Below are 230,686 nucleotides of genomic sequence, written 5' to 3'. Positions count from 1 at the left end.
GATTGGCGATGTATCCCTGCCAGTCTACCAGTTCGACGCCGTAATCGTTGAGCGTTCTTCCGAAAATGTCAATGATCTTCGCCTCGCCGTTGGTTGAATTCGGTTTCACGGGCTCGGCCGCGGCCGGGAATGCACATAAGGAAAACAACAGCGCAAAGCTAAGCGCCATGGATAACCATTTTTTCATGTTCATTCCTCCTCATTTCATTTCTTATAAAATTGCTCTCTGGCATCCGAAATGCCTGAATGAAACTGGATCAAAGCAGCGGCGCGAATCCGGCGGACATGCTCCATCGCTTCAAGCAGGTGAGGTTCCCGATCCTTCCCCAGCACTCCAGCATCCCGGCAAATGGCGGCCGCCGCAACACTGCCTTGAGCCATAGCGACCAGCACGCTTTCGATTCCCGTAATATTGCCGGCGACGTACAGGCCCTCTACTGGCGTTCGCATGTCCTCATTGTGCAGCGGAATATGGCCGCCCAGTTCCTTTGCATACACCAGGGGACACCCGGCCACCGCGGCCAATTCCGCGAGTGGAGATAAACCGCCGGCAAGGGCCACAAAATCGACGTTCTCCTCCCGCTCGCTGCCCGGAATAATTTCGCCTCTCCCGGTTACATCCGCCAGCGTCACGGATTCCACGTGATGCTCGCCGTTAATGGATATCGCAGAAGTGCGGAGCCGTAAAGGAATATCCCATATTTTAAGCCCGCCCCGCGGATAAAAGCGGCATACCGCGCCAGCCAACCCAAGGCTCGCGCCCAGCTTTCCTCCGATTCTCATTAGCGGAGACGGAGCCAAATGAGCAAGGTCCAGCAGACGTTTCATCGCTTCTTTTGGCAGGGCTTCTTTACCGGATATGGAATTTCGTTCTGGCAGCACGATCCCGGCGAGCGAAATCCCGCTAACGGACAGTTCGCGGGCAATTGCCATCGCGAGCACGTTCACGCCGATGATTAGCCCGCGGCGTCCCGGCTTCACATAGTGCACATTGGCCATCACTTGGGCTGCACCGATCGACATAACCCCTGGCAGCGTCCAGCCCGGAATCGGCTGAGGAATTTCGGAAGCGCCAGTGGCGAGCAGCACCCTTGCTGCCGTGAACGATCCGCCCGCGACTCTGACGACCCAGCGCTGTTCAATTCGGAGTATGCTGTGAACGGAAACGCCGCAGCGGATATCCACTCCCTTGACGCTGCATTCTTCTATCAGCTGTTCTGCAACCTGCCTGCCAACCCACCATCTCCCTTTTTCCTCATGGAATTGTCCAAGCATGCGCCCGCCCGGCTGCGGGAATTCATCCAGCACAGCTACACTCAAGCCATGCTCGGCCGCCGCTGCGGCGGCTGATAATCCCGCCGGACCGGCTCCAACAATCAACAGATCGAATGACGTCATGGCAGCTTCCTCCCCGTAATTTCATTGGAAAGCTGCCGCCCTTCCGAAATGCGCATCCCCTCTTCGAGCGGGGTAAGACAGGAGCGCACCTGCCCCCTCCCTTCCACGTTCAGTCGGCATTCCATACAGTGGCCGATGGCGCAGTACAGCCCGCGAGCGGTGCCGGACTCCTCATGCCTGCGCAGTCTGCGAATCCCCGAGGCCAGCAGGGCCGCAGCAATCGGTTCGCCCTGAAGTCCGGTCAGCGTTCTGCCGTCAAACGTAAAGCTGACCGGTTCCTTCCCCCTCTTCAGCGGACCCAAAATCGGATGATTCGTAATCCGTTCCATTACGCTTCACCATTAGCCAGCTGGCCAAAGGTCACCGGACGCACCGGAGGACGGTGGGGCAGCAGTTCCGGATCGCGGGCAGACTCCGGATTTTTGGCATGCACCCAGGTTTCGAGGAGATGCCTGCATATCCTGCCCTGGCAGGCTCCCATACCGGCCCGTGTTTTCATTTTTAGCTGCCTTGAAGTATGGCATCCTGACTCGTATGCGGCCTCCAATTGAATGAGGGTTACTTCTTCGCATCGGCAAATGATCATGGAAGAGCGTTTCATGGGAACCCTCCTATCGATAAGAAATGGCACACGTCTTAAGCTCGGTAAAGAAGTCCAGTGCAGCCTGGCCCTGTTCGCGCGTATGGGAACTTGACAGCTTCATGCCGCCAAAAGGCGCCTGATACTCAACACCCGCGGTTTCCTGATTGACACGGACCATTCCGGCCCGGGCCTCGTCCAGGAACCGATGGGCATGCGATAAATTTTGAGTAAACAGCGAAGCGCTCAGCCCGTAAATCGATTGATTGCACAAAGCCACCGCTTCGTCAAAGTTGGCTGCTTCCAGCACCGTGGCGACGGGTCCGAATATTTCCTCCTGGATCAGGGGGTGTCCTGCGCCTACGCCAGCGGCCACGATCGGCCGGATATAATAACCATCCTGATCTCCGGAGAGCGGCGGACCTTGCGCCAGAATATCCGCTTGTTCGCTCGCCATATGCACATAAGACATCACGGTTTCGTACTGGCTTGCAGAAGCCACGGGACCAAGGTAAGCCTCGCTGTCAAGTGCCGGAGCCAGCTTGATTTTGGACAAGGCATACGACAATTTCTTGATGAACGAATCATAGATTCCCGACTCAACGATAATCCGGCTTGTTGCCGTACATTTTTGGCCCGCCGACCGAAACGCACCGCTGACAATGAGCGGCACAGCCGTTTCAAGATCAGCGTCGTTTAATACGACAGCAGCATTTTTGCCGCCCATTTCGGTCTGATATTTGATATTGCGATTGGCGCAAATTTGGGCAATGCCAAGGCCTGTGGAGGTGGAGCCGGTAAAACTTACGGCGTCCAAAGGAGTTTGCTCAAGCATCGCTTTACCGATCTGGCTGCCCTTGCCGATAACCAGATTGATGACACCTGGCGGAAGCCCAGCCTCTTCAAACAGTTCAGCCAGCCTGGTCGCGGTCAGCGATGCAAGTTCCGCCGGTTTCCATACCACTGTGTTTCCGCAAATCAGCGCGGGTGCTATTTTCCAGATCGGAATGGCAACGGGGAAATTCCATGGCGTAATGATGCCCGCCACGCCGAGAGAAACCTTCCTGGTGAATTGCAGCACATTCTGCTCGCTGGAAGGGATGACCGCCCCGTTCGCCCGGAGTCCCTCGGCGGCGTAATAACGCAGCAGGTTCAATCCCCGGCTTACTTCCCCGCGCATTTCCGCAATCGGCTTCCCCATCTCCATGCTTGCGAGGTTAGCGACGTCATCCGATTTTGACTGAAGCACATCCGCCATCCGTTCCAAATGACCGGCTCTGACAGGGCCGCTCAAGCCAGACCAGGAGCCGTAAGCTTCACGCGCCGCCTGCTCTGCCTGAATGACTTGTGATGAATCCGATAAATGCAGCACCCCCACCTGCTCCTTGGTGTTGGATGGGTTGATTACGGCGCACTCTCCCGCTGTCGGCTCTATCCATTCTCCCCCGATCCAGTTGCGGCTGTTTTTCATTTGCGTTCCTCCTTTTGCAGGATTCATAATTCAGCTTTATTGGTTAAGGCTTCATGGCTGGCTTATTTCGCGCTTCACGGCAAACTCAAATGCTTCTTTGATGGCGATATAGTCGGCTGCCGGGAGTGGAAGGCGAGGCGGACGCGTCGGCCCTACCGGGAATCCGGCCAGTTCCATCATATATTTGATCGATTGGACAAGCTGCGGACTGGCATCAAAGTGGAACAAAGGGAGAAGATGGCGATATAGAACAGTCGCCTCCCGAACTTTACCTTGTCTCGCCAGATTGAATAACTCCACTCCTTCCTTAGGCAGAGCATTTGGCACGCCCGAAATCCAGCCCGTTGCCCCGCACAGCGCACCTTCCATAGCCAAATCGTCAACGCCGATCATCACTTCCAGATCCGTATGGGCCAAAATATCGTGCACGCGGCGGATGTCCCCGGAGAATTCCTTCACGGCCACGACATGTTCAAGCTCGGAAAGCCTGGAAAGCAGCTGGGGAGTCAAATCAACTTTGTAATCATGCGGGTTGTTGTAAACGATGATTGGCAAACCCACCTCATTCACCGCTTCATAATGAGCGATGACCTCAGACTCAAGCGGTTTGTAATTGATCGGTGGCAGTGCCATTACGCCGGCAGCTCCCGCGTCCTTGGCATGCCGTACCCAATCTGCCACTTGCTTGGTGGATGGCGCCGCGGAACCGACGACTACAGGCACTCGGCCTGCCGCGGTTTCGATGACCGTCTCCACAACCTTGGCCCGCTCCTCCCGCGTTAATGTCGCATATTCGCCTAATGATCCAGCCGGGATCAAGCCGTTTACGCCTTGTGAGATAAGGTCATCGCAAAGCTCCGCCAGACGTTTGTAATCGACCTCGTAATCCGCTGTAAACGGTGTGACAAGCGCGACATAAACTCCTTCAAATGTTGCCATATTGACATTTCCCCCTTCAGTGTTATCCATTTCAATATCAACCTCGATTCAGTACAGAACAAAACCTTCCGGCAGCGAGTCTGACGGATCGAGCAAGAAATTCATGAATCCCAGGATGTGAGCGGTTCCGGTGAGCCGAGGAATGACGGCTCTATACCCGTAAATGTCCTTTTCCCCTTCGATGCTTCCCACGATTTCCGCGCCAGTGATCCCTTCATAAACGATCTGCTGCCCTGGCTTCAGCGAACCGCAGGAATGCAGGACCGCCATGTGAGCGCAGGTGCCAGCCCCTCCTGGCGACCGGTCAAGCTGCTCTCCAGCAAATACAGCCGTGCAGCGATATGCGAGCAGGTTCGGGTTTCGGTCATCGCACGATGCATCTCCCCTTTGATAAAAAAAGACGCCGTGAATTCCGGATATCCAGTCCAGGTGCGGATGCTTCACCTCAAGCCGCCGTTCGACCTCCTCGCGGATCAGCCTGCCCCATTCACGCAGCTTCGGAAGGTTGAACACATCCCCGTCTCCCAAAGTTGACATATCGACCACAGCATAAAACTCACCGCCAAAAGCGACATCGACCCTTACCTCCATGCCTTGAACCTTCACCGCAAGCTGCTCGGCATAAACGAAGCTTGGGACATTCAAAAAAGAAACTGACCGGACTTCATGTCCGTCGAAATCGGCAAATGCCTTGACCGTTCCGGCCGGGCAGTCGATCAGAACGCCGTTGGCAGCGTCCGAAGCAGATAGCTGCCCCGTCGACGCCCATGCCGCAACGGCGGCGATGATTCCGTGGCCGCTGATGGCCGAAAGGCCTTCCTGGTTCAGGAATAACAATCCAAAGCTCGCTTCTGCCGTTGTCGGTGCCGTTACAATCGCTCCCGTCATCTCACGATGCCCTCGCGGTTCAGCCAGCAGCAGCTTTCTGGCGGAATCGAAATGCCGTTTGAAAAATAAAGACTTCGCATGCTGAGAGGAGCCATTGATCTGAGGCAACCCCCCGGTGATGATCCGCAGCGGCTGACCGCAGGAATGCGTATCGAGCGCCGCATACCACTTCGTTGTTTCCATAATGCCGCCCTCCGGTAAAATTCATTAGAGCAGGAAAAACCCCTGACTCAACGGATCCTGCTCCTGATAAACAAACTGATGAAAGCCCGTAATCCACGCTGAACCGGATATTTCGGGGATGACTGCTGCCAAACCACCCACGGTCGTTTCTTCCAATACTTTTGCCTGGAACAAGGAGCCTACGATGCTTTCATGCACGAACTCCTCCCCTTTTTGCAGCTCCCCCTTGGCGTGAAGCACGGCAACTTTCGCCGAAGTTCCCGTGCCGCATGGAGAGCGGTCAATGCCGCCAGGGGGTACGACAACCGTATTCCGACAGTTGGCGGACGGCGAGACCGGGTCACTGTAAAACTCAATATGAGTGAGTCCGCGAATGACGGGAATTTCGGGATGTACCACCTCGATTTCGCGATTGATCGCCTCCCGGATCTTGATCGCCAGCTCCACGATCTCTGAACCCCGTCCGGGAACGAGTGGCAGATGAAGCGGGCGCGCGTCCACAAGCCCGTAAAAATTGCCGCCATACGCAATATCAACGGAAATGATGCCAATACCGTCAACGCGAACCCGTACATCCGATTGGTATAAAAAAGAAGCGATGTTTGTGAACGAAACCTGCTTTACCTTCCCGTCCTCCACTGTAAGCTTTGCTTTAACCATTCCTGCTGGCGTATCCAAATGGATAACATCTTTGTTCCCGGGGTAAATTCCTCCCTCGATCAGTGCCGTGCATAGGCCAATCGTGTCGTGTCCGCACATCGGCAAATATCCACCGCTTTCGATAAAGACAACCCCAATGTCTGCACTTTTGTTGCACGGCGGGGTCAAAATGCAGCCTGACATCACTTCATGCCCCCGCGGTTCCAACATTAGAGCCCGGCGGAAATGGTCGTAATGTTCGGACATGTACACCATCTTCTCGGTCATTGTACGGCCGATCAGCTCGGGTGCTCCGCTTGTCACGGTCCGGGTGGGGTTCCCCCCCGTGTGTGTGTCGATTGTGCTCACCAGCTTGGATATTCTCAAAAGATTACCTCCTGTCGGCCCGCTTCGTGGCGGAAACGGTCATAACGCAGCGGATCAACCGGAATACAGGTCTCCGCTCCGTTCAACATTTCGCTAATGACTTTTCCCGTAACGGCGGCCAGGCTGATGCCATCACCTTCGTGTCCGGCCGCGATGTAGAACCCGGGAATTTCATCAACGGCAGATACAATCGGCAGATGATCCGGTGTCCAGGGACGCAATCCCGCGTAGGTTCGAAGCAGCGGAATCTGTTCCAGGGCAGGGAAAAAGCGAATTGCCCTTTCGGCGATAAGCCGGATGACCTCCTGGTCCACGCGAGCGTCCATCCCTACAAATTGGCGGCTCGATCCAATCAGAAAATTTTGCGATGCGGTCGGTTCGAATACAAGCGCGATCCCGTATTGTTCAAATTTCGGGTCAACGCTCCGCTTTCCGCCAAACTTGCTGATCAGGTAACCAAATTCCATCACCTTTCTCTTCCCGATGCTTTCCCAGCGGGAAGCGACCAGAATGTGCCCTTTGCGGGGTTCGATCGGAATATCCAGCCCGACCATTTGTCCAATATGCTTCGACCATACTCCGGCAGCATTGATGACGGTCTGTGCATGAATCGTGCCGCCGGTGGTCTCTACCCCGCGGATTCTCCGCTGAGCATCAAGCATAATCGCCGTAACGGATGTATGAACCCGCAGCCTGGCTCCATACCGGCGAGCGGCGGATGCCAGCGAATAGGTGAGCAGCACCGGATTTACCGTGGAATCCGTTGCGCACTCTAAGCCGCCGAGCAGATCTTCGGCCAGCGCTGGCCATTCGCTGCGCAGATCTTTTTGGTCGAGCATACGGAACGGAAGGCCGGCCTCCCTCTGGCGTAAAACCCAGTTTTCGGCGGCAAGCATCTCCTCTTCCGTCTCGCAGACAAGGATGCTTCCGGGGGCGCGATACTCAAATTCCTCATCGAGCTCCCGGGCCCATTCCGCCACCAGTTCCTGCGATTTTAAGGACATCTGGCTGTCAAAGCCGGGATCCTTGTCAATCGCAAGAATATTGCCGTCGCATTTGGAAGAGGTCCCTCCGGCGAGTTCTCCCCGCTCCACCACAACCACATCCATACCTTGCCTCGCCGCATAATAAGCGATGGACATGCCGATAATCCCGCCGCCGATAACAACAACCTCCGCAGATTCAGCATTCATGAATCGATCCCTTGCCTCCCCTCTTACAGCACAATCAGTTCTTTATTCGATGTTGTCAGCACCTCGATGCCCGTATCGGTAACCAGAATGTTGTCTTCGATGCGGATGCCCCCAAAATCAGGCAGGTAAATGCCGGGTTCAACCGTCATAATCATGCCGGGCTCCAGTTTATCCTCCGTTTGTTGGGAAAACCGCATGGGCTCGTGAATCTCCAAACCGAAGGCGTGGCCGAGACCATGACCGAAATAATCCCCATACCCGCGGCCGGAAATATATTCCCTGGCCAACGAGTCACCCTCCTTCCCGGTCATTCCCGGTTTCAGCCCCTCCAGGACGGATTGGTTCGCTTCCAGCACGATCTTGTAAATCTCCCGATGGCGTTCGGTCGGTTTGCCGATAAAAACCGTGCGCGTCAAATCGGAACAGTATCCTTCGTAATTCGCTCCAAAATCCATGGTCACGAATTCATCCATTCCAAGTGGCTTGTCGCTGGCTAATCCGTGCGGAAGTGCCGAGCGCGCGCCGGAAGCGACGATGATCGGATACGCCGACGATACCGCGCCGTTTTTGCGCATGAAATATTCCAGCTCCGCCGCCACCTCCCTTTCGGTAACGCCAGGCTTCATTACACCCAGAATAAACGCAAAGGCCTTTTCCGTAATTTCGATTGCTTTCCGAATACAGTGCTGCTCCCCCTCATCCTTAATGCCTCGCAGCTTTTCGATGACGTCCCCAATTGGCGTTAGTTCGATGCCGGCAAACGTGCGCTCGTACGTTTCATAGTCGGCAAAGGGAACATGATGTTTTTCAAATCCCATTTTCTTGACGCCGGCGGCGCTCAGTTTTTCGCGGATCAACTCAAGCGGCTGGCCCCCATGCTGCACCACTTCAAACGCCTTGGCTTGCTGCCCCGCTTGGCTGACATAACGAAAATCGGTCACTAGCCACGCTTGATCCTGAGTAATTACAGCCCAACCGGCAGTTCCCGTAAAGCCGGTAACATATCTCCGGTTAAACGGACTGGAAATCAACAGTGCATCTATTTCCTGCTGCTCGATCACTTCCCTTACCTTGCTGAGTCGCTGAGCTTCCATATTTTTTACGCTCCCTCCGTATTGTGACAAAGCCGAAATTGCTGCCTTTACAGCATGTTACGAAACTGAATTGAATTGTATTCAATAATGTTGAATTATGGCTATGCCTACGCCCGAGTTACCCTTTCATTCCGGTCAACGTAATTCCTTCGATAAAATAACGCTGGCCTATGAAAAAAACCACGATGACCGGTAAAATGACCACGGTCGAGGCCGCCATCAGAAGGTGCCACTGCGCACTGTGAAGCGACTGGAACATCTGCAGGCCTAATGCCAGCGTGAACTTTCTCTCCTCATTCAAGTACACTAGCGGTCCCATGAAGTCGTTCCAGGAATTCATAAAGGAAAACAATCCAATCACGATGAGTGGCGGTTTGGACAAAGGAATGATGATCCGGGTGAAAATGGTCCACGGGCCTGCCCCATCCACATATGCGGCTTCATCCATGTCTTTTGGTATCGTGGAATAAAACTGCCGGAGCAAAAAGATATCGAAGGCAGAGCCCAACCATACCGGCAGAATCAGCGGAAAATACGTATTGATCAGATCGGCAAACCTCCAGCCGATAAAAGTGGGAATCAAGGTGACGGCGCTGGGAAGCATCATGCTGGCAAGCAGCAAGCCGAAGAAGAGCCGCCTTCCCGGCCATTCCAGTCTGGCGTAGCTGTAGGCTCCAATCGAGCTGCTAAAGAGTGCGCCAAACAGACAGCTGACGGTAATAAACAAGGTGTTCCGGAAAAACTGAAAAAAGTCGATGGTGGTCAGTGCCTCCACATAGTTTTGCAGCCGAAACGGCGAAGGAACCCACTTCGGAGGCATCTCAAAAATTTGCAGCGAATTCATCATCGAACTGCGTACCAGCCAAAACAGCGGGAGTAAACAGAAGGCAGCTCCCCCAATGAGGAACAAATACACGATAATTTGCTGAATACGGCGGCTTTTCTTCACAGGGAGCTACACCTCGCTTTCATAGAATACCCAGGACTTCGATGTGCGGAAGAATATAACCGTAACCAAAAGGATGATGATAAAAAGAATCCACGCAATGGCGGAGGCTTGCCCCATTTCGCCAAACTGAAAGGCCTGCCGGTAAATATAGTAGTTATAAAACAGGCTGGCGTTATTGGGACCTCCCTGCGTCATAATCAGCGCCTCAGTAAACACCTGAAAGGCTCCGATTGACCCCATGATCAAATTAAAGAAGATAATTGGCGTCATCATCGGAATCGTAATATGCTGGAATTTCCGGAGGGCGCCGGCACCATCCACAGTGGCCGCCTCATACAAGGATCGTGGCACCCCTTGCAAGCCTGCCAGGAAGATGATGATCGTGCTACCCATCCCCCAAAGACTCATCAGCACAATCGAAGGCACCACCGTTTGTTCGGAATACAGCCAGTTGAGCGTGGGCAGATTCAACGCTTCAAGAAAGCTGTTGAACAATCCCAGATCGGGACTGAACAACCAGAGCCAGATCATGGAAGAGGCGACAGCAGGCACAATAGACGGCAAGTAAAAGATCGTGCGAAAGACGGATTTGCCGCGAATGAATTGCATGTTCAGCAAAAACGCAGCCATAAAAGAGAACACAAGGCCCAGCGGAACACGGAGAATCACGTATTTCAAGGTGACCCATAACGAGTTGTAGAAATAGGGGTCCGTTCCGTCAAAGAGCCGAATATAATTGGCGAGTCCGATAAATTTAGGCGTGTTGACAATCCGGTAATCCGTAAAGCTGAGCAGCAAACTGGCAAGCATCGGCAGCATGACAAACAACATCAGTCCCAAAATGCTGGGTAGGGCAAACAGAATGCCCGCCATGGCGATTCGGCGTTTATGTTGAATATGAATCCCCCCTATCTTCAATGAATATCCTTCAAGTCATGAACAGAACGCGGTTTGCTGCCGCCGCCGGAAAAGGATCACCTTCCGTAATATCCCTCAATAAGCGGCAGTACTTTGGGCTCCACGCCTTTTAGTGCCTCTTCCGCTTTTTGTTTGCCCGTCCACACCAAATCGAGTGCGGGCGTGACGAGCGCGTTGATCTTGTCCAGATTCTTCACTTCAAAGCCGGGAGTGCGGAATCCGTTTTCAATGGTTTGTTTCATAAAGGCTTCCGTGTAGCCTTCCGGATGCGCTTTGTTCCCTGCTGCCCATTTGTTGATCAGCTCGGGATTCGTGTACCACTCTTTCTTCAGCGGCATCCATAATCCGCCCTCGATCAGCGGCAGCACCGATTCAGGGTCCGTCATATATTTGTACAGCAGCCAAGCTTCTTCAGGATGTTTGGTTGATTTGAAAATGACGGTTGGCGCGCCGTCCAGCAGCGTGTTGCTTTCCTTCAGCTTTGGCAGGACCCCGACGCCAAGATTAAAATCCTGTTCCGCAAAGGCTTGAAGCGCCCAGTTGCCGGATACCGTCATGGCGACTTTTTTGGTCTGAAGCGCCGTGTCCGGCATGTTTTTGGTCTGCAGCGGAGTAGGGGAAACATGATGCACATACATCAGATCTGCAAGCTTTTGAATCGCTTCGATCGCTTCCGGCTGGGCAAGCCCGAAGCCTGTGCCGTCTTCGGTCAGGAAGTTGCCACCATTGGAGACTACCGCCGCCATCATGTTATATGGATCGTACTGAAGGCCAAACTGTCTGATTTTATCCGGGTTAAAATTCGGATCCAACGCATTTCTTCCTTGATCGTCCAGCGTTAATTTTTTGGCGTACTCCACAAACGTGTCCCAATCCCATGCTTTGTTCGCATCCGTTGGAGGCAGCTCGACCCCAGCTTCCAGCAGCAAATCCTTGTTGTACATAAGACCATAACCTTCGACGGCGGTACTCATCCCGATGATGTTGCCAGGTTCGATTTCATACCATATCTGGTCCAGATAATCCTCCTTTTTAAAATCAGGGTCGTTCTCCATAAACGGTGTGAGGTTTAGCAGTTTCCCGTCACGTCCCCAGCTCAGAGCGGCCCCCGATGACAAATAACCGAGATCCGGCGCAACGTTCCCTGCGACCATTGTTGTCATTTTGGTCAAATAATCCGCTGGAACATGCATCGGCTCTACCTGGATGCCGGTTTCCTGCTCAAAGCGTTCAAGCGCTTCTGTAACCGTTTTCTTTTCAATGGTGTCTCCCCAGAAGGAAAATTTAAGCGTGACCGGCTCCTTTTGGCCGTTCTTGCCACCTTGGGCTTCGGGACCTCCTCCGCTGTCCGAGCATCCCGTCAGCAACAAGCTGATCGTCAGAACAGACGATAAAACCACTCCTGCGACACGTTTGGCTTTGTTCATCTACGAAACCTCCATTCATTGGCTGATGGTTTGTATATTTATTGTAAAAAAAAGCCGTTCTGAATAAAATTCCAACATATTTGTATTGGTGGAGTATTTTCACACGTTTGATACAGGAAGGTTGATTGTTACCGTTGTGCCCTGACCTTCAACTGAAGTCAGAGTGACGCCATAGCTGTCTCCATAGATGAGTTTGATTCTTTTGTCCACATTCCGGATACCGATCGACTCGCCTTCAAGTTTTGCAAGCTCTTCTAATTTGTCTGGAGCGATACCCGTGCCGTTATCCTCCACCGTAAAAAAACGCTCACCGTTGGCCATCCATCCCCGGATGGTGATCCTTCCCCCGCTGTGCAAACGGGAAAATGCGTGAACGATCGCGTTTTCGATAAACGGTTGCAGGAACAGCTTCGGAACTTGGTGTGCATACAGTTCAGGGGCAATGCAGTAGCTGACGGTAAACCGATCTTCGAAACGCTGATTGGTAATGTAAATATAATGTTTCAGCCAGTCCAGGTCCTGGGCCAAATCGCCAATGTCCTGGCTGTTCTCGGAGGTGTACTGCAGCATGGAGGACAAGCTGACAATCATGCGGCTCAACTCTTTTTGGTCGTTTTCAAGCGCCGTCCAATTCATGATATTCAGCGTGTTGTACATAAAGTGGGGATTCAATTGAATGTTCAGCGACATGATCTTTGTTTCTTTTTCCCGCAGCTTGACTTTGTAATTCTCTTCAATCAAATTGTTGATTTTGACATTCATTTGATTAAATTTGTGGATTAACAGCCCCATTTCGTTGTAGGATTCCACAGGTATTCGCGTGTCGAATTCACCTTCGCTCGTTTTTTTGATTGCCTGGAGTAGCTGATGAATGGGCCTGGTAATGGAATTGGCAAAAACATACGCGAGCAGAAGCGAAATAAACAGGAGAATAATGGCCAAATAGAAGGTATAAGATTTGATCTCTGGCAAAAAAGCCGCCACCATCGCTTCTGGCGAGATGGTGACACCCGAGATCCATCCCGTCACCTTAGACGTATCAAAACAAACGATGAGCGGCTTTCCATCCTGCATCACCGTCAAGGTGCCACTTTTCATCTCCGTCATTTCATCCAGCCAAGCGAGATCGATGCCTGCCATTTCATGCTCCATGGACGTGCCCGCCACAGGCTGTCCGTCCGGGCTGACCACAAAAAAAGAAGCTCCGGCAGAAGGGAGCGTGTCGGCGAAGCGGGAATGATAGATTTCCGGCCGATAAACAACGGCCAGCACGGGAAGCTCGGCCTTGCCCTGCAGTTCGACGACTTCGCCGTTATTGATATTGAACAGCTTCAGCAAGCGGGCACCCGCCAGCAGGCGAACATATTCGGGAGGCTTGGAGCGGCGGATATCCTGCTTAAACATCTGATCAAACGAGAAGGTCGGCACCCACTCCATAGCCCCTTCCCCCTGTAAAGCAGCCCGGTACAATGCTGTTTGGTTGAAATTACTATACGGAATAAATGCGGAGGCGCCCGTTGGGCCAATATTGGAATAACTGGTAATGAGATGTATGGAATAGATCTGCCCCAAGTCCGTAAAATACGTGTTTAACGTCCGGCTAACCTTTTTCTCCATCGAGATCATACTGTATTCATCTGCAGGGTTTGCATGCAGATACTGCTCATACAACGTTTGATCCGCGATGATGGCCAGGCTGCTTTCTTCCACCTGCGCGAGCTCGGCGTCCATGATTTCATTATTTTGCTTTACGATGGAATACAGATTTTTCCTTGCAAATTCGGAGACAAATTCTCGGCTTGAATGAAAATACATCCAGCTCAGGATGCTGAGGGGGAGCGAAACGATGAGTGCATAGGTCAGGAAAAGCTTGAACCTGTAGCTGAGATCCTTAAAACGCGGTAATAGACAACGTCCTCTCAAATGACATCCCTTCCTTTTAGAGAGTAGCAGATAAATGGCGATATTCTTCGGGGCTTGTGCCAAACTCCTTGCGAAACAGACGAATGAAGTACTTTGCGTCCTTATATCCTACGCTCTCGGCAATTTGGTAAACCTTCTGGGAGGTCTGCAGCAGCAGGCCAGCAGCCGCCTTCATTCTGGTATGGGCGATGTACTGATGGACGGTCATGTGGGAATGTGTTTTGAACAACATGCAAAAATACGAGGGATTAAAATGAAATTTCGTTGCCAGCGTGCTCAATGACAAATCGCCATCGCCATAGTGCGTATCAATATAGGCTTTGCAGCTGTCGATAATGGACTCGGCTTTGCACTGCCGCCGTTGATCGACACGATCGGTCAGCTCGAAGATCCAATCCCGGGCCGCCTCTTTTAGTTCATCAACGGTATGACAGTGAAGCAAAGCTTCCTCATAAACAGTGCTATGTAAGGGCGCAAGCCCTTTTTCCATTAAAAGGGAGATGACTTGATCGATCGAGGCAGCGAGAAAGTATTTCAATTTTTCCGGCTCGGGAAAACCGTTCCCGGAATCCTGGCAAACAGCCGAATCCAGACAGGCTTCAATTTCCGGCTTGTTTCCGGACAAGACCGCTCGGGTCAGCCCGTTTACTTCAAGCTTCACGACGGCAGGCCGGTCTCCATTATTCATCTGCTCGGCTCCATACAGCGCCCCTCCGCCTTTATAAAACCTGGCTTTGAGCGCATGGCACGCCTGCTGGTAAGCTTGCCTGGCTTCTTGCCATTCGGCAAAATAACGTCCAAGGCCAAGCGTTAATTCCGCCCCGTATACCCGTAGGAAGTGTTGAATGACCTCTTGCATCTTTTCTTCAAAACCGGCAGTCACCATGGAGGAAGACCCGGGGTTCATAATCAAGGCGGTGAGCATTTGTTCCTTCATGCAAAAAGCACAGGAGAATCCGAATTTCTCCATCATCTTGAGCAGCCGGTCTTGGAGGCTGCTGAGCAGAAATTGATGGTCCTTCGCCATGCCAAAAACAGCGGTCAGAACGATCCCTTGCTTAAATTCCGGGAATTCGCTCTCCAATAATCGATAATCTTGATTGGATGGACATCCTTCCAACAGTTCGGAAAGTGCGGATTCTATGCATGCAAGACGCGCAGTGCTGGCTTTACGCTCTGCTTTTGCAAGCAGCGGCAGGATGTTCTGTTCTTCCACCGGCTTTAGCAAATAATCACTGGCGCCTAACTGGAGCGCACGCTGGGCATAAACAAAATCCGAATAAGCACTTAGTATGACGACGCTTTCATTCCCTCCGCGGCAGGTCAATTGCTCCATTAATTCCAGGCCGTCCATAACCGGCATCTGAATGTCCGTGAACACCAGATCCATCGGATGAACATTCAAATTTTGCAAAGCCTCCTCCCCATCTCTGGCATGAAAAATGTTATACTCCGGTTTCAGAGCCTTCAGCATTCGGGATAGTCCTCTTCTGTGCTTCGGTTCGTCATCCACAACCAAAATGTTTAACATATTTCATCCCCTCTCCTAACCATTCGTGTCGGAGCAGAATACCGACAAATACTTGACTTCATCGGTCACCAGCATGTATTTATGGTTTTCCACCGAATCAAAATACAAGCTGTCACCGGCGTTTAGAGTGTACTCTTCCTTCCCTACGTAATAAATCATTGTGCCTTCGAGGACATAGATAAATTCCTGCCCGACATGGGAAATCGTTCTTTTGCCCGTTTTGCCTTTCTGTGCAACAAAGTAAAACGGCTGCATCAGTTTTTCCGGCCGTTCGGCCGCTATGGCGGAAAACAGATACCCTCGATCCGTCTGGACCATTTTTTCCATGCTCCTGGCTTTTGGCGTGTACACCGTTCCATTAAAATCGTTATCGTCCAGCAAAATGGAAATTTTGGTTCCAAGCGTTTCGGCAATCTTGATCAGCGTACCGATGGGAGGAACCGTCTTCCCGTTTTCGATTTTGGACAACAAGCTTTTGGTAAATCCGCAAACCTTTGCGATGTCATCTTGACTCCGATTTTGTTCCTTTCGAAGCTTTCGGATTTTGCTTCCCAGTTCCATTCCATTGATCTCCTAACTAAGCGTCATTCAACATAGTTTAATCATATGAAACAACATCAAATTCAAATTGTCAATAAATTTTAACAAAGAGACCTAGACAAATTAACATAGCTGTGATAGCAATTATGTCGAAATCTTGGGTGGCTTGGCCTTGCCCACAATCTACTCAAGAAAGCCACGATCACGGAAAAACGCAAACGAGACGAAACAGAATAGACCTCTGCTTCGTCCCGTTTGAACATATCAGTGTTATTGCTCCCAATCGATATGTTTTTTAGAGCTTTTGAGACCACCCCTTTAATTTTCTATCTATGACAATGATTTTCACATCGTGTTGGAACGTCACTTAAGTCACTCTACTTCTTAAAGTCAGCCTGCTGCTGTTCATAGATTTCATAGAAGTCGTCCCATACAAGGACATTGTCCTTTTCCTTGCTCCACCAGTCTTTGTACCACGCTTCGATCTCCGGGCCACCACCCTGCTCCCACTTTTGCTCCGCTTCTGCAGCAGCCTGCTCAACCGTGTACTTACTGCCGCTAATAATGGAACGTGTGAAAATATCATTAATGGCTGTCGTCACATTGGTAAGCTTCACCTGAAGTTCTTTAGGCAGCTGGGGCATATGTTCCGAATGGGTAACGCCTTCGCCCACCGGAAGATCGTTCATGTATACTTCCCGCGCTTCCTTGAAGAGACGAAGTCCTTCCTTCTGAGACGGGATTTCCTCACTGAACAGCATTTCAGTGTATCCGCATTTCCCCTCTTCCAGGCGACTGTACAACATCGCGTAATCTCCGGCCCAGCTAATTTCCTGTTTGTACTTTTCCTGGTCAGATATACGCGGGCAGCCCTGTTCGTTCAATGTATAGTGTGTGCCTTCGAATCCGTTTTTGAACGTTCGACCTGATTCTGTTTTGGTGAGGAAATCGATATATTGAATGACGGCTTCCGGATTTTTGGCACGGGCATTCACAACAGCCGTCATCTGTACCGGGTTATTCCATACCATGGTATATTGACCCACCGATGTGGAAGGCAGGGCAATGACCTTCAGTTTGGCATCAGGTACATTTTGCATAAGGGTGTCCAGTTCCTTGGCCGCAAATCCGGTATAATCCGACGTCATGGCGGCATACATGCCTATTTTCCCGTTCAGGAAATCCTGCTTGGACTTCGCTCCATCCTTGTCGGTCAGAAAATCCTTGTCTACTACCCCAGCCTCAAACAATGCCCGCTTAAACGCCGTCGCTTCCTTCATATGATTAGGGCCAACCACGACCTCCCCGTCCTCCACGTTAACCCAATTGGCATTGTACATGTAGCGGAACAATCCAGCAGTGTCCCCAAATTGCAAACCTCCGATCCCATATGTATCGTTTGCGCCGTTCCCATCCGGGTCATTCTCCGTGAATGCCTTGGCGACCGCCAGCATCTCTGCTTCGTTCGTTGGCACCTCCAGATTCAGCTTCTCCAGCCAATCTGCACGAATGAAAAAACTGGTCAGCGGAAATACCTCATTCATCCGGCCAACTTCGTATAACTTTCCGTCACTCTTGATCCCGGCCTTCTTTAACTGCGGGTACTTCTCCATCAGCGCTTTATATTCCACACTAGAGTTCTCGATCAGGTCATCCAGCGGCATCAACTGTTTTTGATTAAATAACGTATTACGAATAGGCGTCCCAAATTCAAAAATAACATCCGGTGCACTGCCTGAAGCAAACAACACGTTTAATTTGGATTGGGATTCCCAGCGGGGAACCGCGGTATATTTGACGTTGGCCGGGCCGTTCTCATTGATCCACTTGGACCACATGTTATCCTCAATCGTGCCCATGCCGCTTGGTACGGCGCCCCGATCATAGATCGTCGACGTTATGTTGCCCCGCCCGCTTTCACCTTCGGCCTGCTCACTTCCGCCTTCTTCCGAACATCCCGCCAGTATTCCGCCGATCAGGCCCAGAACGAGACCGGACTTCACCCATGCCTTGATGGACATCACCATAAGATCAGACCCACTTTCTTATATAATATGAAACGAAACAAGCGAATGGATTGCAGCCTGCGCTACCCTTTGATGGAACCCAGCATAACTCCTTTAACAAAGTATTTCTGCAAGAACGGATATACTGCCAAAATGGGAATGACCATTACGATCACGGCCGCTGCCCGGATGCCCTCTGGCGTCAGGTTTGAAATCATTGTTGGATCGGTAAAATCCTGCACATTCAGATTGGACATGATCATATTCTGAACCAGCACGGTCATGTTGTATTTGGAGGTATCGTTGATATAAATCATCACACTCATGAATGAATTCCAGTACCCTACACCGTAGAACAGAGCAATGGTCGCCAGCAGTGGTTTGGAGAGCGGCAGCACAATTCGGAACAAAAGACCGAGTTCTCCGCAGCCATCGATGCGTGCAGCTTCGTCCACTTCCCCTGGCAGATTTTCGAAATAGGATCTCATGATCAGCATGTTATACGTACTTACCAGACCCGGCAGCCAGAGTGCACCATAGCTGTTCACCAGTCCAAGGTTCTGCACCACCAGATAGGTCGGGATCAATCCCCCATTGAAAATCATCGTGAATACCATCGCCATCGTAAAAAACCTGCGGTGATAAAAATGCCTGCGCGACAGCGGATACGCCGCCATAATCGTAACAGCCATACTTAGCCCCGTACCGATTAACGTAATCTCGACACTATTCCAAAATGCATTCAGAATCGGCGTCCCGGTCAATAAACTGTGATAGGAAAACCAGGTGAAGTCGACCGGCCATAGCCCTACTTTGCCGGATACCACGGCTCTTGCATCGCTCAATGACAGAGCCACAATATTCAGTAGGGGCAGGATACAGCTGATGGCGACCAATGTTAACAATACATAATTGATCATATAAAAGACTTGTTCTCCGCGAGTTCTTCTCACGCTGCTCCCCCTTCCTACCACAAACCTTCGTTAAATCGACGCGCGATATAGTTGGCACAGTAAATGAGAATGAATGCGACCAGCGATTCGAATAATCCCATGGCCGTCGTCAGGCTGAACTGTGCTCCCTGAAGGCCTGCGCGATAGATATACGTACTGATTACATCGGCTATCTCGTTCACATTGGAGTTCTGAAGCATATACACCTGGTCGAATCCCACTTCCATTACACGCCCCATCGACAGAATAAGCAGCAAAATAATGGTGGAGCGGATGCCCGGAAGGGTGACATGCCAGATCTGCCGCAGCTTGCTCGCCCCATCCATCTGTGCAGCTTCGTACTGGCTTGGATCGATGGTCGTTAGTGCTGCCAGAAAAATAATGGCGTTAAAGCCCATGTCCTTCCAGATGCCTGATCCGACAAATACGGCGATCCAGGAGCCTTTGTTATACATAAACGGATACGGCTCTCCCGTCCATGCTTCCACCCATCGGTTCACAATTCCGTTCTCCAGTGAAAATACGGTCATGATCATCATCGCAATGATGACCCAGGAGAAGAAGTGCGGCATGTACACCACGGTCTGTACCGTCCGCTTAAACGCCATGTTTCTCACTTCATTCAGCATGATCGCGAGAATAATCGGGATAGGAAAACCCACGATAATGCTGAGCAGACTGAGGAACAAGGTGTTTCGAATAATCTCCACTGTCCGTGGATCACTGAACAGAGTATGGAAATGATCCAAGCCCACCCATGGACTATGCCAAAGCCCGTCGTAGAAGTTATAATCCTTGAAGGCCATAACCAGTCCACCAATCGGTGCATAACGGAAGGTCAGATAAAACAGGATCACCGGAAGAAACATTAAAATTAACGGAATATTGGTCTTAAATCGGCGAAGCCGCTGCTGCCGGATTCTCTGCCTCACTTCGCTGTCAGGCGGTTCCAGCCTTGGCTTCCCTGCGGCCAGTTCTCCCTTCATGTTCATCACTCCTCTCTGCTGTGGATGTCTATAGTTGTATTTTAGATAAAATTGTAAGCGCAAACATTCAATATTCAACGATCCTTTTTTAAATTTCTACGCAAAATAACCCCACATCGTGGGGCTGTGAGGTAGTAAGCATGGTATTAGGAGTATCTTGATGATGGTTGGCTTAGACAAAAGGACTGATTCCATCCACTTCTATCCGTTGCTCTCAAGACTCGGCTGCTTGCGAAATTCGCGGGGTGACAAACCAGTCATCTGTTTAAACACGGTTGTAAAATAACTGGAGTTATCAAACCCGGTCTGTTCGGCAATGTCCGCCATGCTCTGCCGGGTGCTGTGCAGCAGCAGCTTCGCTTTCTCCACTCTACGCTTGCTGACGTACTGGCTGAAACCATGGCCTATTTCTTTTTTAAACAGGTGACTAAGATAGTTGGGGGTCACATGAACATGTGCGGCTGCGGCCTGGAGGGTGCAGTTAGTGGAATAGTTCATCTCGATATACTGAAGGACTCGTGGGACCACATGATCCTGCTGTTCCTGCGTAAGCCGCAGCAGCATACCAAGCCATTCTTCAGTTTTGCAGCGTGCCCAAGCCATCACTTCTGCTACCGTATGAATCCAGAGCAATGGATCTGGACCGAACTTGTCGATACTCGCAGACTGTTGAAGACGGAATTGCTGCACTAACAGATCGGTCATTACCTTTAGGAGTAACTGAATCTCGGCTTTGCATTCAGGCAGCGGCATTCGGGAAGCTTTGCTGAACAGTTCCTCAATCCTTGCGGCCATTTGCTGCATCTGCTGGTTCAACAAAAGCGCGGCCAATTCATCACGCAATTGATCTGATCGCTCCGTCTGGCTGTACTGCTCCCTGATCCGGTTATCGGATTGGCGCTGGCGGTATCGCTCATGCGCTTTCCGCAGAACACGACATGCTTCATCAAGCGAAAAGGGCTTTAGCAGAAACTCCATGGCGCCATAACGGATGGCGCGCTGTGCATATTCAAATTCCCGATAGCCAGTCAAAATAATGATCATAATGTCCTGACCGCGATCATGAATCTGTTCGGCCAAGTCCAAGCCATCCATCACAGGCATGTTGATATCCGTAATAATTAAATCTGGTGCACAGCTGCCTACCGCTTGCAGCGCTTCTTCTCCATCGGAAGCCTCACCAACCACTTCCCAACCGAGCGGATTGTTGCGAATCAGATGTATTAATCCCTGCCGAAACATCGCTTCATCATCAACCACGAGCATTCGTCCATTCAATGAATGTATTCTCCTCTCCACATTTTATCTGTTCGTTCAGCATTTGACCGTCCACATACACCTCCCACAGCCTCTACACCTGATATGGCAAACGAAGCCGTACCATCGTCCCCACTTCAGCAGTAGATTCGATCTGCACACCATAGGGTTCTCCATGAATTAGTTCGATTCGTCTGAGTACACTTCGCATGCCAATGTGTTGACGTTCCTCCTCAGCGTGCGCCATGGGGGCAAAAATGCGATCCATTATGGATGGGTCCATCCCGCACCCGTTATCTGCAATCTCCAGGATAAGCATATCCGACTCTGCGTCATTTCCATCGTACCGGAAGCCGCGAATCTTCAGACGACGATTGTCCCTTTTGTCCGCAAAGGCATGTACAAACACATTCTCCACGATGGGTTGCAGCAGCAGTCGAATAACCTGGCAACGAAGCAATTCAGGAGGAACAGAGATTTCGATCGACAACGCCTCCTGATACCGGGCCTGCTGAATCTGCAAGTAATGGTCAATCTGGGTCATTTCATCCTGCAGGGTAGTCAACCGCTGGACCGGTTCCAGTGTGTACTGCAGCATCTCGGATAAGGCCGTAACCAACCGCGCCGACTTCTCATCTCCAAGCATATAGAACTTCCAGAAAAACATGCTTAGTGTGTTATACAGAAAGTGTGGATTCAACTGGGCCTGAATGGCTTTCAGCTCGGCTTGCTTTTCACTTAATTCGCGCTCATACACTTCATGAATCAATGTGTCGATCCGCGATGCCATCGCATTGAATCGTTCTCCGATAAAGCCCAGCTCATCCTGGGTCTGAATCGGAACGCGTGTATCGAATTGTCCGTCGCGCACTCTTTTCATTGCGTTGACCAGACTGGCTAGCGGACGCAGCAGCCTGCGACTGATGATCGTAATAATGATCCACGAACACAGCACCGTGGCTGCCGCGGAAAATACCGCCACTTTAACAATAATCTTGCCCTTGTGCTGAATCTGTGCCAAGGATACTTTGCTGATCAACGTGAACTTGGCTTTGTCCGACGTTTGTTTTGTATACAAGTGAGCGGTCCCCTGCTCGTCCCTAATCTCTGTTGCCCCCATGCTTAGCTGTGTAAGCGGTGGTGGGTCTGCATCCTGATTATGAAACGCATATACCAGTTTCCCATCTGCATCCAACAAATACGCGGCAATATCTTCATTAAGACGCAGGTCCTTGAGATAGGATTCAAACAGAGAGGTATTAAAGAGGATCAACATGACTCCATACGTCTCCAGATCAACAGAACGCATCAAACGCCCTGCGAGAATCCAGTTCGATTTTTCCTCCTGAAGAAAAGCATCTGCATCCAGACGGTTCCACACATATTCCCCGCCCGTCCCTTCCAGCTTATGGACCATATCATCCAAATATGAAGGGTCCATCTGTTGAAACGAGCCTGCAAACGTGCCGAGATTAAATATGTTCCCCTTAAGATCATAGATTCGAATACCCATGATCTCTGGTGCATCGAGACGCACCTGGTACAACTGGTCATCCAGTTCATCCTCCAGCTTCATCTGATCATAGGAGGAAATGCCTGCAGCCTGTGCCTTGATTGCATTTTTCACGGAAGGGTTCAATGTAATGTAGTCCGTCACTTTATACATGTCGTGTACTCTGGAGTCGAGTCTTGCAAGTACCTGTTCTGCGGTAAGACTATACTGGCGGCTCACCTCTTCATTAAACAACGAAATATGTATGCGATAAGTAATTAACCCCGTGATGCCTGATATCAATACAGTCGCCGCGGACAGAAACAAAATCAGTTTTGTTCTGAATTTAAAGCGTTTACATAATTGAATCCATCTCATCGCTCTCCACACCCATCTCCCCCTTGTCCCGCACCACTTTCTTAAAAAAGATAGCATACCCTTTATAAAAACAACAGAAAACCCTGACACCGTATCGACGGTAGTCAGAGTTTCTACCTAATCTATGAAGGATAGTCCCTACGAACATTTCCCGGAACAGCGTATCTTCTAAACCATTATTTACCGTAGGTCTGCTCCAAACGTTCCTCTTCATTGGTGGACAGCAAAATGTTCAGCAGCCCCATCGTGTTATTCGCTTCCGTTCGGGCTGCTTTATACATCTCGGCAAATGCGGCCTCATCCTGAACCGGATCGATGGCAGCCAGCTTGCCCCACACATCGCGGGCTTTATCGTACAGTTTCGTTAAGGTGATGTCATACTGATGCTGTGCGACAGGTGCCATGGAATCGAACTCCGCTGCGTTCTTGAAGAATTCCATCGAGTCCGTAAAGGTCTGACTCGTGTAATCCTTGTTCTTCATAGCGTCCTCCGTGAGTAACAGCGCCTGACGAGAGATAAACAACGTCTTCACCATGGCACGCTCCAGGTTGGTAGCTTCTTCCCATGATACATAGGACACTTCCGGTGCCTGAACGGTTGTGAAAAAAGGAAAGGCATCATCAATCAATCGCTGTGAATCGGAATGGATGGGAATACCTGTGTTCATATTTACGACCGCATCGCTGTAGTTGGCGATATTAATATTTTTGGAGCCTTCTTCACTTACCCTGCGCACCGGATGGTCATTAAGCGGCACACGAATATAGCCAAGTTTGTCGGCATACTTCTGCTTCAATTCCTCCAGTGTAGAGTCCAGTCCGATCTTGCCTTCTTCAGATGCAGACCCCGCTGTATCAGAAATTGAGGATGTCTCCGCAGTGTCTTCTGCCTTCTTCCCTGCTGCTGATGTGTCAGTCATTGAGGTGTCAGAACTATTGGTCGCTGTGACTACTGTTCCGGCATCCTGAGAGGACTCCTTCGTTGTTACTTCCTTCGCTCCACCGCCACATGCAGTCAGTATGGCAGCCAAGCTGAAAATGGCCGTGAACATCTTGATTCTATAATTCCATCCCATCGTATAATCTTCCCCTTATCTTATGTATGTATCTGAGTTACATTAACCTCTACTTCAATCCATAAATAGTTCATTCCATGAATGTATTTCGGATAACATGGATATATCATTATGAAATCTGGTCTTTATTTTATCATAAGTTAAATACTGGGTGTATACGACAAAGTGCCTGTATCCTGCTGTATTCCTGACTACTTCTTTATCTGACAGACCAAACACAAAAAGCACCGTCATCCATAAAAGGACAACCGTGCTGATATGAATCCTGTGCTCTTCATTTCATCCACAACTCACATCAAGTGATGGAATCATATGAAGAGCACTTATTCTTCATTTTGTTCAATTCTAAATTTGCCACGCTCGATTGATACAACAGGTTCTGATCCTTTACTTGATGCCCTTGGCCTTTTCCATATGCTCAGCCCGAATCTGGGGGTCTGTGGAATTGACTGCGGACAACAAGTTGTAGATCATCTGAATATCCTGCTCTTTATACAACGTTTCGGGTACTTCGTTCTCAAGCCTTTCCGTTTTGCGCAGGATGGTCTCCACCAATTCATGATCATAGATAATCAGTTCATCGGAATTGACATACCGCACAGCGGGATCAACGCTGATCCGGCAGCGATTGGTGAACGTCACCATGGAAACGAGACGAACTCTTTTATATTCGCCAAGGTGTGCCTGAATGGCCTCTACATGCCCCCGGTGCTGCATCAGTGGGTTGTACATCTTGATTCGGCTGCTGCTGACGGTCCAGTTGGCCTCTCTTCGGCCGCCGCGAATCTCACCTGTGGTCAGGTTTCGTGTCTCGATCACGAAGATTCCACGCGGACCGATGACGACATGATCAATCGACGAATACCCCGAGCGGGACTTCGTATTGGAAACGAGCAAGTCGTTCAGGACTTTGTATTCCCCCGGAAGACCTTGCAGCTGCTGGGCAGTGCTCGGTTCCTCTGGCTGACGGGTCCAATCCCCGTCCGATTTCGTTTTGCGCCGACTGCGAACCATTCGTGTGGGCATGGGTGCCGTTGACGGTAAAGATGAAGCGGAAGCTGTATTCTGGTTCGCGAGCTCTGGCTGTGACTTGAACAGAGACAGGATTTTTTTGAACATGGGCAAGCTCCGTTCTATGTAGTGTGGGTTTCGCACATCCATTATGTATACTTCTATTACTTATGTCGGATAAAAAGGGGCAAAAATAAAGGGAAGAGGATCAAAAATCCATTGTTCAACTAAAGTATATACGAATCTTTAACCAATACTGTGACTTTAGACGCATACGAGAACGGGATTTTTTAAAAAAACAGCGTATTCCTTTCTATTGAAGAAAAAGAACACGCTGCTTGCTTGATTATGACGATTAAGCCTGTAAATAGTATGTGTAAAGCACCTGTGTACCCTTCTCATCCAGACCATTCCTTGAGATTTCCTGATACAAGGATTCGGCCAGCGCCAATCCTGGCGTCTTCATGCCCATGGCTTTGGCGGATTCGAGAGCGATACCCATGTCTTTGATAAAATGTTTTACATAGAATCCAGGCTCGTAATCGCCTGCAATCATGCGCGGACCAAGATTGCTGAGCGACCAGCTTCCGGCTGCACCGGTAGCGATACTCTTCAGCACATTCTCCGCGTCCAGACCGGATGTCTTGGCATAAGCGAGTGCCTCGCATACACCCATCATGCCTGAAGCAATGGCAATCTGGTTGCACATTTTGGTATGCTGTCCTGCTCCCGCCTTGCCTTGCAGCACAATATTGGTGCCCATTTGCTCGAACAACGGACGAACCGCCTCGAAGGCCTCTGAGCTACCACCGACCATGATGGACAGTTTGCCATCCCGTGCTCCGATATCTCCACCGGAAACAGGTGCATCCAATGCATGCAGTCCTTTGGCTTCCGCGGCTTCATAGATCCGTGCGGCCAGCAGCGGACTGGATGTGGTCATATCAATCAGATAGGAGCCCGGTTTGGCGTTCGCTACGAGACCATTTTCGCCAAGATAAATTTCCTCGACATCCTTTGGATACCCCACCATCGTGATGATGATATCACACTCGGCTGCCAGTTTGGCTGGTGTGTCATGCCATACGGCACCTTCCTTCACCAGCGCTTCCGCTTTGGCGGCCGTGCGTGTATAGACATGCAGTGGGTAGCCTGCCTGCTGGATGTGACCTGCCATGCTTTTGCCCATCACGCCTGTACCGATAAAGCCAACTTTCGTCTCTGCAGGTGCCTTCGTCGTATTTGTCATCGTAGGTTTCCTCCTTATTTCTCTATGTTTTGTAAGGTGCTTGTTCTTGGGTAGCTATATTTGTATGTTAAAGCTTTCGTATGCCGCCGTCTATCCTTTGTCTTCAAATCTAGCGGACGGACATGCGGTACTGGTTCGGAGACATTTGAACGAAACGCTGAAATGCCCTGTTCAAGTTGCGTTCCGAATAGCCTACCCTTTCTGCAATCTCCGTTATGGTACAATCGGTATCCTTCAACAATTCTTTTGCTTTTTGCACTTTCAGATTCATAAGATATTCGATAAAGGATACCCCCATTTCCTTCTTGAAAAGCCTGCTTAAGTACGATGGACTGACATTCACAAGCTCCGCACAATCCGAGAGGGATTGTACTCCTTCGGGTTGGAGATTCAGGTGCTCGCATACACGTTGTATAATATGTCTGGATGAATGGGTTCGGAGATCCTGACTGATCTCTATACATAATGGAAATAACACACCGATAAACCAATCGTGCATCTCCCTTGATGTCTGATTTTCCTGCAGCTGATCGAACAGATTGCCTCCAAGTCGTTCCAGCATGCCAGGGCCCTTGGTTTCCATGAATTGAATAATGGCCGATAACAGCATGTGATATCCCTGAATCATGATTGTATAGGATCCGGAACCTCGAACTCTTTTGGAAAACCTGTGAAGTACATCTTCCGCATCAGAGAGGGTGCCATTCCATAATGACTCCATCATCTCTGTCTCCATCTCTCTAGGATACATAAACACCGGATTCCGCTCGATTGCAACAATATCTTCGTAAAACAGGACATTCTCCGCATCATCAAATAATCGGTATTGCAGCGCCAGCTGCGCTTCCCTGAACGACTCTGCTACGGTAACGAGTTGACCTGAACTCCCTACGCCGACTGTCGCCGAGAAGGAGAGGTACTGGTCCAGTGCATCATGAATATCTTCGGCATAACGACACACCCTCTGCCTCACTTCGGCAGAAGACATCGCTGAGTCAAAGTGCAATATCGCTACCGAATCACTATCATTTTTGTCTACCACGTATCCTCTCAGATCATCGTTCTGGCTAAGCAGCTCATCCATTACATTTTTTAAAGCAAATACAATGATAGGGCCTTCACTGGGTAGAAACCGCTTCTTTTTCACCAGATTCTCCACTTTTACAACCAGCACAAGATACTGTCCCTCGATTGAGACACCGTGTCTTGTACATTCCTCTGCAAGCGAACTGCCTCTCCATGAACCGCTGAATTGCAGCAGCTTCTGGAAAAAACGGTCACGCAGATCGGGCTGTATGCCCTCAATATAACGGTTCAGCTTCTCCGTCTGTTCATTAAGATAACTAAGGGAAGACCTAATATATTCAATTTCGTTCCCTTGAGGTGCTGAATCCTGTCCACTCCTGCGCAGATGCTCTCCGTAACGCAGCAGCTGTTGAATCGGATTGTAAGCCAGCCGTGAACTGAACCAGGTGAGCACCAGCCCAACCAGCACAAAGGTCGATACACAAATCAGTATTAATACCCGAATCCAGTTCAACTGGGCAATCATTTCCCGTTCAGGCAGCTGTGACACATAGGTTCTTCCCATGGATGCTTCTACATAAGCCACAAGTTCATTCCCCTGTGTACCCTTGAGAACGTCATGACCTGACCTTTCCCTGCCTTCCAAATACGCAATTTGCTGTAATATGGCATCGTCAGACGCTGCTGTACCAATCGCCTCGGGTCCGTCTGTATGCAAAATAATGCGCTGGTCTGAATTCAGAATAGCCAGAGATTGGCCCTCCAGACTAACTGAATAACTGCGCAGCAGACTTCGCAATGCCCGTTCTTTCATTTGCAGAATAATCACACCGCGAGGCGAGCCCTGACCCATAATCGGCAGTTGTCTGACATAGGAGATATAACCAGCCTTACCGGATTGGGGCAGATACATCCAGCCTGCCCCCTGATTTCCTTCCATCGCGGCCTTCATATCCTGCTTCTCCTTGTAATCTACCAATGGAACCAAACCATAGTAATGGGATAAAACCATATCACTCCCGGCGTCAAAATAAATCATTTCTTCAATCAGATTATTGGTGTTTTTGTGCAGCTGGAACAAATCCAGCAGATCCAGGTGCAGAAAGTAATCGCTCTCATAATGAGCGCTCCCAAGTGCGCTGCGGATCAATGGACCACTGGCAAGCTGCAACGATTCATGTTCAATATTGGTCAGAATGTTCTCCACGCGGTCTTTGAGCAAGTTAAGGGAGGTCATATTGTTATCCTGAAATTGTCCGGTCAACTTGATCATGGAAAAATGATAATACGCACTTCCGGCAAGCACCACCGGAATGACCACCGACATGCAGCCCAGCCAGATCAGCCTTTTCAAATAACCGTTCGTTGCAAACCAGCGATCAAATATGGATTGGACAGTATGCATGATACGTCTCATGGAATCACCCCCGTGTGCTGCCTTATGCTCATTACCATTCAACTATTAGGGTTCATTATATCAAGAGCGGTATGCGGATACACTCCCAAACATTCAGCCGGGGAACGTTTATTTTCAATTTACCATCCATCATTTGCGTCTTCAAAATATCTCCGGAGATTAATGCCTCGGCTTCTCCAGCAGGACACCCCTCCCCAGAGCCCACTATAATCTCAATATTATGGAGTGGAAGGACAGAGGACAGTGGTCTGCGCCCGGCTCCATTAACCAGATGAATGAGCAGGAAGTCATCATTGCGGAAAACCGTCAGCTGTAATCCAGGAATGGAAGTCACGGACACCAGCGCTTGGTTGTTCAGTAAAAGGTCTACGGCATTAGCGAACAGTCTGAAATGTTCCTCCAGTTTAAATTCCTGGATTAGACTACTTAGGGAGAAGGGAAGATAACATGCTTTTCCCGATCCAAGCGTACGAAGCAGCGCCATTGGAAGATCGGTCTGTTTCACAGCTAATGAAGCCCGCTCAGGGGGGGCCCCCACACTCTCCAAGGGAGAAAACGGCGGTACGAGTGTTGCCAATACCAGTACGTCTGTATGATCAACCGGTTGGCAGTACGTCACCTTGCCCCGATGGGGAATGAGTTCGGTTTCTTCCAGCTCACGCTGCAATGGATTTGTGCATTCACTTGCAAGAACTGTAGTTTCAAAGCGCAAGTAGGAAGCAAATAGGTACTCACTCTCCTGCATTTCCCCGGCAATACCGAACAGATCCGCCAGCACGGACTTGGTTTGCTCTTCTCCCATCGGCAGCGGCCCCTCCGCAAGAACACTCCCTCCCTGCTTCACATACTCATGGAGCGAACCTGCAAAACCAGGTGGATACGTGCAACCTTCAGGCAAAAGAATAACCTTATACCGATGCAAATTCACGTTTGCCACCTGTTCCGGCAAAATGACATCAAACGGAATTTGTTTATGAATCAATGCTTCCGCCAGCCCTTCCGCGGAACGGTCCGCATTCCACAATAATGCCACTTGGCATACCGGCTGTGCACCGTCCATATAGGAGGAAAGTTTCTCGGCATCCGTGTTGACTTCCCTGACTGTCCGCAAGATTCGCTGATCCGTTATCGTATCCGGAATTCCGGTCAGGGAGTGCCAAAGTTGGCCTCCATTAGCCGGAATCTGCGAGAGCCAGAATCGGTACTCGGCAGGTGGAAGCCCGGTATGGCGCCAGTCCATGCCAGGACAGGAGTGAATGATCCCGAAGGGGTCGGGGCGCCCTGCAACAGAACGCCCCACTTTGATACTGAGCGCAGGCTGCCAGAATTCCGGTATCTTTTGATACCCCAATGAGAGGACATCCTGCGGCTCCGTACAGAGCATATCCGTGATGGATACCCTTTTCTCCAGATGATCGCGGTGCAGATTGTAGTACAAAATCATCGGTACTTCTGGCCGAACAGCCTTGATTTCCTCATACATCCGTCCCAGATTGTCATCGAAGCAGCGGGCGGAAAATTCAGGATCAAGTTCGGCTGAACTTGCAGGTAATTCAACACCATACAGGTCTTTATACTTCTCCTGGCATGTGGAGCATCGGCAAAATATATATCCGGGAGCGTTAAAGAAAACACCATCAATCTCGTAACGCTGCAATGCTTCCCGGATTACCGGAACAGCCAATCCCTCGTTACGATAGCCTCCATTAATGCAAGTTGACATGAGGAGCGGCCATGCCCCTGGGCGTGTGGCTCCAATAATCTCCGGCTGTCCTCCTTCCCTGCGTGCGAACCACTGAGGTCTCTGCAAATACACAGAGTCCTCTGCCTTACTGAAATCAAATCGGGCGATAAACCGGATTCCCCGCTGATGACAGCAATTAATCATGTCCCGCAGCAAATCACTGTCTTGAGGCAAATATTCATTATGCACATGATACTTCACTCGGGATGGATACCAGGCATAGATCCCGCCGGTATTAAATACCATCGCATTGGCACCCATCTCCACCATCTGATCTGCCAGCTTTGCCGGATTAATCCTTCTTGTATCCTTGACCTGCATGTTGGGTTGAATGATGCGCAGCGGCTGCTGCCACCAGGGCCGTAATTCCTTCTTCGGTACTTGAATTTTCATCGTTTCTCCTCTATTCGGTTATTGTGGGCTGATTGAATTGCTCATACGCTTTGGCCATTTCCTGATAAGCCTGCTTGATATCAGGCTGGTTATTCAATTTGTCCACATAGGCTTTAAGCTGTTCCACACTGGATTGACCGACAATCGTCCGGGTCAGCATGGAGCTGTATTCATCTGCGTATTTGGGCCATGTCTCTCTCCATGCTTCGGATGTAATGACTCGATAGAAATCAATCTTGCCAATCTCGTCAAAGTTTTCGACTTCCTTGATTTTGGCATCATTATAAGCCTTGTCGCCCGAAGCACTGATGACCTTGCCCCATTTGGCGTAAGCAAGCACACCTGCACCTTTGCTGGTTGTATTGACTTCTTTGACTCCCTGTTCCGTAAGAACCTTCTGTCCGTCCTGTTCCGTATAGTGAACGCCTTCAATGCCATAGTAGGAGAAATCCGTCATCTCCTGTGACGCCGTCATGTCAAAATACTTCAGAAGCTGCTTCACCTTTTCTTCAGGCACCTTTTTGGAAATGTAGAATCCACCCGCTACTCCGGTCTCCAGTCCAACCGCCACATCCCCATGTGGCCCCGTCAGAGACAGATTAAGAATCTTCGCATCCGGTTGGCCTGATTTCTTCATGGCCTGCTCCCATTCGTGATCCCACCAGATTGGACGTCCGTAGGAGGCAGCCCGGTTGGTTTTGAACAGTTCCTCAGCCTGGCTCTCCTTCATGACGGCATATTCTTTGGATAACAATCCATCCGCATACAGCTCACGGAACCACTCAATCATCTCGATATACTGAGGCGTTAAACCGGGACTCATCAGTCCACCATCATTGTCAAAGGTAGGGTTGTAAGCCCCGAATCCTGCCTGGAACGCAGCAGGCGGATTGTTGATGAACAATAAGCCGACGGTATCCTTTTTGCCGTTGCCATCCATGTCACTATCCACGATCTTCTTCAGAACTTCTCTATATTCTTCAAATGTCTTGGGGATCGGCAGGTTCAACTTCTTTAGCCAGTCCTCCCGAATCTTCAGTCCACCATCGATACGGGATCGGGAGCGCGGAACCGCATAGATTCCACCGTCCACAGTCAGATACTTCAAGGCATCAGGCGCCAGGTTTTCCTTCAGATTCGGATATTCGCTGAGGTCGCCAAGGAAAGGCGTCAGATCCCAAAACGCACCATTCTTGATGGCTGTAATCAAGGTTGGACGAATCTGATTCTGATAAGCTACCACTTCTGGCAGATCCCCTGAAGCGAGCAGCAGATCCAGCTTCGTATCAAGATCTCCCGACGGAACCCACTCAATATCGAGCTTGGCGTTGGTTCGTTTTTCCCACTCCGTCCAGTATTCATTGTTCATATCAGGAATTTCATTGTATAAGCCTGCAAACATCTTGATATTGAGAGTCTGATCTCCCCCGGCTTCCCCTGTACCTGGATGTTTGGCCTCATCCGAACCACCGCTGCCGCTGCACCCGGCAAGCATGGACACGGCCAAGAGTATGCAAATCCATGTCGTCCATCGTTTATTGAGCTTGTTCATTGTTGTTTTCCTCCCTTAAAATCAATATGGTAAGCGCTTGCATATCAACGCCTAATCAACTTTTTTAGGTTAACTTAAGTAAGAGTCAGCCTTTAACCGAACCAATCATAACCCCTTTGGCAAAATGCTTTTGCAAAAATGGATATACGATCAGGATCGGTACCATCGCCAGTACAATGGATGCCATTCGGATCGTCTCCTGCGGCACAACACTTTCGTCACTTGCCCCTGCCTGGGCCACGGCGACCGAATTGGAGTCAATGACGAGGGTTTTGATGAGCAGCTGAAGCGTCCACTTGCTGGAATCGGATAAATAAATCAGGGCATTAAAATAGGCATTCCAGTGCCCCACTGCAAAGAATAGCGTAAATGTTGCAATGGCTGGCATCGACAACGGGATAACAATGCGGATAAAGGCCGTCAGGTCGCTGCATCCATCAATCTGTGCCGCATCCTCCAGTTCGGAGGGCAGCGACTCCAGAAAGCTTTTAATCACTATCAGGCTCCATGCATTGGTCAGTCCGGGCAGAATCATCGACCAATAGGAGTTCAGCAATCCGAGTTCCTTAACCAACAAGTAATTCGGAATGATACCGGCACTGAATACCAAGGTGAAAATGACAAGTCCCATCATCCACTTATGCCCGGGTAACGACTTCTTCGTTAAACCATAAGCCATCGTAAAAGAAACGATAATATTCAGTATGGTGCCTACCACCGTAATAAACAACGTGCTCTTGAAAGCGTTCAGAAAGCTGTTCGTCGATAAAATGTATCGATAGGACTCCAATGACCATTTTTCCGGGAATAGATAAAACTTCAGCGGCACATACACTTTCGGATCGGTAAACGATACGCTGAACACATACAAAAACGGGAAAATGCAGGCTAGCGATATCAAGGCAACCAGACTGTAATTGATCCAGTCAAAGAGCGTCAGTCCTTTTTTCTGCACAACAAAGCTCATTTCTTATCCTCCTGTCCAAAAAGAACAACGACCCTACGGGTTAATAGATCCCCTCATGTCCAAGTCTCTTCACAATTTTGTTGGCAGCCACAATCAGGAACAATCCGACCAGCCCTTTGAACAGCCCTACGGTAACCCCAATACTGATCTTGCCTTGCAGAATGCCATATGTGTAGGAGTACGTATCAAATACCTCCCCTACCGAGCGTACCAACGGATTCATCATCAGCAAAATTTGCTCAAATCCGGTGTCTGCCATGCTGCCAAGGCGCAGAATGAGCAGAATAATAATCGTTGGACGAATGGCTGGCAGGGTAATATGCCAGATCTGGCGGAAACGTCCGGCGCCATCAACAACTGCAGCTTCGTATCGCTGAGGATCAACCCCTGCCATCGCTGCGAGAAAAATAATCGTCCCCCAACCGGCTTCCTTCCACATGCTCTGGGCAGTGAGCAGACCCCAGAAATAATTCGGTTCGGATAAAAATGAAATCGTGTCCTTTCCACTCTGTGCAATCAGTTTGTTCACAATGCCAACGTCGGTGGAGAGCAGAAAAAACGTCATGCTGGCAACAACGACCCAGGACAGAAAATGCGGTAAATACACGATGGATTGATTGATACGTTTGAACGTTTCATGCCGGATTTCGTTCAGCATCAGTGCCAACAGAATTGGCAGCGGGAAATGAAACACCAGCGCAATCAGATTAATGGCGAGTGTATTGCGCAGCATGATGTAGAAATTGGAGCTGGCAAACAGCTCATTGAAGTGTTTGAATCCCACCCATTCACTGCCCGCAAAGCCCAGGAACGGATTGTAATCCTGAAAGGCGAGAAGCAGTCCCCAGAGGGGAACGACCTTGAATAACAGGAAATACAGCAGCCCTGGCATGACGAGCAAATAAATCATCCGATGTTTGTATATCCGTGAGAACAGACTGCCGGATTGCAACTTGCCTCTTGGGCGATACATTGTCTTTAACTGGGTTTTCATCCGTCTACGTCACCTCTCTCTTCAAGGCATGATCCATCTCGATTATAATCGCGTCATAGCGTGCCAACTTGGGAAGGTTGATCGTTGTTATGTGCCCGTCCTGCTTGATAGAGGAAGCCTCCGCGGAACACAGGGAATATGCATGTATGATTGGATCGATGTTATGCAGTTCGATCTCAAGATTGTACAGCGGTAGCGCTTCCATATATGTCGTTCCATTGAAACCGGACAGATTCAACAGTTGAAGCAGCAGATTCCCGTCTTTCGTCCGGTTCAGAAACAGCTCTACACTGGCAGGGAGACAGGTTTTCAATACTCTCTCTTTGATGAAACGATCCAAAATATCCAGGACCGCATGTTTGTGATCTTCAAAACCGTGATTGTAATACAATTTCCCGGGATTCCATCCGTAATAGACGCCTGCCCCATAATCTCCATGTTGGGTGATACCCAAACCATAACTTTCGCCGATTCGATGACCATATGCCCGTTCTGGTGGACCGAAGGATGCAGGCTCAATATACGCCATATGTCGCTCCGTATTCGATGAATCGAATTGAATGCGAGCAAAGCCGCCGTTAACCGTAATCCATTCCCGATCCTTCAGACTGGGAAACATGTCATGGTCACCTACATGCAAGTAGGCGGCAGGAAGCATGTCTGGTTCCCCTGACCGGACAGCGCCAAACCATTCTTGCAAACATTCATTATTCTCCTTAAAGGCATGGCCTGTAGCAAGCAGCACTATCCCCTGCTTTTGGGTCTCTTTAAGTACCTCTATAGTATGAGGTTCGGGACGCTGTAACCCGGGGAGGATGATTACTTGCACCCGAGCGAGCTTATGCGCCATAGCTGCCATCTGTTCTTCCACGATGACATCAAACAGCACATGGGACTCTTTTAACATTTTGTACAGCCCCAAATATTCTTCTCCCGCTTCAACCGCTGCCGGTTTAATTAAAATAACCTCTGCCATGGAAGCCAGACGTCCATAAATCTGTTCGTTCTCCGCATGATATCGAAAGATCCGTTGGGCCGCGGCAAAGTTTCTTCGATCCGGATACCCCTCAAATGCTCCAATAATGCAAAAATCCAGCCCGGATCCGTTCGCAATATTCTGATATAACCGCACCTCGGTCTCATATGGAGAAACACCTGTGAACCGATAGGTCAAGTCAATGGCATTGATGCTGCAATTACTGATCAACTTGTTATCCCAACTCTGTACGACAGAAGCTACATTTTCAGATGCGGAGTATGGCCATAAAGGCAAGGCACGGGTAAGTGATGTGTTGGATTCCTTTCGGATGATATCGACCTGGTGAGGATGATAGGTGCTGATTGCCACATCAGGCCAGCGGGATTTTACCAAATCATGAATTTTGCCAAGAATTTCTCTGGAAGTAAAGTCCTGAAATTGGAGATACAGATCATGCAGCTCATGTTCAGGCCCAGTATAATCCAACAGTTCGGCTCCACATATTTCCTGAAAACGATGCCTGCAATGATCACAGTAACAAGGACCATAATGATTGCCACTGTAATCCCAGTGTTGATAACCAAACATATTGAAGAAAATGCCATCTACCGGATACTTCTCCAACACTTCCGTAATGGTTTCAAGCGATTTTTCCTGCTGATACGCTCCGTTCAGACACGTATGCACAATGCCAAAATAGTTCACTTCCTGTCCGTTACGGTCCCGATAGAACCACTCCGGATTTGTTTCGAACAAGGATTCATGAGCCTTACTGAAATCAAAACGGGCAATAAACTTCATATCCAGTTCATGAGCCTTGGCAATGGATTCCTGGAGCAAATCCGTGTGGAGATAAGGTGTGACGTATTGATGCGCCAATGTGGAAGGATAAAAGGCAAAGATGCCTCCCGCATTCATCATCAACACATTGGCGTGGAACTCCTGAAGTTCTTTCATCAAGAGATCCACATTCATCTCTGCATCAATCTCACGGAGATTGTTTTGAATAAGGCGAAGCTGGTTCGAAGACCACCAGTTCATTCGCATCGTCCTCCTTTTGTCTGCGATGTACCCTAACCGTATACCTCGGATGACAGGCAGAGTAGGGACATTTTTTGCAGATGCCGAAAAGGAAATATATGTCCGGTCTATGGAAACGAATGTAGAGAACAGAGGCATTCCTTCCAAAAGAGAGACAAAAATTGTCTGGTCGATGGTTTAGTGGACATTTTGACTAAAAAGCAAATTAGGAAGAATCGAAAATCCATTTCCTGTACAACCTAACGGAAACTTCCTTGAACGGAAAGGAGGATTCCCATGAACCGTGAAAAGGGAGAAATCACGATATGGCTGTCCTTTTCCATCATTTTATTAAGTGCCGGACTCGTCTGTCATGTCCTGTCCATTCCGGCTATTCTGGATGCTGCTGGCAGAGACGGCTGGTTATCCGTAATAGCTGCTGCCCCATTCTTTATGTTGTTTCTATGTATGATGTTCATTATCATTCGGCGGGTACGGGGGCAGCGTTTGACAGACTGGATCACGCGGGAGTTTGGTGCAATTCCCTCATGGATTTTTCGCATCACCGCATCACTTATGTTACTTGCTCTTGGTTCACATACCTTATATGAAACAACAAACTGGACGGTATCCACCTATCTGCAATTTACCCCGCCCTATGTGCTCGCAGGCGTAGGTGCACTGGTTGCTGCCTGGGCCGCTGCCAAAGGTATACGTTCGATTGCCATGACCTCAAGTCTTCTGCTTCCCTTCGTGATCCTGCTTGGATACTTCGTCATGTCAGCCAATATGAAATATAAGAACTATGGCCAGTTGTTTCCCATCATGGAATATGGTGCCGGTCCTGTCTTGAGAGGCCTGATCTATTCGCTTGCCGGACTGATGGAAATCTGGATATTGATGCTGTTTCAACACGATATCAAAAGCAAAATTCGCTGGTGGCATCTGCTGCTTTTGGGGCTATTCATGCTCAGCATGGCCATTGGTCCCACGCTTGGAGCCATCGTTGAGTTTGGTCCTGAGGAAGCCGCAAAACAACGAAATAGTCCCTATGAGCAATGGAAACTGGTGAACATAGGGAAATTGCTCCAACACGTAGATTTTCTGTCCATCTATCAATGGCTAAGCGGTTCTTTTGCCAGAGTAGCTATCTCCATATATCTGATCGTGGATCTGCTCGATATTCGCAGACCGAAGAAACGGTACATTTCCGTTCTCATCGTCACCTTCATCATGTGCGTCATAGCTGTACAGTGGTGGAGAATTGATTACGTTGATTATTATGTGAACCATATTCAATTTCCCGTGATGCTGGCCTATGTATCCACGGTGACAGTCCTGTTGACCCTCGCCGCTTTCATACACAAAAAAGACAAGGAGGCTCCCGCTCATGCCGCTCACAACCACACCCCAGAAGAACCATCTTCCAGCTGAACCCTTCCGAATCAATGAGCATAGTTTGACGACGTTTTTTGCTGGATCAGACGATGTGATTATCAGCAGCCATATGATTGGGGAGTCTACCCAGCAGATTGTCATCGTGTATTGCAGCGGCATGGTCGACAGCAAATCCATATATGATATTATTCTTCCCGAACTGACGCGAACATACGAAAGCACTCATTTTGTTCGTGCATCTGATATCGAGAAATCCATTTCCCTGCAATGGACAAGCATGGACCTGCAGAAGAACCCACTTGGAACGGAGCTCATGTCCCTGCGGGTATTTGAAGGACATATGCTTATCTGCATTCCTTCCCTTCAAAAAATGTGGAGTATGGATATATCCAACATTCCTACCCGAACACCGGAAGAATCCACCACGGAAGTATCCATTCGCGGGTCTCGGGATGGCTTTATTGAACGACTATCAGTCAATATTGCCTTAATTCGTACACGTCTGCGTACAGCAGAACTCGCCTGTAATATTGAACTAATCGGTTCTCGCTCCGTGACCAAAGTCGCCTTGATGTATATCAAGAACATTGCCAATCCTGAATTAATTGATGATGTCCAGAATCGGCTGCGCAAAATTGATGTAGAACGAATTATGACCGCCAATGAACTGGAAGAATTATTGTCTCCTTCGAAAATCACACTGTTTCCAGTGACCCACTACACGGGCAGGCCCGACTTTGCCGCCGAATGCCTTCTGAACGGACGTTTCATCCTCATCGTAGATGGCAATCCGAGCGTCATCATCGGGCCGGTTAATTTGTTTCTGCTTCTCAAATCACCCGAGGATGCCAATTTTCCGTTTCTTCCGGTGAATGTGGGACGCATGCTGCGGTTTATTGGGCTAATGGTCACTGTATTCCTGCCTGGATTCTATATCGCGCTGACTTCGTTTCACATGGACCAACTGCCTTTCCCGCTTGTAGCAACGATATCGGTTGGACGCATGGGTCTGCCTATGGAGTCTGGTGTAGAAATGTTTCTCATTATGCTTCTGATGGAGCTATTCCGGGAAGCAGGTGTGAGACTTCCAAGTGCCATTGGTCAGACGCTCACCGTTGTTGGCGGATTGATCATCGGGGATTCAGCCATCCGTGCAGGCATGGTATCCCCGCTCATGATTGTCGTCATTGCCGTTACCGTAGTGGCCGGGGCCACCATTGTGAATCAGGTTATGACCAGTTCTGTTCTGATCCTGCGCTTTTTCTGTTTTGTACTGGGCGCATCCCTTGGCATATATGGGTTCATTCTCTCCATTATCCTGTTCCTGATCTATCTGACCGATCTGAAATCGTTCGGCATTCCTTATCTGACGCCGCTCAGCCCGCTTCATTTCAAACAGGCTCTGGCCTCCATGTTCAAGATGCCAAAGGGCTGGATGAAACGTAGACCGGTGTATCTTGAAACTCAGGAGCCTCGCAAGGAAGGGAATGATTGATGAAGCGGTATATACAACGATGGTTGTTGGGCCTGCTAAGTCTTTCTCTTTGTTTGGTGACCAGCGGGTGCTGGAGCGCCTATGAAATCCAACAGGTCGACTATGCCAAAGCGATCGGAATCGATTACAGAGACGGGATGTTCCATATGTATGTCCAGACCATGGACTTTGCCAGTGTAGCCAAAAGCGAAAGTTCAACCAAAACGGCGGAAACCCCGCCCGTATGGGTTGGACATGCATCGGGGAGAACATTCAATCTTGCGGTAAACGAACTGTTCCGAAGTTCCCAACTTCATATCGCCTGGGGCCATGTGACGGCCATTGTCATGACCGAAAGTATACTGACAAGCAAGCATATCAAGGAAGTGTTCGACATGCTTGGACGTTTCCCGGAATCACGTTATACTACTTGGGTGTACGGCACCCGCGATCCTTTGGAAAATATTCTAAGTGCCACGTCCATATACAATATGTCGCCGCTGGACAGCATTCTGCATAACCCTCTACCCTCATTCCTGGAAGAATCGCTGTACCCTCCGGTGCTCAGTTTCAAGCTCATTGCCACCCATAACGATGCATCCACGACAACCTATTTGCCTTGCATCGCCATGAACAAGGAGCATTGGTCACAGAACAAAAAGAATCATGAACTGTTCATCATTGACGGCGCTTTTTTTGAAAGAACCGGGGATGATTTTGTTTATTTTCCTCACAGCAAGCTTTCTGGGTACCCTTGGCTACTCAAAGACATGCGGCGGGCGCCATTAATTATTGAAAATGAGGGGACAATCTATGGTGTGCTCAGCGTTGGCTTGCCCAACATCAAGATTGTGCCGGTCATTCGTGGGAATGAGGTTCATTTCAACATTGATGCCAAATACCTGACCGCCTTGTATGAATATCTCACCCCTGCTTCCTATGATGAGATGGTTCAATTTAGTGAGAAAACGTTACGGGAGCAAATCTTGCATACGTATCGCGAAGGTCTGAAACGTGGGGTCGATATCTATGGACTTCAAGAGAAGGTTTATCGCAAAAACCCAGGCCTATGGCGTAAGCTGTCCAATGATGGCTCCAAGATGATTCTGACGGAAGATTCCATCCAGAAACTGGACATTCATATTAAGATTCCATATACGGGTAAATTCCGTAGGAAGGTGTAGCCATAACAAATCCCCTGCCGAATGGTAGGGGATTTGTTGGTTAGTGCTGCAAATATTTTGTACAGCAGGTTGAAATGTTTGATAACATTCATGCGATTTCCTAATCCTCGTTGTCCAGGGAAGAGTAGATTGTATTACCAGCATTATCAACCCCCCGGATATCCATCCGCATTTCCGTTATTGGCTGCTTAATTACGGCATACCACAATCTCCCTTGATCAGAAGGTTCGAGAATACCTGCCTCCACTTCCGCTGACGAAGAATCCGGCCCATAACGGATAAGTACTCTGATTATATCCGGATTGTGAATAAATCCGTATACAATATAGCTCGTGTTGTCATTAGAATACGGGTATCTTGTCAGATGATAAGATATCGGCTCATCCTTATTGTCCTCAAGGACACCTCCAGATTTAGTTACTTTAGAGGACCACCTCCTATGCTGGATCATCGCAGAGGCTATTCCATCAGTCTGAGTGTCTTTATATAAAACCAAGTGACTTGTTGAATCAATAGGTGATACTACCATTACCTGTTCAGGTTGGATGTTAATTCTGGTTAACAGTGTGTCGAACTCTTCTGTCTTGCATGATCGGATCAAGAGGAGAAGCCCAACAAGTACTATAATAAACACCACATATGTTCCCCGTTTTTGATTACGTGTCATATACATCCCTCTTTTCGTTAAAAGCCAAATTTCAGTCCTAAGTATTCCACTATGATCCACGAAGCAGGCCACAGCAATGGAACATGAACAACCCAGTAAGGGGCTTTATATCGCCCGTTCTCGTAACTGATCCCACAGTAAAAAATTGCGAATAACACACCTAAAGGATAGGTAAAAAGAATTTTAACCATTAGATCACGAGAAGCATCATATGTGTGTGGATACGGTGCCGATAAGGACATACCCAGTCCAAAAAGAGCCATAGGCCAAATGAACAAAGTAACTCCATACAAAATCAAAAATAATAATAAATAATTATATAACTTCTCATTCTTCCTCTTGCTCATGGGCCCTCCTGATTTCCAAACGTAATCGCTCAATGTAAATTATCTTTTATCAGAACATTTTAAAGGATGGATATGGAAATATAAATAGTTTGTTCCTTATTGATTATTAAAATGACCTCCAACACATAGGTTAGGAGGTCATGTATGATATTAAATTATCCGTATGCATCAATAGGCAGCGGCCGCCTATACGACTATTTTCCATTCTGCCTATAGTACTCCATAATACGCATCCGTGTGGTCAGTATCAGGGTCTGCGGCAGCAGCACCACAAATATAAATAGCGGCACGATAAGCACCAGATGAGCAGCAAAATTCTCTGCGCCAAACGTTGGTTTAGGAAGCTCAATGAAGTACCACCAGCACGGGATGGCAACCAGCCAGGTCAGTCCGGTAGAGATAAACATATCCTTGACATCACTCCACAGAAAACAGAACAATGCGACAAATACAATTGGAACAGCCCAGGAATCTAATATTGGCCCCCAGCTCTGGAAGACAAAAATAGCGGCAGGATACAAAAGATTAATGGTCCAGCGCCAGATCGGATTGTGGTAGATAGACATAATACCTCCTTGCTCGGCAAATAAATAGGCCACATTCTTTTCAGATAGTCTCCGTTGCGAACCTTCTCCTGCAGATCATCAGGAAGCAAATGTACGACACTTGGCGGATTATAACTCGCTAAAGATATTCCGTTACGAATCGCGACATATTCTGCCTGCGCCCTCCTAGCGAGTGTCCAGTCATTGATATATCAACTTCCGGGAACTCTTCCTTTACTTTATCAGCATTGATTGCCCCTTGGGTTCTATTATTGTCCAACCTGATAGATTTTCATTTTTGTATCCGGATGATGGTAAATCTCGTTTGTATACCTCATCTGCATGGTCCAATAGGTCTTATCATTTATGTATGTCGTGATACGCCACGTTGTCTATTACAATAATCTGTATTAAAGTTTCTTTAGAGTTTATTTCCATAAAAGGAGAATTAATGCCCTATGAAAATAAAACCTGTAGCTCTGATCTTACTTATTTTTTTATTTTTACTAGGAGGATGTTCAAGTATGTCTACCTCAGATAAGCAAAATATTGTAGACACAGCTACACCAATAAGTGTTCAGTACATAAAGGAATACTACAATGCGGACTTTATTATAACGAGTCATGATATTGACGACCCTTCCATCCACTCACGCTTATACCTATACGGTCATATAACAGGACATGAGGATGAACGTATCACCGTTTCCTATAACTATGACACACAGGAGGTTCTCAGCGTAGAAGGACCAGGCTGGTTTATCGATAGCCGAAATCCAAAAAAGGAAGTCCCTTCTTCCTGAGAAAAATCTAAAAAGAGATATACCAATGTATTTTGCACTTCGTTAGATAGGACTGGGAGATGACATCCTGGTCTTTTTTTGGTTGTTAGATGAGTTATTTTGCAAAAAATTCCCTTTATTTATATCTATTCATTATAAATCAATATCAATGTACCCGAAAACAATTGCTTACAAAAATAAGCAGAAAGTCTGTACTTTCAAGCTCTATGAGCCAAATTTAATGGAGTGTTTATAGGACGTTCTTACCAGTCTGATCAGAGATATGTTATTCCTGGGAAAGAAATGAAGAAATTAAGCATGATTATGGATAATATAGCTCATACTACCTTCAGGAAAATATTGAAGGAGTGACAACATGAGGTTAAAAAGCATCATCGCCGTTGGAGCTGTGTTAGCTTGCTCGACGCTGTTATGGGGCTGTGGCAATACCAATATGGACCATGCTTCGGAGCAGAAGGATACCGTTCAAACCGAGAGCTGGAGCGATCCCAAGCGACTGGAGGCATCCCACCTGGAAGCGTTGGAACGAATGGAGAAAGACCATATTCATCGTATGGTTTCGCTGAATGCAAGCGTGGATGAAGACAAAGTGATGACCACACTTGAACGGTCCAGCCAGAAGCTGGAGGAAATGAGACCGCTCGCCGAAATGCTCCAGCATGAAGGACATCCAGCATTATTACAGCGAATCCAGGAGATGTCTGGAGATATCCAGGGCTCCAAAACAGTGGTTGCTGAGATGAAAAAATTGCCTCGGGAGGGCAAAATCAAGATTCAGTCTGAAAACTCCGATTCTCTGCATCACATCAGCAGTTTTCGCGATTATCACCAGTACATGCAAGAGAAGATTCAGACTTTAAAGTAAGATGTCCAAACGCATTAATCTGTAATAATGCATTGAATGACGTTTATTTATACAAATGCAAAGAAACAAAAGTTAGATGGGAATGCTAATTCCCATCTAACTTTTGTTTTGTGAAAACAGGTATGATGATCATGTTAGTCCCTAGCAGTACTTTTATTTTCCAAATCCAAGATTTAATGTATATTAAAGAGAGTTAGATTAATATGAAATATATAATAGGAGGTAAAAATAATATTTTTAAAAAAATCCTAATTATATCAATTGCACTTTTACTGCTATCTGTCTTATTGGTAGGATGCAGCAACACCATACCAAACCAAGGCAAGATTATTGAAGAAGCAACTCAAGTTGGGCAAAAGTATTTTATAGATGAATACAGTACAGAAGTGGAGTTTACTGACCATAAGTTCATGCCGAAGGATCTTAGCCACAATATAGGTTTAAGCGGACATGTCAAATCGAATGAAGATACTGAAATTACAATTCTTATTGATTATGATACTTTCAGAGTCCAGAATGCCATTGTTCCCAAAGAGTTACTCAATAAAAAGAAAAATTAGGGAGTAAAAAGTGAACATTTCCAACAAAAAATATTTTACATTAGCATTCTTATTTGTATGGTTCAGTTTTACTTTCATCATTTTAAGCGGATGCATGTCGGGTGAACAGAAAAACATCCTTCAAAAAGCCGAAGAAGCAAGTCTCATGTATTTTAAAGAGAAATATGGAATTGATGTTGAATTCACAGACCATAAGTTTATTCCCGCTGACTTATCCCATACCGTTTCTTTGATTGGATATGTGAAAGGAAACAAAGATCAGGAAATATTCACTATAGTCGATTATGATACCTATGAAGTCAAGACGGGTTCAGTGCCAGATGAAATCCAACCTCTTCAATAAATGAATTCTACTTAACTCAAAGAAACATCTACGATTTTTTTTATCATTCCACCCACAAGGATACCCATATAAAAATACTGAATAACACAACTGGCATAAGCGCCCCAGTGACTAACATGATCCAAAGTGTTATTGGCCTTACATTCTGGAAATATTGATCAAACCAGTGAAATCGTTCTTTTCGCCATTTGGCAAACTTGAGCTGCTTGATCATATGCTTCAACATTTTATGCCGCTGCTTTCCTTCCTCCACTTCTTCCAGCTCACGTCGAAACTCATCATACAAACGCGTCTCTTCCTGCTCATCCAGTGTGGTTGTCGTCATTTTGCATCCCCTCCCTTACCTAATTAACACGGAAACCCGTCCAAAGTTTGGAATTTTATAGAGAACTAAACATAAGATTGCTCACGTTCCACAATCATCTTCGCCAACTCCTGATCTGAAGTTTTTAATAACGGACCGTTCCCCCAGAACAAGTCAGGATGGAGCTATCTCTCCTCATTGTAGACAGCCAAAAGCGATCCTCTTTCATGACCAGCGTCAAGTTGGAGAACCGCTATAATGTACTGTTTAATAATACAGGTTAAACATCGCAGTGTGTTACACCGACAGGTTTAACCCACGTTTTCAATCAATTCATTCAAACATACCGCACCCTGTGCGCGCACATTGACCACAATAATCGGCGTATCCAGCATGCCGTGCATCCACGACATATACTCCTCTACTTTTTCGTTTGGAAGAATCGTCAGAATGACGCCTGCGAAGCCTCCACCATGGATGCGACAAGCGCCATCACCCAAGTTATGCAAATAATTCTCTGTCAGTGCCAGTGCAATCCCAATCTCCTGTTCCTTCACCGAACCGCTCTGATATACATTCTGGAGCCACTTCCAGGAAGAATTCCCGGATGCCGTAATCAGATTCAGGAAGTCAGCAAAACGCCCTTCACGAAGTGATGACACCTGACCATCCACCCGATCATTCTCTGCCAGGAAATGCAATGCACGCAGCACCGCACGATCCCCTGCGACCACACGGACCTGCTTGAGATTGGCATAGATTGCCTCAGCCGTAATTTCACGGACGTACTCACTGCCAAGTGCCTCAGCAACCGCTCTCATCTCATGAGGAACAGCAGCGTAATCCTCGGTCAGATCCGCGTGGTTCCCACCTGTATTCACAATCACGAGTGAGTAGCCGTTCTCCTGGAAATCCCACTTAACAGGCTCAATCACCGGCTGTGCCGAATTTTCAAAATCGATTGCAATCAACCCGCCATAGGCACAAGCCATTTGGTCCAGCAGACCGGACGGTTTGTTCCAATAGTGATTCTCCGCGTATTGACCGATCTTCGCCAGGGTTACAACATCCAGCGTACTCTCGTTGTAGAAGTGATTCAAGATCGTACAGATCAGCATCTCGAACGACGCCGAAGAACTCAGACCCGACGCCGAGAACACGTTACTGGAGATGTATGCCTGAAAGCCACCCACCTTGTATCCAAACTCCCCAAACCCCGCAGCCATACCACGAATCAGCGCCGTTGTGCCATCGTCTTCTGCCTTCGGTGCCAAATCCGTGAGATCGATACCATATTTCTGGTCATAGCCTTCGGAATAAAAGGTAATTACCGAATCCGTCGTTGGCGCAGCCACTGCAATTGTATCCAGCGTAATACTACCCGCCAGTACCTTACCGTGGTTATGATCCGTATGGTTTCCCCCAATTTCGCTGCGTCCAGCCGCGCTGAACAGCTTGCTGCCTTCTTGTACGCCGAAGTACTGCTCAAATGATTCATTGAGCTTCGTGTAACGTGCTGTCTGTTCTTCCAGTTGTTGCTGACCATACATTTGGGCAAGCAGCGCTTGGCCTGAAGTGGATTGGATCAGTGCCAATGGTTGTGTAGTCATTAATAATCCTCCTATGGATATGCAGCATTTATTTTTCTACGTGAATGATGAACGATAGCGGGATTACTTCATGCCCGTTTACTTTTCCATTATCTCAGCTTCTTTTCCGAAAAGGTAGGGTAGAATTGAAAGTTTGTAAGCGTTTTTTGAAGTTAATGCATTCATAATTCATACGGGCTTAACGTCATTCCAATGTAATTCGATTAATTCAGAAAATGTGCAATGCTCTCCTTCAACGAAGTTATCGGTTGACCCATCAATTGCTCAAGGTCCTTGGATGTAGATCTGGTATCAATACTGCTTAAAAAAGGATAGATCCAATGCTGTACCGACACATTCTCACTGTGAATGACGGCCTTGCCTGCAAACTCTGTAAGCACCTCAGCCAAATCAGCAAAGTTCCAAGTTTTTGGTGCCGCCAACTCATATATCCTCTGCTCATGACCTTTCTCTGCAAGCACGTTCGCAATGGCCCGTGCAAGATCACTGCGTGTAACCGCATTAAACCGCCAATCTCCGGCTGGAGTTGTTAGCACACCACTTTGTATCGCCTCCTGTAGTCCAAGGACATTCACAAAATCAATATACAGCCCATTGCGCAAAATCGTATACTTGATCCCCGAATCAAATATGACCTGCTCGGTAAGTCTATGCACGCTACTCGAGCCTTTAAGACTCGTCTGTGGGAAAGCAAAACTGGTATAAAGGATATGTTCAACTCCTGCGTTCTTCGCTGCATGGATTACACTTGTATGTTGAGTTAGCCGGACTGTATCATCGGTATGTGAGCTGGAGATCAGCAGCAATTTATTTACACCGGCAAAGGCTTTCTGTAGCGTTTCCGGCCTATCATAGTCAATACATCGAACCTCCCCACCCTGATCCTTTAAAGCTTTTAAGGTGGCAGACATCCCCCCATTACGGACACCTGCGATAATTTCTGTAGCGGGGACCCTGACTAACAGATTTGCAATAATCAGATTGCCTAATTGTCCTGTGGCTCCGGTAATCATGATCGTCATCCTGCTTTTCCCTCCTGTAAATGAATTGCATCAAGTAGTTAAGTTATTAACTAAGTGGACAGAGTGATTACTGAACTACAACACATTCCTCGCTGAACCAATCCTATCCCTTTCCCCGCATATCCCGCCTCAGAATCGACTGATCTAACGTCATATTAGACAGCATTAAGGATTAAGACCTGTTCAGCTTCTGCAACAAAACAATCAACTGATGCTGCTCCTGTTCATCCAACTTGCCCATCTGCCTAGCCACAGCTTCACGGTTACCCGGCAGATGCTCACTCAATAATGTCCGTCCTGCATCGGTAATGGAAATCACCGTCTTGCGACCATCTCGGGCATGTTCAGCCCTCGCAATGTATCCATCACGCTCCAGCGGAGTCAGCAGCAAGCTAATGTTGGCCTTGGTGACACCGATTTTTTCGGCAAGCACTGAAGGAAGCATTGTTCCTCCATCTTTCGCAATCTCTACGAGTATTCGAATTCTTGCGCCATTCAGTCCTTGGGATTGCCAGTATTTCTCCGACACGGCCACCAGATTGGCAGTCGCCTCAACCATCGTAAAAAAAGCCTCATTGGGCAGCGGCAGACGAAGCAAATATTCCTGCAGCGCATCTTGTTCAGGATCCATTGGCAGTAAGTTCTCTCCTTGCATATTATCCATGTGTTCTGTCCTTTCCATTTAGTTAATACCTTAACTATATAAGCGAAGATAACTTACCTCTTAGAAAATGTCAAATCATTATTTCTTTTCTAGAAAATCAAAACGCTCGCATGCTCGAACTTCGTCTTCTGCCTTTCGCTTTCTAAGGCGTGTAATCTCTGACATGGAAATAGGGATACCCACATGTAATCGTTTTCTCAAAACAACAGAATTTTCAAATGAATGAAGTTTTTATCCACCCATATTATACCTTTTAATAACAAAATTAGGATTGCACTTCATTTAAAAATATCTTAAATTTGTATTAAAAGGAATAAATACGGTTTTACTCATTACAAATTAGCAAAGCTCTGAGCCTGATGGTGGAGGATACTATGAAGATCAAGTCGAACTATACTAAACTCTTTGGTGCGTTCTCTCTTACTTTCTTGGGTGATGGACTTACGCTTGCTGCGGTTCCATGGCTCATTTCCAATCTTACGAGCGATACTTTATATGCCTCCATAACCATGACCGCCCTCCGTTTGCCCTGGCTTCTCTTCAGTCTGCCCGTGGGCGTTCTAATCGACCGATATTCTCGTAAACATATGCTGATCGGAGCAGGCTTTACTCGCATGATTCTTCTTCTTGGCCTGACGTTATGTATATGGGGTGGATGGATCAGCATTCCGATGCTCGCTCTGTTCATGTTCGGGATTGGTCTTAGCCGCGTTGTGTTTGACAGCACGGTACAGACCATTATTCCTCAGCTTGTAGACGAGAACAAATTGGAAAAAGCCAACGGGCAGTTTACAGCGGGACAGCTGATTACGAGTGATATTCTGGGTGTTGCCCTAGGGGGATTCATCATCACCCTGCATATTGTTTTTCCTTTTGCCATTGATACCGTCACAGCTGTCATTGCTCTTCTCCTCTTAATCGCCCTAAAGGGAAGCTTTTATCCGGGGAATCGGGAAGCAGCAGAGAAGGGCACACAGCCCATGAAGAATTGGAAACAGGAGATGTGGTCCGGGATTCAATATGTGTATCATGATCGTTTTCTCCGTGGTTTGGCGATTCTGTCCGTCACGATTACGCTGATGTATTCGATCATTCTGGCCACTCAAATTTTCTTTGTACGAGATGTCCTTCAGTTGGATGCTTTTGCATTCGGTATATTAATCTCCATTGCAACGATCGGCAGCATCGTGGGAAGCCAGGCAGTGGCTTATATGCGCAAAAAGTGGACCACAAAACAATTAATTATTTTATCCATTCTGTATATGGGCATCATCTACGGTGTGGTAGGTCTGACTACGAATGCGTATGCTGTAGGGGCCCTATATTTCTGTGCTGCATTTTTCATTATCGTCTACAATGTTACACGTTCTTCCATTCTGCAACGATCTGTGCCTAATGAATTGCTCGGCAGGGTTGGAAGCGTGTTTCGCTTTTTGTCTTTTGGGATTAGTGCCATTGGTACCTTGCTTGGCGGATTACTGGTGCGAATCAGCGAAACCACATTCGATAGAGTATTTTCGTTACAAATGCCTTACCTTTTGTTAAGCCTAGTCTATATCCTGTCTGGTCTGTTATTCACCTTTAAAAAGCAGAATCATTCAGAGAATCAGCGTAACACCCATCATGTGTAGGAATGTAAGGCGATAATCCGGAAGCCCGTTACAGGTCCTCCGGGTTTATTTTTGATAGGCTGGTATAAATGCATCAGGTGTTGCACATTCGGTGCTTGACAAAAATACCCTGTCTATATTTCACAGTGACTTAGTGACACCATGGAATATAACAGGGCTTTTGAATTCGGGCAGTTAAGTATATGCTTTCGTCTTTCATTCGGCATCAAACAGTTGTTTGCAGAACTCCGAGTAAGTAGGTACATGCTCCAATTCATAATTCATGATTTTAATGATCAATCCTTCAACGATGGTCTGTGACAGATCGTCACGCTCTTGGGGTCTGACCTGATATCTCATCCGCTGAATGATAGGTTGAAATGCACTGATAATTTGAAGCATGCTCTCCCGATCTCCATTCTGTGCCCTCCGCACTGCATCATAGAATTCAACGTTGTTTTGATTCATCTTTAATCACCGCTTTGATTACCTCTATAAGAGTACTGATATTGACTGAGAGCTGATCCAGCTTCTTCTCGAATCGGGTAAATAAATATAATGTAATCATGATGGGAAAACCGACCTGACTGATTCCCCCTATAAAAGTTGCAAATGCGCTATTATCCATTGCTTACTCCTTTCTCTATAACGCTTTTCATTTTTTTCAGAGCTGTATTTCTTGTCTTCGCTATGGCCTGCTGGCTGACCTGAAGTCTGCTCGCAATTTCATGATCGTGATACCCCTGTCCATAATATAGTGTGGTGACATGTTTCTGCTTATCCGTTAAACTCTCAAATGCCGACTCCACATGTTCATCCGCAAAGCCCTCCTGAAAAGACATAGACCGTTCATCCGACTCTAAACTATCCACTGAAGTTTGATAGCCACTCATCGTCTCACCGATACACGTACTGGACTCATCCGAGGATGGCCTGTCATAGATCAGTACATTTCGGGTAGCATAACGCTGATTACGCCGCATCTGATCGATACTCATGAACTTGAGCGATGATGTGACATAATTGATAAATCGAAATTGAAAGAAATATTTGCGGAAAGCCTCATTTAACTCCTCTTCTTTACCATCCTCCCCATTCATGGACTCCAGCAATAACTTCTGATGCTTCTCCTGTTCGAAAAAGTTAAGAACAACCCGATTATGGAATAACGCGGGATTCTGATGCTTGTACTCCTCAAACTGTGCAGTGACCGAATGTGTTGGGTAATGACAAATCTTCTCTAAGGAACTCATTATGACTCCCCCTCCTTCAACTATTTATATTTAAGAAGGCGTTTTTACCCAGAGAAAAAACAACCATAAATAGGAACGTTTGTTCTCTTTATTATACTATATTTTTTTCCATATCGTACAAAATAATTAAAAAATCATCCTTTAGGATGACTATCCCATGACCCATAGATATAAAAAAATAAGACAACAGCACAATTAGGCTGATGTCTTATTATCACTTTTAGGGTGAAAAGTCCTTATCTTTGTACGATGGATTCATCAAAAGTAACCGAAACCGATTGAAGAACCTTCCCTGTATCCGTTTCCTCATCGAATGTTCCATTATGATCTTCATCCAGATAAAAGTTTACCATTCCATTGCCATTTGAAGGAGCACTAAATTCAACCGTCTCATCAAATTTTCCTTCATCTATAACAATCTTACCGCTGCCAACAAAAGAATGCCCATCCTCAATCTGATAGAAAAAATAGGAAATATCCTGATCAGAAATACTTCCAGCCATATGCAATTGAGTGGTTTCGAGTTTGGCCCCTTCTACTGGTGCAGATAAGGTCAATTCAACCTTTTTGGTTGAAGAACAGGCAGAGAGAGAAATTAACGACAGAGAGAACAAAAAGATAAGTATTTTTTTCATTCTGTACTCCTTAGTAGGTTGTTTTTAGATAAGTTCATCACGCTTTATGAAGTAGATTGGCGCCAATCAAATAATTCGTAGAGGTGATTACACATGGCATTGAAAGGGAAAAAAATTCTGATTGATCCAGGTCACGGTGGTTCAGACAACGGAGCGAGCGGCAAATTAAACGGAAGCACGGTATACGAGAAAAATCTGGCACTTACTTTTGCTAACTCCGTCAAGTCGTATCTAACCAACGCAGGTGTAGATGTAGTGATGACACGAACTTCTGACACTAGTGTAGGCATTAATGATCGCTGGCAAAAAGGACAAAACGAGAAAGTTGATGCGGTTATCAGTATTCACTGGAATGGGGGCAGCACAACAGCGAGCGGTACAGAGACATACTATGCCCAAACGCGTTCCGGAGACAAAAGCTTTGCACAAACCCTTCAAACAGCAGTCGTTGCCGCTTTGGGTACAAAAGATCGCGGAGTGCTGGACGACACAAAAGCAGCTGTTGGATCTCTTGGTGTATTGCGATACCCGTCAGGAACCACGTATCCAAGAGCACTTATTGAAGTGGAGTACATTACCAACTCGACGGCATTAGCCAACCTGGATTATCCGATGTATGAAGCATCGCTCGATTTTGCCGCAGGCGTTCTTAACGGTTTGAAAAATTATTTCGGAAATTAAATGGAAAGCTGGGAGAGTGATCTCCCAGCTTTTTTTAATTATTTTTACATATGTTTGTAAAAATTTCAAGAAAGAGTTGCGTGAACTATGCCAGTCATATGCCTCTGTTATAGTTACCTGAGAATCTACGCAGCTCTCAATATTCATCGAGGTGTTTGTTCACGTCCAGCTGGATCGTGACGTTCCTCGTTTTGCGATTTTCGGAAGAAAACCAGTCTTCCAATGCTGAGAATTCACTTGTTTCTAACGCTGCCGTTTCAATAGTGAATTGGTTATGATCTATCCAATCATATGAGATGATGGGCCAAGTCGGCTTCAACATAAATGGCTTTTCCAGAGCAGCTGATGTATACGGAATGACTTTTAATTTTTCGAGATCCACGGCAACAAGAATTTGTCTCTTAACCAGACTACCTTCATCATAAGCGTAACGAATTAGCACCTTTTCATGATCTGAGGAAACTTTATAATCTTGAAGTATGCCGACAGGCATGGTTAGACTTTCACTCTTATTCCCATTGGTTTGGACTAAAATGGTGGAGCAATCCTTGGTCCCACAGCCATATTCCAGCATCGCATACACATTAGAAGAAGGAACATCCAATGATGTAAATTGAGTGCGCGCAATCTCCGCTTGGATATCTCCTTCATTCAATAAATAATTCTTATACTGAGGAATGTCGTTAAGGGATATTTTTATGGATTTCCCCTCGCTTTTGATCTCAACGATATCAGGTAAAGCGGGTAATTCCATATGCGGGAGTTCCGTCTCCGTGGAGACTGTTTCAGCTGCCTCACTCGTAGATGAGCTATATAAGTACAACCAAACCAGACTCCCTGAATCGACAAGCAACACGAGCAAGAGAGGGATCATATATTTTTTCATAACCACTTCCTCATTTCAGTGGAGTGTTTTTCCAATTTAAAAGCATTATATAATAACGAACTTGGATGAGGGTTTCAGTTCTGTCTCAAAGCTCCAAGGATTAGGACCAAAATTGTAATAATTAGCAAAAATATGGTATGGCAGTAATCCCTCCTTGACTGTTACGTAAGGTCATCCTTCATAATGAACCCCAGTTCACCTAAAGGAGAGATTAATGATGAAAATTACTGCGTTACGCTCGGATAAAATCTATGAAGAAATCATCCAGGCTGCACCCGATGAGAAATTGGAGTTATACCGCGAGAGAATGATGAGACCCTTCCTGAACAAATGGAACATTCAACAGATTCCATTTCGTTCAAGCGAGCCTAACGGCTTCGATGTGATCATGATGAATAACTTTATGAATATTGCTCCCTCCGACATCACGTCTGAGATTAGCGAGCCGCTGGCAGCCATTTCATCAGAAGCATTTTGGCAGCAGTGTCATGAAGCGGTTACGGCAAGTCTATCCACCTTTGTGCAAGATGGGATTGAGCTCTCGGTTTCAGAATATCTGTACACCATTTTGTTAGGGGATAAGAACAGTCCAACGTTACAGATGAATGAAGGCATATGTGGAGATGGTGGCATTCCCGGTTATATTATTGCGAACCTGAGCCCGGATGCTTATACTTTACCTCGTATGCAATCCGTGTTAGCCCATGAATGCAATCATAATGTGAGGTATCAGCATATCCAGTGGGATCCACATGTTACACTTGGAGAAATGATTGTAAGCGAGGGGTTGGCCGAGAGCTTTGCGACAGCCCTGTATGGAGAAGATTTGCTGGGCCCCTGGGTAGCCAAAACGAATATGGAGACATTGAATAATGTAATTAAACCAAAAATGAAAGACCAGCTGCATGTCACCGGTTTTGACCAGATTAATCCGTATCTATTTGGCGATGAACTTGCGAAGATGCAAAACTTCACGCCCGTAGGTATGCCTTATGCGGCTGGTTATGCCTGTGGTTATCACTTGATTCAATATTATCTGAACAAAACAGGTATACCAATTACCAAAGCAACCATTACTCCGGCAAGTGTTATTCTTGCGGAAACAAAGGAATTTTGGAATGAAGACACCCTATTTCACCGTTAAAGATATCATTCAGATTACTGGCGTCACCAAACGTGCATTACACTATTATGATAGAACGGATTTATTGAAACCGAGCAAAGTCGAGGACAATGGCTATCGGTATTACGATCAAAAAGCACTGGGAAATCTGCAGATAATTCTATTGTTCAAAGAAATGAATTTCTCCTTGAAAGACATTGCAGCCATGATGCAGCTCTCCAAAGATGAACAGAAAGATATCCTGAGAGAGCATCGCAGTACACTCGTTCAACGAAAACAAAAGCTCGAAACGATCATCGAACAGTTGGACGAGTATGTGGATGGAACGGCTATCGCTCATCTTAATCTGTTTGGCGACTCCTCCATCCTGTCCATCCAAGAACAATATGAATCCGAAGCGAAGTTCATCTACGGGGATACAGAGAAATATCAGGAATTCGAAGCTAATGTGGGCCGATTGTCTGTGGAAGAGCAAGAACAAGCCTACCAGCAGTTCTCGGCTAATATGGAGCAGGTATTTCGGGAGTTGGCGCAACATCAGGATCGGTCTCCTGCATCGAATGAGGTACAAGCGTTAGTGAGTGATTGGAAGGCTTGTCTAGAACAGTTCATGGTCTGTGATGCTGAGATTCTGAGATGTATTGCCGAGGCCTATACGACGGATCGTCGCTATGCGGGTTATTTCGATCAGTTCGGTAATGAGGATTTTTTGAGGTTTTTGTATCAAGCGATTATGGTTTATGTGGAGGGTGAGGAAGTATAAGATTTTTTCTATGCCTAACGAAATATGTGGGAGGTTTCAGTCCAAACAAAACAAAGAACCTTTGATTGTATTCTTCATGGATTCGGAATGCATCCAAAGGTTTTTTTCCAATACTTTAACGTTCCAACGTTTTGCTTTTCCTTATTTAAAATTTTTAATTTAATGTAAATCAAAAGTTTAAAACCATTTCTTTGCTCCTGAATCCCTCTAACTCTCCAATTTGTTGACCAATATTGTCAACCTCTGATCGTTAGTTTGATCCTTTATTTTGCAACCATACCTTCAAAGTTCTTATTCATATAAATTTTATTATCGATAAAATAAAAACTAGGATCATGGGAAATAATTATGGTAATATTTGCGATGGATCTATTTTTTATAATGTCGATAACACATTCCTTGACTGCTGTATCTAAAGCCGAAGTCGGCTCATCCAGAATAAGAATTTCTTTTTGTAAAACAAGAGCTCTTAAGAAGCCAATTAATTGTTTTTGCCCCCCAGATAAATTACTTCCTCCGTTCCCTATTTCGGTATCCAACTTATTTTCGAAATTCAAGAATACATCTAAGTTATAATCATTAATGAGCTTATTTAAATAACTCAACTTAGAATCATCACTCCCTAGAAGTATATTATCTAGTATGGTTCCCTTAAATAAATGAATATTTTGAGAAACTACGCCTATCTTTTCCCTTAGATCATTCAGCTTAATTTTAGTAAGATCAACATCATTAAGCATGATTTGACCATCATTGGGATTATACAGACCTAATAATAATTTAATTAAAGTTGATTTCCCTGATCCGTTAGACCCCAGAATCAAAATGGTCTCCCCTTTGATAATTGTCTGATTAAAATTCCTAATGACTTCCCGCTTGTCTACATAATTAAAGGTAACATTAATAAATTCAATTTTTTCGATACTGCCAATAAGCCCCTTATCTCTTCCATCTCCTTCATCACCATAGCCAAGAAATTCTTGAATTCTTCGAATGCTTACAAGTATGGGTTGAATAGTTATCCCAGCTGTTGAGTACACTTGAAGGTTCCCTAATATTCTAGATAAATAACCCGTGAATGCTATGTAACTCCCGATCGTCAAAGCATTATCTATAATTAAAATCCCTGAGAAGTATAAAATTCCTGTACCAATAAATGCACTCATAAAAGAGAAATTTTCAAAGTAAAAGTTCAGATTGCGGTTCATTTTCAAAATGGATTCTTTTACGATTTTAGATAAATGATCAACTTTGCTCATTTGAATTGTTTTTAAATCCAACATCTTAATCTCTTCTATTGCATTGATCGTCTCAAATACTCCTCCAGACATGATAGCCGAACTCTCATTCATTTCAGTGACTGATTTTTTTATTCTACGTGAAAAATATACTGATAGGATGACATAGATCGGTAATATAATAACAACGATTAATGATAAACGAAGATTAATTTTAAATATCATTATTATTGAGATAATAAAATCGAAAATCCCTACTACCATATTAACCATGGATGGAGAAAATAAATTAGAAACGTTCGAGCTTTCGGAAATCCTTGACATCAAATAGCCCTTTTCTTTTTTATTTAAAAAATCCATGGGAAAATTGATTGTTTTTTGTATCATTATTAATCTCAACTTATTGGATAATTCAATGCTAAATTTACTTAAAAATAGCTTCCCAAACAATGATAATATTGCCTTGAACAGTTGAAGCAATGCAATTATCATTACTAATTTGTATAACATTGAGTAGGAAGGCTTGCTTGCAAGATGATCAACTAAATCACCAGTTATATTGGGAATTGGCATAGCTAAAAGTGAAACAGCTACAAGACAACACATTCCTATAAACAGGATAAAGTAATAACCTTTCAAAAGACTAGAGAAAAAAATAATTTGTTTTCTAATCTTATGCCCCATAAAGCAGTCCCCTCATAATATAAACATATTTTAAATGGAGTATTGCGACTTGACACTTTTCTTGATTCAATCCTATAAAAAGTGTCAAGTCGTTGTTATCATCTTAATTAAGATATAGGCTGATACAGATTCGCATGGCTTGAACAAGTTTTTTTGTGATCAATTTCACAACCATGTGCAAGTTCTACTGCTCTGCAATCATAGCATAATCTGTTAAACTCACACTTATTACATGGATTTACCTTGTTTAATGACAAACTCCAGTATGGGCTCAATTTGTAATACTCTTGAAATAATTCCATAAATGAATGATAAGCATACTTGTCCAATAATACTTCATTTATTCGAGGGCATGGTAATACCCTTTGTTCTGCATCTATTGCAATCGTCCCTTTCAAACATGGATGGAAAAACTCTGAATTCATATAAGAATGGTAACTTACAGCTTGGTTATAATAATATTTATTATGGTCTAGCGAATCAGTCTTATCATCTATAATATAAGAAAATGTATAATCTAAATGATTTGTTATTGCATTTTCTAATGGATTATCACCTGCTAATTTCGATTCAAGTACAACGTTAAGTATGATGCCGTTTTTTTCACTGTTTGTAGGATTTCCTAAATAATTCAAGACTTTAATACTCTGGTTAAATTCTGTTTTAAACTGAGATGAATATTCAATTGAAATGATCGGTCTAATCTGATTATTAATAAGGTATTCCAATTTCTTAATATATGATTTATTCTCTTCAATATGGGGAGCTATCACATAAATGATTTGCTCATTATTTTTTATCAAATTTGTAAAGTCTATTATTTTTTTTAGATTCCCCCATTCCGATAATGGATTCCCCCCTTGAAAATAAATATTCTTAAAGCCCATTGACACTGTATCCCTCAATACGGTGTAGTAGGATTCCCAGTTAATATCGAAATCCTTATTGATCTCAACTTTTTTACAAGTAGTACACCCCCCTGTTTTTGGAAGAAAGCAATGAGAACAGTTATTTTCACATTTGCATGGTAATTCGTAAAAGATATTATCTAAAGTTATCTTTTCAATACTATTTGAGTTGAGGGAGCCTACTCTAAAGGGCTCATGTGGAATAAAATTTTTATAATATTCACCTAACTCTTTTTCCTCGAAAATTCCCAGAAGATTTTCTACAATAACACTCTCAAATTCACTCTTAATTTTGTCAATCTCTGTTCCTTCAAATATTGCCTTGACGATTTGCGTTTCTATGGATTGAAGATGATAAATTTTATTCAACTTAAAATCGTATAATACCGAATTCATCTCACCGTATAGGACTACGCTGGAATTATAAAAATTAAAGTATTTCTTCAAGAAGTTCACCTTCTTTTTGTCGCTCAAATTTTTTAGTTAAGGATTTCGAGAGATCATTAAAGCTTATACCATCTTCCATAATCCCATATAGAAACGAGAATGCTTCCTGTTTTCTTTTTATCAAGTTATCACATATATTATTGTTTAGATGCAACGAGAATTCCCCGTTCTCGTCCAACACATGCTGATAACAAACTTCACACAATCGTTGTACTGGGCAATTAACACACTTAGGACCCATGGTATCGTTATATTTTGTGATTATTTTCTCAATCAATCTCGCGTCAACCCAACTTCTTACGTTCCCTATAGGCATTTTTTCATTGATTTTCTCGCATGAGTGTAATAGCCCTTTTGTATCGACTACTATCTTCATTCCTGGAAAGCAAGTGCCTGTATAGGGTAAAAAAGAATACTTGATATGCTCGATGGGAACATTAATTGGGCGATTTATTATATTAAATATAGTATTCATAAAGACTAATCTTGAAACGTCATCCATTTCTTTATTTAATTTTATGGACTCTACACATTCTTCTATGATAGATCGATTGCAATCTTTGAATTTATTTTTTTCTTCCTCACTATACTGCTCATACCAATTGGTACCAGTATCTAGAACTGGAGATAATTTCGCTAACTTATTTTGCAATATCCCTTCCTTATAAAATCCCCTTAAATTCTGCATATCTGTACCCGTATCATAAACGTTAATTATGGATAAATTTTTTATATAGTAATCAATGTTTTTTTCTCTTATTAAATATAATTTTTTGATAATATCGTCATAGGTCCCTCTACCATTCGAATAAACTCGCATCCGATCATGCTCTTGTTTGTCTCCGTTTAAACTGATAGTAAGGTAGAAGTCATTCTCCATGAGAAAATCTATTTTATCATTTGTTAGCAATGAAGCGTTGGTGGTCATTAAAAAAAGGATTTTACCTGAATATAATTGTTTTGCTCTCTGTACCACTTCCTTAATCAGTTTAAAATTAATTAAGGGTTCTCCTCCAAAAAAACAAATTTTAGGTAAAATCATCGGATTTGTGTTGTTATACGAATTAAAATGATTTAAATATTTGTCAACAGCTTCAAAAGCGATATCAGATTGCATAAATTTTTTTTCATGAGCACGAGTATTTGTATAATTATCAGAATACACACAATACTTACATCTAAAATTGCAATCTTCTGTAACCACAAGTGTTAAAATTTTTGAAGCTTGTTGATGTATATGATACTCTATATCCGTTTTAGAGACACTCGGTGAAACATAATTCGAATCCCCGTACACAATAGTGTTTTCAGGAAGCTCTCCTTTAACTATACCAACATTACCTGTAATATCATCATAAAAGTAGTTATTCTTCTTCGTTGAAAAATACAATCCCCTTTTCATGAGCAGTAACCAAAGTCTGGCAACTAACATTTACTTTGGTTTTACCTCCCTTAATTAAGGTGAGGGGTTAGCCCTGCAAAATTGCTGATTACGACAGAGCCAACCCGCATAATCTACATAATTTCGTATTAGTGATTATTGAACCAGTCAAGTGATTCAGAAGCAATAATAGCACCTGCTACATCAACCAATGGAACCGGTCCATCGGCAATACAAGTCCCTACACAAACCAAACACCCTGATGTACACTTACTCCATGTTGGGGTAACACCGGAATTCGTAATCTCTGACATATGATCACCTCCTTTCCGTTCTATATATTATTTTAAAATTCCGCTTAGCGGAGCTTTAAAATCAGTTGTAACTCTCTCTTAAACCTTCTGTTTGGATTTTTGGGTGAAACTCAAACGAATCCATATCAGGAGATATATTAATCCCAAAAAAATAATGTAATTATTATCAAAAAAACCTTTGTCTAAGATTATGACAGAAAATATAAATTGAGAGATAACAGTAACGGCTAGAAATATCAATAAAATAGTAGAACTCGTTTTGTAGGACAGCTTATTTGTCATAAAGAAATCTTTGAGAGTATACAATACTGCTACAATGAGTCCTAAATATATCAGGAATTTATAGTTTAGATCGGGCCAAAGATTTTCTATAGTCACAAAGCATAAAATCACAATTACCCCTAAAAGAACATTCAAACCAACATATTTTTTCATTTTGGCTCCTTCCTCATCTCTAACTGGGATTATAATACAATTATACATTTTGTTTTCTTTTATTCAATCACCAGTCTTTATTTTTTTGTGTGATTTCTGTGTCAAGATAAATTTTTAATTTTACTGAATTTACTTAAAATATCCGTTTCTTGATTACATTTATCCTCTCCTTAAATTAATATATTCCGTCCCTCGCTCAAAATGTATACACAACGGATACAGACAGATTTCCTTCATCCAACTGTACAGCACCGCCCGTTCCTCCGGATCCTCACCTGAAAATTCTACACCCCATTTTGGAATAGTATGAATGCTCCTCTAAAAGAAAACAAAGCAAAAAACGTATCTCCATAACAAAATGTAAGGTACGTTTTTTCAAGTAAGTTCACGTGAGTATTTTATTTTCCTCAGTTCAAACCACGAGCATTTACACTTTCCTTACAGCCTTATCCTTCTGCCTCTCCGTTCGTTGATGCTGCACCTCATCCAGATACTGCGTGAATCGGGATTCGCCAGAGTAGCTAAGGAACAGCCATTCCAGCGCTCTAGTCATTCCAATGTAGAAGCGGGACACTTCCCGTTCATCCACTTCATCCGCTTTTCCTTGTTTGCGAGGCATCGTTTCAATAGAAATGATAAACACAGCCCTGAAATCCAGCCCCTTGGCGCTATCGATGGTCAAAATTTTAATGCTATCCTCGTTGCGATCGAAGTTCTTCTTGGTCTGATCATTCTGGGTAACCCAATTATACGGGATCGTATGTTGATCCAGCACCTGCTGAACTTCATCAATAATATGGGTCTCATTATATTCCTGTACCCTGTACAAGATGGCGATGTCCTTCAGGGCGAACGATTTTTCCCGGCGCAGATAGTCAATCGACTTGGCTACAAACGCCATCTCCGCCTGCGTGCTTTGGCTTTGATAGATCAGAGGCTCTGGACCTTTGCGTTTTGTAAACTGAGGCGGTATAATCTCGATTCCGTCTGCCGCAGTGCTAATGACTTTGTGCTGTAACCTGGAGTGTTCCTTGTAAAAATCCCACGCAAATTGCACGATCTGAGCCGTGTTCCTGTAGTTGATCGTCAGTATTTTGGAGCGGCCACGAAAATTTAACCCTGTGTCCTGGGCCAAGCTGTTTTTTCGTTTGAAAATGGTTTGTGCCCGATCCTCCACCAGCAGCAAGGACTGCGTATCGGCATTCAGGCAAGCACTCACCAGCTTCAACCATTCCGGTTCGAAATCCTGTCCCTCATCGATCAATATGGCATCATATTTCGGCAAGTCTTCCAGCCCTTGCTCCACCTTCTCCAGCAACGCTGGCAATTTCCTGTCGATGATGCGAAAATGTTTACCCAGCCACGAGTGGAACGTGGTCACCTGGATATTCGATGCATGCGATGAAGCCGCATCACCATCGGCAAAATCAAATAAATCCTCAGGCTCGGCCATCTTCTGTACAATCGCCTGCTTCAAATATTGGGACAGAGTAGAACCATAGCACAGTACAAGGATATTCCAGTCCGGATTGGCCTTGGCCAACATCCGGGCCCGACTGACAAGCACCAGCGTTTTGCCACTGCCCGCTACTCCACGGATTAAGCGGTGCTTGTCTCCAACCTGCTTCGCCAGTTTTTCCTGATGCAGATCCATCGTCTTGATATTATGTAGGGATAATAGTAGCTGGTCTTGATGAGGTACGATTTCTTTACGCTCCGCGCTAATCCGCACTTCTGGAAACAGATGGTACCGGATGGCCTGAACATCCTCATCGGTCAAGGTATATCGGTTTCGAGTCGGCACCGTAAACATGTTCAACAGCTTCTCGATCAGGATCGCCTCCGAGAAATCTTCATCCTCCGGGTCGATCTCTTCTCTGGTCAGCACAAACACAGGATCAATCACCCTGTATAAATCCATGTGCAGAAAATCCTTTTGCTTCAGGCGGGTAAAGACGACCCCATACCCATAATTGAATTTCAAATATCCCGGCGTTCCCTCTTTGATCAGGTTCTTGTCCTTCTTCAATTGATCCGCAATGAGAAATGCGTAGTCTCTCGCTTGCTTCAACGGACTCCGGGCGGTAACCGTCTCTCCTGCCGTATTGCGCAATATCCATTCATCCCGGTTCACCTGATGCAGCGTTCCTTTGGTATAATCCTTCACTTCAAGCACAAGCAGGCCGAGGTCTGGCCCGATAATCACGATATCCGGTCGTCTTCCGCGAATCTCAGGTTCATAGTATACGATGTAGTCTTCAGGGAGATGTTTCTTCAGTGTCTCAAATAACAGCCTTTCTCCAGCTGTCGCTTTCTTCGGAATAGCTTCTGGTACTGTATATGCCATGCTAATCGCTCCTAGTCAAATCTATAATTGCTATACAGACATTATCCACCAGAAAACCACAATTTTCCACAATTAATTTGTATATGGATCTATACTTGAAGCCGTATCCATTGCAAACGAAATCTATGAGATGCTAGCTCAAAAAAAAAAAAAGAAACCCCGAAATTTTCAGAGTCACTCTTTTGCAAAAATGGGAAACTAAACTCTTTTTTAGTTGTTATATACTAATAAATACCAATTCCAACTTCTGCTTACTTTTTCAGCCGCCCAACTAACAGTTACTTTACCGAGAGCCAGAAAGGTTGTTTTGTATGAAAAAATTAATTACCAAGTTATCCTCTATACTAGGTTACGGACTTCTAATCACCCTTTTTATTTTTTTCCTTATAGCACTAATTGCTATTATAATTCTGGCTATCTATGAATTTAAAAACTAGATTGATAAGCCAATTAATCGTCATGAATCGATCACAAAAAATATAAGTGGCAACAAAGCAAAGGTCTTACCAGCTTCGTTGCCACTTATATTTTATACAACAACTTCAATGAATCTCACCAAAAGAGGATTACCCCCGCTCAAAATACGCATGCAACCGATACAGACAAATCTCCTTCGTCCAGCGATATAGTAGCGCCTGTCCCTCCGTATCCTTCACCTGCACATTCAGCGAGAACACGCCATCCTCGAATCGGGTCATACTGCCCTTCGCCCCGCTCCAAATCGACATGGGCATTTCAGAAATCAGCTTCTCAATCTCAGTTGCCGTCTTCTCGTTCCACTCCCAGAGCGCCAGCTTGTCCTTGTCCGAAAAGTCTTTCCGTTTCCGGTATTCCTTCTCCGTCAGATACGTATGGAAAAATCTCGCCATCTCGCCCGGCGTTACCGGGTCCATCCAGTGCTCTTCGCCTCGCTCCAGCATGTACAGCAGCACGATCATCTTGTAGCTTTTGTTCATGATCGTCTTCTCCACATCGCGCAGCCAAGCCTCATGCCGTACGTACATCTCTCCCTCATATGGGGACAGCAGTTCTGCCCAATATAGAAACCCAACATACGAACCAAATTCGCCCCGATACCCGATACTCTTCGAACGTCCCAGCAGATGCAGTTCCAGATACGTCGGAATACGCCCCAGCTCTCGCTTCACATCCAGAAAATCCTGATGTAGCTTCTCTCGGCGCGGCAGCCGTTTGCGGCTTAGCTCCTGAAGCAGGTTCACCACTCGGGTTTCCAGATGAATCCCGCAGTTGTCTGGAACTTCCGGCACAGCCGAATCTCGGACTTTCGCGGTTCCCTCCAGCTCACCGCGCACATCCAGCAAACTCAGCTTCACATCCGCATTTCGGTAGTTTCCGATCAGGTCGATGATGACACAATGCGATTTGCCCTCCGCCAGCCGCAGACCGCGCCCCACCTGCTGTGTAAACACCGTGAGCGACTCGGTTGGACGCACGAACAATAGCGTATCCACACGTGGAATATCCGTTCCTTCGTTGAACAGATCCACCGTCAGCACAACCTCCAGCTCACCCGTATCAAGCTGTCGAATCGCTTCCTCCCGCGACATCTCCGTTGTACGCGAATGCAGACAGAGCACCTTCACCCCCTGACTGCGAAAATACGCAGCCAAATAATCCGCCTGACGGATCGACGAGCAAAAACCAATCGTTCTCGTCTGTTTGTGCCGGACCCAGGCTGCATAGATCGTCTCTACGTGCTCCTCTCGCAATTGAACGGCCATGAGCTGTTCCTCATCATACTTGGTCCCGATCCAGCGAATCTGCGAATAATCCGTATCGTCGAATACTCCGTAATATTGAAATGGCACCAACCAACCTCGCCGGATCGCTTCAATAAAATGCATCTGGTACGCCACATTTCCATCACAGAGCGCATACACATCTTTGCCATCCAGTCGATCCGGAGTTGCCGTAATGCCCAACAGAAACTTGGGTTGAAAATGCTCAATCACCGACATGTACGTCTTCGCCGCCGCATGATGGAACTCATCCACCACGATCAGATCAAAAGCATCCACCGCAAATGCATCCCGGTGCTTCTGCATACTCAGCGTAAAGATCGAAGCATACACACAATCCGCGGTTCCATCCTTATACTGTCCGTTATATATCCCATGACTGCGCTCGGGCATGATCCGTTGAAAGGACTTCTTTGCTTGGAACAGAATCTCTTCCCGATGCGCCACAAACAACACCCGCTGGAACCGCTGGGCGAAGAAACCCGCCAGATACGTTTTGCCAAGCCCGGTCGCCATGACGACCATTGCCTTGTCGTACTGTTCCTCCATCGTGCCATGAAGTGCTTCGAGGGCATCCAACTGCGCAAAACGCGGTTGAATCGGCACCAGCGACAGCTCGGCGGTTTCTTCCTCTTTGTCCTCAGGTAGCCCCGTCCCGAACTCTGCTTCTTCCATCTCCATGATCCGCTGGATCATCTCCGGGTTCTTCTGGTGATACTTTCGGTACTCTTCCTCATACAGTTCAATCGAATCCGGGTTCACCGGCAATGTTGTCTCGTGGTAGAAGCTCTGCATGAACTTGTCCAATGCTGACTGAAACGTATACGGCTCCGCCTCCGCATTCATCGCCAGATTCCATTCATACCCCGTCTTCAGCGCAGTGAACGAAAAGTTGGACGAGCCAACGATCAGCAATCCTTCGCCGTTGTCATGATCGAATTGATACGCTTTTGGGTGAAAAGAAGTTCCCATACTTCGCCACAGCCGTGTCTCAATTCGTGGATCAACCTCACAGAGCGCCCGCAAACCTTCCGGCTGCGTGATATACAGATAGTCTCCCGCAAGCATTCGTACTTCTGCCCCACGTTCTGCCGCCCGTTTCAAGTGCGGAGCCAGCAGTTTCACCCCGGACTGCATAATAAAGGACGTCATAATATAAATCCCGGATGCATGCTGCATCCGGGTAATTAGTTCATCGGCCAGGTTGTCTGTAATGAGTTTAACGTTAAGCTTCGTCGACATCGATCAGATACACCCGCTCCTGGAATCCGCCACGCGCCTCGGCTTTGTCCGCCCGCAGCTTGTCGAGCTGAGCCGCATTCGCTCCGTGCACCTCCGCCAGAGCCCGGATAACTTCCAGCATGTCGGCCAGTTCTTCCAAAGCCTCCTGATCGTTCGCTGCACTTATGTACTCATCCGACTCTTCTTGCAGCTTTGTTCTTAATTCTTGTTTATATTCCTCCGGGTCCAGAATGCGCGTCCGGCATTCCTTACCACTGGATGTGATAATATGTGGAATCTTGTCCCGAACCAATTTGTTGTATGTAGGCATGTGGTATAACATCCTTTCTGCTGTGGAAGTTCTCCAGCCTCACGCGCCAGAATCTCCCTTTTTGTCATTATACCATTTGCTATGGGGAGGGATGGGTAGATTTTGTATAGTAGTGGGTTGGAATGAGGGGATAAAAAGAACCCATGACTACTCGTATAAGAGTTGAAATGGGCTTACTTAGAAATATCGTGTTACTTACATTGAATCCGGGTTCACATAACACCAATCAGTTTGATTTGAAGTTTTCAGAGCTTTTTCCAGATCAGATAATGTATAGACCCAGTCTTCCTCCATCCATACCACCATCTGAGGGTGTCTCGCAAGAAAATGATATAAAAAGGTTAGCGTAACCTCTTCATTTTGATAAACTTCATCTATAATCAGCGTGTTAAAATATACTCTCCCATCATCTCTCCATTCCAATTCTCTATATTGATATTGAACAGGTTCATCATATACATCGACTCTGATATTATTCTTTTGCTCACTATGGCCCAACTCTTCTTGGTCGGAAAGGATAATTCCCAAGGAGCAATGTTTCATGTTCTGTTCTGAATCCGTATCTTCAATTCCAAAAACTAAAGTTAACTTTGCTTCCAGACAAGCTTCTTGTATATCCTGGATCAAACGCTCAATGGGAATATTGCTATTTTCTTCTATTAAAACAAAAGCAGATGCCATTACTTCAGTACCTCCCTTAATTCTTCTAACGAGTTAACCACTTTGACACCCTTGCTCTTAATATGATCGATTTTCTCAGATGCAATTCGACCCGTATTTTCTAGTGGTGCGTCTATATATAAAATAACTTCCTTCTTCTTGTAATTGAAAAATTCTTTATTATTCATATCCACTAATCTATCTATTTGGTCTGTTTTCACTGCTCCCGCTGACTTTTTCACTTCAATAATTTGTGAGTTCGTTACAACATCCAAATCTGTAACTCTTAATTTGTTATCTGCATTTTTAATTTCTACCCCAAAGCCAGTTACCCCGACATGCCGATCTACAAATTCACCAACTTTTCCTTCAACAACTTTCCCTGTGTCTCGGCTATGTTTTGCAGCTTCTATAGCATTGGTAATATTTTTGGGATTGTGCTCTACCCAAACGATTTTGTTTCCAGCCTGGTTAGTATACTCCACTTCTAATCCTTTGTTCGTTTTGCTGACCAGTGGGTTATCGTGCAATATTTTGCTTTGAATGTGACTAGGCGTTACTGTTCTGTCTTTCGGTATTCCTAATCCCTCTTTCGGAACCTTATAGCCCCTATTATACATCCCCGTAAAAGCCAGCGCGATTTTACCAAATTGTAAACTTGCGATAGAAATCGCCGATTGCCATGCGGGTATAGCTTCTCCAGTTACGGGATGATACCCTTCCTTAAATACGCCAATTTGCTCATCGTATATATCCCCACCACTAGGCTCAAGTTGCTCTGGTCCACCTCTCATTTCCTCATACGTACCACCACTTTTCCAATATTCAGCAAACTCATTCTGCCCTGTCATTCCATTCCCTGCTTCATTGGCAGGCACGTAAACTCGAAATGTAGGGTTGTATACCATCTCACGTTGATCAATTGGACTCTCACTAGATTTATTCAACGTTGTGCTTGTAGCAATCTGCCCAACAATTGCTCCTAGACTCACCTGTTCCTGATCCGCTTGTTCGAATCTCTCGGCTATCTCCATGAGATCTTGGGATGACTTCACCATACTTTCCAGAGCTCGATCCAGTACAGAATGTGACTGCTGAAAATCGTAAAAAAACCGTTCTTGCGTTGCTCCTGCCCATTGAGACTGGATGAATCCGATCCGTGCGGTCAGGTCATTTCGTATCGCTTCCAACTGTTGCCTGCCCTGCTCGATCTGCTTGGATACATGCAGCAGTTGTTCTGGTGCTACTTTAATTGTACTCATATCATTCTCCGCTGTTAGAAATAGGATTTTACCATGTTAGCAGAAGTTCTTTAGACATACATCGGCCCAATATCCTGATTTTCCCTTTCTCCAAATGAATACCTTTCAGTACTTATAATCCTCCAGTCCCATTCCTCGTGAAAAGAACCTCCAGATCATCATGACACGCCTCATTTCAGAAATACTCTGATAAATTATCATTCAATCGAGTGGCTAACTCCTCCAAAATGTCTTCCGTTCGTTGAAGAAGCTTTTCGATGTTATCAAGGTCTAAATATTGATCCTCTTGGCGTTCCTCTAAAGATGACATATGTTGTATCGTGCCGATGAACAAAGCCATATCCAATCCGGGTTCAGTGTCCGTATGCACTAAAGGCAAGATTTCGTTCATGGTGAGCTCCTTGGGTGGATGAACTGAATGATACTTATGGATATAAAGCGCCTTAATCATGGAGGCTAGAGCCCAATCACATAGAATAAGGCAGGCTTTGAACTGATTGTGATTACGCATGATGGCGGCAAGTCTGAGATGATACTTAGCATGTTGGTGATAGGCCATTATTGTGGTACGTAGCATATGGTAAGCAGCAATGTGTTTGGAACTAGGTTGTGTGGAGATATCATGGTCTTGCAAACGTGGGGTAAAATCTACTTGGTGATTACAATGCGCTTCGGTTATGGACCAATTTCTTGCCATTGTCATCCCTCCAAAGAGTTAATACCAGTATTATACAATAAAATGATACTTATAGTAATCAAATAAATTATTTGTATTCTTCGTTTGGTGTTTACCTTGAGAAAACTTGTCTACACTTTTGAACATAGAGAGGTGAATACCATGAACGAAGACAGAGAAGTTTTGAAGCTGGTCGGAGCCAGAATTCGCGCATTACGCAAAGAAAGAGGGTATTCACAGGAAGCCCTCGGAGAAAAAGGTGGATTTCATTTTTCATACATAGGACAGATCGAACGTGGAGAAAAGAATGTTTCTTTGGTGAACTTGGCGAAAATCGCTGAGTCGTTGGATGTTAATTTGATTCAATTATTTGCTTATATAGAAGAAGAGTTTGAGGTAACTGAAGATGAGAAACAAATCAAAGAAATTGTACAGCTGCTAAGAGATTCTTCTCCTGATAATATTCGTGTAGCCAAAAATGTTATTAAAGGAATATTGATGTGAAAACGGCAAACCCTATCCGTCCATTTATGGAATGATAGGGTTTCTCTCTACTTTGCCCATTCCGTGGTGCACATCATTTTGAATTTGCTCTGCTACATAAATAATTCATCAATTCTTGATCTCGACAGTAAACATAACAACCTTTCATACCCCTAGACATAAAATCTAATAAATGTTTTTTAACAAGCTTGGCTAGTTCTTCATTCTTAAATTTAAGCCCTCGTCTTCCCATTCTATCTTTGTACTCATAATAATCTGAATAAAGTTCCATTTTATCCGAATCATATTTTAGATCATTCCCTATAATTACGCCTACATCATCAAATTCAAGACCTTGAGACGTATGAACACATCCAATCTGGACTATACCACTCTCATGAATAGCCCAAGTACTTGATATTGAACGAGCATTCCAAGGCATAGCAAAACGATGTTCTTCAATAATTGCATCCGGAATTTCTCCATTGCGATTACCTTCTTTATCAGCTGTCCAATTTCAAGCAAAATTTGCCAACATCCTCGCCGTATACCCCTGATCGTTTTTACTTTTGACTAGATCGTACACTTCGTTTGATGTGTTCGTTAACTTAAATTCAAAAGAATCTTGATCCATCCATCGAAATTAGCGGTAGGACGAATCTCCAATGCATCATCAACCCCAGGTCAGCGGCAGTCTGATGTCTTGCTGGGACGTTTGTAGATTCAGAACTAACGCTCTGCGATTAAGCTCATCTGCTTGAGGTTGCGCATGATATATTCCTTCGTCTGATTTTCAACTGAATGAACGTGCCGCGAGGCAGATTTGAGAACCCGTTCTCGATGTAATGTGAGATGGAGTGCTTGGTAGTGCCGGTCAAGGCCCGGAACTTATACTGAAAGTTGTACTCCTGATGCGCTTGTCCAAGCGCGTTGAGGCATTCTTTGCCCTTTGTCCTTGGAATCTAAGTTCGTATAACAATGTTCAAGCAAACGCAGAAAGTCATGCAACAAATACACAGATGGGACCGTTTAGATTCACAAGTGTATCTTATAAAAATTCAAGTGGCGTTTGGACTGTAAATGACACAGCTCCAACCGCTGAAAGCCCTTATTCAGTCAGAAGACCAGTAATGCAAATTTCCGAGTCTATGGGCCTTAAATTCAACCTTTTATAAGGAGGATAATTATAATGAGAAATAAAAAGTGGTTTCTTGTCGTAGCAGCAGTTATCGTCCTGAGCGGAGCGTTTTACATGAACTCTATTTCTGCTGAAAGTCCTACCCAACTAATCCAAGATCAGCTTGTTAAGGGAGGAGTGGAGGTTGCAAAGATTTCTACCCACGAGCATGATTTAAAATTGGAAACAAACTCAGCTTCCACTTCTGGAAAAGCAACGATAGATGATATTAAAACCATCCGAAAAATTCGGAATGAAGTAAGAAGTGGTTCTAATGGAACCTCGCAAATTAAAAATGTTGATCTTACGATTACAGACAAAAACGGCCGGAATATATACAACGGTGTCTCTAACGACATTACCCAAATACCAGACTTCTCAGCTAAAATTGTAGGCAAGCTTGATTCTGAATCAGTCCAGAACGCTATTATTAGTGAACTGAAAGCAAATGATGTGATGGTGGAATCGACGAATGTAACGGATAACGAACTGGGTGGAAAACTCGCCTCGATCGTGCTAACAACGGAAATCTCAGAGGTGAACAGTCTTGTTCCCAAAATTGAGCAATGGATCACAGCGCTTAATAATTCTGATGGCATTGGAGTTTCTCAATATGAACTCACCATTAATGATAAAAGTAATAATTCAACGTTGTTATATTTGACAACAGATCTAGTGTACCGCGATTTTTATTGGTGGCAGTCCCCTGCTCTAGGCGATGAAGTTTGGACAAAAACCAAACCAGAAAGTCAAGAATCAGCTACTAGTAAAGACAAGGTTCCGGCAACAATTGAAGAAGGGATAGATGCTGGGCCCTCTGGAGCAGATAACAATGGATACGAAGGGCCTCAATTTAAAAATTAAAACACTGCGTTTATTTAAACTCTTGTTTGAAAGACACAACGGAATCTCCTCAAATCCAGAGAGATTCTGTTGTGTTTTTGAGTATTTTAGAATCTAAATTTCATTCAGACCTCGTTTTTAATTTTTTTGATCAATGCTCAATAGCACAATAATAAAAAATATTTACACAATACACTTATTTGCCACCGCCACCATCTTCGCAGGCATATCTTCCCGCAGTCGCCATACAAAGCTCATCGGTTTGTTCCCCTCATGACTCACATAATCCGCTTCGCCCAGGAATACAAATGGAGACGTGTAGCCATGCTCCTCCTTATACTCACGTACGAACAGCGCAATCCGGTTGCCCGTCTCCCGGTGATGAATATACCGCTCCGCGGTAGCCGTATGCTCTGACATCCGGCTCTGAGTCTGCCAGTGGAATAGACGCTCGTTGATCGCATAATCCTCGTACAGTGTGGATGGAGAGAAATCTTTGTCCGATTTGTTCAGTGTAATGAAGAAGATATCGGTCTGTTCATCGGCAAAATACTTCACGCCTTCACGGAAGGCGGGTGATCGCTGAGCATTCCAGTAACCGAACGCGGCGAGAACTTGGTCGATGGAGTACATACAGTGGATATCCAGTGGACAAGTGTAAGGGAACGAATTGCTTTTATCCACAAATCGCAGATGAGCCAAATTATATTTAAAAATATCCACAAGCTCTGCTCGGAATGCCTCACAAGACAGCACACGCTGTACTCCCTCCTCAATGCTGCTCAACCCTAATTTCTCGGGCGCAGCCCGCTGGAAGGTGTAATAGAACATAATCAACATGCGCTGTTCATCGGCGGTCGCGGTTTCTTTACCTTTTTCTATATAGTCGATCAGGAATGTCAGCCAGCTTCGGGAGTTGATCGTCAGCACAGATGGTAGTCTGCGGATATATTCCTCTTGCTCACTCTCAATTGGCTCTGTCAGTCCAGCTTCGGCCAACATACCCCGGAAATACCTTTTCCCCATACGTCCACCATAAAATTCATACAATGTCATCCCGTGATGCTCTACAAAATGAGCCAAGGTCAGTGGCAGTCCGGTGTCTTGTTGGAAGGTTTGAAGCTTCTGGATCAACGCTCTGCGATTACGACTCATCTGCTTGAGGTTGCGCATGACGTATTCCTTCGCTTGTTTTTCCAATTGAATGAACGTGCCGCGTGGTAAGTTCGAAAATCCATTCTCAACGTAGTACGAGATGGAATGTTTGGTGGCGCCGATCAGGGCGCGGAATTTATCCTGGAACCTGTATTCCTGATGCGCTTGTCCGATGAAATCGAGCACGGTCAAGCACTCTTTGCCATCCGTCATCCGTAGTCCACGTCCCAACTGTTGCAGGAATACGGTCAGACTCTCGGTAGGACGCAGGAACAGGATGGTGTTCACCTCAGGGATATCCACGCCCTCATTGTACAGATCCACGACAAAGATCATGCGCAGTTCCCCGTTCACCAGTTGTCCTTTCGCAGAATGACGTTCCTGTTCGCTCGACCCGCCATGCAGGGCTATGGATGGAATGCCGACTTCGTTAAATATTTTTGCCATATACATCGCATGATCCACCCCAACACAGAACCCAAGCCCCTTCACATCGTCCAGATCGGTTACGTATTTGTTCAGACTTTGGATGATCTGGTTGGCACGGATTTTGTTATGAGTGTAGAGCTTTTCCAGTTCGTTCAGATCGTAGCCTTTTCGCGACCACTTCACCTGGGATAGATCGACAGTATCGGTGACGCCAAAATACTGGAAAGGACTCAGTAGTTTCCGGTCAATGGCATCGGTTAGACGGATCTCGGCGGCAATCGTATGATCGAAGTAGGCGGTAATGTCTTTGCCATCCATCCGTTCCGGTGTTGCTGTTAGTCCTAGCAAAATCTTCGGTTCGTAGTGGGACAATAGCTTCTGGTATGAAGGTGCAGCGGCATGGTGGAATTCATCCACAATGATGTAATCGTAATAATCTGGGCTGGTGATCTCCGTCAGCTTCATGGAGTTAAGACTCTGAATGCTAACAAACAGGTGATCCAGCGCCTCTGCTCTATGACTTCCCACATGCAGCTCACCAAAGTTCATATTCTTCAAGATATACCGGAACGTGTCCCGGCTTTGCTTCAAGATTTCTTCCCTATGCGCGACAAAAAGAAGCTTGGCTCCCGCATGGCTTGCCCGAAACCGCTTGTAGTCGAAGGCTGAAATGACCGTTTTGCCGACGCCTGTGGCTGCGACGATCAGGTTGCGAGTTCGTCCATACAGCGTACGCTCAGCGTCCAGCTGTTCCAGCACTTCTTTCTGATAATCGTAAGGCTGGATGTCGAGGTGAAAGTGGTTGGATTGATCTTTTTTACGGATTCAGAGCCTCCTTCAACTGTGCCTCATGTCCTTTATCCTCAGCCACATATCGCGTGAATTCGCGGTCATTCCAGTAACTCTCAAATGTCGCTTCAATCTTGCGCAGCACGTCGAGTGAATCTTTCTCCGTCACCTTGAGGTTCCATTCCATACCACTGGTCAGGGCCGGGTTGGACAGGTTGGAAGAGCCGACATAGGCGGTGGTGAATCCAGTATCACGGTGGAAAATGTACGTTTTGGCGTGCAGGCGGGTCACTTTGGTATCATACGAAATCTGGATCTCTGTGTTAGGCAGTTTGCTAAGTTCAGTAATAGCCTTGAGGTCGGTTGCCTCCATATAGGTGGTCGTGATGATCCGCAGTTTCCCACCGCCTGCTGTGAATTGTTGAAGCTGTTCCAGAAGCAGGCGAAGCCCGCTGAATTTGATAAATGACACCAGCCAATCGATCCGATCGGCGGTCACGATCTCCTTTTGCAACTCCAATAACATACTCGGCTCCGACTTCGCACCTGTGAATAAAGAGCTTTGGCTGATAGGCGTATCTGGACGAACGATTTTGGTATCCCGAACCGCACGAATGCTGTTCAACTTGGAATACACATGGGTCAACACTTCACCCTGCTCATCCAGTTGTAATTCATTGTACTCTTCTTCCCCCAGCGTGCCTTTCAGGGTAGCAATAATCTCATTACACGTTCGGATCTGTGCCAACACTGCCGTCTTATCTTCCGTCTGTTCCCGTACAATCTTGAGCGCTCGCCGCGTCACCGCCGCCAAATACGTGGACAGCAGCTTGCGCGCTTCCTCTGCATCCAGCTTCTCAGTCCCAATGTTATACACATCAGGGTCCAGCGCCGAAATCTCCTGCCTGGTGATGGTGTTAATAAGCTGTTCATATATACCTTGTTTCATGAATGTACCTCGTGAGAGTTAGGATGGTTGTGGATCGTTCTCTATGTATATGATGAGCTAAAAATTGTTTCTTCTATATTATCGACCAATCTGTGGAAGATTTCATTAGTTGTTTGATTTCATAGGAAAAAGCACCTCTACTTTTGGTTTGGTAGAAGTGCTTGAATCTTAATTATTGTGTTTCACTTAAATGTTGTTTGGATCTATATAACACCAATTATTATTGTAGGATGCCTTTATCTGTTTCATGTCTTCCAGATTGTAAAACCAATCTTCTTCAATCCATGCTCTTGCATCGGGAAATTTGCTCAGAAAAGCAAAAAGGAATTTAAATAATAAATCCTCATTATCATCAAAGTCATCAGAAACTACTGCTTTAAAATACTCATTTTGCGTATCATCCCAGTCATAAGTAACGGTTTGAAATTTCGAAATGAGCTTAAACTAGCTATTGTATAGACTCGTTTTCTATATTTTCTACTTCTAACATCTTCTGTTCAACCCATTTCATAACCATTTCTGCCTCCTCTAGAGCAATCACTCCCCTTTTGCTTTTAAATTTGTACGTTTCATAAGCCCACAGTAATATGATTTTCACAAATTCAACCGTCTCTAACTTACAGATCGGTTCAACTTCATCTTCTTCCTCATCGTAAAATGGATCTTCAATTATTGTATAGTCTTTATGTGATATAACGCTGGATGCATTTCCTCCATGTCTATATTCGGGTATCCCCCCCTTTAACAAATCAAGATAATTCTCAATATCTTTCTTCAAATCTTCATATCTCCAAGGTATATCAGATCCTAAGGGATCACTTATCATACTGGCGAACTCTAGTGTTTTTTCCTCGTCAAAATCTAATACAACCATATTAAATTCATCCATATATTTCAGTTTATAATTATATTTTATCATCACTAATTTAGCTCCATTCAATATATTGGGTATGCTGAGATTATCTTATCATTTCTTAAAATAAGCTCTATTTCCATTCCTGTGCTTGTTTTCCCTATATATTTATTGTTTTTATAATATCATTAGTTGTTTTGAATCCATAGATAAAAGCACCTCTACTTGTGGTCTGGTAGAAGTGCTTTACTTATTTGTTTTTTTCATAGATGTGAATACCTTTAGACTCATTTACCATTAGAGAATAAATACCCTCACATAATTTTTTTACTGCACCACTCAGGGTCATATGGCATTTGACTTAATTTTAAAATATCGTCAGCGGTGTAATACCAATCAGCATCATCAAACCATAAATAATCTTCAACATTTTCTTTAAAATACTCTACAACGAACCTATAAATAAATTCGTATTCATGGTTAATATTTTCAATGTCTATAGCCCAGAAGTAATTTTCGTCTTGGGTAAGCCAGGTAAAACTATCATATGAATTTTCTACAACCCTATTCACATTAAAAGAAAAATACCTAATACCCTCTTCATTCTCGGTATTCATTAACGTTACTTCATCTACCTCGGACAATGTACCTTCTGCAGAAAGAAAGTTGTTATCCGTATCAAGATCAACTTTCAAATGAAAACTATGCATATCGGCTTTTTCGGCTGCATTATTAAAGTTCTTAAGTGTCTGTTCTGGAGAGTAATTTATAATTTTTTTTAGAATTATTATTGAACTCACTTACTCATGACCTCCTTCAATTCATCTAACGAGCTTATTAATTTTATATCTAGATCGCTTAATTTTTTAACTAAATCCGCTTGAGTTTTGTTTTTCACAGTTACATCTTCAATATAGAAAATAACTTCTTTGTTATCAAAATTAAAATATTTATCATTGATTGGATTTGTTAACTTATCAAGTTGTTTTTCATCTAAAGCACTCAAGGACTTTTTAACCTCGATAATGTGAGAGTCTGTTAAAACATCTATATCTCCTGCCCTTTTTTTATTTTGCATTTTCAGTTCTATACCCGTACCTTCTAGTCTTCCTGTTTCGTTTATTAGCTGCGCTACCTTTCCTTCTAGCACATCACCAGCTTTTGAGCTTTTTAAATTCTTCTCGATAATAGCATCTATATCTTTAGAACCTTGTTTGGTCCAAGATATCTCATTACCGAATTGATTAGGGTATATCGTTTTATTTCCTTCCATTCTTAACCTTGAGTCAATAGTTAAACCACTATCTTTTCCTGACTCCGCCTTACCACCCGATCCACCCAGATCGGTATGCTTATTCTCCATCGAACGAAAGGCTTTGCCAAATAAAACATAAGCCAGGGCCTGCCCCGTCATCGTTCCACCGTAATATCCTGCTCCACTCTCATTGATCTGTTTCTTCTGCTCATCCACGAATTGCTCAATATCAGACCTCGCCGTTCCGTTTCCCCAGGCTGCATCCCATGCGAATCCAATACCTCGTCCAACGTCAACCACTTTCCCCACTGTCATGGCATATGCCACACTGGCGAGCGTACCGAATGGATTATAAAATAGCGCCTCTGCTGTCTGTCCAATCCCAGTTATGGTCTCTCCAACCGACTTGTCTAGCAGTCCAACAGCGAAATTCCGTTTTAATTCTTCCGGCATATACAATGCTACCTCACCCGAACCATCCGCTGTTCTGAAATTCTTCGCTATAAAAATAAATTCATTCTGGATTTTATCCAAAATACCCAGTGTAGTAGGGAAGACTTCTTTCACCTGCATAAAGTCCCAAAAGAAACGTTCACCTGTCACACCCGACCATTCCGATTGCAACAGATAGATGGATTTTTCCAGTTCCCTGACCATCCGCTCCAGTTCCAGTTTCTTTTGCTGGACGAGCCAGGCTTTCTCCTCTAATACATCGGGATGTACCTCGATTCGTTGCATTCCGTCTTCACCGCCAACCTGACCATAGTATATTTACCTAAATTTTAACAATTAAGAAAGGAATTTGGAATCAAACAGAGGATTCATTTTCTCATCGGTTATCCGGTAGTTGGGGAACATTCCTGAGCCAGCTATTTTGCGTATTAGTGCATGTTCAGCATCGCTTAAATACTAAGTCAAGAAGCAGACTTCCGAAGGTAGCTTTAATCTTGCCCAGCACGTCGAGTGAATCCTTCTTCGTCACCTTAAGCATGCCGCTGGTCAGCGCCGGATTGGACAGGTTGGAGGAGCCCGCATAGGCGGTGGTCGTGATAATCCGCAGTTTCCCACCGCCAGCCGTAAATTGCTGAAGCTGTTCAAGAAGCAGACGAAGCCCGCTGAATTTGATAAATGACACCAACCAGTCGATCCGATCGGCGGTCACGATCTCCTTTTGCAGCTCCAGTAACATACTCGGTTCGGACTTCGCGCCTGTGAATAATGAACTTTGGGAGATCGGTGTATCTGGGCGAATGATTTTCGTATCCCGGACCGCACGAATGCTGTTCAGCTTGGAACACACATGGGTCAACACTTCCCCCTGCTCATCCAGTTGCAATTCGTTGTACTCTTCTTCCCCCAGTGTGCCTTTGAGAGTAGCAATAATCTCATTACACGTTCGGATCTGCGCCAACACTGCCGTCTTATCTTCCGTCTGTTCCCTCACTATCTTGATCGCTCGCCGGGTCACCGCCGCCAAATACGTGGACAGTAGTTTACGTGCTTCCTCTGCATCCAGCTTCTCAGTCCCAATGTGATACACATCCGGGTCCAGCGCCGAAATCTCCTGTCTGGTGATTGTGTTGATAAGCTGTTCATATATGCCTTGTTTCATGAATATACCTCGTGTGGGTGTAGGATGGTTGTGGATATTCTCTATGTATATGGTTAGCTGAAAGTTGCTTCTTTTATATTATCGTCCAATCTGTGGAAGATTTCATTAATTGTTTGATTTCATAGAAAAAAGCACCTCTACGTTTGTGTGGTAGAAGTGCTTTCAAGTAGTATCATTATTTCATTTACCTGCTGCTTTTTTAGCTTAATAGCTCCTTTTCGATATAAGGACGGTCAAGTAAAAGAAGAAGGCTTGAAGTTAGATATTTAGTTTGATATTCATCCAACTGATTATTGACCGTCAGCAGACCATTCTCCATTCTAAGTAATTGAGTAGAACCATCTTCTAGGAATAAAAGATTACCCTCAGTATGTTTCATAAGCTTACTAATAATTCTGAAAATATACTCTATACCTTCAGAAAAAGTACTGCCAAATAATTGAGTTCTAATGCATACATTCACATCTAAGTTATAATGCTGTTGAACAAAAGTGATATCAGAAATATCCTCAATTTCAAGATGCAACGTAAAAAATCTACTGCCAATTACTATTTCCTCTTCATTACTTTGGAAAGAATCTTTCTCAACAACCGATTCAGTAACAGATTGCTCTATCAGTTTCCCCAAAGAATTACGATCGAGCTTACTTTTTAAAAATAATTCATAGTCCATCTATTAATCCTCCCCAAACCCCCGTGTTATGTTGCCGTCCTTAACGAATAAAATCTCTTTCAGATTTTTCAAATCTCCGGTTGGATTTGCTTTTCTGATAATTCCCTGACTAAGTTCACGAACTTTTTCAGTGGGAAATTCATCTAGGTTAACAACGATTCTTTCCGCTTGCGTTTTAGTTTTTGTTGCTATGTTTCGAAGAATATTATCTACGTTTGCATCTTCCTTGGGCGAGTAACAGTCAAAAACCTTACCTTGAATTAAAAAGTCAGGATTAGAAGTTGCCTTGATTTCATAACCTTGTTCAGCTAAGAAGTCAGCAGTTTCATTTTGTTTTTTTATCCCGTGGGAATCACCTACTCCATAATTTCCAGTTGGTTTACTTCCCTTTGGTAAGGTAGGCTCAGTCATATCTCTATCACCGGTCCCACCGTTCCCCTTATTCGACTCCTTCTTCCCTCCACCCGATCCACCCAGATCGGTATGCTTGTCATCCATCGAACGAAAAGCTTTGCCAAACAATAAGCCGTTGTATAAAGCTGATGAAACGATTAACTGACTTCCACCCATTCGATCCGGTCATCTATGGGGATATTTCATCATTCGTACCTTGGATTCAAAGCATCTCTCCAAACGTCATCCTCCACGAAATCTACTTTTTTCTCACTAAAATAAGCACGGGTCACTTGCTCCAGATCATTCAAGATTTGGGGCCAGTCATTCTCGTTAATTTCCTTGGATTCAAAGTCCCCAACAATGTTTAGCCATCGATGATTTAACTGCTGGTACTCCTCGATTCTGGCTTTAAGTTCAGCTGTTACAGGATAATTGGTTATATCCAGCCTCTCGAACGTCATTCGCATGCGGTGAAGCGTAGGTGGCAAAATGTCATCTTGGCCTAAGCCATTTGTAAATAATGCTGCGGGTTTTACCAGCCAGTTGGCTTCTTCGCTGAAACTTAGATTCATCAAGTTATACTTATCCATAATCTGCGCCATATCTGTAAAGTTGTAATAGAGCTGGCTTGCTTGTTCTCCATCCTCAACCATCTCGTTTGTTATTATTTCATTCTTAAGTATTCGGTTAAATAAACTATCATTATTTATAATCGTACTCTTCAGATCAACCATATCTTGTCGTACATTCATCGTTAGATACTGTTCATACATTCTTTTTTCTTATAAAAGCTATAGGTTAGAATAAGTAAGATCACAAAGGCAATACAACATCCGATCATTAAAAGTCGTTTTTTTAGTATCATGGCAATTTATTCTCCTAAGATTTTATAGTAAGAAGCACCTCTACGTTGTCTAGTAGAAGTGCTCAATGATATGATCATTCAGAGATGTGTACAACTCATACCTCACCTTTCCGCTGCACCATTTATGGGTTATAAGGTAGTATGAAAGTCTTCTGTCTTACATTGAAAATAAGGTAAATCATCTTATCTTTAATAGAAATGGATAAGTAATCGCTTGTTTTTTGAGTGTGAATATCAACACGCAGGTTAGTTATCTCCTTTTGAAGTAAAAGTGCAGCTGGATTAATAAAAATATTCATTTTTTTTATATTCAGACCCTCATCATCAATTTCGATCTCAACTCTCTTTATATCGTCTTCAGAACGCAAAATAACCTAGGCTATAGACAGTCTTTTCTCCTCGAACTTCCTTAACAACTTTTTCACCTAATAAACCTAAGAGAACTTGATAATTGGGTTCTTGAATCATCTATAAACCACGATTCCAGGTCCACTGGTGTGTCGTCTATCACTCCTGGAACATATGGCTTAGTGTAAAGAAAATCCATATTCATTTTCACCTCACTTTTTTAAATGCGTGTCACTTATATATAGTCGAGTATATTTTAATCCTCTACTCTAGTTCTTGTATCACTGATGCCTAATTTCTCTTGCCACCCGTTCATAAAGAAAGCACTTCTAATTTAGAATCTCTCTGGGTAGTTCCTCAATAATCATCGGCACGTCTTCCTCTTCTACATCAACACCAGTTGAAAAGAGATCTATCCATTTTAACTCTAATAATTCAACAGCAGGTTGCCGGCATTCCTTGAAAAAAGATTCTATTACAACTGGAACAAGAAAATCCTTTTCAAAATCATTCTGTGGTTCAAGTATTACTGCACTGATAGACATTTACTTAATCCCCAAAAAAACCGAACTAAGATAGTCCGGTGGATGGTGTGCATTGTTCTTTTATACTTGCTTATAAGATTCATTTCTTATGTGAGCTACCCTTGTAGAAAGAAGCCTATTCCTATTTTTTAATCAAGTTAGAAAAGGCTTTTTGAAGTTTTTCAAGAATTCATCACATGCATCAGGGTGTTTAGAGTTGTGGATTTTTATAACACCAATCCGGATCAAACGGCAATGATTTAAGTTTTTTCATATCCTCCCAACTGTAAACCCAATTATAACCTCCCAACCAATAATATTGATGGGGATTTAATTTCAAGTATTCATACACAAAACTAAAAAGTAACTTCTCGTTATCATCCACATCCTCGATACAACCAACTTGATATAAAGAAAGGGAAGCTTCTAATCCTTGAAATTGTCCATTATTATAAAACTCAAGCCCATCGTTCTTAACTCCATCAAGGTATATTAAAAATTTATTATCATCCATATCTGGATCCTGCATGATACTGATTGTTGTGTACTTGAATTGTTCATCCTCGGTAAAATACTTTTCATTTCGGTAGTAAAGCATGGCATCAGAATGAAAAGCTGCTAACATTATGGATGATAGTAAGTTATCTGGTGAGTATTTGTCTCTTTCAACTAAAAAAAATGATGAGGTTCCCATTTACTTTAAAACTCCTCTCAATTCTTCATCTGAGTTTACAATAATTGCGCCCATATCCTTAATCTTATTCAATTTTTGTAATTGTTCAGGCGCTAGATTAATTAGTGGTTCTTCAATGTATACAATAACTTTTCTGTTTTCTGAATTCAAAAAATCTTTGTGATTTACATTTGTATATTTTTCAATTTGATCAACTTTTAGAGCGCCGGCAGAAGCTTTCACTTCAATAATTTCATCTTTTGTTAACACATCAAAATCACCAGCTGGTGTTTTATCTTCCCTTTGAACCTTTTGTCCAAAGCCTATAACTTCTTTTTGTTCCGAAACGAGTTTTGCAACTTTTCCTTCTGTCGCTTTACCAATATTGGGACTTTCAACAAATGACTCAATATCACGACTAATATTTTTCGGATGTTGATCAACCCAAGTCAATTCATTCCCAGCAGGATTCGTATATTTTGTTTTGTTTCCATCCCTAACTAGACTACCAACATTCCCCTCTTTCCCCTTACCCCCACCCGATCCGCCCAGATCGCTATGCTTATTCTCTACCGCACGAAATGCCTTGCCAAAGAAAGCATAGGCCAGTACCTGACCCGCCATCGAACCACTGTAGTACCCCCATCCATCCTGATCGTCCTGCTTTTTCTGCTCTTCCACAAACTGCTCGACTTCAGATCTAGCCGTGCCGTTTCCCCAGGCTGTATCAAATGCAAACTTAATCCCTCGCCCAACATCGACTACTCTGCCTATAGTCATGGCATAAGCCACACTAGCCGCTGTACTGAATGGATTATTAATGAAAGCTTCTGCCGTCTGGCCCATTCCAGTTACGGTCTCTCCAACCGACTTGTCGAGCAGCCCCACACCGAAATTTCGTTTCAGTTCTTCAGGTATATACAGCGCAACCTCACCTGAGCCATCCACTGTCCTAAAATTTTTCGCTACAAAGGTAAACTCTTTCTGGATATCATCCAAAATACCCAGTGTAGTAGGGAAGACTTCTTTCACCTGCATAAAATCCCAAAAGAAACGTTCCCCTGTCACACCCGACCATTCCGATTGCAACAGATAGATGGATTTCTCCAGCTCTCGGACCATTCGCTCCAGTTCCTGTTTCTTTTGCTGGACCAACCGGGCTTTGTCCTCCAATACATCGGGATGTACCTCGATTCGTTGCATTCCCTCTTCACCGCCAACCTGACCGTAGTATATGTACCTAAATTTTAACAAGTCAGAAAGGAAATTGGAATCACACGGAGGATTCATTTTCTCATCGGTTATCCGGTAGTTGGGGAACATTCCTGAGCCAGCTATTTTGCGTATTAGTGCATGTTCTTACGCCACTTGAATCACGTCTATCAAGCTAAGTTCAGCTTCCTTTTCGCACTCCATTTCCCCCAGAGCATCAATAATACAAGCACTAATGCACCCATAACCAAATTAAGCCCCATCTCGATCAAACGCTGCACATTACCATCCAGGAAAACGCCATATCCCTGAGTTACCGAGGAACTAAACTGCTCTGACGTAAAGAATGCGTAATAGAGAGTGAATATCATCATATGAACCAATGTATATATGGTGGAAAAGACAAACGGGAGTATCGACATGTACCGATTTTTACTTATAGCAAAAATGATGAGCGCCTGTGTAAACAGGAACAAATCGCCGATCAACATGACTTCAATCCGACCGGAAATATCATATGAAGCACTGAAAAATAACTTTTCAAACATGGTGAACGATAATCCCTCACCCCAAAAATCAACCAAGATTTGAAAGTAGGCTTGCAGATATCCTAAGGCAAATAACAGTGGCAGAGATAGCAGACAAAGTCGATCCACACGTTTACGCGTGAAAATAATACAGATGCTTAATGCACTCACGGTAATCAAAACAATCGGCATAATCTCGATATATCGGTTATGTACACCGTATTGATTGGCTACTAGTCCACCTACGACTGACACTATGAAAAGGATAAAACTTGCTAGAGCACAGCCAAGTATCGTCCTCATATTGAATCCATATGTTTCTTGGGTTACCGTCCTGCGTAGTTCTGAGATAGAGCCAAATTGTTGGATGCTGCGTTCAATAGCCTGTTCTTCAGAATAGCCCTGATTTCTATAGTGATCGATAGACGAATGGAGATGAGCAGCCATTTCTTCTCTCCACTCAGACTTTTCCCGTTTGGATAAAAACGTATAACGGAGTACTTGATCTACATATCGTTCAATGATTTCCATGAAGACTCCCTCCCAAGAAAATATTGATGATCTTAATGTTATCCGTCCATGATGTTCTCAACTTGTCGAGCTGAGTTTGACCTTGGGAGGTTATTCGGTAATATCGTCGCCGTGGTCCTCCAATTTGCTCCCCCCAATAGCCCTCAATGTACCCATTGGCCTCCATTCGTTTGAGCGCGGGATATAATGTGCCTTCTTTCAGATCAAACTGACCGTTCGTCTCGTCATGCACCGTTTTGGATATTTCATACCCGTATGCATCCTGCTTACTCAGAACAGACAGTACAATACCATCAATATAACCTTTCATCATTTCATTCTTCAGTTCACACACCACCTACTATGTAATTCTATGTAGTAGCATAACAAACAAATATTGTAAAAAGCAATACATAAAATCATTTGAGATTAACGTTCTTCCTCCCTCGAATTTAGGCATGTCTAAAAGGTTTATTTCTTCCTATTGCCAAGTTCGGTATTTTGTTAAGTTCGATAATACCCTATAAAGTTGGCTGATGCCTTGTACAAAAAAGAACGACTTCTATCTGCGATAGAAGCCGATCAAGATAATGATGCAGCATGATTCAGGTAAACATTAAGATACTACGAATTGTACAACGACTGGAATTCCAGCATTCAGTGCGTCTCCACCGGGAATCGTAATTGTGGTTGTTGTAACAGTGGAAGTATCCGCTGTCTGCATAATGCCGTTAATATAAAGATTGTAATAATTGAACGTGCCTGGAAATGCCGTTGCAGCTGCACCGGCGTCGTTTGTAAAAGCAGTTGCAGCAATCGCAAACGTTGCTCCGGTACCCGTTCCGTCACCAATGGTTGCAGCAAATCTTACACTGTTCTGAAATGGGGTTACGAGTGGCATAGTTCTCACCTCCTACCTGACATAGTATATGTGGTAGATTCGAGAGAAGTGAAGGCGAAGTCACGCGGAGATTCGACCAATTTTAGCCATTTATTATATTTGCTGTTAGTTGAATTATCTCCACAATGATCGGTGTTCCAGCAAAGAGCACACCGCTTTGTGCCGGGAAGAACAACAAATCTGAACTTACGTCATATGAGTTGCCAGGCTGGACAATCCCGTTGATATAAAGATTGATGAAACTGGTAAGTCCAAGTCCGGCGAATTCGGTTGCACTACCTCCTTCGTCATTCATGAAATCCCCGGCGGGAATCGTAACCGAGTCCGATAAATCCAGATCGGTTTCCGGAAAATAGAAGTAACGGTTTACCGCGGGAACAATCTCAATTCCGGGTACGCTGCCCGGCGGACCTTGCTCACCTGTAGGGCCAGCAGGGCCTTGCTCGCCCTGAGGGCCGACGGGGCCTTGAACTCCCGGCACGCCCGGGACACCTTGCTCGCCCTGAGGGCCGACGGGGCCCTGCGCTCCGGGCACGCCCGGGACACCTTGCTCGCCCTGAGGGCCGACGGGGCCCTGCGCTCCCGGCACGCCCGGGTCGCCATGCTCGCCCTGAGGGCCAGCGGGCCCTTGCGCTCCGGGATGGCCCCGTTCGCCTCGCTCGCCCTGAGGGCCGACGAGGCCCTGCGCTCCCGGCACGCCGGGTCCGCCTTGCTCGCCGTGAGCGCCAGCAGAGCCTTGCGCTCCAGGTAGCCCGGGCTGGCCAGGCTCGCCGCGTGGGCCGACGAGGCCTTGGGCACCTTGCTCCCCTCCCAGACCTTGTATTCCACGAGGTCCGACAGTCTTCGTTTCATGTTGTCTGACCGGAGCGAGCCGGGGTCCGGGAACCTGACATGCCGGGTTGACGCCAATCCCCCTCGGCAAAGCAATGACTTTTTTGCCACAGACTACTTTCAGTTGTCTTATTGGACGCTTCGGTCGGAGGGAGCGCCGCTTTTTCCGGCAAGGTTTACGGGTCATATAGCATTTTCTTCCCGGGGATTTATTTCTGCATTTTCGTGTGGAACGTCTGCACTTTAATTGACTGGACGCAGCTATCCCTTTATTCATAATCTTCAAAACGTTCACTCTCCTTAGGCCAAAGCACACAGTGTATATGCCCTATACTATGTCCTTAGCACAATCGGAGAGTGTGCGAATAACTAGGAAGGATGCCCAATAAAAAAAGACAACAGCTCCTGCCATAGTCCTTTGTCTTACGAATCGTTCATTCTCCACTCACATATCTCAAGAAAGCTATGTTCTCTCCTACTTCTTTTCATAATGCTTAACAATCTCTTCAGGCCGCTGCGTTTCAAGAATGATTTAATTCAACGAGCACAGAATCCAGAATCACTTTATCATTTAAACCTCCATAATTCGATCAATTGGTTAATATATAGGTTATATATCCATTGTGCTAGACTCTATTTTTCCGAAAGGAGCCTGTAAATTGAACAAAAAGAGTATCATCACCGCCGCGATCATCGGTCTTATCTTGCTCGCTCTCCCCTTCATATTCTACTTTTCCACTAAAATGTCCGAAGGCTCGGCGTTGCCTAAACCGATTACTCATACCAATCTCTAAGGTATAATAAACGAAATACTATTATATACAACCCTCGTTTTACAGAAGCTAATGATCCGATTCAAAGGAGGCTCATCCATGAAATTAGAACGACTTGATCATCTCGTGTTAACTGTGGAAAATCTGGAAGCGACAATCTCATTTTATACAAACGTATTAGGCATGCAGGTAGTCGAATTCGGCCAGGGCCGAAAAGCGTTAGAGTTTGGACAGCAGAAGATTAATCTGCATGAGCGGGGCAAAGAGTTTGAACCGAAAGCTCATACCCCCACACCGGGTTCAGCAGATCTTTGTTTTCTGGTCAGCACACCGCTGGAGGAAGTCATTGCGCATTTAACACAACAGAACACGAAGGTTGAGGAAGGGCCCGTTAAACGGACAGGTGCACTGGGACCAATCTGTTCGGTGTATATACGTGATCCTGACGGTAATCTGATCGAACTATCCAATGCTTTGTATGCATAAGCCATCAGCTCTCACTCTCCATATGGCATCAAAAAAGATTCTGAAAAGCCTCAGCTTCTCAGGATCTTTGGTTTACAGCATGAATAATTACATAGCTCGACTATTTACGGTTAGATTTCTCTCATCACTTGGGAATCGAAAAGGTACTCCCTTCCTTCTCACAATCGGTTAACACGTAAAAAACACGGCCCTGCTCACTCTTCATCGTACCGATCCCTTTGCAGGTGTTGGTCCTAATCCCCTGTTTGGAGCCATAGGCATCCCTAGAGTTATCATAAGTCGCTTGAATGGCTGAGCCATCATAAATCAATTCATGGATGATAGCCCCACCTTCAAGGGTATACATCGTCACACGAACCTGATCCTGGTGTTTGTTCTTCACATTCTTCACAAATGTGATCCACTTATCCTTGTTCCGCATGCCTTCGAGAAGCACAACGACATCCCCGCTTTGCTCCGCTTGCTCAGGGTTATGTGGCTCAATAATTTCCGGAAATGAATTAGTGCTCACTGAAATATTCGTCGTTTCATCGTTTGATTCACAGGCTGTCAACAGCATTATGGCTAACGATAGGATAAGCATGCTTTTTTTCATACATTCACCTCATGCTTAAGACGCTAAGGACGCTGTACATGTTACACCCTTTTTCTCAAAATCTCTCGCTCCAATCACTGTGCGTTAGCATCAATGCATCTTCGAATCGACTGAATGTACCCCAGATGATACCACTCATGATAAAGTGTACGCGGAATAATCTCCCCGATGGTGCTCATGCCGAGTTCGCTCTCACGTTGCAGCGGTTCTTCAAGCCGACCGGAAAATTTGAGCTTTAGCACTTCTGGCTGTGTCTTTAAAAGCTCCATTAATTCCTTCCACGTTGGTGGCTCTTCCGCCCATGTTGAAGGGCTTGTCCCAAATCCAAAAAACTTTTCATATGTCGCCGGAATTTCTGCCTCATCCTCAATTAAATAATGAAACCACGTATCCTGATCCAAAATGATATGTCCCACATTCCATCGAATGGAATTGTTGAAGCCTTGAGGAACCACATCCACTTGCTCCGAATTTATAGCCCCGCATACCCCCAACGTAAATTGCCTCACATCCAGCAGTTGATTCCAAAGAACATCCTCATTGAATTTCATGATTGCTCCCTCCTCTGTTTACTAGTGGCAATGAATATTTCATAAGCTGAAGCGGAATTCCCTATCTTCAATATAAAGGAATTTTTATCATTTGTATGTAACTTAACCTCTCCATACAGTGTTTATATTGCAATGCATCATTTACGTTCATCTCATCCGAAAAGAGGCGATATCCATGCGTTCGGTTAACCCATCCGCTGATACAGCAACAGAAAAACGACGCTCCACTTCACGCTTGAATCATAGACCCAATGGGAAAGGTAAATCGTCCCGACGCTTTGCCATTGTAATGGCTGCCGCATTAGTTGCATCAAGCCTATTGTTGGAGCTGACAGCTGAACCAACGACTCACGCAGCCACTAACGTACAGCAGTCCGCCAGTAACACATCCGCGCAATCGACTGCATCAAGCATTGAGAAGAAACTCCACTATACAGCTGTAGAGGGAGCTTATTATTACACAATCGCCTTGAGAAGTGATGGGTCGGTCTGGACTTGGGGCCGTAATTTGTGGGGAGAGCTGGGTGTGAGCGAAAAGGTTCGATATCGTCATACATCTAGTCCAATCCGAATACCGGAACTATCTAATGTAATAGCTATTTCAGCTGCCGGTGGTGGAATCAACGCAGCCGTTCAGGCAGATGGAACCGTCTGGGAGTGGGGTGCTGGCAAACTACCAAGCAAAGTGGAAGGCATCAACTCTGCGAAGGATGTGGTAACTGGTTCTTTTACTGTCGCCCTTCTCCAGAACGGGACAGTCTGGTCATGGCAGCGCCCTACTGCTCAAGGAATCGATTCTGATGACCTCGTACGTAAACCACATGCAATCAGCGGATTGAAAGATATCATCCAGGTTGGATCTGGAGGTTTGCATGGATATGCTCTGAAGAAAGATGGCTCCGTATGGACTTGGAACGAGCCGGACGAACCCGGTAAAGTCCTGTCCAAACCTACCAAGATAAAAGGTCTGACCAACATATCTTCGATCAAAAGTGCTGATACGTCCCTGCTTGCACTGGATAAGAACGGGAAAGTCTGGGGTTTGGACGAGACAGGGAAAACGATCGCTTTTGATTACGACTTCAAGGTGAAGAAGATGGATGGAAATTCGCAATATATGTTATTACTCACAACATCCGGTGAGGTGTACAGCTACGGAAGGAGCGTGGACGGCAAAGAAGGAAAAGTAAACCATCTATCCGGCATTACCGATATTTCAGCAGGATATTACCATAGTCTTGCCTTATCCTCGGATGGAACCGTCTGGGGCTGGGGAGGTGATAAGTATGAGGAAGCGGGTGCACCTGCAACGTCATCTGGAGGAATGGTCTACAAACCCGTTCAAGCCAAAATTGGCACAGATGTATATCTGAACGGTGAACTGTTCCAGTCCATGTATGCCGCTGTTGAAACGCCTAAGACCGTGCAGCTGCCAATCAAAGCCATCGCCGCAGCACTTGGAGCAGCATTTGAGATTCATCAGGTGGAAGGTAGCCTGAACCACTATACGTTGAAATATAACAACCGGACAATCACAATCCGACCTAACGAAACACATTATGTTATAACTTCAGCAGATGCATCTGAGGAGCGAGTCATGCAGATACCTGAACCCATAAATAATTACTCGGGAGCAACTACAGTTCCTTTTGAGGTAATGCGTGGTTTGGGTTTAAATGTATCCTGGGATTCAGAGAGAGCTATGCTGACCATTGACGATGCTAATAAATAAGGCTAAAAACGCTAAACGAATCGCTTAACATACAAAAAAATCCCCTTCAGGTAAACGTCCTGTTCTTAACGAACACTGTTTACTTGAAGAGGATTGACATCATTCATTTCTATCCCTTGACTCTTATATCCTGCTTCCTACTTCTCGAACCGGAACCAGCCAAAGTCAAACTGACTACCCGGCAGGAAGATAAAGGTCACCTTCTGCACACCTTTCACCTGCTCAAGCTCAAACACCCGTTCCTCATATCCTTCAGACTGTGTGAACTCAACCAGTTGATTGCTCTGTCCGTCATCACCTGCAAAGCGGATATGAATCGTGTTTTTATCAATTGGCGAACGGCCATAAATCACAAGCTTGGATGTGCCTTCTGCCGTGAAGTCCATATTTTCAAACTCCAGAGACACATTGTTCCCAATCCCCTCAACATGATCACCCTCGATCTTGAATGTATCCCCGTAGAGATGATCACATGATGCAGCCGTATTCTGTTCAAATGCGCGGCTTTGGCGCTCGAAAGAGAAGCCTTTGATATGAATCTTCTGCTTCAGTACAAAGCAGATCGACGTAATCCCGCTCAGTCGTTTGGACAGATGATATGTCTCTTCCTGATACACATTCCATCTGGATTCTTTGTCATACACCACATCTGCCAGCAGTGTACTTCCCTCTTCATCTGGCATGCCTTCCCAGATCTGAATGAAGTACTCTTCACTGGACAACGCAAAGATCGGAATCGTAATGGTATCGGAGCCGTAAGGCCCGAAGTCGATATTGCGGAAGCCTACATGGGTCTCTCCATCCCGACTTGTCGCTACCCCGCGTTCATTGCCGTTACCGACATCCCCTTTGGTGTAATCGTACAGCCCGCCCGTAATAAAGCCGTACGGATCTTTGTACGCCGTACCCAGACCGGTTGCTTTGAACTCCAATTGGGAAATCAGTTTTGTTTTATCGGTACCGTTACTGCTCGTCGCACGAAGACGGAATTCCCCATCACCCAGAGCGGATACGTTGACTTCCAGGCCATTGGCTTCGACCTTGGCAATGTTGGATTCAATCCCCGCATCGTTCACCACTGCCCACTCGATATCGCGGTAGGATGTGTTCTCCGGATACAGCTTGGCGTTCACTGTCATCTGCTGTTTCGAAGGATCGAATAGCTGCCCATCTTCGCTGATAATCTCGATTTTCCGCAAAGGAATCTCCTCCGCGCGTCCCGTCAGGATCGGACGTTCTGTATTACTCATGAGTACGATTTGCTCCTGACCAGCAGCGGCAGCCCCGGATATCCCATTGATACGGTCTCCTGCACCTGCAATAGCTAGCGATTCGAACTCGGCAGCTGCACTTTCCAATCCTTCCGAAGTCACCTCAATCTTCACGGTTCCCGATTCGTTCGTTGCCCCGATGATTGCCATCAGCTTGCCGCTGAACAACCTTCTACTAAGACCTTTGTATGGATCATAGTCCGTGCTATCGCCATTATCCAGACCCAGCAGACGGCCTGCACCTGTCACTTGGACCTGCACACGGTTGTTTGCATTTTGCACGAGATTGCCTGCTTCATCTTCCACTTGAATTTCCACGAAAATCAGATCTGTACCATCCGCTTGCAGCTGCTCCCGATCTGCTTGCAGACGGACCTTCTTCGCATCGGTAAAAGATCTTTGCACATCCGTTGCGATAACGTTGCCGTTCTCATCATAAGCGATCGCTTTGAGCTCACCTGCTTCATATGGCACTTTCCACCAGCCTGCCAGCTGGGTTCCCTTTGCATGGTCGATATCATACGTGCCGATTGTCTTGCCATTCAGCTGCAATTCAATCTTCGGCGCATTACTGCACACGCGTACATCGATCAGCTGACCCGGGCTGAAATCCCAGTAAGGGAACAGGTGAACCATCGGACTTTTCTTATAATCCGTCCAGGCTGCTTGGTAGATATAGTAGGAATCTTTCGGGAACGTTGCTGTATCCAGCTGTCCAAAATACGAATTCTTCGTATGATACGGCGTCGGCTCTCCGATATAATCGAATCCGGTCCACAAGAACTGCCCCAAGGAATACGGCGTATCCCGTTCTGCCAAAATGCAATATTCAGCCGACTTCGCGCCCCAGCTTGTCGTACTGTTACCCAAAGCCGAGCATTGCTCATCATCATCCGCCAGAATGGACTGCTCAAACGGGAAGTGATAAATCCCGCGGCTCTGCACCACAGATGACGTTTCACTACCATAGATAATCCAGTCCGGATGTTCCTCGTGATGTTTGTCGTAGTATTTTTCCGCGTAGTTATAGCCTGCGAGCTTCACGATATCGGCGCATTTTTGCGCATTTTCCCACGGCATGTAGTTCGAACCGATCGTCACGCCTGCATTCCCTTTTGGATCGAATTCCAGGACATACTCCATCAGCATGCGAGTCACTTCCTGCCCCCGCTCATCTGCATGGGTATCATAGATTTCGTTACCAATACTCCACATGATCAGACTTGCATGGTTACGATCCCGCTTCACCCAGCTCTTCACATCGGTATGTGCCCATTCCGGGAAAAATCTCGCATAGTCGTATGGGGTTTTGGCTCTCTCCCACATGTCGAACGCTTCTGAAACGATCAACATACCCATCTCATCCGCAAGTTCCATGAATTCTTTGGCAGGCATGTTATGAGCGGTCCGGATGGCGTTGACGCCCATTTCCTTCAACAGCACAAATCTTCTGCGCAGCGCCGTCAGATTAAAAGCAGCCCCCAGCGCACCGAGATCATGGTGTTCACACACGCCGTTCAGCTTCATCTTGACCCCATTCAGGTGGAAGCCTTCGTTTGCATCCAGCTTGATATCCCTGAAGCCAATCCGCTGTGTGATGATCTCGATCGTCTTATCATCGCTTTCACCTGCAGCCACTTGCAATTCCGTTACCAGCTCATACAGATTCGGTTCATCTGGGCTCCATAACTTCGGCTGCTCTACTGTCAGCTGTTGGCTGTTGGATTGTATCTCTCCTTGTCCAGCGTCTTTTCCTGCTGTAGCCGTAATGTCCCCTTTGCTGGACACGATCTGTTTACCCTGATACCAAATCGTGTGCACAAGCTGTGCGTTCTGATCGAGATTCAGCTCCGTATCCACTTCAACCTGCCAACCTTCTGGCTGCTGCTGAATCGATACATACGTACCGTCTGTGACGATATGATTCCGATCTCTCGTTTTGAGCCACACATTGCGGTAGATTCCGGCCCCGGAATACCATCTGCTGTTCGGGCTCTGATGCACGACTTTGACTATAATTTCATTGTCGCCTTCCACCAATGCACTCGTGATTTCATGTTCAAAAGCCGAATAGCCGTACTTCCACTCACCGACAAGCTGGCCATTCACATACACAGAAGAATCCATGTACACTCCATCAAAACAAAGCAGAAGCTGCTGTTCATCCTTCGTATACGGGAATGTCTTGCGGTACCAGCCAATGCTATCCTCGTACAGTTCAAGCGTATTATAGATCAGCCAATCATGAGGAAGCTCCACCGGTTCAAACGTTAACCCCGCAGGCTCTGTGACGTCCAGCTTACTTTTGGCAAATTGCCATCCATCCGTAAAAAGCCTTTTCTGATTCATCTCAGCTCTCACTTTCTGTGTGTATTTATGATTGCGGTTACAAACAAATGTAGAAGACTCACCGAAAACCTTTTCGAATATATTCAGGTGAGAGAATAACACTCCACCCGATTATATCATCTGACTGCTTTCTGTACGTCAATTTATAGCACTTTTATGATAAATTCTATGCACAACATATTTGAGCTTTCGTCTGTCTCTGTACCATTGTAAATTTATTCCTGTAATTTCTTGTCGTGCTATGTTAGATTATCCATTGGAATAATATCACATATATAGATAGGGGAAATTAGAACGTGAAGAAATCATGGGTACTATCCATCATTATGAGTTTTGTTTTGCTCGGCGGGGTATTCGCACCTGCAGGGTCCTATGCTGCTGCTGCGGATGACTCAACTACTACATATTCGGAAGACGAATACTACGAAGTTGACACATCGGAAGATGAACCGGAACTTACAGCCGATGAAGAGGATTTCCTGAATTACCTGGATCAACTGGATAGTGCATCCGTATATGAAGAGAAAGCCTTCAACGCTTTGGGAGGCGGATTTTACATCACATCCTCCAATCGCAAATCCGTTTATCTGAAATTGACCAACACAGCGATTCCTAACTACACCAAATATGTATCCAAGCTGAAACTGATTAAACCGCAAAATGCGGAACTGCAAAAAATCCATGCCAACTTGATCAAAGGTAGCTATACACAGCTGGAAGGATTCCAACTCGCTAAAAAGGCTGTCTCCAAAACAACGGTAAACAGCACTGTCCTGAAACAAGCCAATGCCAAAATTGATACCGGCAAAAAAAACATCGAGAAATTTCATAAAGAAATCTCTGCTTATGCCAATAAGCTTGGGTATGATTTTTAGTAAACAGACAAATTGAGATTTCAGGAAAAAAAAGTGTTTTCTTTTTCCAACTTAGTTCGTATAATAGCACTATAATCAAAAGGCTATGCTGCCGAAAGGTACAACCTCGTAAACATTGGGGTTGTGCCTTTTTTGCGTTTATAGCCGTATGATTCATCTCATACAAGGAGTGAATGCCGTGTTACTCGAAGCCATTTATCATCGTCCCAAAATGAATTGGTCCTACGTGTATGACCGCACAACCATGCATCTGAGACTCCGTTCCAAGCGGGGCGACCTGGATGCGGTTATCGCTATTATCGGCGATAAATATGCCTGGGATCGTACCGTTCTTCACCTTCCCATGCGAATCTTTGCCCGTGACGCCCTGTTCGATTATTGGGAAGTGGAAGCGCAGCCGCCCTATCGCAGATTGCGCTACGGCTTCCAACTAATTGAGGGAGAGGAATCCGTCTGGATGACCGAACGGGGATTCGAGCAGGCGCTGCCTGATCATCCGTTGGAATTTTTCGATTTTCCATTTATGAATCCGGTAGATATCTTTGAAGCACCAGCTTGGGTTAAGGATGCTGTGTTCTATCAGATCTTCCCCGAACGTTTTGCCAATGGTGATCCGTCGATCAGTCCGAAGAACGCAGAGCCCTGGGGCGGTGAACCGACTCCTTTCAATTTTTTCGGAGGTGATTTGCAGGGGGTCCTGGACCATCTCGACCATCTGAGCGCGCTTGGCATTAACGCCATTTATTTCTGCCCGGTGTTCCAGGCTACAACCAACCATAAGTACAATACAGCAGATTATATGAGGGTCGATCCCCACTTTGGCACCAATGAGAAATTGAAGGAGCTCGTGGATGCATGCCACGCACGTGGCATACGGGTTGTTCTGGATGCGGTGTTCAACCACTCCGGGAGAGAGTTTCTTCCATTTGCGGATGTGCTTGAAAAGGGGGCTGCTTCCCGTTATGCGGACTGGTTCCATGTCAGAGAATGGCCGGCGCGTATTGAGGATGGCATCCCCACTTACGATACGTTTGCCTTTGAACCCCTTATGCCCAAACTGAACACGGAGCATCCTGAGGTCAAAGAATATTTGCTGGAGGTCGCCCGCTACTGGATTCAGGATATGGGTATTGACGGTTGGAGGCTCGATGTCGCTAATGAAGTTGACCATCAATTCTGGCGTGAATTCCGGCAAACAGTCAAATCGCTTAATCCGGATGCGTATCTGCTCGGCGAAATCTGGCATGATTCCATCATGTGGCTGCAAGGGGACCAATTTGACGCGGTCATGAACTATCCGTTCACCAATTCAGTCATGGACTATGCCGTGCTCGGCAAGCTGGATGGCCTCGGATTCGCCAACGAGATTGGCAAACTGCTCGCTGCTTATTCACAGCCTGTAACGGAGGCAGCTTTCAACTTGCTCGGCAGTCATGACACGCCGCGACTCCTCACCCTATGTGAAGGAGATGTACGCAAAATGAAGTTGGCTGTCCTGCTGCTGCTTACGTACCCAGGCGCTCCTTGTATTTACTATGGTGACGAAGTAGGGCTTGATGGAGGCTATGATCCAGGTTGCCGCAAATGTATGGAGTGGGACGAACAGAAACAGAACAAGGATCTGCTCGGCTTCTTCACCCAAACCATTGCCCTGCGCAAACAACACGCTGCATTGCGCGGTGCGGACATTACGATGCTTCACGCTGAAGCCGGAGATCCGTGCATTGCCATTGGACGGAAGGATCAGGAGACTGGGGAACAATTCGTGCTCGTTCTGAATGCAAGCGAAGAACCACGCAGTATAGAGTTGCCACTACACCAGGGGACTTGGCGTAATGTATTCTCAGCCATAGCCCGGGAAACTCAGCAGAACAAGTTGAAGCTGGACTTGGAAGCGTACGGTTTCTCCCTGTTGCAGCTGGATGTCAAATCACACGTGAAAGCATAACATACGTGTTCACTCGCTCTCGATACAACATATCGACGTGCAGAATTCGTATAGATGGCGTATAGAAGCATCTGATCTATATCTTGCCCGAATGATAGACGCTCTTCGGATTGTGGCAACATGCTCTCATATAACTCTGAACGGGATAAAGGAGCTGCCTCCAAAGTCCTTAAACATGCAAATGCATGAAGAACGATGAAGAACAATAACATCGATATATGCAAAAGGAGCGAAGTTGAGGTTAAATGGCTTCGCCCCTTTGCGTTTTTAAGTTTTTCGTTTCGCGTTTTTCCGTCAAATACTCCAATTGTTTTCGATTAGCCGACCACCCTCTGTCCAAGCGCTAACGAACCTGGAGCATCTTAATAGGTGGTAAATCAAGTAATGAAATTTCTAAAGAACCTCAGTATCGTTATTCCGTCGCAAACCGTTATAAAAGCCCGGAAAATCGAATAAACCAACGAAATAAGACCTCTGTGATTCGTTAAAACTCAGAATGGTGCAAATGGGAGCGAATAACGTGTGCCAGGTTCCTTAGAGCAACATAAACGAGGGTTGCCCCCGTCATATACATGACTTGTTTAGGACAACCCTTTCAATTTACCACTCCATATGTCACACCCTGCCTGGCACTGAATCACTTCATTTTTTTTACTTTCATACACTCATTCATCTGTCGTTCCTTCCAAATCCTCCATGCTTGCCGCAACCTCATTCTGAACATCGAAAGTTAGACCGGAATTTCTTATCTTCTTCATTCTTGGACTTGTTAAGGCTTCGTGAGTAACAACGATTTTTTGTGGAATTTTGTATGGAGGCAACTTGTCTTGGCAAAAGTCCCAAATTTGTCTGCGCAGCTCCGCAAGAGATTGCTGCCCTGTAAGTCTGACCGTGGCCTTGACCATCTCCCCCGTAATTCCACTCGGTTCCCCGGTCACTACAGCCGTCTCAATGACTTTCATTTGCTCCAGGACACTTTCCACTTCCGCGGGATATACCTTACGCCCACCTACATTAATGATTTCGGAGCGACGGCCCAGGATACGAATGTAACCATCTTCCATCTCCGCTTCATCCCCGGTCTGGAGCCAGCCATCTTCCGTGAATGGAGACGGAGCATTCAGATATCCGATCATGGCTGTTTGCGTCTGGATCTCAAGCAAGCCGTCTACAATCCGATATTGGACTTCCCCGTCCCGAACCGTGAACAGCAAGGAACCCGAATCTTTGGAACGTGTCGGCAGAATGCCAAGCTCCGACATGCCGTAAGCCTGCACTGTACGTACATGCGGAAACTGACGATTCCATGCTGCAAGCAGCGCCTCTGGCATAACCTCAGATCCATAGGAAACCACTTCGAGACTGGATAGATCGAACTCCTGATAGACTCCGCTAAGGAGCAGTAGATTCATGAATGTTGGTGAGACTGGCAATGCCTGAACACGATGCTTTTCAATGGTTTTGCATACTTCCAGGGGCGAGCGATCCGGTATGACACATAAACAGCCGCCGCTGGAGAGGGACTGCAGCATTGTGTTTAAGCCACCAATATGGTCAAACATCATGAAAGGGATCGTACAGAGCGGCCGGACTTGCCGCCTGAACCCATCCAACAGTCTATCCCCGCTGTGAACAGCAGCTTTACTTCGTCCTGTCGATCCGGATGAGAAGATCACCAGACCTGCTTTCTTTTCCAGAATCAGTCCTGCCAATATCGGGGATCGACTGCCTTGTACGGAACAGCGTCTGGCCATCGCTTCCCCTTCCCCGACACTCATGTACCACTCTGCCTGAGCGAGCGTTGTATACTCATTCCGTTTGGCCTCAACCAAGTGTCGATCCAGCGGAATCACAATACAATTTCCTTCCAGAAGAGCAATCAATGCCGCTGCCGCATAAGGAGAATAATCTTCTTCAAGCACAACGATCTTCCCGTCAAGCCCTTCTCTCGAGATCCACTGGCTAAGGGTGTTCACCTGTTCCAATAACCAACTATAACTATACTGCTCGTCCCTCCAAATAAATGCAGGGCGATCCTCATACACAGCGAACCGTTCCAGAAGAAAATGGATATTCATCCCGCATCACCCTTCGGGCGATGTTTCAATTGTGCCTCCAAATAATCAACCAGCGATTCCACCGTTCGGTAAGGACTTTCCGGCATGGAAGCAGCGGCCATTTCCGTGAGGGCTACCCCTACACCGAACGTATCTTCAACACTTTGCTCGACAACCGCAAGTAAAGTAACCAGTTCAAGAGAATCCAGTCTTCCCCGACCTCCATATAGGGACGCCTGCAAACCATGTTCCAGAGGAATGGGTGCGTTATGGTACCGATGAAGCTCATCGCAGCTATCCAGCACAATTCGCTCGATGACTTCCCGATATGAGGGCGCGGGATTCTCCACATCCACAGTCGATGCGGTCTGTCTGAAGCGATCAGCATGCGGATGTGTCGTCATCAGCGCTTCATACCAGCGTAATTCGTCGGCCGCCAATTGTTCGATAATATCCGTTAACTGCTCCCGCCATTCCGGGCTTCGTTTCATTCTGGCGATCTGCAGCAGCTTGTGTGCCTGTTCCCAACGGGCTATGATTGCACTGAATTCCGCAACATATTGATCATGGGGAGAATCAAGCCATTTGGCAGCCTCCTCCAGCAAATCACGGAAAAAGTAACGGCTCCAGCGCATGTCGAATAGGAACGCGGAGATGGCTTTCTCCTGTTCCCGATCCGACTCGGCGTCCGGGTGCAGTCTTTGTAACAATTGTGAGGTCACCGCATGTCCAAAATAATAACTACGATTGCCCTGCCAGACTGTTCTGCCCATGATGAATTCATGAGCTTGCGTCGCCAGCGCAGAGCGCAGCATGTTCCGATAACCTGCCGAGTCGAGTGTATCGACAGCACGGATCTGCATCGTGCCATAGGTCCGTAATGTTTCTTTTCGCCGGGCTACTTCGAGCTCGGATATATTTTTGTTTCCTTTCCAGAACTCCTGGAAATCAGCAGATGATACAGCTCCCATGTATTTGGAGGGAACAGGATCATAGACATAGAACTGCTTCTCATCCATCCCGTACACAGCCAGCCAATGATCCACCAGATGAAGGCGCGAGCCTTGTTTAACAAGTTTATGAATATACTCCGGATTCCGATAATCCTCCCCATAAGGCAAGCAATAACTGGTGCCAGTGACGATCAAAAGGTCCTCATTTTCAAGTCGCTCCCGCATATATGCCTTTCCTTGTTCGAAGCTGTCAAACTCCCGTTCTCCAAACACTTCCCACATGGGCTCCTCATAATCCAGCTTATGAAAGTAAGGCTTAATCAGGCCACGATCCGAACAGGATGGCAGGCTATACAAGCGGCTGGAAGCCAACAGGCCCAGACTGCTTATCGAGCCCTGACGCTGAAGGACTTCGTGAATCAAGGGAAAATTACACGGATAATAATATGGAATATCCAATGTGGGCTGAAACGAATGAATAATCATAGCTACCTCCTGTTCCCGGCTTTGGCAGCCGTGCTGCCCCAAGACTGAATTTTGTAATGAAGAGACAGATTATCATGGGCACGGAACACCCGATTGGGCAGTGCTTTGCCATCGGCATCCGTCTCGAACTGCCGAAAGCCTCGCGTGAACCTGAACCGAAATCCGCTGTCACGCGGAACCTCGAAGCAGCCCTCATAACGGCCGCCCCCAACATGCAGAAGCTTCATGCCCATGCCACCGTAGATCGAATCATCATACATGTCTTGAAAAGGTGCCTCTGCACTCATACAGACTGTCACATGACCCGATAATTGTTCCACAACCGTGTACCTCCGTGATGCGGACAGCGCTCCCACGGTCAGGGTAACCACTGCATTTCCCGTCTTGAGAGGAACCAGGTCCCCATTGGGTCGAACTTCAAGAACATCAGGATGATCGGACCTGTACTCCCCTTCAAGTACACTCATGGTGAACCCGCTGTCATGATGAAGCAGCGCATTGATGTGACCATGCTGTCCGCCCTTCAATCCGATAACGTCCCTTCCCATCAACTCCAGAGAAGCTGGATTGCCGATTCGGCCAAACATGTACAGTAGCGGAAGATGAACCCGCTCTCCCCAATCCGCTTCCTGATGACCTGCATCCGGCTGTTCCAGAAATGCGATATCCTTGCCAGGCTTGTATCCCAGTTCGAGCATCTGATGAACCACATCCCTTATCTGGGAAGGCAGAAACAATCCTTCTGCGTCCCCAATATCCATCCACATTTGAATCGGAGCATTGCCCTCAGGCATGAGGTACATGTTCTCCTCCTGCAGCCTGCTCTCCGACGTTTCATCCAGCTGCACGTCCACGAAGAAGGGAGAGAGCATAATCAGTTTGCCAAAAATATCAGAGTGACGTGTTCCTATATGAAAGGTGCTGAGTGCCGCTGCGGAAGAACCAAGCAGTCCCGTATTATCCTTGTCCGGAAGTGTGCGGTAATGCTCATCGATGAACGGTTTCAGTTCATGAATGATAAAGTGTTCATAATCCAGGCCTGAGCACCCAACACTTATTGCTTCTCTTGCAGGCGCAATGAAATGATAGAACTCATTGTGTGTAACCGGACGCACATGGGCAATGCCGACAATGATCAACCCATCCATCAGGCCTTGAGCAATCAGTTGGTCTGCCGCCTGATCCACATTCCATGTTTCATTTCCATCAGTCGAAAAGCCGAAGGCCCTCTGTCCCGCATGCATGTACAACACCGGATAACGATGATCCACATGCTCCTTATAGCCTGGTGGCAAATAGACGAAAATCTTTCTCGTGTTGTCCAGCCTGGATGCTTTGAAACCTTCCACACACTCGATAACAGAATGAGTGTTCACTGAGCCATCAACCGCCTCTCCTATAGATTTCCGTTTTACACCAGCGAAGTGTTCTTGTTCTTCCCGCTTCGTTCTTCCCTCAGCTACATCGACAAACAACCCCGTCTCTGAAGAGACGGGGTTGTTTTAAAACACCGAAATGTTCTAAAATGCATAGCCCTTATATTGGTGGGTCTGCGAATAGTTTAAATCCGTTGAGGCTTGTTTGTAAATATAGAAATAGAAAAAAAATGCTCAGGAAAAAATTATTGACAACCCAACCATTATTTAATTATCATAACCTTGTGATTATAACTAGAGGGCCATGCTTTTAAACCCATTCGGTTTAGGACAACCCCGGTAACTCCAGCAGGAGGTGCCGGGGTTGTTGGCATTCATAAGGAGGGGATATCGTTAAGAAAACCTGTCAACGCCTGAATTGAAAGCGCTTTTCTAATCAAGAAGGTACCACAAACAAATACACGAAGGGTGGATTACCATGTTTAATTGGACCAAGCGAATTATGCTCAGTACAACGCTGACCCTCAGCTTGCTGGCCGGAAGTGCACTGCCGTTTTTGCCATCGGCTTCCGTTTTTGCAGATGCGGATACAGCTGTAACCAACAAACAGAATTTCAGCACCGATGTCATTTATCAGGTGTTTACCGACCGATTCCTGGATGGCGATCCCTCGAATAATCCTACCGGGGGGGCCTCTGATTCCTCCTGTACCAACCTGAAGCTCTATTGCGGCGGCGACTGGCAAGGATTAATCAATAAGATCAATGACAACTATTTTACTGATCTGGGCATTACGGCACTCTGGATATCCCAGCCTGTCGAGAACATATACTCGCTGATCAACTACTCCGGTGTCAACAACACGGCCTATCACGGATACTGGGCACGTGACTTCAAGAAGACCAATCCGGCTTTCGGTACGATGGCTGATTTTCAGAACCTGATCGATACTGCCCATGCCAAGGGCATCAAAGTCATCATTGATTTTGCTCCCAACCATACCTCTCCTGCCATGGAAACCGACACCTCGTTTGCAGAGAATGGAAAGTTATACGATAATGGCACACTCGTCGGCGGATACACCAACGACACAAACAAATACTTCCACCACAATGGCGGCTCCGACTTCTCCACGCTGGAGAACGGCATCTACAAAAACCTCTATGATCTCGCTGACCTGAATCACAATAACAGCACCATTGACACCTACTTCAAGGATGCCATCAAGCTCTGGCTCGATATGGGCATTGACGGAATTCGTGTGGATGCGGTCAAGCATATGCCACTGGGCTGGCAAAAAAACTGGATGTCTTCCATCTACAGCCACATACCGGTATTCACCTTCGGTGAATGGTTCCTGGGTTCTTCGGCTTCGGACGCGGACAACACCAACTTTGCCAACCAATCCGGCATGAGCCTGCTCGACTTCCGTTTCAACAATGCAGTACGTAATGTGTTCCGTGATAACACATCCACGATGGTTGCCCTGGATTCCATGATCACCAGCACTGCCGCTGATTATGCCCATGTGAGTGACCAGGTGACTTTCATTGACAACCATGACATGGATCGATTCAAAACAAGTGCCGTTAACAACCGTCGGTTGGAACAAGCTCTTGCATTTACTCTTACTTCACGGGGCGTACCGGCCATCTATTATGGCACTGAGCAGTATATGACAGGTAACGGCGACCCGGACAATCGTGCCAAAATGCCTTCTTTCTCCAAAACAACGACCGCTTTTAACGTCATCAGCAAACTGGCACCATTACGCAAAACCAATCCAGCTATCGCTTACGGAACTACCCAGCAGCGCTGGATTAACGATGATGTGTATGTGTATGAACGTAAATTTGGCAATAATGTTGCCGTCGTAGCGGTTAACCGCAATCTTTCGAATTCCACTTCCATTAGCGGCCTTACTACATCGCTCCCTTCTGGAACTTACAACGATGTACTTGCAGGTGCGCTAAACGGTAATAACATTACCTCCACAGGAGGAAACGTCTCTGCCTTCACACTTGCTGCAGGAGCCACAGCGGTCTGGCAGTACACAGCCAATACCACAACGCCAACCATCGGACACGTGGGCCCAACCATGGGTAAAGCAGGCAATACGGTTACCATTGATGGTCGCGGATTTGGTACGACCAAAGGCACGGTCTATTTCGGTACAACCGCTGTGACGGGTTCAGCCATTACATCCTGGGAAGATACTCAGATCAAAGTGACCATCCCTGCTGTTGCCGCGGGCAACTATGCAGTTAAAGTCGCAGCCGGCGGAGTCAACAGCAACACTTATAACAATTTCACGATTCTTAGTGGCAATCAGGTTTCCGTTCGTTTTGTCATCAACAATGCATCCACCACGCTTGGTCAGAATCTCTATCTGACAGGTAATGTCGCGGAGCTGGGCAACTGGTCCACAGGCCCGCTCGCCATTGGTCCAGCGTTCAATCAGGTCATCTATTCCTATCCAACCTGGTACTATGATGTCAGCGTACCTGCCGGAACCAATCTGGAATTCAAGTTTTTCAAAAAGAACGGCTCTACCATTACGTGGGAAAATGGCAATAACCATACCTTCACCACACCGACTAGTGGAACCGCAACCGTTACAGTGGACTGGCAATAGTCATTCCTTCACTATCATTCAACCCGGAGTCAGATGCGACAAGCGTCCGCTCCGGGTTCTTTGAATATGCTCCTTCCTGTTCCTGTCTCTGCCTCTCCATCAATGGCTATCAATGGCTACGATTATGGATAGGTCCGAATGGATTTTAATCCTAATGATGCAATCACCCCTACTACCAGAAGCAACGCACCCAGACTCTCCAGCACGATTTGGACTCCCCACTGATCGGCCAAAACCGAAACGACCGTTAATCCCAGGATCGGGGCTGTACTTATAATGGTTCCGAGCACGCCGTAGATTCTTCCCTGCAGCTCATCAGGAACCTCGGCACGCATCATAATCTGGGTTAACATCGTACAGCATGCAAACATCGCTCCCCCGGCAATGATCAGCGGCAAGGCCAGCAGCGAAGAAGATACATTGGCTAACAGCATGTACAGTGGCCCAAGGACCAGTAATCCGATAAACACCCATCTCCCTCTTCGTTTCAGCCGGTTGCCTGAGGCAATCAGAATCCCGGAACCCAGCATGTACCCTAGTGGAATACACGTCTCGATCAGTCCGAACTGAACGGGATTCGCCTGCCATACCTTCACGGCCATAACCTGAACAAGCATGATGGCTGACATAAAGAAGAGAATCAGCAGCGGATTAAGGATAACGATGGAGCGAATCAGGGGATGTGCAAAGATGTAAGAAAATGAACCGCCCCACTCCTTGACGAACGATCCTCTATGCATGGAAGAGCGTTGTACATCCGGGAAACGTCCGGCCAACATCACACATATCGCAGACAATAAAAAGGTCACACCCGTAATCATAATAGCCGTAAACCCTCCAAATGCAGAAACCGCAATCCCCGCTGCGGCCAGTCCGCTGATCCGGGCAATATTATCGACCAGATGGATGGTTCCTGTAGCTTGCTGCAGATGCTCCCTCCCCACCAGACTGGTTACCGAAGCATGAAATGCAGGCGCCTGAAACAGGCTCGAAAACATTGAAAGGGAAAGCATGAGCAGTACGATTGGAAAAGGAGCATGCAGCACAAACAGACTCACTGCGATGATAAACGCCATGGCCCCGCGAAACAAATCCGACGACAACATCAGTTTTCTGCGATCCAGCCTGTCGGCAAACGTACCTGCAAATGATCCGAACAGAAAACTGACGACCATATTACACACCTGTACAGCTGCCATGTTCTTCGCACTTCCCGTGGTCTGCAATACCCACAGACTGATAGCAATGCCGTTGAAGCAATCACCAAATACGGAGATGCCGTAGCCGCACAATATTCTGCGATAAGCCACATTTCGCCAAAGCGCCCTGTTGGCCATTTTCACACTCTCCGCAGCAGTACTAGCTCCATTTGGTCCTAATTCCGGTTCCGGGGACTGTATCGTTCCCATCGGTTATTTCCTCCTCTTGTCATTCGAATCTCAAACAGCAGGCAGGCGCTTCCGAAGCAGTTCCAGCGATGAATGGAACCTCTCAGAAGCGCCTGATTGGTGGCCTGGGTATGTTCTACAGGCTATCTATGCAGTTAGGGTTCCCTTTATCCTTTGGAGGCGCCAGAGGTCAGCCCCTGCACAAGGAAACGCTGCAGGAATACAAACAACAACGTAATCGGAATGGCGATCAGTACGGCCCCGGCAGCAAACATCGTAAAATTGCTGTCCTGATAGCGGTTAACCAGATCCCACATGCCAACCGCAAGTGTCCAGTTCTCTTTTGTCCGAAGCACCAGCCGGGCAAAAATAAAGTCCATCCACGCACCCGTGAAGCTGGTTAGGGCTACATAGGTCAGCATCGGCCGGGACAATGGCAAAATGATACTGGTGAACACGCGCAGATGACTGGCGCCATCAATTCGTGCGGCTTCATCCAGACTGCGCGGAATGGTATCAAAGAACCCTTTGACAATAAATCCACCCAGCACAGCCCCGGACGAATAGACCAAAATCAACGCGGCATGGGTGTCCAGCAATTTGATCTGAAGCAAAATAATATAAATGGCAATCATGCTCATGAAGCTGGGGAACATCCCCAGAATTAGCATCGTGGATAGAATGGTCTTACGCCCGCGGAAACGGAAACGCGATAAGGCATACATGCCCAAAGTGACCATAAGCGTTGAGAAAATCATGGTGAAAAAGGCGATCTTCAACGTGTTCAGATACCACGTGCCATACATAAATGACGGGTTGGTAAACAGTTCCCCGTAATGCGCCAGCGTGAACGCTTCAGGCCACAGACGTTCACTGTACAGCGCCGCCCCTGGACGCAGCGACGAGAGAAATATCCACAAGACCGGATACACCGATACGATGGCAATGATGACGAGCAGCACATAACTGATCGTCAGACGCATGGGATTGTTGCGCTTTTTCATTGAATCATGTCCTCCTCCTTGAACGATTTGGAACGACGGAAATTCCAGATGGAGAACGACGCAATAATCAGGAAGATAATGATGCCAACCGCCGAAGCCATATTGAACTTGTTGTTATCCAACGTCAGTTTGTACAACCAGGTCACGAGAAGATCGGTTGATCCCGCATATTGATAATCGCCACGCAGCGGATTACCGTTCGTCAGCAGGAAGATGACATTGAAATTATTGAAATTCCCGGCAAATTGCATAATGAGCACCGGTGTTGTGGCGAACATGATAAAGGGAAGCGTAATGATGCGGAATTTCTGAAAGCTGGACGCACCGTCCACTTCTGCCGCTTCATACAAATCCCGTGGAATGGCCGTCAACACGCCCAGTATAAGCACCATGCTGACCGGAATTCCAATCCACATGTTGACAAGGACGACGGTAACTTTCGCCCAGAACGGATCAGTTAACCACGGTAACCCTTCAAGGCCAAAAGCCTTCATATACGTATTAATGGGGCCAAATTGCCCATTGAACAAATTACGCATCAGAAGCAGTGAGATAATCTGCGGAATGGCATAAGGAAGAATGAATATCGTCCGCCACACCTTTTTGAAACGAATGCCCTTCTGTTCGATGAGAAGCGCAACCAACACGCCTCCGAAATAGGTGGTGACTGTTGCCAGAATGGCCCAAATGACCGTCCACGTTAGTACACCAAAGAAGGTGTGGCTCCATGATTTAAGCTGAATCAGATCCGTGAACGTCTTGAAGCCCACCCAATCCACCAGCTTGGCGGGCGGAATATGATCCGGTGCCGAGTAGTTGGTGAAGGCCAACGTAATCGTAAATAAAATCGGCATAATCGTGAAAAACAGGATGCCGAGTGCAGGAATGGACAAGAAAAGATACGGGAATTGTTTATCGAGCAGATATCTCAGGGAAGCAGAGGCTCTGGAGGCCTGCTTTCCTTCCTCTCTTAATTTTCCCGTGAGGTACGCATCCCGGATATTGAAGATATACAGAAGAAGAAAAACGAAAAATACCAAAAGCACAATGATTCCGTTGAGCAGCAAAAAGATGGAGTGGTCCCCCTGCTGCAGCACCGTTGATCCATTCACTTTGACAAAACGCTGCGTTTGCTCGCCAAGTGTCCACACTCCCCATACGGCCTGATTCAAACGGGGAATCAGATAGGCAAGTCCCACTCCCTCCAGAATCAGAAAACAGATACCCTTGATCCATTGACGGTTATACAACTGTCCAAGTCCTTGCAGGACAATGGACAACACAGCCGCTGTCATGCGATGCTGTCTTTCTCTATTCGGCTTGACAGTGACTGGAACATGCTGCTGTTTCATTCTTTCCTACTCCTTCCCGGCAAGCGAAGTTACCGATCAGTTATAGCAGAATGCAGAGGACATGTTGGCTTCCTCTGCACCTGCTCTTTCCTTTATTATTGGACTGTTGCAAGGCTCTCCTTGATTTGTTTGACTGCGTTATCCAGAGAGGTTTTCACATCCTTGCCACCATCCCATATGTCGCTAATTGCCGCGCCGATGGGACCCCAGACGCTGTCCATGGCAGGAAGCGAAGGCATTGGCGTGGAGTTGTTGAATTGCTCAAGAAATGCCTTCGTAATTTCATCCCCCTGAACCTTCGGATCTGCCGCCACCTCTTTATTGGCCGGGAGCGTTCCGTTCATCTCAAAGTTGACCATCTGGGATTCCGCGCTGGAGAGATATGCTGCAAACAGCTTGGCAGCATTCGGATACGTTGTAAATGCATTGACGTAATACGCCTTGACTCCAGAGAAGGAAGTCATCGGATTGCCCTCAATCGAAGGAAGCGGGGCAACTCCAAAATCAATACCGGCATCGCGATAGTCGGTAATGGCCCACGGCCCGTTAATGTCCATGGCCAGTTTTCCGCTTGAAAACAGCCCTTTCTTGATGTCAAAGTTCACATCGCCCATCTTCACAGGCAGTATTTCTGATTTCAGCGTTTGCAGGAATTCACCGCCCTTGATGGCGCCCTCATTGTTAAGGCCGATATCCTCGCTGTTCATGCCTTCATCGCCAAAGATATATCCGCCCTGGGAAGCCAGATACGCAAAGTTGTAATAGAACTGCTGGAGCTCCCACATCAGAGTGTACTTGTTGTTTTTAGTGTCATTGAAGGTTTTGGCAAAGCTGATAATGTCCTCAAATGATTTCGGTGCTTCCGGATAAAGCTTTTTGTTGTAGAACATCGCATAGGTTTCCACGCTGTAGGGATAGCCGTATAAGATATCTTTGAATGTGACCGCTTTAAGGGCATTGTCACTGGTGGTTTCCGAGGTCCTTTGCTCAAAAATATCGTTCGGCAAGATCAGTCCGGCTTCTGAAGCGCTGCCAATCTTGTCATGTGGGAAAACGACTACATCCGCAGCCAATCCTGCGGGTCCGTCCGTTGTCAGCTTGGTGACCTGATCAGTAGGCGGCAATTCTTCGATTTTTACAGGAACGCCGTACTCCTCTTCAAATTTCTTCGCCCGCTCCTCAATAAAACTTCGCTGATTTTTATCCTCCCATATGACAAGGCTCGCGCCCTCTTCTGGCTGAATACTTTCCGCGGTCACTGTTGCTTCTCCAGTCTCACCGCTGTCTGTTGTGGTTGGCGCAGCTCCTCCACCTCCACTTGAACATGCGGTAAGTGTGAGTGCCATGAATCCTGCAAGTGCTGCTTGCTGCCATTTTCTCATTGAAATTCCCCCTTTTCGTAGTCATGATCGATGCTGTACTCGCGCTTTCTCCCGTTTTTCTGTGTATTGTCCCTGCATTCTGAAGTTCTGTGTATCATCTGCTTGAATATAGTACAAACGTTTGCTCAAATGAACAACAGAATGGTCCAATATGTATGTAATCGGGATGAATTTTCTTAGAAGTATGTTGATCCAAGTCATGTAAGCGCTATAATAACAATAACATCATACAACACCAAACTTTATTTGTACAAACGTTTGCACAAGTCGTTTTTGGTCATTTCCTTTCATTTTCGCGGCATATGTACCTGTAATTTCCGATTTCCTTGTTCTCCCGCCGTCTTCCTTTATTTCGCTGCCTCTTAGTTCACATGATGCAGTTAGCAATTGATTTATCAAAGTCTTTGAATTAACATAGGAGACATGTTTGAAACGCTTGTACAGAAGGGATTTTTCACATGATTACAATCAAAGATATTGCCAAATTGGCGGGTGTATCCCCTTCTACGGTCTCACGGGTTATTTCCAACCATCCCAGAATCAGTTCGGAAACGTCACTCAAAGTGAAGCAAATCATGAAAGAACTGAATTATCATCCAAATATGATGGCCAAAAGCCTTGTTTCCAAAACGACTCAAACCCTGGGTATCATGCTGCCCCGACCTGCTGAAGAGCTATTTCAGAACTACTTTTTTGGAGAATTGCTTCGGGGAATCATTACACATGCCACCCGCATGAATTATGAACTTCTTCTCTCCACCGAAACGTCTTCCACCGATGAATTGAATGCCATATCCCGCTTGGTACATGGGCGACGTGTGGATGGCATTTTGCTGCTTGGCTCCAAACGGGAAGATCCGATTATTTCGTTTTTGGAGGCGGAAAAGTTTCCATTTGTGCTGATCGGCCGCAGCGAAACGCATCCCGATGCACCGATGGTGGACAATAACAATGTACAGACGGCTTTCGATGCAACCACACATTTGATTGCCCAAGGGCATAAACGAATCGGATTTGTCAGTGGACCACCAGATTTGACGCTATCTCATGATCGCATGCAAGGATACAAAAATGCGCTTCAAGAAGCGGGTCTTGATGCTAACAACGATTGGATTGTGGAAGGAGAATTCCTGCAGGAAAGCGGCTTCCGGGCGATGTCCCTGTTCATGTCGCTGCCGGACAGGCCAACCGCCCTCGTTGTCATCGATGACAATGTTGCCTTCGGAGTACTCCGCGCTTTGGCTGAGCTCGGTTATCATGTTCCAGAAGATATAAGTGTCGTGAGCTTTAACAATATTGCCTTATCGGAACTTGCTTCGCCGCCGCTTAGCTCCATTGATATCGGAACGTATCAGCTGGGTTATACGGCGGTCCAGGTATTATTAAAAATTCTGAATGGTGAGCATCTGCCTCAAAATCCGGTTATTATCCCGCACCGCTTGATTGTTCGGGACTCGTCCCTCTTTACATTATCGGGGAATGCGTAGACATGCCTGTGCAAACGTTTGTCCAATTACCCTGAAGTGTCATATTCTCACCTGTTGTGAACATGCAAAGAAGCTCATACACGGGTATGAGCTCCTTTGCCAATTTTCAGTTATTGTACAAATCTCGATCAGTAGGAATTCCAGCCTGCATCAGCCTCGATCACGGTTCCGTTCACGAAGCTGGACTCGTCCGAGCCGAGGAACAGAGCTACCTTGGCGATCTCTTCACTTGTTCCTATGCGCGGATTAATGGCCATCCCCAGTTGTTGTCTGGACGCGCCGAATTGGCTTATACCTGACATGGAGGAACCAATATTCGTTGCTACGCCTCCCGGAGCAATTGCGTTGCAGCGAATGCCTTGCTCGGCGTACATAAATCCTGTATTTTTGGTGAATCCAACCACGGCATGCTTGGATGCCGTATATGCCGCTCCAGCACGACCACCATGCAATCCGCCTGCCGATGCAACGTTAAGGATGACGCCCTTTTGTTTCTCCAGGAAGATGGGGAGAACTTTGCGCGTTGTACGCATTACACTTGTAGTGTTCACGGCAAAAAGTCGCTCCCACTTATCATCCAGCACCTCTGCAGCCGGCTCCATGCCATCCATGATCCCAGCGTTGTTCACGAGAATGTCTACTGTTCCATATGTGCTGACCGTCGTATCGATCAGGTTCTGCACATCTTCTTCTTTTGCCACATTGGCCAGAATCAAAACTGCTTCTCCACCTTGGGCTTTGATCTCATTTACGACCGTCTGTGCCGATTCCTCGTTAATATCCGAAACAACCACCTTAGCGCCTTCCTGCGCGTACAGTGTTGCGATCGCTTTGCCCATACCTGAACCTGCACCTGTGACTACAGCCACTTTATCTTGAAGTCTCATAAGGTATCATCCTCCATGTATTCGTTTACAATAAGTTAACAAACAAATGTTCATTAACTCTTATTCTTAGTATAATAAGTCATAGCATTTCTGTTCAATCAGTAAAAGCTTGCCCAACTGTACGTTAATCAACACTTCTGCTTCAGAATGTACTTTATCTTAAAATTCCCATTTACGAGGAGTACCTGTATATGACCGAGCTTCCAAGTTTCATGGATCGAAGAATCAAGAAATCCAAAGCAGCGCTAAAGGATGCCCTCATCCAATTGATGCAAAAGCAGTCCTTTAAGGAAATATCCATTACCGACATCGTTCAGTTGGCAGACCTGAATCGCGGCACCTTTTACAGACACTATCAATACAAGGAAGACCTGTTCAATGAAATGATTGATGACGTGATCAAGGATCTGGTCTTCTCCTATCGCAAACCTTATCTGGATAAAGAAATATTTGAAGTAAGTCATATGCCCTCATCTGCAATCAAAATATTCGAACATGTGCATCAGCATGCACAATTTTACACTCTGGTTGTGAAGTCGGAGGCCTCCTCCAATTTTCAGCAAATGATCTGTGATGTTCTGCGTGACCTTGCTCTTCAGGACCTCAACGAAATATTTCCGTCCCACATCAATCGCGAGCTGCTGGCAAGTTATCAGTCCCATGCGATCTTTGGCATGGTTATTGAATGGATTCGGCAGGAATTCAAGCACAGTCCTGCATATATGGCAGATGAGTTATTTAAAATTATTAATTTCAAACCCGGCAATATGGTGGTCCAGTCTAATCTCAAGTCACCCTGATTACTGGATGAATAGATAGACAGACAGCCTGAATGAAAGTCTTCCTTTTGCCTCATATTAATCAGGAATCCATTGAATAGTTTCTTAAAATATGGGTAAAAGTAGTGAACGCCATATTTAACTATTTACATGTGTACTTCATATAATATGAGGAGGAATCATAATGACATCTTTCAAATATCGGCTTGAACAAAAAGAACCCCGTACGGGCCCGGGCGGCATTACCCGAGGCGCTTCTGTTCGGGATTTTCCCGCTTCCATTGGCATTGCAGGCGTATCCATGCGCTTGGAGCCAGGGGGCATGCGGGAATTACATTGGCATGCCAATGCCGCTGAGTGGGCCTATGTAATTAGCGGATCCTGTCGCACCACGGTCATTCATCCGGATGGACATGCGTACACCGATACATTCGAGCCGGGAGATGTGTGGTATTTTCCACGTGGTTACGGACACTCCATTCAGGGATTGGGACCGGATGAATGCCATTTTATTCTGATTTTTGATAATGGCGATTTCTCGGAAGATCATACGTTCAGCATTACCGATTTCCTGACACAAACTCCAGATCGTATCGTTGCACAAAATCTGGGTATCACCGAGGAACAGGCAGCGAAGCTGAATCAGGGAGAAGCTTATTTTGCCAAAGGGCCCGTACCGAATGATAGCTCCTCTTCCGGCACCTATCGCCGCAATTCGGAGCTGACGACCATACACCGATATCCACTGCTTGCTAAACAACCCAGACGAGCACCAGGGGGCGGAACCCAGCGCACGGTTACTGTGGAGGACTTTCCCATCTCCACAACGATGGCCGGATCATTGATTGAACTGCAGCCAGGCGCTTTGCGGGAGATGCACTGGCATCCCAATGCAGACGAATGGCAGTACTACATTAAGGGCCGTGCCGAAATGACGGTATTTCTCGCGGAAGGTCATGCGGTGACAGAGCAATTCGAAGCAGGAGACGTGGGCTATGCCCCGATGGGTGCTGGTCACTATATCAAAAATACGGGAGATGAGGTCTGCCATGTGTTAATTGGATTCAACAGCGGACACTATGAAGCTATTGATCTGAGTGAATGGATCGCAGGCAACCCCGATGATGTGCTGTCCACGAATCTGAAAATGTCCAAAGAAGAAGCCGGACAGCTTCCCAATGATACCCTTTTTATCGCACCGGATTCGAACAAGCTGAAGTCATAGTACAACTGCACCGAAACCTATTCAATATAGGTTGGGATTATTGGTCCTTCTGTCACCTATCACGGAACCATTTTGTTCTCATGGAAAAGGAGTTGGACATCATGGCTTCTGCTTCTGCTTCCGATTCGACCAGCGACCGTAAACGTGTGGGACAGACCATAGAACGTCTGGAGCCGGGTCTTTCTCGGCTACTGCTGTCATGTGTGCTTGTGCTGATCTCCGGTTTCATTGATGCGGTCGGCTATCTGCAGCTGGGGAAAATCTATCTTTCTTTTATGAGCGGTAACAGCACCAAACTTGGCATCGCGCTATTTGAAGGAGACGGTGCTGTATTAACGAATATAGGTCTGGTCATTTTGTTATTCATCGTAGGTGCCTTCCTCGGTACAATGATTACGGAATTATCGGGAAAATGGCGCCTGACGGCGATCTTGGGCATGGAGTCCCTTCTATTTGTCGGTGCCATTGTTCTGTTGCTGTTCCTCCATACACAGAGCGTGCTTTTCCCCATTGCCGTTGCCATGGGCATGCAAAACACCATGCACCAGATGGTTGCTCATGCGGACGTAGGCAAAGGCTTTGTGACAGGTACATTGTTCGGAATAGGACAGGCACTGGCCAAAGCCATTCGGGGTAAGGCTCCTGCATCTGAATGGGCAGTACTTGCCCTGTCCTGGGTTATATTTGTGATCGGTGCAGCTCTGGGAGCACTACTGTTAACCCAAGGGAGCCTGCTGCTTGCCCTAATCGCCTCACTGGCCCTGCTACTTCTGCTGATCCCCTACGTCCTCCATGTCCAACGGGATTTGACCTAATGAGCAGAAGGACAGCTTTGGTATGTGTGATCTGTAGATATCTCTATTTCTTCAAAATAAAATTAAAAAACGGTTGAAACAGAGTTTACCTGTGTTCAACCGTTTTTTTGAGATCATGCATGTAATTTCCTGTATTCTTGTTTACTCCCTTTACTCTTCTGACTACCTTTCAAACTACAGTCCCAGCTTCTGCCCTTTCTCCAACCGCTGAATCTGCTGCTCCCCGGTATCCGCCAGTTCGCGGAACTGATTAATGGTCTCTCGCATCCGCGGCAGTGCCTCCTGCTTATAAACACTGATGGAGTCAAGCGCAGAAAGTACATCCGTGAACGCCTGCTTCATCGTATCAACCGAAATGCTGGCCTCATAAGCCTGCTTCTGGATGGCAATGCCTTGATCCTTCAGCATTTTGGATGTACCTGCGATCAGGTCGTTGGTCGTCTGGTTAAGCAGTTCAATTTTCTGCAATACAATCTTCTGATTATAGAGCGCACTCGCAACGGTGACGGCAATTTTCAATGCCGAGATCGTTACATTTTTGGCCCGATCCACACCGCGGATCAATTCTTTGTTGTTACGGATGACGACTTCAATTGCCATGATGCCCTGCTGGTTCACCACCAGCATTTGCTGCAAATCCATGACCCGCTGACGCAGCGGGAACAGCACCTCTTCCGTGATAAAACGAACCTTCTCCGGGTCCTCATTTCGGACTTTGGCGGCTTCGATCTGTGCATCAATCGACTCATCCATCAGCATCCCAAGCTGAATTTCCTTTTGCAGTCGTTTGGTAAGTTCCCGCAAGTTCTGCTGTTCAATCTCCAGTGTGGTGTTGTCGTTCTTCAAGGTCACTCTGCCTTTATCCAGAGAGGTCACAATGTCGGCAATGACCGCGTCCGCCTTCTGGTATTTGAGAAAATAGGCCCGCAGCGGATTGAACAGTTTGCCGAGGAATCCGGTTTTGGCAAAGTCGACCACACTCGGGTCGAGATCCTTCAACTGCATATGCAGCTCGGTCAAGCCTTTGGCGACCTGACCGCCCTCGTCTCCCGTCTTGGACAGATGTCCAACGGAGACTTGAAGCAGCGCGTTTTTCTCGGAAGAGGATCTCATCGTGTTCATGCCAAAGCCGTCAATGGATTGCAGAATCTCCTTGCGTTTCTCCAACGATTCAAGATCGAGTGTCATGATCATCTCCACGTTGGCATTTGCGACTTGCTGCAGCTCTGCCACCTCGGCAGGTACAGGTTTTACTTCTTCCTCAATCACCTTCTGAATTTCTTTCTGGCTAGGTATCTCCATCGAAAACGACATCCAAGTTCCCCCTTAAATTACGTACTATATTATTAAAATAATGAACTTAACTTACACTAGGTCACTTTGAATGCAGTGCCCATGTTACATCTGCACATTGAACAGGTTACCGATTTTGTACACCACATCGTCGGTATCCGCGTTAATGCTCGCCGCTTCGTTAATGCTGGAGATGCTCTCCAAAGCTTTAATGTCCGCGTTGTAACCAATCGTGTAGATCGGTACTTTGTACGTCTCAACCAGATCACGGATATCTTTCAGGGTATGACCTTCATTGGTCTCGCCATCACTTAGGACAAAGATCAGCGGTTTCACATTCGGATTGGCAGCCATATAATCTTCAAGCATCTTCATCGCCACAACGATGCCATCGAAGGTTGCCGTACCGCCACCCGCCTGCAGGCTATCCACCGTACCAACAAACATGGACTGCTGATTCGTATCATACTTGGCAATCGGCAGATTCACGGTTACTCCACTAGAGTAGGAGACAAGGCCGATACTATTGTCTGTACCCAGGAACTTCTGGCCTTTGCGCAATGACTCCTTGAGTCGGTTCAACGGTTCGCCGTCCATACTTCCGGATACGTCGGTAACAAATACGGCTGCAATCGGTTTACTGCCGTTCTTCTTCTCTTTCCATACTTTCTGAGCGGACAACAAGGTTCCACCATCCACTGTGTTCAATTCGGACTTATAATCCTGCAAGCCGTTGAAGCCAAATTCCTCAGCCGACTGCTGATACTTCGCTTGGGTTACGAATTCCGCGTACTTCTTAATGATCTCCTGCTTGTTCTGCGGCAATTGCCCCAGTGCATACAGCGGGCTGTCATGTCTTACGCCAAAAGGTGTAAAGACGTATCCGCTTTTCAGATCTGCGGTGTTTACGTAAGTCTGGTATTCCAGTACAAATGCATCCAGTCGTCCTGACTTGGCTGCCTCACGCATCTGAATGGTTGTGGAGGCCGTAAAAGGCACATTGGCCTGGAACTTCTCAAAACCCTCAATGGCTTTCTCACCGAGCGGATTGGAGCTATCATATGTGTTTAGTGCCGTCACGAGAAAGTTCAGACCCGTGGAGCTGGCAAATGGATCCGTGTACCCCATCGCGAGCTCATTGTTCGCAATCGCTTCGGTCACGGTTTTTACATTAACTGAGCCGTACGTGTCGACCAGTGCATCATATTTGGCTTTGGAGATCACGATACCGGGAACGTTCCCCACCAGTCTTTTGGATACGAGATTTGTCTTTACACCGCTCGCAGCCACCATCTCGCCCCATAACTCATTCGAAGGGGTAAATGCATCAGGCACATATTTGCCAGACTTGATATAATCGGCTGCCGTACCGGATGCGATATTGCGCAATTTCACCGAAACCTGTTTGCCACCAACGGTAATGTTAGCCTTGTTGAACTCTTCGGTTACCTCGGTTAACCAGCCATCTGCTCCGGTTCCCGCCTTTTCGATGGAAGAAAAGATCTCTACATAATCATTCGTTGTATTCTCGACCGTGATCGGAAATTTGGAGATATCCGGCAGTGACTCAGCCACATCCACCGGATCGAGATCAATCTGTCCCTTCACGGGTTCAGCCGTTGCCGGAGCAATGTCCGCATACAGTTTGCCTAACTCTTTGCCTGCATTCTCCGTTGTTACCTGTGTACTGGATTTACCAACGTTCGACGTCAGCGTAATCCCTGCATATACCAGACCAAACACGAGCACCAGCATCACAATCGATATGAAAAAAAACTTTCCCTTCTTCGCCATAAGGCAACCCCTCACTGTCTGTATAATTTGGTGTGCTTGATTAATTGGTCAATTTCCTGCATACAAGGCATCTGTTCGATATCTCCGGCTTCAAAGCTGTCCAAACGGGAGATTTCCAGCATGAGCTGGTCAAGCTTCAAAAGAATTTCCTCATTGCTATGAAGCGAGTTTTTCACGTAGCTGAGATAGTCGTTATAAACTTTGGTCTTTTCCTGAAAAAGCTTCTGGGGAAGTGTAGCGGATTTGGACTTCATCAGGCTGGCATATTCCGCTTCATCGAACACATTGAGTCGGTTAAGCACACTTCGGATGTTGAGATATAACAACTTCTCCACTTCGAGGGTGACCGAAGCAAATTTCTTGTAGCTCAGTTCCTCCGGATCAAAACGCTGATTCAGCACGTTCAGGAGGGTTTCTTTCTTTTTCTTCATGCGGCTCAGTTGGGATAATCCCAGTGTGATATCTTCCTCAAGCACTTTAATACGTCGATAAAAGGATAACGCTTCCATATAATCTTCATGGGTTTCGATATTCTTCACAGACAGGACTACAGGCTGTCTGAACAACAAGGTGTAGCTTCCATAGAAGATCGCCATCACGCTGCCGAACAGAAATGTCACCGAGAGCGCTGTCGTAAATGCACCACCGCCAAACTCCAGTCCGATGAATCCTGGCGAGAATAATAGAACATCCATGACCACAACGCCAAAGATTAGCCCCAGCAGTTTTATGTACTTTATCATGTAAATCATCAGACCTCCTTTCGCGCTATGTGTTGGATTTTTATGTCGATATTTCCCATTGGAACTTTATTTCATTGTACATGATGTTGCTGCATTCGGGTGGATTAATATGGATATTCATAATATACGTGGCATGGGCTTATCCCATTTCATCTTTAGAGGGACAACGTGGATAAGATTTTGTAACCTCCGGGAAACGAGCCGGGTGTGTTGAACCGTCAGTGGCGGAAAAAGAAATGTTATCAGGTAATACGTGGAAATTTGCTGTGCGTGTCATTTTTTATATAGGGCTTATTGCATAAAAAGAAAAAACACCCCGACGCAAGCGCCGGAGTGATGATGAAGTTGCGTTCATGTTAAACCGATTAAAGCAAATCTATTAAATTTAACTTAGCTTGAATAAATTCCGAAGCGGAATTTCCAGTTCCGGATATAACACCGATTGAATCGTTTCTTGCTCCGTGTACAGATGACGGTTCTGGTAACTGCCTTCTTCCAATGTGTACACATGAACGGTCATATTGCCAGGGTCAACGATCCAGTATTCATTCACACCATATTTCTGATACAGATTAAACTTTTCGTTAAAATCCTTCAGCGCAGTTGAAGGAGACAGCACTTCTATGATTAGAGACGGCGCACCGTGACAGCCGTTTTTGGATATTTGGTCTTTGGAACAAACCACCGATAAATCAGGTTGGACAACATGGTCAGGTACGTCATACTGTTCATTTTCACTGAAATACACGTCAAAGGGAGCAACAAATACAAAACATTTCCGATTCTGAAAAAAAGTACGCAAGGAGAAGTGCAGCTCACCCACAATAAACTGGTGTACTGAGGTAGGAGCTGGAGACATATTGAACGCTTTGCCGTTAATTAACTCCCATGAACCCTCCCAAGTTAACCAATCCTGAAAACTATAGGTGCCTTTATTATCCGGTTTGGCCACACTTCCAACCTCCTCTTTTACCTAATCCTCATTTTGCTTTTATTATAACATTGTGTTTGCCCATTTTCATACAATACCGCTTTTACGAAAAAATAGATTCTGGTTTGCTGCGCGTTGTGCGTACCTCCACAACTTTCCCGGCGCATCCGTTGTCGTCCAACGCCTGGAATGCAACCCGAACGCTGTCTTTGCCTGACGTAACCGTCTCAGGGATATCATAGGTAACATAGAATACCTCACCGATCTTGTTCATATGAATCCGCTGTTCACCGACCACATGGCCATCAACAGCGATACTAAATATTCTCTCATGCCGTGTTCCTTCCCGTTCAAAAGGAGAATGATCCCCGCCCCAGTATGCCACGCATACATAGTTCGGTGCAGAACCATCCACCGCCAGCTGGTAGCTAAAGTATGCCCCGCTGACACCAAAAGCTTCCCGCCACATATGCAGCTTGTTGCGGCTGTCCGTATATGAACCGTTATGATGTTCTGCACGGCAGTTGCTGTCCAGATGATGCCCGATCTCATCCTGCTGACCGTCAGGCTGCACCCTGTCGATCGTGATATCGTTCAATTCCTTCTCCAGCGCATCCCCTTCATCGTTAAACGGCCAATAAACCGTATAGAACTCATGATGCACATCATAGAACGGAATCAGCTTCACCGGGTGGCCGTCCGAGGTGACATCCTTGCTGATCTCAAACGTCAACGTACTTGCGTCTACAACCTTGATCCAATCGCGCACATCCTCCTGCTCTGTCCAAATCACAGGTACAGGTGCGGTTTTGGGATTCAGTGCCGTTTCGTCCACGATGGTATCCTCGGGCAGCCCTTCGCTTCCCAAAGCGCCTGCCAGTACAATGGGGCCGTACAGGAATGCCACCTTGTGTGCATCATCCCGGGACGTGTATTGGTGGAGCGACATCGGCAGGGTGATGGTGATGACATCGCCAGCGCTCCATGTGCGCTCGATGTCGAGGTATCCGGCTTCCATCCGGGTATACGGATGGGCCGTATCCCCGTTAACTGTTGCCGTCATTGGCTCCTGCAGCCATGAAGGCACGCGTAATCTAAGATTGGCCGAGGCGCTGCCTCCGGTGATCGTAAGGGTTACTTTTTCCGAATAAGGAAAGTCGGTTTCAAGCTTCAATGATAGCCCTTGGGATTTCCAGTCCAGCTGGGAAGCGATATACAGGTTGACGTACAGATTTTGTTCATCCTCAAAATAGATTGCCTCGGCGTATTTACCCGGGTTCTCCATGCCAGATCCTGTGCAGCACCACCAGGCGGTATCGTGCGTACCGTAGATTTTGTAGTGACCTTGCAGTGTTGACGCAAAGTACGTTTTGTTGCCTGTGTCCGGGTCCTGTGTGCCCAGGATATGATTGTAGATAGCGTTTTCATAATAATCCATATAGGCACTATCGTGGTTCCAGGTATAGAGCTGTTTCGTCAAATGCAACATGTTGTGGGTACAGCAGCTCTCTCCGGTTTTGATGCCCAGACTCTCCATACCTTTGGCTTCATAATGCTCGGAAATACTCGTCGCACCAAACACGTAAGAACGATGATGAACCGTGGTGTCCCAGAAAAACTCCGCCGCTGTCCGATAACTCTCATGGGTATGGTCCTGATTGTAAATTTCGGCTGCACCGATGACTTTCGGAATCTGCGTATTGGCATGTTTGCCCTGAAGATCGTCCTGCTTGTGTTCGAGCGGTCTAAGGATCAATTGATGGGTGAACTTGTTAGCTATCTCAAGATATAAGGCTTTGCCCGTAATCCCATACAAATGCGCAAATACTTCATTCATGCCCCCGTGCTCACTTTGAAGCATCGTCTGTACCTGTTCTTCTGTCATTGGCAACAAGCCTTCTACCGCCCAGTCTGCAAAACGTGTTACCACCTCAAGTGCCTGCTGATTCCCCGTTAATTTATAAGCATCAATCAGACCGCGGTAGATTTTGTGTACGCTGTACCAAGGCACCCAGTACTCGCCGATGTTGAAGCCACCAATATTTTCTGCTCGAAAAGCCATTTGGAAAGCTTCTTTGGACAAGCCGCCGATATACCCGCTGCCTGTTGTCTGTTGAATGGATGCAAGCTCGCTGACGGCATAATCCAATGTTTGCTTTAACGTTTCATTACCTGTCGCCTGATAGGTCACAGCCAGTGCAGACAGATAGTGTCCCAGGGAATGCCCGCTAATCGAGCGTGCCTCCCACCCTGCGTATCGTTCCTTTTTCGCAGCTAACCCATGAGCCTCAAAACACGGTGCTAAGAAACGGTCAATGTCCAGTGATAACAAATACTTTTCTCCTACCTCTTGTGACGTTTGAAAAACGCCGTTTAACAGATTGACATGCTCAGGTCCCAAAAACCCTTTTTTCGTTTCAATCATCATGCTCGTCCTCCTCGGTAGGTAGTGAATATTTAGAATTACTTATATGGATGTACAAAGGGTAAAATCCGTGTTGTGATTCATGCCTTCCTTCCGATTTTTAGTCATAACAGGCCTTGAATATCCTCATATTATCAAATAAAATACAACTACATCAGACTCATAATCCAAGAAAAGGTGGAGAAATCCGTCCTATGCAAAAACCATTGGAACATTACCTGTGCGGCAAGTTCATAACCGAAGGCAATTGGAGCCACATGAAGCGCAGCATGCCTGTTCACGAGGTCATTTTGATGCTGGAAGGCGAGATGTACATTGCGGAGGAGGAAGAACAGTTCGTTGTTCGTGCAAATGATCTGCTGTTCCTGCGGGCTGGACGCACCCATTACGGCTATCAGGTCAGCGATGCTCCCGTCAGCTTTTATTGGGTACATTATGATTCGAATCAGGAAGAGTTCGACCAGTATCCCACTCATGCAACCATTCAGGTTCCGTCTACGGCTAATCAGCTGTTCAAGCAGCTGCTGCATAGTTCATCATTTTCATCGGAAGAAGCAGATGCGGCATTGCTGCTGCTGCTCAAAGAACTGGAACGCAACACACAGGCGGGTTATCGACCGCACAATGCGATTGTTGACCATATCTGCAAGTGGGTGGATATTCATCTGCATACCGACATTACGGTAGGTAAGATTGCTGAGACTTTTAATTTCAACAAGGACTATATCTCCAAAATGGTAAAACGCGAGAAAGGCATTGGCCTCAAAACCTATATTCTCACAGAACGGATTCGCCGGGCCAAACAGATGCTGCTTAATACAAACGCCAGTGTAAAAGAAATTGCGGGACAATGCGGGTTTTCGGATTACAAACTTTTCCTGCGCATGTTCAAGCAATACGAAGGCAATACACCAACCGAATATCGCAATAATCTGTATTCCACACAGCTTAACCGCTTATAATGAACTTTGTCCCAGGCAAACATATTGAATGTGCTTATACGGGTGAACCAACTCATAGAATTTCATGAGTCATATATAGAAAATTTGAATGAATTTCGTACCATCAGGTGTGATACAATTCAGTTCAACTATATCCCTTATTAAACCAAGATCAGAAGGAGAACTTGAGATGACAACGGCAGTAACGATCCATCCCGCTACAGAAGCAGACTATGAAGAAATTGTAGATATTCTCATTAAAAGTTACTCCGAGTACCGGGACACGTTCCAACCACAGGAACGATGGGAACATTATTTGAAGGATATTCGAGAATCGCCGACTAATCCTCACATCAAGCAATTATGGATTGCCAAAATAGATAATCAGATTGTTGGAACAGTCCAATTGTTTGAAACTGCGCATAAGGCCTATCCAACCTTCGAGCTGCCTATTGATTATCCGTTTATTCGGCTGTTGGGGGTTGATCCCAAGTGGAGAGGTCACGGTATTGCCAGAAAACTGCTTCAACAATGTGTTGAATCTGCCAAAGAGATGGGCAAAAATACGGTGTATTTATATACGGGCGGCCAGATGGTTAACGCGATCCGACTATACGAACGTTTCGGTTTTGTGGAAGACCCGGAATTCAGTTCCGAGAGTGGTGGAGGCAAAGCAATCTGCTATCGTTATGATTCATAACGCTTGTACATAGTGATGAGCACGAATAGCACAAAAAAAGGGATACCCATCCGTCATGTTCATGACAGAGGGCATCCCTTTTAGTTCTATTCCAAGCTAAAGCATCGGAATGGAGCAGCGCATGTTACTCACTGCATTTTCCACACGATTAACCGCCAATTTCCACCAGAATTTTCGCATGGCTCTTGTCGGTCATCAGCAGTTCAAACCCTTCCTGAACGATGTCGTTCAGCTTAATTTTTCTGGTGATCACCTGTTTCACATCCAGTGCTCCCTCAGCAATCAACGAGATGACTTCAGGGAAGATGTGACGGTAAGCCAGTGTTGCTGTAAGGTTCGCTTCCTTCACCAGCAGGTCGAAGAAATTCACCTGAAGCGGATTCGGAATGGCTGCGATAACAACCACTTCTCCGCCTTTTTTGATTACGGCTACGGCGCTATCCATCGTTGGCTGCACACCAGCCGCTTCATATGCTACATCGATTCCGCCAGACTGCTGCAAAATCACCTCAGTGGCATTCACTTTGGCACTATTCACCGGAATGGCACCCAGCTTGGCCGCCAAATTCAGGCGTTCTTCAAATACATCGACAGCATAGATCGCGGAAGCTCCAGCAGCTTTGGCTGACAGGATCGTCAGCAGTCCAATTGGACCTGCACCATACACAGCAACCTTCTGACCCACTTTTAATTTGCTGTGGCGAACCGCATGGAAAGCTACCGCTGTAGGTTCAACCAGTGCGCCCTCTTCAAAGGATACGTTATCCGGCAATTTGTGCACCATATACGCTTCAACCACAACATATTCAGCAAAGCCACCATCACCGTTCAATCCTACAAATCCAAATTGGGTACATTGGTTGTAACGTCCCTGGATACAGTATTCACACTGTCCGCAATGATACAACGGTTCAACAACAACACGATCCCCCACACTGATACCGCTTACATCACTTCCCAATTCACTAACGGTTCCTGCAAACTCATGACCGAGTGTCAGCGGCGCTTGCTGTCCTGAAAGCGGGTGATTCTGCCCTTCCTGAATGCCTACGCCGTGATGGTATGCATGCAAGTCACTGCCACAGATTCCTGCGTACTCGACTTTAATTTTCACTTGGCCTGATTGAGCTACCGGTATTTCCCGTTCTTCGACCCGGACATCTTTTTTGGCGTACCAGACTGCTGCTTTCATGAGATACATCCCCTTTAGTTTATGTTATCCATATCTGAAATTTAACTTCTGTCTATTAATTATATCGCTGTTCATGCATTATTCATATTTATAGATACTAATGTTAATATTAATTGTACTAATGTTAAAAAGGAGATGAACCCATGAATCTGGAACAGCTTGAATATGTCGTTGAAATTGCCAAAACCCAATCATTCTCTGCCGCCTCGGAGCATCTGCATGTTACTCAGTCGGCTATTAGCCAATCGATACATCGCCTGGAAAATGAGCTGGGCATGATTCTGTTCGAACGCTCACGGCATGGGACATTTCCCACCCACGAGGGCAAACAGTTCATTGCCAGGGCACTCGATATTTTGCAGCGAATTGATGAATTAAAGTCCTTGAACGCCGAGACATCCGCCTTGACCGGAGAACTGCATGTGGCCACCTTTCCAAGTGTGATGCCTTACCTTGTTCAGACTGCAGCAGATATGAAACGCGAGCACCCCCAATTGAATATTGCCATTGAAGAGAAAGGTTCCATGGAAATCATTGAGGATATCCGCAACAACAAAACCCATCTGGGCTTCATCGCCATTTACACCAAACAATTGCGGGAATTCGATGGACTGCATTTCAGTCCCATGTATTCAGGCAAACTGGTTGTATGCACGCATCACCAATCCGAACTCGCCAAGCTTAACCGGGTCACTCCCGAACAATTAAAAGAACATAAACTTGCTCTGTACCGTGATGGGTTTATTGAAGATTTCCTTCAGGAATTCACGTATGATTACGGCCCTCTGTCCATCCTATTCAAAACAAATAACTCGGAAGCGATCAGCACCGTCCTGAGAAACAATATCGCTGCCACCATTGGTCATGACTTCTCCTTCCACCAACATCCGCTATGGAAAGAAGGCATTGCCAAGATGGTAGATATCGCCTCGATCGATCAACCCAAAATGCAAATCGGCTTCGTACAAACCGAATCCAAAGAGGTTTCTGCAGCCGCAGAACGCTTCGCCCAACGCTTCAGACAGGCGATTGAGCTGGATCAATTATAATTTCCGCTAGTTGAGCCAAGCATTGAACTAAAATGTAAAAAACACTCCGTCGCTCGCAACGGAGTGTTCCATATCGGAAGGGGTTCAGCTTGTTTCCCTTATACCTTTACTTTTCTTACGGCTTCGCTTATCTCAATCGTTTGCTGCCTCAGCAGGGTAGACGTTTGTGCGATCTTCTGGAACATACTCGACTGTTCCCCTGTCAAACGATAAATGTCTTCTGAATGATCTGAAACACCCGATGAAATTTCCGATATCGTATTGACCGACGCTGCTGCTTCCTCGGAACCTGCCGATATCTCCTCCGCTGAAGCGGAAACCTCCTGAATCCGATGAGTCACCACACGAAATGCTTCAACCATATGTACAAAGGCTAGCTCCGCTTCGGCTGTGCTCGTCACTCCTTGGCCAATCTCTTGCGAGGTTAGATCCATTTGTGTTCCAATGTGCTGCGCCTCCTGTTGTATTCCGAGTAACAAATCCGATATCGTCTGCACGGATGTGCTTGAGGCCTCCGCCAACTTCCGTACTTCATCGGCTACAACGGCAAATCCCTTTCCATGCTCTCCTGCATGAGCGGCTTCAATTGAAGCGTTTAGTGCCAGAAGCTTGGTCTGACTCGCAAAATCCTGCACCGTATGAAGCGCACCACTGATTTGCTGCGAGAAGTTATTAAGCACTTGGACCATGGCTGCAACTTCAGCCGATACAGCCGAAATGCTCTCCATCTGTTTTTTCATTTGCGTCATGCTCTGCTTACCCGCTTGTGCCGTAGCAAGCGCACTCGTTGCAGCGTCGGACAAGGTTGTAGATGACTCTGAAATGTTAGTGATTGCTCTTGCGATTTCTTCCATTGCATTCGCGCTGTCGCTGGCACCTTGCTTCTGGGTGTTTGCCCCTTGTCTGATCTGCTGTACGGACTGATCAACACTCTTATTCATCTCAAGCATGTCTTCTGCATCACGATTGAATTGTGCCGTTGATTTCGCGAGGATATCGGTCGTAACCGAGACACCCGCGACCATATCGCCGATCATTTTATTTAAGTCCCCGGACATATGGATCATTGCCTTGAATGTGCTGCCAATCTCATCCTCACTCTGCAACCGATACGCTGTCAGGATCCGGTTCGCCTCCGCCAGCTCACCTTGTGCCATTTGTTCGACACTTGCCTTCAACGGTTTTAGCGGTCGCAGTCCTCTTACAATGAACCACAACACAATGGCGATGCCTGCAAGCGTAATCAATAGCAACAAGGCATAAAACGGAATGCTGGATTTCATAATATCTGACTCAATACTTCCAATGACCGACACAGCCGTATCAATTCCAATTACACCTGTCAAAGCTCCGTTGCTGTCCAAAATCGGAGCATAAGAGGAAATGTATTCGCCATACTCCTCATTATGAATGATAGGAGAACTGGCTGTTTTCCCTTGAAGAAGCTTCTGGACTGCATCGCCTGGGATATCCGTCACTTCATTGATCGGTGATGCTTTGTCCGCATCCTTCATGCCGTCCACCATAATGAGAGGCGTGCCTGTATCGTCTATTTTCACAAAATACACATACATTGCACCGATACTTACGCGAAAGTCATCCAATTCATCACGAATCTTCAAGAACACGTCATTTTCCTTGGGGTCTTTGGCAAATTCCACGTACGGCCCTGTATCCAGCTGTTTCACATAACTTTCGGCAATTTGAATATTATAACTCGATATGGCCTCCTGCGCAGCCAACTTCATATTCCCCAGTTGAAGCAGCATGCTTCCCGCAGATATAATTATCATCACCAATGTAACAATGGCAATAATGCGAGCAACCAAACGTTTCTTGAAAAAACCAACCATTCAATCCTCTTCCTCTCACATCTGTATGTAAGCCTTTTCGACTATCCCGTACCCAAAAATAACATGCTTGAAGCACTATGTAATGTGAAAATAGTATATGATGTTGTCGAATTAGGCAAGAAAATATTGGGTCTCTCACGGGAAGATGATTTCCAAATAACAGCCTTCTCCGAGTCTCATGTTTCATCTTCAAGTACTACGAGATTGTCCCTTTCCTAATCAGAATGCCATTCATTGATAAACAGACAAAACCAGCTCTCCCTTCCACCCTAAACGGGAAAAGAGGCTGGTTTTGAACTGTCTTACTTTTTTTTCAATTAACTTTAGTTAGAGTCGCCACTATTGATCAACTTGGCCTTGATCAAAAGTCTCTGAACAATCGCCGCAGTTTCGGCCCGAGTAAGCTTGCCTGTCGGCATCAACCCTTCCGCTGTCCCCTCCACAAGTCCGTTATTCACAGCTGTGGCTACTGCCAACTTGGCCCAAGAGGAAATAGCCGTCTGATCTGCAAACGGAGACAGCACAGACTCCACATCTGCCCCTTCCGTTTCAATCGCTGTGAGTTTCATCGCCCGGGACATGATCACCAATGCTTCCTGACGACTAATTGTCTGAGCAGGCGCAAATGTCTGGTTCCGGTAGCCTTCGATCAAACCGTACTCCACAGCCTTCGCAACAGCTCCTGCATACCATTCGCTGGACTTCACATCTGTGAATGTGGTTTGGCTTCCATTGTCGGCCAATCCCAGCGCGCGCACCATAATTGCTGCGAATTCCGCCCGTGTAATGACCGCATCCGGATTGTAATGATTCTCATCTATCCCCTTGATGATCATTCGTGAGGCCATATCGTTTACAGCCTGTTTTGACCAGTGACCTTCTACATCCGTGAATGTTTTTGGATGCCAGATCAGCGAGTAGTCGCTATTGGTAAGGCTGTTCACGACCGCATAATATTTCCCTTCTCTAGCCGTGATGAACGTAGGCACATGACGAACACTGCCGTCTGGATTGAGCACCGTAGCCGTTGTCACCCTGCTTGGGTCGAGACCTGCGGGAAGTGGAATTTCTCGTTCCACATAACTGCTGAATTGCTCTACGTTTACCGTTTTGCCATTGTAGGAAGCCGTTACATTAAAAGTGACTGGTGGTGCTACAACAGCATAGTTTCCTTGAATAGCTGCCTTCTCTGCAATATGGACCGTAGCCTCATCACTCTTGGCAATCTCTACATGAACAACAATGTCGGTTAGTTTGACCTGCATCCCAAGTGTTGAGGAAATCTTGTCGATGGCTATTTGCCCTGCAGGAAGTTTGTAAATCCCGTTTGGCGTTTGAACTTCCAAAACAGCTTGCTTGGTCTCCATATTCTTGACAACATCGCCAGTCAATACCACCGATACCTTTTCCACATTGGTAGTGACGGGAATGACTACGGCGGACTTGATTGCTGCCTTCTTCAGCTGATCAACCAGTCTATCTTGGTCGACAGTGACCGTGAGTACAGTCTTACCGTTCTCTTTGGTGAGAGAGCCTGTCGCAATCTGATCTTTCAAGACACCATCGACGATGACCTGCAGACCAGCAGATTTCTCAGGTGTCGTCGTGCTAGAGTTGGCTGAAGGCGCGCCAGAGTTATTTGAGTTATTTGAGTTATTTGAGTTATTTGAGTTATTTGAATTGTTCGAATTGTTCGAAGTATTGCTCGTCCACTTGGCATATAACGTCACATCAGATATTACTTTGTCCGTTGCGAAGTTCCAGGCATTTATTAACGCCACTTCCTTATACCAGCCCGCAAACGTAAAGCCGACCTTTGTTGGCGTTGTCGGAGCGCTTATCGTGGTGCCGCTGTTCACCTGGGTAAGCCCAGGAACCGTGCTACCTCCCTGCGAATCATACGTCACTGTGTATTGCACCGGTCCATCATTAACCGTAACCTTACCAGGCATCAGTGTTTTTTCCATTCCGATCGCGAACGAATCAGCTATGGAGAAATGGCTCAATTCTTCCGTTTCTACTGTTAATTTCTTGCTCCCTGTTGTTGCTCCACTTTTGATATTGAAGCTGATGGTGAACAGTTGGTCTCCTGATGCAATCGGTGTGTCTCCTGCATCGCTGTCTGCCCACATCGCTGTCAGCCAACCTGCTGCGTTATCGAAGTTGGAGTCAAAGTTATTGCCCGTTTGTCCTTCAATCTTAGTTACTTCCAACGCTTCTGTATCAAAATCAATTTGTAATCCATAGGCTCCGATTCCATATGTTGAGTTGGCTACGGAGACAGGTACCTTCACCGTAGTTCCCGGCGTTCCGCTCACTGAGCCAATCTGAATCTCTGCTGCATGACGCGTCCATGCTGCGTATAGTGTCACATCGGACGTTACGATATCCGTTGCGAAATTCCAGGCATTTGTGCCTGCCTCTTCCTTGAACCAGCCCGCGAAGGTATAACCTGCTTTTGTCGGGGCTGGCGGCTCAGTGATCGCTGTGCCGCTACTCACATTAGCAGTGCTGTCAAGAACGCTGCCTCCCTTTGAATCAAACGTAACGGTATATTGCGCTAACTGAACAGGCGTCCATGCTGCGTATAGCGTCACATCGGCCGTTACGATATCCGTTGCGAAATTCCAGATATTCATGCCTGCTTCTTCCTTGAACCATCCTGCGAAGGTATAACCAGCCTTCGTCGGCGCTGGCGGTTCACTGATCGGCGCTCCACTGCTCACATCTGTAAGGCTGCCAACGGCGCTACCTCCCTGTGCATCAAACGCCACAGTATGCTTTACAGCATTAACCTGAATTTTTCCCGTTTCAACCGTTGTCGACGAAAGTTCCCCTCCTTCATAGAGATTGTGCGTAGGTACACTCAGCGTCAGTTCCCCAGGCTGTGCAGTATCCTTGATCTTGAAATGAAGAGTGAATACCTTCGTTTCATCGAATATCGAGTAGTTCACCAGATCAGCTTGTACATTGATAGTCCCATTATTGGAAAAATCCGAATTGAAGCTATCTCCATTTGAACTCACACCTAGATTGTTCGTAACTTCATTTCCAGTCACAAGTTCCAACGAAGAAGTGTCAAAGCCAATTGAAATATCGTATTCATTGATCATAAGAAATGGTGTCAGGTATACCTCCACGTCAACGGTATCCCCAGGGTAGCCTTCACCACCACTCACCGTCATCGAGTTAGAAGCCACAGACGCTGGTGCATCAGCGCTGACAAACGTACCAAAAGGCAAGATCATACTAACTGTCAGTAAAATCGATATTAATCTCTTCCAAAGCATAAAATCAGCCCTTTCCTGCGGCAATGGCGAGAATCGCTTTTATATCCGCTTCGTCCCATTGTCCGTCACCATTCATATCGAGCCCTTGCAACTGCTCCGGCGTCAGCGTAATCTTGCCCTTAATATGCATTGTTAACAACAGCGCATCAGCAGGCGTAACTACACCATCGCCATCCGCGTCCCCCATGACAAACGACGTGTAATGCGCCGTGTAGGTCACATCCGCAGTTATCGTAGTAGCCGCTACCTGCTGACTGCTGAACTTCGTCACTCCACCGTCGCTGCTCCATCCTGCAAATCGGTAGCCGCTTGCAGGCGTCACTGTCGGAACTGCCACCGGATGCGCACCAATTGTCACCTGTTCACTTGTTCCGCTGATCGTGCCATGAACTCCTGATTCGTAGCTGACAGTAGCAACTTGCGGTGTTGTATCACGAATTGCAATGTCCAGCGTCTGGGATGCTCCTGCGCTGAACGTGAAATTCAGACTTGTCGTCCCTACTGCTTGTGTCGCCAGATACGCCTTTTTGATGGTCACTGTATTCCCGCTAACGGTGTAGTCCTCGCCTGCCGTCAACAAGGATGCCTGATTATCAATACCGGTTAGCGTGTTTCCGTTCGGCGTCAACGTAACATTTACATCGACATAACTCGCTGATGTAGTATTTTTGTCGAAGTTTGCCTCCAGCGGATCGATCGTGCTGTTTGGTGTCACTATTTTCTTTAAAATAATGCCATTTTGCCCAACCACCACAAAGGTATTGTTACCGTAGCCTACGTTGTTAAGATCTTCCTGCCTGTCGCTCGCTTGAGTTGTCCAATTCGTACCATTCGTTGATGTTAAGAGTAACCCACTTTTTCCTACAGCTATAAAAGTTCCATTGCCGTAACCTACGCCATTAAGCGTGTCCGCTATCCCGCTTGCTTGCTCGACCCAATCCGTTCCGTTGACAGAAGTCAGGATTGTCCCGGATTCACCAACTGCCACAAACTTTCCGCTTCCATAGCTTACTTTTTTCAGATTAACCTGTGAACCGCTCGTTTGGAGCGTCCAGTTCTCCCCGTCGGGCGAAGTTATGATCGTTCCCCCGACCCCCACCGTTACAAACTGATCATGTGCGTATATGGTATCATTTAGCGTATTGGATGTAGGACTAGTCATAGAGGCCCAGATTACTCCGTCAGCGGAAGTAAGAACCTTACCGGCATTACCTGTAGCTACAAACTTCCCAGCCCCATAACTCAAGCCATATACAGCATCTGTCCAGGTTGACGACCGGTTGGCCCAGATTGTTCCGTCCGTCGAAGTAAGGAGTGCCCCGTTAAACCCCACCCCTACATAAGTGCCATTACCATACTCAATATTTGTTAAACCAACAGAGGAGTCGATCAATTTTCTGTCCCAGATTGTACCGTCTGAAGAGGTAAACAGCTCTCCGTAAGGACCGACTGCTACAAATTGGTTATTAATGAAACTGATTTCTCTGATGGCTTGCCTGGAGCCTTGAAGCCGATTCGTCCATATTATCCCATCAGCCGAGCTTAAGAGCGCCCCCCAAATGCCCACTGCAACAAATTTGTTGCTGCCATAGACAACACCGTTAAGGTTATTGCCCGTGCCGCTAGTCTGCACTTGCCAGCTACTGGCTGAATCGGAAGAAGTGTACACCTTACCACCATGTCCTACCGCCACGAACTTTCCGTTGCCATAGCTGACATCAGAAAAGCCCTCTGAAGCGGACCCACCTTTATTTTTGCCTGTTGCCCAGGTCCATGATGAATCCGAGATCGATTGCGAATATACGATAGCTCCCTGGTTATCCACTGCCACGAAGCGGTTGTTTCCATAAGTCACGCCGATATATGAATCTCCATTGGTGCTGTTGTAGGCCTTCCAGGACACTCCGTCTTTCGAGACAATCCTCGTACCAGAGAAACCAACAGCAACAAACCAGTTTCCACCATAGGTTACGTCCCAGAGATAGCCTGTTGCGCTGCTGGTTTGGGCAACCCAGGTGGAACCATCAGTCGACAGCAGTATGATTCCCGCTTCTCCTACTGCCACAAATTTGCCGGCACCAAAAGTAACACTCAACATGGTGGTATTCCCAACCTTTTGACTTTGCCAGGTCACTCCATCGGTTGAGGTGAGAACCGTCCCACTGCTTCCCACTGCCACAAATTTTCCATTGCCATATACAACGCTATATAAAGTGAATAACGTATTGCTCTTGGAACTCGCCCAGCTTACACCGTCCGTAGAAGTAACAATCGTTCCATACTCGCCCACTGCCACGAACATGTTATTTCCATAGGCCACCGTGTTCATCGTCTGAGACGTTGGCAGAGGACTGCGAAGTTCCCATGCGGACGACTCGGCTATTGCATACTGCGGAACCATCGTTCCTACTACTAGTAACGCTAATATTACCGAGATCCATTTTCTGAATGTCATCATTTTTTCTTTCACTCCCCCTCATTTTGCTTCCATCCCAACTCCGTTGACTGCTGTCCGATATTCTATCAATCAACAGCATTAGTCTAGCAAATTGCTTCTCAACATTTTTACAACATTTCACCCATAAAACGACAAAAAGAGGGTCTAAAGGCGTAAACCTTAAGACCCCCACATTTTTTTTTATTATGATCGGTTTTGTCACACTCTAATTTTCCTCCAGCAGCATTCGCTTCTTCAAAACCTGCACATTTTCGACTCCGGCCAGATCTCCGACATGCCTCAAGGAGTCAATGAGTAGATCATAGTAACTCTCTCGACTGGGCTCCAGATCGATCAGCTTTCGGAGCATCGCTATCCGCGGCTCATTCGTTGCCCCATTCAGAGTATTCGTCAGGTAGGACATCAGGACGGAACGCAACTCGATTCGGTAAGTATCCGCCCATTCATAATGCTCCATCTCCAAGTAATTGCCGCCATACAGATGAAGCATGTCCGTGACTTCGGTTCCGGTAACTCCCCTCTTCATTCGACCAAGCAACTCTTCAAGATCACTTCGGATAAACACCGGATCAATCCAGTACCGCTCGTCGCCGTACCTTACTACTTGGCCATAGCCCACCGACTTAAACAGACTCCGCAAATAATACAGGGATGTGTGCAACAATTTTTGCCCGCGCTCCGCCAGATCATTCGGCCATAAGTTTTCCAATATGGCGTATTTGTAAACGGGCTGTCCGCGATGATGCCAAAGGAATGCGAATAACTCCTTCGTTTTCTTGGTCCTCCAGGTTAATAGCCTTCCATTTGCAGCATACAGCTCCATGCTGCCTAATACTTTAAGTGAGAGCAATACCTTATCTTCACCGACAGTGTCCAATTCGCTTGAACCAATGTTAGCAACCTTCCTGTCAAGATCTAGGGGACTACCACTTAGACTCCGATTTTTGGCCTGGAGAATAGAATAACGGTGCAGTGTCCTGGCCAGCTTGTCCTTGGCGACCGGTTTAAGCAAATATCCGATGGCGTCGGTGTCATACGCATCAATCGCATACTGATCATGCGCCGTTACAAAAACGATCTTAGCAAACGGACAGCACACGGTGATCTCCTCCGCAACCTCCAGCCCGCTTACTCCAGGCATTTCGATATCCAAAAAGATTAAATCCGGCTGTAGCGCGCCACATTGTTCAAGCGCTTCGGCGACCAGCTGAAACCTGCCGACAACCTCCACACCGCCAACTTCAGCCAGCATAATATCTATTACGTCAAGCGAGATCTCTTCGTCATCGATCAGAATGGCTTTCCACATAAGGCTCCTCCGTCAAATAAATTGTAATTCGGGTCCCTTCGCCCAAGCGACTATGAATCTCCAGATTCCGCCCGTATCTCATTTGCAGCCTGCGGTTCACATTACCGATGCCGATCCCCCCAGTCTTTCCTTGCTCCAGTAATCTTAGCGTTTGTTCGTCCATTCCATCCCCGTCATCCTCTACAACGATCTCCACACCGTTAATGCTGCGGGTAACAATAATGTTCACGGTCCCTCCTTCAGGCTTCTGTCCGATCCCGTGACGGACGGCATTTTCGACTATAGGCTGGAGTGTGAGTGGGGGCACCATAACTCGTGCATCTTCATCGATTGTGTAGCTCACGTTCAGCCGTTGACCAAAGCGAAGCTGCTCAATGGCAAGGTAGGCACGTATCAATTCCAGTTCCCGCTCTAACGGTACTGCATCACCCTGGAAAATAAATGTGAACTTGGAGCGGAGATAAGTGGTCAAGTGGTGGATCGTTTCCCGCAGCTTGTCTACATCCTTATAGCTAAGCCCAACTAGGGCATTGAGGCTGTTGTACAGAAAATGCGGTGGAATCTGGGCCTGCAAAAAGTCCATCTCCCGGCGTACCGCCTGCTCAGAGGAGCTTTTCATCGCCAAAAGCGATTGTACTCGTGCTCTAAGTTCTGCCAGCTCGAAAGGCTTCTGCAAAATATCATTTGCCCCCGCTGCAAAGGCGGCCAGAATATCCCCCGTTTGCCCCGAAGCGGTCAGCATCAGCACCGGAAGCTCAGCCAATCCGTGAAGTGACCGGATGTCCTTACAGATGTCCAATCCCGATACACCAGGCATCATCAGATCGAGTAGAACAAGGTCCGGCTTCTTGCGCCTTAGCGCCTTTAGTGCCTCTTCTCCGCTGCCCACAGCGGTATATGTGTACCCCATAGAAGCAGCTACGTCCATAGCGACCTTCAGATTGGAGGGTTCATCGTCAACAATCAGAATATGGAACGCCTCATCTGGCTCGTCCACAGCTAACTGAACCTTAGGGAACAGCGCTGGGTTCTCTTCAGGCTTCATATGTGCCTCATACTCCGTATAATTCTTATATCCGGTATGTCCAGCGTATTCAACAGTGGCCGCCACCTGGTTCTCCCCGCTCCGTGCAATTGGCAGCATGAATGTAAACTTGGAACCTTTGCCAACCTCAGACTCTATCTGCATATACCCACTCTGCAACTCGACAAGTTGCTTCGATATGCCAAGCCCCAGTCCAATACCGTCCCGTGAATGCGCACCCTGCTCATTATATTGAAAGAACGGCTGAAACAGGTCGTCCATGATTTCTGGAGGAATACCCCTTCCGGTGTCGCTAATGGATATTGCCAGCATATTTGCCTTTCTCTCTGCTGAAATGGAGACCGTTCCACGATCCGTATACTTCAATCCGTTCTCCAGCAGATTATGCAAAATCTGCCGAAGCCGGTTCTCGTCAGCCATGATAAGAGGTAGATTGGGGGGCAGCTCATTTACAAGCCTGACACCCCTCTTAACGGGCGAGATCGATAAGGTCTCCATAACAAAATCGGTTGATATGTAAAGGTCTACAGGTTTCATTTGCACGAAGAGTTGACCGTACCGAATTCGATTCATATCAAGGATGTCATTCACCAGTCCGGCAAGTCGCCTTCCGATCAGATGAAGCAGCCTGACGTTCTCACGATGCTCCGCTGCGAGCGGTGCCTCTTTATTCGCAAGCAAGGCTTCTGACAGATTGATGATTCCATGTAAAGGGGTGCGAAGCTCATGCGACGTTTTGGCCAGAAACTCATCTTTTTGCCGGTCGTAGACAAGCAATTGATCAGCCAGGCGTTCACTGCGCAGGAGAGCCCCACGAATCCGGTCTGTCATCAGGAATGATTGCGATAATACGACTAGCAGTAGCGTAACGATGATGTAATACGGACTGTCCAGCGCCAATTGATAACGGGTCAGGGCGAAAATCCAACTAATAATCAAAAAGAAGACACCAAGCAAAATATAGTAAATCCTGACCCCGTGATGGCGATTGCGAAAAATTGAAGCAAAGATAAACCCGAAAGCCACTATCTGCAAAAATACACCGGGCCCCAACAGATACAAAAGGTGATCATTGGGGAACCCAATTAGTAAAACCAGATACACATAGGAAAACCAGCGAACCCCCCTGAACAAATATCCGCTTCTCTCATTTAGATAAATGCGTACATAGTGAATGAAAAACATAATCGACAGATACGGAAGAATGAAAAGCAGCTTCTGCAGCAGCAGAAACGACATCGAGGGAAACAGAGTCGCCATAACGATCTCGTTGTCGATGCTGAAAAACAACCCCAACGTCAGACAAAACAAGCTAAAGAAAACCAGATACGGCTCCCGCCGCCATTGCCTGAACATACCTGCAAAATAAATGCCAAAAACGAACAACGTGGTGATAACGATGACATCCGCCATTCGGGCATTGTCCCGCCGGGTCATAACATCCGTCGCAAGTCCAAACTCAGGGGCTTGCACAAGTCCACCTTGCAGGTATCGATAGCTCGACACCTGGACAAGAATATCAATGGTCTGGTCTTCGACCTTGATCGTTCCAAAGAACGGAAAATTGCTGGGCACAAATTCGGCTGCCGACAATCCGGGTTGTCCAGTACCGCCAAGCTCCTCGTCTTCCATATAGATACGACTCGACATCCTAATCTTTTTGGCTCTAAGACCATAGTCCTCGGGATCGTTTACCAACAGTCGCAGACGGTACGTCCCCGCGCCATAGCCGCTTTCTGAGACTTCTCCCTTCCAACCTCCTGGGACAGGAAGAATGTGAGGTTTTGGTTGCTGCTCCGCTCCCCGATTTGCAAAATCACTGGGAGTCAGCAGCTGATCCTTGTAGAATTCCCATTCCCCGCGAAGCGGAATGATCCCCTGTTTAGCAAAATCCCACTGTCTGGCATCCAGCACGCCTTCCCTCGCCTCCGGATAATGCAGATTGGGATGAAGCCATTCATAGATAAAGATTGAGGTCACGCCAGCAAAAATGCCGACCATACCAATTAGAACAAGTAATTGTCTTCTCATGACTGCTTATTCCTTCCTATCATCGGAAAAAAAATTCGGAATAGATTTATCAAATACCGAAGTATTTCAAAACAAACTATTAAAAAGCCTTCGACATTATCATAACAATTTTGATATCAAACGTCCGCAGATTGTATAAATTAAGCACCTCACCCAACTCAAATGAGCTGTCTGCTTCCCGTTTTCGACAAAAAAAACATCCTGACACAAGCGCCAGGATGTTTGGATATTGCACAAATATTATACTCTTACACGATTATACAACAGGTCCCTTTGTCTTCCTGAATCGAATCAGAGACCAGAGAATCAGTAACGCGAGTACAGATAGACAGATGCTGATGCTAAAACGGTTGCCCTCATCAAATACGAACAGTACTGCAATGACACCGAGACACAGCACAGCAGCCCCAGTTACGTAAGGAAATCCCCAGACCTTAAATGTCGGTTGTATCGGATATCTTTTGCGCAGTTTCAGCTGTGAGGTGGCAATACAGATCCATACGAGCATCACGACAAATCCCGGAACCGCCAGCAGAACGCGGAAGAGCTGATCTTGTGCGAACAGCCCCAGCATGGAGCCTCCAAGCAGAATCACAGCACATACCAACAATGTATTTACCGGGCTGCCGTTACGATTCGTTTGTGATAATACCTTGGGAGCTTCACCACCTACCGCCATGGAATGCATCATCCGGGATGCGCCGTAAATGCCCGAATTCGCAGCAGACAAAACGGCGGTTACCAAAATAAAGTTCATGATATGCGCGGCTCCGGGTAGTCCCGTTGAGGCAAGCACCTGTACAAACGGACTGCTCTCAGGTCCGATTTCATTCCACGGAATGAGCCCGCAGATGATGAGAATCGGCAGGGTAAAAAATAAAATAATTCGCAGCATGAAGTTCCCCACGATTTTGGGCATCACCTTGTCCGCATTTTCCGTCTCCGTTAAGGTCAAGCCGATAAGCTCAGATCCTCCATACGAGAACATGACGACCAATAATGCCGAGAAGATCGATGACCATCCATTAGGGAAGAAACCGCCTGCTTGTGTGTAATTTTGCAGATAAGGCGTGTTGTCACTTGGAATGATCCCGAAGATCAGACCGGCGCCGAGGATAATAAAAATAATGATCATGGCGATTTTAATGCCTGCCAGCCAAAACTCAAATTCCCCAAATACACCTACGCTCAGCAGATTGATCAGTATAATAAACACCGCACATGCTAAGCTCAGCATCCACAGCGGCACTTCTGTGAACCAATACTGCAAAAAGCTTCCTGCTGCGATCACCTCAATGACACATACCGATAACCAGAGGAAACAATACATCCATCCCATGATAAAGGAGACTCTGCTGCCGAACGCTTCCTGCACAAAGTCTTTCATATTTTTGTTCTTGTACACCGTAGCCATCTCCGCCATCGCAGCCATGACAACCAGCAGCAATAATCCTGCAAAAATGTACGTTACAATGACTCCTGGACCTGCAAGTCCAATCGTTTCAGCGCTGCCTTTGAAAATTCCGGTTCCAATGACACCGCCCATAGCCATAAAGTTAATATGCCTTGGTTTAAGTTTCTTCTGCAATGTTCCTTCTGTCTGAGCCAATTCAAATCCTCCTGATGTAAAAAACGTTCTTCTGTTATGTTTTCTAAAACATAAATTCCAGTATACCCTATTGTTCATGGATCAGCCCAGAAGTTCCGTACGGCCAATTCATCCCAAACCAATGCTGACAAGACCTATGTTTTATACCCCACAATGATAAAAGGAAATCTGTATACAATCCCATTCTTTCATTTGAATATATTCTACTCCTCTTCCCATCTCCAATATGTATGATTTGTTGCCATTCACCACTTCGTAAAACAATCATTACACGCAAAAAACCAGCGGTCTGTATGCAACAGAATGCTGGTTTCCTTTCCTGTGTTCCTGCTATTCTTTTCTGCTTATCATGCAATTATAATTCCTTCGTCATAAAAGCGCTGTTCGGGTCCAAAATATAATCCGCAAATGGCTCACAGTATACAAATCCAAAGTCCTCATACAGCTTCCGCGCCGGGATAAAAGAATCCATCGAACCTGTCTCCAGGCTAATCCGTTTATAGCCCCGATCCTTGGCAACCTCGATAATATGGGCCAGGATGTGTCTCGCCACGCCTTTTCTCAGGTGAGCCGATGCTGTACGCATGGATTTCAGTTCCCCATGCTCCAAATTCAATTCTTTCATTGCACCACAGCCCAGCAATTCTTCCGCCTCCCAGGCGCACCAGAAAGTAATTTCAGGTTTCTTCAGTCCATCCAAATTAAGCGCATGAACACTCTCTGGCGGCGAATCTGCCAACATCCCTTTCATATGCTCTGCGATTAACCCAATGACTTGAGGACCGCTCAAATCGTCTACTTTGATCTCCACATCTACCACTCCTGCCGACCATTTTGTTGTGTGTTGTACCACTGAATATATGTCTATTGGTTATATAATACTACCATGACAGGTTTCCTGACAACAGATTCAGAAACACGAATAAAATGTCTATTGTGGTGCCCTGAAATTTCCATTATAGTGAGGCTATCTGATCCAAAGGAGCCTCCCATGACACTAACAGCTGAAAATCTGTTTTATAGTAAACGGTTGAAGATGACTCCTCCCCGTGCAGAAGATGTGCAAACCATGCTGCAATGGAATGAAGACCCTGAATATTTGCGAAATGTGGATACGGACATTGCCATCCCTTATTCGGAAAAACAGCTCGAAGACGAAGGCGAGACAAAGGACAAGGAAGTTTACTTCCGGCTTCGTACACATGAGGATGAACAATTGATCGGATTCGTTGTCATTCACAGCATTGAATGGAATAACCGCTGCGGACAGCTTGCCATTGGCATCGGACTCGCAGAGCATCGCAACAAGGGGTACGGAACGGAAGCGCTGAATCTCATGTTGAGATATGCGTTCCATGAATTGAATCTGGACCGGGTAGGACTGGATGTCATCGCCTACAATGCAAAGGGCATCCGTGCCTATGAGAAGGTCGGCTTTCAGCTGGAAGGTCGCGCCAGATCAGCCGTGTATCGTGATGGAAAACGCTATGATCGCTTAATGATGGGAATTCTGAGACCTGAATGGGAAGCACAAAATCAAATCAATGTGGAGGGTGGACAAGCATGAATAGGAATGCGGAAGTCACTGAATTTATCGAACAGATCACGGTACCATGGCAAGTCCAGGTTGCAAGTAAACTGCGGGAGTTGGTACATGAGTCCATCCCTGAAGTAGAGGAACGTGTGCAGTACAAAAAACCTCATTTCCTGAAAAACGGTAAATATGCGGCGGTCATCTCCCCTTCCAAGCCGGCTGTATCCTTCACGATCTTCAATGCAGCCGGACTTGATCTGCCAGATGGGATATTTGAAGGCCCCGCGGAACGCAAAACCATCAAGATCAAGGAAAAAGATACGCCGGACTATGAGTGGCTCGCTGACCTTCTGACACAGGCATCGGCAGAACTCTAAGCCGTTAAATAAAAAGGTCACTAATGAGACAGCCCGAAATTTCATTTCTCCTTTTGCCCAGGACGCTAACGAATCTGTTACACCTTAAACGGCGGATTCTCAAGGCATGCAAACTTTAACGCATCTCAGTGACGTTATTTCGCTGTAACAACAGGGGCAGAGCCTTGTAATCGACCGCATCGATGAAATAACGTCTCTGTAATTCGTTACATCTCAGAACGATGCAAATGGGAGGAAATAACGTGTACCAGGTTCGTTAGAAAAAAAGTAACGTGTACATGCGGCGTCCAGTATAATCCTCATGACCTGTGGGACTGCCTCTGGTCATACGAAGGGGCTATCCTGTAATGTTCTAACCATACAGATAGCCCCTTTTGAATATTCGACTGTCATTCCAACTTCTGAATTGAATTTTATGAAATAATCCAATCATTACTTCCTTCATCAGGACTGTTGATAAGATACCGCAGTCAGCTGGCATGGCTCGCAAATGAACATGTAATATATGCCTTCTCCGTATTCCTCAACCTCGCCCCAGTCCAGTTGTCCGATAGCCTTCATTCTCATGGAACAGCATGGGCAGATCGGATACTCCGCGTCCTGAACCCATCCGGGATGGCCCCCGATCTGGGATGCAGAAGGCTCCATTGCCCACTCACTGGCATGGAACGGCTGACGCGGTGCAGTCGCTATCCGAAAATGCCGCCCTGCATCCGGTGCAAGCTTAACATAGTCATCCGGGTCAAGATCATCCGCCCCCATTGGCATCACATTAAGTGCACTCCAGCACGGTTTACCTGCTGAATCCATTTCCATATAAACGACGCCATAACAGCTGCATATCACGCAAGTCCGCACTTGAAGTCGCTCGCTGTTCCAAGCAACATCCTGCAATGCTGGATGCTGTACATCCAGATCAATTAAGGTCGTTAACGAACTGCCACACCACTTACAGTTATCGGCATTGGGCAGAAGCATGGAGATTGGATCGCCATTGGATGTGTTGTCAGCCCCATCATCCTCTTTTACTTTATAGAGTGAATAACATGGGGTGGTAAATAAATCCCTGCGCTGCCCTTCATTCGTCAACTCCCAACCGGCCTCGGTTGTATAGTGCTCTGGCGCGACATGTAACTGATCTGCCCAGTGAGGTGGAAACTGCCTCCATTGTTGGAACTGACGTACCACAATTTCATCTCCAATATAAGCGAGCATGAGCAGCAGAATATTTCGATTCTCATCATCGGTGTTCACCTGCTGCAAGAGTTGATCACGCACTTTGGCAGAGGCACTCTTATACAAAATGACAGGGTAGTAGATTTCGCGCTCCAACAGCTCCGGAATCAGTGCAGATAACGAGGCATCATGGTAACAAACCAGATATACCAAAATATCTTTGCCTGTATCCTCATCCCCTGTACGAATCTGTTGCATCGCATAATCGATCATGAGGCCTTGCTGCTCTGTAGACAAGGACAGATATACCTGTTCTTTGGATTGCTCATATGCCGCATAACGGATTAGTGGGTCATGAACCTGGCGGGTATGCATGATTTTCAGAATCTCCACAGGGTCCGTCATTCCCTCATACAAGTTCACGTCGCGTCGATGGGCTTCAATATATCTTTGATGTGCCTCGCGTTCCATCTCCTGCTTGCAAGGCATGCAGTACCCACCTGTTTTGGCAGCCGTTGCTGGCAAAATCGTATTTGGGCACCCCTCTCGTATGCACGGAATGCGTTCTGTCATCTATCGGTCCCCCCTCTGCTTTTGATCCCACGTCACGATCTACTTAGCCCAGGTCCTATTAAACAGCGGGACGGTTGATTAGTGATGTCCCAGTTGATCCTTCGTAAATTCATAAAATGCGATCGCATCTTCGCTGCTGGCAAAGCCCGCCTGAGCCATCTTGTCACTGCCGCCACCTTTGCCCTGGTAGGCTCCGAGATTGCCCTTGAAGAAAGGTCCACAAGCCCACTCTGGCGGCTGCCCGTTCTGTGCCAATACAACTTTGGCCTCCGAGATGCTGGCAAAGAGTACTAGTCCCTCATGTTCCGATGTCAGCTTGGTTGCCAGACTCTGCATATCCTTGAGCGATTTGTCCTCAAAGATTTGGGCAATGACAAGCCCTTCCCGTGCAGATAGGAGCTCCTGCGCATAATAAGCATCATTGGAAGCTTTCACCGCGTTTAACTCTGCTTGCAGCTGCTTTTGTTCTGCTTCCATTTTGTCGATCCGTTCCGCAAGCTCTTCCCGGCTGGTCTTCAATTTAGCTGTAATTCCGGTCAGCACGCTTTGCGCGGCGTTGAACTCATTCAATGCACGGTATCCGCATTTAAAATAAATCCGGGTGCCACCCTTCACTTTCTCCGTTCTCAACAGTTTGATAATCCCGATCTCACCCGTGGCCGACACATGTGTTCCACCACAAGCGTTATATTCCACACCCTCGATCTCCACGATGCGAATATCTTCGGTTACGGTAGGCTGCTTCACCAGTGGCAGACGGGCCGCTTCTTCCGCTGTGACCCAGGAACTGCTGATTTTGGCATTCCGGTAAATCTGCTGATTGACCTCCATTTCAATGGCAGCCAGTTGGTTCGCTCCCAATTCGGCTGCGGCCACATCAATCGTGATATAATCTGTGCCCAGATGAAAACTGAACGTCATCGCATCTGCCAGCTTCAGCGTAATAGCCGATAGCAAATGCTGCCCGCTATGCTGCTGCATATGATCAAATCTGCGCTGCCAATCGATGTGGCAATCCACGTCATTCTGCTCCGGCGCACGTTCCAGCTTGTGCAGCACCTCACCATCTTCACTAATTACATCCAAGATATCCATGCCGCCGATCTGTCCCAGATCACAAGGCTGCCCACCCCCATGCGGATAAAAAGCCGTCTCTGCCAGCGTCACATATATACCGTCTTCCTTGTCTACTCTGCCTGTAATTTGTGTATGCCACTCGCGTGTGTATGCGGAGTCATAATAGATTTTTTGCGTCATCGAATCATCCCGATCCCTTCTCGTTCAAAATTGAGTGCTGCTTTAGCATTTTAACGAATGCAACGTCACTTTCTGATCTATGCAAAATCCTTATGTACCTGATCTCCAGATTACACTATCTGGCGTAAACAATCCAAGTTTCAGCCTGCAAGCATTCCTTTTTTATATCAAAAAGACCGCTCTGCAAGTCATGCTACAGGGGCGGTCATGTGAATATCAGTAACATGTCGTTACAACGTACTAACCCTAATCTCTGTTTTTGTTCTTAGGGTGTAATACCTTTTTGACTCAAAAACTTCAATAAATCGTTATTCAGCTGCACAACTTCGTTGTTTGCACTACTCGCATAGTCTGGCAACATCATATCCTTTACCATTTTAGTCCGCAACCATATCATAAATAAAGAATCCAAAATGAAATCTGGACATGAAAGCACTATTTTAAATGCAGATGGATTAATAGCAACGCCCGCTTTTTGTATGGCCCTCAGATATGTTTTTAAAGTGTGTGTTATTTCGTGTGCCGTTTTTCTGTTGTTAGCTGTATTGGAATCAATGGTCTTATTATCCATTTTCAAAAAGCCAAGCAATGCAATGTCTGATACGGCATGTGTTATTAGATACGATCTCATATCCTTTTTAATTGCCCAAGGGAGTTTTGCTGTTTTAAATATTTTTGCCAGGTTCTCTACACGTTCTGTCACTAAACCACTCATATCTCCGAACACAGTAGCCACAAGAGTCTTTGGTGGAATTCGGGCAAACAATATTCCTTCTTTAATCTGTCCGCCAACACCGGGAAAAGCGGGTAAAAGTCTATCTCCAACTATTTCTAGCCACGAAGCAAATCCAATTGAATTATTAGTCATTGTAACAATAGTTTTGCTTTGATTGTCTTGTAGGGCTAACAACGCTGATTCGGCTCGATCATAACGAACAGTAACGAAAATAAAATCATATACATCATCATTTTCAAGGGTATCAATGACATTGACTTTAATCGATTTAACCGTACCTTTTTCATTATATTGCAGGCCCTTTTCTTTCAATGTTTTAAATCGATCAGTACGTGCAAACATCGTAACGTCAAGTCCTGCTTCAATGAATCTCATTGCGTATATGCTCCCTATAACACCTGCACCATATATTAAAATTCTATGTTGTTTAACGGACATAACATCCTCCCTCTTTTTTTAAACAATCTCTCTTGACTATGCAACAACGTGTTGTATGATTTAATCATAAATCGTTATAATCCCCTTGATCAAACATCAATTTTTAATTATTTGTCGGATGATACTCTTGGTACCGATAGGAGAAAAAAATGAAAAAGCAGCCCCAATTCACGGAAAAAACAAGACAAACGTTTATCAATGTTTTTTGTGAGTTATATAGTCAAAAGCCGATTGAAAAAATCTCGGTTCAAGAGATTACGAATAAGGCGGGATATAACCGCAGCACATTTTATCAATACTTTACTGATATTTACGAATTGTTAGACTTTGTTGAAAATGACTTATGGAACTACATAAAAGAAGAATTGGCAAAAAAAGAGCTATCTTCACATACTATTCAAGATGCGTTTCATTGTTTGGAAAACAAGGAATATCTCTCGGTTCTCAATGCCCTTTTGGGCGACTATGGCAGTATTCGTTTTTTAGAACGCTTGAAAAGAGAAATCACCCTTGGCAGATTGGAATTAAACCTACCGCCAAACAGCCCCTTAACGCCATACCTGATCGAGTTTCACATTTCAACATCACTCTCTTTATTTCGTCTTTGGCTCCAGCGACAAAAGGATTTATCGCCGGAAGAATTTTTTGAGTTAGTGGAAAATCTATATACAAAAGGGACAACGGCATATTCCAATAAATAACAGAACAGAATCGTGTCAAAATAGGAGTCAGGTCTTCACCAGTGAGGAAAATGAAAAAGAATAACAAACCAAGGGGAGGCAGGAGGCAGCATCAAACCTTCGATGCGATTGAAGATCGATTCCACGAGCGTGAGCGAACGATCAAAATGACAAAGAGGATGTCCCCTAAGTCATGAATATGACGGTGGACATCCCCTTTTAAGCGTTATTTTGTTTTAATGAACCTGACACACGCTATTCGCTCCTATATGACCAGATCTGGGATCTAACGAATCACAGAGAAGTTATTTCATCGATTTGGCTTATTTTTGAGGCTTCAACGCCCTTTTATGACGAAATAGCGTGACTGAGGTTCGTTAAATCTGGCAACCGTTGATGATCTGCCTTTTAAGGTGCGGTAAGTTCGTTAGCGCTTGGAGCGAGGCGGAACTCCTTTTGTGACAGCTCCTTTTCTTCGCATATATTCTTACATCAACAACTCTTGACTAGTCACATTATATTTATTTCATTGACTCAGACAATTCTGTGAAAATAACCCCCAGCGCATATGCGCCAGCATCCGGGTAGCCCAGACTGCGATCGCCAACCGTACCCGCGCGGCCCATGCGTGCCACGATGTCTTCGGTTTTCTTCGCGCCTTCTACTGCCGCTTCCGATCCTTTGGCAAAAGCCGTTTTGAAGTCATCTCCAGACTTCGCACTTTGCGTCCAGGCATCGGCACAAGGAACGAGTGCATCAATTAATGTTTTGTCACCTACAACGGCACCACGTCCGAAGGAGCGCTCCCCTGTAGATTGAATTCCTTTTACTGCCGCCTGCATCATGTCAGCGAACTCTGCAACGTTCAATTGCTGCTTGTCACCAACGGCTTTGCCTGCTGCCCGGAATGCCGAACCCCAGATTGGACCTGAGGCACCGCCGCAGTATTCCATAATGACCAAAGAGCATGCACCCAGGAATGAACCGATATTCTTTTTCTCTTCGTTCAAGATATGGTTCCATTCACGTTTGAGCTGTCTGAAGCCTTTCGCTACGCTCATGCCAAAGTCGCCGTCACCCGCATGGGAATCCAGTTCACAGAATGGCACTTCATTCTTGATGATGATCTCACTCATCTTATCGATCAGGTAGACGATATTATCCAAGGTGAATTGATTGTTGTTGATTACCGCAGAAGATGCCGGTGTCTCCACTTCGTAGGATACAGGCGCATCTTCAGTCACGACAGCTTCCAACGCTTCGGAATATGCCACTTGCGCTGCCGGAGGACCAGACACTTTGAACGCCGGTGTATCACTTTCCTTGAACAGCAACGTTTTCAGTTCATCATCCAGTTTCAGGATGGTTACCGATGCGCCTGCCATATCGATGCTCGTCATGTAATTGCCAACAAACGTAGTGGCTACATTCAGTCCTGAATGCTGTGCCAGCTCACGCTGAACCGAGTTGTTGAGCAGGTAAAGCTCCTGCAACGGTGTAGCACCGAAGCCATTAACAAGCACAGCAATCTCAGCGGATGCCTCGTTGTCCAGCTTCATGTCTGCAAGCAGCGCTTGAACCATGCGTCCTGCAAGCTCATCCGCAGATACAAGCTTCTCGCGGCGAATGCCTGGCTCACCATGGATGCCTACCCCGAATTCCATCTCATCTTCAGCGATTTCGAACGTCGGTGTTCCTTTGGCAGGCACCGTACAGGAGGTGAATCCAAATCCGATGCTGCGCACGTTCTGAGCTGCTTTATCCGCAACGGCTTTCACCTCTGCCAGGCTGCGGCCTTCTTCGGCTGCGGCTCCAGCGATTTTGTGCACCAAAACGGTTCCTGCAACGCCGCGGCGTCCTACTGTATACAGACTGTCTTGTACAGCAATGTCATCCTCAACCCGAACATATTGCACGTCAATGCCATCTTCCTCGGCAAGATGCGCTGCATTCTTGAAGTTCATCATGTCGCCGCTGTAATTCTTGATAATTAGCAGCGTACCCTTCCTGCTGGCTGTGGCCTTGATCGCCTGGTATACCTGAATCTGGGAAGGAGATGCGAATACATCTCCACAAACTGCAGCATCCAGCATGCCTTTGCCAACGTAACCTGCATGAGCTGGTTCATGTCCACTGCCGCCGCCGCTGATCAGGCTGACTTTGTCGGCATTAATCTCTCTGCGTTTAATCACTTTATATTTTTTCAAAAATTCAAGCTCCGGGTGCGCCAGCGCAATCCCGTTGCACATTTCCATGACAACATTTTCAGCCTGATTGATGATTTTTTTCATTTATTTCGCCTCCCGGCGAGCTTTTTTGTAGTCCCGTCCCATACGGTCAGCAGCCGCAATGGCAGCAGCCACTTCAGGAACCGTAATCGGGAACGGCATGGCGTGAATGGATTCTTCCGGAATACATGCGATCTCGGCCACCTTCAACAACTCTTCCTGACTAATGGTATCTACACCGATATCCGCCAAGCTTACAGGCAGACCCACTGCGAGACAGAAGTCCATGACTTCATGCAGCTCTTCGGTTGGTGCATTTTCAAGGACGAGCTGTGCAATCGTACCGAAGGATACTTTTTCTCCGTGGAAGAAGTGATGTGTACCCTCCAGAACAGTCAAACCGTTGTGGATCGCATGGGCAGCAGCCAGCCCGCCACTTTCAAATCCAAGTCCAGACAACAGAATGTTGGTCTCAACGATGTTTTCCAGCGCTTGAGTCACGACGTTGCTGTCACTGGCTACTTTCGCTTTTACTCCGTCCGTCAGCAGCATTTCATAACACAGCTTGGCAAGGGCAAGTGCTGCATTCGTACCTACTGCGGATGGCGTGTATCCTTCACGGGAACCCATCGGCAAACTAGCATTCACACGAGAGTATGACTTCGCTGTAGCTCTTGCTTCGAAGTACGTTGACAACGCGTCACCCATACCGGATACGAGGAACCGTGTTGGTGCGTTTGCGATAACCGTTGTGTCCACGAGAACAACACTTGGGCTTTGTTTGAAATACGCATAGTCATCAAAAGCACCTTCAGGCGTATATAACACAGCCGAGTGACTTGTTGGCGCGTCCGTTGCTGCGATGGTAGGACAGATGATCAGCGCTTCACCTTCTGCTACACATTTGGCTGCATCGATCGCTTTACCGCCACCAAGACCGATCGTACAAGTGCATCCTTTTTCTTTCGCAATTTCTTGGAGACGAGCGACTTCCTCGCGGGAGCATTCTCCTCTAAAACCGCTTTCAACAAATGTAATATTGAACTTCTGTGCCGTTGCATCAAGCTTCGCCTTTACACGCTGTACATCATCCGGATGTGCAATCAGCAATGCAGATTCACCAAAGGATTTCACAAAGTAACCGAGGTTCAACAATTCGTCTTCACCTTGTACATATTTCGTTGGACTAATAAATGCTTTTCTCATAATGATATAAACCTCCTATGGATGATATAAGTTAACCTGATGTAATTCTTGGATGGACTTATACATTAAATTTTAAATGCTCACAATTAACCTAAATATATACCATGCATGTGAGGTTTACAGTGGACTTTGATAACAAATAATTATAATTTGCAATCGTAATTTTTTGCTTTTCAACGAAATCATGGTATCTTATTGTCATGCGATGGTTTAATTTTGACATCATCTATACATTACCCGTCATTAACTCATCTTAATATGTACAACTTGCTAACTTTTAACGTACGAAATCATTCATCAGGTTAGCTATGGAGGGTCACCCATGATTAAAGAGTATTTGCATATTAATAAAATCCTCGACCTGAACAAATGGAAGCGTCTACAGGATTCTCTTGCCACCGTAACCAAGCTGGCCATTCTAACCGTCGACTATAAAGGCATTCCCGTAACCAGCCATAGCAGCTGCCAGGACTTTTGCCAAAATGTTCGTAAAGATCCCGAACTGCTTCCCTACTGCCAGAAATGTGATTCCCGTGGTGGGCTGGAAGCCGTTCGATTAAATGAGCCTTATGTCTACCTGTGTCATTTCAATATCGTGGATATCGCGATTCCAATCACCATTGATGGAAAATATATCGGTGCGGTAATGGCAGGACAGGTGAAACTCGCTGATCCGGAGAAAGGGACAGATTTGGAACAGATCGTCACGTCCAAGAACGTGCCTCTGCATGCTGCAAAACTGAAGGAATTACAGGACGATTATGACCAGCTGCCTGTCATGACCTATGAAGAGGTTGTGAAAATTTCCAATATGCTTTCCTTACTCTGTAACTATATTGTAGAGGAAGCGCTCAATAAAAATCTGCTTGTGGAGATGTTCGAGAAAGCTTCGGGTCATCAGGAGTCTCTGAATCTGTCCACCATTCTGCCTGGATACTCCATCCGTAATATTGAGTCCATCAAAAAAGAAATGACCAATGCGATTGCAGATGCCTATCTCAAAAACAGTCCAAGTGATACAGAGAGCTCCAGCCCGGTGCTCCAGCCTGCTTTTGAATATATTCACAGTCACAAGAGTGAGCAGGTCTCGCTCAAACAAATGGCCGAACTGTGCCATCTGAGTCCAAGTTATTTCAGCAGGCTGTTTGCCAAAGAAACGGGCGAGAACTTCACGACTTATATTGCACGGCTCAAAATCAAATGGGCCAAGCAATTGCTGGAAGTCACGGATATGCCGGTATCACAGATCAGTGATGAACTGGGGTTCAATGAGTCGGGTTATTTTATTAAAATATTCAAAAAATTCGAGGAAATTACACCTGCCCTCTATCGCAAATACATGCAGGAGCAATGAGCAAGCCTAAATACAACTGCAAGTTTTAGTTGCACTGGAAGGCTCATTGATATCTTTTTCGTATCAAAGATGAGGTTAAAAGATATTTCACCTATTAATCTGCCATTGCTACAATGGAGTCCAGGTCCCTTCCGACTAGCCTGTTACTTCATCTGTTCCTGAACATGAAACTTCATGAAATTGTGGTCCACGAATATGTTCACTATTAACGCCGTGTGATACAGAAGCTGCATTTATGCTGCATTAAAGTACCTTTCGTCACCTATCTTCCTTTTCCTGCAAAAAAGGCTGAATCAGGACTCTCGCCACTGATCAGCCAATTCACATTGATTGAACCCTATCTTATAACGCGACACCTGTAACTTTCCATTCCAGAATGCCTGTGGAGGCCGGATTATTTGCCACCATCTGGAGACGGATCTTTGTCGTGCTTACCGGATCAAACGTCGTGGTATTATAAGTGTTCGCCTGTGTGCCCAGACCTTTGGCGTTACTCACATCACGCCATGCATTCCCATCCCAATATTGAACCTTGTACGAGCGAGGCACATCAATCCCCCCATTATCCTTAAACCAGTAAATATCACTCTGTGACACCGTATACGGACGATCCCATTCATATTGCACCCATTGCGTTCCTGTTTCAGGCCAGTTCCCATACACAGCCTGAGCACGGTCATTGGAATGCGCCGGGTCCAAACCATCATTCAGTGCATTAATCGTTTCCCAAGGAGAAACATAGGAGGTTGTCACTATGGCGCTCAAAGCTACATTACCAGGTTGATTGGTGGATGGTGTAATCGGGAAACGGGCGGTATCCTTCTTCAGTTGGCTCCATGTATAACGAAGCAACCATACATCCCAATTTGTAATTGTAGATGAGTTGCCTGCCCACATAATCGTAGGCAGCGGGAAACCACCCGGTGGACGATCCTGTGTTTCGTAGAAGTCTGGCATTCCGAAACCATGTCCAATTTCATGCTCCGTAATTTGTATTTCATTATTGTTCACCGTACTCAAAATGTAGTCGTCAGATACCCGTTGCCCCCAGTCTCCACCAGCACCGCCGCCAAAGTTGGATGTACCCCACAGATACATGTCGAACCGCTTGTCCAGTCCCCCAGGATAAACATAGTTCGGATTGGTGAAGTGTTCAAAGCGTGACAGTGCGCTTGGGGCATAAGGTAAAGCTGCCGGAATGCGCGGATCTGATTTACTTAGCTCATCCACGGTTGTGGTCGTATACACAATTTCATTAGACTGTTTGTCCAAAATTTGTGCCGGATTGGCTACAGCCCACCCAACAACTTTGACTGCAATATCGCCATAAGGCCAACCATCGTATCCTTTCAGATGCTTGGTCCAGTTGTTCATTTGCCGTCCAAGCATCTTCTCAATATCCTTGCGCTGTTGCAGCGTCAGGTTCTTGGTCGATTGCCAGCGAACCACATAATTGATGGTGCCTTTGCCTGCAAAGATCTGGTCATAGATCAGGTTCTTCCGGTTAACGGACCCTTCCTTAATCATACGATTGGTATACACCCACTCAATGGATGATCTCAATTCCGAAGGCATGTCTGATAAGATGGCATTGATCGATATACTCGAATCGGTTGCTTCAGCTGCGGACACCTCTCCAGACCATCCTGCACTGCCTCCCAGTATTGTTACAGATAAAGCAAGTGACATTACAGCTAACGTAAACTTTTGACGTGAAAACATCATGCTCATCCTTTCTCTTCCTGAAATTATTAAAACGTTATCGCTTTGATCACAATCCCTTATTTGGAATATATTACATAAGTTATTTTACATGATAAGGTAAATATTGGAATGAATCTGTATGCCTGTTTTTGCTACAGATTCGTGCATTCATTCAATGACTATGTTTATAATCAAATCGGACTTTGGTCTAAGAAACAATGCTCATTCATGCAATGGAAATGTTAAAAGACAACAAAAAAGCCCTATCCAGCAAAGTGGATAAGGCATAATAATACATAATAGCCATAGCTTTATTTTAGTTCACATGTTTCCGCAGTTCTTCATCCAGCCATTGCAGCGCTGAACGCAGCTTGTCCTTGGGAACATTCGAATAACGATCCCCCGTTGACAATTCAAAAGCACAGCTATGGGCACTGGTTTGCTGCAAATACGATGTCATGCCTATGCCAAATTGCTGAGCCATGGATGCCAGAATACGTTCCACCTCGGCTTGGGCCAATGGAAAATGTACGTGAAACATATTGGAGACGGGCACTTCTGGCAATGTAGTTATACCGTGGCACGCATTCAACAAGGAAGCCAGTTCCTTGGCCTGCTCGTAATAAAGCTCCATTTTGCCAATTCGTTCATTGAAATAATATTGAGAACTGAGAATGTAGGGATATAGGCCGATCAGATCGCCGCCGTGCCGACGCTTCCATATTTTCGATTCTTGCATAACATCCGTATCCCCTGCCAATATAGCCCCAGCGATGCCTCCAATGCCTTTGTAGAAAGATACGTAGACACTATCAAACAGACTGCAAATCTCGGCTGGTGTCTTCTGATAATAAGGCGTAATTTCGAACAGGCGTGCCCCGTCCAGATGAAGCTTGATCCCGCGTTCACGGCAATAGGCCGAGATTGCTTCCAGTTCTTCATAGGCCGGCAATTGTCCACCAATCTCGCGCTGTGGCAGTTCTAGCAGCAGACAGGAAATCTCCTCATTGATCCCCTCTACATCTTCCAATCGAATCAAACGGTCCTCGTCCGCCAGCAAAATGGTTTCAATCTGATGCAGTTCCTTCAGTCCATCTTCCTCATGGATTTCCAGATGAGATAATGGGTGGTAGGCTACCCGCTTGATGCCTTTGCGGTCACACCAGATACGCAGCGCGATTTGCTGTGCCATCGTACCACTGGGGAAAAATACAGCCGATTCCTTGCCCAGGACATCAGCCATCTGCTGCTGAAATTGATCAATAATTTGGCCGTTGCCATAATGGTCACTAAATTGTTCCCCATCCACCTGCGCTAGAACTTCCTGAAGCACTTTGACTTTACGGCTGCCATGGCCGCCTATAATAAACTCTGCCTGATCAAATGCTTCCGCTAACGTTAACTCTGTTTCCTTCAAGGTTATTCACTCCTTTTATTGTTCTGGTCCTTGTTTCGTCATCATCAGAATCAGTGCACCAAGCGCTCCGGAGAGATGCTTACTCCGGGAATGCACAAATCCTACTTCCAACCTGCGATACGGATCTGGTAAAGACAGTATTGTAATCTCGCCTCTCTGTTCTGCTTTCTTAACAGAGGAGCGTGGGAGCAATGACACACCCAATCCGGCAGATACGCCATTCAAGATAGTGTCCAGTGTTCCGTATTCCGTAACATTGAGGGAGTCGACGCCTTGATCTTTCAAAAAGGCTTCTGCATGAGCGCGATGAGTACACCCTACTTCAAAAAATAACATGGGTCTACGCAATACATCATGCATCTCAAGGATTCCGGGTTCGGCAATCAGTACTAATTCTTCGTCGTACACTTTTATATAGTTCAGCTCAGGATGGTCAATCGGGCCATATATTAAAGCACCGTGCAGCTCATGTTGAATGACCTTCTGATTGAGTTCATGTGTACCTCCTGTAATTAGCGAATGCTGAACTTCAGGGTAACATAAGCGGTACTCAGCAAGCATCGGTGTCAAATAACTGGAAGCCGCCGTCTCAATTGCGCCAAGACGGAGCATCCCTGCGGGTGGATTCCCCATCTGAGCTGCCTGCTCCGCTTCATATAACAAATGTAATATTTTATCCGCATATCCCAGCAAATTCTCACCCGCCGGTGTGAGCGACATGCCCCGGTTGGAACGATGAAACAGTGGTACCTGCAGCTGATTCTCCAGCTGTTTAATGCGCGTTGTTACATTGGATTGCACATAATTCAGCGCTAATGCGGCTTTGCTGATACTGCCTTCGCGGGCAACCGCCTGAAATATTTTTAAATCTCCTGCATCCATGCCCTGATCACCTGCTTGTTATCTATGATCTGAATTGATACTGACATTCATTTTTGTTCATTTTACGTGAATCTGCCCCATCTGTACAATGAGGCTCAGTAGTGAAGTTTTTTATACACAAGGAGGATTTTTGAAAATGAAAGCTATGATACATTCCGGCCAGAGCGGCCTTGAAGGTCTTCAATATACAGATTCAACATCTCGGGCACCAGAAGCCGGTGAAGTACAGATCCAACTGAAATCTGCTGGAATTAATCATCGTGATCTGTTCATCATGGCAGGACGTACATTCCAGGACACACCACTCATTCTTGGTTCCGATGGAGCAGGTGTAATCGTAGCGATTGGCGAAGGTGTAGAAGGCTTATCTGTAGGTGATGAGGTCATTATCCACCCTACTCTCGGTTGGGACCACGCAGTTGACGTACCCACTGTGCCCGATATTGTAGGGGGCCCTACGGATGGAACTCTCGCACAATATGTTACGCTGCCCGCCAGAAATGCCTTACCAAAACCTTCTCATCTATCATGGGCGGAAGCAGGGGTGTTGTCCCTATCGGCTCTGACAGCATATCGCGCCTTATTTACTCGTGGCGAACTTAAGCAGGGTGAACATATCCTCATTCCCGGCATTGGGGGCGGTGTAGCGACATATGCCCTGCTGATGGCCGCAGCCGTTGGGGCGAGAGTAACCGTAACGTCCAGAAGTGAAACCAAAAGAAAAGAGGCTATGCGTCTGGGCGCTTTCCAGGCTCTGGATAGTCATGCAGACTGGGGTTCGCAGAACGATCTCGCTTCTGTTGACATCATCTTGGATAGCATCGGACAAGCCATGTTCCCGAAATATTTTGATATAATCAGACCAGGTGGACGTATCGTGATGTACGGTGCCAGCTCGGGAGATGATCTGACTGTTCCAATTCGCTCGATCTTCTTCCCTCAAGTTAGCCTGCTTGGCACCTCCATGGGCAGCCGTGAGGAGTTTGTCCAGATGCTGCAATGGGTGGAGCAGCATGATATACATCCTGTTATCGATAGCATATATCCGCTACAGGACACAGCGAAAGCATTCGAACGTATGGAAAAGGGAGCACAGTTTGGCAATCTTGCTATACTCGTGGAGTGACATCTGGTTATAGATGGACCTTCATTACTTAGTAAAAATCATTATACGATTATGGGGGAATCCATCTGACCCGTCTCGCTAAACGTACAGCCATTGTTCTGGTCGCAATTATACTTTTGGCTCAAATTCCGATGTTGAAAGCAACCTTTGCCCGTGGGGTAACTACGCTATATGTAAACATAAAGTACCCCGAACGATCCTTTCAATACAGGGATTTCATCTATGAATCTCATTTTGGGAGCTATTTCATTTCTTATGCTGATCATGACGGAAAACCCATTAACCTAATGCTTGAGCCCAAATTACTGCCTGTTATCGTTACGTATGATCCATTGGATCAACCCATGAAAGACTAAATTGTTCACTCTATTAATCATTCAGGAGGTATCGATATGTCTAATCATTTGCACTTGGTAGAATTAGTTCGCAAGCTGATGAATGCCGAAGGAACCGAAGATGAACTGGATGACATGCTAGCCGAATTAGAGCAAAAGTTGCCTTATGCAGAGATCAGCAATCTGATTTTCTGGGATGATCGGGACCTGACACCCGAACAGATTGTGGAGGAGGCCCTGACTGCCCGTCCGATCATTCTTCCGCCCCAGCCCGATTTTGCAGCAGTCAGTGGAGAACAAAAACTACAGGCCCTTCGTGACTTGATCGAGCTGACGGATAACCACCTTACTCAGCAAGTTCTCGATATTGGCATGGATTCTCATGAAGAAGATCTGGTACGGATCGAAGCCTGGCGTGCTCTTGGTATGGCAGGCTCCTCTGCTCTCCTGGGTGACATTCTTTATGCTGCGGGACAGCTTGTTCGTAATTCGGATGAAGATGAGGATGTACAGAACTACGCCTTGCAAACGCTCGCCTTATTGCCTGTTACCGAGACCGAGATCAAGTTGGCGCAGGAGGTTTTGGAGGGGGATGCGTACATTTTGGTCAAAGGAGCGGCGTTTGCCATTCTAGTTGCACATCAACATGTCTCTGGAGCCACGTCTGTGTTGGAATCTCTTCAATCCGATCCTGATTTTGGCGCTTCTGCGAAGAGGGTGTTACATTCAAAGCAAGGAAGTGACAACCAATGAATAAGCAGGAAGAGCCATCCCGTAATACAGATGAGCCTAACAAAAATCCTGACCAGTCCAGTGAAGAATCGGGAGAAAATGCTACGCAACCGGTTCACCTTACCCAAGGCGAGATCAATGCATTACAGAAGGCCCTTCTCTATCTCAAGTTTGAATGTGAAGAGACCGATTCCCTGCTATATGCGGGCAGCCCCTTGTTGAACAGCGTGCTGGAAAAGGTACGTGAAGTCAGTGCATTCAAAGAGTTCGCCAAAGACTTTCACTCCCGTCCCAATGCATATGCTGAGACATTTATGCGCAACAAGCTAGAGCGTTCCTACGCAGAAGAACTTGCTCCACGTGAACGTACAGAAGAGCAGAAGTCAGAGATTCTTACATCATGTATGTATCCTTATCCTTTAAAATAATTTTCGTAAATCCAGACGGTCTCTCCTCATCTTCCATATTTTCGTTATAATGTAAACAAAACATCAGGGAAAATGGAGGCGAATTATGGAAACGGAAGGTTTACGCAACGTAGAGAAGCTGGCGCTGAAGAAACACAAGATTTACAAACAAAGCTTGATCAGGTACCTTGCACGCTCCATGCTCGCCAGCATGTTTATCGGGTTCGGCGTCATCGTGGCGTTCAAGACGGGTAACTTCTTTTATATGGAGGATTCCCCATTTACATACCCTATGGCTGCCCTCACGTTCGGCGCGGCAATTATTCTGATCGCCTATGGTGGCGGTGATCTGTTCACCGGGAATACGTTCTACTATACCTATGCCGCCTTACGCAAGAAACTGAAATGGTTCGAAGTGGTCAAGCTGTGGATCGCAAGTTACAGCGGGAATTTGATGGGTGCGGCCGTCTTTGCCCTGTTAATCTACCTGACGGGACTGTTCGATTCATCTCAGGTCAATGGTTTCCTGTTAAGTGTGGTGGAGCACAAGATGGAAGCTCCGGCCATGCAGCTCTTTTTCCGGGGAATTCTGTGTAACTGGCTCGTATGCCTGGCGTTCTTCGTGCCCATGTTCATGAAGGAGAATGGCGCCAAAATGTTTGCCATGATGCTCTTTGTCTTCTGTTTCTTCATCTCGGGATATGAGCACAGCGTCGCCAATATGTGTACGTTTGCGATTGCGCTGGTATTGAACCATCCGGGGACTATCTCATTCGGCGGGGTAATCCACAACCTGATTCCGGTAACGCTTGGTAACCTAGTCGGCGGTGTGCTGCTTATGGGCTTCATGTATTACGCGGTGAACAAACCGTTTCTGGACGAAGAGACACATTAATCTTTGGGCAAAAAAAATCCCCCTTACTGGCCCGGTCACTTGACCGTGGCTGGACGGTAAGCCAAATCTGAAACACCCCGGCCACTTTCCCATCTCGAGAGAAAGTGTCGGGGTGTTTGTTTATGGACAGGTTCACGGCTAAGTCTCCTGCCCTCCTTGCTATTCGCCATGTGTTACACAAAAAAATCACATGGCTCCATTGTAAGGGTCGACAAGCAGGCGCAATCAGGTAACTCCATGTTGCCCGCTTGTCGACCCATCCGTGGCTCAGTTATACTCACGCCACGGAATATATTCAATATCGTTGTCGCCACGCGTGACCACGATCATATTCTCGATTTTGCCCGTATCCTTGTTGGTTCGGTAAATCATCGTACGCGTCTCGCCTTCGTCTGGCACGGAGAACAGAAATTTATCCGCAACAAAGGAGGAACCAAGGCCTGTTGCATGCTCTGTAAAGGCAGATCCACTCTTGCTGGTCAACAGCAGACCGATTCCATAGGCTGTAGCCGTTTGTGCTCCTTTACCAAAGAGATGCTCCCCTTGACTGGTCGTATGGGTTTGTTCCCAATACTCGTATTTTTTCGTATCCTTGTTGTAATCCACCACATTACCCTGTTTATCCAGACTGATGCTGGTCGTTTCACCCTTGTCACTTTTCACCTGATACGTGCCTACAATGGAATCCTCGGTAATTTTCACCGTCTTGCCTGTGTTCGGATCGGTTTGATAGATTTCATCCTCATATTGAAGCCGAATAATGTTCATGCTGGCCTGAAGCTGCTGTGCCAGTTTATCGTCACCCATTTCCTCGGCCTTCTTCAACATTTCCTCATAATTCTTGTAATTTTCGGCGTCCTTCTTCTTCCAATCTTCCATATTCTCCGGAGGACCAGACGTTTTATCGGAGCTTTTGCCGTGACTTTTGCTCAAGGCTGTCAGACTTTGCACTGCGGTTAATGCGACCATAAGAGCCTTGTCCACAATATCTTCATCCGTAGTGCGGAAACGCTCAGCAATTTTCTTGAGTTCGGATTGGATTGACAAGACCAGCTCAAGGATGGACTTCATGGTACCTTGGGCCGTTGCATAATCATTATAAAAACGTTCCCGCTCCATTCCGTCCCAATTGCTGCGCATGACACGGATCTGGCTATCCAAAGTGGACATGAATCCCGACAATTGCTGATGTGCCTGGGCGAATTGCCCACTGACTGTATCCAACTGTTCCGGTGTTACCTTGATCTGTGTCATCCTGCACACTCCTTTTCGTCAAATTCCTCCAGTTTCGTGGTCCACCGATGATTATTTTGCTGCCTGTTCCGCGTTGATCTCCAGATGAAGCAGCGGGAAGGGATTACCGGAGCCATCCAATTCGGAACGACCTATTTGTACAAATCCCATCTTCTCATAGAAACGGGCTGCCCCAGTATTCTGTTCATTGACATCCACTTTGAGGTGAAGGCCTTTGATGTTAAGGGTGTGGTTAATCAGAAGACGTCCCAGACCCTGTCCATGCTGACTGACATCTACAAACAACATCTCAATGAAGTTATCATCCAAACCGATAAAACCAACGGGTTCATTGTCAGCATTCAGCGCTTCCCATACCTCGACTTGCCTTTGCTGCAACACGTCGCTTACGACTGTTTTATAGAACTGGATGTGATGCTCTTCCAAAAACGTATGGGTTGCCCGAACGGCTCTCTCCCAAATCTCGACCAACTTCTCATGATCCTGTTCACGATATGAAACGATTAACATGTTCGTTATTCTCCTTTTTTAGAAAACAATTATGTAAAAATCCGATCCTGGGATCGGACTTGGTTAATACTCAATTTTTATATAATACTACGCATATTTTATCATACCTAACACTCAATCTGTACCCACCATTGCGATTCTCGAGCCAACTTTCCACTGCTTTTTAAGGATTCCTTACCCAAAAACAGAAAATAAAAGACAGCCAAAGCCACCTTGGACTGGTGCTCTAGCTGCCTGATATTCGATAGGTTCACTCGGCTTCGTCAATCTTGGCTACAGCATCATTGCAACATGGTTAATCAATGCTGCAATTGGGCAAGGATTTGCGGGTCCTTGATCTTCTTGTCTTCAGCCAACAACATCACTTTGGATAAAATCTCAGCTGTTCTCGGATCTTCATCCAGGAAAGGAAGGAAGATCCTGCCTCGGTGCTGACTATGCACAGGTACGATATGAAGCGCGCCCGTCGCCTGTTTGAACACATTGCCGCTGCCCAGATGAACGGCATACTCGCCCAATTCACCATCAATTCGCGCATAATTTCCATCCAAACGTACGTTATCGACCTTCAACAGACGAAGCGACTCATTCACAATCACATGACGCATCTCAATCGTGGTCAAGCTGGCTTCCGGATCGACTCCGCCAACATGCGCAACACTAACGACCAAATCGATATCACGGATGACTTCCGAGAAAAAGACCGTCGGTACATCCTTCAACGCCACAGGTTTATACGTCTTGCGATCATAGAACTGCACCGTCTCCAGCGTAGGTGCTTCTGTATCTGCGGGCGAGAACCAGTCTGCCATGGCATAGAGATTGGCAATCAGGTTATGCTCATAGCTTACCTTTTGCAGCCCTTCTTCATAGCTGACGGTCCATTGACGCCCTTTCAGCAGAGCAACTGCTTTTTTCGGCTGAATCTGATAACCTGCATACCGGCGGGATACGGTACCATTAGCCAGCTCATCCTCGTTCGGAAGATAGAGTTCACGGAATACCTGCTTGAATGGCTGCCGTTCCTGACGGTTGAACAGATCCCGTTGGAATTCGCTCCAGCGTCCACTCTGGAACAGATGTAAAGGATGAGCAATCAACAGACGATCCTGTTCCGTCAAATCTTGAATCTGACTCAAGTTTTCCGAGCCTTCCAGGGCTGGAGCAACCAGCCCACCAGACGTTACATCGAATCGACCCAGCTTGTCACCTGCCTGGAATACAAGAGTGCGAACAAGCGGTCGAAGGACCGGATTCTCCAACAGGCTTGAAATCTCCTCTCGGGTAAAGGAGGTACCCGCCGTCATGGAACGCTCCAATTCTAGTCTTGCCCGGCGATACTGATCAACCAGATCCGTTTTTAATTCCTTCAATTCGGCGATGTAACCGTCTTTCTTAAACCGGGCCGGTACAGACTTGAGCGTTTTCCCTTTGCTTACGATGAGCAGTTCCGGCTGACCTTCTTCATCAATCACCAGTTGGGCCGTGGTAACATCATCCAGTTCATGAGGTTCAAAATAGGATTTCATCTCATCCAGCTTGCGGGCCTCCATATCCCACATCAGCCGAGTAACATCGGCATATCCCGCATTACGGGCAAGGTTGCCGAGTGCAATCTGGGATACCAGACTTTCACTGGCCCGGCGCTGCGCGCCAAACTGTTTGCTCTGCATCAGAAACTTCTGAATGAAATCGTACCGCTCGCGCAGATCATGCTCCTTTTCTTCTGCGAACGGAATCAGGCTATACGTCAACAGATGATCTTTATTACGCTTATCTTCCACGGATGTACGCATGTCCTCAAGCTTCAGCTTCCCAAGTGCTGCATCCGCGAACAATTGCGATCTGCGATGATTGGCTCCCCCGGAGATATACTTGGCGCAATCGTACAACAGACTGAACCGTTCCTCTCCAACGGCCTCATACGCCTCCTCAAACCAGGCGATATCAAATGCACCTTCATTAAAATCTTGGGGCGAGATTGGAGAATAGTGCGCCACAATGGTTTCTTTTTCAGCAGTAAATCGTTCATTGATGTGGGCATGGAAGTACCAGGCTGCACTGCGCAGTCCTTCCCATCCGAGATGCTTGGCGACAATCTCCATCCACTGCGGCGCATACATCGCGGCTTCCAGCAGCTTCTTCTCCTGAATGGGATGCTTCGCCAGCAATTGTCCCAGCAGCGCTTCGTCCTCTCCATCACGTGGATGGCAGACCTGGATCAGATGGCTGAACGTTTCTTTACGTGTCGTGTTGTCACCATAGCTATAGATATATCCACGGACAAAGGTATCCTGATCCATCGCAGCCACCAGATGTACCCAATGTTCCATACCTTCAATGCGCTCAAGCTTCATCGCCAGGGTACTTACTTCTGTTGAGAGCTCTCCTCGGGTCAACTCTATCTCCAAAATTCGTTCAACGACTGTTCTTCGCAGTTCTGCCAACATCGGTTTCTCTGCGATCCAGTCATTTCGGCTGGATGTCAATTCCCGAATAAACAGAGCACGGGATTCTCCCACAAGCAGCTGCTTGTAGACTTCCTGTGCATCAATGAAGCCCAGTTCATAGGCACGCAGGTAATCGTTCAGCGTAAGGAAGGAGCTTCGGTAACTGTCCTTGTTTAATCGGTCGAATTGGCTTAGCGTCTGGAAATATCGCATGAAGCTGTCATCATCGTGTACCCGATCCCGCACAATATAGAACCATGGCCCTGACAAGAGGTCGAGCATGCCCGATTCCTTTTCCATTTGTTCCTCAGGCATCATTTGCATTAGCGCATACAGTGTCCGCTCAGCGAGTTCAAAAGTATCTGACTTATCACTGTCCTCATAAACGGCCTCAATCAGCGTTTTCACCTGATCTGTGTAACGAAGCTCACTGACTAGCTTTTTCATGTCCTGGATATGCTGAACCGGATAGACTTCTTCGGCAAAATCCTTACGCCATCCTTCCAGCAGCCAATGTTTCTCCAACTCACTATATTCGTATACGTCGGAATAGTATCGGTAATAAGAATCCAGCTTCTTATTCAGATCCTCCAAACGGATAGAAAACAAGATCTGCAGCATTTCCTTACTATCCAGGCCACTTTTCTGAAAATACTCCTCCCATAGGTTATGGAGAGGGAATTGCTCTAATAACACTATATCCTGCCGCTGATCATAAGGGGTAAAGACCACAGGGCGCAAAGTCGCTCCTACAAGCAAGGTTTCTTTGTAGCCCGCATAATATTCAGCCTCATATTCATGGTCTCTGTGCTCATGCACCAACGCATCCAAACCTTCAAGAAACTGCCTCGCTTTTTCCAGGGAAAGGGTAAACAGGTCCTTTGGCTGGAAACCGCCGAGATCACGCTCTTCATGAAGTAATGGATTTTCCCATGAAGGATCATACAAGCCAAATCCATTAGCCGCCGTATACCTGCTGCTCTTCTCTGTAAGCTTGTCCAGCAGCTTCTGCTCCTTGGCTGTTGGCGTCTTAATGAGCTCTATTAATGGTTGCATCTGCTCCTGCTGCTCCGAACGCTGTGGATCTGCGGAGATCTCGGTCAGCAGTTCCAGCGCCCCCAGACGCTGCAGTTCACTTTTGGATTGCAAAAGGCGTTTCAACGATACGATTAATTCATCTGCGGATTGAAGCAGAAGGACCTGAATGATCTTCTGACGTAACGATCCCGTTTTCAGCTTGAGCAACGCCTCCATCTGCAGCATCTCTTCGAGCGTCAGCGTCAACCGTTTGGCTTTGAGCAGAGCATTTTCACGGTTATTTATGCTCTTATCCGACAGACTGTCAAAAATAAACTGTCTCTGTACTTCGTTCTCGGGATGATGGACAAACTGGGACAACAATTCTCCTCGCAAATCCGGGCTCAGCTTGTCCTTGAGTGCAATGACCTCCCCAATCCATTCCGGGTCCATGTCATACGCAGCAAGGTACAGCATTTTTTTCACTACATCATCCGGATCAATCCGATATTGAACAAATTCAAGAACACCGGATGGTCCCCCAGCCCCTCCCTGCGGAATGTGGGCCAGCATTTGTTTGAACAGGTCGAAGTCACGCCGACGCACGATTTTATCTTCAAAAACAGGCAGTGGCCAGACGTGAACACTACGTTGATTCTCTCCATTCTCAAAGCTCCAGTTAAACATGTACATGGCATCATAATTCTCAATCACCCAATGCAGTAATTCCAGATCCTGTACTTCAAGATACTGACGTGCCATCTGTAAGCGCAGCCCTCTGTTCTGACTGTTAGCAAGTACGTATTGTGCAACAATTTGCTGATATACTTGACCGTGATCCATGATCTGAATGACTTTTCGCTCCAGTTCATTCTCTTCAATAACAGCCGTAGCCCATAGACTGATGAACAACTGGTTCGCATTGTCACTTTGCTGCCATGCCTCTCGCACCGCAGAATCAGTCAATGCTTGATGCGCTTGTGTAATGAATTGCGCAGCAACACGCTGATTTGCCGCTTCAATTCCGATCCCTGTCCACACGGCGAGTGCTCTCACCACCGAACTGAACCGAATTAGATTGTTGTCGATGATTATTTTTAATATGTATATATACGCCTCAAGCGTTCCTTCATCCATCCGTTCCACAATGCTCTGGCGCAAACCCTCCTGCAGTCTGGCTGCAACGAGCAATTCCCCAACCATCTGGTAAGCATCGACCTGATCGCTCATGAAGATCCCCTTGATCATTTCCGTGGTCAGCAGTGCATTCTGATTGTCACCATAGATAATATCATGCAGCGCCTGCTTCATATCACCGATTTCATGATCCAGTTCATAGGCAATACAATCCGGCAAAACGGCTCTGATCTCATGAAGGTAATCAATCTTGTACTCCCGTATGGATACATACTCGTTCAGAGAGAAGCCTTGCATCTCCATGCGGAACAAAGCAATCATTTTGCGAAGAACCTGTCCAATATGCTGTTCGGGATCAATGGTCCGAAACGGTCTGCGTTCATAATTTTTGCTATAAGGAAAATTTGCTGCACGTTCTGCAATGTAACGGAATCGAGCCAGGAATGGTGCACTGACCAGCTGTCTCAATACATCTAGCAATGGACTGAACAATGGAGCTTGCGTCTCAGCAGCCGTACGTTTCAATTGTTCCACTGTATCCAAATAGGCCTTTTCGTCTTCACGCAAATAAGTGAATCCAGCCATCTCGGCTACATAACCTGCGAGTTCCCGCTCCACGCCGTTCAGCGATTTAACTTTTTCCTGCAACTCATTCTGATACTGTTGAACTTTATCTTCCTGATTCATTCCATTCTCCTCCTCGTCACTCTCTACCACAGACGCCCTGCAAGCATGGTAAAGCGGATAAATACCACGTTATCGTCTTCTTGCAAAATTAGCGGTTCGTCCAGTCCCTGCAATTCTTCATCATTGAGAAACACTTTAAATAACCCATCTTCATATGCGGTTACAGCGGTAGCCATGGCGCCTTCTACATCAGGAACCCCATCGTTGTATATTGCGCCAAAGCCTACTTTGCCTGCTGCCGCCTGTTCCTGAATATCCTCAGGCATCAGGTAGGCAAGCCATTCAGCATCATTTTTCTTGTGTTGAGTCGTCTTAACCTGCTGAGCTACCATATTCTTAATAAGCTGTCTCAGCGTATTGGTTGTTTCCGGAAGTTCGGCAGCTTGTTTGGCAAGTGCAGGCTTGCGTTTGCCCAGACTTTTGACTGTAATCCATACGATCACTGCTTTCCCTCCTATGTACTCAATTTATTATATAGAAGCCTCGATCATCGTCCCAAATATCTATACCACCACGGAAAATGAACCAAACTTATGCATCATTTAATTCAATATCCACCCAAAAACACGTACATATGTGCCCCTATTGAACATTTTAACGAATATGCCAGTCATATTCATGGGCCAATTCTCATGTTTACGTGGAACCTCGGAACTATTGCATCCCTACGTTGAATACGCAAAAAAAGCCGCACAGTCTCATATAAATCCAGGACTGTACAGCTTCTTTGTCAGACTTCTAGCGTAGTTCAACCTGCAACCCGTATTACTCACCTGATCAATCGTAAAGGGCGAATGGTTACTGCAACCGTCTTGAATCCTGGCATACGACAATATGGATCCAATTCAGGTCTTGTAGCTCGATTGACATTCTGAATGCCACCCCAGTGCATTGGAACAAACAAGGTGTCTTCCCGAATATACTCCTTGACTCGCGAGCGCACGGTGAAGCTTCCGTACACCGATTGAATTTCGACCCATTCTCCGTCTATAACACGATTACGGGCAGCAGTATCCGGATGAAGTTCAACGAAGTTTTCCAATTCTCGAGCTGCTAGCGCTGGGCTTCGATGTGTCTGAACCCCTGTGAGGTAATGTGGGAGCACACGTCCATTGGTGAGAATCAAGGGAAATTCCGATGATACCTCATTCCAGCCAGGGCTTAACTCGGCTGTAAATACAGCTTTGCCATCCGGGTGGGCAAATCGCTCACTGAATAGCAACCCTTCCCCCTGTTCCTCTGGAGCAGGACATGGCCAGTATACCCCCTTTTCGTTACGCAGACGCTCATAGGTTATCCCATAATAATCAGCGATCCCCCCGCGGCTGGCTACCCTAAGCTCATTAAAGATGTCTTCAGCACAATCATATTGAAAGTAAGCGCCTTTGCCCAATTCTGCAGCAATTCGGCACAAAACATCCCAATCATGAAGCGTTTCTCCGGGGGAAGGTCGGCCTTGTTCTCGCAACAAAACACGTCCTTCCAGATTGGTCAGTGTACCTTCATTCTCCAGATAGGCTGTGACCGGGAGAACCAGATCAGCCAAACGGGCTGTTTCGGACAGAAACATGTCTGCCACAACCAGGAAATCCAGTTTACGTAGTGCCTCCTCCACCAAACGCACATTGGGATTGGATACAACCGGATTCGAACCCATCACAAGCAGTGCCCGAATATCCTGATCATGAACACGCTCCATCATTTCGTAGGCAGAGACCCCTTTGCCTGGTAAACTTGCAGGTTCCACTCCCCAGACGGATGCCACATAGGCACGATCTGCTTCATTTTCGATGGAGCGATAGCCGGGGAGCTGATCAGCCTTTTGTCCATGCTCGCGTCCGCCCTGCCCATTTCCTTGACCTGTGATAGCCCCGTATCCGCAGCCTGGTTTGCCTATTTTGCCAGTCGCCAGTACCAAATTCAGAAAATGTCTGACTGCCAGATGCCCATCCGTTTGCTGCTCCACTCCACGTGCCGTCATAATCATGCCCGTATCTGCCTTACCATATGCCGTTGCTGCCTGGCGAATATGAACCAGATCTATCCCACATGCCGCTGCCGCTTGCTCCAGTTGTAAATCTGCCAAACCATGCCGTAATTGTTCATATCCATGCGTTCTTTCTTCTATAAAATGGGGGTCCACCATTCCTTCATCCATAATGATCTTCAGCATGATATCCGCCAGCAAAGCATCCATGCCGGGCTTCACCTGTAAGTGTAGATCAGCCATCGACGCGGTCGCAGTTCTACGAGGGTCTATAACAATAATAAAAGCTCCGTTCTCCCTTGCCTGATTAAAGTATGGCAGCAGGGTTGGCTGGCATTCCGCAATGTTAGTGCCTGCCAGTATAATACATCTCGCCTCGGGAATGTCAGATAGACGGAACGTTAGTCCCCGATCCATGCCGAATACTTTGCTGCCAGCCGAAGCCGCAGCTGACATGCAAAACCGTCCATTATAGTCGATGTATTTCGTACCTAATGCGACCCTTGCGAATTTGCCCAGAAGATAGGCTGTTTCATTTGTCAAAGAGCCTCCTCCGTATACGCCAACCGCATCTGCTCCATAAATATCTTTCATACCCTGAAATCGCTCTGCAATATTCTGAATGGCCTCTTCCCATGTACATGTCTCAAGTATGCCATTACGACGGATCAGCGGATGCATTAACCGTTGCCCGCTGAGCGCATGCTGATGTGCATTCATTCCTTTGACACAAAGCCTGCCCTGGGAAGCTTCATTCGGAACACCATGAACCGCATACTCCCCGCGATGCTGACCTGTGACAGGTGCAGCAAGTTCTTCAACTGTCATTTTGCATTGCACACTGCAATATGGACATTGAGTCTCCTTGACATGAAGTCTTGAAGCTGTCGGTTCTGAATTCACGAATAAATCCATTTCCCCATCCCTGCCTTTCAGCTATGATGCCCTTCGCGAGTTCCATCTGAAACTGATCATCCAAAAGCGTTTCCCGAATCGACATAAACTCCAATCGCTCCGTCCATGCCCATAATGGTTCATCATACCAGGCGGTTTGACGATACCACTGAAGGCAGGCTGTTGCGATTAATGCGGCTTGCAGCTCCGTTTCTGCGACCCCCAGCAATCTTCCTTCCTTAATAGGATGCTCTGCATGCCCACCGGCATATATTTCCCATCCTGCAGGAGAAGCCAGCAGGCCAATATCCTGAACAAGAGCGCTTACCAATGAACCGGTCCCCGGTGCAATACCTACGTTCACAGGCGATGGCATCTCCACACGGTGCAAGCCCGCATGAAGCTGTTCAGCTAATCCCCCCGTATCTGTGTCGTAGAGTGACAGTGGAATTCGATCATCCCAACGAACCTGAACTTCATGAAAAGGTACCGTATTTCGGCCCCCTGATTGCTGCCAAATCGCGGCTTGTTCAACAGCCGCATGTTCACTCGTCAAATTTTCTCGTTTAATCCTCAATTGAGTGGATACCTGCAGGTAATAGTGAATGGCTGGGCGACAAACCGCACATCCATGCGCCGAATTCCAACCCAGTTTCTGCATGATCACGGTTAAGTCCGTTTGCCGAGTTGTGGCAAGTTGATGTGCTAATCCCTCTACACACTCTTCACTCGAGGCGAGAATCTGATCCAATGCTTGCTTCAGTTCGGCATGCCCAAGCTCTGTGCAGCTGCATACTGGCACTTCTGTCTTTTTCTTCGTTTGCAAAATGGTTCTGTCACCATCATTACTCTTCAGATGATGTGTATGTTTCACCAGAGCAGCTACCATGGGGCGGCATCCACCACATGAACCTGAGGCTTTGGTCCGTTCCTTGACCTGATCCGCATTCTGTAGTCCATCCTCCTGAATGGCCTTCATAATCGCCGCTTTCGTCACATTGTTGCAGGCACATACCGTTTCCTCATCCGATAGTGCAGCAGCTGCCATCTCAGCTGGATCCGGCGCACCTTCCCGTGGAGCAAGTTCAGCAACCTCAGCCCCTCGCTGTACCAGTCCCAGCAAGGCAGTTCCCTCGGCGGTATCTCCGAACAAAATGGCACCGCATACCTTGTCAGCTTTCGTCAAAACTTTCTTGTATGTCCCACGAATACCATCGAATGTTTGAATAACGGTCTGTACTCCCTCCCCACTGATTTCACCTGCCGAGAAGACATCAACACCTGATACCTTCAGCTGCGAATAAGGAACAGAGCCTTTGTATTCAGGTGTTTTCTGCCCGCATAATGTGAGAGCGAGTACTTTTCCCTGCTCATACAAGGGAGCCACCAGACCGTAGCTGATCCCCCGATGTTCAGCGCATTCTCCAACGGCATATACATCAGGTACATTGGTACGCATATAGTCATCTACCATGATCGCTCGATTTGTTGCAATTCCACTTTTCCTTGCCAGATCAACGTTCGGCTGAATACCTACAGCTACAACGACAACCTCAGCTTCAAGCCTGGACCCATCCGCGAAAAGGAGACCTTGAACCTGCGAACGTCCAATAATCTTTTGTGTTTTTTTCGCCAAAAGAAAGGACATTCCCTGAGTCTCAAGCTCATGCTGAAGCATCTGGCCAGCCTTCTGGTCCAACTGTCGGTTCATAATATAAGGTGCGTTATGAACTACCGCCGCTTCCATGCCCAGATGAAGCAATCCACGTGCAGCCTCTAACCCAAGTAATCCGCCACCAATGACTGCAGCCTTACGATAGGTTTTGGAATAATTGGACATGCGTGTACAGTCATCCATCGTGCGAAAGGACATAACCCTCTCTTTATCGATCCCAGGGATTGATGGAACAAATGGAGAAGATCCTGTCGCCAGAATAAGGATGTCATAGGCTTCCCTCAAGCCAGATTCAGTCTCTATATATTTCGTATGAATATCAATCCTGTTAACGGTCTCTCCTGTACATAGCCGAATACCATGCTCCTTATACCACGTCCAATCATTTATGATGATATCCTGTAACGAATGCTCTCCTTGCAATACTTTGGATAACATAATCCGATTGTAGTTGGGACGGGGTTCATTACCGTAAATAACAATCTCATAAGTATCAGGCTTCAGTGCAATAATCTCTTCCACACACTTTACACCGGCCATGCCATTCCCTATAATCACCAGTTTCGTTTTACTCATGAGCTGCCCCCTATCCCTATCACATTTTGCTTGCAAATAAACAGAAAAATCCCTTCTCCATATATCGGAAAAGGGCACCGTTGCCTCCGGAATCCACACGCCATTGTATGGTTTCTTATTAGATCCAGATTAAGTTAATTTCAATATCATGTCAATAAATTTAACATAAAAAAATTAAAAGTTATAGAAATCGAAGGAATCTTAAAAACTGTGTAATTTTTATTGACATATCGAATTTCCCTTTTTATAATTTGAATCAAAATCACAGTGCTGTGATCTACTCAGGGAACGGGACACAATGACGTGTACCGTCTTGTCGGCAATGGGGCCGCAAATCGTTCAGATCTGGACGAATTGCGGCCCTTTTCTGTCTGAACAAACCCATAAACAATGGATGAAGATCTTAATTGGATGAGGAGCGATGATGGATGATGGAGAGCAAAAGTTTTTGGAAGAGCGGGCATAAACCTACCCTTTTCGGGGCGTTTATGTATTTTGACATCAGTTTTATGATATGGGGTATGCTTGGCCCACTTGCGGTTGTAATTGCTTTAGACTATCCAATGACACCGCTGGAAAAAGCCAATCTTGTGGCCCTGCCTATTCTTGGCGGCTCTATTTTGCGACTCGTGCTTGGCTTCATGTCCGATTATATCGGTCCGAAACTGACCGCACAGATCGGGATGCTCGTCACACTTGTTCCCTTGCTGTTAGGTTGGCTGTGGGTTGACTCCCTGAGCCAGCTCTATGTGGTGGCGCTTCTACTTGGTGTAGCCGGCGCCTCCTTTGCCGCTGCTCTGCCTTTGGCTGGACAATGGTATCCCAAGGAGCATCAGGGTTTGGCCATGGGTATTGCCGGAGCGGGCAACAGCGGAACGGTACTCGCGACGTTATTCGCCAATCGTTTGGCTACCCATTTTGGCAGTTGGGAAGTGGTATTCGGGCTTGCTATTATACCAATTGCCATCGTATTTGTTCTCTTTTCTCTCTTTGCTCGAAACAGCCCCAATCGGCCTGAACCGAAGAAATTGTCTCAATACGGAAGCTTGCTGAAACAAAAAGACGCATGGGTATTCTGTGCCTTCTATTGCGTTACTTTTGGTGGCTTCGTGGGGCTATGCAACTATCTGACCATCTTCTTCAACACTCAATATGGACTTTCTCCTGTTCACGCCGCAGACATTACTACATTCTGTGTCATCGCCGGCAGCTTCTTCCGACCTGTAGGGGGTTATCTGGCTGACAAGGTTGGTGGAACTCGCATGCTCACCTTCCTGTATACAGGAGCTTGTATCATGCTGATCGGTGTGTCCTTCATGCCACCGCTTCCCGTTGTGGTTGTCATGCTCTTCCTCGGTATGATGTGTCTTGGCGCAGGGAATGGGTCCGTGTTCCAACTGGTGCCTCAAAGATTTGGCAACGAGATTGGATTGATGACAGGTATTGTAGGTGCGGCTGGCGGATTGGGCGGATATGCATTGCCCCTCATTCTCGGTCAACTGTACAGTTCCTACCAATCCTACACACCAGGCTTTGTTATTCTTAGTCTGATTGCGGCTGCATCCACGATCCTGGTACTGTTTATGCAATCGCGTTGGCGTGTCAGTTGGCTGCACAAAAGCAGTAAGAGTATCACCGACTCACCACCCCTCACGTCTTAAGCATTAGGACGATTTCTTCCCTAGTCTACCGTATGCAGAAGCGGATAATCATCGCGCCGAAAGGGGCTGTCCAATAAGTCATGAGCATGACAGTGGACGCCCCTTTGTTAGCGACCGAATCACAGAGACGTTATTTCATCGAAATGGGAATTCCTTTCGAGACGGCCCTGCGTTTCAGGATGAATATTTCTGCAAAATAATGACCGCATTATGACCACCGAAACCAAATGAGTTGGACATGCCAACTCTCAAGTCAGCTTCTCGTGCGACATTGGGTACATAATCAAGATCACATTCCGGATCGCTCTGCTCCTGATTGATTGTCGGTGGAATGATGCCGCTACGCAAGCTTTGAATGAGTGATATAGCTTCCGCTCCACCAGCCGCACCCAGCATATGCCCGGTCATTGATTTGTTTGCCGTTACCGGAATTTGATAGGCTTCTTCGCCGAACAGCTGCTTAATCGCTTTGGTTTCGGAAAGATCACCCGCTTCCGTACTGGTAGCATGAGCATTAATGACATCAATCTCATGTGGCTGAAGCTGCGCATCTGCCAGCGCGGCTTTCATGGCCAAATATGCACCCCGCCCTTCCGGGTGGGTGGCCACCATATGATACGCGTCTGAACTGGCACCATACCCAACGACCTCCGCAAGAATGTTTGCGCCTCTTGCAAGGGCATGAGACAGGGACTCCACAACCAAGACCCCGGCACCCTCAGCCATGACAAAACCATCTCTGCCTGCATCGAATGGTCGACTCGCCCCTTCATACGCTTCGTTTCGTGTAGATAGCGCCGTTGCATTGCCAAAGCTTGCCAACGATACTTCGGTGACCGCTGCCTCCGTCCCTCCAGCAAAAATCACATCTGCTCCACCATGGCGAATCAGCCGGAAAGCCTCACCAATCGCGGTATTGCCTATCGAACAGGCTGTCACTGGAGAGAGTGTGGGTCCCCAACAGCCAAACCTCATGCTGACCATAGCCGCAGCCATATTGGATATCATCATGGGCACCAGTGTTGGACTGACTCTTGCAGGCCCACGTTCAGACAGAAGCTTTCCTTGTTCCATCAGGGTCTGGATTCCGCCGATGCCGGAACCGATATACACGCCAACCCGCTCCCTGTCCACATGATCCATCACGAGACCGGAGTCAGACAAAGCTTGCTCTGCTGCGGCAACAGCAAATTGTACGAATCGGTCCATACGCCGAGCTTCCTTCCGTCCGAAGCGTTCCTCTCCATCAAAATCACGGACTACTCCTGCTATTTTCGTTTTGTAGGACGTTGTATCAAACGCTTCAATATGCGAAACTCCTGATTTCCCTTCCACCAATCCATTCCAAAATGTATGAACATCATTCCCCAGCGGAGAAATAATTCCCATTCCTGTAATAACGACACGCTCCATAACGTAGCCTCCCTTAGTACTCTTTAATACTTGTTCAATTAAGTTATGCACTTATATTGCCATCTGTATTATCCTATTACAAGTTGTCAAATATAATAGTATAATGACTACCATGATAAACTTAGGAACGAAGGTGATGGAATGAACCATGATGTCAGGCTGCAGGCACTGTCCGCTTTTCTGAAAAATCAGCGCTCCAAAATCTCTCCGGAATCCGTAGGCTTACCCGCGGGCTCCCGCCGAAGAACGCCTGGATTAAGAAGAGAAGAAGTCTCCCAATTGGCAGGTGTGAGCACAACGTGGTACACCTGGCTTGAACAGGGCCGGGATATTCAGGTGTCCCATTCCGTATTGGATAACATCGCCTCAGCTCTCAAGCTGACAGCGGATGAACGGAAGTATTTGTTTTCCCTTGGTCTGGAGTACCATTCGGAACTCCATATCCTGGATGAGAAGCCACTCCAGATTCATCCTTCCTTGCAGAAAATATTGCAGGAACTTCGCAACTGTCCCACCATTATCTCGGATCGACGCTGCCATATCGTTGGCTGGAATGACGCGGCCCGGCATGTGTTTATGGACTTTGAACAGATTCCTGCTGAGCAGCGAAACATGATCAGCTTGTTATTTGAACGAAAGGAATTCCGGAGACTGGCTGTCAATTGGGAGGATTTTGTGAGCGGATTTTTGGCTATTTTCCGTGCTTATTACGGTCAATATGTCGATGATGAATGGTACAACTTGTTTTTGGATGACATGATGGACAGATATCCTGATTTTCAACCCCTTTGGAAACAAAGCAATGTTAGCAGTGCCCCGGATGTGTTGATTGAATTTAGACATTCCAGAGCTGGCAAAATGCTTTTTGATCTTACCTCACTCCAGGTTCAGGGAAATGCCGATTTGCGGTGCAGCATCTACACACCTGCAACGGACACGGCTACTGAGCGGAAACTGATTCGCCTGATGGAGCCAAAGGTAGAAACTGACTCTGACAAAAGCTGATGCTGGTCTTCTCCTTTACTCCGTAATACAAGTTAACAAAAAAAGACCCAGGCGATGAGGCCTGGGTCTTCGTATTTGTTTCGGATCTTATTGAAAAGCCGGAATTGCAATATCCGCATACTTTTCTTCAAAGAAAGCTTTCACTTCTGGACCCGCCATACGTTTCGCCAGCTTCTGAATGGCTTCCGAATCCTTGTTATCTTCACGGGCAACCAAGGTAATGGCAAAATGGGAATCATCCTTCTCGGTAAACAGCGCATCCTTCTTCGGTGTAAGTCCCAGCGGACTCGCATAAGCCGGAGTCATGGCAACCAGATCCGCATCATCCAACATGCGAGCCAACATCAACAGATCCACTTCTTCGAACTTGAAGTTTTTCGTGTTTTCCGTGATGTCTGCTTGCGTTGCATTGAAACCGACGCCTTCTTTCAGCTTAATCAGGCCGTTCTGTTCCATCATGACCAGCGAGCGTCCAATGTTAGACGGATCGTTGGCAATCGCCACCGTTGCACCTTCAGGCAATTCTTCAATGGATTTGTACTTCTTGGAATATGCTCCGTAGATGGCATTGTAGATCGGCTGCACAGCTACCAGATTAGCGTTATTTGCTTCATTGTACTGATTCATGTATGGTACGTGCTGGAAAAAGTTTGCGTCTACTTCCTTGTTCGCCAGTGCGGTATTCGGTTGAACGTTATCCGAAAGTACAACGACTTCCAGATTAACGCCATCTTCTTTCAGTAAAGGTTTCACAATATCCAGCACATCCGTCATTGGTGGAATCAAGGTAGCTACTTTTAGCGTCACTTCTTGTCCGGCTTGAGTGCCTTCCTGATTGCCTTCGGCCGCAGGTGTTTCTTCCTTTTTGCCGCATCCGGCTGCCACCAGCGTCACTGCCAGCAGCATGAGCATTAGTTTTGCTTTCATCTGATATATACCCCTTCATCATCTAATCTGTATTGTTCTTGCTGTAATTCAATCTTTCTGCATTTGCTCGACCTTCATCAGGATCTGCGATCGAGCCAGCGGGACAATCTGCTGCCAGTAAATTGAATCATCTGTACCAGGATAATCATAATGATAATCGTAAACACCATGATCTCCGTCTCGAATCGTTGATAACCATAACGAATGGCAAAATCACCAACCCCGCCGCCACCAACAATGCCCATCACCGTTGAATATGAAATGAAGCTGATGGTTGCCGTGGTTAAGCCGAGTACGAGACTTGAGCGAGCCTCCACATACAGGAATTTCACCACAAGCTGTATGGTCGATGCACCCATGGAAGAAGCAGCTTCAACCACGCCTTTAGGGACATCAAGCAATGCCTGTTCTACCAGTCTGGCGTAATAAGCAATGGCGATAACCGAGAGCGGCACCGTTGCCGCAAGCGTTCCGATGGATGTTCCAACGATCAGACGAGTGAACGGAATCATGAATACCACTAACAGCAGAAACGGGAAGGAACGAATGATGTTGACCAGACTTCCCAGAATTGTGAACAGAGGTCGATTCTGATAACGTTGCCCTCTTCTGAACAGATACAACAGTGTACCCAGAGGTAACCCGATTAAGACGGCTGCCGTGATGGAGATCCCCACCATGACAAACGTCTCTCCGATAGCCTTCCAAATTTCATGCTGATACTTCACAATCGACTCAGGTATCATCGTTATGGTCCTCCTGACCGCCATGAAGAGAGGTATTTCGTCCGCTCATGGATACATCTTCGCCCATCAACAAGGATGTTAGAAGATCAGGCTTCGGTGCCGGTATGCTGCGAACTTCCGCTTCCGACAACGTTTTGATGATCTGCCCCTCTTTCATCACCGATATCCGGTCGCATAGCTTTCGGGCAACCTCCATCTCATGTGTAACGAGTACAATAGTTACACCCAGAGTTTCATTGACATGACGCAGCACATCCAGAATTCCACTCGTTGTCTGCGGATCAAGTGAAGATGTTGGTTCATCACAGAGCAGCACATCCGGCCGGCTGGCAAGCGCTCTGGCGATGGCAACACGCTGCTTTTGCCCCCCGCTTAGCTGTGCAGGATACTGATTGGCTTTATCCTCGAGTCCGACAAATCGCAACACTTCCTGTCCTCGTGCAACCCGCTCTGTCCGGGAGACGCCCGCGAGTTCCAGAGGCATACAGACATTGCCGCTTACGGTCCGATTGCTGACCAGATTGAAGTGCTGAAAAATCATGCCAATGGACCTCCGTGCCTGTCGCAGACTCCGCTCACTCATCCGGGTCAGATACTGCCCATTCACAATGACTTCGCCGTCATCCGGCTTCTCCAATCCATTGAGCATGCGCAGAAGCGTGGATTTCCCTGCACCACTGGAGCCGATAATGCCGTGAATTTCTCCCTGGCCTACTTCAAGGGAAACCGAGCTTAGCGCCTCGAATCCCTGATCTTCACGGGACCCACGCTCGTTATATCGCTTGCTTACCCCGTATAATGAAATCATGGGAGATTCCTCCTGCGATTAATCGTACATGGTCCTTCAAGAACACATGAAGAAAGCCCGCACAGCCGATAACCGGAGCGCGAGCAATCCTGTTTATTTATAATAAATCATCATTCGACATGAAACAAGCTTTAACGTGAGATATCTATATTCAAATCACTTGCTTTATACATACTAAACCGTCCGTTGGACGATCCAATATAGACTTCATCTCCAAACCGATTTATGGTCCCGTTCTTCGCATCCCGATCCCGATGTTCCGGGCTTCCCATCACTACGTCATGCACACGGCCGATCAGGGTACCGTCATTTTTATCCATGACCAGAAGATCCTCACCCATCGGCAGCAAAAGTTGATCTTCAATCACCAGGTAACTCCCCTGATTGGTAGGATATCGAAGTGATGAAATCGTGTTTTGTGCGGACCAGCGGGTTTGCCCTGTATCGTATGCAAGTGCTGCCGGATACCCGTTTTTGATTACATAAAATTGATTGTCCTCAACTAGGCCTCGTTCAATTTTATCGTTCAGCGTCCAACGTTTTGTTCCGCTCTTGGCATCGTACAGGGTGGTTGTAAAATCTGCATAGTCACCATACATTTCCCCATTTTTATGCTCACGAATGAGTACCATGCCATCATTCAGCACCTCAAATTGCTGGCCAATCCGGGCGGGAAACTTTGCAAGCTTTTTGCCTGTGTTCAGATCGACCAGCACCCACTGATCATCCAACAGCATCCAGCGTTCTGGCTGTGCTGCTGCAAACGGATCATCACGAGTGATCCCGTCAAAATAAGGATTCCGATCGAGATGATCTATTGTCGACTTCGCTGCTGCAATGCTCCACACCGTTCGGCCAGATCGCGGATCGGCTGCAATCAGTTTATTCTTTTCCCAATACATGACATAAGGATCTTCTGCGCTCTTGTTCAATAATTCATAACCGGCAGTGAGTTTACGCTTCCATAATGTTTTTCCGTTCTTGCTGTCCAATACGGTTAACCAGCTATTGCTTGAACCTTCAACAACCGGACTATCAACAACAACTACATTCTTTGCAGCTGTGATCCCATTCAATCTGAATTTTTGCTTGGGAGCATATTCCCATACGACATCACCGCTCTTCAATTGGAAGTGGCGTATACGATCTACGTATTCTTTCTTGTCAGGGTCATAATCGGTATACATTGTAACGTATTGGCGTCCTGCATCCACCTCTACCTGCTGTCTCCCATACCCCACATTGATCTCCCATAATTTCTTCCCTGAATGTCTGTCAAGTGTATACATTGAACTCTCATAATGAAAACCACTGAATCCACCATCATCGCCTTTCATCAGGAGCACATCATCTGTCGCTGCTTGCAAAAAGGTATAGTTGATATCCCCTTGATTTGTCCATATTGGTTTCCAAGGCAGCGTGATCGGCAATGACTTGCCTGTGATTTTGGTTGTGAATTCATATTCATCCGAACGACTGAAGCTCCAATCGGACACTACATTGTTCCGATCATTTTGCGGTATATTCCAGCGTGTTCTGGCAAGCTTGCCGTTCTTATTGAATGTCACCAAAAATTGAGCATCCGCTCGCTCATATCGCCAGGTCTGTCCAATACTCATCGGATAACCCGTGTCATTCAAATTGGCTGAATTCTCTTTCCAATCCGGTTCGCCGAGCCATTGTTTGACTTGTTTGGAGGTTGTTTTTTTGCTCAGCATGATATCCGTCAAATGGCGTACAGCCAAAGCGGATTGCGACGCATCCTGTTGAAACCAGCCATCCGCTACAATGGCTTGCTGCTCTACAGCCTGTGCCTTGATCCAGAGTAGTGAAGGTCGATAAGCAGTCGATTCCTTGTTCCAAACTCGAGGAGCAATGGACACGCCATACCAATCCTTCGTTGCTGCAACAATCATCGCCTGGTCTGTGAGCGTTGGACCTGGAGTCCAGCTTGTCGTACTTCCAGGAGCCAGATACAGCTTGCTTCCAGGACGAAGAGTGAACGTCTGAGGAGTTACATTCTTCAGGCTTCGACTTTCCCTAGATACATACCAGGCTGGAATCCAGAGCTCACCTCTGTTGTAATCCTGAAATTGGATCCATTCGCCGCGAACGGCTTGTACTTTGATTTTCTCATTGCTGGAAGTGTAATACTGTATTCCCATTAGATCAACGGGCACTTTGTTACCTATAACTTGAGTGTACAGGGGCATGTCTGCCTTCAAATTCAAGGTATCACCCGGTTTATAAGTTGTTTTTGCTTGTGCAGATAAGGATTGAGTTGTCGAACCGGAGCCCTGTCCTGCCTGTGTTTCCGTATTCGTATCCAGCAGCATGAACCCCGTAACCAGCACGGCCGCTATTCCGGTTACAGTGATCCAAAGGTACCCCGTCTTTTGCCACTTCGACCCTGTCTTCACGCGCGTTCACCCCACCAATTTGAAGTTATTTCCATTAAAGACGTTTTGAACAAGGAAAAGTTACTGAATGCTCGCAAATATTTTTTACAAGACACAAAATAAGTACAGGTCTTACCGTACATCCACCAGCGTTGAATTATACGGGAATGTCATCCCCAATATATAAGCAGCCGTTAACATGATGGTAAAGTACCCCACAAACCATACATCCGCCCGAGAGTACCCGATCTTAACATAAAACGTTCGGCTCCCGCCTTCCTTGAACCCTTTTGCTTCCATCGCCACCGCCATACGCTGCGCACGGCGGATACTTTGTGCTAGTAATGGAATAGCATATCGTTTCAGTGTGCCGTATACATTCCAGCGTGAGCCGCGCTGCCTCGTTCCCCGAATGCGGATGGCATACCGCAGCGTCTGGAATTCATCCAGCAAAATCGGAATCATGCGCATAGCCGCAAGAAAGCTATAGGCATACTTAGGTGGGAGTCTCCACTGCTGCATGAGGGAATAAAAGAGCCGAACAGGTTTGGTCGTCAGGCCAAATAACAGTCCAGCTGCCGCCATACTTAGAGAACGAAACCCCAAATGTAACCCACGATAGAAGCTCTCTTCGGTAATATGAATCAATCCCCACTGAAACCAGGTGGTTTCCCCTTTACCAAACATGATCATCCCTGTGGAAGTTGATATAAATACCAGAATGAACGGAGACGCATACAGCAATAGTCTGGGCCATGGGTGACCTGTCCAGCCCAGCAATAACAGCATGATAACTGCCACATTCGCCATTACATTCAGATTGTGAACAAGAATGACGAAGACAAACAGCAATGTCAGGAAAATCATTTTCAACCCCGGATTCACCGCGTGAAGCCAGGTCTCACGATGAGGAAACGAGAGCTGCATCGGTTAACCTCCCCTCATCCACCGTCCAGATTCGGTTGCAATACCTGTTCACGATTTCACGATCATGCGTAACCATCACAATAGCGGTTCCTTCACGCCGCAACCGCTCCAGCTGTGATAACATGGCAAAGGTATTGCGCGCATCCTGTCCAAAGGTAGGTTCATCCAGTAACAAAATACGCTGTTCCCTTACCAGCGCTGATGTTACACTCAATCGGCGTTTCTGTCCCATCGACAATTGGTAGGGATGCCGCCCCGACAGGTCTGTCAATCCGAATTGCTCCAGCATATGATCGGTTCGCATACCTCTTTCTTCGGCAGTTAGCTTTCCGCTCAGCAAGGAAAATCCCACTTCATCACGGACTGAATTTGTCACGAATTGAAATTCAGGATTCTGGAATACAAAGGCAATGCGATCTGCAAGCTGCTCGGTTTTTCCGGCCGATTGTCCTTCCACAACATAATGGCCTGTCGTTTTCAGGATATTCATCATGGACAGTAATAATGAACTTTTACCTGCCCCGTTAGCCCCGACAATCCCCACCCAATCTCCGTGCCATACCTTGGCCTGCTCCACCTGAATGAACGGTGTTTTTCCGCGCCATCCGGTGAATTGCTGCATTTCCAAGGCTGGTTGGGGCAGCGCAGAAGCTCGCCCCTCCTTGTTATCCATACTTTCACTTTCAATAGCCCCATAACGAATAAACTCTCCTGTGACCAACATCTGTGCTTTCGTCTGTCCTCGTTCTTCCCAGACCCCCGGATACCAGATTCCGTATTCCCTAAGCATATTCCGCTCATCTGTAAACACCTGATTTGCCGGGCCATCTGCCACAATTTTTCCTTCAGGCGACAATACGATGATTCGGTCTACCCATTCGACAATTTCATTAATTTTATGTTCTACGATAATGAGTGTTTTGTCCTGTGCAATCTGTTTCACCGTTTCCCACACCTGAGAGGTTCCTTCATCATCCAACAGTGCCGTTGGTTCATCCAGGAAGAGTACGTCTGGCTCCATGGCCAGAATCGAAGCCATCGCAAGACGCTGCTTCATCCCCTGAGACATCGATTGAATGAGTGTACGATTATGTTCAAAAGATAACCCGACCTGTTCCAGGTATCGCTTGATAAGTTTAGGCATCTGCTCACGTGAAATATTTCGGTTTTCCAGTACAAAAGCAATCTCTTCATCCGTATATGACATACAGAACTGGGTATCCGGGTCTTGAAAAACAATACCCGGCTGCTCAGGTACCTGAATGTCATCACATTTCATCGGAATCTCCACAGACCGTGGAATCAGACCGCTCAGAATTTGCAGCAAAGTTGATTTGCCAGAGCCGCTTGGTCCAAGCAACAACACTTTCTCCCCTTGACGCACAGAGAGAGACAAGCCTTGGAACACCAAGGCCTTCTCTCCCGGGAACTTACATCTTAGATTCGTAACACCTACCGCTTGCACTTTCTCCACTTCATTCATCTAGTCCAGCGCCTCATAATCCTGCTTCGACACTGGTCTGAGGGATCGTGTTACACCTGTAAGCTCCAGCGCTTTGGCGAGATAATAGGCGAATACACCTGCAATCAGAATACTGCCAATGAAGCGGAATCCGATAAACAGTGTATAGTTCCAAGCCGAGAGGGAATCAATGTACCCGTACTGATAATCCAGTACAAGCGAAGCCGCCGCTGCACCAATAGCCGCAAGGCAGGTGACGAACAGATTGCTTTTCCGATACAGAAATGCGGCGAAGAAAATCTCTGCACCCAGCCCTTGCAGCAGCCCATATACCAGTGTGGACATGCCCCACTCACTTCCGAGAAAAGCACTCACCGTGGATGCCGCAACTTCTGCCAGAATGGCTACACCTGGCTTCCGAATGATTACAAAGGCAAAGGTGCCCGCCATAAACCACATGCCGTAAATCATCTGCTCCGCATGAACGCCGAATGGCTTCATCAGATCGTATGTAGGTCCCCATATTTTGTAGATCACCCCGAAGACCACTGCAATCACAATCGTTACCAAAATATCGGTTAACTTCAATCTGTTGCTACCCACTGCTGTTGACATGTTCTCAACTTCCTTCCTCTGTTTCCCTTGATTTAAAATAAATAATAAAACAAACAAAAAAGCCTCCCCGGTTCCCAGGCAGGCCATACGCACAGTTTACAATTCTCACGATGCTACGCATTAGGCAGATATAGAGAAAGGAGACAACAAACGACACCATCCCCGTTACATCAGAAAAATCCCGCTGCACCCAAGAAACGCTGACATTTATGTTCTATCCCTTATCACTTACCATTGCACATCGCAAATTCATGTTCTCTACGCTGGCATTACCCAGATCAGATATACGGTCAGCGGCACAAGGCCGCTCTCTCAGCCCAACTTCATTGAGCTCCCGGTTCACTTATTTCATTGCTTCTACTTTACAACACATGGGTATTTGTGACAATCCCGGAAAAATCATTACGCTGTATTTTGGGTAAATGAAAGAAGACATCCTATGGTGTACTTTACAATACTATGCAACATTTGGATCAAATAGTCCGTTTGGTATACAAGAAGGGAGATTGATAATGATGAAACAAACCAATACTGCCTGGCAGCAAAAAAAGTGGAAAATGATCCTTGTCGCTTCGATTCTCACTGCGGGTACGGCACCTGCACTGCTGTCATCCACTGTGGCGGAAGCAGCAACAACACACAAACCGACAGCCTATATTAACAATGTACAAGCTCAATATGATGTGGTTATAAAGCAGGGTATAACGTACGTAGCATTGACTGAACTTCAATTCCTCGGGGACTATACGTTTGGCTACAATAACAAAACCAAACAGGTTAGCATCAGCACAGGCAGCGACAAATATGTTCTTATACCCAACAGCAAAACAATGAAGAAAAACGGTCAGAATGCGACGTTGTCGACCGCTCCCATTCTGGTGAATGGCAAAGCCATGCTTCCGCTCCGTGCCATCGGCGAAGCCTTTGGGGCACAGGTTCGCTGGAACCAGACGGCCAAGGAAGCCTATATCTACACCACGAATGCTGCGGTGGTCAAAGACTACAGTAGTGCTGATCTGACTGTGGCGCGTGAAGCTGCGCTTCATTTGCCACGCTTCTCTGAACTGGGACAAGCACGCCTGGAGATTCGCAACCCTTTGGGTCCAGTGGATTCATCCATTCAATACATTTTTGAACAAGGCAAAAAGGAAAGTTTCTTCATTGTTGAAGATAACGATCTGATCAGTTATTACACCATTAAAAATGAAAACGCCCTGCTGAAATGGCAGGCTAATATCGGTAAAGATGCCGGAACCATCGGTGATCTGTTTTTTATCAAAACCAAACCCGTTGCTGAAGCAGGGACTCGCCCTTCCGTAAAGGGTCAAACACTCGTATCATTTAAGTATTCTCGTATGCTTGAAGAGACTGCCTACGAGATCATGAACAATTCTGGCTCTATCCATGCGGGTTCCATTACCCCTGAGAAAGGTAAAGTGATCGTTGAAGTTCCGGAAGAACAGTAAATTGGATGGCCACTCCCAAGCTATAGAGACCTTTGTATCGGCGCAGGTGGGCAAATTATGCTTCTTCTGAATGCAACAACAAAAGGGATGTCCCCCGTGATGAATAACATACCGGGGGACATCCCTTTTTAGCTTTATTCCTTTTTATTCGCTCACGGACATCATTGTCTTAATATTGCGTATTTCCGGACTGACTGGTTTTTCCCGAAGCAAATCCCTTAAATAAGGTCGGGACTTTAGAATAACGGGTATTTGTAATTTTCCCTTGCGATGTACTGCTGTCCGTACGCATAATCGAATCTTTGACATTGGAAATGTCCGAGTTGTCGAGTGTCATATTCACCGCGAAGGTTGTTCCGCCATTTTGACGCACCAGCTTGCCAATATCGTCTGCACGGAAATTTTTAATGTTAATCGTTCCGGCTGCATTCATTTGAAATACTTTATCATAGGCCTTGTAAGCTGCCCCACCCGTGATGTTAACCGTTCCGGAAGACTTCAGCGTCAGTGCATCCTCGCCCACGTCCTGCCATACCACATTCGAAATAGAACAGTTACCGTAACAATGAACACCGTCAGCTGCAGGTGAACCGATAATTACATTTTTGAGTGTGGCGCCTGCCTCCAATCGAAATACCGGCTTCTGATCTTCTGCTTGAGATCCATCTCCCAGGGTGGACGGGTTGGCAACATACGTTTGGCCTTTGCCGTCAAACGTTTCTCCCTTGGCTACAATAATCGTTGAGTTCACAACAGTAGGTGCAGCAAAAGCTGGAATTGCACTGAACAATGAAGCAACCAGACCGGCGGACAGCAACAACGTCAACATTTTTTTCATCACTTAAATCCTCCCTTATTCTGATGAATTGGCGTACAAGCATAAGCTTGTCCTCAAGGAACCGATCAGAGGTGCACCTCTGGCTCGGAACCTACCCTGATCCTACCAAAAAAGGAATGTTACGATAATAATCATTAGCTTAGATATAGAAACGACAGCATTGTGCCTGTGACCTCAGCATCTTTTGCATCGTACTCCAACGTGGAATGTGCCGGTATCAACTTCGGGTATGCTATATTTGTATCTGTGAATTCAAGGTAAAATACTACCTAACGTTCTAGGAAAAACAAAAGACCACTTCATCTGTTTCCAGACAATGTGATCTCTATCATTTTAAATCCAGATCTGTTCATTAAATTACGCTTTAGGCTCCGAACCGCTGACGATATCCGCACTTCCGACATAATTCCTCCACCGCTTCCCGTTTGGAGAAACCATAGAACAGATTGTTGGCTCGTTCACCATCCACAATCTCGGAAAACGACTTTTCATGAACGTTGCCCAAGTTAATTACACCCTCACCATCGAGACAACATGGAACCACAGTTCCATCGACAAGCACTGCTGCTTGACTGCGAAGCGCATGACAGAAGCCTTTACCGTCATCTTCCGGTGCATCCAGACTCGGCCACTGGAATTCATGATCCTGATTCAGATACACATTCGGGGCAATTTTAACTCCGCTCCCCGGCACTACCTTTTCCTCAATGCGGAAATCCAGATTAAATTCCCTTTCAAGGACTTCCAACGTCTCCCGATTTCGATTCATTTGGGCATTCGTGAAGTTATCCTGTGTCAGATTCCAGAGTCGGAATGAAATAATGACATTGTGCTTCACGGCTTCCCGTACAAAAGACAACACATTGCCCAGATAACCCTCACGGTCCGTGGAACCTTCATGACCATCAAAGCTGTGCAGGGAGAAGTTCATCTGACGCAATGCCGGTTTGCCGAGCAGTTTGTGCTGGGTTTTGGGCAGCAGCGTACCGTTTGTCGTAATGTTGACCTTGAATCCCTTCTCATGCGCTGAATCCAGTAACAAATCAATTTTGGGATGAAGCAGCGGTTCACCTTTGACATGTAAATAAATATGTTTGGTATGGGGTTTAATCTGATCCAATATATTGTTGAAGACTTCAGGGTCAATGAAATTTTTGGCGCGTTTGGTCTGCGGACAGAAGCTGCATGCCAAATTACATATACTTGTGATCTCAATATATACTTTCTTGAACGTTTTCAAATCGGGGTCCCCATTCTGCTTAGGAGGGAAAAAAACAGTCCCACCCTCATTTGTGATCCGGCTCATATGTGCCACCACTATTATATCGGGTTCAGGTGCCAAGGTAAATCAGACAAAGGGTTTATCGGGATGTACCAAATTATTTTTCTAATGCCAAATGAACAGATTCAATGGCATGTATACGTGTTGTATCAAATAATGGCACTTCTGAATCCTCCGGTTTAACTAATAATCCAATTTCTGTACAGCCTAATATGATTCCTTCAGCTCCATGTTCAACTAACCTTTTGATCACCTTTGTATAATAGTCCCTTGATAAGGGGTCAATTTTCCCTAAACATAATTCTTCATATATGATTTTATTGATAACCTCTCTATCCTCTTCATTCGGTATCAATACCTTAATGCCGTTATGCTCAATACGTGTTTTATAAAAATCTTGTTCCATTGTATATTTGGTGCCAAGTAAACCAACCGTACTTATTTTGGACTTTTGAATCTGGTTTGCTGTTGAATCAGCGATGTGTACAATGGGTAAGCTAACTTTTTCTTCAATATGATTAATCACTTTATGCATCGTATTTGTACAAATTACAATCATTTCAGCTCCTGCCTTTTCCAAAGACTGAGCAGCACTCCCTAATTGTTTTCCAGCGCTTTCCCAATCGCCTTCAGCTTGATAGCGCTCGATTTCTTCGAAATCCACGCTATATAAAATGCACTTCGCTGAATGCAATCCTCCCAATTTAGTTTTCACTTCTTCGTTAATTATTCGATAATATTCTAAAGATGACTCCCAACTCATTCCACCAATAAGGCCAATAGTTTTCATAAGCACACCTTTCCAAGGGACATACCCCAAAAGCAACCTAGAAATTTAATAAACATTGTACAGTATCTTTCTTATTAAATAAACTGCCCCGGTATGCGCGTATCAACGTGTCGAGTGTTTTTATTTCTCTTTTCTCGTTTCCCCGTTCAACTGTCACGTATAGATTCTTTCAATCGAAGTATAGGATGTATTGATAGTCCAGGTTATTGTGGTTCCTGAGACGCGATGATAGAATCTAAACAATTTAAAACCAAGTTAAAACGTAAGAATAATAAGTTATAAAGGGGAGTGTATTCATGATTACTGTTAAGGCACCCGCAGTATATGTACACGAGGCTAACATTCTTGAGCAAAGTGGTTCGCGGATTGCACAGCTTGGGCAGCATGCTCTCATCATCGCCGGTGAGTCCGCATTAAAAGCCGTACAGCCTTACCTTCTTCCTTCATTGGAAGAGCATAAGATCAAGTTCCATGTGCAATTGTTTCACGGTGAGGTTACAACAGGCCAGATTGATACTTTTACACAGCAAGCTTTTGATCTGGATGTTGATCTGGTTATCGGTGTCGGGGGTGGTAAAGTGCTCGATCTGTCCAAAGCAGTGGCAGAGCAAGCCCAATTGCCCATTGTAACAGTCCCAACGATTGCCGCAACCTGTGCCGCATGGTCCGCCTTAACCGTGCTCTATGATGAACAGGGTCAATCTGCAGGCTATCGCCCCCTGCACCGTTCGCCTAATCTCGTTCTGGCTGATTCTCATATTCTGGCGAGTGCACCAAGGAGGTATTTGGCCGCTGGGATTGGGGACACACTCGTAAAATGGCATGAGTTCGCCGTTAATCTAAGTGGCAACGCCACCAGCCTCACTCTCCGAAACAGTGTCAGCACTGCCAAGCTTGCACTCGACATTCTTGAAGCACACGCCATCGATGTCTATGAATCCACCGATACAACCGGCAGTTCACCTCAATTCCGTGATGTTGCCGATGCCATTATTGTGCTCGCAGGCCTTGTAGGCAGCATAAGCGATGGATCACTTCATGCAGCGATTGCTCATGGGCTGCATGATAGCCTCACCAAATTACCCGAAACACATGCTTCACTACATGGAGAAAAGGTAGCCTTTGGACTCTTCACCCAGTGGATTCTTGAAGGCAAAACAGGGGATGAGCTTCATGAGCTGACCACGCTGTTACATAAGCTGAATCTGCCGATCACTCTTGCTGAGCTTGGCATTCAACAACAGCCTCAGGAAGCTGCTGCGCGCATTGCAGCAGGACTACAGCTGCGGGAAGGCAGTGCGGCACATCTCTCCTTCGGAGTTAGCACGGCGCAGGTAACCGAAGCCATTCTTCAGGCAGACCGTATCGGCCAAACATTCATAGAATCCAGTCAGTCCAGTGAAAGCAATACATACACCAAGGAGGTTTCCTCCCTATGATCCGTCCAAACCGCCATTACACTCTTTCCTTAACTGTCTTTCTGAGCGCGCTTCTGTTGTTGCTAATTTCCGGCTGCTCTGCCGGAACTGACAATCAAGCCGCGGGTACAGGTACAACACCGACAGCGGCATCAGCTGCTTCAAATAAAGACGTTACCATTCGGGTTGGTCAGACCGGATGGGGCAATCTTGAATTGGGGCTCAAAGCCGCCGGACTCGATGACACCCCCTATAAAGTCACTTATAACGTATTTCAGGGAGGTAACCTGATCCTTGAAGCGATGGCTGCAAACCAACTGGACTTTGGTGTAACCAGTGAAATTCCGCCCATTTTTGCATCTCAGGCTGCCAATGGTGGAAGCTTCAAAATTATTGCGGTACAACAAGGCAGCACCTTGAATCAAGAGGTCGTTGTTCCCAAAGGTTCTTCGATCAAATCGGTTGCTGACCTGAAAGGCAAGAAAGTTGCTTTCGTAAAAAATACAACAGCCCACTATTTCCTGCTCAAAATGCTGGAGGAAGCCGGATTAACCTGGAGTGACATCAGTCCGGTCGAACTTACAACAGCAGATGGACTCAGCGCCCTGATTAGCGGGAAAGTGGACGCCCTTGCCAGTTACGGCAATGCCATCATCTCCGCACATCAGAATGAAGCAACAACGCTCGCCAGCGCCAAAGATATCCTGTCGGGAAGCTTTCTTGTAGCCGCCTCCGATCAGGCTATTGCGAATGAGGAACAGAAAAAGGCCCTTGCCGATTATCTGGAGCGAATCAACAAATTCAATGATTGGGCTCGTGCCAATAAGGATGCGTGGGCTCAAATTACAGCAGACAACACCCACCAGCCTGTGGAGCAAGCCCTTAAAACCTACACGGATGGAGAGGCACAACGGCCATCACGTATTGTTGCCATTTCTGACGAGGCCATCAAGTCCGAACAGGACGTAGCGGATACGTTTCAACAAGCAGGAATTTTTGACCAGGCAGTCGATGTGAGCACATTCTGGAGTGATGCTCTTCAAGATCAACTTCCAGCTCCAGGTAGCCAATAATGAACGAAGCAAGGAGGTAGGCATAACGTGCGGTCCAACACCTTTAACCGGGCATGGTTTAACCGATTTATTCCTTTTGTTGTACCACTACTCATTCTGGCTCTGTGGCAATGGCTGACTGCATCCGGAGTTGTTGCAGCCAATATTTTGCCCCGTCCCGCTCAGGTACTGGAGGCCTTCATTCGTCTGCTTCGTAACGGTGAACTACTGAACAATATCAGTATAAGCGCCAAGCGAGCTTTGGGAGGATTCCTCATTGGTGGGGGTCTCGGTTTCCTTCTGGGTGTGCTGAACGGCATCTCCTCCCTTGCGGAAAAGATCGCTGACTCCTCGGTGCAGATGATCCGCAACATTCCGCATCTGTCCTTGATCCCCCTCGTTATTGTGTGGTTCGGGATCGGTGAAGAAGCCAAATTATTTCTCGTTTCCCTGGGTGTATTCTTTCCGGTATATCTGAATACGTTCCACGGCATACGATCGGTTGATCCCGGTCTGATTGAAATGGGCAAAGTATATGGACTCAGCCGCTGGTCCCTTTATAAGGACATTATCCTGCCTGGTGCACTGCCTTCCATTCTGGTGGGCATTCGATATGCACTTGGCATTATGTGGCTGACCCTCATCGTAGCCGAGACGGTTGCAGCGGATGCGGGGATTGGATACATGGCAATGAACGCGCGGGAATTCATGCAGATGGACGTCATCGTCTTAAGCATTCTGCTATATGCTCTGCTGGGCAAGTTGTCCGATACCATCGCCAAATGGCTGGAACGGCGCTGGCTGCGCTGGAACCCGGCTCTATCCCGCAAGTAAAGCCAAAGGAGCGTGAATTAATCCATGAGCACAAGTCAGATCAGCCCTTTTCTTCAAGTAGATAGGGTTCAGAAATCGTATGATCAGCGGATGATTCTATCCGACATCAATGTCAATGTAAGACAAGGGGAATTTGTAGCCATCGTTGGACGAAGCGGTTGTGGCAAAAGCACGTTGCTGCGTCTGATCGCTGGGCTGGAATCCCCCTCTTCCGGAAGCGTTATGCTGGGTAACAGAAAGCTTGGCAGTACAGCACCCGAGACACGGTTTCTGTTTCAGGAAGCCCGGCTGCTGCCTTGGAAATCCGTGCTCGACAATGTACGACTGGGCATCCCCGACAAGAACAAGGAAGATGCACGCCAGTCGCTTCGCAATGTAGGACTTGAAGAGCGTGAAGGTGATTGGCCGGGGGTATTATCTGGCGGACAAAAACAACGTGTCGCCTTGGCACGGGCACTCGCTAGTCATCCACGCTTACTGCTGCTGGATGAACCGCTGGGTGCATTGGATGCATTAACCCGAATTGAGATGCAGCAATTAATCGAACGTTTGTGGGTAGAAGAAGATCTGACCGTCATTCTGGTCACGCATGATGTCAGCGAGGCGGTTGCGCTGGCAGATAGGGTGCTGTTAATCGAAGATGGTCATATAACGATGGATACCCGAATTACACTGGAGCGGCCACGCGTTCGGGACAGCGGGTTTGCTCATTTTGAAAACCTGATTCTGAATCGCTTGTTGACTCCTCCACAAGAGACACCACAGCAGATTGCCCAGAAACAGATATCATTCTCGATCTAATTCCACTGGAAAGAAGGCATGATTATGCAATCCCTCTCACCCGTACCCTCTCCTCCTGTTAAAGACCTGTTAAATCGAATCCCAGCTTATACGCCTGCCAAATCCATGGAACAGATCCGGCGGGAGTTGGGACTGGAAAGTGTCGATCGACTCGCAGCAAACGAGAATCCGTTTGGTTCCTCTCCCCTGGCAGCGGAAGCGGTCAGATCGCTGAGTTCCGATCTCTTGGCTCAATACCCCGACGGTTCCAGCCAACTGCTGCGTGACAAACTTGCGGAACGTCTGGGGGTGCGTACCTCCCAACTGGTATTTGGCAGTGGATCATTCGAGCTCCTCACCCTTACCGCCCAAGCTTATCTTAATCCCGGCGAGGAATCACTCATTCCGGTGCCCTCCTTTAACTGGTATAAGGGCGCTACGCTGCTGGCAGGCGGGGTCATTCATGAAGTGCCTTTGGTCAACCATTCACTGGACCTGGAGCAATTCCGGCAACGGATTAATACTTCTACCCGAATCATCTGGCTGTGCAATCCGAATAATCCAACCGGAACCATTTTCACAGCAGAGGCCCTGCTTGGTTTACTCGAACATGTTCCCTCCCATGTCGTGGTTGTCCTGGACGAAGCGTATTATGAATTCGCAGAAAATGAAGATTATCCTGATACGGTTAAGCTGCTGGAGCAATATAATAATCTGATTATTTTGCGGACCTTCTCCAAAATATATGGACTGGCCGGCCTGCGAATCGGATATGGCATCGGGAATGAAAGCATCATTGAAGGCATTAATCGGGTCAAACTGCCCATCAGTCTGACAGCCACATCCCAAGCCGCTGCTTCGGCCAGCCTGGATGATCATGAATTTGTTTCTCACTGCCTGCACTACAATCGTCAAGGACGGGAAACGTTAATGCAGTCCTTTGATCAGTGGAAATTACCCTACATCCCTTCCGAAACCAATTTCATCATGGTTGATCTGTTGCAGGATAGTGGTCCGATTACCAAAGAATTGTTGAACAGAGGCATCTCTGTCCGCGGCGGTGCCGAATTCGGTATGCCTACCTGGCTTCGGATTACGATTGGCACACCTGAGCAGATTGCCCGTCTGATCGTTGAGCTTGATTCACTGTTACATTCAAACGATTAGAATAGGTTACTTTCCTAACTCTCATTACGCACACTTCTTTTAAGCCGCCCTCTTTACATTCTGCTTGCATGTGATATATGCTGAACACACAACTGCATATCTTAATCATTGCACTAGGGGAGCCTTGCGGCTGAGACGAATCGAATGATTCGGACCCTTTGAACCTGATCTGGATCATACCAGCGGAGGGAAGTGGAGCGGCCTTTCAGTAAGCGGATTTTTTCATGTTGATGATGAAATTTAATGTGAATTGAACTTACAGACCCACTCATTTCTCCGGAAATGGGTGGGTCTTTTTCGCATTCTTCGGGCAGATCAGAAGGTGTAATTAAAGATCACGCAGTTTGAAGTTTGAATAATAAAGGGGAACGGATCGAGATGGATAACGACATAACCATTCACAACATGAGCTACGCTTTCCCGGGAAAAAGGGATTCCCCCGTGCTCTCCAATGTGTCGATGCGTGTAGCCAAAGGCGAATTTGTCTCGCTCATCGGTTCCAGCGGCTCCGGTAAAAGCACCCTTTTCAAGCTGCTGGCAGGCCTGCTTGAGCCAACCCACGGAACCATTGAAATTCCCTGGGTTCAAGAAGGAAAGCGACTGGGGCAGGTTGCCTACATGCCGCAAAAGGACCTCCTATTATCCTGGAGAACCGTCATGGAGAATTGCATGCTCCCCGCTGAACTTGCTGCAGATCGGCAGGATAAGGTAAGGATTCGAGCGGACATTCTTGCTGGTCTCGACAGATTTGGCTTATCCGGCCACGTGCATGCATACCCGGACGAGCTGTCAGGTGGCATGCGCCAGCGTGTCGCGCTGCTTCGTACGTTGTTGACAGGTGGCGAACTCATGCTGCTGGATGAACCATTCGGCGCACTCGATGCCCTAACCAAACGGGAGATGCATCGCTGGCTGCTGGAGCTCTGGGAAGGTCTGGGCAAAACCGTGTTGTTCATCACACATGACATTGAAGAAGCCCTGCTGCTCAGTGATCGGATTATTCTGTTAACTCCGGTGGGCCAAGGCCAACAGCTGCAGGATCTGACGGTACCTTTGCCACGTCCAAGACATTCGGACATGATCTACGAACCGGCTCTCGTTCAGATGAGACGACGACTGGAGGAACAATTGCATGCGACACGGTAACTTGAGAGATAGCATGAAGCATAGCGTACGAGGTTGGCTTGCCCGTTATGGTCTGTTTCTTTTGCTCATGCTCTTGCTGCTTGTCATCTGGGAGTGGATTGTGCGTATGGGATGGGTGCCCTCCTTCATCATTCCAGCCCCGACGGCGATTGCCCGTTCGATGTATGAGCATCGCCACCTCCTGCTGGCCTTACATCTGCCCGCTACCTTGATGGAAATTGTCGTTGGTTTTGGCATGTCTATTGGTGCCGGAATTGCGCTTGCAACAGGCATGCATATGAACCGATCGATTGAAAAGGCCTTATATCCATTTGTTGTGATCAGTCAGACCATCCCGCTGATTGCCCTGTCTCCTGTCTTTATCCTGTGGTTTGGCTACACGCTGTGGAGCAAAGTCGCAGTGGTGTTCCTGATCGCATTTTTCCCGATTGTGGTGAGCACCTATGATGGTCTGCGCCAGGGTGATCCGGAGCAGCGTGAACTGCTGCTGACGATGGGCGCCAGCAAGTGGGATATTTTTCGCAAACTCCAGATTCCACTTGCCCTTCCCTCCTTCTTTTCGGGACTGAAAATGTCTGTGGTGTATTGTGTGGTCGGTGCAACGATCGGAGAATGGCTCGGTGGAAGCAAGGGCCTTGGTTACTTCAGCCGCAGAATGTCGAGCAATATGAACACGGATGCCATGTTCGCCGCCATTGTACTGTTATCCCTGCTCGGTATCGCCCTGTTTGTACTCATTGCTTGGATGGAGAAAAGATTCGGTACATCACGTCATGCAGGTAGAAGAAAAGCTGGATCATTTCCGGAGGCAGACCTACCAAAACAGACGTAGTGTGCATTGCCCAATCCACCTGCTATCGGCTGGAAACCTATTACAGCACAGCGTTATCCATATCTCCAGAATGTAGAATTTATGAATTATTAATCAGATAAAAGGAAATGAGGAATTTGAAGCTATGAAGAAAAAACATATTTACTCCCTGCTCCCCATTCTGCTCATGACCCTGTTGCTGATCGTCAGCGGATGCGGAAATACGGGTACCAACACACCTGCCACAGATTCAACTTCCAATGCAAAAGATACAGAATCATCTGCGGCCGAGAGGTCATCGGAATCCAAAGACAAACTGTCCATCATGCTTGATTGGTACCCGAATGCAGTGCATTCCTTCATCTATGTTGCTCAGGAAAAAGGTTACTTCGCGGATCAAGGTCTGGAAGTTGATATTCAGATGCCTGCCGATACCAATGACTCACTCAAACTTGTTGCCGCCGGGAAAATCGATCTGGCGCTGAGCTATCAGCCGCAAATCTTGCTCGCTCGTGGGGAAAACATTCCTGTACGTTCGATTGCAGCCGTCGTTCGGCATCCGCTTGTGCATCTGTTAACCGAAGCCAACAGTAAAGTGAAATCGCCAAAAGATCTTGAAGGGCTGACGGTCGGCTATTCCTCAATCCCCCTGTATGAAGCAATGGTGCGTACCATGATCAGCCAGGATGGCGGTAATCCCGACAAGATGAATCTGGTGGATGTGGGATTTGACCTGATCCCTTCCCTGGCTTCCGGGCAGGCAGATGCCATTATGGGTGGTTTTATTAACCATGAACAATTGATTCTGGAGAAGGAGGGTCATGCCACAAAATCGATCAATCCTGTCGATTACGGTGTACCTGATTATTATGAACTGGTCCTCACTGCAAGTGATGCGGGCATTGAAGCGAAACAGGATCAGCTTACCCGCTTCATCAAAGCGTTACAGGATGGACAGAAATATGTAACAGAGCACCCCGAGGATGCGCTGAACATTCTGCTCGCACATGAGAACGAAACGTCTCCTCTTGACCCGGAGATCGAAACCAAAAGTCTGAATATTTTACTGCCGCTGATGAGTGAAGAAGGTCAGCCGTTTGGCAGGCAGGACGCCTCTTCTTGGGAAAACGTACGGGCATGGTTGGTTCAAAGTGAACTGATTCCGGATTCCGTAAAGGCTGAGGAAGCTTTTATCAATTTGCAGGGTGAGTAGGAAACTCGACTGCTGGGTGAAGATCAAGAGATTTTGAAAGTTGTATATTCATTATCGGATGACGCCCACATGAGTAGCTGCAGAATTCAATCACTGTACGAATAGAATCTTTATCGAGGATAGGAATTTTAATTAAGCTTTCTATATGCACTTTGTAGCTATCCGAGAATAGCTTTCCATCATTTAATAACCCCTATTACCAACAGATATAAGGGTCATCCTGCCCTGCCACTTTTGTTGATTATTTTGCTTATTTATAAGGAGGAACTCATATGACTTACCTGGAACGTGTTCGTACACAAAATCCGCTTGTTCATAACATTACGAATATTGTCGTCGCTCCGTTTACAGCCAACGGTTTGCTCGCACTAGGTGCATCTCCCTTTATGGCCTATGCGCATGAAGAGGTCGCTGATGTTGCCAAGATGGCAGGAGCAGTTGTACTGAACATTGGCACTTTGGACGAAAAGGTAGTTGAGGCAATCCGCCTGGCTGGTCAATCCGCCAATTCAAATAACGTGCCTGTTGTGCTCGATCCGGTTGGAGCTGGCGCAACCGCCTATCGTACGGAAACCGTTCAGATGCTCGTTCGTGAGCTTCGCCTCACGGTGTTGCGGGGCAATGTGGCGGAAGTCGCCAATGTCATCGGTGAGCGTTGGAGCATCAAAGGTGTGGATGCAGGTCAAGGCGAGGGCGATCGAATTGGAATAGCGGAACGGGCAGCACAAAAACTCGGCTGTGTGGTCGTCATTACCGGACGCGAGGATGTCATTACGGATGGACAAAAGACGTTCCTGACGAGTAATGGACATGCCTTGCTTACCCAAGTGACTGGTGCAGGCTGCTTGCTCAGCTCGGTAATTGGTGCTTTTGCAGCCATTGCGAAACCGGGAGACGACTTGCTGAGCAGTGTTGTGGAGGCACTCGCTTTCTATGGCGTTGCAGCAGAGATTGCGGCGGAACGTACCGCTGACCTGGGACCGGGCAGCTTCCAGATCGAATTGCTGAATCAACTGGCCCAAGTGACACCTGAGGTTCTCGCAGAGCGAGCACAGGTTCGACAGATGGATGGAGGTGCGCAATGAGTATTGCACAGGCTTTGACGATTGCTGGTTCCGATAATGGTGGCGGCGCTGGAATTCAAGCGGATCTGAAGACCTTTCAGGAGCTCGGTGTATACGGCATGACTGTGATTACGGCTATTGCTGCCCAAAATACAACAGGTGTGCAGGGCGTCTTCCCTATTTCATATGAAGGTATCGCTCAACAATTGGATTCGACCGGGGATGATTTTCAACCTTCAGCCGTGAAGACGGGCATGCTCTACAGTGCCGAGATTATTCGACTGGTCGCCGAGAAAAGGCAGCAATACGGCTGGTCCAATCTGATCATCGATCCGGTTATGGTTGCCAAAGGCGGCGCCCCTCTGCTGCAACAGGAGGCCATTCAGGCGTTAATTACAGAGCTGCTGCCTCATGCACTGATCACGACACCGAACATTCCGGAAGCCGAGCTTCTTACTGGAATGTCTATTATGAATTTGAGTCAGCGCGAAGAAGCCGCAAGACGAATCGTGCAAATGGGCTCCACGTATGCATTGGTGAAAGGTGGTCATGATGAGGGAAGTGGCATGATTGTCGATGTGCTTTATGATGGGCAGTCTTTTCACTATCTGGAGAACGTTCGGGTGGTGACAAGGCATACCCATGGAACGGGATGTACGTATTCTGCGGCCATTACTGCCGAATTGGCGAAGGGCTCAACTGTACTGGCTGCCGTCACCACCGCGCGAGCATTCATTCAGGCAGCCATCGAAGATGAGCTGGGAATTGGGTCTGGACATGGGCCGACAAATCATTTTGCCTATCAGCGCAGACTGCGGGGTGAGCAGTGATGCGTCATCTGGATGCAGACGCGGTACGACGCGCGATGCAGGTGTATTTGGTGATGGGCAGCGTGAATACGGCGCGTGACCCTGTGGAGGTGCTGCGCCAAGCCATCGCTGGCGGCATTACGCTGTTCCAGTTCCGGGAAAAAGGAACTGGCGCTCTGGTTGGCGAAGCACGCATCTCGCTTGCGATGCGGCTTCGCGAGGTGTGCAGCCAGCACGGGATACCGTTCATCGTGAACGATGATGTGGAGCTGGCTGTGGCGGTGGAGGCCGACGGCATGCATGTCGGCCAGGACGATGCGGACGCGGCGCTGGTACGCGCCCGCATCGGAGAAGGGCGGATGCTTGGCGTATCCGCCCACTCCGTGGAGGAAGCCCGCCGTGCGGTGCAGGCGGGCGCCGACTATCTTGGCGTCGGGCCCATGTACCCGACGCGGTCCAAAGCGGATGCCCACGCTGTGCTGGGCCCCGCTGGGGTAGCCGAACTACGCGCCGCAGGCATCGCAGTTCCGGTGGTAGGTATCGGCGGCATTACGCCCGATACCACGGCCGCCGTGATGGCGGCAGGAGCCGACGGCGTAGCCGTCATCTCCGCCATCGCGGGCGCGGCCGAAGTGCGCGCAGCGGCTGCGCAGTTCGCTGCGGCGGTGCGCGGGATGCTGGCGTAGCCATGCGCTCCCTGCACCGCCAGCCCGTGTGCTGCACCCCGTAGATGGTGCAGCCTAAGGCCCTGACCTCTCCCGGCCATTCAGTCAGCCAGGTCATTTCCAAGATGCAGCTTCCGTGCCTGCATCTTTTTATATTATTTAACTAGTTGACTCTCACGTAACGTGACGCTGTACAATCGGTGGTGTAAGGAGGTTTCCATCATGGCCATGAAAGTAAAAGAAGTGGCCGAACTTGTCGGGATCAGTGTGCGCACGCTGCATCATTATGATGAGATCGGACTGTTAACACCGGACGAAGTAACTTCTGCCGGGTATCGACTGTATTCAGATGCCAATCTGGAAATGCTGCAGCAGATTTTATTTTTCAAAGAACTCGATTTCTCTCTGAAAGATATCAAGGAAATTATTAACAATCCATCTTTCAATCGAGAAGAAGCACTAAATATGCATCGCCGTATTTTGCTGGAGAAACGCCATCGTTTGGACCAAATGATCGCCACCATTGATAAATCAGTTCAACACGTGAGAGGAGAAATTAAGATGACAGCCAAAGAACAATTTGAAGGGATTAATTTCAGTCATAATCCGTATGAGCAGGAAGCGCGGGAACGTTGGGGAGACCAAGCAGTGGATCAGGCTAATCAAAAGTTACACAACCATTCTCTTGGGGAGCAAAAAGCTCTATCCGATCAAATGAATTCAATCTACACCCGTCTTGCAGCAATTCGTCACATAGATCCAACATCCGACGAGGCTCAAGCTGGAATCTCGGAATGGTATAGCTATCTGAACAACATGGGCAATTATTCGCCTGAAGTCTTCAGAGGGCTGGGGCAAATGTACGTGGAGGACGAACGTTTCACACGTAATATTGATCAATTCGGCGAAGGTTTGGCTGTATTTATGCGGGATGCCATGGCTGCGTTTGCTGATCGAAACAGTTAATCTTGGCCTAACTTGATTCAGCATATAGCTTTATCGGATTCCCCTCGCAATCTAGTATATGTTGTAGAGAAGTAGTTCCATTTCGATCTTTCTATTGCTGATGAAAACTTGCTCTTTCCTAATAGGCAAATTCGCGCGTATTAAATAGAACTTCGTTCTGCCATCTTTTCCGTGTTCATGCCATGTGCTGGACAGCCGAGGATTTCAACATGAGTCAATTTACACAAAAAAGGGACGAACGCCCTAAGGCAGCACGTCCCTCTTTTAGTATCTCAGCCGCAATGTGAATAAACCATTACAGTCATTCACTCTGAGTACTTTTTTAATGGAGGCAGCTCCTGTATTACACAGGTCTTGCTTCCCCCCTATCCATCAGTCAAGCTCTGGGAGCGTGATCAGTTGAAGAAGCATCCGATGCCAGGCTGGTCTTTGCCATCCGTCCTGGAATCTGCCATGCCGATACAATCGCCAGTACGATGAATAACAAATCAACCGGCTCGCTGAAATAGTCCATAAAGGTTTCCACAAATGCACTTACCATCTCACCATCAAACACCAGATCCAACAAGCTCGCATCGCTGAATAATTCGGATGTAAAATACACCACCGTCAGATACTTCCCAAGCAAAATGCCGATAAGTGCAAAGATGACTGCGATGACTTTATGTACCGTCGCAATTCGTTTGTTCGAGAACAATACAACCGCGTAGCCTGTGAGCGCCCCAATGACGATAGCAATGAGCCCCAGTTCTCTTTCCGTCATGGCGGCAATTACTGCCCAAACCATGCCCCCTACTATTGCTGCCAATAATCCACCAACGATTGGCATGCCGATCTTGATCCCTTGTTTCTCTTCCACGTTGTCTTTCCCTCCTGAGTCATGCTTATGCTTCTTTTCCAGAATTCACCTTTCCTATGAAACCACAAATACTCCTATTATTCAACAAATTTCTACTATTTCAGTTCGTTCCCGGATCAGAAAGGAGAGACACATTCGCCTAGCTTCTGAATACTCTAATTCAAAAGATTCTGTAAGGAGTAGATCCCTCATGTATTATGTTCCTTATTATCGTAATGACAGTATGGTTACTGCCCATATTGCCAAAGCCATCAATGGAGAATCATCGGCTATTGCCTGTTATGACAAGTTGGCTGCACTTGCACCCACGGAAGAGGAACACACACGTATTCTGGAAATCCGCCAAGATGAAATGGAGCACCTTCAACGTTTCATTGCTATCTATGTATCCTTAACTAGCATGCAGCCCACCATCCAGATTGCCCAGGACTGTCCAAATGAATATATCGCGGGGCTAAATTACGCTTTCAAAGATGAACAGGAAACCGTTGAATTCTACTCTGATGTTGCTGACCAGACGACTGATCCCCATATCCAGGCAACATTCAGAAGAGCTGCAACGGATGAACAAAGACACGCCGTTTGGTTTCTATATTATCTGACGCAGCATAAAGCGGATGTAAAACCCACTGATAACTCACCTATATCAAAATAAAAAAACAGCCCTTCCACTAGCCTTCATGGCATCGAGGGGCTGCTTCTTCATCTTATAATTACGCTTTTTGGGAAGGTTGAATGACAGCAGCGATCTGTGCCAAAATGGCGTCCACTGATGCCGGGTCATTCACGTCATATTCATCAATATTCAAACGAAGTACCGGACAAGCGGTAAACTGGTTAATCCATACGGAATAGCGCTCATGCATGTGCTCCCAATAGGAACGGTCAGTCTGGATTTCCATCTCTCGTCCCCGCAGGGTAATTCGGTTAAGAATGGATGGCAGACTGCCTTCAAGATAAATCAGTACGTCCGGATGAGGGAAATAAGGTGTCATGACCATGGCTTCAAACAAACTACTATACGTCTCGAAATCCGTGGCTGACATTGTACCTTGATCCGCATGCATTTGTGCAAAGATGCCTGTATCTTCATAAATGGAGCGATCCTGTACAAATCCACCACCAAGTTCAAAGATTTTCTTCTGTTCCTTAAAACGCTCTGCCAGGAAATAAATTTGCAAATGGAAGCTCCATCGTTCGAAGTCATGATAGAATTTCTCCAGATATGGGTTGTGATCGACTTGCTCCAGGGAAGTCTTAAAGTTCAAGCGATCTGCCAGTGCTGCCGTCAACGTGGATTTACCCACCCCAACAGTTCCTGCTACCGTAATTAATGCATTCGCCGGAATACCATAATTGTTCATGTAATATACTCCTTTACCTGTTTAACAATCTGTTTGAAATGCTCAGGATGTTCTACAAAATCGAGCTGCTCCGCATTTACCTTAATAATCATTGGGGGATTCGGGCTGTCAGCCAAGTAAGCCATTCCTGTTTTGTAATCTGCAATTAACTGTTCCATATATGCCGGGTCCATATCCTGCTCAAAAGACCGTCCACGTTTGTTGATCCGATACATCAATGTGTCGAGTTCAGCTTCAATATAGAGCACCAAATTCGGTTTTGGCAGATCATCCGTTAACAGATGGTAGATTTGGCGGTATTTGTCCCTTTTTGATCCTTTCAGAGTACGCTCGGCAAATATCATATTTTTATAAATATGGTAGTCCGAAATGACAGGGGTATTTTGTTTAATGTAGTGCACGCCTGTGTCTTCCAGTTGCTTGAACCGGTTACACAGAAAAAACATTTCAAGCTGGAAGCTCCACTCATCAATATCCTGATAGAAGGACGCCAGAAAGGGATTCTCTTCTACTATTTCCTTGACCAGCGGAAGGTTTAATTCCTGAGAAAGCATCGTTGCCAACGTTGTTTTCCCCGCTCCAATCGGACCCTCCACTGCAATAAACGGGGCTGGTTTCATGTGATTCAGTTCCTCCTCGTACTCAATGCATGTTTCCGTTTCTATATAGGCCTCACCTATTGTATCACAGCTAGGATGATGGGAAGGCCAGTATTTTATGTATAAAATGAGTTTTATCTCTATCACGAAGATAATATAATATAGCCTGCAGTGGTTATAATCTTCCCAATCTTCATCTCAACAGAAAAAGACACGATCGATTACTTTGATCGTGTCTTTTTGATTGCTTGGCGGCGTCCTACTCTCCCAGGACCCTGCGGTCCAAGTACCATCGGCGCTAGAGGGCTTAACGGTCGTGTTCGGGATGGGTACGTGTGGAACCCCTCCGCCATCGCCACCAAACGCGATTTGTCGAAGCATAGCTTCTTGAAATCAGAGTTGGAACTGAAAATCATATACACCTTCCGTGATGTACCGATTTTCATTTCACTTCAGAGATTATTCTCTGAAAACTAGATCCGAAACGAAATGTGCGACTTACAACTTGCATATTTGGATAAGCCCTCGACCGATTAGTACTGGTCAGCTCCATGCATTGCTGCACTTCCACCCCCAGCCTATCTACCTCGTCGTCTTCAAGGGGTCTTACATACTGGGAAATCTCATCTTGAGGGGGGCTTCACGCTTAGATGCTTTCAGCGCTTATCCCGTCCGTACATAGCTACCCAGCGGTGCTCCTGGCGGAACAACTGGTACACCAGCGGTACGTCCATCCCGGTCCTCTCGTACTAAGGACAGCTCCTCTCAAATTTCCTACGCCCACGACAGATAGGGACCGAACTGTCTCACGACGTTCTGAACCCAGCTCGCGTACCGCTTTAATGGGCGAACAGCCCAACCCTTGGGACCTACTTCAGCCCCAGGATGCGATGAGCCGACATCGAGGTGCCAAACCTCCCCGTCGATGTGGACTCTTGGGGGAGATAAGCCTGTTATCCCCAGGGTAGCTTTTATCCGTTGAGCGATGGCCCTTCCATGCGGTACCACCGGATCACTAAGCCCGACTTTCGTCCCTGCTCGACTTGTAGGTCTCGCAGTCAAGCTCCCTTATGCCTTTGCACTCTTCGAATGATTTCCAACCATTCTGAGGGAACCTTTGGGCGCCTCCGTTACTCTTTAGGAGGCGACCGCCCCAGTCAAACTGCCCACCTGACACTGTCCCCGCACCGGATTACGGTACCAGGTTAGAACCTAGATACGATCAGGGTGGTATCCCAACGGTGCCTCCACCGAAGCTGGCGCTCCGGCTTCAAAGGCTCCCACCTATCCTGTACAGATCGTACCCAAATTCAATATCAAGCTGCAGTAAAGCTCCATGGGGTCTTTCCGTCTTGTCGCGGGTAACCTGCATCTTCACAGGTATTAAAATTTCACCGGATCTCTCGTTGAGACAGCGCCCAAGTCGTTACGCCATTCGTGCGGGTCAGAATTTACCTGACAAGGAATTTCGCTACCTTAGGACCGTTATAGTTACGGCCGCCGTTTACTGGGGCTTCGGTTCACAGCTTCGGGATTACTCCCTAACCGCTCCCCTTAACCTTCCAGCACCGGGCAGGCGTCAGCCCGTATACTTCGCCTTACGGCTTCGCACAGACCTGTGTTTTTGCTAAACAGTCGCTTGGGCCTTTTCACTGCGGCCCCCTCGTGCTATTCACACTACCGGGGCACCCCTTCTCCCGAAGTTACGGGGTCATTTTGCCGAGTTCCTTAACGAGAGTTCTTCCGCGCGCCTTAGAATTCTCTTCTCGCCTACCTGTGTCGGTTTGCGGTACGGGCACCATCACCTGGCTAGAGGCTTTTCTTGGCAGTGTGAGATCATGACCTTCGCTACTGTAATTTTCGCTCCCCATCACAGCCCAGCCTTACGATGTGCGGATTTGCCTACACATCAGCCTCACTGCTTAGACGGACATCCATCAGTCCGCGTCACTACCCTGCTGCGTCCCCCCATTGCTCATAACGGCTTACGGTGGTACAGGAATTTCGACCTGTTGTCCTTCGACTACGCCTTTCGGCCTCGCCTTAGGTCCCGACTTACCCTGAGCGGACGAGCCTTCCTCAGGAACCCTTAGGCTTTCGGCGGATCAGATTCTCACTGATCTTTTCGTTACTCATACCGGCATTCTCACTTGTATAATGTCCAGCGCTCCTTACGGTACACCTTCAACCCTTATACAACGCTCCCCTACCCCTGATGCAAAGCATCAAGCCATAGCTTCGGTGGTGTGTTTAGCCCCGTTACATTTTCGGCGCAGAGTCACTCGACCAGTGAGCTATTACGCACTCTTTCAATGGTGGCTGCTTCTAAGCCAACATCCTGGTTGTCTGTGCAACTCCACATCCTTTCCCACTTAACACACACTTGGGGACCTTAGCTGATGGTCTGGGCTGTTTCCCTTTTGACAATGGATCTTAGCACTCACTGTCTGACTCCCGGAAGTAAGTCTATGGCATTCGGAGTTTGACTGAGCTTGGTAACCCTTGCGGGCCCCGCACCCAATCAGTGCTCTACCTCCACGACTCTGTTTTCCGAGGCTAGCCCTAAAGCTATTTCGGGGAGAACCAGCTATCTCCGAGTTCGATTGGAATTTCTCCGCTACCCCCACCTCATCCCCGCACTTTTCAACGTGCGTGGGTTCGGGCCTCCAGTGCGTGTTACCGCACCTTCACCCTGGACAGGGGTAGATCACCCGGTTTCGGGTCTACGTCCACGTACTCATTCGCCCTATTCAGACTCGCTTTCGCTGCGGCTCCGGCTCTTCACCTTAACCTTGCACGGGAACGTAACTCGCCGGTTCATTCTACAAAAGGCACGCCATCACCCCTAAAACGGGCTCTGACTTTTTGTAAGCACACGGTTTCAGGTTCTATTTCACTCCCCTTCCGGGGTGCTTTTCACCTTTCCCTCACGGTACTGCTTCACTATCGGTCGCTAGGAAGTATTTAGCCTTGGCAGATGGTCCTGCCGGATTCATACGGGGTTTCACGTGCCCCGCACTACTCGGGATCCGTCTCGGAGAGAGCAGACTTTCAACTACAGGGCTTTTACCTTCTTTGGCGGGCCTTTCCAGACCTCTTCGTTTAACCGGCTCCTTTGTAACTCCATGTGAGACGTCCCACAACCCCAGAGAGCAAGCTCTCTGGTTTGGGCTTCTCCGCGTTCGCTCGCCGCTACTGACGGAATCACTATTGTTTTCTCTTCCTCAGGGTACTTAGATGTTTCAGTTCCCCTGGTATGCCTCTACGTAACCTATGTATTCAGTTACGAGTAACTGGAAATTACCCCAGCTGGGTTTCCCCATTCGGACACCCCCGGATCAAAGCTTGCTTACAGCTCCCCGAGGCAGTTTCGTTGTTCGCCACGTCCTTCATCGGCTCCTAGCGCCTAGGCATCCTCCGTGTGCTCTTAGTAGCTTAACCATTGCGCTCGTGTTCGAGCTGTCGCTTCCCTTGTTTTGGACGTCGTCCAAAGCCAAAAGTCGCTCCATTTCGATCACTCGCTCCAGCAATCTACCGTTTTTATTGAAACTTGTTATACACAAGTTCAGCTAAAAAGGAATGTTCTAATTCGCATATTTCGTTTCGATATCTAGTTTTCAAAGAACAAGCTCCATGCAAAAGCAAGCTGTTTGAGAGTTTGAGCTCTCAAAACTGAGCAACGAGTGAGTTAAAAGCTTTACGAAGTAAAGCTCGCTTCGGAAGCATGCTTCCTGAAGACTTGATTTGAATGTTTCCGCTGCGGGAAACGATTCTCCATAGAAAGGAGGTGATCCAGCCGCACCTTCCGATACGGCTACCTTGTTACGACTTCACCCCAATCATCTATCCCACCTTCGGCGGCTGGCTCCTTGCGGTTACCCCACCGACTTCGGGTGTTATAAACTCTCGTGGTGTGACGGGCGGTGTGTACAAGACCCGGGAACGTATTCACCGCGGCATGCTGATCCGCGATTACTAGCAATTCCGACTTCATGCAGGCGAGTTGCAGCCTGCAATCCGAACTGAGACCGGCTTTTTAGGATTAGCTCCACCTCGCGGCTTCGCAGCCCGTTGTACCGGCCATTGTAGTACGTGTGTAGCCCAGGTCATAAGGGGCATGATGATTTGACGTCATCCCCACCTTCCTCCGGTTTGTCACCGGCAGTCACCTTAGAGTGCCCATCCGAAATGCTGGCAACTAAGATCAAGGGTTGCGCTCGTTGCGGGACTTAACCCAACATCTCACGACACGAGCTGACGACAACCATGCACCACCTGTCTCCTCTGTCCCGAAGGAAAGGTACATCTCTGTACCGGTCAGAGGGATGTCAAGACCTGGTAAGGTTCTTCGCGTTGCTTCGAATTAAACCACATACTCCACTGCTTGTGCGGGTCCCCGTCAATTCCTTTGAGTTTCAGTCTTGCGACCGTACTCCCCAGGCGGAGTGCTTAATGTGTTAACTTCGGCACCAAGGGTATCGAAACCCCTAACACCTAGCACTCATCGTTTACGGCGTGGACTACCAGGGTATCTAATCCTGTTTGCTCCCCACGCTTTCGCGCCTCAGCGTCAGTTACAGCCCAGAGAGTCGCCTTCGCCACTGGTGTTCCTCCACATATCTACGCATTTCACCGCTACACGTGGAATTCCACTCTCCTCTTCTGCACTCAAGTCACCCAGTTTCCAGTGCGATCCGGGGTTGAGCCCCGGGATTAAACACCAGACTTAAATGACCGCCTGCGCGCGCTTTACGCCCAATAATTCCGGACAACGCTTGCCCCCTACGTATTACCGCGGCTGCTGGCACGTAGTTAGCCGGGGCTTTCTTCTCAGGTACCGTCACCTTGAGAGCAGTTACTCTCCCAAGCGTTCTTCCCTGGCAACAGAGCTTTACGATCCGAAAACCTTCATCACTCACGCGGCATTGCTCCGTCAGGCTTTCGCCCATTGCGGAAGATTCCCTACTGCTGCCTCCCGTAGGAGTCTGGGCCGTGTCTCAGTCCCAGTGTGGCCGATCACCCTCTCAGGTCGGCTACGCATCGTCGCCTTGGTGAGCCGTTACCCCACCAACTAGCTAATGCGCCGCAGGCCCATCCCCAAGTGACAGATTGCTCCGTCTTTCCAGTTTCCTTCAGGCGAAGAAAACAACTATTCGGTATTAGCTACCGTTTCCGGTAGTTGTCCCAAACTTGAGGGCAGGTTGCCTACGTGTTACTCACCCGTCCGCCGCTAACCATCAGAGAAGCAAGCTTCTCTTCAAGTCCGCTCGACTTGCATGTATTAGGCATGCCGCCAGCGTTCGTCCTGAGCCAGGATCAAACTCTCCAATAAAGTATTGAAAAGAGCGATAAGCTCATTTTGAATCTGACGAGATTAAAAATCTCATTTATGTTCCAGTTTTCATACAGCCAAATGGCATGTACCAAAAACTTTCACATTCATCCTGCAAGCAGGATGATTACTCACTCGTTGTTCAGTTTTCAAAGATCAAACTTGTTTTGCTGTTCAGTGTTGTTCACCGCAGCAACTCTTATATATTATCACGTCCGAACCAACTTTGCAAGCTCTTTTTTCAAGTTTCTTTCGAAGCTTATTTCATTCGCTTGCCGCACCGTGTTTCTCGTGTTTTCTTGGCCGGATTAATAATATATCATGTTCTAATACTAATTACAACCCATATTATTAATTAATTTTATTCACTACATTGAATTGATCTACTCTCCTATTAGAAATGCACTCCAGCAGTTGTTAAGCTAACGGACCGCTCTTTGAATTCTATGATACAGCCTATATTGGTTGTAATCCTAACACCTAAGATCTAATGAACACTTTGTTTCGTAGTGCCGAGAAAACATTTCTTCATTCAATGTCATTACTTATTAAGTTAGCTTCATCTATATACTGCTGTCTTTCACTACAGTAATTAGGATATCGTTCAGTGATCTTTCCGATATTCGTAAAGCCTCGTTTAGAGTCATTTTTGCGTATTAATGTATTTCATATATGCGCATATCTTTATTTCAACATAAATCCCGCTTTCCTTTATGTATATACATGTTAGGCACAATTTACTTCTTAAAATGATGGGGTCTTATTCTTTCGGGTATTTAATTTCCACAATCTTTAATGAAATTCCCCTTATGAATTTGCGCATTTTTTTTAATAATGAACGCAATAATGAAAGAAACATGAAAGACATTGAAAGATTTTGGTACTAAAGCATCATTTTCACTCAAAAACTAATATTAATCTATCCCTATTACGATATATCACATGGATACAAAGAACCATACGTAGAGCGAATACGCATCCAGATGGTCATAATCAGAAAAGGAGTGAACTATGTTGTTAGATAAGATACGGTGGAGTACTCTCCCCTTCTTTGCTAAAAATCTTGTTATTTCATTCGGCAGCATTATGTTGATTGGCGTTATTTTAATCACAGCCGGATATCAGTTCCAAAAAGGCATTTTGATTCAACAGTTATATGATCAGGCTGAGGTCACGACGCAGAGATGGTCTGATGATCTGGATACAAACAAAGTGCTAGAAGCAGCAAATGAGAAAAGCTATTCCGGGCCTGCTCAAAAGGTGCTTCGAGATTATCTGGATTCCATCCACGATCTCTATCCCAATGTCGCTCAGGCTTATATTTTTGGAACCGAGTTGGAAAAGGGAAATGAGACCTCCATTATCGCGATTCCAACCAGTCTAGTAGAGTCCTTCGAAGAAGGTAATATGGCAGCAGGTACGATGTATCCCTTATCCTCACAAATTGTTGAAGCCCTTAAAGATATGAAAGTAGACAGCAAACCCGGATTCAGCAGCTTCTATACCGACGATTATGGCACTTGGACAACAATCATGTATCCCATCAAGAATGCGGAGGGCAAAACCTATGCCGCCATTTACTTTGATGTTGATGCAAGCGCAGTTCCAAAAGGACTTCATAAACTGATTACATACAGTAGTATTTTTCTAATCGTATTCCTGATCCTGTTTATGGTACTGCAATATGTTCTATTGAAAAAAACACTCAAGCCAATCCGTGAACTCATGAAAGGCATTGAGGCTGCGAGCTCGGGCAATCTGGATGTTACCATCCAAACTGGACGAGATGATTTAGGAATTATTAATCAAAAATTCAATACGATGATTCAGCGATTCAATGATACGATGTTCAAAGTCCAAACAACATCCTATCACCTCTCTGACTCATCCAAGAAATTATTAGAAATTTCCGAAAAAAATAATGATAACATTCAGATGATTAGCAGCAATATCCGGGACATCTCTACCGGCCTTCGCTCTCAGGATCAGGCCAGTGTGGAAAGTGCCCGGGCAATGACAGAGATGTCTACCGTTGTGCAGACAATTGCTAGCAGTTCTGCCGATGTTGCGGATGAAGCATTAAGCATGGAAAAGCGTTCTAATTCAGGCCATGAAATTATGCAACAAGTGATTGAGCAGATGAGACTGATCTCCGGAGCAGTGAAGCACACGTCCGAATCCATTCAGTCTTTGGAAAGCCGCTCCAATGAAATTAGCAGCATTGTAAATATGATTACGCAGATTGCAGAACAGACTAATTTGCTCGCCCTGAACGCGTCCATCGAGGCAGCTCGTGTTGGTGAGGAAGGGAAAGGCTTCGCGGTTGTTGCAGGGGAAGTACGTAAACTCGCCGAACAGTCCCAGAACTCGGCCAAACAGATTCGCACCTTGATTGACGAAATTCAAAGCGATATTCTTCAGTCTGCCGAAGCCATGCAGCTTGGCTCTCAAGAAGTGGAGAAGGGATCTCAGGTCACTATGGAGACGGGTCAATTCTTTGAAGATATTTTGACAGCAACGAACAAAGTGGCCAACCAGATTCAGGATATCTCCAGCTCTACGGAAGAAATATCCGCCAGCACACAGGAAATGTCCGCTACCGCGGATGAATTGTCGGTCAGCGTCAGTAAAGCAGCACATAGCAGCAAACAGATTGAGCAGTCCATTGCCGAACAGGAATCATCCATGGCTTCCATTGTTGCTGCCTCTGATGAGCTCTCGGCTGTATCGGGCCAATTGCAAGAACTGATCTCCTTCTTTAAAGTAAGGGCCAACTAGAGCTGAATACCAAGTAAACAATAAGAACGTTAATAACAAAAAACCAAGATGCTTGAGGGTAAATCCTGCGTCTTGGTTTTTTGTTATTCGTTTAATATAATGCGCTTGCGATGAAATAAAAAAGAGACCCTCCCTGTATCCAGGTCAGTTCCCTTCTCTACTCTATCTCGTGTCCATTTAAACGGACAGACTGTATTACAGATTTAAGAGATCTTATCCAGATTTCGGGTGGGCAGATCTCTTATACCTTTATAACTTCACCTTTAATTTTCCATGTAGGTACTTGTATATATCTGATACGCATTCTTTACCCGATCATATCGACCCTCACCCGTATAGAACATGATCTCTACAAAATGATCCCGCGCTTCTAAAATGGTGTGTAGCTGGACAATCTTACGTTTATTCACTACTTGGTACCCTTCCATCTGAATCCCCTTCAAACCATTGATTTCAACAGACGTGCGTTCTGGAACGAGAATGGAGTTCTCTGGATCAGCATACATTTCAGCGACATAACGTCCATACTCCTCTAACGTTAGATCGGAATCAAACTCTTCCTTTGGTTCGAGATATATCGACATGTAATCATTGTTTGTCTCCAGAGAGATATCCAGATCTGAACCCCATAATTCAAAATCTTGAACTTCCCAATTAGATGGTGTACTGATCTGGAATTGAGAATATCTCCCCTGATGCGGTGTAAGATCAGTCGATGAAAGGACAATGTCTGATGGTTCATCATTCAATATCCGAAATTGTTGAGACATTTTTTCGAAAAATTCCCGGTCTGCTAACGAAAATTCATACATCGATGTATATGTAATGATATAAAAATGGTGGTTACTTTCTAGGTATGCTGTAATGTACCCGAATTGATTCCTCTCATAACTGGTTCTTCCTTCTTTTACGTAAGCCTCCTTTTTATCAATAGTTAGATTGCTGGTTCTGATGATCTCATCTTTCTTTCTCTTTGGGCCTTGTGTGGATTCAATATTTTTCTTGTGGATTGCCATGTAATCAGTCAATGACGTATCCGGTAAGTAGTCTGCCCGGTTCACTCGGTCGATTCGGATGGACTTCGTTCGATCCACTGTCGCTAACTTCAATAGTGATGGATTAGTAAGTTCTGTTGAAACCTTCCAATCCGAAGAGAGGGTTATCTCCACTTCCTTGTTCTTAGAAAACATTGTTACAGGTGTTTCATTAACCGTCTTTTCCGAAGAAATGGATTTGGAGACCGCAGGAGTATTGGGAATACCAGACGAAGAACTGCACGCAGTAAGCGTAACAACCATAAACAGATTAATTGTGAGTATCATTCTTTTATTGGACAATGACAAATCTCCTTTGTTCTAGGTAGTATGTCGACACTACACAGGGATAATTTACCATTTATATCAGCAATTTGGATATCACTTATTAGGCTCTGTTAAGCATAATTTTTTTAACGCATCAATCCCAAAAAAAAGAGAGCTGTCCTGTTTCAGGTCAGATCTCTTCTCCAACTTATCTCGTGCCCATTTACACGGACTTGTCACTAGGCGTTTCAGCATCGGTTTTATTCTTTGTGCCTTTACTTTTATAAGGCTTTGGGGCACTTTTCGCCCGGTTAGCGGCGGCTTGCCAACGATTCCAGCCCTTTTTGCCAGTACCACGGCCGGTGCCACCTTTTCCTTTTGCTTTGCTCATGTTATCACTCCAATAATCCTGTATATGCTTAAAAATGACCGTCCTCGGTAACTTATTATGCAACCCAGCCCATCTTCTTCACTTCCAGCTTTCTTATTATAACAAAAATTGACGTCTTTACGTTCATTTCCATAAATCATTGTATTGTTATTCTGTTATGAAAGCGGTATAGTGGACATAATTGAAAGAGGAAGCTGTGTCTTCTTCGGGATTGTTACTGGTAACCAGGCGATACCCAAACAAAAGGCTGTCTAATAAGCCTTTGTTTGGGTTTTTTGTTATTATTACGAGTTATTGAGGTGAACCAATATATGATCATCCGACAGATTTTCAACAACAACGTCATTCGCGCCGAGAATCAGGTAGGCCATGAGTTTGTTGTCATTGGCAACGGTCTGGGTTTCAAGAAGAAAAATGGACAGCCCGTGGATGAGGATAAAATCGAGAAAACCTTTGTGCTGAAATCGGATAAAATACCGCAAAAATTGATTGACCTGATCGGTGAAACATCGGTTGAATATTTAAAATTAGCTGACGAAATTGTAGGCTATGCCAAAAAGGAAATGGGCGATATTTTTAGTGATAATATCTATATATCATTGATCGATCATATTCAGTTTGCCATTACCCGGTACCGTAAATCCGTGGGGCTGAAGAATTCCCTTTTATGGCAAATCAAGAAATTTTACAAAAAGGAATTTTGGATTGGCATGAATGCCGTGAATCTGATTCAGGAACAATTCGGCATCCAAATGGATGAGCATGAGGCGAGCTTTATTGCCATGCACTTTGTCAACGCCCGTCAAGATGGTCAGGGTATGAAACAAACGGTTGAAATTACCGAGGTTATTGATGATATTTTCAACATTGTCACCAATCATTACCACATCGCCCTGGATGAAAATTCATTTAATTATTCCCGGTTTATTACCCATCTGCAATACTTTGTACAAAGAATGCTGAGTAATGAACAAGAGCAATTTGCATCGGGTGATAACTTCCTGTATGAGCAGGTTAAAGACAAATATGCCAAGGCTTTTCAGTGTACACAATTGATTAATCAATACCTTGAAGAGAAGTTTGAAAGCGCCATGTCCATTGATGAAAAAGTGTATTTGACGATCCATATTCACCGTGTCACTTCACGTAACGAAATGCTGGACGCTGAATAAAAAAGCTTGCAAACGATTTCGGCGTCATTTATAGTAGGTCTCACAACTTAACGACAAGGATTGTTACTGGTAAAGCAGGCGATACCTAAATGATTGGCAACGGGTCATTTTTCCGATGATCATAGCCATTCGTTTAGGTATTTTTTTGTTTTCAGGCAATCTTAACAACAAAGGAGAATGAACATGGATCATAAAAAAATGGGGGATGACATCGTTCGCCTCGTCGGCGGAGAAGCCAATATCAACGGGCTGGTCCACTGTGCAACCCGGCTGAGATTCGATCTGAAGGATTCGAAAAAGGCAGAACGAGAAACGCTCGAGAAACACGATGGGATCATTACCGTTGTCGAAAGCGGTGGACAGTTCCAGGTCGTCATTGGCAGCAATGTGGCTCATGTATATGCAGAGATCATGAAGAACAGAGATTTTGGAGGAGATTCTTCCTCATCCGCTGAGTCCACAGGAGAAAAAACCTCAGTATTATCCAAAGTCTTTGAAATTATATCCGGAAGTTTCTCACCGTTAATCCCGGCCATGGCAGGATCAGGTATGTTAAAAGCTTTGCTGACTGTCCTGACCATGCTTGGATGGATGTCTGATACAAGTGACACGTACCTGATTCTATCTGCTGCCGGCAACGCAGTCTTTTATTTCTTGCCCATCTTCCTCGGTATCACACTTGGTATGAAACTGAAAGCCAATCCTTATGTAGCCGGTGTAATTGGTGCCGCTCTGATGGAGCCAAACTTTACCGGACTGATGGATAAAGGCTCGGATGTATCGTTCCTCGGCATACCGGTTGTCATGATGAATTATTCAGCCAGCGTGTTCCCGATTTTCATATCAATCAGCATCTACGCTGTACTCGACAAACTGCTGAAAAAAATCATTTTGAAAGATCTGCAATTATTCCTGGTACCGATGATCGCTCTGATGATTATGGTTCCTTTGTCCGCAATGGCCTTCGGACCATTCGGCACCACGGTAGGTGACTGGATCTCCTCCGGTGTAACTTGGCTTATTGGCGTTAGCGGCATTTTGTCAGGAATTGTACTGGGCGGATTCATGACTTTCATGGTAGTCTTCGGACTCCACTGGGGCTTCACACCGATTACGATTCAGAATATTGGGGTTGGCGGCGATCCGATTGAAGCTATGGCTGCTGCAGCCGTGTTTGCACAAATTGGTGTAGCCTTTGGTATTTTCCTGAAAGCCAAAAAGAACAAAACGCTGCGAACTCTTGCAGGCTCCACCAGCCTTACCGGTTTACTTGCAGGTGTAACTGAACCCATTGTATACGGTCTGATCTTGCGTTATAAACGTGTGATTCCTATCGTAGTCATTGCAGGTGCGATTGGCGGCGCCATTAATGGTCACTTCGGTGTTAAAATGACTGCTTATGTGTTCCATAATATTTTTGCCATTCCTGTCTATAAACCAACGGTTGTCTACGTGATTGCGATTGCCTGCTCTTTTGCTATAGGGGCGGTATTAACTGTAATGTTCGGTTACGAAAGCAAAACCAAAGACACAGCTTCCGAAAAAAACGAATCGGTCTCCAACACAGCGTCTGAAAGTACACAGGCTGAACTTCCCCTTGAACCTGAGGCCAAAACGACTGAAATCAAAAAGGAACAAATTTATAGTCCTCTTACAGGTAAAGCTGTAGCCTTAAGCACCATTAACGACCCTGCTTTCTCAACAGGTGCCATGGGCAAAGGATTGGCGATTGTTCCTGAGATTGGTGAAGTCGTCGCTCCCGTGGATGGCGTTGTAACTTCACTCTTCCCAACTGGACATGCCATTGGATTAACGACCAACGCAGGTACCGAGATTTTGATTCACATTGGTATTAACACGGTGGCGCTAAAGGGAAAACATTTCAATCCTGTCGTTCAGGAAGGCGATATCGTTAGACAAGGCGATCTGTTGATCCAATTTGAAATCGATAAAATTAAAGAAGCCGGATACGAAACGGTGACTCCTGTCATTGTTACGCTTACGCAGCAGGAAGTCGATGTATTCGAAACGACTCAAGAGCATGTACAGAAAAATGATGTCCTGTTAACTTTGGTTGTCTAAATCAACTTATAACCTATGTATTCAATTTAGGAGGAACTAACAATGAAGCATACCCAACTTAAACCATTTCCTAAAGATTTCTTCTGGGGAGGTTCAACCTCCGCCTATCAAGTTGAGGGAGCCTGGAATGAAGATGGCAAAGGCCCTTCTGTTATCGATATGGGAAACCATGTAGAAGGCGTAACCGACTTCAAGGTAACCAGTGATCACTATCATATGTACAAAGAAGATGTGGCCCTAATGGCCGAAATGGGCTTCAAAGCCTATCGTTTCTCCATCGCTTGGACACGCATCTACCCGCAAGGCGCAGGTGAAATAAATCCAAAGGGACTGGCATTTTATGATTCTTTGATTAATGAGTTGATTAAATACGGCATTGAGCCCATCGTGACCATGTATCACTTTGACCTTCCTTATGCGCTTGAAGAAAAAGGGGGCTGGTCCAACCGCGCAACGATAGATGCCTTTGAACAATATGCCAAAACACTTTATGAGAACTACGGTGACCGGGTCAAATATTGGCTGACCATCAACGAACAAAATATGCTGATCCTGCATCCCGGCTCTCTGGGTACACTGGATACAACGCTTGTTGATCCGCAAAAAACACTTTATCAGCAAAATCATCATATGCTGGTCGCTCAAGCCAAAGCCATGGTCCTGTGTCACGAGATGCTGCCTGAAGCCAAAATTGGCCCAGCTCCCAATATCGGTGTCATCTATCCGGCTAGCTCCAAACCGGAAGACACGCTCGCTGCTGATAACTATGCTGCCATTCGCAACTGGCTCTATCTCGATATGGCGGTATATGGACGCTACAATCATATTGCCTGGAGTTATCTCGAAGAAAAAGGATATACCCCTGTCATTGAAGATGGAGACATGGACATCCTGGCTCAAGGAAACCCTGACTTTATTGCGTTTAACTACTATACTTCCCAAACCGTTGGTGAAAGTCTGAATGATGGCAATGATTTCTCCCATACAGGAGACCAGCATGAAATTGTCGGTGAGCCAGGAGCTTACAGAGGATCTGTGAATCCGAACCTGCAAAAGACCGAATTTGGTTGGGAAATTGACCCTGTCGGCTTCCGATCAACTTTACGCCAGATCTATTCCCGTTATCACCTACCATTGATCGTTACCGAAAATGGTCTGGGTGCATTTGATAAACTGGAGGAAGGCGACGTGGTTAACGACCCTTACCGCATCGAGTTTTTCAATAAACATATCGAACAGATTCAACTGGCTATTACAGACGGTGTAGATGTATTTGGCTTCTGCCCTTGGTCTGCGATTGACCTGGTCAGCACACATCAGGGATCAAGCAAACGTTATGGATTCATCTATGTCGATCGGGAAGAATTCGATATCAAGGAATTAAGACGTATCCGCAAACAGAGCTTCCACTGGTATCAAAAACTGATTGAAACCAATGGCGAAATCCGTTAATACTGTAAATTAAAAAGCCAGTCGGCTACACATGGTTCATGTGTAGCCGACTGGCTTTTTGTGTTGGTTCACTCACGCATTCTTATTCAAATCAGGATTACATTTCTGCTTTGGCGTTGCCTGCGGATTTAACGCCTCTTAGCACCCGCAGAGATAACAGAAAACAGATCGCCAGAACGGCAGCTGCCGAAACGTAAGGATAGTTGATATTCACATCAAACAGTGCTCCCGCTACAATTGGACCTGCAATATTCCCCAAACTTGTATAGGCTGAGTTCAATCCGGCCACAAACCCCTGCTGTTCTTCAGCCAGTTTGGACATCTGCGTACTGATTGCCGGACGCAATATATCCATACCAAGGAAAACGATAAACGTTACGACAAGAATCATCCAGTAGGTATTTACAAACAAGGTCAATAGCACAAATACAGCCACAAAAAGCAAGCAGACCGAAATGACTTTTTTCTCCCCAAACCGGTTTAACAGCCAGCCAATCAGTGAGACCTGCACCACGGCTCCCGCAATGGAACCAAACGTAATTATGAATGCAATATCCTTGGTGGTGAAGCCAAATTTGTGATCCACAAACAGAGAAAAGACCGTCTCATAGTTAGCCAGACCAAACGCCATGACAAATACGATAATCAAACTGAAAAAGTAAGGCTCCCGGTACGAATGCAGCAACTGGGAAACCATGCCCGGGCTTTTGACCTTCGGTGCACCCGCAACAGGTTTGGTTTGCTCTCCGGTAATTCTGGTCGATTCCGGCAAAATAATCAGGGTAATGATGGATGCCAGCAAACCTGCAATACCTGCGGCATAGAAAGGAATCCGAATACCAAAGTCAGCGATATATCCGCCGATCCCCGGACCAATGATAAATCCTGTAGTAATTGCGGCATTGATTAATCCCATGCCTTTACCGCGTTCTTCTTCTGTCGTAATATCTGCGGTATAAGCCATTACTGCCGGGAAGATCATCGCTGCACCGATCCCTCCAAGCATCCTGGCTGCGAAGAGCAGCGATGGTGCATTCACAGCACCAAACATAAACTCCGATACAGCAAAGATTAACATCCCGCCAACAATAATTTTTTTACGTCCCAAGATGTCAGACCAACGGCCCGCAACTGGAGAAAATAGAAACTGAGTGAAGGAGAATGCTGCTACCAGCAAACCAACCGTGAACCCGGTGATATGCAGTAGATCCATGTACGCAGGCATAATAGGTACCACAAGACCAATACCTGTAAAAACGAGAAAAATATTAAACATTAACAGCAGCAATGCGCCCCTGTTCCGTGTAAGTAATGCCATGATTCCATCCCCCGTAGTTGTCAAAATGTTGCCTTAAGCTTAAGCTTTATCTTTTGCTATTCCATACAAGAATACGCTAGCCGCTTGACGGTACAAGGCAAGAGCCTGTTCTGGCTCCATTCCGCGCGACAGCTGACTAAGTCCAATAATGGTACTTTCCAGAATGAGCGCAAGATTGTCTGCGTTGTCCGCCTTGAACTCTCCGCTCTCTATGCCCTGCTCCACCAATTGTTTGTTAAATTGAATATGCCGCTCAAACATCAAAGCTATGCGTTCTTCAATATCATTTTCTTTCTTTTCCCCCGTAAAGAACTCATCTGCCGCCTTGGTTAGCGGGTGGTTCATATCGTCGAGGATTAATTGTTCTGCCAAGCCGTAGATCTTTTCTGTAGACGTATGATACAGATGTTCCTTGGCCGCCCAATTCTCTTCCCATTCCCGATCCCACTCATCAATCAGATACAGAAAGAGGCCTTCCTTACTTTTAAAATGGTAATAGATATTGCCTTTGCTGCTGCCTGTCGCAGCCACAATATCTTCAATGGAAGTTGCTTTATACCCTTTTTGCACAAAAAGGGCTCTTGAGGCATCCGCAAGTTTCTTCTTGGTCTGCTCGGTTTGTAGTTGCTTTTTATTCATGTTCATACACTTCACTCCACCTCGCGCATACTGAACGTTCGTTCTGTATTTTAACAGAACCATCAAACTTAAGCAAACAAAAAGGAGAATCGACTTGCGCCTATTCTCCCTCCCCAACTTTATTTCACCTTTTTCCCTTGCCCATGAAGTATTTTGAGTTGACCGTTCTCATAACCGATCTGATACGTAACCTTGTATTTCGTGGTGACATATTCTCCGTCTTTCCGTTCATCTGCCGTAATGACTGCAGTGACCTCTATTTCTTCGTTTGCCTTATCTGAGGACGAAACTTCGGCAATGGTAACATAACTGGTGTTGATGTATCCTTCACGGAACTTAGCATAACTTATCCCGCTCTGCCACTCACTGCCAAGCAAAGCATAGGCGGTAACATAATCGCTGAGATTCAGGTTCATGTAAAATTCGGTCACCAGTTCCTCCGCTTCCAAAGAAACTGCATTTGATCCCGATCCCTGACTTCCACTCGTCTGAGCCGCCGCTGTAGAAGAAGAAGGTTTCTTAGACCAGGCCTGAACCTGCTTCAAAACACTGGTAATGGGAATGCTGAACCCAATTCCGCCTTCCTGCTCCACAACGGCAGAATTAATGCCCAATACTTCACCAGTGTCCGCACTGATCAGTGGGCCACCGCTGTTGCCATGTGTAATGGGTGCCGAGATTTGATACAGATTACTATAGATATACGGAGCAATTTCGAAGCTGCGGCCAACACCGCTGATAATGCCTGTAGTTACGGTATTCTCCAGACCTAACGGACTGCCGAGAGCAAGAATTTCATCTCCTGTCTCCGCCTTGGATTTGGCGATGGGTAACGGTTTAACTTTTTTCAGATCAGGCACCCTGACGACAGCGACATCCGTCTCTTCTCCAATCCCGATCACGGTTCCCTTGTACTCCTCATGATTCAGGGTTCGAATCGTTACTTCCTTCGAGCCCTCTACCACATGAGCGTTGGTTACCACATCCCCCTGATCATTGTAGAGAAAACCGGAACCCAATCCACTGCTGCTCTCAATCGTAACCACTTTCTTCTGACTCTCTTCAATAATCTGTTTACGTGTTTTCTTCGTGGTTGTCTGGGAAGACGGTTTAGACGCTGTGGTTGCCGTTTCCTTCGTAGTGACAACAGCCAGTCTTGGTCCTCCATCCTGCAGTTGATCTGCTGAATACTGATGAATCCAGAACACACCTCCTGCTCCCGCTCCAATAATGATTGCACTGGATATAATCGTACTCCATGTTCGTTTGGTCATTCCAACCTGTCCTCCTATTCCAGATACCACGTGGCATTCACTACAGAAACTTCCGCTTCCTCATACACACCGTAATAATACGTTTCAAAAAATCCCTGATCCCCTACTTCAAGCCAGCTTGGATATACATCCGCATAGGTTTGGCCGATATATGACCCATCCGTACCATAGATGTCCACCATAACTGTGACGGAAGAGATCGGCCGTGTGGCATTATTCACGATTGAGCCGCTTATATACAGATCGCCATACATATCAAGCGTCGCTTCTACGTCTACAATGCTCACCGCTGCTGTTCGGTTCTTCAGGTCTTCTTCTGCTGCCTGTTGCTCAGCAAGTTGAATTCGTTCGGCTTCTGCTTTTTCAAAAGCCTTCTTCTCACTCAATACTCGTTCGCGATATGCTGTCAGTTTTTCATCCTCCGGAGCGTAGGACAACCCCTGATCAACGGTTTGCAATGCAGCCGTAAAATCCTTTTTCTTCACTTGCTGTTCAGCCTGCTTATAGCTAAGACCAGCCAGCTTGTCGATAATTTGTTTCTGAACCGCCTCGGCTTCCTTGCCCTTCAATTTCGATACCGTGTCCAATTTCTCAGCCAGTGCCTGTACGGTGGTCAAACTATCGATTTCTTTCTTCACCTTCAGGACAGCCAGTGTCACCTTGTTGTTGTTTAGAGTCGTCCGCACCTTGGCGAATACCGGTTCTTCTCGCTCTTTCAACACTTTTGCTACAGCCTGAAGCGTCTTGTCGCCGGCAGCAAGTTTGCCCGTTTTCAAACTTGTCGCAGCTTCGTTCAGCTGATTCATCAGATTGAAAGCTTTGGCTGTAATTTGACGATCCTGCACAAGTCCATCCACGTTTGGCCGTTTCGCAAGAGCCGAATCCAGAAGTTGAAGCGCATCTTGATATTTACCGTCCAAGGCTGCCTGCTCCGCCTGTTGATGCAGTGATTTTACCTCCGCATTGATCCCCATCTCCTGCTTGTAATAATAAGTCAACAAGGCCCCCATCACCGCTGCCAGAAGCAGTGGAATAATCCAGCTGAATGCTTGACCTTGTGAAGTATTGTTCTGTTTCGGTGCAGACTGATGCTGTCTGGATAACTGATCCAATGCTTTTCCCGTTCCACTTTCCAGACCAACCGCTGTTTCTGCCCAAATCTGTTCATTTGAAGAGCTTGAATTTTTTAATTTCGTTCTACACTTTCTACATATGCTATCCCCTGGATTGCTTTTGGTCCCACATACGTGACAATACACTCTGATCCCTCCATCAAAAAGAACGTATGTATACTATGCTATTTTTACATGAATCGACACTTATCATATAGTAAAAAGGTAAATTACACCATATGCTATCAGGATAAATCCGGTGCCTGTTTCCACAACACGAAAAATGATGCCGACAAACGCTATCTCTGCCTACGTTATCCTATTCATGTCCATATTGAGATGGATGTGTGAGTGTGCATTATTCGAATAAATGGACACCAAAAATGCCTCCCTATTCAATAGGAAGGCACTGACGAACGTAAATTCAAATTTATTCTTGCGTAGGAAAGCTGCTTAGATCCATATAGGAAACTTCCCACAGATGATCATCCAGGTCCTGAAAACTCCATCCATACATAAACCCATGATCCTGAGGATCATTATGCGGCTTGCCGCCAGCATCCAAGGCAGCTTGTACAATCGCATCGACCTGTTCACGACTCTCCACCGACAAGGCTACAATGACTTCTGTCGTGTCCGCCGCATTGGAGATCTTCTTCGAAGTAAACGATTGGAAACGATCCTCCACCAATAACATCGCATAGATGTTGTCTCCAATGATCATGCAAGTCGCAAACTCGTCTGTAAAATTCACATTGAACTCAAACCCTACTTTGGTAAAAAAATCAACGGACTTCTTTAAATCCTTAACGGGCAAATTAACGAAAATCTGCTTGGCGCGAATAGCCACCATCGATCACCTCAATCTAATAGAATGGATTTCACCTCAAAATAACATCTCGCGTATACGCTGTCAATTCATTATAATAACGATATTCCACACTGTGAGGTGACACGGATGTCGTTCCGAATTGTTCGAAGTAATTAGTCGTCGGGCTGGGTCAAAACGCGTACCAGCTAACATGGGATACGTCTGCCCTTTTGAGCCTGTTCGGCATCTAATCGTAACGATTTGGCACAACATCTGACTAGAAACAAGAACTCACATTGGAGGAATTATATAATGAAGAAAAAGATGGACTATACTACTTTTTACGAACGTATTGGGCGATTGAATGGCTGGGACTTCAGCTCCCTGAAAGTGACTTCCGAGGGCGTTGGATGGAATTTCTACGAGGAAGTTATACGTCGCACCAAACCGTCCGATTTGTTGCTTGATATTGGCACAGGTGGTGGAGAGGCTGTTCTTTCCATCGCGGATGCCGCATTGTTATTGATTGGAATCGACCTTTCCCGGGGAATGATTGAGACTGCCCAGCGTAATCTAAAGGCATCTGGTTCCAGGTCGAATGTCCGTTTTGTGCATATGAATGCAGAGCAACTGACATTTCCGGATCAATTCTTTAATGTGGTGTCCTCCAGACACTGCGACTTCTGCGCTGCAGAAGTATTCAGGGTATTGGCCGATGGCGGTGTATTCCTTACCCAACAAGTCAGTGAAAATGATAAATATAATGTAAAAAATGCCTTTGGCCGTGGTCAAGCCTCAGATGTTCAACCAGGCACATTAATGGAACGATACAAACGTGAACTTCGGGAAGCTGGTTTTCAAGACATTCAGGCCCGCGAATATAATGCAACAGAATATTACACCACGCCTGATGATCTGTTTTTCCTGCTGACCCATGCACCGATCATTCCCGGTTTTGGAGAGAAGGAATCCGACTTGGAGCGTTTCCAACAGTTCGTCGAGCAAAATAGCTGCGATCAAGGGATTCGAACCAACTCGGCACGTTTCATGGTGACTGCTCGGAAATAAATGTAACAACATATAGGCAAAATAAAGCCCAGCCACCATTTTCGTAACATGAATGGTGGCTGGGCTCTTCACAATACTAAGATACATCGTAAAACGCAATATAATTACTGTATTACTCCCTTTTTCTCCAGGAACGGCTTTAATTTATCCAATACATAATGACTGCCACCTCGTCCGTTCACTTGTTCAATAACCGCGGCGATAAGGAAGGAGGGTGATTCGGTATCAAACACTACGACAAAACCGTTCTCCTGTCCTTTCTCCCCCTTCTTGGCCTTTAGCTCGGCAGTCCCTGTCTTGGCCGCCAGTCCTTCTGGAAGTGAGTTCAAGGAATGGGCCGTTCCTCCCGATCGGGTCACCACCTCGCCCAAGGCATCCTTCACCGTATTCGCGACTTCAGGCGTAATCACAACTTCCGGTTTGGCGGTTTCCTTTTCCTCTATCAGCACAGGCTTCACCATTTTTCCTTCATTAATAAAAGGGGTGAAGGACGACGCCAGATGGATCGGGGACATCAACATCTCTCCCTGTCCATAGGATGTATCAGCGAGCAACACCTCGGATGACAGATCAAGATGAGCCTCGTTTGCATACTGACTTGGTTTCAAATACAGTTCATCCAGCCCAAAGTTGTCTCCAAAACCGAACTTCTGTATGCCATCTATGAACTTGGCGCTGCCCATCTCAACAGCTTCCATCGCAAAATAAATATTGTCCGAGTAGACCAGCGCATCAACCATATTCACGGGGGATACACTTTTCACACGCTTCACATAGTAACCGCCCCAGCTCTCATCCTTGCGCCATTGCAGACCAGAGATATCATGCGATTTGTCCGGTGTGGTAACCTTCTCCATCAGACCTGCCGCTGCCGTAATGGCTTTGAAGGTTGAACCTGGTGCATAGCGATTCGTAAATCGATTGATAAAAGGCAGCTTCTCATCTGCGGAATATGCATCCCACTCTGCCTGAGTCAGTCCCGTAACCATCTTGTTCGGATTATAGGAAGGTGCACTGACCAATGCCAGCAGATTACCGTCTGTTGGATTCATCATCACCATTGCTCCGGCGTCACCATCACTCGCTAGTGTCTTATACAACTTGCGCTGTTGCTCGGAGTCGATCGTCAGTTGAACATTCTGTCCATCCACTGCATCCTTGCGGATTAACTCTGAGCGAGTGTTGCCGGAATCATCCGTAATCTCAATCAGACCACCTCGTTCGCCGCGAAGCTGTTTCTCCAGTGATTGCTCCAGTCCCGCTTTGCCAATCCAATCTTCTGCACGGTAGTAACCTTCCGTATCTTTCTCCAGATCTTCTTTGGTGGCCTTACGTACGTAACCGATCAAGTGTGCAGCAGCCTCGCCAAGCGGATAATATCGTATTTCTTTGGATTGAACTTGCACACCAGCCAGTGTTACAGGTACCCTGGAGTCCTCTGTTGAAGCAATCGGAACAAAATATTCCGGCTTTACCCACTTCTGTGCTAACGCGTTGTTAATTAGATCTGCTGTTACTTTGTAATGTTCCGCAATACGGACAATCATCGTCTCCGGATTTTCTCCCAGCTTCTCAGGTACGATGCCCCATTCATATATATTTCCCTTTGTTGCTAGGGGCAGCCCTTCACGATCAACAATGTCTCCACGTTCCGGGAAAAGCGTCCTCACCCGAACTTTGCTCCCTTTGACCATGTCGGTCAAAATCATGGATGGCTTCCAGTTGATTCGCCAGACTTTGCCACCTTCATCAAGCTCTTCACGCACCAGTTTCAGTGTATGTGTCTCATTCACTTCCCCCAGGAAGGTCGTTAACTGCAGGCTGTAGTCCACTTCGTAGGTATCCGGGTTTTGGTTTTTAGTTTCAGTACCAGTGCCGTCCGTTGGCTCTTTGTTTACTTTCGGTTTCAATTCTGCCTTAATCGATGAAACCTCCATGCCCGAATAGATCGCGTTGTATTTTTCAACAAATTGCTCACGGTTCATGTCGGACTCTTTCAATGAAGCAGGCGTCATCAAGGTATACAGCTGATCAAATTCTTTCTTCTGCAAATGCTCTATGTACTGATTAACGGTTACTTCAGGCTTCACTTCCTCTGTCTTGCTATTCTGCATGTATAAGTACATTCCGATTCCACCGGCAAATAAGATGGGAAGCAGTCCATAAATCATTTTACGTTTTGATTTCATGATCATATCACCTCTAATATACACTATAGATTTCCAGCCTCAATTAAACAATGAAACAAATCTGACGAATTTATCATTAAAAATAGCCGAAAGCTCACATAATATGTTTAAATAAGGAGAGTGAGTTTACAGTAAAGGAGCCCGATGATGGAAATCAGCTATTTTTTACTCCCCAAAGCCGAAGTGGCCTATATTAACTCTTCCGCTTCCATGAAAGATGCGATCGAGCAGCTTGAATTGCAGCATTATACCGCCATTCCCGTGATTGACCAGGATGGAAAATATGTTGCAACCCTGTCCGAAGGCGATTTGTTATGGAAGATGCGGAACACCCCTGGACTGACATTTGAGACGATGGATCAGGTTCAGGTGCACGAGATTGACAACCGTGTATATAATGAATGCGTTTTTATCAAGGCCGAAATGGAGGATATGCTGACGCTGGCAGCTGACCAAAACTTTGTGCCTGTGGTGGATGTGGACCGTGTCTTCCTTGGTATTATTCGTCGCAAAGATATTATTGAGTATTACACGCGCAACATCTCAGACTAAATTTGAAATGAATATATTCCTTTTGCTGATTACCATGGCAAATGACTGAAACAGAAATGGCGAGTCCTTAGGAGCAATATCATTAAGTTTACTAACTTAATGATCTGCACCCGGACTCGTCATTTTTGTGATTCCAGACTACGTCAAAGCCCACTTTCATCTTCACGCAAAAAAATAAATAAACATATTGCTCAAATTTCGACAAATAACTACAATAATTATTATCATACGACAAAATTACCCATCTAAAAATAGAGCAATGGCTCTTTTTTTATCGTGGTCCTATCTTTTCTTTCAGAATTTGTTCAGAATTGTTTAGTACAATGATCACATTGTTTTTTTATTCCGATAGGCGGCACTACTCAGAAAAATCAGGAAGAGGTATTCAATTGAACTACTTAAGTACACGCAACAAGATACTTGTCACGGCAACTGTGATTATGTCTTGTATTTACGTCATTTGGCGTACATTCTTCACCATTCCTTTTGGACATGGTCCTCTCGCTGTGACCGCAGGTCTTGCCCTCCTCATTGTCGAACTTATAGGTATGTTCGAACTGGCCGTCCATTTTTACAATATGACCCGGCTCGAATATCCTGAACTTCCCGTTGTTGATGAAGCCTTATATCCGGATGTGGATGTATTTATCGCAACTTATAATGAACCCACTTCGCTTCTGTTCAAAACGATTAACGGCTGTCTAAACATGGATTATCCTGATCGCTCCAAAGTACATATTCATCTGTGCGATGACTCCAACCGTCCAGAGATGCGGGAACTGGCTGCTCACCTCGGCATTAACTACATTACGCGAACTGAGCATGTACACGCCAAGGCGGGTAACCTGAACAATGCCATGAAGCATACGTCCTCCCCGCTAATCGTCACCTTTGATGCAGACATGATTCCGAAGCATGATTTTCTGACGTCATGCGTTCCCTATTTTCTAACTGGAGAAAAAATCGGTTTTGTGCAGACACCACAGAGTTTCTATAATCCCGATCAGTTTCAGTACAATCTGTACTCCGAGAACCGGATACCAAATGAACAGGATTATTTCTATCGGGACGTACAAGTGGGTCGCAACAAATCCAACTCCGTCATTTATGGCGGCACAAATACCGTACTCTCCAGACAGGCACTGGAAGACGTCGGTGGTTTCTATACCGGTTCCATTACAGAGGATTTTGCTACAGGTATTGAAATGCAGAGCAAAGGGTATCGCTGCTTCGCCACCAATAAAGTACTGGCCTCCGGACTCGCTCCCGGTGATCTGAAAAGTCTGATCAAACAGCGTCAGCGCTGGGCGCGCGGTTGTATCCAGACAGGCAAAAAGATGAACCTTCTGTTCAAAAAAGGACTTAGCTTTGCCCAAAAACTGAACTACATCTCGTCCATTACCTACTGGTACTCCGGGTTAAAACGATTGCTGTACATCATGTCACCCATATTGTTTGCCGTGTTCGGCGTTCTCGTTGTGAAATGTACCATTCTGGAGATTCTGGTGTTCTGGCTGCCGATGTATCTGTTGACCAACACCTGTCTGCGAATGTTATCCGGCAATATTCGGACCACCAAATGGACCAATGTATATGAGACCATTTTGTTCCCGTCCCTTCTGCCAGCCATCATCCTGGAAACTCTGGGCATCACGATGAACAAATTCGTCGTTACCCGCAAAGACGGTGCGCAAAATGATGACCGAAACTATCAGGTTAAACAAATGATTCCTCATCTGATTCTGGCGGTACTGTCCGTGATTGGAATTGTGAATTGCATTCACTGGACATTCAGTCAGGGAACGATTGGTTTCCTCGTTGTGCTGTACTGGTTGTTAATTAATTTCTATAATATCATGATGTCTATTTTTTTCCTGACTGGACGCAAAGTGTTCCGCAACCACGAGCGCTCCATGGCTGCCGTGGATTGCACGCTCACAACGGAAGGGGAGATCATCTCCTGCATCACCCACGATCTCTCGGAAGGAGGCATTTCCGTTATGCTGGATACACCGAAATATATTCCTAGTGAACTCGAGGTTGGCATCAAACTGGTGAATGATCGATACTCAAGCGAGTTTACAGGCAAGGTGGCGCATGTTGTTTCTATCGGGAACCGTTGGAAATATGCTTTTACCGTGAAGGATATTACAGAACAAGAGCAGCGCCAGCTGCTGCACATTATCTATGATCGCGAACCCACACTGCCTCAGAGGCTGGACAAGGATATCAGTACATTTGAAGACATTCGCCTGAATTTTGTACGCCGGGGTCAGAGTGAGTTCATGTCCAACCGGAAGCTGGCACGAATTGCGCTAAATCGCGAATTGCACACACCAGATCACGGAACCGTGACATTGCTGGATTTCAACTATGAGTTCGCCCTGGTGGAAATTGAACCTCATGAGTTGGCCGATGAGATCCAACTTCCGCTAGGCGAAGATATCTCACTGGAATGTGTGTGGGTGCAATCTCTGCGTAACAAACGAGGCGACCTGTACCGTGTGACCAATATTCGTGATATGGCTCGCAATCATCAGATGCCAATCTTGGAAGCTCTGTTGAAACAATGGAGTATGGAACATATCCAATTGAGTAAAACAGGCCCTGCATCCCAGGGCAAAAACAACATCTCTCCAGACGAACTGAACGAGATGGCTTATCTATAGATCGGAGGCAAGTGAAGCATGATCAAGAAGTGGAAACAACTGACGATTGTCGCCAGTCTTGCTGTGTTATGGAACATGTTTCCCATTCAGGCTGTTCAGGCAGAGCAGCTTCAACTGAGCGGGAATACACTGCATGAATGGAACAACGGAGCCAAGGTAGACACCAGCGTTGATAACAAAGGCAGCGTTCAGATTAAGACCTCCACGCAGGGGCTAGAAAAAGGCTACTATTCGGCCTACGTCTACGAACTGAAGAATCGAGACTGGTCAGGCTATGGAGCTTTGACCTTCTCCATCCGCAATGAATCGGACCGAAAGCTGCCTCTTAATATCGTACTGACCCAATCGGATAAACGCTCCCTTACGGTGTCTGATGATCGAAACGTCATCGTTGTCGAGAAATCCACCGGACAGGCTGAACTGGTCCAACCGGTATCCGGTCTGATTGAGTTGGAACCGGGATTTGTCGGACAGATCCGTATCCCCTTTTCCAGCCTAATGGTCAAGGATAAGGCAAGCACGGCAGGTCAAGTGAAATTGGGCAAAGTCATTGGTTGGGGAGTTACAACCACAACGCCCGAAAACGCCAAGCTGAGCTTCCGCATCGGCAACATCAAACCGCTGTCCAAGAAGCAAGCGGTGGTGGAGAACGGGCTCACCACCTTGCAAATGACTGGCGATGAACGTGTGGTAAAGCCTGTAGCCGGGGAATCCATTGCCCAATACGCTGTTAAATCCTCCTCAGAAGAAAAGCCCGATGTACAATTCCAGCTCGCCACCCCCGTACAGGGAGTATCCATCACACCGGATGGACTGCTGACGCTTCATACCGATGTCGATGCTGAGCAGGCCACCATACGTGCACTTGTGAATGACAAATGGAACCTGACAAAGACTGTCATGCTGGATCGCTCTTCGGCCATGAATGTTCAGGAGAAAGACGGGACGCCACGTTCTATTCCTGACCCATCTGAAGTTACCAAGGTTCTCAGCCCTGCGGACCCAATGATGAAAACATCGGTGGGATGGTTTATTCGACTCTTGTTAACAGCTGCCGGAATCCACGGACTCGTCCTCTACTGGATGTGGAGAAGACAACGGATTACCCAAGGCGCCATAAAGCGACGTTCCCGGAAAAATCGACAAGCACGGCGTCCTTTTCGCATGTAAACGACCCTTGCAGACCAATTCGCATCCTGAGATGCGGGTGTCTGTCTGTTTTGCTTGAGTATGTCGCATCAATAGATGCAACGTGCTCCCTTATATGATCCTCAAGGAGGAAAGGCAGTGCTCTTTTCCAGTGTAATCTTTCTATTTTATTTTCTGCCGCTTGTACTGGGGCTGTATTACGTACTGAGATTCTCGATTACGGCCAAAAACATGCTGCTGCTGGTTGCCAGCCTGTTCTTCTATGCATGGGGTGAGCCTTGGTTTGTTCTCATCATGCTGGCCTCCATCTGTTTCAACTATATCTTCGCCCTGCTCGTAGACAAGTTCAGGGAACGACGAAATGCCGCCTATATCACCATTACATTGATGCTTGTCGTCAATTTGGGGATGCTGTTCGTCTTTAAATACATGGCTTTTGCACTTCGGATTGTGAATGAAAACACCGGGTTTGGCTTAACTATTCCGAATATCGCGTTACCGCTAGGGATCTCGTTCTTCACCTTCCACGGAATTTCCTACGTTATTGACGTGTATCGGGGACATGGTGCCGTACAAAAAAACCTCTTTTATGTCGCGCTGTATATCTCCTTCTTCCCTCAACTCATTGCCGGACCAATTCTGCGCTATAACACGATTGCGGATCAGATGGTAAACCGTAAGGAAAGTTGGGACAAGTTCTCACTCGGCTGCTGCCGCTTCATTGTGGGTCTGGGTAAAAAGGTGCTGTTATCCAACAGCATGGCAATTGTTGCGGATCACATCTTCAGCATGGGCGGCACATCGGATATTCCGGCAAGTTTGGCATGGCTTGGGGCCATTGCCTATACGCTGCAGATTTATTTTGATTTCTCGGGTTACTCCGATATGGCCATTGGTCTCGCTCTCATGTTCGGTTTCAAGTTCGAGGAGAACTTCAGGTATCCGTATATCTCCCGTTCCATCACTGAATTCTGGCGCCGCTGGCATATCTCACTGGGCACCTGGTTCAAGGAATATGTCTATTTCCCGCTTGGGGGATCACGTGTCACCAACAAGGATAAAATGATCCGCAATCTGCTTATCGTCTGGGGATTGACTGGCGTGTGGCATGGTGCAGAGTGGACATTTGTAGTCTGGGGATTGATTAATTTCGCATTTATTGCGCTGGAGAAAATCTCTAACTTTGATAAGGGAACTCGCTATAACCCGCTGCGGCATCTCTATGCCATGTTTATTGTGGTCATCGGATGGGTGATCTTCCGTTCACCGGATTTGCTTCAAGCCGGCAACTATCTGGGCAACATGTTTGGACTGTACGGCAACGGATTCTGGAGCGATACGACCTGGATGTTCCTGAAGGAATACGCACTCTTCTTTGTTCTCGGTATTCTGTTCTGTATGCCAATTGCCACGCGGATGAACAAACTGATGGTTGATGGCGCACGTTTCAGCAAACCACTGGAGCTGGTATACCCGCTCACCATCATCGTTTTATTCCTGGTCTGTGTATCGTATCTGGTCAAGGGTACATACAATCCGTTTATTTATTTCAATTTCTGAGAGAAGGCACAAACATGCACAACTTTTTTGCAAAAAAGAGAATCACGGCTTTCCTCTTCATTCTCGTGCTCGTGACATTCTCTGTCCTGAACATTATTCAATCCTTCGGGCCGATCCAAAAAACGCTGGCTTCTGCAGACTACCATTATGCTGAAGCCAAAGCACTGATTCACGAACTGGATGACGATATTAATGAACATGTCTTCGATAAATTTGGTTTTGTGGAAGCGTATGGATATATGCAATCACTCATGTGGAAGAACGAGGAGAACAACTTTGAGGTCGTTAAAGACTTGGAGGGCAAGCTGCACTATACCTACTTCGCTACAGGACCGACGGATACGAAAGAACTGTCGGATCGGGTTGCAGCGCTGGGAGCACATTTGGACCCCAAAACAAAGCTGACCTATGTGATGACACCCGACAAATACGTACGGGGTTATACGCAGTTCCCGGAAGGCATTCCTTACAA

General features: G+C 46.5%; 185 protein-coding genes, 3 rRNA genes, 4 pseudogenes and 2 riboswitches (2 of these 194 only partly in view). Of the genes and pseudogenes, 60 read left to right on the top strand and 132 right to left on the bottom strand.

What is annotated here, in order from left to right:
• The 30 genes from MHB49_RS05915 to MHB49_RS05770 all read right to left on the bottom strand — a co-directional run.
• A protein-coding gene (locus MHB49_RS05915; protein WP_405155412.1) for a LamG-like jellyroll fold domain-containing protein crosses the window boundary here: on the bottom strand, window positions 1–187 show its beginning. 2,477 nt of this gene lie to the left of the window's left edge; the window shows 187 of its 2,664 coding nt (coding positions 1–187); its start codon is at window positions 185–187; the stop codon falls past the left edge of the window.
• 17 nt (window positions 188–204) lie between these two features.
• Window positions 205–1,398 carry an NAD(P)/FAD-dependent oxidoreductase gene (locus tag MHB49_RS05910; protein ID WP_405155411.1) on the bottom strand — a complete coding sequence of 398 codons (1,194 nt, stop codon included), beginning with the start codon at window positions 1,396–1,398 and terminating at the stop codon, window positions 205–207.
• Window positions 1,395–1,727, bottom strand: coding sequence for a (2Fe-2S)-binding protein (locus MHB49_RS05905; RefSeq protein ID WP_192263924.1), 333 nt, complete (start codon window positions 1,725–1,727; stop codon window positions 1,395–1,397). Before MHB49_RS05905 ends, MHB49_RS05910 begins: the two co-directional genes overlap by 4 nt.
• Entirely contained in the window at window positions 1,727–1,999 is a 273-nt protein-coding gene (locus MHB49_RS05900) for a (2Fe-2S)-binding protein (RefSeq protein WP_379377124.1), read from the bottom strand. The genes MHB49_RS05905 and MHB49_RS05900 overlap by 1 nt, the downstream gene beginning before the upstream one ends.
• A 10-nt stretch (window positions 2,000–2,009) precedes the next feature.
• Entirely contained in the window at window positions 2,010–3,449 is a 1,440-nt protein-coding gene (locus MHB49_RS05895; RefSeq protein ID WP_405155410.1) for an aldehyde dehydrogenase family protein, read from the bottom strand.
• 51 nt (window positions 3,450–3,500) lie between these two features.
• The gene (locus tag MHB49_RS05890) at window positions 3,501–4,388 is read right to left on the bottom strand and encodes a dihydrodipicolinate synthase family protein (RefSeq protein WP_405155409.1); all 888 of its coding nucleotides are present in this window, start codon (window positions 4,386–4,388) and stop codon (window positions 3,501–3,503) included.
• A gap of 48 nt (window positions 4,389–4,436) precedes the next feature.
• The gene (locus MHB49_RS05885; RefSeq protein WP_405155408.1) at window positions 4,437–5,459 is read right to left on the bottom strand and encodes a proline racemase family protein; all 1,023 of its coding nucleotides are present in this window, start codon (window positions 5,457–5,459) and stop codon (window positions 4,437–4,439) included.
• 24 nt (window positions 5,460–5,483) lie between these two features.
• Window positions 5,484–6,485 carry a proline racemase family protein gene (locus tag MHB49_RS05880; RefSeq protein WP_405155407.1) on the bottom strand — a complete coding sequence of 334 codons (1,002 nt, stop codon included), beginning with the start codon at window positions 6,483–6,485 and terminating at the stop codon, window positions 5,484–5,486.
• Complete coding sequence (locus tag MHB49_RS05875; protein WP_405155406.1) at window positions 6,482–7,678, bottom strand: NAD(P)/FAD-dependent oxidoreductase; 1,197 nt, start codon at window positions 7,676–7,678, stop codon at window positions 6,482–6,484. The genes MHB49_RS05880 and MHB49_RS05875 overlap by 4 nt, the downstream gene beginning before the upstream one ends.
• A gap of 23 nt (window positions 7,679–7,701) precedes the next feature.
• Window positions 7,702–8,772, bottom strand: coding sequence for a M24 family metallopeptidase (locus MHB49_RS05870; protein WP_405155405.1), 1,071 nt, complete (start codon window positions 8,770–8,772; stop codon window positions 7,702–7,704).
• Between the two features lie 118 nt (window positions 8,773–8,890).
• Complete coding sequence (locus tag MHB49_RS05865; RefSeq protein WP_405155404.1) at window positions 8,891–9,721, bottom strand: carbohydrate ABC transporter permease; 831 nt, start codon at window positions 9,719–9,721, stop codon at window positions 8,891–8,893.
• A 6-nt stretch (window positions 9,722–9,727) separates the two neighbouring features.
• Window positions 9,728–10,531 carry a carbohydrate ABC transporter permease gene (locus MHB49_RS05860; protein ID WP_082704040.1) on the bottom strand — a complete coding sequence of 268 codons (804 nt, stop codon included), beginning with the start codon at window positions 10,529–10,531 and terminating at the stop codon, window positions 9,728–9,730.
• Window positions 10,532–10,695: 164 nt separating this feature from the next.
• Window positions 10,696–12,066: an ABC transporter substrate-binding protein gene (locus MHB49_RS05855; protein ID WP_405155403.1), complete on the bottom strand. Its 1,371-nt coding sequence runs from the start codon at window positions 12,064–12,066 to the stop codon at window positions 10,696–10,698.
• Window positions 12,067–12,165: 99 nt separating this feature from the next.
• Window positions 12,166–13,989: a sensor histidine kinase gene (locus tag MHB49_RS05850; RefSeq protein ID WP_405155402.1), complete on the bottom strand. Its 1,824-nt coding sequence runs from the start codon at window positions 13,987–13,989 to the stop codon at window positions 12,166–12,168.
• Between the two features lie 16 nt (window positions 13,990–14,005).
• Window positions 14,006–15,520 (bottom strand): response regulator, encoded by a 1,515-nt coding sequence (locus tag MHB49_RS05845; protein WP_405155401.1) that lies wholly within the window; start codon window positions 15,518–15,520, stop codon window positions 14,006–14,008.
• Window positions 15,521–15,535: 15 nt separating this feature from the next.
• The gene (locus MHB49_RS05840) at window positions 15,536–16,081 is read right to left on the bottom strand and encodes a helix-turn-helix domain-containing protein (RefSeq protein WP_062320999.1); all 546 of its coding nucleotides are present in this window, start codon (window positions 16,079–16,081) and stop codon (window positions 15,536–15,538) included.
• Between the two features lie 356 nt (window positions 16,082–16,437).
• Window positions 16,438–18,087 carry an extracellular solute-binding protein gene (locus MHB49_RS05835; protein WP_405155400.1) on the bottom strand — a complete coding sequence of 550 codons (1,650 nt, stop codon included), beginning with the start codon at window positions 18,085–18,087 and terminating at the stop codon, window positions 16,438–16,440.
• A gap of 62 nt (window positions 18,088–18,149) precedes the next feature.
• Window positions 18,150–19,019 carry a carbohydrate ABC transporter permease gene (locus tag MHB49_RS05830; RefSeq protein ID WP_192263881.1) on the bottom strand — a complete coding sequence of 290 codons (870 nt, stop codon included), beginning with the start codon at window positions 19,017–19,019 and terminating at the stop codon, window positions 18,150–18,152.
• A gap of 14 nt (window positions 19,020–19,033) precedes the next feature.
• Entirely contained in the window at window positions 19,034–20,005 is a 972-nt protein-coding gene (locus MHB49_RS05825) for an ABC transporter permease (protein WP_405155399.1), read from the bottom strand.
• Window positions 20,006–20,206: 201 nt separating this feature from the next.
• On the bottom strand, window positions 20,207–21,283 hold the full coding sequence (locus tag MHB49_RS05820) for a response regulator (RefSeq protein ID WP_405155398.1): 1,077 nt from the start codon (window positions 21,281–21,283) through the stop codon (window positions 20,207–20,209).
• 73 nt (window positions 21,284–21,356) lie between these two features.
• Window positions 21,357–23,132, bottom strand: coding sequence for a sensor histidine kinase (locus MHB49_RS05815; protein WP_405155397.1), 1,776 nt, complete (start codon window positions 23,130–23,132; stop codon window positions 21,357–21,359).
• Window positions 23,133–23,308: 176 nt separating this feature from the next.
• A complete protein-coding gene (locus MHB49_RS05810; RefSeq protein ID WP_405155396.1) occupies window positions 23,309–24,208 on the bottom strand; it encodes a hypothetical protein in 900 nt (299 codons plus the stop codon).
• Between the two features lie 387 nt (window positions 24,209–24,595).
• Window positions 24,596–25,327, bottom strand: a complete 732-nt coding sequence (locus MHB49_RS05805; protein WP_405155395.1) for a nuclease-related domain-containing protein — start codon at window positions 25,325–25,327, stop codon at window positions 24,596–24,598.
• Window positions 25,328–25,574: 247 nt separating this feature from the next.
• On the bottom strand, window positions 25,575–26,468 hold the full coding sequence (locus tag MHB49_RS05800; protein ID WP_405155394.1) for an NAD(P)-dependent oxidoreductase: 894 nt from the start codon (window positions 26,466–26,468) through the stop codon (window positions 25,575–25,577).
• Between the two features lie 109 nt (window positions 26,469–26,577).
• Window positions 26,578–28,911: a helix-turn-helix domain-containing protein gene (locus tag MHB49_RS05795; RefSeq protein WP_405155393.1), complete on the bottom strand. Its 2,334-nt coding sequence runs from the start codon at window positions 28,909–28,911 to the stop codon at window positions 26,578–26,580.
• Window positions 28,912–28,966: 55 nt separating this feature from the next.
• Entirely contained in the window at window positions 28,967–31,048 is a 2,082-nt protein-coding gene (locus tag MHB49_RS05790; protein ID WP_405155392.1) for an alpha-amylase family protein, read from the bottom strand.
• A gap of 10 nt (window positions 31,049–31,058) precedes the next feature.
• A complete protein-coding gene (locus MHB49_RS05785) occupies window positions 31,059–32,600 on the bottom strand; it encodes an extracellular solute-binding protein (RefSeq protein ID WP_405155391.1) in 1,542 nt (513 codons plus the stop codon).
• An 85-nt stretch (window positions 32,601–32,685) separates the two neighbouring features.
• Window positions 32,686–33,567, bottom strand: coding sequence for a carbohydrate ABC transporter permease (locus tag MHB49_RS05780; RefSeq protein WP_247900957.1), 882 nt, complete (start codon window positions 33,565–33,567; stop codon window positions 32,686–32,688).
• Window positions 33,568–33,607: 40 nt separating this feature from the next.
• Window positions 33,608–34,561 carry an ABC transporter permease gene (locus MHB49_RS05775; protein WP_405155390.1) on the bottom strand — a complete coding sequence of 318 codons (954 nt, stop codon included), beginning with the start codon at window positions 34,559–34,561 and terminating at the stop codon, window positions 33,608–33,610.
• Window positions 34,562–34,565: 4 nt separating this feature from the next.
• A complete protein-coding gene (locus MHB49_RS05770) occupies window positions 34,566–36,581 on the bottom strand; it encodes a hypothetical protein (RefSeq protein ID WP_405155389.1) in 2,016 nt (671 codons plus the stop codon).
• Window positions 36,582–36,857: 276 nt separating this feature from the next.
• On the opposite strand from MHB49_RS05770, the gene MHB49_RS05765 reads away from it, so the two are divergent.
• Genes MHB49_RS05765 through MHB49_RS05755 form a run of 3 tightly spaced genes read left to right on the top strand, consistent with a single transcriptional unit; the run spans window position 36,858 to window position 40,616 of the window.
• The gene (locus MHB49_RS05765) at window positions 36,858–37,994 is read left to right on the top strand and encodes an endospore germination permease (RefSeq protein ID WP_405155388.1); all 1,137 of its coding nucleotides are present in this window, start codon (window positions 36,858–36,860) and stop codon (window positions 37,992–37,994) included.
• Window positions 37,951–39,453 carry a spore germination protein gene (locus MHB49_RS05760; RefSeq protein WP_405155387.1) on the top strand — a complete coding sequence of 501 codons (1,503 nt, stop codon included), beginning with the start codon at window positions 37,951–37,953 and terminating at the stop codon, window positions 39,451–39,453. Before MHB49_RS05765 ends, MHB49_RS05760 begins: the two co-directional genes overlap by 44 nt.
• On the top strand, window positions 39,453–40,616 hold the full coding sequence (locus MHB49_RS05755) for a Ger(x)C family spore germination protein (protein ID WP_405155386.1): 1,164 nt from the start codon (window positions 39,453–39,455) through the stop codon (window positions 40,614–40,616). Before MHB49_RS05760 ends, MHB49_RS05755 begins: the two co-directional genes overlap by 1 nt.
• A gap of 100 nt (window positions 40,617–40,716) precedes the next feature.
• On the opposite strand, the gene MHB49_RS05750 is transcribed toward MHB49_RS05755, so the two are convergent.
• Together MHB49_RS05750 and MHB49_RS05745 are read right to left on the bottom strand one after the other, a co-directional pair.
• Window positions 40,717–41,283: a hypothetical protein gene (locus MHB49_RS05750; RefSeq protein ID WP_405155385.1), complete on the bottom strand. Its 567-nt coding sequence runs from the start codon at window positions 41,281–41,283 to the stop codon at window positions 40,717–40,719.
• 541 nt (window positions 41,284–41,824) lie between these two features.
• On the bottom strand, window positions 41,825–42,196 hold the full coding sequence (locus tag MHB49_RS05745) for a hypothetical protein (RefSeq protein ID WP_405155384.1): 372 nt from the start codon (window positions 42,194–42,196) through the stop codon (window positions 41,825–41,827).
• A gap of 503 nt (window positions 42,197–42,699) precedes the next feature.
• Here MHB49_RS05745 and MHB49_RS05740 point away from each other — a divergent pair.
• The 4 genes from MHB49_RS05740 (at window position 42,700) to MHB49_RS05725 (ending at window position 44,746) form a co-directional block, all read left to right on the top strand.
• Window positions 42,700–42,978 (top strand): hypothetical protein, encoded by a 279-nt coding sequence (locus MHB49_RS05740; protein WP_405155383.1) that lies wholly within the window; start codon window positions 42,700–42,702, stop codon window positions 42,976–42,978.
• 355 nt (window positions 42,979–43,333) lie between these two features.
• Entirely contained in the window at window positions 43,334–43,843 is a 510-nt protein-coding gene (locus MHB49_RS05735) for a hypothetical protein (protein WP_405155382.1), read from the top strand.
• A gap of 203 nt (window positions 43,844–44,046) precedes the next feature.
• Window positions 44,047–44,403, top strand: a complete 357-nt coding sequence (locus MHB49_RS05730; RefSeq protein WP_405155381.1) for a hypothetical protein — start codon at window positions 44,047–44,049, stop codon at window positions 44,401–44,403.
• A gap of 94 nt (window positions 44,404–44,497) precedes the next feature.
• On the top strand, window positions 44,498–44,746 hold the full coding sequence (locus tag MHB49_RS05725; protein ID WP_405155380.1) for a DUF1433 domain-containing protein: 249 nt from the start codon (window positions 44,498–44,500) through the stop codon (window positions 44,744–44,746).
• A 43-nt stretch (window positions 44,747–44,789) separates the two neighbouring features.
• Here the strand turns inward: MHB49_RS05725 and MHB49_RS05720 are convergent, their stop codons facing one another.
• The 4 genes from MHB49_RS05720 to MHB49_RS05705 all read right to left on the bottom strand — a co-directional run bounded on the left by MHB49_RS05720 (window position 44,790) and on the right by MHB49_RS05705 (window position 48,313).
• The gene (locus tag MHB49_RS05720) at window positions 44,790–45,071 is read right to left on the bottom strand and encodes a hypothetical protein (RefSeq protein ID WP_405155379.1); all 282 of its coding nucleotides are present in this window, start codon (window positions 45,069–45,071) and stop codon (window positions 44,790–44,792) included.
• Window positions 45,072–45,361: 290 nt separating this feature from the next.
• Window positions 45,362–46,660, bottom strand: coding sequence for a galactokinase (locus MHB49_RS05715; protein ID WP_405155378.1), 1,299 nt, complete (start codon window positions 46,658–46,660; stop codon window positions 45,362–45,364).
• Window positions 46,661–46,863: 203 nt separating this feature from the next.
• Window positions 46,864–47,682 carry an SDR family oxidoreductase gene (locus MHB49_RS05710; protein ID WP_405155377.1) on the bottom strand — a complete coding sequence of 273 codons (819 nt, stop codon included), beginning with the start codon at window positions 47,680–47,682 and terminating at the stop codon, window positions 46,864–46,866.
• A gap of 172 nt (window positions 47,683–47,854) precedes the next feature.
• The gene (locus MHB49_RS05705) at window positions 47,855–48,313 is read right to left on the bottom strand and encodes a MarR family winged helix-turn-helix transcriptional regulator (protein ID WP_405155376.1); all 459 of its coding nucleotides are present in this window, start codon (window positions 48,311–48,313) and stop codon (window positions 47,855–47,857) included.
• Between the two features lie 407 nt (window positions 48,314–48,720).
• Between MHB49_RS05705 and MHB49_RS05700 the strand changes: the two genes are divergently transcribed.
• Window positions 48,721–49,977 carry an MFS transporter gene (locus tag MHB49_RS05700; protein ID WP_405155375.1) on the top strand — a complete coding sequence of 419 codons (1,257 nt, stop codon included), beginning with the start codon at window positions 48,721–48,723 and terminating at the stop codon, window positions 49,975–49,977.
• Between the two features lie 195 nt (window positions 49,978–50,172).
• Here MHB49_RS05700 and MHB49_RS05695 read toward each other — a convergent pair whose 3' ends face one another.
• The 4 genes from MHB49_RS05695 to MHB49_RS05680 form a co-directional block, all read right to left on the bottom strand.
• Window positions 50,173–50,424, bottom strand: a complete 252-nt coding sequence (locus tag MHB49_RS05695; protein ID WP_247900942.1) for a helix-turn-helix domain-containing protein — start codon at window positions 50,422–50,424, stop codon at window positions 50,173–50,175.
• Window positions 50,405–50,584: a YvrJ family protein gene (locus MHB49_RS05690; protein WP_053784070.1), complete on the bottom strand. Its 180-nt coding sequence runs from the start codon at window positions 50,582–50,584 to the stop codon at window positions 50,405–50,407. The genes MHB49_RS05695 and MHB49_RS05690 overlap by 20 nt, the downstream gene beginning before the upstream one ends.
• Entirely contained in the window at window positions 50,577–51,209 is a 633-nt protein-coding gene (locus MHB49_RS05685; RefSeq protein WP_405155374.1) for a sigma-70 family RNA polymerase sigma factor, read from the bottom strand. The genes MHB49_RS05690 and MHB49_RS05685 overlap by 8 nt, the downstream gene beginning before the upstream one ends.
• Window positions 51,210–51,445: 236 nt before the next feature.
• Complete coding sequence (locus MHB49_RS05680) at window positions 51,446–51,844, bottom strand: hypothetical protein (RefSeq protein ID WP_405155373.1); 399 nt, start codon at window positions 51,842–51,844, stop codon at window positions 51,446–51,448.
• Between the two features lie 93 nt (window positions 51,845–51,937).
• Between MHB49_RS05680 and MHB49_RS05675 the strand changes: the two genes are divergently transcribed.
• On the top strand, window positions 51,938–52,525 hold the full coding sequence (locus tag MHB49_RS05675; protein ID WP_405155372.1) for an N-acetylmuramoyl-L-alanine amidase: 588 nt from the start codon (window positions 51,938–51,940) through the stop codon (window positions 52,523–52,525).
• A 136-nt stretch (window positions 52,526–52,661) separates the two neighbouring features.
• On the opposite strand, the gene MHB49_RS05670 is transcribed toward MHB49_RS05675, so the two are convergent.
• Complete coding sequence (locus MHB49_RS05670) at window positions 52,662–53,411, bottom strand: hypothetical protein (RefSeq protein ID WP_405155371.1); 750 nt, start codon at window positions 53,409–53,411, stop codon at window positions 52,662–52,664.
• Window positions 53,412–53,628: 217 nt separating this feature from the next.
• Between MHB49_RS05670 and MHB49_RS05665 the strand changes: the two genes are divergently transcribed.
• Together MHB49_RS05665 and MHB49_RS05660 are read left to right on the top strand one after the other, a co-directional pair.
• Window positions 53,629–54,555, top strand: coding sequence for a DUF2268 domain-containing protein (locus MHB49_RS05665; RefSeq protein WP_405157053.1), 927 nt, complete (start codon window positions 53,629–53,631; stop codon window positions 54,553–54,555).
• Entirely contained in the window at window positions 54,530–55,297 is a 768-nt protein-coding gene (locus MHB49_RS05660; protein WP_405155370.1) for a MerR family transcriptional regulator, read from the top strand. Before MHB49_RS05665 ends, MHB49_RS05660 begins: the two co-directional genes overlap by 26 nt.
• Before the next feature lie 263 nt (window positions 55,298–55,560).
• Here MHB49_RS05660 and MHB49_RS05655 read toward each other — a convergent pair whose 3' ends face one another.
• The 10 genes from MHB49_RS05655 to MHB49_RS05610 form a co-directional block, all read right to left on the bottom strand.
• Window positions 55,561–57,219, bottom strand: a complete 1,659-nt coding sequence (locus MHB49_RS05655) for an ABC transporter ATP-binding protein (protein WP_405155369.1) — start codon at window positions 57,217–57,219, stop codon at window positions 55,561–55,563.
• 107 nt (window positions 57,220–57,326) lie between these two features.
• The gene (locus tag MHB49_RS05650; RefSeq protein WP_405155368.1) at window positions 57,327–58,496 is read right to left on the bottom strand and encodes a hypothetical protein; all 1,170 of its coding nucleotides are present in this window, start codon (window positions 58,494–58,496) and stop codon (window positions 57,327–57,329) included.
• Between the two features lie 61 nt (window positions 58,497–58,557).
• The gene (locus MHB49_RS05645; RefSeq protein ID WP_405155367.1) at window positions 58,558–60,006 is read right to left on the bottom strand and encodes a radical SAM protein; all 1,449 of its coding nucleotides are present in this window, start codon (window positions 60,004–60,006) and stop codon (window positions 58,558–58,560) included.
• A gap of 98 nt (window positions 60,007–60,104) precedes the next feature.
• On the bottom strand, window positions 60,105–60,269 hold the full coding sequence (locus tag MHB49_RS05640; RefSeq protein WP_405155366.1) for a hypothetical protein: 165 nt from the start codon (window positions 60,267–60,269) through the stop codon (window positions 60,105–60,107).
• An 862-nt stretch (window positions 60,270–61,131) separates the two neighbouring features.
• Entirely contained in the window at window positions 61,132–63,051 is a 1,920-nt protein-coding gene (locus MHB49_RS05635; RefSeq protein ID WP_405155365.1) for a 3'-5' exonuclease, read from the bottom strand.
• A 566-nt stretch (window positions 63,052–63,617) separates the two neighbouring features.
• The gene (locus MHB49_RS05630; protein ID WP_405155364.1) at window positions 63,618–66,053 is read right to left on the bottom strand and encodes a DEAD/DEAH box helicase family protein; all 2,436 of its coding nucleotides are present in this window, start codon (window positions 66,051–66,053) and stop codon (window positions 63,618–63,620) included.
• Window positions 66,037–66,363 carry a phosphoribosyl-ATP pyrophosphohydrolase gene (locus tag MHB49_RS05625; RefSeq protein ID WP_405155363.1) on the bottom strand — a complete coding sequence of 109 codons (327 nt, stop codon included), beginning with the start codon at window positions 66,361–66,363 and terminating at the stop codon, window positions 66,037–66,039. The genes MHB49_RS05630 and MHB49_RS05625 overlap by 17 nt, the downstream gene beginning before the upstream one ends.
• A 195-nt stretch (window positions 66,364–66,558) precedes the next feature.
• Window positions 66,559–67,044, bottom strand: coding sequence for a hypothetical protein (locus MHB49_RS05620; RefSeq protein WP_405155362.1), 486 nt, complete (start codon window positions 67,042–67,044; stop codon window positions 66,559–66,561).
• Window positions 67,044–68,285 (bottom strand): WXG100 family type VII secretion target, encoded by a 1,242-nt coding sequence (locus MHB49_RS05615; RefSeq protein WP_405155361.1) that lies wholly within the window; start codon window positions 68,283–68,285, stop codon window positions 67,044–67,046. Before MHB49_RS05615 ends, MHB49_RS05620 begins: the two co-directional genes overlap by 1 nt.
• 175 nt (window positions 68,286–68,460) lie before the next feature.
• Window positions 68,461–68,982 (bottom strand): hypothetical protein, encoded by a 522-nt coding sequence (locus MHB49_RS05610; RefSeq protein ID WP_405155360.1) that lies wholly within the window; start codon window positions 68,980–68,982, stop codon window positions 68,461–68,463.
• Between the two features lie 141 nt (window positions 68,983–69,123).
• On the opposite strand from MHB49_RS05610, the gene MHB49_RS05605 reads away from it, so the two are divergent.
• Entirely contained in the window at window positions 69,124–69,465 is a 342-nt protein-coding gene (locus MHB49_RS05605) for a helix-turn-helix domain-containing protein (protein ID WP_090952804.1), read from the top strand.
• A 73-nt stretch (window positions 69,466–69,538) separates the two neighbouring features.
• Here the strand turns inward: MHB49_RS05605 and MHB49_RS05600 are convergent.
• Window positions 69,539–69,946, bottom strand: a pseudogene (locus tag MHB49_RS05600) (DNA/RNA helicase domain-containing protein); the annotation flags it as partial.
• 254 nt (window positions 69,947–70,200) lie between these two features.
• Window positions 70,201–70,391 (bottom strand): annotated as a pseudogene (locus MHB49_RS05595) (hypothetical protein); the annotation flags it as partial.
• 242 nt (window positions 70,392–70,633) lie between these two features.
• Here MHB49_RS05595 and MHB49_RS05590 point away from each other — a divergent pair.
• A complete protein-coding gene (locus MHB49_RS05590) occupies window positions 70,634–71,485 on the top strand; it encodes a hypothetical protein (RefSeq protein WP_405155359.1) in 852 nt (283 codons plus the stop codon).
• A gap of 162 nt (window positions 71,486–71,647) precedes the next feature.
• On the opposite strand, the pseudogene MHB49_RS05585 reads toward MHB49_RS05590, so the two are convergent.
• The 16 genes and pseudogenes from MHB49_RS05585 to MHB49_RS05510 form a co-directional block, all read right to left on the bottom strand.
• Window positions 71,648–74,786, bottom strand: a pseudogene (locus MHB49_RS05585) (DUF3427 domain-containing protein).
• Window positions 74,787–75,234: 448 nt separating this feature from the next.
• Entirely contained in the window at window positions 75,235–75,705 is a 471-nt protein-coding gene (locus tag MHB49_RS05580; protein ID WP_405157052.1) for a hypothetical protein, read from the bottom strand.
• A 248-nt stretch (window positions 75,706–75,953) separates the two neighbouring features.
• On the bottom strand, window positions 75,954–76,439 hold the full coding sequence (locus tag MHB49_RS05575) for a hypothetical protein (protein ID WP_405155358.1): 486 nt from the start codon (window positions 76,437–76,439) through the stop codon (window positions 75,954–75,956).
• Complete coding sequence (locus MHB49_RS05570) at window positions 76,436–77,632, bottom strand: WXG100 family type VII secretion target (RefSeq protein WP_405155357.1); 1,197 nt, start codon at window positions 77,630–77,632, stop codon at window positions 76,436–76,438. Before MHB49_RS05570 ends, MHB49_RS05575 begins: the two co-directional genes overlap by 4 nt.
• A 166-nt stretch (window positions 77,633–77,798) precedes the next feature.
• Window positions 77,799–78,506 (bottom strand): annotated as a pseudogene (locus MHB49_RS05565) (NgoFVII family restriction endonuclease); the annotation flags it as partial.
• Window positions 78,507–78,705: 199 nt separating this feature from the next.
• Window positions 78,706–79,179, bottom strand: coding sequence for a hypothetical protein (locus MHB49_RS05560; RefSeq protein ID WP_405155356.1), 474 nt, complete (start codon window positions 79,177–79,179; stop codon window positions 78,706–78,708).
• A gap of 3 nt (window positions 79,180–79,182) precedes the next feature.
• On the bottom strand, window positions 79,183–79,749 hold the full coding sequence (locus MHB49_RS05555) for a hypothetical protein (protein ID WP_405155355.1): 567 nt from the start codon (window positions 79,747–79,749) through the stop codon (window positions 79,183–79,185).
• A 29-nt stretch (window positions 79,750–79,778) separates the two neighbouring features.
• On the bottom strand, window positions 79,779–80,327 hold the full coding sequence (locus MHB49_RS05550) for a hypothetical protein (protein WP_405155354.1): 549 nt from the start codon (window positions 80,325–80,327) through the stop codon (window positions 79,779–79,781).
• Between the two features lie 235 nt (window positions 80,328–80,562).
• The gene (locus tag MHB49_RS05545) at window positions 80,563–80,808 is read right to left on the bottom strand and encodes a hypothetical protein (RefSeq protein WP_405155353.1); all 246 of its coding nucleotides are present in this window, start codon (window positions 80,806–80,808) and stop codon (window positions 80,563–80,565) included.
• 309 nt (window positions 80,809–81,117) lie between these two features.
• Entirely contained in the window at window positions 81,118–81,333 is a 216-nt protein-coding gene (locus MHB49_RS05540) for a hypothetical protein (protein WP_247900926.1), read from the bottom strand.
• A gap of 190 nt (window positions 81,334–81,523) precedes the next feature.
• A complete protein-coding gene (locus MHB49_RS05535) occupies window positions 81,524–82,006 on the bottom strand; it encodes a hypothetical protein (RefSeq protein ID WP_405155352.1) in 483 nt (160 codons plus the stop codon).
• Complete coding sequence (locus MHB49_RS05530; RefSeq protein ID WP_405155351.1) at window positions 82,007–83,188, bottom strand: WXG100 family type VII secretion target; 1,182 nt, start codon at window positions 83,186–83,188, stop codon at window positions 82,007–82,009.
• A gap of 179 nt (window positions 83,189–83,367) precedes the next feature.
• A complete protein-coding gene (locus MHB49_RS05525) occupies window positions 83,368–84,255 on the bottom strand; it encodes a permease prefix domain 1-containing protein (protein WP_247900923.1) in 888 nt (295 codons plus the stop codon).
• Window positions 84,242–84,568: a PadR family transcriptional regulator gene (locus MHB49_RS05520; RefSeq protein WP_247900922.1), complete on the bottom strand. Its 327-nt coding sequence runs from the start codon at window positions 84,566–84,568 to the stop codon at window positions 84,242–84,244. The genes MHB49_RS05525 and MHB49_RS05520 overlap by 14 nt, the downstream gene beginning before the upstream one ends.
• 282 nt (window positions 84,569–84,850) lie before the next feature.
• The gene (locus MHB49_RS05515) at window positions 84,851–85,135 is read right to left on the bottom strand and encodes a DUF4183 domain-containing protein (RefSeq protein ID WP_192263648.1); all 285 of its coding nucleotides are present in this window, start codon (window positions 85,133–85,135) and stop codon (window positions 84,851–84,853) included.
• Between the two features lie 82 nt (window positions 85,136–85,217).
• The gene (locus tag MHB49_RS05510) at window positions 85,218–86,243 is read right to left on the bottom strand and encodes a DUF4183 domain-containing protein (protein WP_405155350.1); all 1,026 of its coding nucleotides are present in this window, start codon (window positions 86,241–86,243) and stop codon (window positions 85,218–85,220) included.
• 595 nt (window positions 86,244–86,838) lie between these two features.
• Between MHB49_RS05510 and MHB49_RS05505 the strand changes: the two genes are divergently transcribed.
• Window positions 86,839–87,225, top strand: a complete 387-nt coding sequence (locus MHB49_RS05505) for a VOC family protein (RefSeq protein WP_247900921.1) — start codon at window positions 86,839–86,841, stop codon at window positions 87,223–87,225.
• Window positions 87,226–87,349: 124 nt separating this feature from the next.
• Here the strand turns inward: MHB49_RS05505 and MHB49_RS05500 are convergent, their stop codons facing one another.
• Both MHB49_RS05500 and MHB49_RS05495 read right to left on the bottom strand, forming a co-directional pair.
• Window positions 87,350–87,820 (bottom strand): DUF4362 domain-containing protein, encoded by a 471-nt coding sequence (locus MHB49_RS05500; protein ID WP_405155349.1) that lies wholly within the window; start codon window positions 87,818–87,820, stop codon window positions 87,350–87,352.
• Window positions 87,821–87,894: 74 nt separating this feature from the next.
• On the bottom strand, window positions 87,895–88,371 hold the full coding sequence (locus tag MHB49_RS05495) for a DinB family protein (RefSeq protein WP_405155348.1): 477 nt from the start codon (window positions 88,369–88,371) through the stop codon (window positions 87,895–87,897).
• 175 nt (window positions 88,372–88,546) lie between these two features.
• On the opposite strand from MHB49_RS05495, the gene MHB49_RS05490 reads away from it, so the two are divergent.
• Window positions 88,547–90,103, top strand: coding sequence for an RCC1 domain-containing protein (locus MHB49_RS05490; protein ID WP_405155347.1), 1,557 nt, complete (start codon window positions 88,547–88,549; stop codon window positions 90,101–90,103).
• 137 nt (window positions 90,104–90,240) lie between these two features.
• Here the strand turns inward: MHB49_RS05490 and MHB49_RS05485 are convergent, their stop codons facing one another.
• On the bottom strand, window positions 90,241–93,723 hold the full coding sequence (locus MHB49_RS05485; RefSeq protein WP_405155346.1) for a glycoside hydrolase family 2 TIM barrel-domain containing protein: 3,483 nt from the start codon (window positions 93,721–93,723) through the stop codon (window positions 90,241–90,243).
• A 296-nt stretch (window positions 93,724–94,019) separates the two neighbouring features.
• Here MHB49_RS05485 and MHB49_RS05480 point away from each other — a divergent pair, with 296 nt between their 5' ends.
• Both MHB49_RS05480 and MHB49_RS05475 read left to right on the top strand, forming a co-directional pair.
• Entirely contained in the window at window positions 94,020–94,598 is a 579-nt protein-coding gene (locus MHB49_RS05480) for a hypothetical protein (RefSeq protein ID WP_405155345.1), read from the top strand.
• A gap of 178 nt (window positions 94,599–94,776) precedes the next feature.
• The gene (locus tag MHB49_RS05475; protein ID WP_405155344.1) at window positions 94,777–96,546 is read left to right on the top strand and encodes an alpha-glycosidase; all 1,770 of its coding nucleotides are present in this window, start codon (window positions 94,777–94,779) and stop codon (window positions 96,544–96,546) included.
• A gap of 665 nt (window positions 96,547–97,211) precedes the next feature.
• On the opposite strand, the gene MHB49_RS05470 is transcribed toward MHB49_RS05475, so the two are convergent.
• The 3 genes from MHB49_RS05470 to MHB49_RS05460 are packed head-to-tail and all read right to left on the bottom strand — an operon-like array spanning window position 97,212 to window position 101,517.
• Window positions 97,212–98,624, bottom strand: a complete 1,413-nt coding sequence (locus MHB49_RS05470; RefSeq protein ID WP_405155343.1) for an ANL family adenylate-forming protein — start codon at window positions 98,622–98,624, stop codon at window positions 97,212–97,214.
• The gene (locus MHB49_RS05465; RefSeq protein ID WP_405155342.1) at window positions 98,621–100,042 is read right to left on the bottom strand and encodes a hypothetical protein; all 1,422 of its coding nucleotides are present in this window, start codon (window positions 100,040–100,042) and stop codon (window positions 98,621–98,623) included. The genes MHB49_RS05470 and MHB49_RS05465 overlap by 4 nt, the downstream gene beginning before the upstream one ends.
• Before the next feature lie 2 nt (window positions 100,043–100,044).
• On the bottom strand, window positions 100,045–101,517 hold the full coding sequence (locus MHB49_RS05460; protein WP_405155341.1) for an alpha/beta hydrolase: 1,473 nt from the start codon (window positions 101,515–101,517) through the stop codon (window positions 100,045–100,047).
• 379 nt (window positions 101,518–101,896) lie between these two features.
• Between MHB49_RS05460 and MHB49_RS05455 the strand changes: the two genes are divergently transcribed.
• Window positions 101,897–104,053 carry an alpha-amylase family glycosyl hydrolase gene (locus MHB49_RS05455; RefSeq protein WP_405155340.1) on the top strand — a complete coding sequence of 719 codons (2,157 nt, stop codon included), beginning with the start codon at window positions 101,897–101,899 and terminating at the stop codon, window positions 104,051–104,053.
• A gap of 122 nt (window positions 104,054–104,175) precedes the next feature.
• Here the strand turns inward: MHB49_RS05455 and MHB49_RS05450 are convergent, their stop codons facing one another.
• From MHB49_RS05450 to MHB49_RS05435, 4 genes are all read right to left on the bottom strand, one after another.
• Window positions 104,176–105,462, bottom strand: coding sequence for an MFS transporter (locus MHB49_RS05450; RefSeq protein WP_405155339.1), 1,287 nt, complete (start codon window positions 105,460–105,462; stop codon window positions 104,176–104,178).
• A gap of 146 nt (window positions 105,463–105,608) precedes the next feature.
• Window positions 105,609–106,445: a sugar ABC transporter permease gene (locus MHB49_RS05445; RefSeq protein ID WP_405155338.1), complete on the bottom strand. Its 837-nt coding sequence runs from the start codon at window positions 106,443–106,445 to the stop codon at window positions 105,609–105,611.
• Window positions 106,442–107,797, bottom strand: a complete 1,356-nt coding sequence (locus tag MHB49_RS05440) for a carbohydrate ABC transporter permease (RefSeq protein ID WP_405155337.1) — start codon at window positions 107,795–107,797, stop codon at window positions 106,442–106,444. The genes MHB49_RS05445 and MHB49_RS05440 overlap by 4 nt, the downstream gene beginning before the upstream one ends.
• A gap of 95 nt (window positions 107,798–107,892) precedes the next feature.
• On the bottom strand, window positions 107,893–109,179 hold the full coding sequence (locus tag MHB49_RS05435) for an extracellular solute-binding protein (protein ID WP_405155336.1): 1,287 nt from the start codon (window positions 109,177–109,179) through the stop codon (window positions 107,893–107,895).
• A gap of 458 nt (window positions 109,180–109,637) precedes the next feature.
• Between MHB49_RS05435 and MHB49_RS05430 the strand changes: the two genes are divergently transcribed.
• Window positions 109,638–110,666 carry a LacI family DNA-binding transcriptional regulator gene (locus MHB49_RS05430; RefSeq protein WP_405155335.1) on the top strand — a complete coding sequence of 343 codons (1,029 nt, stop codon included), beginning with the start codon at window positions 109,638–109,640 and terminating at the stop codon, window positions 110,664–110,666.
• A 128-nt stretch (window positions 110,667–110,794) separates the two neighbouring features.
• On the opposite strand, the gene MHB49_RS05425 is transcribed toward MHB49_RS05430, so the two are convergent.
• Window positions 110,795–111,553 carry an SDR family oxidoreductase gene (locus MHB49_RS05425; protein ID WP_405155334.1) on the bottom strand — a complete coding sequence of 253 codons (759 nt, stop codon included), beginning with the start codon at window positions 111,551–111,553 and terminating at the stop codon, window positions 110,795–110,797.
• A 191-nt stretch (window positions 111,554–111,744) separates the two neighbouring features.
• Between MHB49_RS05425 and MHB49_RS05420 the strand changes: the two genes are divergently transcribed.
• The 3 genes from MHB49_RS05420 (at window position 111,745) to MHB49_RS05410 (ending at window position 114,372) form a co-directional block, all read left to right on the top strand.
• Complete coding sequence (locus MHB49_RS05420) at window positions 111,745–112,353, top strand: TetR/AcrR family transcriptional regulator (protein ID WP_405155333.1); 609 nt, start codon at window positions 111,745–111,747, stop codon at window positions 112,351–112,353.
• A 163-nt stretch (window positions 112,354–112,516) separates the two neighbouring features.
• Complete coding sequence (locus MHB49_RS05415) at window positions 112,517–113,557, top strand: cupin domain-containing protein (RefSeq protein WP_405155332.1); 1,041 nt, start codon at window positions 112,517–112,519, stop codon at window positions 113,555–113,557.
• Window positions 113,558–113,637: 80 nt separating this feature from the next.
• Window positions 113,638–114,372, top strand: a complete 735-nt coding sequence (locus tag MHB49_RS05410; RefSeq protein ID WP_405155331.1) for a YoaK family protein — start codon at window positions 113,638–113,640, stop codon at window positions 114,370–114,372.
• A gap of 174 nt (window positions 114,373–114,546) precedes the next feature.
• On the opposite strand, the gene MHB49_RS05405 is transcribed toward MHB49_RS05410, so the two are convergent.
• The 5 genes from MHB49_RS05405 to MHB49_RS05385 all read right to left on the bottom strand — a co-directional run bounded on the left by MHB49_RS05405 (window position 114,547) and on the right by MHB49_RS05385 (window position 121,561).
• Window positions 114,547–115,686: a toxic anion resistance protein gene (locus MHB49_RS05405; protein ID WP_405155330.1), complete on the bottom strand. Its 1,140-nt coding sequence runs from the start codon at window positions 115,684–115,686 to the stop codon at window positions 114,547–114,549.
• A gap of 84 nt (window positions 115,687–115,770) precedes the next feature.
• Complete coding sequence (locus MHB49_RS05400) at window positions 115,771–117,459, bottom strand: VWA domain-containing protein (RefSeq protein WP_405155329.1); 1,689 nt, start codon at window positions 117,457–117,459, stop codon at window positions 115,771–115,773.
• A gap of 11 nt (window positions 117,460–117,470) precedes the next feature.
• The gene (locus MHB49_RS05395; protein WP_405155328.1) at window positions 117,471–118,202 is read right to left on the bottom strand and encodes a hypothetical protein; all 732 of its coding nucleotides are present in this window, start codon (window positions 118,200–118,202) and stop codon (window positions 117,471–117,473) included.
• Window positions 118,203–118,587: 385 nt separating this feature from the next.
• Window positions 118,588–119,154 (bottom strand): Uma2 family endonuclease, encoded by a 567-nt coding sequence (locus MHB49_RS05390; protein ID WP_405155327.1) that lies wholly within the window; start codon window positions 119,152–119,154, stop codon window positions 118,588–118,590.
• 82 nt (window positions 119,155–119,236) lie between these two features.
• Window positions 119,237–121,561, bottom strand: coding sequence for a beta-L-arabinofuranosidase domain-containing protein (locus tag MHB49_RS05385; RefSeq protein ID WP_405155326.1), 2,325 nt, complete (start codon window positions 121,559–121,561; stop codon window positions 119,237–119,239).
• Between the two features lie 191 nt (window positions 121,562–121,752).
• Here MHB49_RS05385 and MHB49_RS05380 point away from each other — a divergent pair, with 191 nt between their 5' ends.
• Together MHB49_RS05380 and MHB49_RS05375 are read left to right on the top strand one after the other, a co-directional pair.
• Window positions 121,753–122,520 (top strand): AraC family transcriptional regulator, encoded by a 768-nt coding sequence (locus MHB49_RS05380; RefSeq protein WP_247900898.1) that lies wholly within the window; start codon window positions 121,753–121,755, stop codon window positions 122,518–122,520.
• Between the two features lie 169 nt (window positions 122,521–122,689).
• Complete coding sequence (locus MHB49_RS05375; protein ID WP_405155325.1) at window positions 122,690–123,199, top strand: GNAT family N-acetyltransferase; 510 nt, start codon at window positions 122,690–122,692, stop codon at window positions 123,197–123,199.
• A 148-nt stretch (window positions 123,200–123,347) separates the two neighbouring features.
• On the opposite strand, the gene MHB49_RS05370 is transcribed toward MHB49_RS05375, so the two are convergent.
• On the bottom strand, window positions 123,348–124,391 hold the full coding sequence (locus MHB49_RS05370; RefSeq protein ID WP_405155324.1) for a 2,3-butanediol dehydrogenase: 1,044 nt from the start codon (window positions 124,389–124,391) through the stop codon (window positions 123,348–123,350).
• Window positions 124,392–124,534: 143 nt separating this feature from the next.
• On the opposite strand from MHB49_RS05370, the gene MHB49_RS05365 reads away from it, so the two are divergent.
• Window positions 124,535–125,440, top strand: a complete 906-nt coding sequence (locus MHB49_RS05365) for a LysR family transcriptional regulator (protein ID WP_405155323.1) — start codon at window positions 124,535–124,537, stop codon at window positions 125,438–125,440.
• A gap of 98 nt (window positions 125,441–125,538) precedes the next feature.
• Here the strand turns inward: MHB49_RS05365 and MHB49_RS05360 are convergent, their stop codons facing one another.
• The 7 genes from MHB49_RS05360 to MHB49_RS05330 form a co-directional block, all read right to left on the bottom strand.
• Entirely contained in the window at window positions 125,539–127,293 is a 1,755-nt protein-coding gene (locus tag MHB49_RS05360; protein WP_405155322.1) for a methyl-accepting chemotaxis protein, read from the bottom strand.
• Window positions 127,294–127,616: 323 nt separating this feature from the next.
• The gene (locus MHB49_RS05355) at window positions 127,617–130,535 is read right to left on the bottom strand and encodes an InlB B-repeat-containing protein (RefSeq protein ID WP_405155321.1); all 2,919 of its coding nucleotides are present in this window, start codon (window positions 130,533–130,535) and stop codon (window positions 127,617–127,619) included.
• A 52-nt stretch (window positions 130,536–130,587) separates the two neighbouring features.
• Window positions 130,588–133,041: a X2-like carbohydrate binding domain-containing protein gene (locus MHB49_RS05350; protein ID WP_405155320.1), complete on the bottom strand. Its 2,454-nt coding sequence runs from the start codon at window positions 133,039–133,041 to the stop codon at window positions 130,588–130,590.
• Between the two features lie 205 nt (window positions 133,042–133,246).
• Entirely contained in the window at window positions 133,247–134,350 is a 1,104-nt protein-coding gene (locus MHB49_RS05345) for a response regulator (protein WP_405155319.1), read from the bottom strand.
• The gene (locus MHB49_RS05340) at window positions 134,325–137,426 is read right to left on the bottom strand and encodes an ATP-binding protein (RefSeq protein ID WP_405155318.1); all 3,102 of its coding nucleotides are present in this window, start codon (window positions 137,424–137,426) and stop codon (window positions 134,325–134,327) included. Before MHB49_RS05340 ends, MHB49_RS05345 begins: the two co-directional genes overlap by 26 nt.
• Before the next feature lie 256 nt (window positions 137,427–137,682).
• The gene (locus MHB49_RS05335; protein WP_405155317.1) at window positions 137,683–139,035 is read right to left on the bottom strand and encodes an amino acid permease; all 1,353 of its coding nucleotides are present in this window, start codon (window positions 139,033–139,035) and stop codon (window positions 137,683–137,685) included.
• A 355-nt stretch (window positions 139,036–139,390) separates the two neighbouring features.
• Window positions 139,391–139,846 carry a GNAT family N-acetyltransferase gene (locus MHB49_RS05330; protein ID WP_247900888.1) on the bottom strand — a complete coding sequence of 152 codons (456 nt, stop codon included), beginning with the start codon at window positions 139,844–139,846 and terminating at the stop codon, window positions 139,391–139,393.
• Between the two features lie 180 nt (window positions 139,847–140,026).
• On the opposite strand from MHB49_RS05330, the gene MHB49_RS05325 reads away from it, so the two are divergent.
• Together MHB49_RS05325 and MHB49_RS05320 are read left to right on the top strand one after the other, a co-directional pair.
• A complete protein-coding gene (locus MHB49_RS05325; RefSeq protein WP_405155316.1) occupies window positions 140,027–140,602 on the top strand; it encodes a GNAT family N-acetyltransferase in 576 nt (191 codons plus the stop codon).
• Window positions 140,599–140,946 (top strand): DUF1801 domain-containing protein, encoded by a 348-nt coding sequence (locus MHB49_RS05320; RefSeq protein ID WP_405155315.1) that lies wholly within the window; start codon window positions 140,599–140,601, stop codon window positions 140,944–140,946. Before MHB49_RS05325 ends, MHB49_RS05320 begins: the two co-directional genes overlap by 4 nt.
• Window positions 140,947–141,390: 444 nt before the next feature.
• Here MHB49_RS05320 and MHB49_RS05315 read toward each other — a convergent pair whose 3' ends face one another.
• The 3 genes from MHB49_RS05315 to MHB49_RS05305 form a co-directional block, all read right to left on the bottom strand.
• Complete coding sequence (locus tag MHB49_RS05315; RefSeq protein WP_405155314.1) at window positions 141,391–142,695, bottom strand: DUF1963 domain-containing protein; 1,305 nt, start codon at window positions 142,693–142,695, stop codon at window positions 141,391–141,393.
• A gap of 78 nt (window positions 142,696–142,773) precedes the next feature.
• On the bottom strand, window positions 142,774–143,952 hold the full coding sequence (locus MHB49_RS05310; RefSeq protein WP_405155313.1) for an alanyl-tRNA editing protein: 1,179 nt from the start codon (window positions 143,950–143,952) through the stop codon (window positions 142,774–142,776).
• Between the two features lie 265 nt (window positions 143,953–144,217).
• A complete protein-coding gene (locus MHB49_RS05305; protein ID WP_405155312.1) occupies window positions 144,218–145,126 on the bottom strand; it encodes a ketopantoate reductase family protein in 909 nt (302 codons plus the stop codon).
• Window positions 145,127–145,275: 149 nt separating this feature from the next.
• On the opposite strand from MHB49_RS05305, the gene MHB49_RS05300 reads away from it, so the two are divergent.
• Window positions 145,276–145,827 carry a TetR/AcrR family transcriptional regulator gene (locus tag MHB49_RS05300; RefSeq protein WP_405155311.1) on the top strand — a complete coding sequence of 184 codons (552 nt, stop codon included), beginning with the start codon at window positions 145,276–145,278 and terminating at the stop codon, window positions 145,825–145,827.
• A gap of 500 nt (window positions 145,828–146,327) precedes the next feature.
• Here MHB49_RS05300 and dhaK read toward each other — a convergent pair whose 3' ends face one another.
• Window positions 146,328–148,097: a dihydroxyacetone kinase subunit DhaK gene (gene dhaK / locus MHB49_RS05295; protein WP_405155310.1), complete on the bottom strand. Its 1,770-nt coding sequence runs from the start codon at window positions 148,095–148,097 to the stop codon at window positions 146,328–146,330.
• The gene (locus tag MHB49_RS05290; protein WP_247900880.1) at window positions 148,098–149,240 is read right to left on the bottom strand and encodes a glycerol dehydrogenase; all 1,143 of its coding nucleotides are present in this window, start codon (window positions 149,238–149,240) and stop codon (window positions 148,098–148,100) included.
• A gap of 322 nt (window positions 149,241–149,562) precedes the next feature.
• Here MHB49_RS05290 and MHB49_RS05285 point away from each other — a divergent pair, with 322 nt between their 5' ends.
• Window positions 149,563–150,594, top strand: a complete 1,032-nt coding sequence (locus MHB49_RS05285) for a PocR ligand-binding domain-containing protein (RefSeq protein ID WP_405155309.1) — start codon at window positions 149,563–149,565, stop codon at window positions 150,592–150,594.
• 342 nt (window positions 150,595–150,936) lie between these two features.
• Here MHB49_RS05285 and MHB49_RS05280 read toward each other — a convergent pair whose 3' ends face one another.
• The 3 genes from MHB49_RS05280 to MHB49_RS05270 form a co-directional block, all read right to left on the bottom strand.
• A complete protein-coding gene (locus tag MHB49_RS05280; protein ID WP_405157051.1) occupies window positions 150,937–152,316 on the bottom strand; it encodes a discoidin domain-containing protein in 1,380 nt (459 codons plus the stop codon).
• Window positions 152,317–152,614: 298 nt separating this feature from the next.
• Window positions 152,615–153,715 carry a threonine aldolase family protein gene (locus tag MHB49_RS05275; protein ID WP_405155308.1) on the bottom strand — a complete coding sequence of 367 codons (1,101 nt, stop codon included), beginning with the start codon at window positions 153,713–153,715 and terminating at the stop codon, window positions 152,615–152,617.
• A gap of 15 nt (window positions 153,716–153,730) precedes the next feature.
• Window positions 153,731–154,597 carry a LysR family transcriptional regulator gene (locus tag MHB49_RS05270; RefSeq protein ID WP_405155307.1) on the bottom strand — a complete coding sequence of 289 codons (867 nt, stop codon included), beginning with the start codon at window positions 154,595–154,597 and terminating at the stop codon, window positions 153,731–153,733.
• A gap of 136 nt (window positions 154,598–154,733) precedes the next feature.
• Between MHB49_RS05270 and MHB49_RS05265 the strand changes: the two genes are divergently transcribed.
• The 5 genes from MHB49_RS05265 (at window position 154,734) to MHB49_RS05245 (ending at window position 158,092) form a co-directional block, all read left to right on the top strand.
• Window positions 154,734–155,723 (top strand): zinc-binding dehydrogenase, encoded by a 990-nt coding sequence (locus MHB49_RS05265; RefSeq protein WP_405155306.1) that lies wholly within the window; start codon window positions 154,734–154,736, stop codon window positions 155,721–155,723.
• 131 nt (window positions 155,724–155,854) lie between these two features.
• A complete protein-coding gene (locus tag MHB49_RS05260; RefSeq protein WP_247900875.1) occupies window positions 155,855–156,079 on the top strand; it encodes a hypothetical protein in 225 nt (74 codons plus the stop codon).
• 36 nt (window positions 156,080–156,115) lie between these two features.
• The gene (locus MHB49_RS05255; RefSeq protein ID WP_405155305.1) at window positions 156,116–156,811 is read left to right on the top strand and encodes a hypothetical protein; all 696 of its coding nucleotides are present in this window, start codon (window positions 156,116–156,118) and stop codon (window positions 156,809–156,811) included.
• Window positions 156,808–157,218, top strand: coding sequence for a hypothetical protein (locus tag MHB49_RS05250; RefSeq protein WP_405155304.1), 411 nt, complete (start codon window positions 156,808–156,810; stop codon window positions 157,216–157,218). The genes MHB49_RS05255 and MHB49_RS05250 overlap by 4 nt, the downstream gene beginning before the upstream one ends.
• Window positions 157,219–157,303: 85 nt before the next feature.
• Entirely contained in the window at window positions 157,304–158,092 is a 789-nt protein-coding gene (locus MHB49_RS05245; RefSeq protein WP_053784134.1) for a formate/nitrite transporter family protein, read from the top strand.
• A 267-nt stretch (window positions 158,093–158,359) separates the two neighbouring features.
• Here MHB49_RS05245 and MHB49_RS05240 read toward each other — a convergent pair whose 3' ends face one another.
• From MHB49_RS05240 to MHB49_RS05215, 6 genes are all read right to left on the bottom strand, one after another.
• Window positions 158,360–159,346 (bottom strand): WXG100 family type VII secretion target, encoded by a 987-nt coding sequence (locus MHB49_RS05240; RefSeq protein WP_405155303.1) that lies wholly within the window; start codon window positions 159,344–159,346, stop codon window positions 158,360–158,362.
• A gap of 51 nt (window positions 159,347–159,397) precedes the next feature.
• On the bottom strand, window positions 159,398–159,856 hold the full coding sequence (locus MHB49_RS05235; protein WP_405155302.1) for an acetyltransferase: 459 nt from the start codon (window positions 159,854–159,856) through the stop codon (window positions 159,398–159,400).
• A gap of 299 nt (window positions 159,857–160,155) precedes the next feature.
• Window positions 160,156–165,147, bottom strand: a complete 4,992-nt coding sequence (locus MHB49_RS05230; protein ID WP_405155301.1) for a DUF4132 domain-containing protein — start codon at window positions 165,145–165,147, stop codon at window positions 160,156–160,158.
• A 23-nt stretch (window positions 165,148–165,170) separates the two neighbouring features.
• The gene (locus tag MHB49_RS05225; protein ID WP_247900865.1) at window positions 165,171–165,590 is read right to left on the bottom strand and encodes a hypothetical protein; all 420 of its coding nucleotides are present in this window, start codon (window positions 165,588–165,590) and stop codon (window positions 165,171–165,173) included.
• A 326-nt stretch (window positions 165,591–165,916) separates the two neighbouring features.
• Window positions 165,917–168,049: a molybdopterin oxidoreductase family protein gene (locus tag MHB49_RS05220; protein ID WP_405155300.1), complete on the bottom strand. Its 2,133-nt coding sequence runs from the start codon at window positions 168,047–168,049 to the stop codon at window positions 165,917–165,919.
• Window positions 167,952–170,279, bottom strand: coding sequence for an FAD-dependent oxidoreductase (locus MHB49_RS05215; protein ID WP_405155299.1), 2,328 nt, complete (start codon window positions 170,277–170,279; stop codon window positions 167,952–167,954). Before MHB49_RS05215 ends, MHB49_RS05220 begins: the two co-directional genes overlap by 98 nt.
• A 431-nt stretch (window positions 170,280–170,710) precedes the next feature.
• On the opposite strand from MHB49_RS05215, the gene MHB49_RS05210 reads away from it, so the two are divergent.
• Window positions 170,711–171,940, top strand: a complete 1,230-nt coding sequence (locus MHB49_RS05210) for a nitrate/nitrite transporter (protein WP_405157050.1) — start codon at window positions 170,711–170,713, stop codon at window positions 171,938–171,940.
• Window positions 171,941–172,114: 174 nt separating this feature from the next.
• On the opposite strand, the gene fabF is transcribed toward MHB49_RS05210, so the two are convergent.
• On the bottom strand, window positions 172,115–173,353 hold the full coding sequence (fabF, locus tag MHB49_RS05205) for a beta-ketoacyl-ACP synthase II (protein WP_405155298.1): 1,239 nt from the start codon (window positions 173,351–173,353) through the stop codon (window positions 172,115–172,117).
• Between the two features lie 141 nt (window positions 173,354–173,494).
• Here fabF and MHB49_RS05200 point away from each other — a divergent pair, with 141 nt between their 5' ends.
• The gene (locus MHB49_RS05200) at window positions 173,495–174,358 is read left to right on the top strand and encodes a helix-turn-helix transcriptional regulator (RefSeq protein WP_405155297.1); all 864 of its coding nucleotides are present in this window, start codon (window positions 173,495–173,497) and stop codon (window positions 174,356–174,358) included.
• A gap of 87 nt (window positions 174,359–174,445) precedes the next feature.
• Here MHB49_RS05200 and MHB49_RS05195 read toward each other — a convergent pair whose 3' ends face one another.
• The 7 genes from MHB49_RS05195 to MHB49_RS05165 all read right to left on the bottom strand — a co-directional run bounded on the left by MHB49_RS05195 (window position 174,446) and on the right by MHB49_RS05165 (window position 182,242).
• The gene (locus MHB49_RS05195; RefSeq protein ID WP_405155296.1) at window positions 174,446–175,285 is read right to left on the bottom strand and encodes a MetQ/NlpA family ABC transporter substrate-binding protein; all 840 of its coding nucleotides are present in this window, start codon (window positions 175,283–175,285) and stop codon (window positions 174,446–174,448) included.
• Window positions 175,286–175,362: 77 nt separating this feature from the next.
• Complete coding sequence (locus MHB49_RS05190; RefSeq protein ID WP_247900859.1) at window positions 175,363–176,031, bottom strand: methionine ABC transporter permease; 669 nt, start codon at window positions 176,029–176,031, stop codon at window positions 175,363–175,365.
• Complete coding sequence (locus MHB49_RS05185; RefSeq protein ID WP_247900858.1) at window positions 176,021–176,839, bottom strand: methionine ABC transporter ATP-binding protein; 819 nt, start codon at window positions 176,837–176,839, stop codon at window positions 176,021–176,023. The genes MHB49_RS05190 and MHB49_RS05185 overlap by 11 nt, the downstream gene beginning before the upstream one ends.
• A gap of 131 nt (window positions 176,840–176,970) precedes the next feature.
• Window positions 176,971–179,259: a PQQ-binding-like beta-propeller repeat protein gene (locus tag MHB49_RS05180; protein ID WP_405155295.1), complete on the bottom strand. Its 2,289-nt coding sequence runs from the start codon at window positions 179,257–179,259 to the stop codon at window positions 176,971–176,973.
• Window positions 179,260–179,370: 111 nt separating this feature from the next.
• Window positions 179,371–180,165, bottom strand: coding sequence for an energy-coupling factor transporter transmembrane component T family protein (locus MHB49_RS05175; protein ID WP_405155294.1), 795 nt, complete (start codon window positions 180,163–180,165; stop codon window positions 179,371–179,373).
• Window positions 180,140–181,648 (bottom strand): ABC transporter ATP-binding protein, encoded by a 1,509-nt coding sequence (locus MHB49_RS05170; RefSeq protein ID WP_405155293.1) that lies wholly within the window; start codon window positions 181,646–181,648, stop codon window positions 180,140–180,142. Before MHB49_RS05170 ends, MHB49_RS05175 begins: the two co-directional genes overlap by 26 nt.
• Complete coding sequence (locus MHB49_RS05165) at window positions 181,649–182,242, bottom strand: ECF transporter S component (protein ID WP_053784146.1); 594 nt, start codon at window positions 182,240–182,242, stop codon at window positions 181,649–181,651.
• A 238-nt stretch (window positions 182,243–182,480) separates the two neighbouring features.
• Window positions 182,481–182,591, bottom strand: a riboswitch (TPP riboswitch).
• A gap of 163 nt (window positions 182,592–182,754) precedes the next feature.
• On the opposite strand from MHB49_RS05165, the gene MHB49_RS05160 reads away from it, so the two are divergent.
• Complete coding sequence (locus MHB49_RS05160; protein ID WP_405155292.1) at window positions 182,755–183,708, top strand: copper amine oxidase N-terminal domain-containing protein; 954 nt, start codon at window positions 182,755–182,757, stop codon at window positions 183,706–183,708.
• A 169-nt stretch (window positions 183,709–183,877) separates the two neighbouring features.
• Here the strand turns inward: MHB49_RS05160 and MHB49_RS05155 are convergent, their stop codons facing one another.
• The 3 genes from MHB49_RS05155 to MHB49_RS05145 all read right to left on the bottom strand — a co-directional run bounded on the left by MHB49_RS05155 (window position 183,878) and on the right by MHB49_RS05145 (window position 186,618).
• Window positions 183,878–184,546, bottom strand: a complete 669-nt coding sequence (locus MHB49_RS05155; protein WP_405155291.1) for a pectate lyase — start codon at window positions 184,544–184,546, stop codon at window positions 183,878–183,880.
• Between the two features lie 364 nt (window positions 184,547–184,910).
• Entirely contained in the window at window positions 184,911–185,786 is an 876-nt protein-coding gene (locus MHB49_RS05150) for a radical SAM/SPASM domain-containing protein (RefSeq protein WP_064640556.1), read from the bottom strand.
• A 139-nt stretch (window positions 185,787–185,925) separates the two neighbouring features.
• The gene (locus MHB49_RS05145) at window positions 185,926–186,618 is read right to left on the bottom strand and encodes an aspartate/glutamate racemase family protein (protein ID WP_405155290.1); all 693 of its coding nucleotides are present in this window, start codon (window positions 186,616–186,618) and stop codon (window positions 185,926–185,928) included.
• Between the two features lie 296 nt (window positions 186,619–186,914).
• On the opposite strand from MHB49_RS05145, the gene MHB49_RS05140 reads away from it, so the two are divergent.
• From MHB49_RS05140 to MHB49_RS05085, 12 genes are all read left to right on the top strand, one after another.
• The gene (locus MHB49_RS05140) at window positions 186,915–188,057 is read left to right on the top strand and encodes an iron-containing alcohol dehydrogenase family protein (RefSeq protein ID WP_405155289.1); all 1,143 of its coding nucleotides are present in this window, start codon (window positions 186,915–186,917) and stop codon (window positions 188,055–188,057) included.
• Entirely contained in the window at window positions 188,054–189,109 is a 1,056-nt protein-coding gene (locus MHB49_RS05135; protein ID WP_405155288.1) for an ABC transporter substrate-binding protein, read from the top strand. Before MHB49_RS05140 ends, MHB49_RS05135 begins: the two co-directional genes overlap by 4 nt.
• A gap of 27 nt (window positions 189,110–189,136) precedes the next feature.
• Window positions 189,137–189,922, top strand: coding sequence for an ABC transporter permease subunit (locus tag MHB49_RS05130; RefSeq protein WP_090893483.1), 786 nt, complete (start codon window positions 189,137–189,139; stop codon window positions 189,920–189,922).
• 24 nt (window positions 189,923–189,946) lie between these two features.
• The gene (locus MHB49_RS05125) at window positions 189,947–190,723 is read left to right on the top strand and encodes an ATP-binding cassette domain-containing protein (protein ID WP_405155287.1); all 777 of its coding nucleotides are present in this window, start codon (window positions 189,947–189,949) and stop codon (window positions 190,721–190,723) included.
• Between the two features lie 18 nt (window positions 190,724–190,741).
• Entirely contained in the window at window positions 190,742–191,869 is a 1,128-nt protein-coding gene (gene hisC / locus MHB49_RS05120; RefSeq protein ID WP_405155286.1) for a histidinol-phosphate transaminase, read from the top strand.
• Window positions 191,870–191,974: 105 nt separating this feature from the next.
• Window positions 191,975–192,077: riboswitch (TPP riboswitch) on the top strand.
• Window positions 192,078–192,247: 170 nt separating this feature from the next.
• The gene (locus tag MHB49_RS05115) at window positions 192,248–193,015 is read left to right on the top strand and encodes an ABC transporter ATP-binding protein (protein WP_405155285.1); all 768 of its coding nucleotides are present in this window, start codon (window positions 192,248–192,250) and stop codon (window positions 193,013–193,015) included.
• The gene (locus tag MHB49_RS05110; RefSeq protein ID WP_405155284.1) at window positions 193,002–193,847 is read left to right on the top strand and encodes an ABC transporter permease; all 846 of its coding nucleotides are present in this window, start codon (window positions 193,002–193,004) and stop codon (window positions 193,845–193,847) included. Before MHB49_RS05115 ends, MHB49_RS05110 begins: the two co-directional genes overlap by 14 nt.
• A gap of 124 nt (window positions 193,848–193,971) precedes the next feature.
• Window positions 193,972–195,039, top strand: coding sequence for an ABC transporter substrate-binding protein (locus MHB49_RS05105; RefSeq protein ID WP_405155283.1), 1,068 nt, complete (start codon window positions 193,972–193,974; stop codon window positions 195,037–195,039).
• 272 nt (window positions 195,040–195,311) lie between these two features.
• Window positions 195,312–196,124: a hydroxyethylthiazole kinase gene (gene thiM, locus MHB49_RS05100; protein WP_405155282.1), complete on the top strand. Its 813-nt coding sequence runs from the start codon at window positions 195,312–195,314 to the stop codon at window positions 196,122–196,124.
• Complete coding sequence (thiD, locus tag MHB49_RS05095) at window positions 196,121–196,933, top strand: bifunctional hydroxymethylpyrimidine kinase/phosphomethylpyrimidine kinase (protein WP_405155281.1); 813 nt, start codon at window positions 196,121–196,123, stop codon at window positions 196,931–196,933. Before thiM ends, thiD begins: the two co-directional genes overlap by 4 nt.
• Window positions 196,933–197,598, top strand: a complete 666-nt coding sequence (gene thiE, locus MHB49_RS05090; RefSeq protein ID WP_405155280.1) for a thiamine phosphate synthase — start codon at window positions 196,933–196,935, stop codon at window positions 197,596–197,598. Before thiD ends, thiE begins: the two co-directional genes overlap by 1 nt.
• A gap of 201 nt (window positions 197,599–197,799) precedes the next feature.
• Complete coding sequence (locus tag MHB49_RS05085) at window positions 197,800–198,543, top strand: MerR family transcriptional regulator (RefSeq protein WP_405155279.1); 744 nt, start codon at window positions 197,800–197,802, stop codon at window positions 198,541–198,543.
• Between the two features lie 376 nt (window positions 198,544–198,919).
• Here MHB49_RS05085 and MHB49_RS05080 read toward each other — a convergent pair whose 3' ends face one another.
• Window positions 198,920–199,402 carry a hypothetical protein gene (locus MHB49_RS05080; protein WP_247900838.1) on the bottom strand — a complete coding sequence of 161 codons (483 nt, stop codon included), beginning with the start codon at window positions 199,400–199,402 and terminating at the stop codon, window positions 198,920–198,922.
• 190 nt (window positions 199,403–199,592) lie between these two features.
• On the opposite strand from MHB49_RS05080, the gene MHB49_RS05075 reads away from it, so the two are divergent.
• On the top strand, window positions 199,593–200,057 hold the full coding sequence (locus MHB49_RS05075; protein WP_405155278.1) for a ferritin-like domain-containing protein: 465 nt from the start codon (window positions 199,593–199,595) through the stop codon (window positions 200,055–200,057).
• A gap of 58 nt (window positions 200,058–200,115) precedes the next feature.
• Here MHB49_RS05075 and MHB49_RS05070 read toward each other — a convergent pair whose 3' ends face one another.
• The 5 genes from MHB49_RS05070 to MHB49_RS05050 all read right to left on the bottom strand — a co-directional run bounded on the left by MHB49_RS05070 (window position 200,116) and on the right by MHB49_RS05050 (window position 206,697).
• Window positions 200,116–200,766 carry a deoxynucleoside kinase gene (locus MHB49_RS05070; RefSeq protein ID WP_247900836.1) on the bottom strand — a complete coding sequence of 217 codons (651 nt, stop codon included), beginning with the start codon at window positions 200,764–200,766 and terminating at the stop codon, window positions 200,116–200,118.
• On the bottom strand, window positions 200,763–201,386 hold the full coding sequence (locus MHB49_RS05065; protein WP_247900835.1) for a deoxynucleoside kinase: 624 nt from the start codon (window positions 201,384–201,386) through the stop codon (window positions 200,763–200,765). Before MHB49_RS05065 ends, MHB49_RS05070 begins: the two co-directional genes overlap by 4 nt.
• 225 nt (window positions 201,387–201,611) lie before the next feature.
• Window positions 201,612–201,728: ribosomal RNA gene (gene rrf / locus MHB49_RS05060) — 5S ribosomal RNA — on the bottom strand.
• A gap of 150 nt (window positions 201,729–201,878) precedes the next feature.
• A 23S ribosomal RNA gene (locus MHB49_RS05055) occupies window positions 201,879–204,806 on the bottom strand.
• Window positions 204,807–205,145: 339 nt separating this feature from the next.
• Window positions 205,146–206,697, bottom strand: a 16S ribosomal RNA gene (locus tag MHB49_RS05050).
• The 16S, 23S and 5S rRNA genes sit together here, the layout of an rRNA operon.
• Window positions 206,698–207,708: 1,011 nt before the next feature.
• On the opposite strand from MHB49_RS05050, the gene MHB49_RS05045 reads away from it, so the two are divergent.
• Window positions 207,709–209,475, top strand: a complete 1,767-nt coding sequence (locus MHB49_RS05045) for a methyl-accepting chemotaxis protein (RefSeq protein ID WP_247900834.1) — start codon at window positions 207,709–207,711, stop codon at window positions 209,473–209,475.
• Window positions 209,476–209,738: 263 nt separating this feature from the next.
• On the opposite strand, the gene MHB49_RS05040 is transcribed toward MHB49_RS05045, so the two are convergent.
• Together MHB49_RS05040 and MHB49_RS05035 are read right to left on the bottom strand one after the other, a co-directional pair.
• Complete coding sequence (locus MHB49_RS05040) at window positions 209,739–210,812, bottom strand: hypothetical protein (RefSeq protein WP_405155277.1); 1,074 nt, start codon at window positions 210,810–210,812, stop codon at window positions 209,739–209,741.
• Between the two features lie 187 nt (window positions 210,813–210,999).
• Window positions 211,000–211,167 carry a DUF3934 family protein gene (locus tag MHB49_RS05035; RefSeq protein ID WP_064642109.1) on the bottom strand — a complete coding sequence of 56 codons (168 nt, stop codon included), beginning with the start codon at window positions 211,165–211,167 and terminating at the stop codon, window positions 211,000–211,002.
• A 311-nt stretch (window positions 211,168–211,478) separates the two neighbouring features.
• Here MHB49_RS05035 and licT point away from each other — a divergent pair, with 311 nt between their 5' ends.
• From licT to MHB49_RS05020, 3 genes are all read left to right on the top strand, one after another.
• Window positions 211,479–212,339 carry a BglG family transcription antiterminator LicT gene (gene licT / locus MHB49_RS05030; protein ID WP_405155276.1) on the top strand — a complete coding sequence of 287 codons (861 nt, stop codon included), beginning with the start codon at window positions 211,479–211,481 and terminating at the stop codon, window positions 212,337–212,339.
• Between the two features lie 183 nt (window positions 212,340–212,522).
• A complete protein-coding gene (locus MHB49_RS05025; RefSeq protein ID WP_405155275.1) occupies window positions 212,523–214,421 on the top strand; it encodes a beta-glucoside-specific PTS transporter subunit IIABC in 1,899 nt (632 codons plus the stop codon).
• A 42-nt stretch (window positions 214,422–214,463) separates the two neighbouring features.
• Window positions 214,464–215,873 (top strand): glycoside hydrolase family 1 protein, encoded by a 1,410-nt coding sequence (locus tag MHB49_RS05020; RefSeq protein WP_405155274.1) that lies wholly within the window; start codon window positions 214,464–214,466, stop codon window positions 215,871–215,873.
• Between the two features lie 97 nt (window positions 215,874–215,970).
• Here the strand turns inward: MHB49_RS05020 and MHB49_RS05015 are convergent, their stop codons facing one another.
• The 5 genes from MHB49_RS05015 to MHB49_RS04995 all read right to left on the bottom strand — a co-directional run bounded on the left by MHB49_RS05015 (window position 215,971) and on the right by MHB49_RS04995 (window position 221,066).
• Complete coding sequence (locus tag MHB49_RS05015; protein WP_405155273.1) at window positions 215,971–217,191, bottom strand: MFS transporter; 1,221 nt, start codon at window positions 217,189–217,191, stop codon at window positions 215,971–215,973.
• A gap of 39 nt (window positions 217,192–217,230) precedes the next feature.
• Window positions 217,231–217,830: a TetR/AcrR family transcriptional regulator gene (locus MHB49_RS05010; protein WP_405157049.1), complete on the bottom strand. Its 600-nt coding sequence runs from the start codon at window positions 217,828–217,830 to the stop codon at window positions 217,231–217,233.
• Window positions 217,831–217,949: 119 nt separating this feature from the next.
• Window positions 217,950–219,104, bottom strand: a complete 1,155-nt coding sequence (locus tag MHB49_RS05005; RefSeq protein ID WP_405155272.1) for a S1C family serine protease — start codon at window positions 219,102–219,104, stop codon at window positions 217,950–217,952.
• Window positions 219,105–219,118: 14 nt separating this feature from the next.
• Window positions 219,119–220,216: an FxLYD domain-containing protein gene (locus tag MHB49_RS05000; protein WP_405155271.1), complete on the bottom strand. Its 1,098-nt coding sequence runs from the start codon at window positions 220,214–220,216 to the stop codon at window positions 219,119–219,121.
• Between the two features lie 430 nt (window positions 220,217–220,646).
• Window positions 220,647–221,066: a VOC family protein gene (locus MHB49_RS04995; RefSeq protein WP_405157048.1), complete on the bottom strand. Its 420-nt coding sequence runs from the start codon at window positions 221,064–221,066 to the stop codon at window positions 220,647–220,649.
• Window positions 221,067–221,339: 273 nt separating this feature from the next.
• On the opposite strand from MHB49_RS04995, the gene MHB49_RS04990 reads away from it, so the two are divergent.
• Window positions 221,340–222,095 (top strand): class I SAM-dependent methyltransferase, encoded by a 756-nt coding sequence (locus MHB49_RS04990; protein WP_405155270.1) that lies wholly within the window; start codon window positions 221,340–221,342, stop codon window positions 222,093–222,095.
• Between the two features lie 104 nt (window positions 222,096–222,199).
• On the opposite strand, the gene MHB49_RS04985 is transcribed toward MHB49_RS04990, so the two are convergent.
• On the bottom strand, window positions 222,200–224,284 hold the full coding sequence (locus tag MHB49_RS04985) for a penicillin-binding transpeptidase domain-containing protein (protein WP_405155269.1): 2,085 nt from the start codon (window positions 224,282–224,284) through the stop codon (window positions 222,200–222,202).
• Between the two features lie 147 nt (window positions 224,285–224,431).
• On the opposite strand from MHB49_RS04985, the gene MHB49_RS04980 reads away from it, so the two are divergent.
• From MHB49_RS04980 to MHB49_RS04960, 5 genes are all read left to right on the top strand, one after another.
• Window positions 224,432–224,836 carry a CBS domain-containing protein gene (locus tag MHB49_RS04980; protein WP_405157047.1) on the top strand — a complete coding sequence of 135 codons (405 nt, stop codon included), beginning with the start codon at window positions 224,432–224,434 and terminating at the stop codon, window positions 224,834–224,836.
• Between the two features lie 389 nt (window positions 224,837–225,225).
• The gene (locus MHB49_RS04975) at window positions 225,226–227,505 is read left to right on the top strand and encodes a glycosyltransferase (protein ID WP_405155268.1); all 2,280 of its coding nucleotides are present in this window, start codon (window positions 225,226–225,228) and stop codon (window positions 227,503–227,505) included.
• 18 nt (window positions 227,506–227,523) lie between these two features.
• On the top strand, window positions 227,524–228,675 hold the full coding sequence (locus tag MHB49_RS04970; RefSeq protein ID WP_405155267.1) for a hypothetical protein: 1,152 nt from the start codon (window positions 227,524–227,526) through the stop codon (window positions 228,673–228,675).
• Window positions 228,676–228,792: 117 nt separating this feature from the next.
• Window positions 228,793–230,214: an MBOAT family O-acyltransferase gene (locus MHB49_RS04965; RefSeq protein ID WP_405155266.1), complete on the top strand. Its 1,422-nt coding sequence runs from the start codon at window positions 228,793–228,795 to the stop codon at window positions 230,212–230,214.
• A 14-nt stretch (window positions 230,215–230,228) separates the two neighbouring features.
• A protein-coding gene (locus tag MHB49_RS04960; protein WP_405155265.1) for a hypothetical protein crosses the window boundary here: on the top strand, window positions 230,229–230,686 show its 5' portion. 754 nt of this gene lie beyond the right edge of the window; the window shows 458 of its 1,212 coding nt (coding positions 1–458); the start codon lies at window positions 230,229–230,231; its stop codon lies off the right edge, out of view.

The organism is Paenibacillus sp. FSL K6-0108 (genome assembly GCF_045040695.1).
GTDB classification, from domain to species: Bacteria; Bacillota; Bacilli; order Paenibacillales; family Paenibacillaceae; genus Paenibacillus; species Paenibacillus pabuli_B.
Note: the sequence above shows the minus strand (reverse complement) of the source record. Positions and strands in the feature narration are given on the sequence as shown.

Coding starts and splice junctions, on each gene's coding strand:
- MHB49_RS05910 (WP_405155411.1), bottom strand. CDS start 1,398: ATGACGTCATTCGATCTGTTGATTGTTGGAGCCGGTCCGGCGGGATTA.
- MHB49_RS05905 (WP_192263924.1), bottom strand. CDS start 1,727: ATGGAACGGATTACGAATCATCCGATTTTGGGTCCGCTGAAGAGGGGG.
- MHB49_RS05900 (WP_379377124.1), bottom strand. CDS start 1,999: ATGAAACGCTCTTCCATGATCATTTGCCGATGCGAAGAAGTAACCCTC.
- MHB49_RS05895 (WP_405155410.1), bottom strand. CDS start 3,449: ATGAAAAACAGCCGCAACTGGATCGGGGGAGAATGGATAGAGCCGACA.
- MHB49_RS05890 (WP_405155409.1), bottom strand. CDS start 4,388: ATGGCAACATTTGAAGGAGTTTATGTCGCGCTTGTCACACCGTTTACA.
- MHB49_RS05885 (WP_405155408.1), bottom strand. CDS start 5,459: ATGGAAACAACGAAGTGGTATGCGGCGCTCGATACGCATTCCTGCGGT.
- MHB49_RS05875 (WP_405155406.1), bottom strand. CDS start 7,678: ATGAATGCTGAATCTGCGGAGGTTGTTGTTATCGGCGGCGGGATTATC.
- MHB49_RS05870 (WP_405155405.1), bottom strand. CDS start 8,772: ATGGAAGCTCAGCGACTCAGCAAGGTAAGGGAAGTGATCGAGCAGCAG.
- MHB49_RS05860 (WP_082704040.1), bottom strand. CDS start 10,531: ATGCTTGCCAGTTTGCTGCTCAGCTTTACGGATTACCGGATTGTCAAC.
- MHB49_RS05855 (WP_405155403.1), bottom strand. CDS start 12,066: ATGAACAAAGCCAAACGTGTCGCAGGAGTGGTTTTATCGTCTGTTCTG.
- MHB49_RS05845 (WP_405155401.1), bottom strand. CDS start 15,520: ATGTTAAACATTTTGGTTGTGGATGACGAACCGAAGCACAGAAGAGGA.
- MHB49_RS05840 (WP_062320999.1), bottom strand. CDS start 16,081: ATGGAACTGGGAAGCAAAATCCGAAAGCTTCGAAAGGAACAAAATCGG.
- MHB49_RS05835 (WP_405155400.1), bottom strand. CDS start 18,087: ATGGTGATGTCCATCAAGGCATGGGTGAAGTCCGGTCTCGTTCTGGGC.
- MHB49_RS05825 (WP_405155399.1), bottom strand. CDS start 20,005: ATGAAGGGAGAACTGGCCGCAGGGAAGCCAAGGCTGGAACCGCCTGAC.
- MHB49_RS05815 (WP_405155397.1), bottom strand. CDS start 23,132: ATGAGATGGATTCAATTATGTAAACGCTTTAAATTCAGAACAAAACTG.
- MHB49_RS05810 (WP_405155396.1), bottom strand. CDS start 24,208: ATGGGATGGAATTATAGAATCAAGATGTTCACGGCCATTTTCAGCTTG.
- MHB49_RS05805 (WP_405155395.1), bottom strand. CDS start 25,327: ATGTTCAAAAAAATCCTGTCTCTGTTCAAGTCACAGCCAGAGCTCGCG.
- MHB49_RS05800 (WP_405155394.1), bottom strand. CDS start 26,468: ATGACAAATACGACGAAGGCACCTGCAGAGACGAAAGTTGGCTTTATC.
- MHB49_RS05795 (WP_405155393.1), bottom strand. CDS start 28,911: ATGAGACGTATCATGCATACTGTCCAATCCATATTTGATCGCTGGTTT.
- MHB49_RS05790 (WP_405155392.1), bottom strand. CDS start 31,048: ATGAAAATTCAAGTACCGAAGAAGGAATTACGGCCCTGGTGGCAGCAG.
- MHB49_RS05785 (WP_405155391.1), bottom strand. CDS start 32,600: ATGAACAAGCTCAATAAACGATGGACGACATGGATTTGCATACTCTTG.
- MHB49_RS05780 (WP_247900957.1), bottom strand. CDS start 33,567: ATGAGCTTTGTTGTGCAGAAAAAAGGACTGACGCTCTTTGACTGGATC.
- MHB49_RS05775 (WP_405155390.1), bottom strand. CDS start 34,561: ATGAAAACCCAGTTAAAGACAATGTATCGCCCAAGAGGCAAGTTGCAA.
- MHB49_RS05770 (WP_405155389.1), bottom strand. CDS start 36,581: ATGAACTGGTGGTCTTCGAACCAGCTTCGCCTTATTCAAAACAATCTC.
- MHB49_RS05765 (WP_405155388.1), top strand. CDS start 36,858: ATGAACCGTGAAAAGGGAGAAATCACGATATGGCTGTCCTTTTCCATC.
- MHB49_RS05760 (WP_405155387.1), top strand. CDS start 37,951: ATGCCGCTCACAACCACACCCCAGAAGAACCATCTTCCAGCTGAACCC.
- MHB49_RS05755 (WP_405155386.1), top strand. CDS start 39,453: ATGAAGCGGTATATACAACGATGGTTGTTGGGCCTGCTAAGTCTTTCT.
- MHB49_RS05750 (WP_405155385.1), bottom strand. CDS start 41,283: ATGACACGTAATCAAAAACGGGGAACATATGTGGTGTTTATTATAGTA.
- MHB49_RS05745 (WP_405155384.1), bottom strand. CDS start 42,196: ATGTCTATCTACCACAATCCGATCTGGCGCTGGACCATTAATCTTTTG.
- MHB49_RS05740 (WP_405155383.1), top strand. CDS start 42,700: ATGTCTACCTCAGATAAGCAAAATATTGTAGACACAGCTACACCAATA.
- MHB49_RS05735 (WP_405155382.1), top strand. CDS start 43,334: ATGAGGTTAAAAAGCATCATCGCCGTTGGAGCTGTGTTAGCTTGCTCG.
- MHB49_RS05730 (WP_405155381.1), top strand. CDS start 44,047: ATGAAATATATAATAGGAGGTAAAAATAATATTTTTAAAAAAATCCTA.
- MHB49_RS05725 (WP_405155380.1), top strand. CDS start 44,498: ATGTCGGGTGAACAGAAAAACATCCTTCAAAAAGCCGAAGAAGCAAGT.
- MHB49_RS05720 (WP_405155379.1), bottom strand. CDS start 45,071: ATGACGACAACCACACTGGATGAGCAGGAAGAGACGCGTTTGTATGAT.
- MHB49_RS05715 (WP_405155378.1), bottom strand. CDS start 46,660: ATGACTACACAACCATTGGCACTGATCCAATCCACTTCAGGCCAAGCG.
- MHB49_RS05710 (WP_405155377.1), bottom strand. CDS start 47,682: ATGACGATCATGATTACCGGAGCCACAGGACAATTAGGCAATCTGATT.
- MHB49_RS05705 (WP_405155376.1), bottom strand. CDS start 48,313: ATGGATCCTGAACAAGATGCGCTGCAGGAATATTTGCTTCGTCTGCCG.
- MHB49_RS05700 (WP_405155375.1), top strand. CDS start 48,721: ATGAAGATCAAGTCGAACTATACTAAACTCTTTGGTGCGTTCTCTCTT.
- MHB49_RS05695 (WP_247900942.1), bottom strand. CDS start 50,424: ATGAATCAAAACAACGTTGAATTCTATGATGCAGTGCGGAGGGCACAG.
- MHB49_RS05690 (WP_053784070.1), bottom strand. CDS start 50,584: ATGGATAATAGCGCATTTGCAACTTTTATAGGGGGAATCAGTCAGGTC.
- MHB49_RS05685 (WP_405155374.1), bottom strand. CDS start 51,209: ATGAGTTCCTTAGAGAAGATTTGTCATTACCCAACACATTCGGTCACT.
- MHB49_RS05680 (WP_405155373.1), bottom strand. CDS start 51,844: ATGAAAAAAATACTTATCTTTTTGTTCTCTCTGTCGTTAATTTCTCTC.
- MHB49_RS05675 (WP_405155372.1), top strand. CDS start 51,938: ATGGCATTGAAAGGGAAAAAAATTCTGATTGATCCAGGTCACGGTGGT.
- MHB49_RS05670 (WP_405155371.1), bottom strand. CDS start 53,411: ATGAAAAAATATATGATCCCTCTCTTGCTCGTGTTGCTTGTCGATTCA.
- MHB49_RS05665 (WP_405157053.1), top strand. CDS start 53,629: ATGAAAATTACTGCGTTACGCTCGGATAAAATCTATGAAGAAATCATC.
- MHB49_RS05660 (WP_405155370.1), top strand. CDS start 54,530: ATGAAGACACCCTATTTCACCGTTAAAGATATCATTCAGATTACTGGC.
- MHB49_RS05655 (WP_405155369.1), bottom strand. CDS start 57,219: ATGGGGCATAAGATTAGAAAACAAATTATTTTTTTCTCTAGTCTTTTG.
- MHB49_RS05645 (WP_405155367.1), bottom strand. CDS start 60,006: ATGTTAGTTGCCAGACTTTGGTTACTGCTCATGAAAAGGGGATTGTAT.
- MHB49_RS05640 (WP_405155366.1), bottom strand. CDS start 60,269: ATGTCAGAGATTACGAATTCCGGTGTTACCCCAACATGGAGTAAGTGT.
- MHB49_RS05635 (WP_405155365.1), bottom strand. CDS start 63,051: ATGGCATATACAGTACCAGAAGCTATTCCGAAGAAAGCGACAGCTGGA.
- MHB49_RS05630 (WP_405155364.1), bottom strand. CDS start 66,053: ATGTCGACGAAGCTTAACGTTAAACTCATTACAGACAACCTGGCCGAT.
- MHB49_RS05625 (WP_405155363.1), bottom strand. CDS start 66,363: ATGCCTACATACAACAAATTGGTTCGGGACAAGATTCCACATATTATC.
- MHB49_RS05620 (WP_405155362.1), bottom strand. CDS start 67,044: ATGGCATCTGCTTTTGTTTTAATAGAAGAAAATAGCAATATTCCCATT.
- MHB49_RS05615 (WP_405155361.1), bottom strand. CDS start 68,285: ATGAGTACAATTAAAGTAGCACCAGAACAACTGCTGCATGTATCCAAG.
- MHB49_RS05610 (WP_405155360.1), bottom strand. CDS start 68,982: ATGGCAAGAAATTGGTCCATAACCGAAGCGCATTGTAATCACCAAGTA.
- MHB49_RS05605 (WP_090952804.1), top strand. CDS start 69,124: ATGAACGAAGACAGAGAAGTTTTGAAGCTGGTCGGAGCCAGAATTCGC.
- MHB49_RS05590 (WP_405155359.1), top strand. CDS start 70,634: ATGAGAAATAAAAAGTGGTTTCTTGTCGTAGCAGCAGTTATCGTCCTG.
- MHB49_RS05580 (WP_405157052.1), bottom strand. CDS start 75,705: ATGATAAAATATAATTATAAACTGAAATATATGGATGAATTTAATATG.
- MHB49_RS05570 (WP_405155357.1), bottom strand. CDS start 77,632: ATGCAACGAATCGAGGTACATCCCGATGTATTAGAGGAGAAAGCCTGG.
- MHB49_RS05560 (WP_405155356.1), bottom strand. CDS start 79,179: ATGGACTATGAATTATTTTTAAAAAGTAAGCTCGATCGTAATTCTTTG.
- MHB49_RS05555 (WP_405155355.1), bottom strand. CDS start 79,749: ATGGGTGGAAGTCAGTTAATCGTTTCATCAGCTTTATACAACGGCTTA.
- MHB49_RS05550 (WP_405155354.1), bottom strand. CDS start 80,327: ATGAATGTACGACAAGATATGGTTGATCTGAAGAGTACGATTATAAAT.
- MHB49_RS05540 (WP_247900926.1), bottom strand. CDS start 81,333: ATGTCTATCAGTGCAGTAATACTTGAACCACAGAATGATTTTGAAAAG.
- MHB49_RS05535 (WP_405155352.1), bottom strand. CDS start 82,006: ATGGGAACCTCATCATTTTTTTTAGTTGAAAGAGACAAATACTCACCA.
- MHB49_RS05530 (WP_405155351.1), bottom strand. CDS start 83,188: ATGCAACGAATCGAGGTACATCCCGATGTATTGGAGGACAAAGCCCGG.
- MHB49_RS05525 (WP_247900923.1), bottom strand. CDS start 84,255: ATGGAAATCATTGAACGATATGTAGATCAAGTACTCCGTTATACGTTT.
- MHB49_RS05520 (WP_247900922.1), bottom strand. CDS start 84,568: ATGATGAAAGGTTATATTGATGGTATTGTACTGTCTGTTCTGAGTAAG.
- MHB49_RS05515 (WP_192263648.1), bottom strand. CDS start 85,135: ATGCCACTCGTAACCCCATTTCAGAACAGTGTAAGATTTGCTGCAACC.
- MHB49_RS05510 (WP_405155350.1), bottom strand. CDS start 86,243: ATGAATAAAGGGATAGCTGCGTCCAGTCAATTAAAGTGCAGACGTTCC.
- MHB49_RS05505 (WP_247900921.1), top strand. CDS start 86,839: ATGAAATTAGAACGACTTGATCATCTCGTGTTAACTGTGGAAAATCTG.
- MHB49_RS05500 (WP_405155349.1), bottom strand. CDS start 87,820: ATGAAAAAAAGCATGCTTATCCTATCGTTAGCCATAATGCTGTTGACA.
- MHB49_RS05495 (WP_405155348.1), bottom strand. CDS start 88,371: ATGAAATTCAATGAGGATGTTCTTTGGAATCAACTGCTGGATGTGAGG.
- MHB49_RS05490 (WP_405155347.1), top strand. CDS start 88,547: ATGCGTTCGGTTAACCCATCCGCTGATACAGCAACAGAAAAACGACGC.
- MHB49_RS05485 (WP_405155346.1), bottom strand. CDS start 93,723: ATGAATCAGAAAAGGCTTTTTACGGATGGATGGCAATTTGCCAAAAGT.
- MHB49_RS05470 (WP_405155343.1), bottom strand. CDS start 98,624: ATGAATATCCATTTTCTTCTGGAACGGTTCGCTGTGTATGAGGATCGC.
- MHB49_RS05465 (WP_405155342.1), bottom strand. CDS start 100,042: ATGATTATTCATTCGTTTCAGCCCACATTGGATATTCCATATTATTAT.
- MHB49_RS05455 (WP_405155340.1), top strand. CDS start 101,897: ATGTTTAATTGGACCAAGCGAATTATGCTCAGTACAACGCTGACCCTC.
- MHB49_RS05450 (WP_405155339.1), bottom strand. CDS start 105,462: ATGGGAACGATACAGTCCCCGGAACCGGAATTAGGACCAAATGGAGCT.
- MHB49_RS05445 (WP_405155338.1), bottom strand. CDS start 106,445: ATGAAAAAGCGCAACAATCCCATGCGTCTGACGATCAGTTATGTGCTG.
- MHB49_RS05440 (WP_405155337.1), bottom strand. CDS start 107,797: ATGAAACAGCAGCATGTTCCAGTCACTGTCAAGCCGAATAGAGAAAGA.
- MHB49_RS05435 (WP_405155336.1), bottom strand. CDS start 109,179: ATGAGAAAATGGCAGCAAGCAGCACTTGCAGGATTCATGGCACTCACA.
- MHB49_RS05430 (WP_405155335.1), top strand. CDS start 109,638: ATGATTACAATCAAAGATATTGCCAAATTGGCGGGTGTATCCCCTTCT.
- MHB49_RS05425 (WP_405155334.1), bottom strand. CDS start 111,553: ATGAGACTTCAAGATAAAGTGGCTGTAGTCACAGGTGCAGGTTCAGGT.
- MHB49_RS05420 (WP_405155333.1), top strand. CDS start 111,745: ATGACCGAGCTTCCAAGTTTCATGGATCGAAGAATCAAGAAATCCAAA.
- MHB49_RS05415 (WP_405155332.1), top strand. CDS start 112,517: ATGACATCTTTCAAATATCGGCTTGAACAAAAAGAACCCCGTACGGGC.
- MHB49_RS05410 (WP_405155331.1), top strand. CDS start 113,638: ATGGAAAAGGAGTTGGACATCATGGCTTCTGCTTCTGCTTCCGATTCG.
- MHB49_RS05405 (WP_405155330.1), bottom strand. CDS start 115,686: ATGTCGTTTTCGATGGAGATACCTAGCCAGAAAGAAATTCAGAAGGTG.
- MHB49_RS05400 (WP_405155329.1), bottom strand. CDS start 117,459: ATGGCGAAGAAGGGAAAGTTTTTTTTCATATCGATTGTGATGCTGGTG.
- MHB49_RS05395 (WP_405155328.1), bottom strand. CDS start 118,202: ATGATAAAGTACATAAAACTGCTGGGGCTAATCTTTGGCGTTGTGGTC.
- MHB49_RS05385 (WP_405155326.1), bottom strand. CDS start 121,561: ATGATGATTGAAACGAAAAAAGGGTTTTTGGGACCTGAGCATGTCAAT.
- MHB49_RS05380 (WP_247900898.1), top strand. CDS start 121,753: ATGCAAAAACCATTGGAACATTACCTGTGCGGCAAGTTCATAACCGAA.
- MHB49_RS05375 (WP_405155325.1), top strand. CDS start 122,690: ATGACAACGGCAGTAACGATCCATCCCGCTACAGAAGCAGACTATGAA.
- MHB49_RS05370 (WP_405155324.1), bottom strand. CDS start 124,391: ATGAAAGCAGCAGTCTGGTACGCCAAAAAAGATGTCCGGGTCGAAGAA.
- MHB49_RS05365 (WP_405155323.1), top strand. CDS start 124,535: ATGAATCTGGAACAGCTTGAATATGTCGTTGAAATTGCCAAAACCCAA.
- MHB49_RS05360 (WP_405155322.1), bottom strand. CDS start 127,293: ATGGTTGGTTTTTTCAAGAAACGTTTGGTTGCTCGCATTATTGCCATT.
- MHB49_RS05350 (WP_405155320.1), bottom strand. CDS start 133,041: ATGATGACATTCAGAAAATGGATCTCGGTAATATTAGCGTTACTAGTA.
- MHB49_RS05345 (WP_405155319.1), bottom strand. CDS start 134,350: ATGTGGAAAGCCATTCTGATCGATGACGAAGAGATCTCGCTTGACGTA.
- MHB49_RS05340 (WP_405155318.1), bottom strand. CDS start 137,426: ATGAGAAGACAATTACTTGTTCTAATTGGTATGGTCGGCATTTTTGCT.
- MHB49_RS05325 (WP_405155316.1), top strand. CDS start 140,027: ATGACACTAACAGCTGAAAATCTGTTTTATAGTAAACGGTTGAAGATG.
- MHB49_RS05320 (WP_405155315.1), top strand. CDS start 140,599: ATGAATAGGAATGCGGAAGTCACTGAATTTATCGAACAGATCACGGTA.
- MHB49_RS05315 (WP_405155314.1), bottom strand. CDS start 142,695: ATGACAGAACGCATTCCGTGCATACGAGAGGGGTGCCCAAATACGATT.
- MHB49_RS05310 (WP_405155313.1), bottom strand. CDS start 143,952: ATGACGCAAAAAATCTATTATGACTCCGCATACACACGCGAGTGGCAT.
- MHB49_RS05305 (WP_405155312.1), bottom strand. CDS start 145,126: ATGTCCGTTAAACAACATAGAATTTTAATATATGGTGCAGGTGTTATA.
- MHB49_RS05300 (WP_405155311.1), top strand. CDS start 145,276: ATGAAAAAGCAGCCCCAATTCACGGAAAAAACAAGACAAACGTTTATC.
- dhaK (WP_405155310.1), bottom strand. CDS start 148,097: ATGAAAAAAATCATCAATCAGGCTGAAAATGTTGTCATGGAAATGTGC.
- MHB49_RS05290 (WP_247900880.1), bottom strand. CDS start 149,240: ATGAGAAAAGCATTTATTAGTCCAACGAAATATGTACAAGGTGAAGAC.
- MHB49_RS05285 (WP_405155309.1), top strand. CDS start 149,563: ATGATTAAAGAGTATTTGCATATTAATAAAATCCTCGACCTGAACAAA.
- MHB49_RS05280 (WP_405157051.1), bottom strand. CDS start 152,316: ATGTTTTCACGTCAAAAGTTTACGTTAGCTGTAATGTCACTTGCTTTA.
- MHB49_RS05270 (WP_405155307.1), bottom strand. CDS start 154,597: ATGGATGCAGGAGATTTAAAAATATTTCAGGCGGTTGCCCGCGAAGGC.
- MHB49_RS05265 (WP_405155306.1), top strand. CDS start 154,734: ATGAAAGCTATGATACATTCCGGCCAGAGCGGCCTTGAAGGTCTTCAA.
- MHB49_RS05260 (WP_247900875.1), top strand. CDS start 155,855: ATGTTGAAAGCAACCTTTGCCCGTGGGGTAACTACGCTATATGTAAAC.
- MHB49_RS05255 (WP_405155305.1), top strand. CDS start 156,116: ATGTCTAATCATTTGCACTTGGTAGAATTAGTTCGCAAGCTGATGAAT.
- MHB49_RS05250 (WP_405155304.1), top strand. CDS start 156,808: ATGAATAAGCAGGAAGAGCCATCCCGTAATACAGATGAGCCTAACAAA.
- MHB49_RS05245 (WP_053784134.1), top strand. CDS start 157,304: ATGGAAACGGAAGGTTTACGCAACGTAGAGAAGCTGGCGCTGAAGAAA.
- MHB49_RS05240 (WP_405155303.1), bottom strand. CDS start 159,346: ATGACACAGATCAAGGTAACACCGGAACAGTTGGATACAGTCAGTGGG.
- MHB49_RS05235 (WP_405155302.1), bottom strand. CDS start 159,856: ATGTTAATCGTTTCATATCGTGAACAGGATCATGAGAAGTTGGTCGAG.
- MHB49_RS05230 (WP_405155301.1), bottom strand. CDS start 165,147: ATGAATCAGGAAGATAAAGTTCAACAGTATCAGAATGAGTTGCAGGAA.
- MHB49_RS05220 (WP_405155300.1), bottom strand. CDS start 168,049: ATGGATTTATTCGTGAATTCAGAACCGACAGCTTCAAGACTTCATGTC.
- MHB49_RS05215 (WP_405155299.1), bottom strand. CDS start 170,279: ATGAGTAAAACGAAACTGGTGATTATAGGGAATGGCATGGCCGGTGTA.
- MHB49_RS05210 (WP_405157050.1), top strand. CDS start 170,711: ATGGAGAGCAAAAGTTTTTGGAAGAGCGGGCATAAACCTACCCTTTTC.
- fabF (WP_405155298.1), bottom strand. CDS start 173,353: ATGGAGCGTGTCGTTATTACAGGAATGGGAATTATTTCTCCGCTGGGG.
- MHB49_RS05200 (WP_405155297.1), top strand. CDS start 173,495: ATGAACCATGATGTCAGGCTGCAGGCACTGTCCGCTTTTCTGAAAAAT.
- MHB49_RS05195 (WP_405155296.1), bottom strand. CDS start 175,285: ATGAAAGCAAAACTAATGCTCATGCTGCTGGCAGTGACGCTGGTGGCA.
- MHB49_RS05190 (WP_247900859.1), bottom strand. CDS start 176,031: ATGATACCTGAGTCGATTGTGAAGTATCAGCATGAAATTTGGAAGGCT.
- MHB49_RS05185 (WP_247900858.1), bottom strand. CDS start 176,839: ATGATTTCATTATACGGGGTAAGCAAGCGATATAACGAGCGTGGGTCC.
- MHB49_RS05175 (WP_405155294.1), bottom strand. CDS start 180,165: ATGCAGCTCTCGTTTCCTCATCGTGAGACCTGGCTTCACGCGGTGAAT.
- MHB49_RS05170 (WP_405155293.1), bottom strand. CDS start 181,648: ATGAATGAAGTGGAGAAAGTGCAAGCGGTAGGTGTTACGAATCTAAGA.
- MHB49_RS05165 (WP_053784146.1), bottom strand. CDS start 182,242: ATGTCAACAGCAGTGGGTAGCAACAGATTGAAGTTAACCGATATTTTG.
- MHB49_RS05160 (WP_405155292.1), top strand. CDS start 182,755: ATGATGAAACAAACCAATACTGCCTGGCAGCAAAAAAAGTGGAAAATG.
- MHB49_RS05155 (WP_405155291.1), bottom strand. CDS start 184,546: ATGAAAAAAATGTTGACGTTGTTGCTGTCCGCCGGTCTGGTTGCTTCA.
- MHB49_RS05145 (WP_405155290.1), bottom strand. CDS start 186,618: ATGAAAACTATTGGCCTTATTGGTGGAATGAGTTGGGAGTCATCTTTA.
- MHB49_RS05140 (WP_405155289.1), top strand. CDS start 186,915: ATGATTACTGTTAAGGCACCCGCAGTATATGTACACGAGGCTAACATT.
- MHB49_RS05135 (WP_405155288.1), top strand. CDS start 188,054: ATGATCCGTCCAAACCGCCATTACACTCTTTCCTTAACTGTCTTTCTG.
- MHB49_RS05125 (WP_405155287.1), top strand. CDS start 189,947: ATGAGCACAAGTCAGATCAGCCCTTTTCTTCAAGTAGATAGGGTTCAG.
- hisC (WP_405155286.1), top strand. CDS start 190,742: ATGATTATGCAATCCCTCTCACCCGTACCCTCTCCTCCTGTTAAAGAC.
- MHB49_RS05115 (WP_405155285.1), top strand. CDS start 192,248: ATGGATAACGACATAACCATTCACAACATGAGCTACGCTTTCCCGGGA.
- MHB49_RS05110 (WP_405155284.1), top strand. CDS start 193,002: ATGCGACACGGTAACTTGAGAGATAGCATGAAGCATAGCGTACGAGGT.
- MHB49_RS05105 (WP_405155283.1), top strand. CDS start 193,972: ATGAAGAAAAAACATATTTACTCCCTGCTCCCCATTCTGCTCATGACC.
- thiM (WP_405155282.1), top strand. CDS start 195,312: ATGACTTACCTGGAACGTGTTCGTACACAAAATCCGCTTGTTCATAAC.
- thiD (WP_405155281.1), top strand. CDS start 196,121: ATGAGTATTGCACAGGCTTTGACGATTGCTGGTTCCGATAATGGTGGC.
- thiE (WP_405155280.1), top strand. CDS start 196,933: ATGCGTCATCTGGATGCAGACGCGGTACGACGCGCGATGCAGGTGTAT.
- MHB49_RS05085 (WP_405155279.1), top strand. CDS start 197,800: ATGGCCATGAAAGTAAAAGAAGTGGCCGAACTTGTCGGGATCAGTGTG.
- MHB49_RS05075 (WP_405155278.1), top strand. CDS start 199,593: ATGTATTATGTTCCTTATTATCGTAATGACAGTATGGTTACTGCCCAT.
- MHB49_RS05070 (WP_247900836.1), bottom strand. CDS start 200,766: ATGAACAATTATGGTATTCCGGCGAATGCATTAATTACGGTAGCAGGA.
- MHB49_RS05065 (WP_247900835.1), bottom strand. CDS start 201,386: ATGAAACCAGCCCCGTTTATTGCAGTGGAGGGTCCGATTGGAGCGGGG.
- MHB49_RS05045 (WP_247900834.1), top strand. CDS start 207,709: ATGTTGTTAGATAAGATACGGTGGAGTACTCTCCCCTTCTTTGCTAAA.
- MHB49_RS05035 (WP_064642109.1), bottom strand. CDS start 211,167: ATGAGCAAAGCAAAAGGAAAAGGTGGCACCGGCCGTGGTACTGGCAAA.
- licT (WP_405155276.1), top strand. CDS start 211,479: ATGATCATCCGACAGATTTTCAACAACAACGTCATTCGCGCCGAGAAT.
- MHB49_RS05025 (WP_405155275.1), top strand. CDS start 212,523: ATGGATCATAAAAAAATGGGGGATGACATCGTTCGCCTCGTCGGCGGA.
- MHB49_RS05020 (WP_405155274.1), top strand. CDS start 214,464: ATGAAGCATACCCAACTTAAACCATTTCCTAAAGATTTCTTCTGGGGA.
- MHB49_RS05015 (WP_405155273.1), bottom strand. CDS start 217,191: ATGGCATTACTTACACGGAACAGGGGCGCATTGCTGCTGTTAATGTTT.
- MHB49_RS05010 (WP_405157049.1), bottom strand. CDS start 217,830: ATGAATAAAAAGCAACTACAAACCGAGCAGACCAAGAAGAAACTTGCG.
- MHB49_RS05005 (WP_405155272.1), bottom strand. CDS start 219,104: ATGACCAAACGAACATGGAGTACGATTATATCCAGTGCAATCATTATT.
- MHB49_RS04990 (WP_405155270.1), top strand. CDS start 221,340: ATGAAGAAAAAGATGGACTATACTACTTTTTACGAACGTATTGGGCGA.
- MHB49_RS04985 (WP_405155269.1), bottom strand. CDS start 224,284: ATGAAATCAAAACGTAAAATGATTTATGGACTGCTTCCCATCTTATTT.
- MHB49_RS04980 (WP_405157047.1), top strand. CDS start 224,432: ATGGAAATCAGCTATTTTTTACTCCCCAAAGCCGAAGTGGCCTATATT.
- MHB49_RS04970 (WP_405155267.1), top strand. CDS start 227,524: ATGATCAAGAAGTGGAAACAACTGACGATTGTCGCCAGTCTTGCTGTG.